Consider the following 224799-nt stretch of genomic DNA (forward strand, 5'->3'; position numbering starts at 1 on the left):
CCGGACAGCTGGAAGGGCCTGTACGAATCGACCATCGCCCATGTGAAGGACGGCACGATCCCGATGGCGCGAGTGGACGATGCGGTGCGCCGCATCCTGCGCGTGAAGGTGCAGATGGGTCTGTTCAACCCGGCCCGCCCCTATGAGAGCAAAGCCGAGATGGTCGGCGCCCCCGAGCACCGTGCGATCGCACGGCAAGCGGTGGCCAAATCGCTGGTGCTCCTGAAGAACAACGGCGTGCTGCCGGTGAAGGCGAGCGCGAACGTGCTGGTCGCGGGTCCGGGTGCCGATTCGATGGCGCAGCAATCGGGTGGCTGGACGCTGAGCTGGCAGGGCGACGGCAACCCGAACTCGATGTTCCCCAATGGCGAGACGATCTTCGCCGGCATCCAGGCGGCAGTGAAGGCGGGCGGTGGCACGGCAACGCTTTCGCCCGACGGCAGCTTCACGACGAAACCCGATGTGGCGATCGTCGTGTTCGGCGAGGAGCCCTATGCCGAAATGCGCGGCGACGTGCGCACGCTGGAGTTTCAGCCGGGCGACAAGCAGGCACTTGCGCTGCTCAAGAAACTGAAGGCGGCGGGCGTACCAGTCGTGTCGGTATTCCTTTCGGGCCGGCCGCTCTGGGTAAATCCGGAACTCAACGCCTCGGATGCGTTCGTCGCCGCCTGGCTGCCGGGCAGCGAAGGCGCGGGGGTGGCCGATGTGCTGATCGGCGACAAGGCCGGCAAACCGCGCCGCGACTTTACCGGCAAGCTCGCCTTCAGCTGGCCCAAGAATGCCGGCCAGTTCACGCTCAATCGCGGCGAGCCGGGTTATGATCCGCTGTTCGCCTTCGGCTATGGCCTCAGCTATGCCAAGCCGGGTACGGTCGGCACGCTGAGCGAAGTCGCGGGCGTCGATGCCTCGCTGGCCAATACCAGCATCTTCTTCGCCAAGGGCGTGACGCCGGCGCCGTTCTCCTTCGCCACCGACAGCGGCATCACCCGCAAGCCCGTCGACGGCCCGGCGACGCAGGAAGGCGCGCAGCAACTGACCTGGCCTGCTGGCACGGCGACACTGCGGATCGGCGGCAGCCCGCTTGATCTCGGCCGCGAGACCAATGGCGACCTGTCACTGCGCCTCGTGTACCGCGTCGATGCGGCGCCGACGGGGCCGGTCCAGCTCTCGATGGACGGCGGCACGTCCGGCGGCGCGATCGACGCGACCAGCCTGTTCACCGGCAAGCAGGGATGGCAGACGGTGAATGTGCTGCTCAAATGCTATCAGAAGAACGGTGTCGATATGACCAAGGTGACTGCCCCGGTGGTGCTGCGTGCCAGCGGCCCCTTCACGCTCTCGCTCGCCGAGGCGAAGATCGTCTCTGACCCCAACGCATCGATCTGCCCGAGCAAATGACCGCGATCGAGGTCGTCACGCTCGCGCGCGGGCCGTTCCGCGCGCAATTGCTTACTCTGGGCGCCACGCTGCACCGGCTGGAGGTGCCCGATCGGCACGGGCGGTCCGAGAATATCGTGCTCGGCTATGCCGATCTCGAAGACTATCGCCGCCAGCCGCCGCGCTATTACGGCGCGGTCGCAGGCCGTTATGCAAACCGCATCGCCGGGGGGCGGTTCACGCTCGACGGCGAGACGTTCCAGCTCACCACCAACGAAGGCGGCAACAGCCTCCATTCGGGGCCGGACGGGTTCGACCAGCAGCATTGGACGGTCGAGGCGCAGACCGGATCGTCTGTCACATTCCGCCTCGACAGCCCGGACGGGTGGAACGGCTTTCCCGGCGCACTGACCGTGCGCGTCCGCTATGCGCTGGAGGAAGACGGGCTGATGGTCGACTTCACCGCGACGTGCGACCGCGCAACGATCGTCAACCTGACCCAGCACGCCTATTACAACCTGGCCGGCGAGGCGAGCGGGACGACGATCCTCGACCATATGCTGCAACTGCCGGCCAGCCATATGACGCCCACCGACGCGGCGCTGATCCCCACGGGTGAACTGGCGGATGTGACCGGCACGCCCTTTGACTTCCGCCATCCCAAACCGATCGGCCGCGACATCGACGCCAACGACGCGCAGCTCGCGCTCGGCAAGGGCTATGATCATAATTTCGCGATCGACGGGCCGGCGGGCGCGCTGCGCCTTGTGGCTACGCTGTTCCACCCGGGCTCAGGCAGGGTGATGGCGCTGCATTCCACCGAACCGGGGCTGCAACTCTATAGCGGCAATTATCTGGCAGATGGCGCACCGGGGACCAGCGGCACCATCTATCCGGCACGGGCCGCCCTGTGCCTGGAGCCGCAGAAATTCCCCGATGGCCCCAACCACCCCCATTTCCCGTCAGCGCGGCTGGAGCCGGGGCAAGTCTATCGCCACGAAATGGCGCTGCGGTTCCGGGTGGCGGACGGGGTGGACACGGCGTTCGGATAAGAGCGCAAAGCGATCACCCTCACCCTTCCCACCGCCTTCGGCGGCGGGCCCCTTCCCTCTCCCGAGGGGAGAGGGAGCTTCAGCACCTCTCCCTTTGGGAGAGGGAGGGGCCCGTCGCGCCAGCGATGGGAGGGTGAGGGTGGCGAATTCTACTAACGCTTGCCTGGCTCGGCGCGGTCCGCGAGCCGCTCCACCGCTGCCGCATGGATGCCAGGCGCGGTGGCGAGGACGCCATAGGCTTCCCCCGACGGCGTGTTGAAGGACAGCGGCTGCCCCAGCGCGTCCGTCACCGCCGCACCCGCCTCCCGCGCCAGCAGCACGGCGGCGGCGATGTCCCATTCATGGCCCCAGCGCAGCGTCGCGACCAGATCGGCCTTACCCGCTGCGACCATTGCGATGCGCAGCGCAATCGAATTGGGCTTCGGCACCATTACCAGATCGCGGTCGACCTTGGGCAGGGTATCGGCGGGCACGCGCGCGCCCGCCAACTGGCTGCGCACAGCCGCCGCCAGTGCCAGGCCGTTGCACCGCGCGCCGGCGCCCCGTTCCGCCTGCCACACTTCGCCGCGCGCCGGCGCATCGAGCACGCCGATCACCGGCTGGCCATTTTCGACCAGCGCGACCGACACCGCCCAGCCGGGCCGCCCGCGCAGATAGTCGCGCGTGCCGTCGATCGGATCGACAACCCAAATCCTAGGCGCGTCCAGCCGGGCGGGATGGTCGACCGTCTCTTCCGAAAGCCAGCCGGCCTCCGGCAGCAACTGCCCCAGCCGGTCACGCAGCAATGCATCCACTTCCAGATCCACCGCGCAGACCGGATTGCCCGGCGCCTTCTCCCAGCGCGCGAAATCGGTCTGCCAGCGGCGCATCGCCAGCCGGCCCGCCTCCGCCGCGATTGCGGCGACCTGGGCGGCCAGTTCAGGCACCGGCGAGCGTCATACCGTCGATGCGCAGCGTCGGCGCGTTGATTCCGAAGCGGAACTCCAGATCGTTGGCGGGGGTGAGCGCGCGGAACATATCCTTCAGATTGCCGGCGATCGTCACTTCGGAAACGGGCACCGTGATTTCGCCGCCCTCGATCAGGAAGCCCGCCGCCCCGCGGCTGTAATCGCCGGTCACGCCGTTGACGCCCTGGCCGATCAGCTCGGTGACGTAGAAGCCATGGGCGATGTCGCCGATCATCGTTTCGGGCGGGATGCTGCCCGCCTCCATATAGAGATTGCTGGGCGCCACGCCCGGCGCGCCGCCGACGCCGCGCACCGCATGGCCGGTAGGCTCCATCCCCAGCTGGCGCGCCGCAGCGCTGTCAAGCAGCCAGGTTTCCAGCATACCGCCATCGACGATCTTCATCGGCCCGACCGGCAACCCCTCGCCGTCGAACGACCGTGACCGCAGGCCGCGCGGGCGGTGGGGGTCGTCGATGATGGTGACGCCGCTGTCGAAAATCTGCGTGCCCAGCGCGTCGAGCAGGAAGCTGGTGCGCCGCGCGATCGCCGACCCGCTGATCGCGCCAAGCAGATGGCCGAGCAGGCCCGAAGAGACACGGCGGTCGAACACCACCGGCAGCGGACCGCTGGCAATCTTGCGCGGATTGAGCCGCGCCACTGCGCGCTCGCCGGCGCGGCGGCCGACAATCTCGGGCGCTTCGAGCATCGCCGCATGGCGCGCCGAATGATGGGCATGGTCGCGCTCCATCCCGCTCCCGCTGCCGGCGAGCACACTGGCGGACAGACCGTGGCTGGTCTGCGCCTGGGCGGCGGCAAAGCCATGGCTGGTGGCGATGGCGAAGATGCTGCGGGTGGCGCCGGCGCTCGCGCCTTCGGAATTGGTGACGCCGGGCACGCCGCGCGCGGCCTCTTCGGCGGCCAGGCTGAGCGCCTTCAGCGTCGCAGGATCGACCTGCGCGCCGTCGTCCAGATCGAGATGCGGCGGGGTGCCGTGGAGCAGCCGGTCCTGCGGGGCGAGACCCGCCCAGTGATCCTCGGGCGCCTCGCGCGCCATGGCGACGGCGCGTTCGACCAGCATGTCCATCGCGCCGCTGCTCAGGTCCGAGCTGGATACGCTGGCCGAGCGCTGGCCGACGAACACGCGCAGGCCGATTTCCTCGCTTTCGGAACGCTCGACATCTTCGAGTGCGCCCATGCGGACGGACACCGACAGGCTCGCATCGGCGGCGAACACGACATCGGCGGCATCGGCGCCGCCGCGGCGGGCGCGGGCCACCAGATCGGCGGCAAGGTCGCGGGCTTGGCTTTCGGTCAGCATCGTGGGGACTTAGGGATGCGGCCCCGTAACGTCAAAGCCCGCTCATCCCCACGACGAAGCAGGCCGCGACCATCAGGAAACCGGTGTCGCGATTGGCGCGGAAGCGGCGCAGCGCATTGGCGCCGTCGTTCGGTTTCAACGTCACGATCTGCCAGCACAGATGCAGCGCCGCCGGTAGCAGCGCGGCAAGCGCCAGCGGATCGGGCCGGACGGTCCAGAAGGCGATGCCCCACAGCCCTACCGCCCCCAGATAGAAAAGCGCGGTGCCTGCGCGGACATGCCGCCCCATCGCCCGCGCCGAGGAACGCACACCGACCAGAGCATCGTCTTCCACATCCTGCAGGGCATAGATGGTATCATAGCCGATCACCCACAGGATCGTGCCCGCATAGAGCCAGAATTTCGCCGCCGCGCGCGCGGCGAACACCCCCTGCCAATCACCGGCGACGAAGCCGACCAGCGCGCCCGATCCGAACACGATGCCCAGAAACGCCTGCGGCCACCAGGTGATGCGCTTCATGAACGGATAGGCGGCGACAACCGGCAGCGTGGCGATCGACCACAGCTTGGCCGGCCAGGGCATCGCCAGCCATGCGACCAGCCCGCATGCGAGTAATGCCAGCAGCCAGGTCCAGGCCGCGCGCACCGATACTGCCCCGCTGGGCAGCGGCCGGTTGCGCGTCCGCTCGACCTGCGCATCGAGGTCGCGATCGACAATATCGTTATAGACGCAGCCCGCGCCCCGCATCGAAATGGCGCCCAACAGCATCGCCGCGATCAGCCACCAGTCGCCCTGCGGCAGGCCCGACAGCAAAGCCCCCCAGGCGCAGGGCAGGAACAGCAGCCACCAGCCGATCGGCCGGTCGAAGCGGGCGAGCAGCGCATAGGGGCGCCACGCGGCGGGCAAATAGGCGAGCAAGCCGCGATGCTCGCTATCGGGAACGATCGGGGGGGCAGCAGTCATGCCGCGCCTGCTGCCACAATCCGCACCGGCACGCCCGACATTTTTCGGCACACGCTTGCGACAATTTTCCGCTAGCGGAATGATTCGATTCGCCAGGGAGGGTAAAAATGCGCGCATTCTTCGTTGCCGGTCTGATGATCGCCGCCACGGGTGCGGCGCATGCGCAGGACAATCCGCCGCCGCCCCGGCCGCATGGCGGACTGTTCATCAGCCCGATGGGCGAGCCCTTTCGCGGCATGCAGGACGGCGTGGCGCCGCAGGACGCCTGGTTCAATGGTGCCGACGCCAACCATGACGGCGTGCTGACGCTCGACGAGTTTCAGGACGATGCGATGCGCTGGTTCAAGAAGCTCGACCGCGACGGCGACGGCGAAATCGACCCGACAGAAATCGACTATTACGAAACCGTGCTGGTGCCCGAAGTACGCGGCGGCGGTTTTGACACGGGCGGCCCCACGATCGGCGAAGACGGCCAGGCCCGCGCCGCCGATATCGGCTCGACCGTCATCATGAGCGGCGTTGCGCGGTTCGGCTATCTCAACATTCCCGAACCGGTCAGCTCGGCCGACACCAGCCTTAATGGCGGCGTGACGGTGGCAGAATTCATGGCTGCAGCGAAACGCCGGTTCGATCTGCTCGACGCCGACCATGACGGCAAGATCACCAAGAAGGAACTGCCCGAGCTCCACGCCGGCGCGATGCGGCGCGGCGGTCGCGGCGGCGGCGAAGGCCATAGCGGTGGCGGCCGCCGCGGCGGTGGCGGGCATCGCGGCGGCGGCAGCATGGGCGGGTCGATGGGCGGCGGCTACGGGGGCTGATCCCCGCGCCTATTCGCGTTCGGGCACCGGTACGTTGAAGCCGTTGAGCGTCACCGACACCAGACTGTAGAGCCCCACCAGATAGATGAGTTCGTTCGCACCGTGCTGGCCGAAAGTGTCGACAGCCAGCCGGTAGCAGGGCTCGGGCAGCACGCCGCCGTTGACGAGCGCATAGGCCACGTCGAACGCGACATTTTCCTGGGCGTCGAGGTCGGCCGGCTTGAGCCCGGCGCATAGCGCGGAGATCCGCGCAGGCGACATCGCCTCGCGTTCGGCCACGGCGACATGCGCGTAGATTTCGTACGCGGCATCGAAATGGGCGCCGGTGACGAGGATCGCGACCTGCCGGGCCGGATCGGGCAGCGTCGCTTCCATCGACATCGCCTTGGTCAGTTCCCAGATCGCGCCGCCGATCCGCGGCTCGTGCAGCCAGGGGTTCCAGGGACCGAGCAGGCTGCCATCCTCACCAACCGCGACGAAGGCGTTGAAGTTGGAGGAAATGCCGCGCTTCATATCCTCGTAGAGCGGCTTCTGGACATCGGAGAGCTGGTCGGGGTGCAGGAGCGGCAGACGCATGGGGTGCAATCCTCGGCTGGGTGCGGCGGATGTGCCGCGCTGCACAAATGCTATACCGGGTGATAGGCTCCGGCCATTGTACGGTGGGAGGGGAACGCGCGCGCGGGGGATCGCGCGCATGGACGAACCCGCCCGCCCCCGGCTACAGCGCAATCCATGCCCGCAACACCCGCCTGGCCACCGCAATCCGCCCCCCGCCTCTATGTCGAGCCGCCGCTCGAACCCGGCCCGCGCCGGATCGAAGGACCGCAGGCGCATTATCTCGCGCAGGTGATGCGGATGAAGCCGGGCGAGGCAGTGAAGCTGTTCGACAATGCGAATGGCGAATGGCTGGGCGTGGTCGCGCAGGTCGGCAAGCGCGACCTGATCCTCGACGTGACCGAACAGCTTCGCCCGCTCGAAGCGGTGCCGAATCTGTGGCTGTGCGCCGCGCCGATCAAGAAAGGCCGCATCGACTGGGTGGCGGAAAAGGCGTGCGAGCTGGGCGTCGCACGGCTGGTGCCGGTGCTCACGCGGCGGACCGTGATCGACCGGCTCAACCTGGAGCGGCTGACCAGCCATATGATCGAGGCGGCCGAGCAATGCGGCCGCACTGCCCTGCCCGAACTTGTCGAGCCGGTGAAGCTGCCCGCGCTGCTGCGCGACTGGCCGGCGGAGCGCGCCTTGTTCTTCGCCGACGAAACCGGCGGCATACCCGCACTGGAAGCGATGCGCGCCCGCCCCGGCCCGGCGGCGATTCTGGTCGGCCCGGAAGGCGGGTTCGACGCGGAGGAACGCGCGGCGATTCGCGAGCTGCCACAGGCGGTGGGCATTGCGCTCGGCCCCCGCATTCTGCGCGCCGAGACCGCTGCTGCGGCGGCAGTAACGCTCTGGATGGGCGCCGCCGGAGACTGGTAACCGACCGGTACAAAAATCCACTGGCGCTCCTTCGCGGGCCTCGCTAAGGGCGCGCCATGAGCACGAAGACCGACACCAACAGCAACGCGGCGGTCATCGAGGATCGTGCCCAGCTCGTCGAATATTTCGCCCGCGGCGAAAAGCCGACGGAGCGCTGGCGTATCGGCACCGAGCACGAGAAGTTCGTCTATTGGATGGACGGCAGCCACCGCGCGCCCAGCTATGAAGAGCGCGGCGGTATTCACGCACTACTCATCGGCCTGACTGAATTTGGCTGGAAGCCGGTCTATGAGGGCGAGAACATCATCGCGCTGTCCGGCGCCGACGGCACGATCAGCCTGGAGCCGGCCGGCCAGTTCGAACTCTCCGGCGCGCCGCTGGAAAACCTGCACGAAACCTGCGCCGAAACCGGCCGCCACCTGAAACAGGTGAAGGCGGTGGGCGACCGGCTGGGCATCGGCTTTCTCGGGCTGGGCATGTGGCCGGACAAGACCCGCGGCGAGCTGCCGATCATGCCCAAGGGCCGGTACGACATCATGCTGCGCCACATGCCGCGCGTCGGCTCGCTCGGGCTCGACATGATGCTGCGCACCTGCACGATCCAGGTGAATCTGGATTATGCCAGCGAAGCCGACATGGCGAAGAAGTTCCGCGTCGGACTGGCGCTGCAACCGCTGGCGACTGCGCTGTTCGCCAACTCGCCCTTCACCGAGGGCAAGCCCAACGGCTATCTCTCCTATCGCAGCCATATCTGGTCGGACACCGATCCGGCGCGCACCGGCATGCTGCCCTTCGTGTTCGAGGACGGCTTCGGCTATGAGCGCTATGCCGACTATGCGCTCGATGTGCCGATGTACTTCGTCTATCGCGACGGCAAATATATCGACGCGGCCGGCCTCAGCTTCCGCGACTTTCTGAAGGGCGAGCTGTCGGTCCTCCCCGGCGAACTGCCGACGATCGACGACTGGGCTGACCATCTCTCCACCGCCTTCCCCGAAGTGCGGATGAAACAGTTCCTCGAAATGCGCGGCGCCGATGGCGGCCGCTGGGGCCGCATCTGCGCGTTGCCGGCGCTGTGGGTGGGCCTGCTCTACGATCAGGGCGCGCTGGATGCCGCCTGGGATCTGGTAAAGGGCTGGTCGATGGAAGGCCGCGAGGCGCTGCGGAACGCAGTGCCCAAGCTGGCGCTCGACGCGCCGCTGCCCGGCGACGGCAAGCTGGCGGACATCGCCGGCGAAGTGCTCGACATCGCCAGTGCGGGGCTCAAGGCGCGGGGCCGGCTGAACGGCGCGGGCGACAATGAATCAGGCTTCCTCGATCCCCTGCGCGAGATCGTGCGGACCGGCAAGGTGCCGGCGCAGATACTGCTCGATCGATACCATGGCGACTGGCAGGGCGACATCACCCGCGTCTATGGCGAGGCGAAGTTCTGACACACACATCCTCCCCCGGAGGGGGAGGGGGACCAGCCGCAGGCTGGTGGAGGGGTAGCGCGCCGCATGCTCCACGGTCCGAAACGCACGCAGTCGCTTGCAGCCGAACTGCGCCGAACCATGAGCCTTCCGGAAGTGCTGTTGTGGCAGGAACTTCGCAAAAGGCCCGCAGGATTGCGGTTTCGGCGACAACATCCCGCCGGGCGTTATGTGCTCGACTTCTTCTGCGCCCGGGCAACGCTGGCGGTTGAAGTCGACGGCGAGGCCCATGCGCGGGGCGACCGCCCTCTGCGCGATGCGGTACGTGATGACTGGCTTCGCTCAAACGGCATACGGCTTCTCCGCATACCGGCCGCCGAGATTTTGGGGGACGTTGCCGCCGTCGTTCAACATATTGTCGTCACAGCCGGTGGAGAGTACCCCTCCACCGGCTTCGCCGGTCCCCCTCCCCCTCCGGGGGAGGATTGAAACCTGCGCATATCCCCTTGGCTACGTCCATTCGACCTACCGGGGCTGATGTGCCTCAGGCCTCGCTCGATCGAACGTGTACTCCTGACCGGTGCTTACATCCATCAGACGCACGGCATTGGGAGCGTCGCTGCCGACAAGCGGCAAGTACAGCGGAAACTTGTCTGCTTCATACACGACCCTGCAACCGGAATCGTCTCGGCGGACACCAATCATGTGCGGGGACAATACCGCAATGTCGTTCTTGCGGCGCTCCAGCACGTAGCCAATGCTCGCCCGGCCGAAGGTAAGGTTCCCGTTGTGGAGGCGCAGCATGCCGCAATCGGTGTTGCGATATTCCCCATTGGCGTAGCTCGCGGGAATAGGATTGGGAGGGAAGAACCAACTACACAGGACGAGGACCAGCCCCCCACAGGCCGCTATGCCGATGGTGAGCATCAGCATCCTGTCCCTGAGATAATCCGCGCCCGCATCCATTCCTGCATGCTCGCATATGAAGTGCGCGATCAGCAAGGTCATGCTGTCAGGCCCGCTCACCCTTCCCGCCGACTGTGGCTGCAGGACCTCTCCCTCTCCTTGCGAGAGAGGAAGGAGCGCCGAAGGCGTGGAAGGGCAAGGGGTCTTAGAGGAGCCTCAAACGGTCGGCTTACCGTCCACCCGCGCGGGCACACCCGCACCGTCACGCACGTCGACCGGCAGCAGCGCCTCCGGCAGGTCCTGGTACGACACCGGCCGCAGATAGCGGTCGATCGCGAGCGTGCCCACAGAGGTGCTGCGCCCGTCCGAAGTGGAGGGGAACGGCCCGCCATGGACCATCGCGTCGGTCACTTCCACGCCGGTCGGCCAGCCATTGGCGAGGATGCGGCCGGCCAGCCGCTCGAGCGACGGCAGCAGTTCCTGCGCGATGGCGACGTCGCCTTCGTCGAGGTGCAGCGTGGTGGTCAGCTGGCCTTCGAGCAGCGCCACGACCTGCTTCAGCTCCTCGACACTGGTGCAGCGCACCAGCAGCGAGGTCGCGCCGAAGATTTCCTCGGCGTGGCTCGGATCGGCGAGGAAGTCCGCGCCGGTCATGGTGAACAGCGCACCGCGGCCGCAGGTCGGCCCCTGCGGCTCGACGCCCTGCGCGATCTGCTTCACGCTCGGCGCCGATGCCAGCTTGGCCACACCGGTTTCATAGGCCTTGTGGATGTTCGGGGTGAGCATCACCTGCGCGGGGGCGCCGGTCATGGCTTCGGTGGCGGCGGCGAGGAAGCGCTCCAGCGCCGGGCTCTCCAGCGCCAGCACGAGGCCCGGGTTGGTGCAGAATTGGCCTGCGCCCATCGTCACCGATGCGACATAGCCCTTGCCCAGCGCCTCGGCACGCGCTTCCAGCGCGGCCGGCAGCAGGAACACCGGGTTGATGCTGCTCATCTCGGCATAGACGGGGATCGGCACCGGGCGGCTCTGCGCAATGCGGACCAGCGCCAGACCACCGCCGCGCGAGCCGGTGAAGCCGACCGCCTTGATGCGCGGATCGCGCACCAGCGCCTCGCCCAGTTCATTCGCGATGCCGGCGACCATCGAGAACACGCCTGCCGGCATGCCGGTCTTCTCCACCGCGCGGGCGATGGCGGTCGCGACCAGCTCGGCCGTGCCCGGATGCGCCGGGTGGCCCTTCACCACCACCGGGCAACCGGCAGCAAGCGCCGAGGCGGTGTCGCCACCGGCGGTCGAGAAGGCGAGCGGGAAGTTCGAGGCGCCGAACACCGCGACCGGGCCAAGCGGCACCATGCGCAGGCGCAGGTCGGGCTTGGGCAGCGGCGCGCGATCGGGGATCGCATGGTCGATGCGGACGCGGAGATAATCGCCGAGGCGCAGTTCCTTCGCGAACAGGCGCAGCTGGCCGGCGGTGCGGCCGCGCTCGCCCTGCAGGCGGGCCTGCGGCAGGCCGCTTTCCTGCATCGCGCGCTCGATCAGTTCGTCGCCCAGCGCCTCGATTTCCTCGGCAATCGCTTCGAGGAACCTGGCGCGCTCTTCGCGCGGCAGGCTGGAATAGGGCAGGAACGCAGCTTCTGCAGCGGCGCAGGCGGCGTCGACATCCTCGAGCGTCGCGACGCTGAAGCTGGGTTCGATCTCGCTGCCCGTCGCGGCGGCAACGGCGCGGAAGCCGGCGTCGCGGGCGACGCGCTTCGATGCGATGAACAATTCTCCGGTCAGCGCCATCTTAGCTCTCTCCGATCCCGTAATGAAGTTAGCGGTAACAATGCCCCGGCGACTTAGGCTCTGGCCACGCGCCGTTCAACCGCCAACACCCGATGGCGCGCGCAAAATCAAGCACGCAACGCTGCACCAGTACATTTTATTGTCGGACAACAAAGCGCACAGACCCTTGCGGCTCACGCCCGCGCGGGATCGGTGATGCCTGCCTTCCCGTCTTCCAGCCGCCCGGCGAGGCGACGGTGATAGCGGGGATGCGCATCGCTGGTGATGACCAGATCATACCAACCCTGGGTCGGCGCGAGCGACCAGTGCTGGCTGCCGCCGCCGGCGGGCGCCGTCCAGCCGGCATGATGTTCGGCATAGGCCCCCGGCGTCACCTGCACCCCGGCCGGCGCAGCCAGCGTCAGCGTGCCGTCGGCCAGCGTCCAGTGCAGCGCCTGCGCGCTCGCCCGGTCGCCGGCAAAGTGGCGGTGGAAACCATTGGGGCCGCGCACCCACAGGTCGTAGCGCCCCTCCTCGCCATCCAGCATCCATTCGCCCGCCAGCGTGGCGCCGGGCGCGACGGTGTAGCGGCGCGGAATGCGGTCGAGGTGCAACCGGTCATAGACGTGGAATACCGCTGCCTTGGTGCCCGTATTGGCGAAATCGAGCGCGATCCGGCCGGCGATGGCATCGACGCGGTCCTGCACCTCCAGCCGATAGGGGAGCGGGCGGGCAAGGCGCACGCCGCGTTCCTGCACCGGGCGGGTCGGCGCAGCGGGGGCCTGCGGCGCCACCTGCCCCTTGATCGCCAGTGCCGCTTCGCGCGCCTTGTGCGTATCGGGAAGTGCGGCCGCAAAATCGCGGAAATTGGGCCGGGCGAAATCAAACGCACCGGTAAGGTCGCCGCACACCGCGCGGCGCCAGGGCGAGATGTTCGGCTCCATCACGCCGAAACGGCGTTCGAGGAAGCGGATGACCGAAGTATGGTCCGCCACTTCCGAATGGACCCAGCCGCCGCGCGACCAGGGCGACAGGACATACATCGGCACACGCGGGCCCAGCCCATAAGGCCGGCCGCGCAGTTCAAGCTCGTCGCCCTCGGCACCCGGCGCGGGCAGGCGGTGATATTCGCCAGCGGTATCGACCGACGAGGCCCCTGCCCAGCCGCCCGGCGCATCGGGATCGGGCGAAGGCGGCGCGGGGGGCGGCACATGGTCGAAAAAGCCGTCATTTTCGTCGAACATCACGAACAATGCGGTGCGCGCCCAAACCTTGGGATCGGCGGTCAGCGCATCGATCACCTGCGCGATATAGGCCGCGCCCTGCGCCGGGCTCGACGGCCCGGGATGTTCGGAACCTTCGGCGGTGCCGATCACCCACGACACCTGCGGCAGGCGGCCGGCGAGCACGTCGGCCTTGAGGCGGTCGATCGCCTGCGTGCTGAGCGCGCGGTCCTTCAGCGCCGGGTCGCTCCCCGGTTCGCCGCGATACGCGCGGCGATATTGCAGGAAGTTCTGCACCGGATTGTCGCCGAAATTATCGGCCATGTCCTGATAATGGCGCCAGTCGATGCCGGCCGCCTGCAGCCGCTCGCCATAGGTCGTCCAGTGATAGCGCGGCTGGGCGGAATCGGGGCGGTCGAGCGAATCGTCGACATTGTCGATCACCGGTCCGCCGGCCTTGCCGTGCGGATCGTTGGTCGCGCTCCACAGGAACAGCCGGTTGGTGTTGGTGCCGGTCTGCACCGAGCAATGATAGGCGTCGCACAGCGTGAAGGCCTCGGCCAGCGCGAACTGGAAGGGAATGTCCTCGCGCGTGAAATAGCCCATGGCACGCTGGGTCTTCGCCTCCGGCCAATGGCCCATGCGGCCATGGTCCCACGCCGCCTGGGCGTTGGGCCAGTGATGCGGCGTGCCGGCCATGCGCATCAGTTCGAACTGCGCTTGGGTGGAAAGGTGGAAGGGATGAACGGCGCGCGGCGGCACGGCGGTGCGGTCCAACTGTGTCCACACGTCGCGCGGCGCACCGTCCGGGCCGGGCGCGACCGGAATCGGGAAGCGGTCGCCAAAGCCGCACACGCCGGAAAGCGTGCCGAAATAATGGTCGAACGCCCGGTTTTCCTGCATCAGGATGACGACATGGGCGACATCCTCGATCGTGCCCTTGCGCACATCGGCAGGGATGGCGAGCGCGCGGGCGATCGAGGCCGGCAACGATGCCAGCGTAGCAGCGCCAAGGCCGGTGCGAAGCAGCGCGCGGCGATCGAATGTCATCTGGGGCGTTCCTAAAAATCCTGGGTTCAACCGCGTCGCTACGCCGCCAAAACGACGCAATCGTGACGAGTCCGGGCGGGACCCCGAAGTGCCCCGCCCGGCCCGCGCATCACTGCCGGAAAGTGACGCTCAGATAATAGGTCCGCGGCGCCGTCTGATAGGCGACGGTGGCAATCTGCTGATCGCTGTGCGTGCCCCAATAGCTCGGCTGACCCGTCAGGTTCTTGCCGCCGAGCGACACGGTCACCGCATCGGTCACGCGATAGCGGATCGAAGCGTCGAGCGCGCCGATCGGCTGTTCCCATTCGTCCAGGCCGCTGGGCCGCAGGACGGTGAGACGCTTGCCCTGATAGTTGAAGTTGAGGTCGCCGCTCCACCGCGCCTTCTCGTAGGAAAGGCCGATATTGTAGATCCAGCGCGGCGCGTTGGGCAGCCACACCTTGCCCGGCACGCGGCCGGTGCCGCCCGGATCGGCCTCGCTATGCTGCCAGGTGACGTTGCCGTTGAGCCAGAAGCCCGCGATCAGCGCCTGCCGGCCACCGAACTCGATTCCCCAGACGGTGGCGGTGTTGCCGTTGACGGGCTGGGTGATGACCGTCTGGCCGCGCGTGGTGACCGCCGACTGGGCGCGGCCATACATGAAGCCATCGATCGACTTGAAGAAGCCGCCCAGGCTGAGCACCGTCGAGCGCGTGCCGTAATCGACATTGAGGTCGACATTGATCGCCTTCGCAGGGTGCAGATTGGGGTTGCCCTGGCTGATCGTAATCACCCCGGCACTGCGATCGATCGTGCTGGCGCCCGAAATGTCGAGGAAGTTGGGCCGCGCGAACGAGGTCCACACCGCACCGCGCGCGGCGATGGTCGCGTTCGGCCGCCAGTTGACGTGGATGCTCGGCAAGAAGTTGTTGTAGCTGGCGGTGCTGGTACCGTTGGGGCCACCATAGACGCGCGTTACCGATCCGTCCGGATTGGTGGTGGTCGTCAGATACTCGTTGTAGATTTCGGTCCGCTCGAACCGGGCGCCGACCGTAGCCGACAATATCTCGCTGCCGATCACCGCCATGGCATAGCCACTATAGCTGGTTTCGGTGCCGTAGCGCTTGTTGAGGTTCCAGGGGTAATCGGCGTCGGTCACCTGCGGCGCGGCTTCGAGCAGGCGCAGCGCCTGATCCATGTTAAGGATCGTGCCGAAGCGCGTGTTGCCGCTATACTGGCCACCCTGATAGCTGTCGATCGTACCGCCCAGCAGATAGGGCAGCGTCGACAACGGGGTGCCCAGCTTCACGCTCTGGAACTGATACTGGTCGCCGTTCAGGATGTCGGCGATCTGGTGCTGGTTGTAGCGGCGGCTGGCGCGGCGGATGCGCAGGCCGGCCTTGGCCGAGCGCAGCAGGCCGGCATCTTCGGGCTCCCATGTCAGGTCGAACCGGCCGAACAACTGGTTGTCGGTCGCGCGGCGGTTATACAGTTCCGCATCGCTCAGCCCCAGATTGGCGACATTGTACATCGCCCGCGCCTGCGCGTCGCTCAGCACCCATTTCGGATAGCGCGGGTTGGTCGCCTGGAAATTGATCGTGCTGTTGAACGTCGGATCGGTCGAGGAGTCCGAATTGAACTCCATATAATATTGCTGCGGCGTGCTGGTGCGACCGTAGGAATAGGCAAAATCATAGCTGGCGGTCAGCGCGCCTAACTTGTTCGATCCGCCGAAGCCGACGGAGCCCAGCCGGTTGTCCTCTTCCTTGATTTCGGCGCCGATCAGGGTGCGGAAGCCGTTGATGTTGCCATTGTCGTCGAACCGGTCGAGCACGTTGATGTAATCGTGCCGCTGCGGGTTCTTCCACCGCTCATAGGATGCGCGCAGATAGAAGCGATTGACATCGTCGGGGCGGAATTCCAGCATCCCGTCACCACCGAACTTGGTGACATTGTTGGTGAACTGGTCGAGCCCGTGGCTCACCAGCGTCAACTGCCGCGGATCGACGACCTGCGTGTCGCTGGCGTTGGCCGGGCGCTGCCAGCTGTTCGCCTGATCGGGGTTGGTGTTGCGCGCGGCGATCGTCTGGCGGTGCGAATAGAAGCCGGTGACCAGCAAGCCCAGCCGCTTGTCCCTGTCGAGGAAGGTCGAGAAGCCCGCCGACAGATCGACCGGCGCCTTCTGCGTCGATTCGTCATAGCCGACCCGTGCCGACGCCATGCGCCAGCCGGTGGGGTGATCGAACGGGCTGGCGGTGCGGATATCGACCGTCGCGCCCAGCGCGTCGCCGTCGAGATCGGGCGTCACCGTCTTGATGATCCGCACCGACGAAACCGCATCGGGCGCGAACAGGTCGAGCGCGACGGCGCGGCTGTCTTCGGCGGTCGGCATGCGGACGCCGTTCAGCGTGTAGACGTTATAGGCCGAATCGAGCCCGCGCACGGTGATGTAGCGCGGCTCGGCATTGCCATAGGAAGTGACGACGCTGATGCCCGGCAGGCGCTTCAGCCCGTCGACGACGCTGTTGACCGGCACCGCGGAGAGCTGTTCGGACGAAATCACTTCGGCGACGATGGTGGCGTCATGCTTTTCCCGCTCTGCCGATTGCTGCGCGGCGCGGCCGGTGATGACGACCTGATCTTCCCGCTCGCTCTCCGCCGTGGACTGGGCAAGGGCCGGGCTTGCGGCGAGTGCCAGCATGGCCGTGCCGCCCATCAGAAACAGGCGTGCGCGATCGCCCGCCGAAGCGCATTGCGCTTTGGTGCTCATGTCGATTCCCCTCGTGGCTCGACGCCCCCTTTTGGCGTCCTCGACAGCGGAATTAGGCACGATCTGCTACGCGATTGTGACATTGAAAGTCAAAAGCCACAATTTTTGTGGAAACGGCCACACAAAATGATAGAGTCGCAGATAGCGGGGAGGAGACAGGCATGCGACGGCAGGACCGACAGGAACAATTGCTCCGCGCGCTGGAGGCGCAGCGGAACTGCACGATCGGCGAACTGGCTCTGCGTCTCGGCGTGTCGGAAGAAACCGTCCGGCGCGACGTCAAGGAACTCGAAGCCCAGGGCAAGGTGCACAAGCTGCACGGGGCGGTCCGCCTGCCCGACATTGCGTTTGAAACACCGTTCGATACCCGCGTGAACGAACAGTTCGCGGCCAAGGCGGCAATCGCCCTCGCCGCCGCGCCGCTGATCGCCGATAACAGCGCGATCTTCATCGATAGCGGCAGCACGTCGCTGCATGTCGCCCGGGCGCTGCGCGGGCATCGCCAGCTATCGGTGCTGACCAACGCGATCGACGTCGCGCACGAGCTTTGTTCGATCAACAACAACCGCGTGTTTCTGGCGGGCGGCGAAATCGATAAGGATTACCGCGCCGCTTTCGGTGCCGAAGCCGATGCCTTTCTCGGGCGGTTCACGCCGGAAATCGCCATCCTGTCGATCGGGGCGATCGACGCCGAACTGGGGCTGATGGACTTCCATCTGGGTGAAGCGGCGATCAAGCGGAAAGTCGCCGGGCTGGCACGCTGGGTGGTGCTGGTGGCCGATGCTACCAAGCTGGGCCGTCAGGGCCTGGTGCAGACCTGCGCGTTCGACATGGTGGACATATTCGTTACCGACGGGCCGGTGCCGGAGCCGTTCCGCACGCGCTTTGCCGATGCGCGCATCATCGAGACGGGCAACTGAACCGGCGCTCGCAATCCCGTCACATTCTGCTGCCAACAGCCGCAAGGCGGTAAAAGGAGACAGGCCGGATGAAGGACGAGACGACGCGAGCGGAACAGGGCGCCCCCATCGGCACCGGCGAAGACCGGGTGCCCGATCAGGACCGCCGCACGCTGCTCGGTACGTTGGGTCTGGCCGGACTGATCGCCGCCACACCAGGCGAGGCGAAGACCGCATCGCCGGCCCCTGTAACGGACAAGGCACTCGCGCAGATCGAAACCGTGGTGGTGATCTATGCCGAGAACCGCAGCTTCAACAATCTGTTTGCCGATTTCCCGGGCCTCGCCCAGCCGTTGTCGGCGGTGTCGCCCGAACGCGCCGCCCAGCGCGACCGGGACGGCAGCGTGCTCCCCAGACTGCCCAAGGTGTGGGAAGGCATGGTGCCTGACGAGCAGGTGGTCGAACATCGCAGCTACAAGATCGGGCCGGATGATCTGGCGCCGCTGCCCAATGCGCCGTTCGCGCTCAGCACCCCCGAAGGCGACCCGCTGCCGCACGGCGTGGTGACGCGCGATCTGGTCCATGCCTTCTACAACAACCAGCTGCAGATCAATGGCGGCCGCAACGACGGCTTCGTCGCCTGGGGAGACAGCGGCGGCCTCGTGATGGGCCATTATGGCGACACCTCCGCCAAGCTGCGCCTTTGGCAGATCGCGCGCGAATTCACGCTGTGCGACAATTTCTTCATGGGCGCGTTCGGCGGCTCCTATCTCAACCACCAATATCTGATCGCGGCGCGCCCGCCTTATTATCCGAACGCCGACAAGAGCCCCGCCAAGGGCCGCATCGCCGAAGTGGAAGGCAATGACCCCAAGGGCATTCGCCTGAAGCTGAAGCCCAAATCGCCTGCCAGCGCGCTGGATGGCCCGCCCGATTTCGTCCCCAGCTCGCTGACGCCCGATTTCTGGTCGGTCAACACGATGCTGCCGCCCTATGCGCCAACCTATCAGCTCGATCCGGAACGGCCGGGCTATGCCGACTGGAGCGACGCCAAGACGATGGTGCCGCAGCACCACGAGACGATCGGCGACCTGCTTACGGCGCGCGGTGTCGGATGGGCCTGGTATGCCGGCGGCTGGGGCGCTGCGCTGGCCGGTCACGGCACCGACGGCAGCTTCCCCACCCGGCCGAATTTCCAGCCGCATCACCAGCCGTTCAACTATTTCGAACAATTCGCCCCCGGCACCAAGGCGCGCGAAGCGCATCTGCGCGATGCCGGCGAAGGCGAAACGCCGCGCACCAACCATTTCCTGGCGGATGTCGCAGCCGGCACGCTGCCGGCGGTCACTTTCTACAAGCCGCAGGGCAATCTCAACATGCATGCCGGCTATTCGGACGTCGATGCCGGCGACCGCCACATCGCCGTCATTGTCGATGCGCTGCGCCGCAGCCCGCAATGGGACAAGATGCTGGTCGTCATCACTTTCGATGAAAATGGCGGCTGGTGGGACCATGTCGCGCCGCCCAAGGGCGACCGCTGGGGCCCGGGCACGCGCGTGCCGGCGGTGATCGTCTCGCCCTTCGCCCGCAAGGGGCATGTCGACCACAGCATCTACGACACCGGATCGATCGCGCGGTTCCTGACCCGACGCTTCGGGCTCAAGCCGCTGCCGGGCCTGATCGAGCGCGAGCGCGCGATGATCGCCGCCGGCGGCCCGCCGCCGGGTGACCTCACCGCGGCACTCCAGTTCGGCTAAGATACGCGAGCCAAGATACGAAAAGCGTGCGTGTTCGCGCGCACGGGCTTGCAGGATCGCCGGCGTGGCAACATGCTGGCGGTCCTGGTTCGCCGGGCAGCCTGCCCGGCCAATGGAGAAACATGCTCCCATGCGCCTGACGCTTCTTGCCGCCCTGCTCGCCACCAGCCTGCCCGCCGCCGCGCTGGCGCAGACTGCCCCGGCCGACCCCTATCTTTGGCTCGAACCCTTCTCCTCGCCCCAGGCGATGCAGTGGGTGGATGCGCACAACGCCGCCACCACCAAAAGGCTGGAGGCCGATGCCCGATACAAGACGCTGTACGACGAGGCACTGACCATTGCGGGCTCGCGCGACCGCATCCCCTTCCCCAGCTTCCTGCACGGCGAGATCTATAATTTCTGGCAGGATCCGGAGCATCTGCGCGGCATCTGGCGCAAGACCTCGCTCGCTGCCTATCGCACGGCCGATCCGCACTGGACGACGGTGTTGGACGTGGATGCACTGGGCAAGGCGGAGGGCAAGAGCTGGGTGCTGAAGGGCACGCCCTGCCTGGAACCCGAACAGCAGCGCTGCCTGGTCATGCTGTCCGATGGCGGCGAAGATGCCGTCGAAGTGCGCGAGTTCGACCTCGACAGCGGCAAGTTCGTCGACGGCGGATTCCACCTGCCGCGCGGCAAGCACCGCATCGCCTGGGAAGACCGCGACCATCTGCTGGTGGCAACCGACTGGGCACCGGGCGACCTGACCCCCTCCGGCTATCCGTTCATCGTCAAGCGGCTGACGCGCGGCCAGCCGCTCTCGGCCGCCGTCGAAGTCTATCGCGGCGAACAGCAGGACGGCGGCTATGGCGTCAGCCCGGCTATGATGCGTGACGGCCAGGGGCGCCAGCTCGGCGTCATCGAGCGGCCGCTCGATACGTTCCGCCACCAGACCTATGTGCTCACCCCGCGCGGTGCCGAGCGGCTCGCCATCCCGGACAAGGCCTCGGTCGTCGAGCTGGTCGCCGGTCGCGTGATCGTGCAGCTCGACGAGCCTTGGTCGGCGGGCGGCGCGAGCTTCAAGGCAGGTTCGCTGGTGCAGCTCGATCTTGACGCGGTGCTGAAAGCGCCTGGCGCGCTCAAGCCCAGCCTCGTCTGGGAACCGGGCCCGCGCGACGCGCTCGACGGCGTCTCCTCCACCCGCGACAAGCTGCTGATCAACACGCTCAGCAACGTGCGTGGGCGTGCCCTTGTTTATACCCCCAAGCCCGATGGCGGCTGGACCGCGAGCCAGTTGCCGCTGCCGGACAATCTCTCGATCGGCTTCGGATCGGCGGACAAGAAGTCGAACCGCACCTTCGTCAGCGCCAGCGGCTTCCTGACCCCTTCGACGCTCTACCTTGCCGATATCGACAGCCAGACGCTCGACAAGGCCAAGTCGCTGCCGGCCAAGTTCGATGCGTCGAACGATGTGGTCGAACAGCTCGAAGCGACATCGACCGACGGCACGCGGATTCCCTATTTCGTGGTGCATCGGAAGGACATCAAATATGATGGCACCACGCCGACCATCATGACCGCCTACGGCGGCTTCCAGGTCAGCGAGACCCCCTATTATTCGGGGACGAACGGCAAGCTATGGCTGGAGCGCGGCGGCGCCTTCGTGCTGGCCAATATTCGCGGCGGCGGCGAGTTCGGCCCCGCCTGGCACGAGGCCGGCATCGGCACCAAACGCCAGATCATCTATGACGATTTCGCCTCGGTGGCGAAGGATCTGTTCGCCCGCAAGATCACCAGCCCGCGCCGGCTGGGCATCGAAGGCGGGTCGAACGGCGGGCTGCTGATGGGCGTGGAGTTCACCCAGCATCCCGAACTGTGGAACGCGGTGCTGATCGAAGTGCCGCTGCTCGACATGATCCGCATTTCGAAGATCGCCGCCGGCGCCTCGTGGCAGGGCGAATATGGCGACGTGAATGCCGATCCCGCCGTGATGGCGTTCTGGCTCAAGACCTCGCCCTATCACAATCTGAAGAAGGGCGTGCGCTACCCCGAACCGTTCATCTTTACGACCACCAAGGACGATCGCGTCGGGCCCCAGCATGCCCGCAAGTTCGCCGCGCGGATGGAGGAGATGGGCCTGCCCTTCTTCTATTACGAGAACACCGAGGGCGGCCACGGCGCAGGCGCCGACCTGAAACAGGCGGCGCGAACCACCGCACTGACGATGACCTACATGGTCCAGAAACTGATGGACTGAACCCCGCGGGGGCGCGATGGCGCCCCCGTATATCCCTGGAGAGGAACGAAAAGACCATGCCCCAGCCGAGCCTTGCCTTTCTCTGCGGCTTGCTGAGCGATGCGCGGGTATGGGAGCCCGTGGCCGAGCGACTGCCGGAATGCCAGAAGAAGCAAATCTTCGCCTTTCCGGGATATGATTCGCTGGCAGCGATGGCGGCATCGGTGCTGGCGTCGGTGGACGGGCCGCTGATCCTGATCGGCCATTCGATGGGCGGCCGCGTCGCACTGGAAGCGGTGCGCCAGGTGCCGGAACGTATCGCCGGGCTGGTGCTGGCGAATACCGGCGTCCATCCCGTAGGCGAAGCCGAACCCGCCGGGCGGCAGCGCCTGATCGACATCGCCGAAGCGGAAGGCATGGCTGCCCTCGCGGCCGCGTGGCTCCCGCCGATGATGGGGGCCAGCCCGGAGCGGGTCGCCGCGCTGATGCCGGACCTGACCGCGATGGTCACTGCCTATCCGCGCGAGGCCTATCTCGGCCAGATCGCCGCCCTGCTCGGCCGCGCCGATGCGGGGCCGGTGCTGGCCGGCTATAAAGGCCCGGTCCTGTTGCTGACTGCGGAACAGGATCGCTGGTCGCCGCCCACCCAGCACGAGGCAATGCACCAGCTCGCGCCGCATGCGACGCTTACCATCGTGCCCGGCGCCGGACACATGCTGCCGGTCGAGGAACCCGACGCAGTGGCGGCGGCGCTGAACGACTGGCTGAAGACCGCGACAGCCTAGCATTGCGGCGGCTGCCATTCGGCAGCTCAGAAAAGTATACCATGTACAAAATGGGCGACAGGGCTACGGTGTCCGCATCTGGCATGGAATGGACTACCCGATGCGCGCTTCTTTTCTGGTTTCCGCCTGTTTACTCTCGCTTTGCCCGCTGATCGCCCCGCCGCGGGTGGCGGCACAAGTCACGGAACAAGCGGCTGCACCCACAACGAAGCTGTCGGTCCAGTCGATCTTCGGGCGTGGCGCGGTGCGCGAACAATGGGTGCGCGACAGCCGCTGGGGCGAGGACGGCGAAAGCTATCTCGCAGTCGAGGATGCGCCGACGAGCGGGCAGGATATTGTCCGCTACCGCATCAAAGACGGACAGCGGACCGTCGTCGTTCCCGCCACTGCGCTGGTGCCCAAGGGCGCGGACAAGCCGCTGGCGATCGACGGTTATGCATGGTCGCCCGATCACCGGTTGCTGCTGATCCAAACCAATAGCCAGCGGTTCCGCCGTACCCCCGCGCTCGCCGATTACTGGCTCTACGAACCGGCCACGCAGGCACTGCGCAAAATCGGCGGCGATGCGGCGGCATCCAGCACCCTCTATGCCAGCTTTTCGCCCGACAGCAGGCGCATCGCCTATGTCTATCGCAACAACCTCTATGTCGAACCGGTCACCGAGGGCGCCCCGGTGCAACTGACCCGCGACGGCGACGACTATGTCGTCAACGGGCTGGCAGACTGGGTCTATGAGGAAGAATTCTCGCTCCACCGCGCCTTCGAGTGGAGCCCGGATTCGAAGCGCATCGCCTTCTGGCGGTTCGACACGCGCGGCGTCGGCACCTTTTACATGATCAAGAATACCGGCAGCCAATATTCGCAGCCCATTCCGCTGCAATATCCCAAGGCGGGCACGACCAATTCGGCTGTGACGGTCGGCACGGTCGACATCGCCGATGGCAGCACCCGCTGGTTCAAGCTCGAGGGCGATCCCCGACAGAACTACGTGCCGCAGATGAGCTGGGCGGGCGGATCGGACGCGGTGTTCATCCAGCAATCCAACCGGCTGCAGAACAGCTTCACCGCGCTGCTCGGCGATCCCGCCACGGGTGCGGTCAAGCCCGTGATGGTCGAGCGCGACGCCGCCTGGGTGGAGGCCAATGCCGCGCCCGAATGGCTGGCGGGGGGCAAACGCTTCACTTGGCTTTCCGAGCGCGACGGCTGGCGGCACCTCTACACCATCGACCGCGAGACCGGCCGCGCGACACTGCGCACGCCGGGCGCGTTCGACGTGATCGACCTGCTGCGCGTCGACGAGAAGGCGGGCTATGCCTGGTTCATCGCCTCCCCCGACAATCCCACCCAGCGCTATCTCTATCGCACCACCCTGTCGGGCACGCCCAGGGTCGAGCGGCTGACCCCGGCCGGCCAGCCGGGCACCCACAGCTATGACATTGCCCCCAGCGCGCACTGGGCGCTGCACACCGTGTCGCGCTTCGACGCGCCGCCCGTGACGGACATGGTCGACCTGACCCGGCAGACGTCGCTGCGGACGCTGGTGACCAACGCGCCGCTGGCGAAGCTCGTCGCGAGCACCGGCCTGTCGCCCACCGAATTCTTCCGCGTCGACATCGGCGGCGGGACCCAGCTTGACGGCTGGCTGATCAAGCCTGCCAATTTCGACCCCACCAAACGCTATCCGATCCTGTTCTACGTCTACGGCGAACCCTGGGGCCAGACCGTCGGCGATCACTGGCAAGGCTCGCAGGGCCTGTGGCATCGGATGTTGGCGCAATCGGGCTATCTGGTCGCCAGCATCGATCCGCGCGGCACCGCCACCCCGCGCGGCCATGACTGGCGCAAGAGCATCTATCGCCAGGTCGGCATCCTGGCTTCTGCCGATTATGCCGCCGCGGTGCGCAAGATGCTGGAGACGCGCCCCTATATCGACCCGGCGCGCATCGGCATCTGGGGATGGAGCGGCGGCGGCGCGATGACGCAGAATGCGCTGTTCCGCTATCCCGATCTCTACAAGACCGGCATCGCGGTGGCCGGGCCGACCGACATGCGGCTCTACGATACCATCTATCAGGAGCGGTATATGGGCCTGCCCGAGGACAATAAGGACGGGTACCGCAACGGCTCGCCGATCACTTTCGCGGACCGGTTGCAGGGCAATCTGCTGCTGATCCACGGCACCGGCGACGACAATGTCCATTACCAGAATATGGAACAGCTGGTCGACCGGCTGATCCGGGCGAACAAGCAATTCACGATGATGGCCTATCCCGACCGTACCCACGGCATCTACGAGGGCGAGAATACCACCATCCACCTCTACACACTGATGACCCGCTATCTGGAGACGAACCTGCCGCCCGGGGGAAGGTGAGGTTTCGAACTGCGGGACGCTGGATTTGCGCCGTCGCAGCACGAAACCGTACCTTGCGCACCGCCAGTAAGAAGGACCGATGCGCATGTCCGCGCGCCGGTCCTCTTGCGAAGGTGGGATCAGAAGAAGACACGCGCCGAACCGGAGACAGTGCACCCGTAGAGCGGCCGCGATATCACCACGCCCGATGCCGGCAGGGCCCCTTCCGAGATGCCCGTGATGGCGCGGGTGTTCAGCAGGTTGCTGGCATTGATCCCCAGTTCGAACCGGTCTGCAGAGCAAACCTGTGCGAACAGCCCGACGGTGGTATAGCCTGGCATCCGCAGCTGGTTCACGTCCTGGGTGAAGCTGCGGTCGTGCCGATGAAGCTCGCCCCGATCGTGAACCGCTTGGGATCATATTGCGGCGTCAGGCCGTAGATCAGCTTTGGCTGGTTCCGCGGCGTGTTGCCCACCAACGCGGGATTTTCCGCACGGCGGATCTTGGCCTCGGTATAGGTGGCATGCGCCATCAGGTTAAACCGCCCGCGGCGGAAACCGCCTTTCGAACTCCAGACCATAGGCCGTGTAAGCACGGGTGACGGCGCTCAGCTCGAGCTGTCCGGTCGCCGGATTGGTAGCGATCTGCGAGTTGGTGTCGTCGGTCAGCGCATGGAAGCTGGTAAGATTCAGCACCACGCCGTTATGCCGGTATTTCACACCGATTTCCGCCTGCCGCACGGTGTCATCACCCGCCGAGGGATTGACCAGCGCACCGGTGACGGTGCTGACCGCCGGGGTGAACAGGATCTTATCGGCCGCAGCCCGGGCGCCCAGGCTGTAGCGCGCTAAAACTGAGTAGCCCCTAGTTTTCTAGACGCCTTCCGCCTTCAGAACCTGCTGCCGTTCGAACTGGACGGGCGACAGCATCCCGTTCCTGACCTGCTTGCGCACCGGGTTGTAGAACATCTCGATGTAATCGAACACGTCCTGCCGGGCTTCCTCGCGGGTTTTGTACGGTCGACGCCGGATGCGCTCCCGCTTGAGCGAGGAGAAGAAACTCTCCGCGACGGCATTGTCATGGCAGTTGCCGCGGCGGCTCATCGAGTGCTCAAGATTGTGCGCGCGTAGGAAGGCAGCCCAGTCCATGCTGGTGAACTGCACGCCCTGGTCCGAATGGATCAGCACCCCGTGCCTCGGCTTACGGCGCCATACCGCCATGTGCAGTGCCTGCAGCACCAGATCGGTGGTCTGCCGGCTCTGCATCGACCACCCGACGACGCGGCGGGAATACAGGTCGATCACGACCGCCAGATAGGCGAAGCCTTCCAGGGTGCGAATATAGGTGATGTCTGTCACCCAGGCCTGGTCGGGCACAGCCACGTCGAACTGGCGATCCAGCGTGTTGTCGACCGCCAGGGACGGCTTGCCGCCATGGCTGCCGGGCCTGCGCTTGTAGCCGATCTGCGCGTTGATGCCCGCCAGCCTGGTCAATCTGGCGACCCGGTTCGGGCAGCAGGTCTCGCCGTGATCCAACAGGTCGTCGTGCAGCTTGCGGTAGCCATAGACCCTGCCGCTGGCGTTCCACGCCCGCCGGAGCAGCTCCGTCTGCAGAGCATCTTCCCGAGCCCGCTGGCTCAGCGGGCTCTTTTGCCACGCATAAAAGCCACTTGGCTGCACGGCTAGGCACCGGCACATCGCCCGCACGCCAAAACGATTGCGATGCTCGGCAATGAACGCGTATCTCACTTTGCATCCCGAGCGAAATACGCGGTGGCTTTTTTTAGGATGTCGCGCTCCTCGGTCACCCGGGCCAGCTCGCGCTTCAGCTGGCGGATCTCCGCATCCTTGCCGGCATCGCCTGACCCCGCCTTCGCCAGCTGCCGCTTCCACGAATACAGCGAGTGCTGGCTGACGCCCAGACGCTGCGAAACCTCCGCTACCGGATAGCCGCGCTCGGTGATCTGGGCCACCGCGTCACGCTTGAATTCATCGCTGAAATTGGGCTTCCCCATCGTCGCCTACTGTCCTCAAAATTAGGATCCAAGGCGTCCAGAAATCTAGGGGCTACTCAAAGTGGTGCCGCTTACAGGACTCGAACCTGTGACCCCCGCATTACGAATGCGATGCTCTACCAGCTGAGCTAAAGCGGCCAACCGTCGGGCGTGTTTGCCCGGGAGAGCGGCGCCATTATCAGCAGGATCGGCGGCTGGCAAGCGCTGCGTCGCGGCGATGGCGCGCAAAAACGCAGTCATCCCTGAAGATTGCTTTTACGCGCCGTTTACCATGCAGGGTGCAAAAGCATGTCCGATCAGTTTTTTCGGGCCCGCAAGGTCCGCATTGGAGCACGCGCATGAACATGGCCCGCGGCATCAGGCATCCGCTCGAATCGCACGATGCGAACGGGCCGGACGACGCCGTCATTGATCGCCCGATCGAAATCGGCGGCGACGAACGCCGCATGCATGTGCGTGCCTATAATCACTGGGTCTCGCTGCTGGGCGGCCGGGCCTATCCCTCTATCGAAGACCTCGATCCCGAGAATATCGCCGATTTCGGCCCGAACAGCGTGCTGCTCGACTTCTCGAAGGGCATTGAAGATCCGGAAATCCGCTATCTGGGGCGGGCGCTGCGCGAGGAGTGCGGCGTTGACACGTCGATCACCAACGTCGGCCAGGTGCCCACGCGGTCGCTGCTGTCGCGACTGACCGACCATTATCTCCAGATCATCGCGAATCGCGCGCCGATCGGCTTTGAAGCCGAATTCGTCGGCCAGCGCGGCCATAATACGCTGTATCGCGGCATCCTGATGCCGTTTTCGTCCGACGAGGACACGATCGACTTCATCTATGGCGTGATCAACTGGAAGGAGCTGGTTGACGCTGTCACCCAGGCGCAGCTGAACGCCGCCATGGAAGATGCGCGCCGTAACACGCCGCCGCCGCCGGTCCCGGCCGCGGTATGGGCGGATGGGCCCAGCGCCGGTTTCGGCGCCCCCGCCACGCCTGACCTGCCGCGCACCGAACTCAGCTCGACACTGGCTGACCAGCTGATGCTGGCGCGGGAATCGGCGGCTGCCGCACGCGCTTCCGATCTGCGCGGCCGGGCGGCGCTGTATCGTGCGCTGGACCGTGCCTATGCCTTCGCGCTCGCCACCGAAGGCGACGGGGAAGCCTATGCCGCGCTGCTCGAAGAGGCCGGATTGACCGCCCAGGCGCGCGCGCCGATGACGCCGATCGTCAAGCTGGTCTTCGGCGCCGATTACGACAAGACGCGGCTGACGGAGTTCGCTGCGGTACTCACCCATGCCAAGCGCATCGCCGTGCCACAGGGCGGGCTGGATGCGTTTCTGGAAATCACCCCTGGCGGCATCAAGGGCGTGGTGAAAGCCGAGCGCGAAATGCGCCGCAAGCCGGCCAATCCCGCGCGGCAGGCCGTGTTCGCCCGCGCCGCCCAGGCACTGCGCGATCGCCCGGTGCTGGCGCATGTCGAACTGCCGGTGGGCAGCGAGGATGAGTTCGTGCTGCTGCTGGCGCGTGCAGGCCAGGCGGGGCTGGACATCGTCGCCGCGCTGGATGGCGATCCGGGGCTGACGGAACGCGCGGTTCGCCGGGCTGCCGCCTGACTCGCACACCCCGGGGGGCGCGCTTTTGCGCCCTTTCTCCGACATTTTCCAGACTTGAGGTGACATCCGCGCGGGCGCATAGCCCTCTATATGAAAGTCATGGAAAAAACGATCATGCGGGCTTTCGAGGAGCGGATCTTCGAAGGTGCCCTGCCCGGAGAGCTGGAAGGTTTTGACGATGCCGAGCGCGCTGACGCGGTCCGCTTCGTCGCAGAGACGGCGACGGAGCGACCGCCGCGCACCGTAAAGCTGCAGCTGGAAACCTATCTCGACGACAATAGCCGGCGAATGCGGCTGGCGGTGATCAACGACGACATGCCGTTTCTGGTCGACTCGATCGCGGGCGCGATCGCTTCGTTCGACCTGGGCATTTTCCGCATTATCCACCCGATCCTGCCCGTGGCGCGCGACGGCCAGGGCCATGTCATCGCCATCGACGAGGCGCATAGCGACGCGCGGCCCGAGTCGATGATCTATATCGAAATGGAGCGCGCCGACGCGCGCACCCGCCGTGGCCTGACGGCCGAGATCGAACGCGTGCTCGAACATGTCCGCGAAGTGGTGGACGACTGGCGCCCCCTGCAACAGGCGATGGGCGGCGATGCCGCGCGTGTCCCTTCGCGCGAGGGCGAGGCGCTGCTGCGCTGGTTCGCCGATGACGCGATGACGCTGCTGGGCCATGAGCGCTGGACGCCCGACGGCGAATCCATCGATCCGCTGGGTCTGGCGCGCTATACCCACGACGTGCCGCTGCTCGCCGAGCCGTCGCGCCAGCTCGCGATCGACTATTTCCGCATCGGCGGCGAGACGCCACTGCTGCTCAAGTCCAATGCCATTTCCACGGTGCACCGCCGGGTGCCGCTCGACATCGTCGTAACGCCGGTCCTGACGGGCGGGGAAGTGACGGGCCTATCGATCCATTATGGCCTGTGGACCAGCCAGGCGCTCAACACCCCGCCGGCAATGGTGCCGATGCTGCGCAACCGGCTCGAGCTGCTGGAGCGCAAGTTCGGCTTCGATCCGGGCGGCCACACCGGCAAGGCGATGACACATGCGCTCACCGGCCTGCCGCACGATCTGACCACGGCGTTCGACATCGAAGCGCTGGAGGATCTGGTGCTGACCGCCATGTCGGTCGCCGATCGCCCGCGTTCCAAGCTGGTGCTGGTGCGCAGCCCGTTGGGCCGCCATCTGTTCGCCTTTGTCTGGCTGCCGCGCGAGCAGGTTGCCGCCGGGCATCGCGAGACGATCGGTCAGATGCTGGTCGAGGCCGCCCATGCGAAGATGATCAACTGGTCGATCGCGCTGGAAGACGGCGTGCTGGCGCAGTTGCGCTACACGCTTGACCTGCGCGGCGACACGACCATGCCGGATGCCGCCGAACTGGACGCACGGATTGCGCGGATGGTGCGCGGCTGGGCGCCCGCGGTCGAGGCGTGCCTGAGCGATATTGCCGGCAGCGGGGCTGCCCGCCTTTCGCTCCGGCTCGCCAACGCCTTTCCCGATGTCTACCGGCTGACCCACACGCCCGAGGAAGCCGCGCAGGACATGGTGCGGATTGGCGCGCTGGAAGATGACGACGCGCGTTCGGTGCGCATCCTGCCGGTGACGGACAAGCCGGGCGAATATCGCATCAAGCTCTACCGCCTGGGTGGCGCGCTGGCGCTGTCCGATGCAGTCCCGGCGTTCGAGAATTTCGGCTTCCGCGTGCTGGAGGAAGTGCCGACCGAACTGAACAACGGCGCCTTCATCCACGACTTCCAGGTGGCGCCGGCAACGCGCAGCGACATTCTGGATCGTGATCCTGCGCTGGTCGAGGCTGCGATCGCAGCCGTTCTCGAGGGCCGCGCCGAAAACGACCTGTTCAACCGGCTAATCGTCGAGGCGGGCCTTGCCCCGCGCGCGGTGGTGCTGCTGCGTGCGTGGTTCCGCTATCTACGGCAGGCCGGCATGCTGTACGGGCTCGGCACGGTCGTTGATGCGCTGCGGCGCGCGCCACTGGTGGCGGCGGCACTGGTCGAACGGTTCGAAGCAGCGCACAATCCGGCGCGCGGTGGCAATGCCGCGCAGATCGAAGCGGCAGAGCAGGCGATCGACGCGGGTCTCGCGCAGGTCTCCGCGATCGACGACGACCGCATCCTGCGCCTGTTCAAGGGCGTCATCCTCGCCACGCTGCGCACCAACGCCTTCGCCCCAGCAGGCGAAGAGGCGCTGGCGTTCAAGCTCGATTCGACCAAGGTGCCGGGCCTGCCCCAGCCGCTGCCTTGGCGCGAGATTTGGGTATACAGCCCGCGCGTGGAGGGCATTCATCTGCGCGCCGGCCCGGTGGCGCGCGGCGGCCTGCGCTGGTCCGACCGGCGTGACGATTTCCGCACCGAAATCCTGGGCCTGATGAAGGCCCAGCGCGTTAAGAACGCCGTGATCGTGCCAACCGGTGCCAAGGGCGGCTTTTATCCGAAGCATCTTCCCTCCCCTGCCGTCGATCGCGACGCCTGGCTGGCGGAGGGTACCGAAAGCTACCGCATCTTCATCCGCGCGCTGCTGTCGATCACCGACAATATCGTCGCGGGTGAGGTGGTGCATCCGGATGGCGTCACCATCCTCGATGGCGACGATCCTTATTTCGTCGTCGCGGCCGACAAGGGCACCGCCACCTTCTCGGACATCGCCAACAAGATCGCGGTCGAACGCAATTTCTGGCTCGGCGATGCGTTCGCGTCCGGCGGCAGCCATGGCTATGACCACAAGGCCATGGGCATCACTGCCAAGGGCGCCTGGGTATCGGTGCGCCGCCATTTCCTGGAAATGGGCATCGATATCCAGTCCGAACCGGTCACGGTGGCCGGTGTTGGCGACATGTCTGGCGATGTGTTCGGCAACGGCATGCTGCTGTCCAAGGCGATCAAGCTGGTCGCGGCATTCGACCATCGCCACATCTTCCTCGATCCCGATCCCGATCCCGCGAAGAGCTGGGCAGAACGCGCGCGCATGTTTGCCCTGCCCCGGTCGAGCTGGGCCGATTACAATCCGGAGCTGATTTCCGAGGGCGGCGGCGTATTTGCGCGAACCGAAAAGTCGATCCCGCTCAGCCCGCAGGTCAAGGCACTGCTGGGCCTGGACGTCGACACTATCGACCCCAACAGCCTGATGACCGCGATCCTGAAGGCGCATGTCGGATTGCTGTGGTTCGGCGGTATCGGCACCTATCTGAAGGCGGCGAGCGAGAGCAACGGCGAGGTGGGCGATCCCGCCAACGACCGTATCCGCATCAACGCCGAGCAGGTGCGCGCGCAAGTGATCGGCGAAGGCGCCAATCTGGGCGTCACGCAGGCCGCTCGTATTGCCTTTGCGGGCAAGGGCGGCCGGCTGAACACCGACTTCATCGACAATTCGGCGGGCGTCGATTGTTCGGACAATGAGGTCAACATCAAGATCGCGCTCAACCGCGAGATGATCGAAGGCCGGCTGGCGTTCGAGGACCGCAACGCGCTGCTCGCCGAGATGACCGACGAGGTCGCGCACATCGTGCTGGAGGACAATCGCCTGCAGACGCTGGCATTGTCGTTCATGGAAAATGACGGGCCGCTCAACCTGCCCAGCTATGTCCGGGTGATCGAAGTGCTCGAGTCGAGCGGGCGGCTGGACCGCGCGGTCGAAGGGCTGGCCACCAACGAGGAGCTGCTGCGCCGCGCGCAGGACGGGCGCGGGCTTACGCGGCCGGAACTCGCCGTACTGCTCGCCTCGGCCAAGCTGGCACTGCAGGATGCGATCGAACAGGGCACGCTGGGCCATGATGCGGCACTGGCCGACGACCTGCATGCCGCTTTCCCGGCAGCCATGCGCGCGCGGTTCGGCACTGCGATCGACGAGCACCGGCTGCGCGGCGAAATTGTCGCAACCAAGCTTGCCAATCGCGTCGTCAACCGGCTGGGCGTACTCCATCCCTTCGAACTCGCGGAGGAAGAAGGCGCTTCGATGCGCGATATCGCCGCGATGTTCGTGGTGGTGGAGCGGCTGTTCGGGCTGCCTGCGCTGTGGGAAGCGGTAGAAACCGCCGCGATCAGCGAAGGTGCGCGCCTTGCCCTGCTGGAAGAACTGGCAGTGGCGGTGCGCGGCCAGATCGCGGATCTGCTGCGCGTCACGCGCCCCGGCGCAAGCCCGGCCGAAGTGATTGCGCGACTGCAGCCCGGCATCGCCGCGCTGGGCGGCAAGACCGAGGACCTGCTGCTCGACGAGGTTCGTGCCCAATCGGATCGCATCTGCGGTCGTCTGGCCGCAGCCGGGGCGCCGGCCGATCTGGTCGAAAAGGTCGTGCGCGTGTTCGAACTGGACGGCGCGATCGGCCTTGCCGATCTGGGCCAGCGCCGCGGTATCGACGAAGTGGTGCTCACGCGCGCCTTCACCTCGCTGGGGCAGGCGCTCGGGCTCGACTGGGCGCAGGCAACGGCGGCGCGGATCAGCACCGGCGATGTGTGGGAACGCCTGCTCATCGCCAGCCTGGCCCGCGACTTCCAGCAATTGCGGCTGGAATTCCTCGCCCGGGTGGATGGAGAAGATCCGCAGGCGGCAGTGCAGGCCTGGCTTGCTACCCACGAGGCACGGGTCGACCAGTTCGCCGGACTGGTGCGGCGCGCGCGCCAGGCGGCGACGCCCAATGCCGCGATGCTCGCGCAGATTGCCGGGCAGGCGCGTGTGCTGCTGGGGCGCGAATAAGTTCAGGCGGATGACCCCGGCAGCAAGCCGGGGTCATCCCCTTTCGGCGTCAGACCGCAGCGTCAGGCGCCGAGGTCTTCGTCCTTGTACTTGATCTGCAGGAAGCGCTGGCGCGTCGCGAGCGCGTCGAGATCGCCCTGCGCCAGTTGCGCGGTCATCTCCGCGATTTCCTCGTCGATCACCTGCAGCCCCTGTGCGAGCTGCTGATCGGGCGTAAGGCCGTTGCGCGGCACGCTGCGCAGGGGTTGCGGCACGCGGTCATAGCCCTTGACCAGTTCGGGCAGTTGCTCGCCGATCAGCTTGCGGACTTCGTTGGCCGCAGACGATTGTTCGTCGAGCCGGGCAAGCTGCGGCGCCAGCGTCTCCAGCTTCACACCGATCGAATCGACCAGGGTGCGCGCCGGTGCGGGCAGCGCCAGTCGCTGCGTTTCCAGCCAGCGTTCGGTGATGGCGGGCAGGGACTTGAGCGGCACCTGCACCAGTTGCTCGACGCGCGGGGCGCTGGTGACCGGCATCGCGGCAAAGAACAGCGTGGCCAGGATCAGCAGCGCCATCACCGCCAGCGCTCCGAACATGCCGATGCCGGTCGGCAGCAGCATGCCGATCACGATCGCAGCAACGATGATGACTGCATCTGCCGCCGCGATCCGGGTGACGCGCGCGATGATCTCCGCCTCGCGCCGCTTGCGGCTGCGCTGGGCGAGCGCCCCTTCGGTGCGGGCGCGGGAGCGTTCGATCAGTTCCTCGCCGCGCGCGAGCAGGCGGTCGACTTCGCTGGACATGCCGGCTTACATCGCCTCCAGCTTGAAACTGTCGGACGGGCCGCCCAGCCGGTTCTGCTCGGCGCCCTCGGCCCGGGCGATATAGCCCTTCGACTTCTCGACTTCGTTCGACAGCGTGTTGACCGTGGTCTTCATGCTGTCGAGCGCCTTCAGCTTGAAGGTGTCGATCGCGTCCATTGTGTCATAGATGTTCTGGAAGGCGCGCTGCAGCGTCTCGACCGGAATGGTCGAGCTCGCGGCCTGTTCGTGGATCTCGGCGGTCTGGCTCTTGAGCAACTGGCCGGTCGAATCGATCAGGTTGGCGGTCGTGGTGTTGAGCGCGGTGATCTGGTCGAGCACCAGCTTCTGGTTGTTCAACGCCTGCGCGACGGTGACGGCCGTGCGCAGTGCGGAAACGGTGGTGGTGGAGGCGCGGTCGACGCCCTTGATCAGCTCGACATTGTTCTTCTTGACGAGATCGAGCGCGAGATAGCCCTGCACCGTCACCGCCATCTGGGTCAGCAGATCCTGAGTGCGCTGGCGCACATAGAAAAGCGCAGTCTCCCGGATCGCCTTCGCCTTGGCAGGATCGGTATGATCCAGCTCGTTGGCGCGGCCCTCCAGCTTCGCGTCCATCGCCTTGGACAGATAGATCATCTGTTCCAGCCGCCCCATAGCGCTCCACAGGTTCGCGCGCTCGGTGGCGATCGCCGCATTGTCCTGCAACAGCTCGTCCTTGCCGTTGGCCAGGCTCTTCAGGATCGCGTTGATATGGCTCTGCGACGACTGGTATTTGCGGAAATAGGTTGTCAATCCGCCGCCGCCGAACAGCTTGGACAGGAAGCCGTCCTTGCCGCCGACCAGCTTGCCGTTGCGCGAGGGATCGAGGTCTTCCACCGTCTTGCGCAGCGCCAGCAGGTCGGCGCCGACGCCGCCGTCGCTGCCCATCGCGCGCACCGGGCGATCGAGGAAGCGGTTCGACTGGCCGGCCGCATCGCGGATTTCCTTCTGGCCCATCGCCGCAATGGCATCGACACGCTTGCCGAATTCGGGTGAGTTCACATCCTGCGCGACCAGATCGTCGATGAAGCCATCGACGCGCTTGTCGAGTTCGGACTTCTTGCCGTCCTCTACCGGTACCAGCCCGGCCGCCTTTTCGGGCGCCACGGCGGGCACGGGATCGGGCGGCGTCAGCACCAGATCCTGTTCGGCCGTCAGAGTCTCAGTCGCCATCGTCGCTCTCCAAACACCTGGCCATAACCATGCAGGCGAAGCACCTAGCCCGCAAGTGTGTCATGTAGACACCACAGTGGCGAAATCAACTTGACGCAAAACCGCATTCGCCGGCCTATTGCGGAAACCGCTATGACGGAGAGGAATATGGACGAGAACAGCATGGGGCGGCGCGACTTGCTGAGCGGGCTTGGCGCGATCGGTCTGGCCGCGGGGGCGGGAAGCGCGCAGGCAGCGGCAGCACCTGAGGCGACGACAAGCCTGGCGCTGGAATTCGCCTATGAAGCGATCGTCACGCTCGCCCCCGGCACGCCCGTCGGCAAGACGCCCTATGGCACGCGCAACCGCATCCCGATCACCGGCGGAACGTTCGAAGGCCCGCGCATCCGGGGCACGGTGCTGGCCGGCGGCATGGACTGGCAACTGGAGCGGCCCGATGGCATGCTCGATGTCTACGCCGATTACATGATGCAGGCCGAGGACGGCACGCTGATCCATGTGGTCAACAAGGGGCTGGTGAGCCGCGATCCCAAGCGGCCCTATATCCGCACCGTGCCGTGGTTCGAAGTGCCGGAGGGGCCGCACGCCTGGCTGAACCAGTCGGTCTTCACCGGCATGATCGGCGCGCCGCCCGCCGGAAAAGGCCCGGCCGTGCGGATTACGGTGCACCGCATCCTGTAACGGGAAAGTCCGGATGGACGGGGCCTGCGCAGGGGCCTTCCCGCGGCGCAGCATTTCGGCTATGGGGCCGCCCGTACGCGCGCTTCCGCGCCAATCAGGAAATCGCATGAACCTCCGTAACGTGGCGATTATCGCACACGTCGACCATGGCAAGACCACCCTCGTCGACCAGCTTTTCCGCCAATCCGGCACCTTCCGCGACAATCAGCGCGTCGAAGAGCGGGCGATGGACTCGAACGACCTCGAGAAGGAGCGCGGGATCACCATTCTCGCCAAGCCGACCTCGGTCGACTGGTCGCCGGACGGCACGGAAGAGAACAGCATCCGCATCAACATCGTCGACACGCCCGGCCACGCCGATTTCGGCGGCGAGGTGGAGCGCATCCTGAGCATGGTCGACGGCGTGATCCTGCTGGTCGACTCGTCCGAAGGCGCGATGCCGCAGACCAAGTTCGTGACCGGCAAGGCGCTGAAGCTGGGCCTGCGCCCGATCGTCGTCGTCAACAAGATCGACCGTGCCGATTCGCGCGTGCAGGAAGTGCTGGACGAAGTGTTCGACCTGTTCGTCACCCTTGAGGCGACCGACGAACAGCTTGATTTCCCTGTGCTGTATGCCTCGGGCCGCAACGGCTATGCCTCGGACGATCCCGACGCGCGCGAAGGCACGCTGACCCCGCTGTTCCAGAAGATCGTCGACCATGTGCCGCCGCCGCAGGTGGACCCGGACGCCGAGTTCAAGTTCCTCGTCACGCTGCTCGACCGCGACAACTTCCTCGGCCGCATCCTGACCGGCCGTGTCGAAAGCGGCACGGTGCGGATGAACCAGGCGATCCATGCCCTCGACGCCGATGGCAATGTGATCGAGACCGGTCGCGCCTCGAAGATCATGTCGTTCCGCGGCCTCGACCGCGTGCCGGTGGAAGAAGCCCGCGCGGGCGACATCATCAGCCTCGCCGGCCTCGCCATCGCCACCGTGTCGAACACCATTGCCGACACGTCGGTCAGCGTGCCGCTGCAGGCGCAGCCGATCGATCCGCCGACGCTGTCGATGCGCTTCGCCGTCAACGACTCGCCGATGGCGGGTCGCGAGGGCACCAAGGTGACCAGCCGCATGATCCGCGACCGCCTGTTCCGCGAGGCGGAATCGAACGTCGCGATCAAGATCACCGAGAGCGACGAGAAGGACAGCTTCGAAGTCGCCGGCCGCGGCGAACTCCAGCTCGGCGTGCTGATCGAGACGATGCGCCGCGAGGGCTTCGAGCTCGGCATCAGCCGTCCGCGCGTGCTGTTCCGCGACGGCGAGAACGGCCGTGAAGAGCCGTACGAGACCGTCGTGATCGACGTAGACGAGGAATTTTCGGGCACGGTCGTCGACAAGATGAACCAGCGCAAGGCCGAGATGACCGACATGCGCCCGTCGGGTGGCGGCAAGACCCGCATCACCTTCTCGGCACCGTCGCGCGGCCTCATCGGCTATCACGGCGAGTTCCTGTCGGACACCCGCGGCACCGGCATCATGAACCGCCTGTTCGAGAAGTACGGGCCGTACAAGGGCAAGATCGAAGGCCGTAAGAACGGCGTGCTGATCTCCAACGGCGCCGGCGAAGCCCAGGGCTATGCGCTGGGTCCGCTCGAAGAGCGCGGTATCCTGTTCGTCGGCCACGGTGAGGCCCTGTACGAGGGCATGATCATCGGCGAGAACGCCAAGACGGAAGACCTTGAGGTCAACCCGATGAAGGCGAAGCAGCTGACCAACTTCCGCGCCTCGGGCGGCAAGGACGATGCGATCCGCCTGACCCCGCCGAAGAAGATGACGCTGGAACAGGCCATCGCGTACATTGACGACGACGAAATGGTCGAAGTGACGCCGAAGAACATCCGTCTGCGCAAGCGCTTCCTCGACCCGAACGAGCGCAAGCGCCAGAGCCGGGCGAAGTCGGCCGCATAAGCGAAGCGGCATCGGTACAGAAAGACCCCTGCCGGCGACGGCGGGGGCTTTTCGTTGGCAGGGGAAGCGGCGACGGTGCCTCGCCCTACGCCGCCCGGTTCCACGGCATCCGCTGGAGCAGCAGGCCCAGCCCGCACCAGCCGCTGAATCCGGCAAAGGCCAGCATGAAGCCGAAGAAGCCCGCCGCGTAAAAACCGGGTGCGAACCCCGCCAGCCCTGCGAGGGTGAAGCCCAACACCAGCAGCCCGACGATCATCTGCACCTGGCGAAAGATCGACACGCGGGGCGCGCCGCCACCCGCGAGCGGCAGCCCCGCCGCCGCCCAGGCCTCGATCCCGCCTTCGAGATTGTGCACGCGGCCGCCGCCCATGCCCTCGGCGAGCGCACACGCCTGGCCGCCGCGCCCGCCCTTCTGGCACTGGAAGATCAACAGCCGGTCGTCCGGCAACGCGGCATCGGCGAGCAGCACCGGCAGCGCGCCCAGCGGCATCGACGCCGCATAGGGAATATGGCTGGCTGCGAACTCGTCGGGCTCGCGCACGTCGATCAGCAGCGCCTCGCCGCGCGCCAGCAGCCGGTGCGCCTCGGGCGCCGAAATCGTTGCGGTCATGCGGGTTCCTTTCCACAGAAATGATCGTGCAGCACCGCCATCAGGTCGCGCACGGCGGGATGGGTGATTGCGTAGAACAAGGTCCGGTGCTCGCGCCGCGCAGCGACGATGCCTTCGTCCTTCAGCTTGCCAAGATGCTGCGACATCGAGGTCGGGGCGATGCCGGTCGCCGCGATCAGCGCGCCGACGCTCTGCTCGCCACCGACCAGCGCACACAGGATCATCAGCCGGTGCGGACTGGCGAGGCCGGACAGCAGCGCAGCGGCGCCCGCCGCCTTCGGCGCCATGGCTTCCATCAGGGGATTTACGAGGGGACTTGCATTCATTCCACTACTATATCAATTCATGAATATGTGAATCAATAGGGAGTTGCCCCGATGGCCAAGGATTATCGCGCGCTCACCCAGGACATCAGCGCCTATTCGGCACAGCTCCGGAAGCTGGTGCCGGAGACGATGACGGGCTTTCACACCATGGCGAAGGCGGCGGGCAGTGACGGGGCAATCGATGCCAAAACCAAGGAGCTCATCGCACTGGCGATCGGCGTCACCCAGCGCTGCGACGGCTGCATCGGCTTCCACGCCAAGGCGCTGGTCGGCATGGGGGCGAGCCGGCAGGAAGTCGCCGAGGTGATGGCGATGTGCGTCTATATGGGCGGCGGCCCGGCGCTGATGTACGCCGCCGATGCGCTGCGGGCGTACGACCAGTTTGCCGAGACGGCGTAGGCGGGAGCCAAGGAGAGATTCCCCTCCCTGCAAGGGAGGCCCCCAGTCACAAGAACAAAGCACGAACTTTTTTCTGTCCTACACGCTTGCGAATCGGTACAGGCTGTCCGGTTGACCATCGCCATCAGGAGGGCAGGACCGATGCAGAACCGCGTTCCCGTGCCGCGCGAGACGCGCGATCTTCCGGCGTTCGAGCCGGTACCCCGCAAGACCAGCCGCCATGACGGCTGGACGCCCGAACGGCAAAAGGCGTTCATCGAGGCGCTGGCCGATACCGGATCGGTGCGGCGCGCCGCCAATATGGTCAACATGTCGCAGGCCAATGCCTATCTGCTCCGCCGGGCCGAGGGGGCGGAGAGCTTTCGCCGCGCCTGGGATGCCGCGCTCGACTTCGGCCTCGCCCGGCTGAAGGACGAAGCGTTCACCCGCGCGATCGAAGGCGAGCTGATCCCGGTGTTCGATCGCGGCAAGCTGATGGGCTTCCGCCGCAAGCGCAACGACGCACTGCTGATGTTCTGCCTGCGCCATTATGGCCAGGACGCGAACGGCAAGCGCACCACGATCAACTATTTCTCCGCCCGCGCAGCAGCCGGGACCGGCGACGGCGAAGCGGCGGCGAGCACGACGACGGTACGCACCGTCATCACCGGCGACGGCGACGTTGCGGACGGCGCAGCACGCGCCGACCGCGCGGCAAGCGCGCTCCAGTCCTTCGGCGGCGTGACGCTGGACGCCGAGGCCGAAGCGGCAATCACCGCAGCGCTGGAAGCCTGCGCCGAACGCCGCGCAGCAGCAGACGCGCAGATCGAACAGGGTGGGGAAACCATGATCGACGCACTGGAAGACGACCCGGAAGAGCATTTCATCCGGGTGGAGGAAAAGATGTCACCCTATCGCGGCGTGATCGAGGCGCCGGGGTGGGAGGTGGATGAGTGAAAGGTGATGGAAACGCAGGCGGCGGCCATCGTTCGAACGGCCACGCCGGTTTCCGTCGGCGTTGACGATCGTCTACGGCCATCAAACGAGTTTGATGTAATCAAAACCCTGTTTCACGATCATCAACTGGTGTAGCGTTCAACAGACGATCATCAAAAGCCCGCCGCGACGTGCGCGCCTTGAACACGCGCTCATGCGAAGGAGATACCCGTTGCCCGTTTCCTACCACGAGGGGCGATTTCCCCCCGCCACGTTGGATCTGGGCGGATTGTTTCCGCTGGTCGGTCCAGCCAATGCCGCAGTTGCGCGCTATGAGGGGGTGCTGTCCGGCATTCCCAATCCCGATATTCTGCTCTCCCCCCTGACTGCCCGGGAAGCAGTGCTTTCGAGCAAAATAGAAGGTACACAGGTCACGCTGGGCGAGGTGCTGGAATTCGAGGCGCAGGGCCATCTATTTGACGAGAGCACACCCAAAAAGGCAGACGCGCGCGAGGTTCTGAACTATCGCGCTGCGCTGCGCGAGGCGGAAAACCTGATGGCGCAGCTTCCGCTATCCCAGCGCCTCGTCAAGGCAACGCATCGCGTGCTAATGGATGGCGTGCGCGGCCGACACAAGGATCCGGGAGAATACCGCCGCGTTCCCAATTGGATCGGGCCGGCAGGCTGTACAATCGAGCAGGCACGCTTTGTGCCACCCGGTGTCGATCGCATCGAGAGCGCAATGGCGGGGTGGGAGGCCTATATCCATGCCGATGCGCCCGACAGACTGGTGCAACTGGCTATCGTCCATGCCGAATTTGAATCGATCCACCCGTTTCTCGACGGCAACGGGCGCATCGGGCGGCTGATCATTCCACTCTTTCTGTACGCACATGGGCTGCTCTCGCGTCCCAATTTCTACCTCTCCGAATATCTCGAGGCCAATCGCGACGAATATTACGACCGGATGCTGGCAGTGTCTAAGGACGACGACTGGAGCGGATGGGTCGCCTTTTTCCTGCGCGGCATTATCGCGCAGGCCGAAGCCAACACGCAGAAGGCGCAAGCAATCCTGGCGCTGCATAAGGACAAGCGCGATCGGGTAGTGGAGATTACCCACTCGCAATATGCCGTGCGCGCGCTTGACTGGATTTTCCAGCGCCCGGTCTTCCAGACTCCGGACTTCATCGCCTCCGCCCAGATACCGCCCGCGACTGCGCGCAAGATCATCCGCGACCTGCGCGACAACGGCATGCTACGCGAGCTGGCGCCCGCCGCCGGACGGGCGCCAGCGACATTCGTGTTTCCGGAGCTGCTGAATATTGCAGAGGGTCGGGAAGCATTCTGATGGCTGGTGCAGATTGCGCCGTCCGTCCTGGCAGAGAGCGAAGGTAATCGGCATCGCTGTATGCTCTGCCGCCATCGAGTGCGCTGCATTATGTCACAGCCCGACCAGCATAGGGGAAGCGACGACGCGGCTGCATCACCAAAACCCGCTTCCCCCCGCGCCCCGGCCATGGTCTATTCGCCCGTCTTCCCGGGAGGTGCCGATGTTGCTGGTTGCGCTGTTGTGGTTGGCCCAGACGGTCCAGGATCATGCCGCCCCCGCCCCCAGGGCGCAGACCGTCGCCACCAGCGCCACGGCCAAGGCGCCGGAGCAGGTGGCCGGCAGCGGGCAGCGCTGGTCGATCCTTGCCGATCCCTGCGCCTCGGCCAAAACGGGGGCCTTTGGCGAGCCCGACGAAGTGGTGGTGTGCGGCAAGGGGCTGGACATACCGCGCCTGCCGCTGCCGGGCGATCGCGGGCCGCCGGACCGGCCGATGCCGAGCAATCCGGACGGGCGCGGCAGCGATGCACTGGCACTCACCCAGGCTCCCTGCGCGACGCGGATGGAGGGGTGCCTGGTCGGCGTCGACGTGTTCGGCGCGGGCACGGCGGCGGTGCGGCTGATCGGCAAGGCGATCAACCCCGATAGCTGCTGCGAAGAGCCGGGCGAATCGACCAATTTCTTCAAGCTGGTGGGCGATGCCGGCAAGGGCGTCGGCCGGATGTTCCGCAAGAAGCCCGACAAGTCGAACCGGATACCGATCAATCTGGACGACCCGGCCTGGACGCCGGAAACCGCGATCGCAGCGGCAGCGGGTGCTAGCCGCCCATCTCCAGCAGCGCTGCCCACTCCTGCGGCCGCACCGGCGTCACCGACAGACGCGACTGGCGCAGCATCTCGAGGGCCGTAAGCCGCGGCTCGGCCTTGATGTCGGGCAGCGGCACCGGCCGGGCGAGCGGGCGCACCGGCTTTACCGCGACGCTGGCCCATTTGCCGTCGTCGCCATCCGGCTGCCAGGCGCGGGTAATCTCCATGATGCCCACGGCCGCCTTCTGGATGTTGGAATGGTAGAAGATCGCCTGATCGCCGGGCACCATCTCCTTCAGGAAATTGCGCGCGGTATAGTTGCGCACGCCGTTCCATTCGGTGGCGCCGTCGCGGACCAGATCGTCCCACGAATAGGCATCGGGCTCAGAGCGAAGGATCCAATAGGCCATGCCGCTCGTTAGCCGCCTAAACCGCGGCTGAATACCCGATTCCGCACCGGTTCAGCCAGGCTGTGCGAAACGCACTTGCATCGGCGCCGGCGGGTGCGCGGCGCCGCGAGGTTGAGGAGACGTTCGATGACCCATCTGGGCAAGAAACTGGTGCTGGGCGGGGCGCTGGGTGCCACGCTGCTGACCGCGCTGGCGCCGGCGGCCGAGGCGCAGGACTGGCGCTGGCACCGCCGCTGGCACCATGATGATACCGCCGGCGTCGCCGTGGTGGCGGGTGTGGCCGGGCTGGCGCTGGGAGCGGCGCTGGCGAACGACCATCGCTATGACTATGACCGCCGCTTCTATGCGGAGCGCGGCTATTATCCGACCGATGGCTATTGGTATCGCCACGATTATTACCCGCGCTACTATCGCTATTACGATAGCTGCTACGTCCGCCGCGTGTGGGACCCCTATATCGGCCACCATGTGATGGTGCGGTACTGCGACTGATGCCGCGCCGCGCCCGCCAGCGGTGCGCATCGATCCTTCCATAAAGGGATTGGTGCGCGCCGCCGCGTGCGCAGGCCGGAACCCGCGCTCGCACGGCCATCTTGAACCTGCCGCCGATTAGCGGCAATAGCGCGGGCCATGAGCGATACTCCTCCCGACCGGCTTTCCGTCAATCCGAGCAGCCCCTATTTCCAGCGCGAGCTGCTGGAACGCGGCGTCGGCATCAAGTTCAAGGGCGTCGAGCGCCGCGATGTCGAGGAATATTGCATTTCCGAAGGCTGGGTGCGCGTGGCGCTCGGCAAGAAGACCGACCGCAAGGGACAGCCGCTGACGATCAAGCTGACCGGCCCGGTCGAAGCCTGGTTCCAGAGCGGCGGCGCGGAAGCCGCAGCGGAAGAGGACAGCGCCGAGGGCTGAACCCGATACCGGGGGGCGCAATCACCCTCACCCTTCCGCCGCTTCGCGGCTCCCTCCCTCTCCCAAGGGAGAGGGAGGGACCCACCGCCTTCGGCCGCGGAAGAATGCCGCCCTCAGTGTACGAAGCGCGCCACCACGTCGCGATACGAGCGCGATACCTTCACCTGCGCGCCCGAGTTGAGCACCAGGAAGCATTCGCCATTGGTGTGCGGCTTCACCTGGCGGACCAGGTCCAGATTGACGATCGTCGAGCGGTGGACGCGCTGGAAGCGGCGCGGATCGAGCCGCTTTTCCAGATCCTTCATCGTCTCGCGCAAGACGAGATTATTCTCGCCGGTATAGATCACCATGTAATCGCCGGCGGCATCGATCCGCTCGATCGTGTCGACATCGACGCGGAAAATCTGGCCGCGATCCTTGATGTTGATGAGCTTTTCGAAGCGGTTGGCCGACAGTTCCGGCGCATCGCCGGTCGCCAGTTCCTCGGCGGCGTCGGGCGCCACTTCGGCCAGCACTTCCTTCAGCTTCTCGACTTCCTCGACGCCGCGCTTCTCGGCAAGCCGCTGCCGGACCCGGTCGAGCGTGGCGGCCAGCCGCGCCTCTTCGACCGGCTTCATCAGATAGTCGATCGCCTGCGCCTCGAACGCGCGGATCGCGTGATCCGAATAGGCCGTGACGAACACGAACAGCGGCGGTTCGACTTCCATCAGCCCCTGGACGACGGAAAAGCCGTCGAATCCGGGCATCTGGATGTCGAGAAAGACGAGGTCGGGCTTATGGGTCTTGATCGATCGGATGGCCTCGCGGCCATTGGAGCATTTGTCGATGATTTCGACATCCTCATGGCTCTCAAGGCGGAGCTCCAGCCCCTGAATCGCCAGGGGTTCGTCGTCGACGAGGATGGTACGGATGGTCATGCGGCCTCTCGGTTCGGTTCCTCAAGCTGGAACGGTATCTCGATCTCAACGCTGAAACCTTCCCCGGGTTTCGTTTGCGTCTCGAAACGATGGTCAGGCCCGAAAGCCTGCGCCAACCGCTCCCGTATATTGGCGAGCCCCACGCCGGTGGAAAGCGTCGGCCTCGGCCGCGCTTCGATCAATCCCGGACCCGTATCGGATACGGCGATCTGCACCCTATCGCCGGTGAGCCGAGCCGTGACGGTGATGTCCGCCCCCTCTTCCTGCGGCGTCACGGCATATTTGATCGCGTTTTCGACCAGGGGCTGGAGCAGCAGCGACGGCAGCCGCGCGCGGGCGCAACGCGGATCGATGTCGAAATGCGGTCGCAGCCGCTCGTCGAAGCGCATCTTCTCGATCTCGAGATAGAGCTTCAGCGTCTCCACTTCCTGCGCCAGCGTGACATGCGCGGTCGGCTCGTTCGCCAGCGTGTAGCGCAGGAAGGACGACAGGCGCGACAGCATGACATTGGCGCGCTCGGTCTGCTTCAGGAGCACCAGCGTCGAGATCGAGTTGAGCGTGTTGAACAGGAAATGCGGGTTGAGCTGGTAGCGCAACATCGCGAGCTGCGCGCTCGACGCCTGGTTCTCCAATATCTGCATCTGGTCGATCTGCTGTTCGACGATCAGATAGAAATTGATGCCAAAATAGAGTGCGGACCAGCCCGCCAGCACCGTGAAGGTGAGGAAGCTGTAGCCGAGCACGCGGGCGAGCGTGACGCCCGGATCGGGCGCGGTGAACGAATAGGTGAAGGCCTCCAGCACCGCATAGACCAGAGCGGCCGCAGCCAGGCTCACCAGCGTCAGCAGCACGGCGGGGATGCGCGGCAACCGGCGATACTGGCCATAGGCGGCCGAGAGCAGCAGCGTCAGGCAATAGCCGACGATCGCCTCGATGATCGCCTTGATGATACCTTCGAAGGAAAAGCCGTTCGACACCGAAGAAACGGTGCGCAGCAGCAGATACCCGCTCCACCCGGTTGCCTGGAGCATCCAGAAGGCGCGGCCCTTGTCTTCGAAAAAGGGGCGGGACAGGAATCCCGGCCGCTTCAGTGTCTGCGGCACGCGCCGCGTATCGGGGTCAGCTTTCTTGGCCACCCTGTGCCTCTATCATCCCTCGCCCAAAAGCAAAACCGCCGCCCCGGGTTCCCGGGACGGCGGTGTTGTTACGACTTGTCGTGCGTGTGGATCAGAAGCTGAACTTCGCACCCAGACGGATCGAGTAGAGCGACGAGCCGTTCACGGTGATCAGCTGATCGGCCAGGAACGTGTCGCTGCTCGGGGCCGAATAGACATACTGACCGCACGGATTGGTGCCGACCTGCTTGCACGCGACCTTCGCCACCACGTCGGTGAAGGGGAAGAAGTTGCGAAGCTGCTCGCCCCACTTGTGGTTGATCAGGTTCGGCAGGTTCTCGATATCGGCGAAGACCGCGATACGCGACTTGCCGATAAAGGTCGGGATCTGCTGCTCGACGTGAAGGTCGATCTTGGTGAACCACTTCGAGTTGAACGCATTGCGCGGCGCGACGCGGCCGAGATAGTTCTTCAGACCCGTGGTGTTGATGATCTGCTGGATGCGATCCTGCGTGGCCTGGCTGTCGTAAGTGACGAGCGGGTCGTTCGTGCCGTTCGGAACATAGAACAGGAAGCGGCTGGTGTTGCCCGAAGTACCGAAGACATTGCCGCGGCCGTTCGTCGTACCAGCTTCCTGCATCGTGTAGCTGTAGGGCGAACCGATACGGGTTTCGCCGAACAGGTCGATGCGGGTCTTGTAGTCGCCGAAGAACGCATGTTCGAAGGCGACATCATATTTGAACGAGTAGCGGACTTCGTCGTTCGAATGACCGAAGGCACCGCTGTTCGCATCCATATAGGCCGTGTTGCCATAGTTCGACGACGCGATCGATGACGTCACCGCAGCCTGGTCGCGCACATCCTGGTAGGTGAAGCTACCGAAGATGCTGAAGCCGTTGTCCCACTTCTTGTTCAGGCTGACGACGCCGATATAGCCATGACCGCGGGTGGTGTTGCCGAGAATGGAGTCGGCATTGCCCGACGGACCACCCTGGCTGGCGGGCGTCAGATCCTGATAACGCTGGCGGCCATCGGGGGTCAGCGAGCCCACAATCGGAACGGCGCGACCGTCGCGATAGAGGATGCCTTCGCGAGTCTTCGAAATCAGTGCGTTGGCCGAGATGATCCAGCCGTCGCCCAGACCACCGAGGTTTAGGTTATAGGTTGCCGTCAACGACCCGCGCCACTGCGACGGAATCTTGAAGTTCGGGTCGAGCGCCGCAACCGGGGCATTCTTCAGACCGTTCAGCGCCGCCGTTGCCCCTGCCGGAACCTGAGTGAGGCTGACGTTGGTCAGATACGCAGGATTGGTGGCAGTGCTAAGCAGCACCGGCTGCACGCCGCTCGAAGAAAAGCTGTTGCCGATATACACGTCCGGCGTGCCACCGCCGAAGATACCGACACCGCCACGCACGGCGAGGCGGGGCGTCGCCTTCCAGTTGAAGCCGACACGCGGCTGGAACAGGCCGCGACCGCCGATAAAGGCAGTGTTGGCAAAGCCTTCACGCGCGACGAACGCCTGGTTGAGCAGCGGGCGATTTTCGCCGCCGAACAGATCGTAGCGCGCGCCATAGGTCAGCGTCAGGCTCGGCAGAACCGTCCAGTCATCCTGAATGCCGAAGGTGTGGGTGGTGTAGCCGAATGCTGCTGCCGCATCGTTCGGGTTACCCGTGGTGGCATTGGCATAGCCGAATTCCTGCGCCGTACCGGCCTGGAACGCAGCGATCGAGTCGAAATAATAGGCGCCATAGGCACCGGACGAGATGCCTGTTGCGCCCGGGTTCGCCGTCTGGCCGATGAACAGGTTGTAGTTCCGGACGTGCTGATAGTCATACAGCATGCGGATGCTGTGATTGCCGAGCGAAACGCGGAGCACTTCCTTGAAATCGAAGGTCTTGGTGTGCAGCACGTTGGTCTGCGCCGAACCGAGCGGGCCTACCGACAGCGACGTCACGTTCGACGAGCACTGGGTGGGGTTACCGACGGTGATCGCATTCGCCGCACCCGGATCGGTGCAGACCACGGCTAGCGCAGTCTTGGCGAGCATAGGGTTCTGACCGCTCTTATAGTCCTTGTAGAGAACCTGCGTTTCGGTCGAGATGGAGGGCGACCAGGTGGCGTTCCAGGTCGCAACACCGGCCCACATGCGGTTGGGCTTGATATAGTCGTTCGACAGCGTCGACTGATTGGTGGCGGTGTTGAAGCCCAGCGTGTTGATCTGGTCCTTGGTGTACATGCCGGTGATCGCCAGGCGCTGGCCTTCGGCGATATTGGCATCGATACGGCCGACGATGCGATCGTCACGGTCGTCCTGATTAGTCAGACGACCGCCAGTGTTCACGCCATACTTGCTCTGGGCGATGCTGGCGATCTGGTCATAGGTCGCCTGTGTCAGCGAGTTCGCGGCGATGTTGAAGGGGTTGTTCGCCCGGACGCGCTCGGCCGAAACCATGAAGAACAGCCGGTCCTTGATGATCGGGCCGGACAGCGTGGCGCCGAAGTCCTTGCTGGTGAACTTGGGCTGCGGCGCATAGCCGGTAGGATTAGTCACATACGGCTTCAGATGCTCGCCGGTCAGACCATCGCTGCTGATGGTGTAGAAGGCGCTTCCCGAGAAGCTGTTGGTACCCGACTTCAGGATCGCGTTGACAACGCCGCCCTGGAAGAAGCCGTCGCGGATATCGTACGGCGCGACGCGGGTCTGGAACTCACCGATCGAATCGATCGGAACAGGGCCGCGACGCGACGGCAGCGCGTCCGGGTTCAGGCCGAAGCTGTCGGTGATCGGCACGCCATCAACCGTGAAGCGGTTGAAGCGCGGATTGATGCCGGCAAAGGTGACCTGGCGGCCGGTCGACTGCGAGGTGTCTAGCGTGGCGAACGGATCGCGGCGCATGAGGTCGCGAATGTCGCGGTTGACCGAGGCGACGCGCGAAATCTCGTTGGCGCTGAGTACAGTAGCCGGGCCGGAACCGATTACGCCGGCACCCTTCACGCGCGCTGCGGTAACGACGACCTCACCCTGCGAGGCGACTTCGACCGGCAGGCTGAAGGGCTGGCCAGCAACAGTGAAGATGTCGGTGACGCTGGATTCGCCGGCGGCGCTCGTAACCTTCACGGTGTAAGGACCGCCAACGCGGAGACCGGCTGCCGTGAAGGCGCCGTCCGAAGCAGTCGTGACCTTCGACACCGTGCCCGAGGGAACGTGCGTGACGGTTACCGTCGCACCGGCGACGGGAGCGCCACCGGAAGTGACTGTGCCCTGGATGGTGGAGGTCGTTTCCTGCGCCATCGCAGCGGCCGGAATCATCAGGGCAGCAACAGCCGCGCCCGCAAAAAGCATGCTACGCATGTAAAATGGTTCCCTTTTCGGTGTGCAAACTCGGCACTTCACGCGGTGAGTTTCACCGTCATGACCGCCCCCATGACCGTCTTTTATGTCGCTTCCATGACAGTCAACAGGCGAAGCCGTTCATCTGCCATTAACCTGTGCTGCGTTGCAAAAAAACATCACCCGGAAGCGGCGACAATAGCCAGCCATTGCTCTTCCGAAATGACTTGCACCCCCAGCTCGGCGGCTTTTTTTAATTTCGAGCCCGCGCCGGGACCGGCAATCACCAGGTCCGTCTTGGCCGATACCGAACCCGCGACTCGGGCCCCAAGCTGCTCGGCCTGCGCCTTGGCCTCGTCGCGGCTCAGCGCCTCCAGCGTACCGGTGAATACCAGTGTCTTGCCGTTCACTTCGGAAGCACGGGTTTCCACCACGAAGGGCGGCGGCGCGACTTCGCCAAGCAGATCGCTCCACACCGCGCGATTATGCGGCTCGTGGAAGAAATCGGCGAGCGCCTGGCCCACTGCGGTGCCGACATTTTCCACGCCGATCCGCTCGGCAATCGCCTTGTCGAGCCGGGCGCGGTGCTTGGCATCATTCTCGCCCAGCGCAGGCGGAGTCACATCGCGCAGCGCGATCAGATCGTCGGCCAGCGCCTCGATCGCGGGGAGCGTCGTATAGCGCTTGAGCAGGTCGCGCGCGGTGATCGCGCCGATATGGCGAATGCCCAGGCCGAACAGCAGGCGCGCGGCATCAGGTTCGCGCTTCGCCTCGATCGCGGCGAGCAGGCCGTCGACCGATTTTTCCTGCCAGCCTTCGCGGCCCAACAGCGCCTCGCGGTGCCGGGCGAGGCGGAAGATGTCAGCCGGTTCGGCGATCCAGCCTAGGTCGAGCAGCTCCACCAGCGTCTTCTCGCCGAGCCCATCGATGTCGAGCGCGCCGCGGCTGACGAAATGCTTGAGCCGCTCCAGCCGCTGGGCCGGACAGATCAGCCCGCCGGTGCAGCGGATATCGACTTCGCCTTCCTCCGCCACCGCTTCGGACTGGCAAATCGGGCAATGGCCGGGGAAGTGCCACGCCGGTCGTTCGACATCGCGGGTCAGATTCTCGACGATTTGCGGGATCACGTCGCCGGCGCGTTGCAGCACCACCCGGTCGCCGGGGCGCACGCCGAGGCGCGCAATCTCGTCGGCATTGTGGAGCGTCGCGTTGCTGACGACGACGCCGCCCACCGTCACCGGCTCCAGCCGCGCGACGGGGGTCAGCTTGCCGGTGCGGCCGACCTGGATGTCGATGGCGAGCAGGCTGGTCTGGGCGCGCTCGGCCGGAAACTTGTGCGCAAGGCCCCAGCGCGGCGCGCGGCCGACATAGCCGAGCCGCTCCTGCCAATCGAGCCGGTCGACCTTGTAGACCACGCCATCGATGTCGAAGCCCAGGTCCGCCCGCCGCGCCTCGATCGCGCGATACTGGGCAAGCGCATCGGCCAGCGTCGGCGCGTGGACGAACAGGTCGGATACCGGAAAGCCCCAGCCGCGGATGCGGGCGATGGCATCAAACTGTGTCTCGGCAAGCGGTTCGCTCACCTCCCCCCAGCCCCAGGCGAAGAACCGCAGCGGCCGGGTAGCGGTGACGGCGGCATCCTTCTGGCGCAGCGATCCGGCGGCGGCGTTGCGCGGATTGGCGAACTGGCGCGCTTCCTTGCCCGCCGCCTCGGCCTCTTCGAGCAGCCGGGCGTTGAGCGCGGCAAAATCGGCCTTGGCCATATAGACCTCGCCCCGCACCTCGCAGATGGCGGGTGCACCGGCGATCCGCTCCGGAATGTCGGCGATGGTGCGGACATTGGCGGTCACATCCTCGCCGATCCGCCCGTCGCCCCGCGTCAGCGCCTGCACCAGCACACCGTCTTCATAGCGGAGCGAACAGGAGAGGCCGTCGATCTTGGGCTCGGCGGTGAGTTGCAGCGGCTCATCTTCGCCAAGGCGGAGGAAGCGGCGCACACGGCCGAGGAAATCGGCGGCATCCTCGTCGTTGAAGCCATTGTCGAGGCTGAACATCTGCCGCGCATGGGCAACCTTGGCGAGATGCCCCGCCGGCGCGGCCCCCACCTGACGCGAAGGCGAATCGGCGCGGATCAGGTCGGGAAACGCTGCCTCGATTTCGGCATTGCGGCGGACCAGCGCGTCGAACTCGGCGTCGCTGATCTCCGGCGCATCCTCGCTGTGATAGCGCCGGTTGTGGTGCGCAATCTCGGCAGCGAGCCGTTCCAGCTCGGCAGCGGCGTCTTCGGGCATGCGGGGCAGCGTCATGCCCCAGCGCTAGGGGATGGCAGGGGGCGCGATCAAGCCTCCTCATCGGCCGGATCGAGCGGGCGGGTGGCCCAACTGGCATAGAGGGTGGGGACGCTGCCATAGAGCGCCATGAGGAAGAAGGCGCAGCCCATCGCCCGCAGCGCCGTGTCCGGCCCCGACCAGTTCCGCAGCGCGGCAAGGGCAGCAATGGTCCAGAACAGCCCAAGTGCCGCAACTGCGATCGTCGCAAAGCCGGCCAGGAAGGCGCGGCGGCGCAAGTCGCGGTCCCATTCGTCCACCGTCTCCAGCGTACCCCAAGGCTTGAGCGGCCCGAATATCGGGCAGAAAACGCTCGCCACAAAGCCGAACGTCACCAGGGCATAGCCAAGATGGACTTGCCGCCCCTCCGACAGGAACTCGGTGGCAATTCCGGCGCTGGCGAACACCAGCGCGACCACCGGCGTCCAACGCAGCAGGCGTCGGCGCGGCCGCCCTTCGGCCAGCGCGGGAATGCCGGTGCGGTTGGCGACCGCATCAAGGGTGGCGATGAAGCGGTTCGTCATAGCAAGACATCCTCCTCGGCATCCGCTTCGGGCGGAAACGGGATCAGGAATTCAGCGAACAGCGTAGGCAGGGCGAAGCCGCTGTAGAGGATAGCCATCCCCAGAAGGAGCCAATCCCAGACCGAGCTCGGCATCGGAAGGTGCCAGACCGATGCGACAGAGAACCAGACAAAGATGCCAGAAACCAGCGTCAGCAAGGCACGGAACCCGTGAACCGTCGCCCGCTGCAATGCATCCCGGTCAAACTCATCCGCGACCGGACGGGTGGAATGCCCCCAGCTGCGTTGTACGAACGGCGATTGTTGCAGCCCGAGTGTGCAGAGCAGGCTGATCGGCGCCCACAACGCTAAATAATCCTTCTTGTTCGCTACCAACGGCGCTGCCGCAGCGTACGCCAGCAACAGCAGGATTCCGGCCAGCAATAGCCAGCGCGTCCCCTTCCGGCGGGGCCTTTGCCAGACATACATGCCGGTCCATTTACGGGAGTCATACCCCATCACATCTCTCCCGCCCGGCGCAGCGCGACCGCGACGGATTCGAAGGGCTCGAACGAAAACAGCATCTCCACCGGCACGTCGAAGACGGCGGCGATCCGCATCGCCAGTTCCAGGCTGGGCTTGTAATCGCCGCGTTCGAGATAGCCGATCGTCTGCGGATTCACCTCGACCGCCTCGGCAAGCGCCCGGCGGGTCATACCCGCTTCGGTGCGGAATAGCGCAATGCGGTTGTAGATATTCACGGAACCATCCGCTCTTTCATGCGATTCGTTGTGTATACACAACATAATTGGCGGTCAATGCCCGGTGAGACAGGCTTGATCTCTGCGGATGCGGTTGCGAGAGGAGCGCATGGCAATGCGACACAGGCTCGGCCGCTGGCTGATCGGAGGACTGCTCTGGACGGTGGTGGGGCTGTGCCTGATCGCCACGATCGTACCGCCGTTCCTCGACCGCATCTATTATCGCGGGCCAGTAAGCGGGCATTTCGACGGTCAGCATTTTGAAAATCCCGACGGCGAAACCGCGCCTCCGGCCAGCCTTGGCTTCGTGTTCATCCTGCATCAGCTGCTGACGCGTACTGAGCGGCCGGTGTGGCCCGATCACGTCGCGGTGACGCCCGACCATCCGCCTGCGCGAGTGGCGGGCGCGGCGATGCGCGTCACCTGGGTCGGTCATGCGACCGTGCTGATCCAGACGCAGGGCCTCAACATCCTCACCGATCCGGTGTGGAGCAACACCGCCGGTCCATTCGGCATCGGCCCGGCGCGCGTTGCCGAACCGGGGGTGCGCTTTGCCGATCTGCCGCGCATCGACCTCGTGCTGGTCAGCCACAATCATTACGACCATCTCGACCTTGCGACGCTGAAGCGCCTGTGGGAGCGCGACCGGCCCCTGATCATCACGTCGTTCGGCAACGACAGCGTCATCGGCCAAGCCGGGGTGCCGGCGCGTGCGCTCGACTGGGGGCAAAGGCTGGCGGTGCGGCCGGGCATCGCCGTGGTGGTGACGCGCAACCATCACTGGAGCAGCCGCTGGTTTGCCGATCGCAACCGCGCGCTCTGGTCTAGCTTCGTCGTCACCCTGCCCGGCGGCAATATCTTCTTCGCCGGGGATACCGGCTGGGGCGACGGCAAGTGGCCGGAAGAAGCCGCCGCGCTGGGGCCGATCCGCTTCGCCGCAATTCCCGTCGGCGCCTTCCGCTTCAAGCCCGGGCAGATGGCGGCCGATGCGCATATCGGCCCGCGCGATGCCGAGCGGGTGTGGCAGGGACTGGGCCGCCCCTATGCCCTGCCGATCCACTGGGGCACCTTCCGGCTTTCCTGGGAAGCCTATGACACCCCGCCGGCGATGCTGGCGGCGGTGCTGCGCTGCGGCGGCACGGATCCGGCACGGTTCGCACGGCACGGCATCGGCCAGAGCTTTGCCGTGCCGCCGCTGAGCGCACCGGTGCCGCCCGCCGACGAGGCGGCGATCACCCGGTGTCGGGAGCAGGGCGCCTTCGACCGGTTCCGCTGAACCTCAGTCGAGCTTCACGGAAAGGCGGGCGCCGTCATAGACCACGTCGCGCCCCGCCCCCTGCGCCAGCCCGGCACCATTGCCGGGCGCGACCGAGACGATGCGGAAGCGGCGTGTGCGGACCATGCCCGGATAGCTGCCGGCGCGGGCGCCGATTTCCAGCACTCCTGCCTTGTCGTCGAGCCGCAGGTCGATCGTCGCATGTTCGCCGCGCTTCCAGCCGGTGCCGTCGCCGGCATCGTCATAGAGCGTGAAATGACCATCGGCGCCGCGATAGACACGCAGCTCCACCGGTAGCGCCGGCGACTGATCGGCATATTGCACCGGCGAGCCCAGCGGCAGGATCGTCCCCGCCGCGACCTGTACCGGAATCTGCCCGATCGGCGCGGCTACCGTGATCGACGCCCCGCCCGCATGCCGCGCGCCGGTCCAGAAATCGATCCACTCGGTGCCCGCGGGCAGATAGACGCGGCGGCTGGTGGCGCCCGGCTCGACCACCGGGCTCACCAGCAGGCCGCGACCGAACAGATATTCGTCGCGCAGATCGCGCGCGGCGGGATCGCCGGGGAACACCATGCCCGCCGCGTAGAGGAACGAGGCGCCCTTGTCGGCGACTGCCCAGGACTGGGCATAGAGATAGGGCAGCAGGCGATAGCGCAGCGCCACCGCGTCGAGCAGCGGTCCGCGCGCCGCCTCTGGGAAACTGTAGAGCTCCTTGCCCTCACCCGTGCCGTGGATGCGGAACATCGGGTTGAACACGGCAAATTGCAGCCAGCGCGTGAATAGCTCCTGATAGGCGGGATCCCTGGGGCTGCCGCCGAAAAAGCCGCCGATATCCGCCGACCAGAAGGGATTGCCGCTCATCGAGAAATTGACGCCGGCGGGAATCTGGCGGCGGAAAACGTCCCACCGCCCGCTGACATCGCCCGACCAGGTAAAGGCGGCGTTGCGCTGCTGCCCCGCCCAGGCCGAGCGCGTGAGCAGCAGGGGCCGCTTCGCCCCGAAATCGGCGGACATGCCGTCATGCACCGCGGTGGTGTGCATCAGCGGATAGGCGTTATAGACCACAGCGCCGGGCCCGGCCGCAGTGGGCACTTCGGCCATTTCGCCCCAATGGCCGCCCAGCTCCGCTTCGCTGCCGTCGAGCCAGTATCCGTCAAAGCCCAGCGTGCCGAGCCGCTCCGAAATCTGCCGCCAGTAGAGCTGCCGCGCAGTGGCGGAGAAGGCGTCGTACCAGCGCCCTTCCCCAGCCGGATACACATTCGGATAGGTTTTGGGATAGAGCCCGCCCGCTGCATCCAGCGCGCGGGTCGTGTCGAGGCCTATGTCGAAGCGCGGCCAGACCGAGACGATGCTGTGCAGATTCTGGCGATGCAACTCGGCGAGCATCGCCTTGGGATCGGGATAGCGCGCCGGGTCCATCCGGTGGCCGCCCCAGCCGCCGGGCTGCCAATATTGCCAGTCCTGCACCACGGCATCGAGCGGGATGCCCAGCCGGCGATATTCGGCGCCGACACCCAGCAGTTCGGCCTGCGAGGCATAGCGCTCCTTCGACTGCCAGAGCCCCCAGGCCCAGCGCGGCAGCAGCGGCGCGGCGCCGGTGAGCTGGCGATAGGCGCCGATCACGGCATCGACATCGGGGCCGGCGAACAGGAAATAATCGATCCCCTCGCCCGCCTGGGAACGGAAGACGAGTTGGTTCGATGCCTGCGGCGTATCGACCGCGACTTCAGTGACGGCGGCATTGTTCCAGAACAGCCCATAGCCCGCAGTCGAAACGAGCACCGGCACGCCGACATCGGTATTCGCCTGCTGCAACCGCACCGTGGTCCCGCGATAGTCGAGCAGGCCGGCCTGATGCTGGCCCAGGCCATAGATCGCCTCGTCGGGACGCACCGCAAAGGCTTGTAGGATCGCCGCATCGCCATCGGGCGCACCGCCGGCCTTGCGGCGATCGGGCGCGGTTTCCGCCACCAGCGGCTTGCCGTCAGCGCCAAGCAGCGCGACCGCGCCGGTCTTGCGATCGACCGTCACCCGCATTTCGGGCGTGATGAGCAGGAAGCGATCGGGCTCCTGCGCGAGCGTCCACGCCACCTTACCCGGCTGGCCGACCAGCGCGAGGTCCGGCGCCCGCTCGGCCCCTTCGCGCAGCATCGTGACGCGCAGCGTCCGTTCGCCCCACACGGTGAGCACCAGCAGGCCCTGCGTGGTCTGGAACACTGCGCCGGTCGGGCTTTGCGAGCGCAACTGCACGGCTTGCGCCGGCGCGTCCTGGCGTTCTGCGGGCGCCGCGAAACTTGGGGTAAACGGGGCAAGCAGGGCTGCGCTCAGCAGCAGCATAGACGCAGCCTTCAAGGGTGATCCTTTCCTCTCACGCATATCGGTTGCGGCGCTTCTTGTCAGACAAAAGCAGCGATGGCCAGTATTTCCGGCGCGCCACACCGTGGCCCATTTGCGCCGAATCGCCCGCCGCGAAACGACAGCGCCGTTACCCTCGGTTAGATATCAGCTATGCACATATTTCATTTCAGTGCCGTACTGGCCCTTCTCGCCCCCGCAACGCTTACCGCCCAGGCGGATTCCGAGTTCGATCCCGCAGCAGTGAACGTCGTCGACGCGATCGAATGCAAGCTCGATGCGCCGACCTATAACGGCTTCGCGCTGGCGCTGAACGGCGAAGAGAAGATCGCGCAGAAACGCCACTGGGTGGCGGTGAAGACCGGCAATGCATTCATGACCGAATATGAACTGCCCGCCCCGATCACCGTGGCAGGCCAGTACCGCACACGCCGCATCGCCTTCACCTCGACCGGCGTGCTCGCCATCCTCGATCTGGCCGATCCGGCGCCGCTCGCACAGGCGCAGGGGATCAAGAACGCTGCCGATTCCAATCCGCTGATCGCAGCAATGCGCGAATCCGGCGAGGCGGTGCCGCCCGAGCTAGAGGCGATGGCGAAGAAATCGGCAAAGTTCCTTGGCGAGAAGATCGTCGTCGATCGGGTCGAGCCGCCGACCGCCGGCGAAAGCTTCGGCACGCACACGACGATTACGCGCAACGTGTCGACCGTCACCAGCCATGCCGGCAAGACGCTCTACGGATGCGCGTACCGGATCGAGCTGATCGGGAAGGACGGCAAGCCCCTTTAAGCCAGCGCCCCGGCGGGATCAGTGCCCCCCGGCCATCCGCAACCCGGCGATGCACGCCACCAGTCCCAGCATCAGCAGCAGTCGCACCAACGTGGCGGGCTCGCCGAACCACAATATGCCCACCGCCACGGTGCCGAACGCGCCGATGCCGCCCCACACCATATAGGCAGTGCCCATGGGGATCGTCCGCGCTGCCCATTCGAGCAGCAGCATCGACGCCGTGACCGAAAGGAGAAAGCACAGCGTCCAGGGAATACTGCGAAACCCGTCGACGAAGCGCAGGCAGGTGGTGAACCCCACTTCGCACAGCCCGCCCAGGATCAGCGCGGCCCAGGCCATCAGCGTCCCGCCAGCCGGGCCAGCGCCGCGCCGGTCACGCGCTGCACGGTCCATTCGTCCATCCCCACCGCACCCATTGCCCGGTAGAAATCGATCGCCGGCTGGTTCCAGTCGAGCACCGACCATTCGAACCGGCCATAGCCGCGATCAACCGCGATCCCCGCCAGATGACGAAGCAGCGCCTTGCCCACCCCGGCGCCGCGCGCGGCAGGGGTGACGTACAGATCTTCCAGATACATGCCCGGCAACCCCGTCCAGGTGGAGAAGTTCTGGAAGAACAAGGCAAAGCCCAGCGGCGTTCCGTCGTCATGCTCCGCGATCACCGCCTCGGCCGCCGAGCGTGGGCCGAACAGCGCCGCTGCCAGCATCGGCTCGGTCGCGACGACCGCCTCGGGCTCGCGCTCAAACTCGGCGAGTTCGCGGACGAAGGCGAGGATCTGCGGCACGTCTTCGGGAGTAGCAAAGCGGATATGGGTCATGCACCGGCCTCGGTCTGCGGAGCGGGTGCCACGCGGCCGCGGATCGCGACCAGACAGCCCAGGATAATCAGCACCGCGCCGCCCACCGTCCAGGGCGAAACCCGCTCGTCGAACACGACATAGCCGAGGATCGCCGCCCAGACGAACGCGGTATATTCCACCGGTGCCAGCACCTGCGCCTCGGCATGGGCATAGGCCCAGGCGAGCAGCACGGCGGACACCGAACCGACCGCCGCCGCGCCGATAATCCACGGCCACAGCGCCACGCCGGGCATGGTCGACAGCCACGGCGCCCCCGGCAGCAGCACCAGCGCCAGTACTATGCTGGTGAACAGCGCAACCTCGATCGGGTCGGCAATCTGCGCCTGGCGCCGCAGCAGGATCAGGCTGCCGGCGTAGAGGATCGAGGCGAGGAAGACTGCAACCGACCCCAGCACCACCTCGGTCGAGGCATGCGCCTGCGCCTGGCCGGCGGCGATGACGAACACGCCCAGGCTGGCGACCAGCGATCCGCCGATCGCCGCGCGGCGAATGCGCTCGCCAAGGAACATCGCGGCCAGGAACAAGGCGATCAGCGGGGCGAGGAAGGTCAGCGCTACTCCCTGCGCCATCGTCACCCGCACCAGCCCCCAGAAAAAGAGCAGCACCGAAAGGCCGGCGGTCATCCCGCGACAGAAATGGAGCATCAGCGCCGCCCGCCCTGGCCAGCGCGTCCGCCGGGCGACGAAGATCGGGCCGAGCAGCACGATCGCCCCGACCGACCGCCACAGCACCGCGCTATAGGCGCCATGAGCAATCGACATGCCCTTCATCACCGCATCCATCACCGAATAATTGGCGATACCCAGCGCCGCGACGGCAAAGGCAAGGACGGGGGAACGGCGCATGCCCGCCGGTTAGCGCCCCGGCGCCCGCTTGGCGAGGGGGTGAAGTTTATGAAGTTTAGGGCTTTGACAGCTTTCCGGAGGGAAGGCAGCAACACCCAATTCGGCTTATTATCTTTATTTTACAATATCTTATGTCGAAAATTACACATCTGACACCTCCCCCTTATTTCGGCGGAGAAACAGCCGCCTTCATCGTCTCCAGCCGGGCATTCTGCGCCTTGCGGTCGGGAACGCCGAGGGCTTCGCGCAGCGAGTCCGGCACCAGCGCGGGATCATAGGGCTCCATGGTCGGACCGGTCGCCTTCGCGCTGATGAATTGCGTACCGTAAATCTGCTTCTGGCCGATCTTCATCAGATAGCGGTCCAGCGTGGCCGCGGCGATCCAGCTCGCATCCGCCTTTCCTCTGGCGACGGCGGCAAGCGCGAGGCTGTGCGCGAGCAGGTAATCGTCTGCGGTCGTCCCATGCTGGAAGACGAACGCGGCGGCGTAATAATCCGCGCCGGTGTGGAGCGCGCCGGCATCGAGCAAGCGCCGCGCCGCCACCCGCCGCTGCTGATCGTCCGCGATCATCTTTGTGACAAAGGCGCGGTCTGCAAATTGTTCGGGCTTGATGCCGGTCCGCGCGGCTTGATCCGCGGCGAACAATGTCTGCATCTCGGCATTGTCCACGGCAGCAGCCGCTTGCGCAGACGCCGCCAACGGCGCCGTGCAGCCGATGAGAATGGCAAGAGCCGCCGCCAAAGGCCGATATTTCGTCACAAGTCCTCCCCCGAACAGGTACCGGAGGACACTGATTACAAATGTAGTCAATCCTGTCTATAGGGTTCGCACCTCGGATCACACACCATCGGTCACGGCGATTGCTGGATTCTGGGAATGAGACCCGTCCATGCCAACGCGCGCCGGTACTCACGATCGAGAGCGGAGTAATCTTCACCCGGGCCCACCAGGCTATGGTCGGCATCCGGCACACGACGCACGGTGAGGTCACGGCCAGCAGCCAGTAGCTTGGCGACCGCAACTTCTTGCGAAAGCGGTGGCGTGCTGACATCGGCAGTACCGAAAGCCAGATATACGCGGGCATGGCTGCGGACCAGTTCATCGCCAGGCTCCACCGCGAAGAACGAAGACCAGCGGCGGTACGGATGCCCCCACGCGAATTTGGCCGTGCTGTCGGGGTCGGCACGGATGGCCGCAATCTGCTTCTCCACCTCCCCAATACAATGGCTGCGGTCAAAGCATCGCGCATAGGCCGACGCCAGAAAATCGAACAACTGGGTAGTGCCAGAGCCGCCGATAGCAATCACGTCAGAGACACTGGGATCGCGACCGGCCAGCAAGCTCGCCATCACGGCGCCTTCGGAAATTCCGAGTAGAATTGTCCGGCGGGGATTCACCCCGTTCTGGATACGCGCATCATCGACCGCCGCCATCAGCGCCGTCAGCCACCGCTCTGCAGTAAAGTCTGCATTGAACCGGGTGCTGCACTCTTGCGCGGTGCCGCCGCTGGCGCCGGAATCGGCTTCCGGCTTTTCGACCGCCATCACCGCAAAATTCCCCTCGGCCGCAAAGGGCAAGAGATCGAACAGCGTGCTATATCTATTCTCGCCCTGCCCCTTGATAACAGGCGTACATCCCGAGCCTTGAATCATGAGCAACAATGCCGCGGGATGGTTCGGCCGGCTTAGATAATAGGTTATCTTTCGTCCCAACTTATCGGTGACGCTATGCGTAACGAGCGGGAACGGAACCGACGCCCCCTGCCCTTCGGCAGGAAGAGCCAGGAGGCAGGGTAAGAGCGATACAAGCATCATAACGATGCCAGACTTCCACGCGCGCATAGCTCATTGTTGCAGCGACAGCCTCGCCGGACAACGGCAATCTGGGGATCTACTCCGCCGCCTGCGCCGGTGCGCCGTTCGCCGCTTCGATTTCGGCCGCCTTGGCCTCGACCAGCTTGACGATATGGTCGAGCATGTCGGCGTCCTCGACCGTGTGGTCGGTGAGGCCCGACAGATAGACCATGTGCTTGCCGTTGCCGCCGCCGGTCAGGCCGATGTCGGTTTCGCGCGCCTCGCCGGGGCCGTTGACCACGCAACCGAGCACCGAAAGCGATAGCGGCGTGCGGATGTGCTGGAGTCTTTCCTCCAGCGCCTGCACGGTGCGGATCACGTCGAAGCCCTGGCGCGCGCAGCTCGGGCAGGAAACGACGCGCACGCCCCGGTTGCGAATACCGAGTGATTTCAGAATCTCGAAGCCGACGCGCACTTCCTCTTCCGGTTCCGCCGAGAGGCTTACCCGGATCGTGTCGCCGATGCCGAACCACAGCAGCGAGCCGATGCCGATCGCCGACTTGACCGTGCCGCCGACGAATCCGCCCGCCTCGGTAATGCCCAGGTGCAGCGGGCAATCGACCGCGTCGGCGAGCTGCTGATAGGCGGCGACCGCCAGAAACACATCCGACGCCTTCACCGCCACCTTGAATTCGTGGAAGTCGCGATCCTGCAGCAGCTTGATATGGTCGAGCGCGGATTCGACCAGCGCCTCCGGACAGGGCTCGCCATATTTTTCGAGCAGGTCTTTCTCGAGGCTGCCGGCATTGACACCGATACGGATCGAGGCGCCGTTCGCCTTGGCGGCATTCACCACTTCGTTCACCCGGTCGGCCGAACCGATATTGCCGGGATTGATGCGGAGGCAAGCCGCACCGGCATCGGCTGCTTCCAGCGCGCGCTTGTAGTGGAAATGGATGTCGGCGACGATCGGCACGCGCGCAGCGCGGACGATTTGGCGGAGCGCGGTGGTGCTTTCGACGTCCGGGCAGGAAACGCGGATGATATCCGCGCCGGCATCCTCGCAGCGGCGGATCTGGTCGATCGTCGCCTTCACGTCGGACGTTGCGGTGTTGGTCATGGTCTGCACCGTCACCGGGGCGTCGCCGCCCACGGGAACATTGCCCACCATGATCTGGCGGCTCTGCCGCCGGACGATATCGCGCCAAGGTCGTACGGACATGGCCGCCATATAGGCGTTTCGGAGGGTCAGGACTAGCCGCGCCGGGGTGGAAGGACACATGGATTCTGCTAGGGGCCGCCGCATTCGCCTTTTCCGGAGTTCCACCGATGCCGACCGCCACTGCCCCCCGCTGGACGCTGATGATCCATGGCGGCGCGGGCATGATGACGCCGGGGACGCTGAGCGCCGAGCAGGAAACGGGCGCGCTGGCCGGGCTCGACGCCGCGCTGGAGGCGGGCGCAGCGCGGCTCGCGACGGGCGGAACAGCGCTGGACGCCGTGCAGGCAGCGGTCGAGGCGCTGGAGGACGACCCGCATTTCAATGCCGGCCGCGGATCGGTCTACACCTGGGACGGCGCGCACACGCTCGACGCCGCGATCATGGACGGACGTACCCGCGATGCCGGGGCGATCGCCGGGGCGCAGACCACCCGGCACCCGGTCGCGCTGGCGCGCAGCGTGATGGCGGCGAGCCCGCACGTCCTGCTCGCCGGTGCCGGCGCCGACCAGTTTGCCCGCGAACAGGGGCTGGAGCAGGTGGACAATAGCTGGTTCGGCACCCGGGAGCGGCGGCAACAGCTGGACGTGATGAAGGCGCGGGCCGGCGACGGCTGGTTCGACATCGACATGAAATATGGCACCGTGGGCGCGGTGGCGATGGATGCGGAAGGCCATGTCGCCGCCGCCACCTCGACCGGCGGGCTGACCGGCAAGCGGTGGGGCCGCATCGGCGATTCGCCGGTGATCGGCGCGGGCACCTATGCCGACGATCGCGCCTGCGCGGTTTCCGCCACCGGCGCGGGCGAGTTCTTCATTCGCGAAGGCGTGGGGCATGAGATCGCCGCGCGGATGCGCTTCCTGGGCGAAGACGTGCAGGCGGCAGCCGACCATGTGCTGGACGATGTGAAGGCAATGGGCGGCGTCGGCGGCGTGATCGTCGCCGCGCCGGACGGCGCGCTGGCGTGGAGCTTCACCACTTCCGGCATGTATCGCGGGCGGATCACCAGCGAGGGCGAGAAGCAGGTGGCGATTTACGGGGAGGGGTGAACGGCTACTGCCGCCCTCACCCTCCCAGCGCTGGCGCGATGGGCCCCTCCCTCTCCCAAAGGGAGAGGTGTAAAAAACCCTCTCCCTTTGGGAGAGGGAGGGAGGCGCGAAGCGCCGGAAGGGTGAGGGTGACCCGATCTGAGGCGCCCCAACGCCAGCCGATTGAACCGGAGCCCGCCGCGTCCTACGGGCTTGCTCCATGAGTCGCGTATTTGTCCTGTTCGCCGCGATTGCGGGCCTTGGCGCCGCTTCGCCTGCTTCCGCCTATTGGGAATATGGCCACCAGACGGTCGCCGCGATTGCCTATCGCAACGTGACGCCCAAGGTGCGGGCGCGGATCGATGCGCTGCTGGCGCGCACGACGCTGCTCGATACGCCGACCTGCCCGGCACGGACGATTGAGCAGGCAAGCGTCTGGGCCGATTGCGTGAAGCCGCTCCGCGACCGCTTCGGCTATGCCTATAGCTGGCATTATCAGGACGTCGACATCTGCAAGCCGTTCGACCTGGTGCCGCCGTGCAAGGACGGCAATTGCGTTTCCGCCCAGATCGAGCGCGACGTGCGGCTGCTCAAGGACCGCAAGACCGCGCTGAAGGACCGGGTGCAGGCGCTGGTGTTCCTGATCCACTTCGTCGGCGATCTGCACCAGCCGCTCCATGCCGGCGAGCATGGCGACGAGGGCGGCAACAAGGTGAAGACCAATTACGGCCTCTATACCGGCAAGCGGCTGAACCTGCATTCTGTGTGGGACGGCTATCTGGCCGAACGCGCGATCACCTCGCCGCCCGGGCTGGTGCGCCGCTACAGCGCCGCCGAGCGGGCGCGGATAGGTGCGGGCACCGTCACCGACTGGAGCCGCGAGAGCTGGCAGGTGGCGCGCGATACTGTCTATCCCAGCGCGCTGGGGCCGAATGTCTGCACCGCGGCGCCGCATGACGGCCATCTCGACGAAGCGACGATCGCGCGGCTGGTACCGGTGGCGCGGCAGGAAGTGCTGCGCGGCGGCATCCGGCTTGCGAAGCTGCTCGACCAGGCATTGGGCTGAATCGGCGCGGCTCAGCCGTTCCGCCAGCCCCAGTCGCCGTCGGTCTTGACCCTGCTCAGCCACACGAAGCCGACCGTCAGCGGAACCAGCAGCGCCATGAAGGCGGGATGCGCCGGCATCGCCAGCCGGACCACGCCCAGGGTGGCCGCGATGAACAACAACATTGCCAGCCACCCCTGCCAAGTCACCGGCGTGGCGCCATAGCCGAAGCTTTTGGGCTTGAACCAATAGCCGGGGCGCACCCCGGAGTCCGTGTCGCGGGTCATTCCGCATCTCCTTCCAAAGTCTTCGGCGGCCGCCCGCGCTTTGCGCGCACCGGGTCCGCCAGCTTCACCCCGCGCCGCGCCAGCGCCTCGCGCAGCAGGCATTCGACCTGCGCGTTGACGCTGCGCAGGTCGGTCGCGGCGCTCCGCTCGATCGCCGCGTAGAGCGCGGGATCGAGACGGAGGGGAAATGCCTTTTTCTGCGGGGGAACGCTCACCAACCTGCCTTACTGATAGAGCGAGCCTGCATTGACGACCGGCTGGGTATCGCGCTCGCCGCACAGCACCACCATCAGGTTGCTGACCATCGCCGCGCGCCGTTCGTCATCCAGTTCGACGACATTCTTCGCCGATAGCTGCTCGAGCGCCATTTCGACCATCCCCACCGCGCCTTCGACCAGCGTCTTGCGCGCGGCGACCACTGCCTGCGCCTGTTGCCGCCGCAGCATCGCCCCGGCGATTTCCTGCGCATAGGCAAGGTGCGTGAAGCCGCATTCGTCGACGGTGATGCCCGCGACCGCCAGCCGCGCGATCAGTTCGGTGCGCAGTTCGGCGCCGACCTGATCGTGATTGCCCCGCAGCGTGACTTCCTGATGCTCGAAATCGTCATAGGGGTAGCGCGAGCCGATGGTGCGGACTGCGGCTTCGATCTGCACATTCACGAACGCCTTGTAATCATCGACGTCGAACAGCGCCTGTGCGGTGTCGGTCACGCGCCAAACCACTTGCGCCGCCATCTCGATCGGGTTGCCGCGCAGGTCGTTCACCTTGATCTTGTCCGAGATCATGTTGTTGGCGCGCACCGACACCTTCTTCTTGATCAGCCACGGCCAGGCCCAGCGCAGGCCGGTGGTGCGGTCGGTCCCGCGATAATCGCCGAACAGCAGCACGGCGGCGGCCTGGTTCGGCTGGAGCAGATAAAAGCCCGAAATGGCGAACAGGAACACCAGCGTCGCGGCCAGGATCCATGTCACCACGGCAGCATCGGGGAGCTGTTCGATCTGGGTGAACGCCGCCGCCCCGGCCGCCAGCGCAACCAGCGCGATCGCCAGCATGCCATAGCCGCTCAAGGTCTGCGCGGCGATTTCGCGGCTCTGCTGAAGCGCAGGCGCCGAACCACGAACGTCACTCATCTTTCCCTCCTGAATTATGATATCATATTTATATCGATTCGGAGGGGAAGGCAAGCGGCCAGCAAAAAACCGCCGGGGATCGCTCCCCGGCGGCCTTTGGAAAACACGAACGCCCGGCGATCAGCTCAGGACGATCGTCACCGCGCGGCGGTTCTTCGCCCAGCTTGCTTCGTCCGAACCCAGCGCGATCGGACGTTCCTTGCCATAGCTGATCGTGGTCATGCGATCGGCCGACACGCCCTTGGCGGCGAGATAGTTCTTCGCGGCATTGGCACGGCGGTCGCCCAGCGCGAGGTTGTACTCGCGGGTGCCGCGCTCGTCGCAATGCCCTTCGATGGTAATGCGAACGTTCGGGTGCGCAACCAGCCAGGCAGCCTGGCTGTCGAGGATCGCACGCGCTTCCGGATCGATGTCATACTGGTCGGTGCCGAAATGGATCGTGTCGCTGGTCACTTCGCGACGGAACTGTTCGGACAGCGGTGTCGCCTGCGTGGTCTCGCCATTGCCATAAGGCTGCGGGGCGGCGGTCGGCTGCGGCTGCGGGGGCGGCGGCAGCTCCTTCGGCGGCTTCTTCGAGCAAGCCGCAGTGGCGACGAGCGCGACGCCAAGCATCAGGCCAGTGGCGAAACGTGACATTCAAAACCTCCTAATGAATGAGGGCTGGGCAGTATATTGCAGGTATTACGCGCGGATTGCAGTTTGGTTCATGGCCGTAACGGACCCCAGTTCGGGTCCGAACCGTCGAGCGGCGTGGGAATCCGGCGGGTGGCGCGGCCGGTAAGATCGACCGTCCACAGGTCCGGCCGTCCGGACCCTTCGGCCGAACGGAAGAACATCAGCACGCGGCCATTGGGCGACCAGGTCGGGCCTTCGTCGCCCCAGCTCCGGGTGAGCATCTTTTCGCCGTCGCCCGAAGGGGTCATCACGCCGATGCGGAACATGCCGTCGCCGAAATGGGTGAAGGCGATCATGTCGCCGCGCGGGCTCCAGGCCGGCGCCGCATAGCGACCGCCGCCGAAGCTGATGCGGTGCTGGTTCGAGCCGTCGGCGTTCATCACATAGAGCTGCTGCGTGCCGCTGCGGTCGCTCTCGAACACGATCTTTGACCCGTCGGGCGAATAGCTGCCGCCGGTGTTGATGCCGGCAGTATTGGTCAGCCGCTGCGGCTCGCCGCCGCTCGCGCGCACGCGGTAGATATCGGTATTGCCGGCACGCGCCATCGAGAAGACCACCCACTGCGCATCGGGCGACCAGTGCGGCGCGAAGTTGAGCGCGATGTTGGAGACGAGCACGCGGTCCTGGCGCGAGCTCAGGTCATAGACATGGATCGACGGGCGATCACGCTCGAAGCTCATATAGAGGATCGCGTTCTGCTTCGGCGACATGCGCGGCGTCAGCACGATCGACTGGCCGTTCGTCAGGAAGCGGTGGTTCGCGCCGTCCTGATCCATGATCGCGAGCTGCTTGCGGCGACGATTCTTGGGGCCGGTTTCGGCGATATAGACGATCTGGCTGTCGAAATAGGGGCCTTCGCCGGTCAGCCGCGTGTAGATGGCGTCGGCGCATTTGTGCGCGGCGCGGCGCCAGTCTGCCGGTGCGACGACAAAGCCCTGGCGCGCCAGTTCGGTCTTGGCGAGCACGTCGTACAGATAGCAGCCGACCGTCAGGCTGCCGTTCGAATTGGCGCGGACATAGCCCTGCACCAGTGCCTGCGCCCCGGTGCCGCCCCAATAGTCATAGGCGGGCGCCGTCACTTCGCCGAAGCTCACCGCGCGCAGCAGCGCGGGCTGGAGCGGCGTGAACAGGCCCGATCCGCGCAGATCGTTGGTAATGACATCGGCCAGCTTCTGGCCGAGCACATCGGTGGGGCCGGCCGGCGTATCCTGCACCGCGCCGGTCGGCATGGCGGGGATAGCAATCGGCATCGGCGCGGAAGTACCGCCGAAAACGTCGATCACCGGCGGCTGGTTCTGATCCTGCGCTGGCGTCGCCTGCCCGGTCTGCGCTGCCTGGGCGGCAGCTTCCGGACTGTTCGCGATCGGCGGCGGCGAACTGGTCTGCGCGTGCGCGACACCTGCGAGGCACAGCGCCGCAAGCGAGAGGTATCGAAGCTTCATCGTGCCTTCCTCAGTCCACAGGTTTATAGTTGATCGTGACCGTCTTCCAGCCATTGGCCGCGTCATACAGGGCATCGGGCAAACCGCGTATCGGCGTGCAGCCGATTACTGTTGCGCGCCCCATGTCCTTGACCCGCTCTACGTAGCGCTGGTTGCTGGAGTCGGTTCCCGCAACGCCACGAACCACGGGGTCGCCGACTAACGAACCGTCGCGATTGAAATGAAGTTCGAGCCGCACACTGATCCTTTTGGCCTCATCAGCAGGGCTTACCTGTCGGCGGGCGCATACGAGCAGTTGACGCTGGATCACGCCATAGAAGCTCGCAACCTCTGCCGCCGATGCCTTTGCCGCCGGATTATGGGTCGCCGTGCTGTTCGTCTTGTTGTTCGACACGCCCAGATCGAGCCCGTTCAGGTTGCCCGTCGGGCGAACCGGGCGGCGTTCATGGCCGCGGCCGGTGCTGGCGGAGGGCGCGTTGCTCGGCTTTTCCGGCGCGGGCTTCGCGGCAGGCGCGGCATGGGCGGGCTTTACCGGTCGGGGCTTTTCGGCCGGGGCGGGTTTGGGTTCCGGCTTGGGCGCAGGTTTCGGTTCCGGCTTCGCCTCGGGTGCGGGCTTAGGCGGCGCGGGCTGCGGCTTGGGCTGGGGTTGCGGCTCGGGCGCAGGTGCGCTCTCGGGCTCGACCGGCGCTTCAACCGGCGACTTCTTCGCCGCCAGCTCCTCATGACTGACGACCGGCGCAGTGCTTTCGGCACCCACCTCTTCGGCCAGCGAAATGTCGATCGGGATCGCCTTGGGCGGCTCTTCGGGCTTGGCGAGGAAACTCAGCGACAAGGCGCCGAGCACGACGGCGTGCACGACGAGCGAAATGCCCAGTCCGACGCCTTCGCTACGGTCGATCGCCTGCGTCATGATCAGCGCTGGTTGCTCGGATCGGTGAGCAGCGACACGCGGTTCAGCCCGGCGCGGTTAAGCTCGCCCATCACCCGCATCACCTTGCCATAACCGAGCGCGGTGTCGCCGCGCAGATAGATCGCAGCCGGCTTGCCGTCCGGTCCCTTCTTCGCCGCAATCGCCTCAAGCCGTGCCGGCAGCTCGGCATCGCTGACCAGATCGGTATCGAGGAACACCTGGCCCTTTTCGTCGATCGAGATCTGGACCGGCTTCTGTTCCTGGTCGAGCGCCTTGGCGCGGCTTTCGGGCAGGTTCACCGGCACACCGGCGGTCAGCAGCGGCGCCGTCACCATGAAGATGATCAGCAGCACCAGCATCACGTCAACCAGCGGCGTGACGTTGATTTCGGCCATCGGCGCGCGCTTGCCGCGCCCCTTGTTGGAGGGAAGGTGCATGCCCATGGGCTTAGCCCTCCATCTCCAGCCGCCGGCTGAGCGTGGCGTGGAAGCCGTCGGCGAAGCGGTTGAGGCGTGCCTCGATGCGGTTCACCGAATGGCTGAAGCGGTTATAGGCGATCACCGCCGGGATGGCAGCGAACAGGCCGATCGCGGTGGCGAACAGCGCCTCGGCAATGCCCGGCGCGACCACCGCCAGCGACGAGCTCTGCGCCTGGGCGATACCAGTGAAGCTGCGCATGATGCCCCAGACGGTGCCGAACAGGCCGACGAACGGCGCGACCGAGCCCACCGTGGCAAGGAAGTTCAGCCGGTCCGACAGCCGGTCGATCTCCATGGCGATCGTCGCGCCCATCGCCGTGGCGAGCCGTTCGCGCGTGCCCTCGCGGTCGATCGCCTTGCCGGCGGTAGAGCGGCGCCATTCTGTGACGCCAGCCGAAAACACCCGCGCGATCGGCTGGTCGCGCCCGGCCATGCGGCGATGGAAGCCGTCAATATCGTCGGCCTCGCGATATTCGGTTTCGAACTTCTGGATTTCCCGGCGGACCGTGCCGGCCTTCAGCGCAAAGCTGATGATGATCGCCCAGCTCCACAGGCTGGCGGCAAGCAGCCCCAGCATGACCAGCTTCACGACGATGTCGGCCTGCAGGAACAGGTGGATCGGCGACAGGACGGCGTCGGTACTGACGGACGGCATGGGGGCTTACTTCTCCTTGCACACCAGCGGTTCGAAGGCCGCCAGCCACGCGGCCGGCTGACGTTTGGGGCGACCCGAAGGAGCGACGAACGCCACCTCCACCCGGGCTTCCGCCGCTATGACTTCGTACCGCATGACTGTTTGCTGAATGACGACACCGGCGGCGCGCAAACCGACCAGCCGGCTGATAACGAGCAGATGATCGCCCAGTTTCGCCGGGCTGCGGTACCGGATGTCCAGGCCACTGACCGCATAGGCACCTTCCCCCGCCTCGAACACGCTGCGCTGGTCGATGCCGGCGCATTCGAGCATGTCGGAACGGGCCCGCTCCATGAAGCGCAGATAATTGGCGTGGTAGACGATGCCGGTCAGATCGGTGTCTTCGAAATAGACGCGCAGCGCGAATCGGTGCTCGGGGCCGACGAAGCGACCGGCTGGGGCAGGATCGGCGCAGGGCATCGGCGCCTCCCTAGCGGAGCAAGGGCGGGAGCGGAACCCCGAACGGGCGCATGGTAGCCAGAGACGGCCCCCTCACCCTTCCACCTTTCTCCCAACGATCGCACTCAACTCTCGCGCTCCCCTCCCTGCGTTGCAGGGAGGGGCTGGGGGTGGGTGCGAGGGCGCCAGCCCGAGCGGCAACGCGGCGAAAAAGGGCGCCGGCCGGGGCATCGAGCCCCGCCCGACACCAAGACCCACCCCTGCCCCCTCCCTTTCAGGGAGGGGAATCAATATGTCAGGCGTTCCATCGGCCAAATGCGATTGCCTCCATGGGAAGTAGAAAATCCAGCGCGCGGCCAATAGCAAAAGCGACGGTGTTTGATATTGCCATCACACGAAAGCGCGATAGGCTGCCTGCCTGATGACCACGCCCGCGCTTCGCATCAGCGACCTCCACAAATCCTTTGGCAAACCGGTAATCGCAGGCCTCGACCTGACGGTGCAGGCCGGTCAGCTTTATGCCCTGCTCGGCCCCAACGGCGCCGGCAAGACGACGACGCTGCGCATGACGGTGGGGCTGACCGAGCCCGACAAGGGCGCCATCGAAATCTACGGCATCGACGCGCGGCGCCGGCCACAGGAGGCCAAGGCGATCACCGCCTGGCTGCCCGACGAGCCGATGCTCTATGACAAGCTGACGCCCGCCGAATATCTGGGCTTCGTCGCCGGGCTGTGGCGTATCCCGCCCGATGTCGCTGCGCCCGAGGCGGAGCGGCTGCTGCGCTGGCTGGAACTGTGGGACGTGCGCGACACGCGCTGCGAAGGCTTTTCGCGCGGGATGAGGCAGAAGGTCGCACTGGCCGGCGCGCTGATCCACGATCCGCAATTGCTGATCCTCGACGAACCGCTGACCGGGCTTGATGCCGCGATGGCCCGCGCGGTGAAAGATGCGCTGCGCGCGGCCGTCGATGCCGGCAAGACGGTGATCGTGACGACCCATATCCTCGAAGTCGCCGAACGGCTGGCCGACCGGATCGGCATCATCGCCGGCGGGCGCCTGCTTGCCGAAGGGACGCTGGAGGAACTGCGCGCCATGGCCGGATCGGACGACATGACGCTGGAAGACGCCTTTATCCGCCTGACGAGCCAGCCATGATCGTCTGGGCCATGCAGCGGCTGTCGCCGGGCAGCATCGCCTGGCTGACGCTCCACGAAATGCGCGTGTCGATGCGCGCCGCGACGCGCAACCTGGCCGGCCGCGCGATCGGCGGCGTCATCCTGATCGGCTATACGGCGCTGGGGATATTTGCCGGCCTCAGCCTGCGCGACGAACGGATGGTGGCCGATCCGGTCGCGCTGCTGGTGGTACTGCTCGCGGCCCTCCTGATGTTCACCTTCATGACCACCCAGTCGATCCTGTCGAGCCAGCGCACGCTGTACGGCTCGGGCGATCTCGACCTGCTGCTCTCCACGCCGCTCGATCCGCGTGCGGTGATGTCGGCCAAGCTGCTCGGCATCGCGGGCGGGGTGATGCTCACCTTCTCGCTGTTCGTGCTGCCGCTGGTGCTGCCGATCGCGCTGCTGGGCCATCCCGAACTGCTGGGCAGCGTCGCGCTGCTGCTCGCTTTGTCGCTGACCGCCGCGTGTCTGGGGCTGGGCGTAACGCTGTTGCTGGCGCGCATCGCTGGCCCGCGCGCGGCGCGCACCGTGGGCCAAATCGTGGCGGCACTCAGCGGCGGCGCGCTGTTCCTCGCCTCCCAGATCCTCAACCAGCGCGAGCATGGCAGCAAATCGGCACTGGAGCTGCTGTTCGACCGGATCGCCGCCGGCGGTTTCGCCAGCCATGGAGCGGGCGCCCTTCCCGGCCGGGCCGCGTTCGGCGATCCGCTGGCCGTGCTGCTGTTGCTGGGCGCGGCGATCCTGCTATTCGCCGTCGCGACCTGGGGCATGCGCCATGCCTTTCTCCAGAGCTATCGCGCCGGCGGGATGCGCATGGCCTCGGGCCGCGCGGCGAAAAGCCGGATTGTCCGAGCCTTCCACCGCAGCCTGTTCGCCGCGATCTTCGCCAAGGAATGGCGGCTGCTGCTGCGCGATCCGGCGCTCGCGTTCCAGATCGTGCTGCGACTCGTCTATCTGGCACCGATCCTGCTGGTGGCGCTGCGCAAGGGCGACTCGCTGCCGCTGGCGCCGACGCTTGCCTTCACGAGCGTGGTGATCGCCGGCCAGCTCGTCTCCAGCCTCGCCTGGCTCGCCGCCTCGGCCGAGGACACGCCGGACCTGCTAAAGGTGGCGCCGGTCGAAAAGGAGGAGCTGGATTTCGCGAAACTGCTCGCCGCGATGGCGATGGCGGCGCCGCTAGCGGTGCTGCTGCCGTTCGCGATTGCGCTGCAGACGATCCTCGGCGCGCTCGTCACACTGGGCTTTACGGCGGCGGTGGGCGGCATCGTGGGCCATCTCGAGATTGCCTTTGCCAAGCCCGCCCCGCGCTCCACCTTCCAGCGGCGGCAGCAGGGCGGCGGCGTGCTGCGCAACCTGTTCGAATTCTTCGTCGCGATCGCGCTGGGCCTGGTCGCCGGCGTGCTCGTCTATTTCCTGTAAGACGCAGCGGCACCGCCGGGGTGCCCCTGCGCCCGCCGATCAGTAGAGCGCGTCGAGCCGTTCGGCATAGACCCGCTTCAGCACATGGCGGCGGATCTTCAGGCTGGGGGTGAGCTGTTCATTCTCGATCGAGAAAGGTTCGTCCGCCAGGATGAACTTGCGCACGCGCTCGGTCACCGAAAGTTCGCGGTTCACGCGCTCGACCGCCGCCGCAACGGCGGCCTTGAAGTCGGGGTCGTGCGACAGGTCACGAAACTTGCACGGCGTCGCGGTGCGGGCGCAGAATTCCTGCGTCCATTCGGGATCGGGAACGATCACCGCGGTCATATAAGGCCGCTTGTCGCCATAGATCATCGCCTGCATGATCTCCGGCTGCAGCGTCAGCATGCCCTCCACCTTTTGCGGCGCGACATTTTCGCCCTTGTCGTTGACGATGATGTCCTTCTTGCGATCGGTGATCTTGATGCGGCCCTTTTCGTCGATCAGGCCGATGTCACCGGTGTGCAGCCAGCCATTTTTCAGGACGCGGGCCGTCTCTTCCTCGTTGCGCCAATAGCCGTGCATCACCAGCTCGCCGCGCACGAGGATTTCGCCGTCCTCGGCGATCTTCACTTCTACGCCGTCGAGCGGCGGGCCGACCGTATCCATCTTGAGGCCCGCCTTGGGCCGGTTGCACGAAATCACCGGCGCGGACTCGGTCTGGCCATAGCCTTGCAGGAAGGTCAGCCCCAGCGACTGGAAGAAGATGCCGACTTCCGGATTGAGCGGCGCGCCACCCGACACCATCGCCTTGATCCGGCCGCCGAAGCGCTTGGCCAGCTTCGGCCGTAGCGTCGAGTCGAGCAGCAGGTTGAGCGGCAGGTCGGCAATCCGGCCATTGCCCGCTGCTTTGCGTCCGCCAATCGCGACGGCCTTTTCGAGCAGGTAGTTGGCGAAATTGCCCTGCTTCTCGACCTGTTTGACGATGCGGGTACGCAGCACCTCGAACAGCCGCGGCACCACGACCATGATCGTCGGGCGCACTTCCTCCATATTCGAGGCGAGCTTTTCGAGCCCCTCGGCATAATAGATCTGCGCGCCCAGCCCGATCGGGAAATGCTGGCCGGCGGTATGCTCATAGGCGTGCGACAGCGGCAGGAACGACAGGAACACTTCATCGTCCCAGCCGAAATCCTCGCTGATCAGCGCGGTGCACGACTCGACATTGTGCAGGATGGCACCGTGGTGCTGCATCACCCCGCGCGGGGCGCCGCCGGTGCCGCTGGTGTAGATGATGCAGGCAAGATCCTCGCGCCGGAAGCTGGCGCGGACATTCGCCGCTTCCGGGTCGGTGGCGTGCGCCGCGATCAGCGCGCGCCAGTCGCGATAGTCGATGCTGCCCTGCTGCCCCAGCCGCACATCGTCGATACCAATCACGATCCGCCCGCTCGACGAGCGCAGCACCGCCGGCATCAGCGTACGGGCCAGCTTGGTGTCGGACACGATCACCGCGCAGGCGCCCGAATTTTCCAGGATATGCTGGTGGTCGCGTTCGGTGTTGGTGGTGTAGGTCGGCACAGTCACGCAGCCGGCGGCCATGATCGCCAGATCGCTGATGCAGAATTCCGGGCGGTTTTCCGACACCAGCATCACCCGGTCGCCGCGCTTCAGCCCCAGCGCGGTGAGTGCGGTGGCGAGGCTCGCCACCTGCCGGGCAGCTTCCGCCCAGCCCAGCGACCGCCACGCGCCCCCGGCCTTGTGCCACAGAAAGGGCGCATCGCCCTTTTCCCGGGCACGGGCGAAGAACATCGCCACCAGATTTTCGAACCGTTCAAGCTTGCGCATTCCGCATCCCCTCGCGCGCGCAGGTTGCTCCCGCGCCGCGCCTGTTATTCCGATGGACGGCTCGGCTGTACGCCGACCCGATCAATTTTCGTCATGCGGCCCGTCACGTCCATCACAACGCCTTCAGACCGCGGATCGGCCGCACCGGTCCAGCGTCCGCCGACACGTTCGACGGCATTGGCCTTGAGGCCCATCGGCGCCGACTGGACGCGCTCGCCCAGCGCCTGCAGCGCCGGCAGCATGGCATCGAGCTGGGTGCCGCGCTCCGCGACCGCAGTGGGCCCCGGTGCATAGAGCAGGCCGAGGCCGATCGCGTCCTGCGCCGAAAGCTTCCAGTCGATCACGCCGATGATCGCCTTCGCAACCTGGGCAATGATCGTCGACCCACCGGCCGCGCCCACGGCCAGCCGCGCCTTGCCGTCGGGGCCGAACACGATGGTCGGCGCCATCGAACTGCGCGGCCGCTTGCCGCCCTCGACCCGGTTGGCGACGAGGTAGCCGTCCTTTTCGGGAACGATGTCGAAATCGGTGAGCTGGTTGTTGAGGATCATGCCGTCGATCGACAGGCCGGAACCGAATGGCCCTTCCACCGTCGTCGTCACTTCGACGACATTGCCGGCAGCGTCGACCACAGCCAGATCGGTGGTGCCAGCGACTTCCTGCACCTGCCCGCGCACCCGCGGCGGTGCGCCGGGCGGCGTGCCCGCAGTAACGCTCGCCATGGTCTTGCCGGCATCGATCAGCGCCGATCGGCCGGCGATATAGGCGGGATCGAGCAGCCCCTTCAGCGGCACCTTCACGAAATCCGGATCGCCCAGGTACAGGTCGCGATCGGCATAAGCGAGCCGCGAGCTTTCGGCGAACAGATGCCAGGCGACCGGCGAATCCTTGCCCAGCTTGCCCATGTCGAACCGTTCGAGCTGCGCCAGGATCATCAGCACGGTGATGCCGCCCGAGGAGGGCGGCCCCATCGAACAGATTTTATAGCCACGATAGCGGCCGCACAGCACCGGCCGCTCCTTCGCCTCATAGGCGGCGAGGTCGCCCGGCGTCATCTTCGACGGATTGCGCGCCGCACCGTTGACGGTGGCGACCAGTTTCTGCGCCTCGGGGCCGACATAGAAGCTGTCCGGCCCCCGCGTCGCGATACGTTCGAGCAGCGCAGCCTGATCGGGATTGCGCACCGTGGTGCCCTGCGCGAGCGGCTTGCCGTCGCTGCCATAGAAGACGGCGCGGAAGCCGGCGTCGGTATGCCCCGAGAACTGGGCAAGCGAATTGGCGAGCCGCGGGCTCACCACAAAACCGTCGCGCGCCAGCCGGATCGCCGGCTGGAAAAGCGTAGCCCAGGGCAGCTTGCCGGACTTGCGGTGGGCCAGCGCCACGGCCCGCAGCGCGCCCGGCACGCCGACACTGCGCCCGCCCGGAACGGCGGCAAAATGGCTGAGCGGCTTGCCGTCCGGTCCATAGAACCAGTACGGATCGGCCGCCGCCGGCGCCGTTTCACGCCCGTCGATGCTGGTCAGCGCGCGCGTCTTCGCATCATAGGCGACCAGGAAGCTGCCGCCCCCCACGCCGGAGCTTTGCGGCTCGACGACGTTCAGCGCCAACATCGTGGCAATCGCGGCGTCGGTGGCGCTGCCCCCCTTGCGCAGGATTTCGACGCCGGCAGCGGCTGCACGTGGATCGGCCGCACTCACCATGCCCTGCGCCAGTGCGGAACAAGGCAGGCACAGCAGCAGAAGCAGCACGAAAAGCTTTCTCATGCCGCGAGTCTAGCCGCGTTTACCGAAAGGGGCAAAGCCCCGGCGGTCAACCGAGCGCGCTTGCGATGCTGCGAACGAGGCCGGGACCGCGATAGACCAGCGCAGAATAGATCTGGACCATGGCAGCGCCCGCATCGATCCGGCGCCGCGCTTCGTCGGGACTGTCGATGCCGCCTGCCGAAATCAGCGGCAGCGCGCCACCGGTCGCCTCGCGCGCCTCCGCCAGCTTGGCGCGGGCCAGCGCCGCCAGCGGCGCGCCGGACAGGCCACCGGCCTCCTTCGCATGGACGGAGCGCAGCGGCGGGCGGGAAATGGTGGTGTTGGAGACGATCAGGGCATCGACATGGTTGTCGATCGCCGCCCGAACGGCGCCTTCCAGACCCGCGCGGTCGAGATCGGGCGCGATCTTCAGAAACAGCGGCGTGGCGCCCCGTGCGCCATGGCAGGCGGCAAGCAATTCATCGAGCGCGGGCCGCGACTGAAGATCGCGCAGGCCGGGCGTGTTCGGCGAACTGACATTGATGGTGATATAGTCGGCATAGGCGGCCGCCTTGGAGGCACCGAGCGCATAGTCGGCCACCCGGTCGGTCGAATCCTTGTTGGCACCGACATTGATGCCCAGCACGCCGGTCCGCCGCCGCAGTCGCGCGATGCGCGCCAGCGCGGCGTCGATGCCGCCATTGTTGAAGCCCATGCGGTTGATCACCGCTTCGTCCTCGGCCAGCCGGAACAGCCGCGGCCTGGGATTGCCCGGCTGCGGGCGCGGCGTCAGCGTGCCGACCTCTACCGCACCGAAGCCCAGCCCGAACAGGCCGGCAATCGCTTCGGCATCCTTGTCCAGCCCGGCAGCGAGGCCGACGCGGTTGGGGAAATGGAGCCCGGCAATCGTCACTCCGTCCGAGGGGACCGCCTTGGGCGCGAACGGCGTTCCTGCCGCACCCCATAGCGATGCGGCTCGAATCGCTGCCTTATGTGCCCGCTCGGCATCGAGCGTGCGCAGCGCGGACATCAAAAAATTCCCCATTCCGGGCCTAATGCCCGGCAATGCAAACGTGGTCAAAGCGTTAAATGTCGATTCCGTACAATACCCAAGCTCCCGATTCGGGTAGAGGGAACGTGCGACCCGAGGGGTTCCGCTTAACGGGGGGAACCCTTTCCTTTTGGCCCGACCGGTCGCCCGGTCGGGCCATTTTTTAATTTGCACTTGCGCTGCCGTCGTGCTCCATCCAGAGACAATTCTGGAGAATATGTTTTCAATATGCGCGGGTTAGCGGATTTCGATCCGGTCGTAGAGATACTGCCATCCGGCGCGGCAGGCCTGTCCCTGGAATTTTACAGGGCGGCCGGCGCGTTGCTGCCCTATGTTGACACCTTCTATCTCTATCAGAATCCCGCCGTCCTGACCGAAGGCGCAGCGCGCGTAGACTTGGGCCAGGTGCGCATTTTCCTGTCGGGCGACGCGGACATCACCTTTGCCCATGGGCGGACCGAAAAGGCGCCGCCGGTATCGGTAGTCGGGCCCACCATGGCCTATTCGACCTATCGCCTGCGCGGGCCGGCCCGCTGCTTCGGCCTGTCTCTGCGCGGAATCGGCTGGAAGAGTCTGGTGGGCCTGCCTGCCGACAAGGTTGCCGACCGGATTCTCGATGGCGAGATGCTGTTCGGTGCAGACGGATGCGCTGCGCTTGTGGCGGAATTGCAGGGGCTGACTCGCCTCGATGCGATGGTCGACGCGATCTATCCCTATCTGCGGGAGCGGCTGGATCAGGCAAGGCCCGTCCCGCGTTCGCACGTCATCTTCCTGCGCATCCTGCGCGAATGGGCCGCCTCGGTCGACCCGACGCTGGACGCGCTCTATACTGCCATGGCCGACGAAACCGGCATGGGCCAGCGCCAGGTGCAGCGGCTGTGCAAGGAATATTTCGCCGGGCCGCCGAACCATCTGCGCCGCAAGTTCCGCGCGATCGGAGCGGCGATGCGCATCCATCGCGGCGATTCGCTGGCCGAAGTGGTCGCCCCCTTTGCCGACCAGTCGCACCTGATCAACGAAATCAAGCACTTCACCGGGCACACGCCCGGCACGCTGCGCGACAGCATCGATCCGGTACTGGCGGCGACGCTGGAAACGGAAACCTTTCACATTCTGCCCGATGTGATCCCGGAGACAGTTGACCTGACGCACGGCTGAGCCCACATGCCCAATCAGATCAACTTTGTCCGATTGAGAAGTCGATGCGTCTTTCGAGCCTTGCCGATTATGCCGTCGTGATGCTGGCGGCCGCCGCGCGTCACTGTGGCGCGTCGTGCCGGCTCAACGCGACGCTGCTGGCGAACGAGACCGGCCTCCCGCTGCCCACCGTGCAGAAGCTGGTGAGCAAGCTTTCCGCCGCCGGCCTCATTGAAAGCGCACGCGGCACCGGCGGCGGCTTTCGCCTCGCCCGGCCGCCGGCGGCGATCAGCCTGGCGGACATTATCGAGGCGATTGAAGGGCCGATCGCGCTGACCATTTGCGTCGATTCGACCCGTCACGACTGCGCGGTAGAGGGCAATTGCCGGGTGAAGCCGCATTGGGGCGTGGTGAACAGCGCGGTGCGTTCGGCGCTTGCGGGCGTCAGCCTCGCCAGCCTCAGCACGCCGGCGCTTGCCGCAATGCCCGGCGCGGTGCATGGGCGCCCCCCTTCCGCTCCCGATCTTCCTTCCCCTTCTCCGGCGCTCGCCGGGGAAAGCCAGGTATCTTTCTGATGGCCACCAAGAATGCCGAGGCGCTCGCCGCCGCGAACAAGAAGTACGAATGGGGCTTCGCCTCGGACGTCGAACAGGAGTTCGCGCCCAAGGGGCTGAGCGAGGATACCGTCCGCTACATCTCCGCCAAGAAGAACGAGCCCGAATGGATGCTCGACTGGCGCCTGAAGGCCTTCCGGCTGTGGCAGACGCTGGAGGCGCCGGACTGGGCCAAGCTCGACGTCCCGCCGATCGACTATCAGGACGCGTATTATTACGCCGAGCCGAAGCAGAAGAAGACGATCGCGAGCCTCGACGAGCTCGATCCGGAAATCCGCCGGACCTATGAGAAGCTCGGCATCCCGATCGAGGAGCAGAAGGTGCTCGCCGGCGTCGAGGGATCGCGCAAGATCGCGGTGGACGCGGTGTTCGACTCGGTGTCGGTAGCGACTACCTTCCGCGCCGAGCTGAAGGCGGCGGGCGTCATCTTCCTGTCAATCAGCGAGGCGATCCGCGAATATCCCGAGCTGGTCCAGAAATGGCTGGGCAAGGTGGTGCCGCAGCGCGACAACTACTTCGCCACGCTCAACAGCGCGGTCTTCTCCGACGGCACCTTCGTCTATGTGCCGGAAGGCGTGCGCTGCCCGATGGAGCTTTCGACCTATTTCCGCATCAACGCGGAAAATACCGGCCAGTTCGAACGCACGCTGATCGTCGCCGACAAGGGCGCGTACGTCTCCTATCTCGAAGGCTGCACCGCGCCGATGCGCGACGAGAACCAGCTGCACGCGGCTGTCGTGGAGCTGGTCGCGCTTGACGATGCCGAGATCAAATATTCGACCGTCCAGAACTGGTATCCGGGCGACGAGAACGGCAAGGGCGGCATCTACAACTTCGTCACCAAGCGCGCGCTGTGCCAGGGCCGCAATTCGAAGGTGAGCTGGACCCAGGTCGAGACCGGCTCTGCGATCACCTGGAAGTACCCGAGCTGCGTGCTGGCGGGCGAGAACAGCGTCGGCGAATTCTATTCGGTGGCGGTGACCAACAACCGCCAGCAGGCAGATACCGGCACCAAGATGATCCATCTCGGCAAGGGCAGCCGCTCGACCATCGTGTCGAAGGGCATCTCGGCCGGGCACAGCGACAACACCTATCGCGGGCTGGTCCGGGTGGCGGCGAGCGCGGAGAATGTCCGCAATTTCACCCAGTGCGACTCGCTGCTGCTCGGCGACCAGTGCGGCGCACACACCGTGCCCTATATCGAAGTGAAGAACCCGAGCGCCCAGATCGAGCATGAGGCGACCACCAGCAAGATCAGCGATGACCAGCTTTTCTATGCGCTCCAGCGCGGGCTGGACCAGGAAGCCGCCGTCGCGCTGATCGTCAACGGCTTCGCCCGCGAAGTGCTGCAGCAGCTGCCGATGGAATTTGCGGTCGAGGCGCAGAAGCTGCTCGGCATCTCGCTTGAGGGGTCGGTGGGGTGATGGGTTTGGCCATGCCTCTCAGCCGTTGCGAAGACGTTGCAGCCAGCGCTCCCCTCCCGCCTGCGGGAGGGGTCTGGGGAGGGACTGACGTGTCGGTTCTTTCTCCAAGCGCCGCAGCCTCCTTCCACGCGCGCCCCTCCCGCAAGCAGGTGCGGAATGAATTCCGGGTCGCTCAGCCTGCGCTCATCCTGGCTGGTGTAGCGACGACGCCGGGCCGCGTTTCCGGCCCGCAGGAGCAGATATGATGTTGAACGCCCTTATCATCGCCGCCTTCGCCCTTCAGGGCGGTGTCGAGATCGACAATTCGGCGCAGGTCGGCGCAGTGACCAACCATGCCCGCTGCATCGTCCGCGCGATCGGCGTTGCGCCGGCGGATGCCGGTGCGCGCACCGCCAAGGTCGATGCGGCCATCAAACAGTGCCGCGACTTTCTGGACTCCGATTTCCAGTCCGGCCGGCTGTTGCTGAACGACCGGCCCTATCAGCCGAGCGCATGGCGGAAGCTGGTGCCGGTGCTCGACGCAGTGCAGGCCGACATCAAGGCCAGCGTCACTGCGCCCAAGCAGTACAAGATCATGTGGAAGCTGCCCGACGGCTCGGTCGTCGATGCCTATGAAGTGAGCGCGCAGCCCAAGACCCTCCATCTCCTTACCGTGGCGATCTGACATCCATGCTGAACATCCAGAACCTGCACGCCGAAGTTGACGGCAAGGAAATCCTGAAAGGCCTGAGCCTTTCCGTGAACGCGGGCGAAGTGCACGCGATCATGGGGCCGAACGGTGCCGGCAAGTCGACCTTGGGCTATGTGCTCGGTGGCCGCAGCGGCTATGAAGCCACCGCCGGCAGCGTGACCTTCGACGGGCAGGATCTGCTGGAACTCGAACCGCACGAGCGCGCCGCGGCGGGGCTGTTCCTCGGCTTTCAGTATCCGGTCGAAATTCCCGGCGTGTCGAACGTCCAGTTCCTGCGCGAGGCGGCCAATGCCCAGCGCCGCAACCGCGGCGAGGCACAGCTTTCGGGCGCCGAGTTCCTGAAGCTGGCGCGCGCCCAGGCGGCAGCACTCGGCATGGACGCAGAGATGCTCAAGCGGCCGGTGAATGTGGGCTTTTCGGGCGGCGAAAAGAAGCGCAACGAGATGGTGCAGATGGGGATTTTGAACCCCAAGCTTGCCATTCTCGACGAAACCGACAGCGGCCTCGACATCGACGCGTTGAAAGCGGTGGGCGAAGGCATCAACCGCATCATGCGCGCGCCCGACAAGGCGGTGCTGCTGATCACCCATTACCAGCGCCTGCTGGATTATGTGCAGCCGGACTTCGTCCATGTGCTGGCTGGCGGTCGCATCGTCCGTTCCGGCGGCCCGGAACTCGCGCTCGAGCTGGAGCGCGAGGGATACGGAGCGCTCGCGGCGTGACCGTGCTCGACCTTCCCTCGACCCGGCAGGAGGCGTGGCGCTGGTCCGACATGGACACGCTGCGTGCTGCTGCCCAGAGCCAGCAGGCGGCGCCGGGTGTCGATCCTGCCGACCTGTTCCTCGACATGGACGGCCCGCGCCTGTGCTTCGTCGACGGCGTGTTCGAGCCCGCACACAGCCGGCCCGGCCCGGTGGAAGTCACGCGTCATATTCCGGCGACCGACCATCCGCTCGGCAGCCTCGCGATCGGCGAGGGCTGGACGCTGCATCTCGGGCCTGAACATGCCTCCACCTGCATCCAGATCGTCCATATCGGTACCGGCGGCGAGAACCATGTGCCTGCGCGCATCCTGCTGGCCGACGATGCCGTGGCGTCGGTGGTGGAAACCTATGCCGGCACCGGCTGGGCCAACCGGCTGACCGCCATCGCGCTTGGCAAGGGCGCGCGGCTGATGCGTTCGGTGCGGCTGGTGCAGACAGGCGGCTTCGTCTCGATCCGCGACGAGGCGGAAATAGGCGAGGCGGCGAGCCTGGTATCGATCTTCCTCGGTGCGGGCGGTATGGGCAGCCGCATCGACGGCGCGCTGACGCTGACCGGCAAGGGCGCCTTTGCCGAAATGGGCGGGGCGCTGCTTACCAGCGGCATGCAGCGGCAGGAGGCCGCCGTCGCGGTGCGGCACGAGCAGGTCGAAGGCACGTCGCGCCAGCTCTGGCGTGCGGTCGCGGCCGACCAGTCGGTGGCGAGCCTCGCCGCCCGGGTGGAAGTCGCGCGCGGCGCACAGCAGACCGATGGCGAACAGTCGCTGCGCGGCCTGCTGCTCCAACGCAGCGCGACGGTGAATTTGAAGCCCGAACTCGAAATCTTCGCCGACGATGTGAAGTGCGCGCATGGCGCCACCGTCGGCGAACTCGATCGCAACGCGCTCTTCTACCTGCGGAGCCGGGGTATCGAGGAAGCACAGGCCAAGGCGCTGCTGACCCATGCGTTCGTGGCGGATGCGCTCGCGCGGATCGGCGAGGAGCCGGTGCGGGAAGCATTTGCCGCCGATGCGGCGAAGTGGCTGGAGGCGGCGCTGTGAGCGGCACCGACCAGATCCTCCCCGGCACGGGGAGGGGGACCGCCTCGCACAGCGAGGTGGTGGAGGGGGACCTCCACGAGTCCATCGCCCGGTCGAGCCCCCCCTCCACCATCGGCTTCGCCGATGGTCCCGCTCCCCGTGCCGGGGAGGATGGGACGGCCCCCCTCGACGTCCTCGCAGACTTCCCCGCCATCCCTGCAGGCTGGGCCTATCTCGACACCGCCGCCACGTCGCAAAAGCCTCGCCCAGTGCTCGACGCCATCGCGCGCGGCTATGGCAAAACCTACGCGACTGTGCATCGCGGGGTGTACCAGCGCTCGGCCGACATGACGCTGGCGTTCGAGGCGGCGCGCGCCCGTGTCGCCCGGTTCATCGGCGGACGTGCCGAAGAAGTGGTGTTCGTCCGCGGCGCGACCGAGGGGATCAACCTGGTCGCGCAATGCTATGCGGCCACCCGGTTCGAGGCCGGCGACCGCATCCTGCTCTCCGCGCTCGAGCATCATTCCAACATCGTGCCGTGGCAGATGGCGGCCGAAAAAATCGGCGCACACATCGACGTGGTGCCGCTGACGGCGGACCACCGCATCGACCTCGACGCGATGGCGGCGATGCTCACCGATCGCCACAAGCTGGTCGCGCTCGCCCATGTCTCCAACGTGCTTGGCTCGGTCCTCGACGTCCGCCGCGCGACCGAACTGGCGCATGCTGTCGGCGCCCGCATCCTGGTCGACGGTTGCCAGGCGGTTGCCAGGCTGCCGGTGAACGTCGCCGAGCTGGGCTGCGACTTTTATGTCTTTTCCGGCCACAAGCTCTACGGCCCGACCGGTATCGGCGTGCTGTGGGGCCGGTACGACCTTCTCGACGCGATGCCCCCCTATCAGGGCGGCGGGTCGATGATCGACCGTGTTACCTTCGCCAGGACGACCTATGCGCCCCCGCCCGGCCGCTTCGAGGCAGGCACCCCGCACATCGTCGGCGTGGTCGGGCTGCATGCGGCCATTGATTACGTGGACAGCATCGGGCTGGACCGCATCCACGCGCACGAAACAGCGCTCGTCACCGAGACGCGCGCCGCGCTCGGGGGGATCAACAGCGTGCGGCTGTTCGGCCCGGCCGACAGCGCCGGCATCGTCAGCTTCGCGGTGGAAGGCGTCCACCCGCACGACGTCGCGACGATCCTCGACGAGGGCAATGTCGCGATCCGCGCCGGGCACCACTGCGCCCAGCCGCTGATGGATCTGCTGGACGTGCCCGCCACCGCGCGGGCGAGCTTCGGCGTGTATAACGGGCCGGCCGATGTCGCCGCGCTGGTCAAGGGTATCGAACGGGTGACGAGGATCTTCGGATGAACGAAGAACGCAGGATCGTGGTGGAAGAGGTGGAAGCGGTCGAGGCACCGCCCAAGGCGCGCGTCGAGGACGCAGCCGCGCCCGCTGCCGAGCGGAAGCGCGACTATCTTTCCGGTTTCCTCGCGCAAAAGCCCGAGGTCCAGCCGGCCGGCGAGCCCGGCGGCCCGCTGTACGAAGCGGTGATCGATGCGCTCAAGGAAATCTACGATCCGGAAATCCCGGTGAACCTGTACGATCTGGGGCTGATCTACGGCGTCGACATCACCGCCAACGGCCATGCCGCGATCACCATGACGCTGACCACGCCGCACTGTCCGGTGGCAGAATCGATGCCGGGCGAAGTCGAGCTGCGGGTGAGCGCGGTGCCGGGGATCAGCACGGTCGATGTGAATCTGGTGTGGGATCCGCCCTGGGATCCGCAGAAGATGAGCGATGAGGCGAAGCTGGAACTGGGGATGCTGTAAAGCCCCTCCCGCTTGCGGGAGGGGTTTGGGGAGGGGCTGACGACAGCACCGACCAACCCCATCTAAGATCAGCCCCTCCCCCGACCCCTCCCGCAAGCGGGAGGGGGAGCCCAGACCGGGAGGGCGAGGCAGGAAGAAGCGATGACCACCACGACCACCCCCCGCCAGCGCCCCGCCGCGCTGCACCTTACCCCCGCCGCCGAGGCGCGCATTGCCGCGTTGATGGCGAAGGCGCCCGAAGGCACGGTGGGCGTGAAGCTTTCCACCCCGCGCCGGGGCTGTTCTGGCCTCGCCTATTCGGTCGATTACGTCACCGAAGCCAAACCGCTCGACGAGAAGATCGAAACGCCCGGCGGCACCTTCTTCGTCGATGGTGCTTCGGTGCTCTACCTGATCGGCTCGACGATGGACTGGGTGGAGGACGATTTCACCGCCGGCTTCGTGTTCACCAATCCCAATGCCAAGGGCACCTGCGGCTGCGGCGAAAGCTTCATGGTGTAACGGGGCTTATTTCGCCCCGTCCGCCTTTTCCGGCAGCACCACCATCGACCAGTCCTTTTCCGGCTGCAGATATTTTGCCGCCAGCGCCTGCAGTTCCTCGGGCGTCACGCTGCCATAGTCGCGACCCAGATCGCGCATCGCGGCAATGCGGGCACGATCCTGGCTGCCGCCTTCCACCAACCCCATCCAGAAGCGGTTGCCGCTCGACTGGCGCAGCAGCATCTGTTTCAGCGGCGTGAGCGAGCGATTGAGCTCGTCGGCGTCGATCGGCTTGGCGACCAGATCGGCCGCGATGCTGCGTGCCAGCTGGAAGAAGAAGCCGGTCTTGTCCGGCGGCACCATCCCCAGTGCCATGAGCTTGCCCCCGCCGGGCATGCCCACCGGCCAGTCGCTCATCACATTGGGCGAATAGCTGACCCCCGCCTGGCTGCGCAGCTGATCGATCAGCCGGTCGCGGAACACCGCCGCCAGCACATCCAGCTTGCGCCCTTCGGCAATGCCGGCGCTGCCGCCGCCGGTCGGCCAGGCGATCACCGCCGCTGCCTGATCGGGCGCGCCGGTATGGGTGCGCATCACCGGCTTGTCGGCATGCGCCGGGAAGCGCGCGGGCGCGGCGTTCAGTATGACGGGAGCGCGCGCCTTCAGCGCACCGAAGCTTTCGGCTACCGCCTTCACGGTCGCGTCGGCCTTCATGTCGCCGAACACTTCGACTTCGATCGGCCCGGTCTTGAGTATCGGCTCCCAGAAGGCCCGGAATGCGGCCGGCGTCAGCGCCGCCACTTCCTCGCGGCTGGGCAGGCCCCAGCGCGGATCGCCGTTGTGGAGCAGTGCGTCGAGATCGCGCCCCAGCACCGCATCGGGCGACGCGGAAAGCCCGGCATAGGCCGCCAGCGTCGCCGCCTTGGCGCGCAGCACCGGCTGGGGATCCCAGCCCGGCGCCGCCAGCTTGGTGGCGAACAGGCGCAGCTGATCGGCCAGGTCTTCCTTGTTAGTCTGCGCCTGGAAGGTGAAGGCATCGTCGCCAATGTCGAAGCCGAGCCCGATCTGACGGCTGCCGGTCAGCGCATCGAGCTCTTCCTGCCCGAACTTGCCGATACCGCTCGCCATCAGCGCAGTGCCGCCGGCCCAAGCCGGGGTGCGGTGGTCGGTCGGCATCGCGCGCAGGCCGCCGCCGAAGCGAACATTCACCCAGACCTTGCCGACTTCGGAGGAATCCTCGCGCATCAGCAGGCGCACGCCATTGGCGAACACGACTTCGTCCATTTCGAGATCGGGGTCGATCCGGGTGCGGCTGGCCACCTTTCCGGGTGCACCCAGCTTCGGCAACTGGTCGAAGCGGACGTTGAGCGCCCGGCGCTTGGTGACGGCAGCCTTCACATCGGCCTGCAGCGCCGCCGCGACCTTCGACGTCACATCGGGATCGGGCACATGGGTGTTGACCAGCGCGCGTACCGCCACGCCCTCGAACACTTTCTTGGCCGATGCCTGCACGGCGGCGGGCGTGAACATCTTCTGCGCCACCGCGCCCTTGAAAATGGCATAGGACGCCTCGGGCGTCGTCACCGTCTCGTTGATGTCGACGGCCTGGACCAGATCGTCGGCGATCGAGGCGGCGGCCTCCACAGGCGCGGTCGAGATGCGATTGCGCATTACGGCATCGATCTCGGCCAGCTCGCGGTCGATTTCGGCCTGGGTGGGCGGTTCAGCAGCCGCAGCGGCCACCATCGCCCGCACGTCGCGCAATGCCGCCTGCCAATCGTCGGTTGCCGGCAGCACCGACAAGGTCGTCACATTAGCGGAGCGCGCGATGTCGTCCAAGTCGGCGCCGGCGGCGATGAACGAGGCGCCTGCCCGCGCCTTTGATTCCAGCCGCCGGTTGAGCACGCGGATCGCGACCAGATCGACCATCCGCTTCTGGTTGAAGATCACCGTGTCGGCATAGACGGTCCAGGGCCGCACGATCGCCATCAGCGCCATCGGCTGCACCGCCGGCTCGACGATGCTGGCGGCAACAGGGTGGTTGGGCGTGGGCTTGCCGAAATCGGGCGTCTGCGGCGCGGGGCCGACGCCCTTCCAGTCGGAGAAATAGCGCTGGATCAGCGCCTCCAGCATCGCCGGATCGACATCGCCGATCGCGATGACGGTCGCGCGTTCGGGGCGATACCAGCGATCGTGAAAGGCCTGCACCGTTGCCGGCGTGGCGGCATTGAGCGTCGCCACCGTCCCGATGGGTTCGCGATCGGCAAGCGGCTGGCCGGCAAAGATCAGGTCATAGAGCGCGTCCTGCATCCGCTTTTGCGGCGCGGGCTGTTCGCGCCCTTCGGCCAGCACCACCGGGCGCTCGGCATTCAGCGACTGCGCGTTGATCAGCGGGCCGGACATCATGCCCGCCAGGATCTTGAAGCTTTCGTCGAGCCCGGCCGGCGTCGCATTGGGCAGATCGAGCTTGTAGGTCGTGCTGATGAAGGTGGTGCTGGCGTTGCTGTCGGACCCGAAGGTCACGCCCAGGCGCTGCCACACTCGTTTCGATTCGCCGTCGGGCACGTGCACCGATCCGCGGAACGTCAGGTGCTCGAGCAGATGGGCGAAGCCGCGCTCCGAATCCTGTTCCATCAGCGAGCCCGCATCGATGCGCACGCGGATCGACACCTGCCCCGGGGGCACGCCATTTTTGCGCACGGCATAGCGCAGCCCGTTCGACAGCCGCCCGAACTTCCACTTGTCGTCATGGACAAGGTCGCTGCCCTTGTAGAGCCACGGATCGTCGGCGGTCTGGACGACCCCGGGCTGGGTCTGGGCCTGTGCCGGCGCGGGCAGCGTCGGGACGAGCAGCGCGAGGAAGAGCGGAGCGAAGCGCGGCGCGCGCAGGAAAGACAGCATGAAGCCCTTTCTAGAGGGGAGTTGCGCTGCTTGCCACCGCGAACCTTTCTGCCGGCTGTACGCCATAACTTACCGCGGCAGCGCCATGTTTTGGACCCAAGTGGGGGAATAAACCGGGCGCGGGGGAATGTTGCGTCGCAGCACCGCAAGCGTCGCAGCAGGAAGTTTCTGAGGTGATTCGGCGTGCAGTCCAGGTCGAGACGGGGCGAGACAGGCAAAGATGGCGCAGCGGCACTGGCCGCGCGACCTGCGCCTGCGCTGGCCGTGATTGCTGCCGCCCCCGCCCCGGACGCGAGCACACAACCTGCCCGCGGCGAATCGCACACCGTCCGGCTAGCGCGACTGCTGGCGGGGTTCTTCGACCGGCCGATTGCCGCGGCATCGCGCGTCTCCACCGCACCGGTACTCGACGTGCGCGATTTCGCCTGGACTGCAACGCTACGCGACCAATGGCGCGCTATCCGCGAAGAGGCGATCGCCGTCGCGCTGCAAAGCCGCCCGGGCACTTCGCCCGATCCTCGCGCCATCGCACCTGACAGCCGCTGGCGCAGCTTCTTCCTGTGGGGCTATGGCCACCGTATCGACGCACATTGCGCGCGCTGCCCCGAAACCAGCCGGCTGGTGGAACAGATTCCGGGCCTCAACAGCGCCTGTTTCGCGGTGCTGGCGCCGGGCACGCATGTGCCGGTGCATCGCGGCGTCACCAAAGGGCTGATTACCTGCCATCTGGGGCTGATCGTGCCGCGCGACGGCGATGTGCGGATGCGCATCGATCGCCGGACAGTGCGCTGGGCAGAGGGGGAAACGCTGCTGTTCGACGACAGCTATCCGCATGAATTGTGGAATGACAGCAGCCATCATCGCGTCGTGCTGGTCGTCCAGTTCCGCCGGCCGCTGCGGGCGCCGGGGCGATGGCTGGCCGATGGTCTGCTCCGCCTGTTGCGGCGCTCTGCACGAATCCTCGCCCGCACGCGCAGCGTCCGGCGGTGGAAGTCGATCGAGGACTGAGCCGCGTTGCCCGGGAACGCCGGCTTGGCTAAGCCTTTGACCATGCTTCGCCCCTTTCACCTCGCCTTTCCGGTCCATGACCTTGCGGCGGCGCGTGCCTTTTATGGCGACGTGCTCGGCTGCCCGGAGGGGCGCTCGTCCGATCAGTGGATTGACTTCGACCTGTTCGGCCATCAGATCGTCGCGCATCTCGATCCCGCCGCAAAGCCGGTCGTGGTGGAGAATGCCGTCGACGGACACGATGTGCCGGTGCCGCATTTCGGGGTGGTGCTGACCATGACCGACTGGCAGGCGCTGGCCGACCGAGTGGCCGCCGCCGGAATCGCGTTCGGCATCGCACCGCATATCCGCTTCCAGGGTCAGGTTGGCGAACAGGCGACGATGTTCTTCCGCGATCCCAGCGGCAATGCACTGGAGTTCAAGGCCTTCGCCGACGACTCCATGTTGTTCGCGAAATGAGCGGCATGCCGGTTGCAGTGGACATTCCTCACCAGCTCGGCCGTGCCGGGGCGCGCGCGCGGATCGAGAGCAAGATCGGCCAGCTGGCGGAGAAGATCCCCGGCGGCGGCGCAGTCGAGCATCACTGGGAAGGCGACAGCCTGCACCTCGTCGTCATCGCGATGGGGCAGACCGTTACCGGGCGGATCGATGTCGCCGAGGCGCATGTCCATGTCGAAGTCGCGCTGCCCGGCATGCTGGGGCTGTTCGCAGGTATGCTGCGCAGCAGGCTGGAACAGGACGGGCCCAGGCTGCTCGCCCAGGCCCCGGACCGCTAGTTAGCGCTTGGCGCTGACCCGCCAGATCACATTGCCGACATCGTCCGCCACCAGCAGCGCCCCGCCGGTCCCGGTGATGACGCCGACCGGGCGCCCTTGCGCATTGCCCTTGGCGTCGAGGAAGCCGGTCAGCACGTCGACCGGCTTGGCATCACGCTTCGGAAAGCCGTTGTCGCCGAACGGCACGAACACGACCTTGTAGCCCGAAAGCGGCTGGCGGTTCCACGACCCATGCTCGCCGATAAAGGCACCCTTGGCATAGGCCGGGCCAAGACGGGCACCATCGGCAAAGGTCAGCCCCAGCGGCGCCGTATGCGCCCCGAGTGCGAAATCGGGCCGGCGGACATATTCGCGCAGGTCCGGCCGGCCGGGTTCGACGCGCTTGTCCTCATAGCCGCCCCAATATTGCCAGGGCCAGCCAAAGAAGGCGCCGAGGTCGACGCGGCTGAGATAGTCGGGCGGCATATCGGAGCCGAGCATGTCGCGTTCGTTGACGACGGCCCACAATGCGCCGGTGCCCGGCTCGAACGCCATGCCGTTGGCGTTGCGAATACCCCAGGCGAAGACGCGGCTGCGCTTGGTATCCGGGTTCACTTCCAGAATGACAGCACGGTTGCCGGTCTGCTGCGCCGCAGCCGCCATCTGCCCGGGCGTTTCCGCGCTGTAGATCGGGCCTTCGGCTTGCAGCCCGTCTTCGGCAATATTCGAAGAAGAACCGATGCTGACATACAGCGTCTTGCCATCATTCCCGACTACCACGTTCCGCGCCCAGTGATTGCCGCCACCGGGCAGCGACAGGATCTTTTCGGGCTTGGCAGCGATCTTGGTCTCGCCTTCCTTGTACGGATAGCGGACCAGCGCGTCGGTATTGGCGACATAGAGCCAGCCGCCCGCCAGCGCCATGCCATAGGGCGAGTTGAGTCCAGTGAGGAAGGTGCTGCGCACATCCGCCACCCCGTCCCCGTCGCTGTCGCGCAACAGGGTGATACGGTTGGCCGAAGGGACGCCGGCGCCGGCCTTGTCCATCAGCATGCCCATCACCCAGCCGGTGATCCCACCCACCTGGCGGGGCGGCGAATTGGTTTCGGCCACGAGGACGTCGCCGTTGGGAAGCTGATAGAGCCAGCGCGGATGATCGAGCTTGTCGGCGAAGGCGGCAACCTGGAGCCCGGCTGCGGCCTGGGGTTTGGCACCATTCTGCCAGCCCACTGCCTTGGCGACGCCGATGGTCGGCACGCTCTGATAGCGGGCATCGCTCAGCTGCGGGTCGCGGCCGGTTACCGCGTTCTCCGCCAGTTGGGCCACATCGGGCCGGCTGAGATAATAGAAAGTGGCGGCGCCGGCGACGACCAGAATGCCGAGGGCGATCAGAATACGCTTGAGCATGGCCCCACCGATAGGGCGAGGGCGACGCGAAGCCAATGCGGATTATGGGGCAGCGAAGGAGAAGGTGTCACCCTCACCCTCCCATCGCTCACGCGATGGGCCCCTCCCTCTCCCAAAGGTAGAGGTGTAAAGATCCCTCTCCCTTTGGGAGAGGGAAGGGGCCCGCCGCCGAAGGCGGGGGGAAGGGTGAGGGTGACAGCCTGAGGGCTTACCCCACCAGATCGGCGTGCATCACCTTGCTCCACGCCTTGCCGAACGCCGCGACGAACGCCGCTTCGGCATCGTCGGTGGCATAGGCTTCGGCCAGCGCGCGCAGTTGCGAATTGGCGCCGAAGATCAGGTCGACGCGGGTGCCGGTCCATTTGGCCTCGCCGGTTGCACGGTCCTTCGCGACGAAGCTGCCGTCCCCTTGCGCTTCCCACTTGGCGGTGAAGCTGGTGGCCAGCAGGTTGCGGAAGAAGTCGTTGGTCAACACGCCCGGGCGATCGGTGAACACGCCGTGCTTGCTGTCGCCATGATTGGCGCCCAGCACACGCAGCCCGCCCACCAGCACGGTCATTTCCGGCGCAGTCAGCGTCAGCAGCGCCGCGCGGTCGACCAGCAGTTCCTCGGCCGAATAGCTGCTCGCCCGGCCCGCATAGTTGCGGAACCCGTCGATCACCGGTTCCAGCGGCGCGAAGCTGTGCGCGTCGGTCTGATCGGCGCTGGCGTCGGTCCGGCCGGGCGTGAAGGGCAGCGCCAGGCTATGGCCCGCCTGCTTCGCCGCAGCCTCCACCGCCCCGTCGCCCGCGAGCACGATCAGGTCGGCGAGCGACACGTTCTTGCCGCCGGTCTGCGCCGCGTTGAACTTCGCCTGGATGCCTTCCAGCACGGACAGCGCCTTGGCCAGCTCGGCGGGCTCGTTCACCGCCCAGTCCTTTTGCGGCGCGAGCCGGATGCGCGCGCCATTGGCGCCGCCGCGCCGATCGGTGCCGCGATAGGTGCTCGCCGAGGCCCAGGCGGTCTTCACCAGCCGGGCGATCGACAGACCCGAGGCGAGGACTTCCGCCTTCAGCGCGGCAACATCCGCCGCGTCGATCAGCGGGTGATCGACCGCCGGCACCGGATCCTGCCACAATCGCGGCTCGGCGGGCACTTCCGGCCCCTTCAACCGGGCATGCGGCCCCATGTCGCGGTGGGTCAGCTTGTACCAGGCCTCGGCAAAGGCATGGGCGAACTGATCGGGGTTCTCGTAGAAGCGCCGCGAGATCGGGCCGTAGATCGGGTCGAAGCGGAGCGACAGGTCGGTCGTCAGCATCGTCGGGCGATGCTTTTTCGACGGATCATGCGCGTCGGGGATCACCTCCGGCGCATCCTTGGCAACCCATTGGTGCGCGCCGGCCGGGCTCTTGGTGAGCTCGTACTCATATTCGAACAGGTTCTTGAAGAAGCCATTGCCCCACTGGGTCGGCGTTTCGGTCCAGGTAACTTCCAGCCCGCTGGTGATCGTATCGCCGGCATTGCCCTTGCCATAGCTGTTCGCCCAGCCGAGCGCCTGCATTTCGATATCCGCGCCTTCAGGCTCCGGCCCGACATATTGGCTCGGATCGGCAGCACCATGGGCCTTGCCGAAGGTGTGGCCGCCGGCGATAAGCGCAACCGTCTCTTCGTCATTCATCGCCATGCGCGCGAAGGTCTCGCGGATGTCGTGCGCCGCGAGCAGCGGATCGGGGTTGCCATCCGGACCTTCCGGATTGACGTAGATGAGGCCCATCTGCACCGCCGCCAGCGGGTTGGCGAGGTCGCGCTCGCCCGAATAGCGGCCGCCCGGCTTTTCGCTGGTCTGCAGCCATTCGCGTTCCGGACCCCAGTTCACGTCGCGCTCCGGCTCCCACACATCGGCGCGGCCGCCGCCGAAACCGGCGGTCTTGAACCCCATCGATTCGAGCGCGCAATTGCCCGCCAGGATCAGCAGATCGGCCCAGGACAGGGCGCGGCCATATTTCTGCTTGATCGGCCACAGCAGCATCCGCGCCTTGTCGAGATTGGCATTGTCCGGCCAGGAGTTGAGCGGGGCGAAACGCTGCGTGCCCGAGCCCGCGCCGCCGCGGCCGTCGCCGATGCGGTAGGTGCCGGCGCTGTGCCACGCCATGCGGATGAACAGCGGCCCGTAATGACCGAAGTCTGCCGGCCACCAGGCCTGCGAATCAGTCATCAGCGCGAAGATGTCCGCCTTTACCGCCGCCAGATTGAGCGTCTGGAATGCCGCGACATAATCAAAGTCCGCCCCCATCGGATCGCCGGCGGGCGGGTTCGGGTGGAGGACGCTCAGGTCGAGCTGGTTCGGCCACCAGGTCCTGTTGGTCATTTCGAACAGGACGGCGTTACCGTCCATCTTGCCACCATGCATCGGGCATTTCGATTCGGCGTTCATGCGAGCATCTCCAGCGAGCGATGAGTTCTGCCGCGACCATGCCAGCCCCACGCCAATCGGATAAATCGATTAGTTTTCCCACAGTGATCGATAGGGCAAGCAATTCGCTACGCCAGAGGGTGACGTGGCCGCGGATGCGGCGCCACCTGTCCCGTCAAACCATGCGAAAAATCGAACCTATATCAGGCACGCCCCGGCGCGCATGGCCTCACGCCGCATCCTCGGCCGGGACATGCGGCGGATGGAGCCGCAGCCGGTTGACCTTGCGCGCGTCGGCGTCGATCACTTCGAGCTTCCAGCCGCTGTCATGCTCCAGGCATTCGCCTATTTCGGGCACATGGCCGGCGAGCACGAAGGCCAGGCCGCCGATCGTGTCGACATCCTCCTCGACCTCGCCCAGGCGGGGATCGACCGTCTCGGCGACATCCTCCAGCTCGGCGCGGGCATCGGCTTCCCAGCCGCCGCCATCGATCGGCACGATCAGCGCCGCGGGCGCCTCGTCATGCTCGTCTTCGATCTCGCCGACGATTTCCTCGATCAGATCCTCGATCGTGATCAGCCCCTCGGTGCCCGAATATTCGTCGAGCACTACCGCAAGATGCGTCCGCTTCACCCGCATCTGCGCGAGCAGGTCGAGCGCGCCCATCGATTGCGGCACGTATAGCGGCTGGCGAATGAGCGCGGCGATCGTCGGCGGATGCGGCACGCCCTTTGCCAGTATCTCGAACACGTCCTTGATATGGACCATGCCGATGATCGTATCGAGTTCCTCGCGATACACGGGCAAGCGGCTATGCCCCGCCTCGGCAAAGAGCTGGACCAGGTCGGCGAAGCTGGTCTGTTCCTCTACCGCGATAATGTCGGCGCGGGGTACGCCGACATCGCCGGCATCGCGCTCGCCGAAATGCAGCAGATTCTTGAGCATCTGCCGCTCGATCGGCGCCAGATCGCCCGCCGGCCCGCGGCGGCCATCGCTCTCATGCTCTTCAATGGCTTCTTCCAGGCGCTCGCGCAGCGTTTCTTCCTGCTCCTCGCCGAACAGGAGTGCGCGCAAGCTGCGCCATATGCCGCCATTTTCGTGTCGGGGTTCAGGCGAGCCGGTACTGGGGCCCTCGGGCATGTTAGTCGTCAATCCTCGCGTACGGGATAGGGGTCGTGCAGGTTCAGGGCAGCCATCGCGGCCTGCTCCATCGCCTCCATCGCTTCTGCCTCGGCATCCCCCATATGGTCATATCCTAGCAGATGCAGCATGCCATGGACAATCAGATGCGTGGCATGCGCCTCGACGGAAATGCCCCTTTCGGCAGCTTCGGCGGTACAGACGCCATGCGCCAGCACGATATCGCCCAGCAATACTTCGCCATCATCGCTGTTCTGCGTCACCGCATCGAGCAGATCGGGCTGGATCATCGGGAAGGACAGCACGTTGGTCGGCTTGTCCTTGTCGCGATACTGGCGGTTGAGGCTGTGGACTTCGTCGTCGCTGGTGAAGCGCACCGCGACTTCGATCGTCGTCGGCCAGTCGCGCCATTCGGCATAAGGCGTCTCGGCAATCGCCGCCTCGGCCGCGCGCACGGCAAGCGCTTCCCAATCGCCCTCGGGCCAGGGGGATTCGGGCAGGGCGGCAACATCAAGCATCAGGCGAGGTCCGTCTTGGAGAAATCATCGCCCTTGTAGAGCAGGCGCGCGTCGTGCGCTTTGGCGCAGGCATAGGCGAAGCAGTCGCCCATGTTGAGTCCGGCCGGATGCCGGCCCTTGCCGAACTGCTGATAGGCGTCGAGCGCCAGTTCCAGCTCACGTTCACCGATCGGCACCAGCGTCAGCCCAAGCTGTTCTGCGTAGAGCCCCGCTTCCTGGCGGGCTTGTTTGACATCCATCTGGCGCGAACGAGACAGCGCGGCAACGGTTTCCCAGCATGCCATGGCCGACCACAGCCCCGGGCCGTGTTCAACGACCTCAATCACGAACTGGTCGCGTTCAGGTTCTTCGGCGATGACCGCAACCATCGCCGATGCATCGACGAACAGCGTCAAACCTCGCCCCACAATTCGTCGAAAAACGCCTTGTCCGCCTTCAGTCCGGTGGGCGGCGGCAGCGGGTTGGCGCGGCGATGCGCGTCCAGCGTACGGAGCACATCCTGCGCCCGACGCTTGGCCTCAAGTTCGGCCTTACGGCGCAACAGGCTGTCGCGCACCGCCTCGGTCTTGGTCGTGCCAAGCGCGGCTGCCACTTCGGCCGCAAGCGCCGCAGTGTCCGGATCCTTGATGTAGAGCGATGCCACGCCGCGCCTCCGTTGGGATATCCCGAATGTAGGATGGGATATCCCATCGTTCAACCTTGCCCCTCATAAGCGGCGACGATTCGCCCGACGATCGGGTGGCGCACCACGTCGCCCACGCCGAAGCGCACCATCGAGATGCCCTCGACGCCCTCCAACCGGTTGACCGCGTCGTTCAGCCCCGATGCGGCCGGCCCGCCGGGAAGGTCGGTCTGGTTCGGGTCGCCGCAGATCACCATCCGGCTGCCCTGGCCGAAGCGGGTAAGGAACATCTTCATCTGCATCGGCGTGGTGTTCTGCGCCTCGTCCAGGATCACGAATGCCTCGGCCAGCGTCCGCCCGCGCATGAAGGCGATCGGCGCGATTTCGATCTCGCCCGAGGCGATCCGCCGCTCGACCTGTTCGGCGGGCAGGCAGTCATACAGCGCGTCGTAAATCGGGCGGAGATAGGGATCGACCTTCTCCTTCATGTCGCCGGGCAGGAACCCCAGCCGCTCGCCCGCCTCCACCGCGGGACGCGACAGGATCAGCCGCTGGACGCTGCCCGAAATGAGTTGCGCCACCGCCTGCGCCACCGCAAGATAGGTCTTGCCGGTACCCGCGGGGCCCAGCGCGAAGATCAGGTCGTTCGACGCCAGCTCGCGCATATAATGCGTCTGCGTCACCGAACGCGGCACGATCGTCTTCTTGCGGGTACGGATCATGATCGACGGCGGCGCGGCGTTGCCGGTCGGCTCCGCCCGGACAATGCCGGTGAACATGGGCTCGCTCGACATGGCGATGACCGCGTCGATCAACCCGCCATCGACATCCTCGCCTCGAATCACGCGGCTGTGCAGTTCCTGCAGCACTTCGCGGGCATGGGCGACGGCTTCGGCCGTCCCCTCGATCACAACCCGCTGGCCGCGCGCATGGATGTACACGCCCAGCCGCTCCTCGAGCATCAGCAGGTTTGCGTCGAACTCACCGAATAGCTGCGGCAGGAGCTGGGGCTTGTCGAAATTCACCTCGACCCGGGAACGTTCGCCGGACTGGGCGGGGACAGGCTTGCGGCTCATGCGGTCCTTTCGATGCTGGGGGCGGTTGCGCGAATCATGCGCCCCTGGCGGGGCAAACCTTGGCATGGTGCGGAGGTTCCTTGGCGCATGGTGAAACGGAAGATGGCAGACGAAGGCGGCGCTGCACAGGCAAAAAGAAGCAGCGCCGTGCCGGATAGGCGGCAGGTGTGACGGGTTGGCGACATTTGCCTCGCCACGCGGCGAACCCATGGTCGCCGATGCGCTTCCCGAAACGAGACGGATGCGCCCCGTTCCAGCGCTTGGCAGCATCGTTGCGGTATCGTAACCGCCCTTTGCAAGGTTAGCAGGGGATTAATATGCGTAAATTTAATTCTGCAGCACTCGCGGCGTTGGCACTTGTCGCGGCGGGCAATGCCGCCGCCGATCCGATTGTCGATACCGGTGCGGGCGCCGCACTTTCGAACGGCGGCTGGAGCCTGAACCACAATCAGGGACTGGCGGGTGTCTTTGATGTTCTGGCACCGACCAGGATCACGGCTATCCACGGCTGGATCGGCAGCAACAGCCAGACGGGCACGATCCTCGCGAGCATCCACCGCGACGGCGACTATCTGCCCGGCACCACCTTGTTTTCGAGCAGCTTCGCGCTGGGCGCCGATGGCTGGCAGGGCCTGACCGGTCTGGCGTGGGACCTCGACCCGGGCCGTTACTGGGTAAGCTTCACCACGCCGGACGCCAATGCGTGGATGACGGAAGGAGCGCCCCAGCCGCTAACCGGCTATTCCTACACCGAGAACGGTGCATGGAAATACTCGAAGAATCTGGACGTCGGCGTGCGCATCGACGGCATCGGCGCGGGCGGCGTGCCGGAGCCGGCGGCATGGGCCATGCTGATCGGCGGCTTCGCGCTTGCCGGCGGCAGCTTGCGTCGGCGTGCACGGGTTACGGTACGCTACGCGGCTGCATGATCCTTGCGGAAGGCCGGCGGCCAGGTCCGCCGGCCTTCCTCTCAAAGAGCCAGCATCAGGTTTAGCGAGACATAGCGGGTCCAGCGGCCCGGCGGGGCATTGGGAGCGTCGCGCAGGAACCGGCCTTTCGCCAGGAGCACGAAATCGCCTTCCAGCCGGATCAGCCGGCTGAGCTTGTAGCGGATGCGGCTGTCGAACTGATGCCCGGCGAACAGGCCCGATCGGCCGCCGGCATCGCGCACCCCGGTCGTCGCGAACGTGTCATAGCGCGAAGCAAGCCACATCGGCCGATAGCTGAGGAACCCGTCGGTCCGGGCATCGGGCGTCACTTCCAGCCGGATGCCGGGCGTTACGATATTCGCCCGCGTCACGGCATTATACAGGCCCGCGGGCGCGAAATCGGCGCGACGCATGCCGAACAACGTGTCGAAATGGCGATAGGTGCTGCCGGGCCGATCGCCGCTGGCATAATCATATTCCAGCGCCAGCCGCGGCTTCCAGCGCGCCGCAAAACTATAGCCCGCCCGCGCATGGACGAACCAGGCCGCGACAGTCTGGCGCGGGGCGGCTGGCGCCAGGCTGGTCGAAATCCGTCCGCCCTGGCCAGCCACCTCCAGCTCATAATCGACAGCCCCCGCTGCGGGATCGCGCACGATGCGCAGGCTCGCCGTGTTGAGCGAGCGGTCGCGAGTCGGATGGCCGGGCGAATCCCGCTCGCCAAGGTGGAAGAACGACGCCTCGACCATTGCCGGCCCGATTGCATGGGCGCGGCTCACCACACCACCCCAAAGCACCAGATCGAAGCTCTCCTTGTCGAGTGCGCTGTTCTTGGCGAGCACCGCGTCGAGGCTGTCCGGGCGCCGCACCTGCGGCAGGGTGTAGAGGAAACTGCCCTGCCACCCGCCGCGCAGGCCCGCATCTATCCGCAGGCCGGTATAGCCGTTGGTAGTGTTGCGATATTCATCGGCCGCGACCAGCCGTTTCGACCCGAGATTGAGCAGAAACCGCCCGCCCTGCACCTCCAATGTCGAGCCGGGGCCGAGCGCCGCACCCAGATCGATCCGGGCAAAGGCCTGCACCGGCTCCAGCGTGTTCACATCGTTGGTCGAGACCGGCGAGTGCCGGTTGGCGCCATAGACGCGGCTGTCCCACAGCTCGCCTTCCAGTTGCAGCGGGCCGGTGCGAAACTGCGCCGTTACCACCGTGCGGAAATTGACGAAGCTGTCGCTCTGGTTGAAGCCGGCGCGTGGCTGGCCGTCGATCGTCTCGTAGCGGACGCGCTCGGCTGCGTTCACCGTAAGGCCCTCGCCGGCCGCAGGGGTCTGCGCCTGTGCCGCACCCGTTCCGCCCGCCAGCAGCACCGCCGCCAGCCCCGCGATTGCTCGCCCCATCGCTTCCCCCGTTCGCCCGCTCCCCCGCAGGCGCTGATCGGTGGTGACGCGGCTTTGTGTCAGATCGGTTACGCGACCGCGCGGCCACCCAGCGAATTGGGGCCTGCCTGGACGATTTCCACCTCGATCAGGTCGCCGATCTTCGCCTCGGTCTCCAGATGTACCGACTGCAGCCAGGGCGACTTGCCGATCATCTGCCCGGCATGGCGCCCGACACGCTCGATCAGCACGCTGCACCGCTTGCCGACGCTCGCCTGATTGAACGCCAGCTGGTCGCGGTTGAGCGCCGCCTGCAGCCGCTGCAGCCGCTCGTCGGCGACTTCGGCAGGCAGGAACTGGTCGACCAGCTCGGCCGCGGGCGTGCCCGGGCGCGGCGAATATTTGAAGCTGAAGCACTGGGCATAGCCGACCGCGTCGACAAGCTGCAGCGTCTCTTCGAACTCGGCCTCGGTCTCGCCGGGAAAGGCGACTATGAAGTCGCCCGACAGCGCAATGTCCGGCCGCGCCGCGCGTACCCGCTCCAGAATGCGCAGGTAGGAATCGCGCGTGTGGCTGCGGTTCATCGCTTTCAGGATGCGGTCGCTGCCCGCCTGTACCGGCAGGTGCAGGAACGGCATCAGCTTGGCCACATGCGCATGCGCCTCGATCAGCCCTTCGGCCATGTCGTTGGGATGGCTGGTGGTATAGCGGATGCGGGCCAGCCCCTCGATCCGGTCGAGTGCTACGATCAGATCGTGCAGCCCCCGGCCGTCGTCATCGCCCCAGGCATTGACGTTCTGGCCGAGCAGCGTGATTTCACGCGCGCCGGCGTCGACCAGCGCCTTTGCCTCGTCGACGATCGCCGCGAACGGCCGGCTTACTTCGGCGCCGCGCGTATAGGGAACCACGCAATAGGTGCAGAATTTGTCGCAGCCTTCCTGCACCGTCAGGAACGCGCTGGGACCCACCTTGCGGCGGGCGGGCAGGCGGCCGAACTTGCTTTCGACCGGCATGTCGGTGTCGAGGCCCAATTGCCCCTCGGCCGCGCGCGCAACCAGATCGGGCAGGTTGTGATAGGCCTGTGGTCCGACCACCACCTCCACCTTGGCGCGACGGGCGATCTCCTCGCCTTCGGCCTGGGCGACGCAGCCGGCGACTGCGATCATCGGCTTGCCGCTTTCCCGCAGCTTCAGCCGGCCAATCTCCGAATAGACCTTTTCGGTCGCCTTTTCGCGGATGTGGCAGGTGTTGAGTACGACGAGATCGGCCTGGTCCGCTTCGGCGGCGACAAGGCCCTGGGCAGCCATCAGCTCGCCCATGCGCTCGCCGTCATAGACGTTCATCTGGCAGCCGTACGACTTGACGTGATAGGTTTTGGGGGTGGTCATGATCGGCGCGCCTATACGCGCAAATGGCAAGGAACTGTAGCCCCCCGACGCGGACTCTCCCCTCCCGCTTGCGGGAGAGTAACGCCCGCGAAAAGCCGGACTTACCCTCCTGCCGGCTCCTTGTACCCGATCGCTTCGTGCGCGAAGCGGAACGGGCGGAGCGGATGGTGCAGCGCGCCCACCAGTGCTGCTTCGATCCGCCGCCGGCTTTCGGCCGCGATGGCCTTGCGCCCGGGGAAGTCGCGCGGATCGAACGGTTCGAGGAAATGGACCTTCAGCCGGAACCGCCCCTTGCGCGCGAGCACGCGCTTGGCGTTGTTGAGCCCGCGTTCCTGGCCGATCCAGGCGATGTCCTCGCCCGCAGCGCCGTAATGGAGCATCACCGGCTGCACCATTACGCCCGGAGGCGGCGGCTCCAGCACACGCAGCATCGGCGTCTTGAACGGCAGCAGCGACTTGCCATCGGTGGTCGTGCCTTCCGGAAAGACGGTGATCGCCCAGTTTTCCGTCAGCGCATCGCGCAGCTGGTTGATCTGTTCGGCAACCCCCATCCGGTTTTCGCGCTTCACATAAACCGTGCGGTTGAGCCCGGCGAGCCACCCCACCAGCGGCGAGGTGCCGATCTCGGCCTTGGCGACAAAGGCAGTGCCGCTCGCCCCGCCCAGCGCCAGAATGTCGATCCAGCTCAGATGGTTGGAAATATAGAAGACGTCCCGCTTCAGCGGCGTGCCGACGCACTTGACGCGCGCGCCGCAGATCCGCGCCGCGCTGCCCAGGAACAGCCGCGGCCAGGGCGAAGGCAGGCGCAGCAGCCGGAACAGATAATGCATCGGCAAATGCACCATCAGCGCCAGAAACAGCCCCGCGATGCGGAGCCAGAGGCGGATGATTTCCGGTGCCGTCAATTTCGTGGCAAGACCCTGCGCCGCTTCTTCGCGGCGCTGCGCGGCCCGCTCAGTTCTTGCGATCGAGCGCAACCCCGTACAGCTCCATGCGGTGGTCGACCAAGCGGAAGCCCAGGCGCTCCGCAATCTGCTTCTGCAGCAATTCCAGTTCGGGATCGACGAACTCGATCACCTTGCCCGATTCGACATCGATCAGATGGTCGTGATGCGCCTCGGGCGCGGGTTCATAGCGGGCGCGGCCATCGCCGAAGTCGTGGCGATCGAGAATACCCGCCTCTTCGAACAGCCGCACCGTGCGATAGACAGTGGCAATCGAAATGCCCGGATCGATCGCGGCTGCGCGCTCATAGACTTTTTCGACGTCCGGATGATCGTCCGCATCGGAAAGCACGCGCGCGATCACCTTGCGCTGTTCGGTGATGCGCAGTCCCTTTTCGTGGCACAGCGCTTCGAGATCGATCTTGCGAGACATGGCCTTCCTGTAACGCCATTGGGCAGCCGGGGAAAGGGCGGGCTTTCGGTGCGCCGCCGTTTGGCGATACGCAAAACGCCGGCGGAAGCGATCCGCCGGCGTTCAAAAGCCCTCGATCCTTTAAGGACCGGGATCAGCGCTTGCGACGCTTGGTACCCAGGCCGATCTTCTTCGCGAGGCTGCGGCGCTGCTCAGCGTAATTCGGTGCGACCATGGGATAATCTGCAGGCAGATTCCACTTTGCGCGATACTGCTCCGGGGTCATCTGATAATGCGTCATCAGATGGCGCTTGAGCATCTTCAGCTTCTTGCCGTCTTCCAGGCAGACAATGTAATCCGGCTTCACCGAAGCACGGATCGAGACGGCCGGCTCCTGCTTTACTTCGGGCTCTGCGGCGACATCGCCCAGGCCACTCAGCGCCCCATGAACATTCTGGATCAGCAGGGGAAGGTCAGAGACTGCGACACTATTATTACTAACATGAGCTGCGACAATATCGGCAGTGAGCGCAACGAGCGTTTCCTGAATGTCGGACGCGGCTTCCATCTTGTTTCCTTTCGACCCGTTTTTAGGTGGTGACTATAGCTTGTCCCCTGCACGCTCCTATCGATCGAATTGGAACCGATGGCAAGTCGTTCACCATGAAGTTCTAGAAAAAACTAGATGAGCTTATGGGAGAATGTCCAAGCGTCCAGAGCCCGTCCGCTATTCCCCCGATAATAGCCGGGACGTTCTCCAACTTTCTCAAAACCTTCGCGCTGATATAGCATAACAGCGCCGTTCCCCGCCCGCACCTCCAGGTGAATCATGGCGGCGCCGCGGTGCCGCGCCTCGGCAACCACGGCACGCAGCAAGGCCCCGCCAACGCCTCTGCGCCGGACGGAGGGAAGCGTCGCGAGCAGCAGCAATTCGGCCTCGTCCAGCATAGCCCGCGCCAGCGCGAAGCCGCAATCGACGCCGTCGATGCTGGCAATCACGAGCCAGACGCCGGAAAGCGACATCATCCCCATGCACTGCGCCTTGGTCCAGGCCTCGCCATATACGGGGTCGAATGCCTGCTGCATGATCTGCTGAACCGAACCGAGATCCTGCACGCCGCCCTCGCGCAAGGTGATCTGGTGCAGCAGCGCGCTCATGCCAGCCCCCGCTCCGCCAGCGTCTTGGCATCGGGTCCGCGGCCATAGAGCGGCCGGGGCGGCAACGTAGCCAGCACTTCGGGCAGCAGCACCGCATCTGCGGCACAAGGCAATGCCTCTTCGACAGGCAATCCAGGATCGAGCGCGAGCAAATGGCGCACGCCGCTGCCCACCGCCCGCCGTCCCGCGACAGCCGCCAGCGCAGCCGCCGGCTGGAGCGAGGCGAGCGACCCATCGGCGGCCAGCGGTGCATCGCCAAAGGTCTGGAGAAAGACTTCGCCGTGGCCGCCTTCCAGTACGACCGCCAGCGAATCGCAGTCCGGCATACGGGCAAAGGCGGCGACAGCGATCAGCGCCAGTGACGAATAGCCCCCGACCGTCGCGCCCCAGCCGATCGCCAGCCCACGGGCGGCCGCCAGCCCTACCCGCACGCCGGTGAAGCTGCCCGGCCCTACATCGACCAGAATATGCTCCGCACGCCCGCCACCGGGCAGTGCGGCAATCATCGGGATCAACCGTTCGGCATGGCCGCGCCCCACAACCTCGTGGGCCGCAGCCACCACGGCACCATGTTCGACCAGCGCCACCGAACAGGCGGCGGTGGCAGTTTCGATCACCAGCGTGCGCGGAGATTCAGCCATCGCCCCGCGCTAGCCAATCGAGTGCCGCCAGGTCAAATCACCGTGTTGAATTGTGCGAATGCCGGACGCGGCGAGCGCGGGAAGATCGTCGACGGATCGCCTACGCCGAGCGTGGAGATGAAGTTCGACTTCACGCCCGGCTGATCGGCAAAAAAGGCGGTATCGACCGCCGCATTGTCGAACCCGGACATGGGACCGGTGTCGAAACCCAGCGCGCGCGCGGCGATGATGAAATAGGCGCCCTGCAGCGACGAATTGCGGAAGGCTTGCTCTTCGCGCACCTGCTCGTTCGGAAACCAGTTCTTCGCTTCCGGGGCGTGGGGGAACAGTTCGGGCAGATGCTCGTGGAAGTTCACGTCATAGCCGATGATCACGCTGGCCGGCGCCTTGCGGATCTTTTCGGCATTGGTGCCACTGGCAAAGCTCGCCAGCTTGTCCTTGCCTTCCTGACTCAGGATCCACACGAACCGCGCCGACTGCTGGTTGACCGAGGTCGGCCCCATCTTGAGCAAGTCATAGATGCGTTCGATGTCCGCCTGCGTAACGGGCGCGTCGGTATAGCCGTTATAGGTTCGCGCGGTGCGGAAGATCGTGTCGAGCGCAGCATCGTCGAGCGGGTGGCCCATGGGCAATCCTTTCTTGGGGAGGGGAAGGCGATGGGAGGCGCGCGCTCAGATAGCGCGCACCTCGGTCACTTCGGGTACATAATATTTGAGCAGCTGCTCGATGCCGTTCTTCAGCGTCGCGGTGGACGAGGGGCACCCCGAACAGGCCCCCTGCATCTGCAGATAGACCTTGCCCTGGTCGAAGCCGCGATAGACGATGTCGCCCCCGTCGTTCGCCACCGCCGGGCGAATGCGGGTGTCGATCAGCTCGCGGATCTGGGCAACGATGTCGGCATCTTCCGGACTGTCGCCGAAATCGGCGCTTTCCGGCGGCACGCTGAATCCGGCGCTGCCCTGGCGGAACAGCGGCATATTGGCCGAGAAATGATCTAGCAGGATGCCGAGTACATCGGGCTTCAGGCCGCTCCATTCGACTCCCGGTGCGGCAGTGACCGAAATAAAGTCGCGGCCGAAGAACACGCCGGTGACATCGCCCAGCCCGAACAGCGCCTCGGCCAGCGGGGAGGCTTCGGCTTCCTCAGGACTGGCAAAGTCGCGCGTGCCGACGTCCATTACCACCCTGCCGGGCAGGAACTTGAGCGTCGCGGGGTTCGGCGTGGCTTCGGTTTCGATCAGCATGGCGCCCAAATGGGCGCACGCCCGCGCGGGATCAAGCGGCGAACGCGAAACGCTGGGTTGCCAGCGCATACCCCCTCCCCCCGTATAATCCGATCGTGTAGGCCTGCGGCCGATGTTTCGTCGTCCGCTCGCCGCCTCGCTGCTCCTCGGCACTCTTTCCGCCACCGGATTCGCGCCGCTCGAATGGTGGCCGGTCACCCTGCTGTGCTTCGCGGGCCTGTTCGCGCTGGTCTATCGCGCAGCCGGCGTCCGTTCGGCGCTGCTGCGCGGCTGGCTGTTCGGGCTCGGCCATTTCACGCTGGGCGACAACTGGATTCAGCACGCGTTCGATTTCCAGGACAAGATGCCGCCCGTGCTCGGCTATTTCGCGGTGGTGCTGCTGGCCGTGTATCTGGCGGTGTATCCGGCGCTGGCGTTCGGCGCGGGATGGCTGTTCGCGCGCGGTGTCCGGCCGCGATCGGGCTGGATCGAACCGGATCTGGGTTATGTGCTCGCCGTCGCAGCCGCCTGGACCGCGACCGAATGGCTGCGCGGCGTCGCCTTCACCGGCTATCCGTGGAACCCGGTGGGCGCGCTATGGGTGCCGGTGCCGGGCGTGCGCAATCTGGCGACGCTCACCGGCACCTATGCGCTGTCGGGACTGACCCTTGCGCTCGCCGGCAGCCTCTATCTTGTCAGCCAGCGACAGTATCGCGCGGCGGGTATGGCTCTTGTCGCGCTGCTTGCGCTCCATTTCGGCTGGTCGGACCGGTGCGACCATATCCGCTGCATCAGCACCGCGAGCGGCACCGAAGCGGTGATCGTCCAGCCCAATATCGGCCAGGATGCCGTCAGCCGGCCGGACTATGCCGAATATCTCCTCACGCGGATGCTGGCGCTGAGCGGCAAGCCCGGCCCGTTGCCCCGACTGGTGGTGTGGCCCGAAGGCATGGTCGATTATCTGGTCGAGGATGGCTATCCGCCCGCCTGGTATCGCCAGGACCCCAGGCTTGTCCGCGCGCGGATCGCGGCCGTGCTCGGCCCCTATGACCATGCGCTGATCGGCGGCAATGCGCTGGAATTCGGGCCCGACGACCGGCTGAAGGGCGTTGGCAATTCGGTCTGGTCGCTCGATCCGGCGGGCATGCTCGGCGGCCGCTATGACAAGGCGCATCTGGTGCCCTATGGTGAGTATCTGCCGATGCGCACGCTGCTCGCCCCGCTGGGCCTTGCCCGGCTGGTGATGGGTGATGTCGATTTCCTGCCCGGCCCCGGCCCCCGCACGATCGACGTGACCGGCTTCGGCAAGGCCGGCATCCAGATCTGCTACGAAATCATCTTTTCGGGTCAGGTCGTCGACCCGGCCAACCGCCCCGATTTCCTGTTCAACCCCTCGAACGACGCCTGGTTCGGCAGCTGGGGTCCGCCGCAGCATCTGGCGCAGGCGCGGCTGCGCGCGATCGAGGAAGGGCTGCCGATCCTGCGCGCGACGCCCACCGGCATTTCCGCGCTGATCGACGGCCATGGCCGCCTGCTGGGTACCGTTCCCGCCGGTCAGGCCGGGGCGATCCGTCTGCCCCTGCCCCGCCCCCTGCCGCCGACGCTGTTTTCGCGTGTCGGCAACTGGATGGTCCTGCTGGTTGCGGGACTTATGGGATTGTTCGCGATTGCCAATCGACGACTGGCCCGCTAGGGAGCACATATAAGGAAAGCTTTATATGGGCATGGCAACGGCCCGGCGATCCTTTCCCAAGCTGAGGAATTTACATGCGTTCCAACTATCTCTTCACGTCCGAGTCGGTTTCCGAAGGTCATCCCGACAAGGTCGCCGACCAGATTTCCGACTCGATCGTCGACCTGTTCCTGTCGAAGGATCCCGAAGCCCGCATCGCCTGCGAAACGCTGACCACCACCCAGCTCGTCGTCCTGGCCGGCGAAATTCGCTGCAAGGGCGTGTATGAGAACGGCGCCTGGGCGCCGGGCGCTCAGGAAGAGATCGAGAAGACCGTCCGCGAGACGGTGAAGCGCATCGGCTATGAACAGTCGGGCTTCCACTGGCAGACCTTCCGCTTCGAGAACAATCTGCACGGCCAGTCGGCGCACATCGCGCAGGGTGTGGACGCGAGCGGCAACAAGGACGAAGGCGCCGGCGACCAGGGCATCATGTTCGGCTTCGCCTGCGACGAGACCCCGGACCTGATGCCGGCGACACTCGACTACAGCCACAAGATCCTCGAGCGCATGGCCGCCGACCGCCACTCGGGCGCCGCGCCGTTCCTCGAACCGGACGCCAAGAGCCAGGTCACGCTGCGCTTCGAAAACGGCAAGCCGGTCGCCGCGACCGCCATCGTCGTCTCGACCCAGCACGCGCCGGGCTATGACACGGGCGACAAGGAAGCCGAGCTCCACGCCTATGTGAAGAAGGTTGTGGCGGACGTGCTCCCGGCCGAGCTGCTGTCGGATGCGACCGAATATCACATCAACCCGACCGGCTCGTTCGAGATCGGTGGCCCGGACGGTGACGCCGGCCTCACCGGCCGCAAGATCATCGTCGACACCTATGGCGGCGCTTCGCCCCATGGCGGCGGCGCGTTCAGCGGCAAGGACCCGACCAAGGTCGACCGTTCGGCGGCCTATATCACCCGCTATCTCGCCAAGAACATCGTCGCGGCCGGCCTTGCCAAGCGCTGCACGATCCAGCTCGCCTATGCGATCGGCGTGTCGAAGCCGCTGTCGCTGTATGTCGACACCCACGGCACCGGCACCGTGGGCGACGACAAGATCGAGCAGGCGATCCAGAGCATCGAGAAGCTGGGCGGCCTTACCCCGCGCGGCATCCGCACGCATCTGGGCCTCAACAAGCCGATCTACCAGCCGACCGCTGCCTACGGCCATTTCGGCCGCAAGCCCGAGGGCGATTTCTTCCCCTGGGAGCGCACCGACCTGGTCGAGGATCTGAAGGCCGCGCTCGCCGCCTGATCCCGCGCCGCTTCGCGATCAAAGGGGCTCCGCCGGCACTGTCGGGCGGGGCCTTTTTGTTTCGGTAGCGCAATTTGACGGGCCGGAACCGCCCGTTCCGTATTGCTCCCTATAAGAGTCGTTGGGCCGCCCGCACGGCCCGTCGCAAGGAGCAGGACATGGATCGGGTAGCGAGCCCGCGGCCGGCATCGGCGCCAGGCCTCACCATCGCCTTTCGTCCGGTCGTCGACCTCGTCGGCGCACGCCCCTTTGCCTATGAGGCGATGCTGCGCGGCCCCGGTGGCGAAAGCGGGGAGGAAATCTTCGACATTCTCCCGGCCGATCGCCACGCCGAGCTGGACCGCCGGGTGGCGGGCGCCGCCGTGCATCACGCCATGGCAGCGGGCCTGGGGAGCACGAGCGCCCGGCTGATGATTCCGATCCATGTCGGCGAGGCGAATGCGCCGGCGGCAACGCTCGACACGGCGGTACAGGCCGCCAAGAAATGCGGACTCCCGCCCGAGCGCATCGTGTTCGCCATCCATGGCTATACCCATGTCTCAGGGCCCCGGCTGGCCGATCTGGTCGGCAGCCATCGCCGCGCCGGATGCCTGACGGCCTTTGTCGGGCTGGGCCACGACCCGGTCGGCTTCACCCCCTGTGTCCGCTATCGCCCGGCGATGGTGCGGCTCGACTGCGATCTGGTCGACGGAATCGACGGCAGCTGGTCGCGGCGACTGGTGCTGGAGGAGCTGACACCGCGCCTCGCCAAGCACGGCATCCGGATCATCGCCGATGGCGTGTCGCGTCCGTCGGTGCTGCAGCGGCTGCGCAGTTTCGGCATCTTCTATGCGCAGGGCGAGCTGGTTGCGCCGCCACAAATCGGGGCGCTGCCCGAACACCGCATCGAACAGGCTGCCGCCGCCATCTGACTCGACTGCGCAACCCTGCCGGACGAATCTGCGCTATAATGAAGGTGCGGGGATCGCGTTCGGGAGCATGGTGATGCTTCAGCAGGTCGATCGAGCCGAGCCGGTGCGGGCACCGGCCAGAGAATTGTTTGCGATGGCGTTCCAGCCGGTCGTCAACACCGACACGCGCTACGTCACTGCCTATGAGGCGACGTTTCGCGGGCCGGATGGTGAAAATGCCGCCCGCTTCGTGGAGACTCTGCCCGAAGAGACGCGCCCCACCTTCGACCTGCGCTGCCGTATCGCGGCCATCGAACAGGCGCTGGAACTGGGCATCATCGAGCGCAAGACCCGGCTCGCGGTAAAGGTGATGCCTACCTACATCCAGGACCCGCTGGCCGATGCCGAGCGGATGCTGCGAATCGTCCGGCGACTGGGCTTCCCCGCCCGCGAACTGGTCTTCGAATTCAGTGATCGCGATCATCTCGAAAGCGAGAAGATGCTCGCGCTGGTCAAGGCCTATCGCAAGCTGGGCTTTCTGATCGCCTTTGATGATTTTGGCGCGGGTGACATGGGGCTGGATCTGTTGTCGATCCTTACTCCGGATACCCTGAAGCTGGCGCCCGAACTGGTCCACAGCCTGTCAGGGAGCTGGGCGCGGCGGCTGGTGGTCGAGCGCGTCGTCGATATCGCCCGCAGCAGTCGCATTCGCCTGATCGCCGAAGGCGTAGAGACGGTGGCCGAACATGCCCGTCTCCGCACACTGGGCGTCACGCTGATGCAAGGCACGCTGATCGCGCCGGCACAGATCGGCGCGCTGCCGCCGCCGCGTGCCCGGTTCGAGGAAGCCTGACGCGCCCCATGATCCGGCCGCCCGACCGGGTTGGCCAGACTCAGGGAAGTTACGGAGAATCCCTATGGGGGAGAATCCGCGTGGGCGACGCACGGAATAGAGGCGCCGGAAACCTGTTGTTAACCATTATTCCATGCTCGGACAGGGCCGGGCTGGACAGGGGTTTACAATGCTCGACGCACTCCAGATCGAGGTACATTTCCAGCCGGTGCTGCCCGCAGGCGCACACCCGCCCCTCGCCTGGCACGCCGAGACCCGGGTGCGCGGTGTGGGCTATTCGGCTGCAGCGGCGGCGCTTCCCCCGGAATTGCGGTCCGGCCTCCAGGCCCGCCGCGTCGCCGAGACGTTCGAGGCCGCAATCGCCGCTGGCCTGCACGAAAGCGGCGCGCTGCTGATCGTACCGATCTGCGCCGCGGCGGGCGATCCCGAGGCGATGCTGGCGCATCTGTTTCGTACCGCCCTGATCCACCGTTTCCCGACCGACCGGCTGGTGATCGAAGTCAGCGCCGACGAACGCGCCGACCGCGACCGTGCCGCCGCGCTGGTGCAGGCATGCAGCCGACGCGGGCTGATGGTGGGACTCGATTGCTTCGCCGCCGGCCCGGTGGCGCTGGGGCTGCTCGCGCATTTCACGCCGCAACTGATCCGGCTGGACCCGGCGCTGGTGCGGCGGATCGACGCGAGCGAACCGCGCCGCCGGATCGTCGACAGCATCCTGCGGCTGGCGCGCGGCATGGGTGTAACGGTGATCGCGCCGGGCATCGAGCATCGCGGCGAATTCGAGGCCGCGACAGCGCTGGGTATCCGTCATTTCCAGGGAGACTGGAGCGAAGCCACCGCCATTCAGCCGCTCCCGCAGCCGCAACCGCTTCGCCGCGAGCCGCGCAGCACCCAGCCGGTGCATCGCCGCCTCGCCCACCATCAACGCGCGGCGCCGGTCCGCCCGCTGGCGCCGATGCCGGGGTCGGCCCAGCTCGCAGGCTGACATGTTATGGCGCGCAGGCGAGTTGCCTGTCGCGCCGCCCGCGCCTATGCGCTGCGGCCCATGGCCGATCCCACTACCATCCGTCGCCTTTATGGCCGCCGCCAGGGGCACAAGCTGCGCCAGGGCCAGTCCGCCCTGGTCGAGGAATTGCTGCCGCGCCTGAGCGTGCCCGATACCGGCCCGCTCGATGCGAAGGTGCTGTTCGGCGACGAGCGCCCGCTGGAATTCGAAATCGGCTTTGGCGGCGGCGAGCATCTTGCCGGCCAGGCGAGCGCACGCCCGGACCATGGGTTTATTGGCTGCGAGCCGTTCCTGAACGGCGTGGTCGGCGCGCTCAACCATATCCGCGACGGCGACCTGTCGAACGTGCGGCTGCACATGGGCGACGCGCTGGAAGTGATGGAGCGGCTGCCCGACGCCAGCCTGAGCAGGGTCTATCTGCTCCACCCCGATCCCTGGCCCAAGGCACGCCACGCCAAGCGCCGCATGGTCAATCACGGCCCCCTCGACCTCATCGCCGCCAAACTGAAGCCCGGCTGCGAATTCCGGCTGGGTACCGACGACCCCACCTATTGCCGCTGGGCGATGATGGTGCTGGGCCAACGCCGCGACTTTGTGTGGCAGGCGCAGGTGGCACAAGACTTCCTGACCCGCCCCGCCGACTGGCCCGAGACGCGCTACGAACGCAAGGCGCGCCGCAAGGGGCACGAGGTGTGGTACTTCCGCTACGTGCGGGTCTGATCGCTCCGAAACAGCGCAGCCACCGCCAGCGGCGCTGACGGGAAATAGCTATGGACGTAGCTGGCGGTTAAGCTGCCGTGGCGGAACAGCGCCTCCCCCGTCCCGCCGTTCGGGTTGGTCGCGCGCAGGGACGGCGCGAGCGGCGTTTCCAGTCGAGAGAAATGGAAGGTGTGGCCGCGCAATTCGCCTTGCGGAAGCGCCAGCGCCTGTAGTCCCAGCGCGGCAAGGCGTGGTTGCAGCACTGCGTCGCCGGGCATCAGTCCCAGCATCGCCGTACGCCCGCCCCGGCCATCGCCAAGGCTGTCGAGGCAATAGAGCATCCCCCCGCATTCGGCGAGGATCGGCTTGCCGGCGGCATGGTGCGCGCGGATCGCCGCCCGCATCGCGTGGTTGGACGCCAGCGCCTCCAGATGCAGTTCGGGATAGCCGCCGGGTAGCCACAGCGCGTCGCAATCCGGAAGCACGCTGTCGGCAAGCGGCGAGAAGAAGCACAGTTCCGCCCCCATCGCCGTCAGGCAATCGCAATTGGCGGGATAGAGGAAACCGAACGCCGCATCGTGCGCGACGGCGATCCGCACTCCGGCCAGTGCCGGTGGCGCTGCGGGCAGGTCCGGCGCGGCAAAGGCGGCCGGGTCTGGCAGCCATGCGGCCCCTGCGGGCAGGCGATCGGCGGCGCGGTCGATCCGGGCATCAAGATCGGCGATCTCCCCCGCCTGCACGAGCCCGAGATGGCGTTCGGGAAAGCCGATCTCGCCGTCGCGCGGCAAGGCGCCCAGCCAGGCGATGTCGCTTGGTACGCTCGCTTCCAGCATCGCGGCATGGCGTTCGCCCGCCACCCGGTTGGCGAGCACCGCCGCGACACGCACATCGGCGCGGTAGCGGGAAAGACCCAGCGCCAGCGCGCCGAAGGTCTGCGCCATCGCGCTGCCATCGATCACCGCCAGCACCGGCAAGCCGAAGCGGGCGGCGAGGTCGGCCGCCGAGGGATCGCCGTCAAACAGGCCCATCACCCCTTCGACCAGGATCAGGTCCGCTTCGCACGCGGCGGCATGGAGCAGCGCGCGGCAGCGATCCTCACCGACCATGAACAGGTCGAGTTGATGGACGGGTCCGCCACTCGCCTGTTCAAGGATCATCGGGTCGAGAAAGTCAGGCCCGCATTTGAACACGCGGACCCGCCGCCCGGCGCGCCGGTGCAAGCGGGCGAGCGCCGCCGTCACCAGCGTCTTGCCCTGGCCCGATGCCGGCGCCGCAACGAGCAGTGCCGGGCAGCATGCCACGCTCACCGGTCGACCCCCTCCTGCGCGCGGATACCGGCGCGGAAGGCGTGCTTGACGTCGCCGATGCTGCTGACCGTATCGGCGGCCTCGACCAGTGCCTCGTGCGCGGCGCGGCCAGTGATGACGACATGCTGCATCGCCGGGCGGGCGAGGATCGGCGACAGCACCTCGTCCAGCTCCAGATAGCGATAGGTGATGAGGTAGGTCAGCTCGTCGAGCACGACCAGGCTGATTGCCGGATCGGCCAGCGCGGCCTTGGCCTTTTCCCACCCCGCGCGGGCGGCGGCGATGTCGCGCTGGCGGTCCTGCGTCTCCCAGGTAAAGCCTTCACCGCAGCGTTCCCAGACGACATCGGGGTGGCCGGCAAAGAAGGCGCGCTCGCCCACTTCCTCGGCACCCTTGATGAACTGGAACACCGCCGCCTTGCGGCCATAGCCTAGCGTGCGCGCGACCATGCCGAAGGCGCTGGACGACTTGCCCTTGCCGTTGCCAGTCAGCACCAGCAACAGGCCCTTGTCCCCGGTGGCAGCGGCGATCTTCGCATCGACCACCGCCTTGTGCTTCTGCGCGCGCTCGCGATGCTGGCGGTTTCGCTCTTCCTCGGACAGGCTCATCGTGCGCGCACCCGGCGCAGGTCGGGCCGCAGCGCGAGCAATACCGCTACCGTGCCGGCGGTTGCACCTGCCCAGATCAGTGTCGCCAGCAGCGTCGGCGGATAATAGCGGGCAATGCGGGGCAGGAGGCCCGCCAGCGTCGGCGCGTCGAACCGGCCGCTGAGAAAATAGAAGCCGCCGCTCGACAGCAGCTCCGACACGAAGCTTGCGGCAATCAGCACCAGCGCGATGGCGGGCAGCGCGGCCAACCGCACACCGGCACGATCGCGCATCCAGCGCCCGGCGAACCACATCACGCCGTATGCCGGCACCAGCATCGCATAGGCGGCGGTGAAGCAGAAATCGGACTGGCCGAACAAGCGGATTACGACCACGTCGATCGCGAAGGTCAGCGCGAACAGCGCCGCGAACGCCAGGGTGCGCGGCACGAAGAAGCCGAGCACGAAGAAGCTGGCCAGCGCCGTCTCGGGCAGATGCACGAACGGGCTGAGCGAATGGCTGCGGGTGACGAGCGTCACCAACACGAGCAGCGCAAAGACGATGCGCTGGAAACGGGGGGTATCGATCATGGCATTCTCCCGGAACAGGGGGTGGAATGGCCGTTGCCGCCGCGCGGGCGGGCATGGGGAAGCGGGCGATGCACGGGTGGCATCGCGGCTGCGAGATCAGGTCAGCGGTGCTTCGACATCGGGCTTCCCTTCGGCAACAGACACGGCTTGTCGTCCGCCAAGGGATAGCCCTCGTCCGCCCGGTACATCCCGCCCGCGCGAAGGAACGACGGTATCGGGCCGGTTTCCTGACTTGCCGGATCGTCGCGCCGTCGCCGCCTTCTCGGGGGCCAGGCCCCCAATGGCATGATGGCGATGCGCTCACCGGCTACAGTTGCGGGAGCAGTGCCGGCTTTGGTGGAGACCCACCGCCCGGACTTCCCGATTAAGCCCTTTCGGGCACCCGTTACGCTGCTCGTGATAGGCGCGCCGCGCGACGGGCACAAGCCAGCGCGCCGGGCGCTTACTGCGCGCTGCGCCCGCGTACGATCTCTGCCTCGACGGCGACCAGCTGATCGCGAGTGATGTCGGCGATGGTCCGGGCTCCGGTGAGGATCATCGTCACCCGCAAGTCGGCCGCGATCAGCTCCAGCAGATGTTCGACGCCGGCTTGGCCCCGCGCCGCCAACGCATAGACATAGCTTCGGCCGAGCAGGACGCCCTGCGCGCCCAGCGCCAGCATCCGCGCCACGTCCAGCCCGGAGCGTATGCCCGAATCGGCAAGCACGGTCATGTCGCCCGCAATCGCGTCCGCCACATAAGGAAGCGCGCGCGCGGTGGGGATCGCACCATCGAGCTGGCGGCCGCCATGGTTGGAAACGATGATGGCATCAGCCCCCAGCCGTGCGGCGTCGCGCGCATCCTCCGGGTCCAATATGCCCTTCAGGACCAGCTTGCCCTTCCAGCTCTCGCGAATCCATTCGAGGTCGGACCAGCGGATCGAGGGATCGAAATTCCGCGACAGGAAACCGGTATAATCCTTCATCCGCATCCGGCGGCCGGTATAGCGCTCGATATTGCCGAACGAGAGCGGCCTGCCCAGCACGCCCACATCGAGCGCCCAGCGCGGATGCATCACCGCTTGCATGTACTGGCGCAGCGTGGCGCCGCTGCCCGCCATGCCCGAATGGCGATCGCGATAGCGCGAACCCGGCGCCGGCATGTCGACCGTGAAGACCAGCGTCTTCATGCCCGCGGCCCAGGCCCGCTCGAGCGAGCTCTGCATATAGCCGCGATCCTTGAGCACATAGAGCTGCGACCACAGATCGCCCTCGGCATGTTCGGCGACTTCCTCGATCGAGCAGACCGAGACGGTGGAGAGGATATAGGGAATGCCCTTTGCCGCCGCCGCGCGCGCCGCCTGCACTTCGCCGCGACGCGCATACATGCCGGTGGCACCGACTGGGGCCAGCGCGAACGGTAGCGCCCAGGGGCTGCCTAGAATTTCCGTACCCAGGTCAGGCTCGCCCACGCCGTGCAGCACGCGCTGGCGAAGCGCCACGCCCTGCAATTCGGCCACGTTGCTGCGCATCGTGCTTTCGGTGACGGCACCGCCATCGATATAGTCGAATAGAAAGCGGGGCAGCCGGCGCCGGGCGGCTTCCCGATAGTCGGTGGGTGCAGAAATGATCATCGCGCCGCCCCGTTAGCAACAACCGGAACGCCGCGAAACGAAATATGGGGACGCCTTCGATGCCGCATCCGCTGCGCGCCGGCGGGTGTGCCAATGGCACAGCCGGGCCTTTCCGACTTAACCCGTTGATTTTATTGTAATTGAATGGCGGAGACGGAGGGATTCGAACCCTCGGTACGAGTAATCCCCGTACGGCGGTTTAGCAAACCGCTGGTTTCAGCCACTCACCCACGTCTCCGGAAAGGGCCTGAGGGCGAGCCCTATAACGAAGCGATGCGGGGGGATCAACCGGTAGAACCACCCGAACGCGAAATCGACTCAGGTTATCGCCCGTTCATTGCAGCGACAGCCGCTTGGCTTTAGCGTCTCCGCACATTTTGGGGGTGGAATTGACGATGCGATTGCGTTCTCTGGCGTTTTGGTCGGCGGCTGCGCTGATGGGGCTGGCGACCGTGCCGGCAGCGGCGCAGGTCACGACAGTGGACCCCAACGCGGCGATCGATTCGGACCTGCGCAGCCCGCCGCCGCAGGCGACGACGGCGCCGGCGGATGCGCCCACCTATCCCCCGGCCGACAATCCCCCGCCTCCGCAGCAGGACATGCAGGCCACGCCGCCCGCCGCCGCTACCACGGCGCCCCAGCCGGGCGACAATGTCCGGCAGCAGGCGACCGATACCTTCGCGCAGGACGACGTGCTTTCCGCCGCAGAGGGCGTGTTCGGCAAGGGCGCCGCTGGCCTGGCCGGCCTCATCGAGAAGATCCTGAAGGATCAGGGCCAGCCCAATGCCTATATCGCCGGCAGCGAGGCGGCGGGCGCGATCGGCGTCGGCCTGCGCTATGGCAAGGGCCAGATGTTCCACAAGATCGAGGGCCAGCGGCCGATCTACTGGACCGGCCCGTCGATCGGCTTCGACGTCGGCGGCGATGCCAACAAGGTGTTCGTGCTGGTCTATAACCTCTACGACACGCAGGACATCTACAAGCGCTTCCCGCAGGGCGAAGGCCGCGTCTATGTCGTCGGCGGCTTCTCTGCTTCGTATCTGCGCCGCGGCGACATCGTGCTGATCCCGGTGCGCCTCGGCGTCGGGTGGCGGCTGGGCGTGAACGCCGGCTATATGAAATTCAGCGAAAAGCAGCGCTGGCTGCCCTTCTGATCGCAGACGGGCGGGACCGCACATCGGCCCCGCCCCGCTTGCTCAGCCGAAGTCGACTGCCTCGAACCGCACCGGCTCGCCGATCGCCGCCTCGGCGAGTTCTGCTTCCCACATCACCCGGTTGCCGCGGATAATCGTGCCGACCGGTCGCCCGGTCAGCGTCATGCCGGTGAACGGCGACCAGCCGCAGCGCGATGCCAGCCAGCTTTCCTCCACCGTCCAGCGCGCCTTCAGGTCGACCACGGTGAAATCGGCGTCATAGCCCGGCACGATCCGCCCCTTGCCGACAATGCCGAAGATGCGCTGCGGCCCGGCGCTGGTCAGGTCGATCAGCCGCTGCAGCGTCAGCCGCCCTTCGGCGACATGGTTCAGCATCAACGGCAGCAGCGTCTGCACCCCGGGCATGCCGCTGGGGCTGTCCGGATAGGCCCGCGCCTTCTCCTCGCGCGTATGCGGCGCATGGTCCGATCCGAGCACGTCGGGCACGCCCTGGCGCAGCCAGTGCCACAGCCCGTCGCGATGCGCGCCGGAGCGGATCGGTGGATTCATCTGGGCATAGGTGCCGATCGCGGGATAGGCTTCCTCGCCCGCCAGCGTCAGGTGCTGCGGCGTCACTTCGCAGGTCGCGATGTCCTTGTGCTGGCCCAGCAGCTCCAGCTCGGCCGGCGTGGTGACGTGGAGCACATGGATGCGCCGCCGGGCCTCGCGCGCCAGCCGCAGGATGCGCCGCGTCGCCAGGATCGCGCTTTCGTCGTCGCGCCACACCGGATGCGAAGCCGGGTCGCCCGGCACCCGTTCGCCCAGCCGCTCCTGCATGCGGAACTCGTCCTCGGCGTGGATCGCCACGCGACGGTGGCCGGAGGCGAGCACGCGCGCCAGATTGGCATCGTCGGAGACGAGCAGGTCGCCGGTCGAGGCGCCCATGAAGATCTTCACCCCCGCCGTGCCGGGCAGCCGCTCCAGTTCGGCCAGCGCCTCGGCATTATGGTTGGTCGCGCCGACATAAAAGGCATGGTCGCACCACATGCGATGGTGCGCGCGCCGCAATTTGTCGGCCACCGCCTCGGCGCTGTCGGTATTGGGCTTGGTATTCGGCATTTCGAACACTGCGGTCACGCCGCCCAGCACCGCCGAGCGGCTGCCGCTTTCCAGGTCTTCCTTGGTCTCCAGCCCCGGCTCGCGGAAATGGACCTGACTGTCGATCACGCCCGGCAGCACGTCGAGCCCGGTGCAGTCGATTACCTCGCCCGCATCGCCGACATCCCCGACCGCGACGATCTTGCCGCCGCTGACGCCGATATCGACTTCGGCCGGACCGGAAGGAAGGTGGACGCGGCCCCCGCGCAGTTTCAGTTCGACGTGCATGATCCTCAGCCTCTTTCCCGTGGCGCCACGGAGCCCTACCTGTTCGCCATGGCCAATACCAGCACCCGCCTAGCCTCCCGCGCCCTGCTCCGCCTGTCGGGCGACGACGTGAAGGGCTTTCTCCAGGGCCTGCTCACGCAGGACATGACGAGCGTAACGCCCGAAGCGCCGCAATGGGCGGGGCTGCTGACGCCGCAGGGCAAGGCACTGTTCGACTTCCTGCTGTGGCCCGATGGCGACGCGATCCTGATCGATTGCGAGGCGGAGCAACGCGAGGCCCTGGCCCGCCGCCTGACGCTCTATCGCCTGCGCCGCGCCATCACGATCGAGGCGGTGGAAGGTGCCGTCCACTGGTCGCCCGAACCCGGCCGCGGCGTGCCCGACCCCCGCCTGCCGGACCTGGGCTGGCGCTGGCTGGGCGAGGCGGAGGGCGATCCCGCCGACGATGGCTGGCGCGCGCACCGGCTGGCGTTGGCCGTGACGGAGGGCACGGCCGAACTCGGCCAGGACCAGACGCTATGGCTGGAATGCAACGCCGCCGAGCTGCACGGCGTCAGCTTCACCAAGGGCTGCTATGTCGGGCAGGAAAATACCGCCCGGATGCACTATCGCTCGAAGGTCAACCGCCGGCTGGTTGTGGCCCCCATCGCCGAGCCGGGTCCGCGGACGCGCGTGCGCTATCCGGATCTGGGGCTGATGGTGGAACTGCGCCGGGTCGAGGAACTGGGGGATGCGCGGGTGCCGGTGTGGTGGGGGTGAGCAGGGCCGAATGTATCGTCGATACGATACATCCTATTCGAAGCTGAACGGAATCGTAAACGCCCGTTCCGTCTCCGCAAGTTGAACGGGCGGCGCCGGGAAAGGCGCGGCCCGTTCAACCGTCCGCATCGCGAGCCGGTCCAGCATCGGATTGCCGCTGCCGCTCCGCACGGCGAGCCGGCGCAAGCGTCCGCCAGCGTCGATTTCGAACTCCAGGAGCACCGTTCCCGCCAGCCGAATCCCCCGCGGCCGGCGTGCGGCGATATGGCGCCACAGCCGCGTGGCATAATCACTGCGTAGCGATCCGCCGTCGCGTGGCGGCGGGCTCACCTGCGAAGATTCAATGACTGCGGGCTGGGGCGGTGGGACCGTCGGCGCAGACACGGTTATCGCCGGGGAAGCGGTGGGCGCCGCCGGAGGAACCAGCGCCCGCGGCGGGGAAACGGCCGCAACCGGCAAGCGCGATGCTCGCCCGGGCAACGCCCGCGGCGTGCGATGCCTTGACGACGGCACCCGCCGGACAGCCGGCTCCGGCACCGCGAACACCGCAATCGCCGTATGCCGCTTTGGCGCAGGCAATCGGTCCGGACGTTGCGCCAGCACCAGCAGGGCGAGGCCGGCAAGCGCCAGTCCGGCCCCGCCCAGCCCGATCGGCGGCACGGATGCGGGGCGGCGATACCGGGCCGCCCCGCCCGTCTCAGAACGCCTTGCTGATCTGGACATTCAGACTGCGGCCCCGCCCCGGCACCGGGCGAAGCGCACCCGTCGCCTGATAATCGGCGATCGATTGGCCGCCGAGCGGCAGCGCGTAGCGCGCATCGAACAGGTTGCTGACATCGAGCCCGAGACGGAATCCCTTCCAGCTATAGCCCGCACCCAGGCTGACAAGGGCATAGCCTTGCGTCTTCGGTTCGTTACGTGTGGCATCGACCCGGTCCTTGTCCGCCACGGCCTGCACTTCCGCAAAACCGTCCCAGCCCCGCGCGGCGGCGTGCACGCCGATCGTCGCATTCAGCGGCATCTGGTGATATAGCGGCTCGTCATCGGTCAGGTTTTCGCCGTGCAGCCAGCTGGCAGCCACGTCGATCCACGCGCTGTCGCCCGCGCTCCCCTGCCACAGCGATGCCCGGCCGCTGAGGTCGACACCATAAAAGCGTGCTTCACGGTTAGCGAACTGCAACTGCACGAACCCGCTCGGCATGCCCATCATGTTCCTCAGGTCCGCCAGCTTCACCACATCGATATAATCGGCGACGTGCGTGAAATAGGGTGCGATGCGCAACGACCAGGGCGACTTGCCTTTCCCCGTCACTGTCACGGCCGCACTGACGGTATCGGCACGCTCCGGCTTCAGGTTTAGGTTCCCGACATAGCCGTTACCGTCCCCGAACCAACCGATCATCGTGCTCGCCATGGCGCCACGCCCCCAGGCATAGCGCTCGTACAAGGTCGGAGACCGCACCTTGCGGGCATAGCCAAGATCGATCGCCACCGCTCCCGCCGGACGGTATTGCAGCATCGCCGATCCGCTCCAATTGCTGTCATGCCGGGCGTGGCCGGCCGCGTTGAATGCGGCGGCGGCCATGGTGTCGGCCATCTGCATCATGCCTGTGCCATAGGGTGCGACATCACCGGTGTTCATCCACACCTGGTCGTTGCGGATGCCGATGGTGGTGTTCAGACGGTCGTGCCAAGCCGACTTCACTTCGACGAAGCTGCCCAGCCGGTCGCGATGCGCGCGGTTGATATTGAGGAACGTGCCCGGTCCCATCATCATGCTGCCGGCCACCGGTGGCCACCAGTCGTTCAGCCACTGATGATGCAATTCGCTGCCGAACCCGATTATATGCATCGAAGAAACGGGGGCATTGACCTTCAGCGTATAGCCCGCGCTATGACCGTCCGTGTCCATCGGCATGCCGCCGTCCGCGGTACCGCCCTTGTCAACCAGGAAGTTCATTTCGTGCCGGACATTGCGGTACTGGACCCGCAAATCGACATCTCCCCAGCCGAATACCCCCAGATAATGGCCGTTGACGAACCACGAGCGATTGTCCGTCATGTCCATATACTGGTTCGGAAATCCCTCATAGGGAGCGTATTGATAGCCGCCACGCAACTCGAACAGGCCCGCGCCGGTCTGCGCCGCGAGCGCAAGGCTGTGATCGGTCTTGGCGAATTCGGTCGAGCGAACCACACCGGCATTGCCGCCGCCCTTGTAGTTGTCCGACTGGGTGTACGAACCGGCATAGCTCAGGCTGAGGCTGCGGGTGGCGACAGTGACGGTTCCTGACCCACCAAAGCCGTCGCCGTTCGAGCGGTAAAAGGCCGTGGCCCGGCCGGTAACCAGCGTGTCGCCGTTCGTTGCAAAGCGTGGCGCAGGGCTGTCCACCGCAATGGCGCCGCCGATGCTGTCGCCGCCCATGCTGACCGGCGTTGCGCCGGTCAGCACGGCAATCGAACCGATCGTCTGCGGATCAGCATAGGACAGGGGCGGGTTCATGTTATTCGGGCAGACCTCGTCGATCTTCACCCCGTCGACCAGGATCGATACCCGCTGATTGTCCAGCCCGCGGATTGTCGGCAGGCTCGAAACGCCGCCCGCGCCGAAAGCCGACACGCCGGGAAGCTGCGCCAAAATCTCGGCGACGTCGCTGCTCCGCGCAGTCCAGGAATCCAGCATCGCGCGGGATACCGGCATTACCGTGCCCGGATCGGCGGCAGAACCGACATCGACCTGGGGCAGCGGCGTTGCCTGCTGGGCAAAGGCAGGCGCCGTCATGCAGAGAAAGGAAATGCTCGCCAGCAGCGTGCAACGAAGTGATCGCGCGGTCGCGCGCGACGAGAGGGAAATGGTCATTGCTGTATCTCGACTAAAGCCGCGCGGCGCGCGTGCGCCGCAGGCAGGAAGGATCAGCAGACGCAGCAATGCGACTGCTGGTACGAGGTCAGGCGAGAAACAGCGGAGGCGCGTGACTGGGCGGCGGCGGTGCCGCCATTCCCCGGCCGGGGCGGATGCCAAGGCGCGGGATCGGGGACGTATTCGCCATGAACGACAGCGCCGCAAGTACCGACGGTGCCAGATCGGGCAGTATCGTCGGCACGGCATGAAGCGCAAAGGTGCAGGGCGACCGATGATCGACCGTGCCGCCCTCGTGGTGATCGCCCGTCATCGGAATTGCCAGGGCGACCGGGACAGGCCCCTGGCCCGAGCAGATCGCCACCACGATCATATGGTCGGGTGCCGACGCGGGCATGAAACCCGGCGGTATCGCGATGTTGAAGGCAAGCGCAAGCGATGCGCAAAGCGCCATTACGGCACGCATCCACCCGCGTCGATATTGCACCAGCCCCATCGGTCGCGCCTGCTACGCACCATGACGGCACTGCGCAATGCGGACTATACCTGATAGAGGAAGAAGAAGCCGTTTGGAAATTCGCGGAACAGCGAATTTCAAGGTAGCGCCGGCCCTTCCCCCGCACGAAAAAAAGGGAGGCCGATTGCCCGGCCTCCCCTCTTTGTTTCCATCCCGTACGGGTGGGAACAGGTCTTACTGGCCCGAACCGGGGCCGTAGGTGATTTCGACACGGCGGTTCTGCAGTTCGCGGACGCCGTCGGCGGTCGGAACGCGCGGGTTGCTTTCGCCGAATCCCTGCGCGGTGACAGCCGCGTCCGGAATGCCCTTGCCGGTCATGTAGGTGCGGACCGTGTCAGCGCGACGCTGCGAGAGCTTCACGTTGTAGGCGGCCGAACCCGAGCGGTCGGTGTAACCGGCGATCATCACCTTGGTGTTCTGGCAGTCAGCATAGTTGCTGATCGCATTGTCCAGGATGCTCGCGGCTTCCGGCGTGATGTCCGACTTGTTCCAGTCGAAGAACACGATGTACGGGCCGGGGGTGCAGACCTTGGCTTCGGGAGCCGGGGCCGGGGCCGGGGCCGGAGCCGGAGCGGGCTCGGGGGCCGGAGCCGGGGTCGGCGCGGGTGCCGGAGCCGGTTCGGGCTCCTTGCCGCCGAAGTTATAGGTCAGACCGACCAGCAGGCTGTGCGAGCGATAACGGCCCTTCCACTGGTTGCCGCCGAGATCGACCAGCTTGACGTTCGGTGCGTTGAAGAAGCGATACTTCAGCGAGACGTCGACATGCTTGTTGATCGGTGCGCGAACGCCGGCCAGTGCCTGCCAGGCGAAGACGGTGTCGGAGTCGTTCAGCGAGTCAGCCGGACCAGCGACGCGCAGACGGTCCTTGATGCGGGCCACACCCGCACCGCCGCCAACAAAGCCCTGCAGGCCATTGTCATCGCCGAAGTCGAGCAGGCCATTGACCATGAACGACAGCGCCGACGCAGAGCCGCTGGCCTGCGTGTAATTTCCAGCCGCTGCGGTCGTAGCGGCACTGCCAGTCACGTTCGGGATCGCGATCGACGTGTTGGCGCTGTCGACGCGCGCACGGCGATAGCTCACTTCGGCTTCGGCACGGAACGGACCGAAATCATAGCCGATTTCGCCGCCGAAGTCGTAGCCGGCATGGTGGTTCTGCGTCACGACATCCTTGCTGGTGCCAACGTCGAAGTGAATGTCTTCGACGAGCATCGCGCCGCCTTCAACACCCACATACCACGAGTCATCGCGGGCAAGGGCGGGCGTGCTGAGCGCGGTCGTCGCAAGTGCCAGAGTGACGGCAAGCTTCCGCATCATATTCCCCTTTCATGGTTGTCCATACGGACAGGCCAAACTCACTACTCAAACCAAAGTTTCCACGCAAGCGCACAAATCCGGGGACTGTTGCAGGAACGTCACAGGTTAAACCTCTTCGATCAACCCGTGGCGCCGCAATGCCTGCAATATCCCCGAAACCGACTGCCGCGCTTGCGCGTCAACCGTCGTGCCTCCGCTAGGTTCCCTTATAGAGGGCTGGCGCGCGCCAACAACCTGGGTGCCGCCGACGTGCAGGCGGCCATGGACCTCGCCGACATGCCAGTTGCCGCCGGTGAAGCGCGCCTCGCCGGCATCCACGCCCAGCCAGAAGCGCATGCCTTCGACCGGGGCGACGAAGCGCCAGCCATTATCGTTCCAGCAGGCAATATGCTGCGGGCGCGAAGACCAGTCGCCGGTGGGATGGGAACCGGCCAGCCAGCACTGGCCGGGCTGGGGATCGGCCGGCGGCGTATCGATATCGTGGCCCGCCAGCGCGCCCTGAACGACAATGTCGAGCCGCGCCAGCGCTTCGTTATGGGTGATCTCCTTCTGGGCCTGGCCCGCCTCAAGGAAAGGCAGGGCCATGCGGGGCGTGCTGGTGGTCACGTGCTTCCTCCTGTTGCAAGGATAAAGAGAGTCGCGGGTGCGGAGGCGGCGAAGGTGCCGATCTGGCGCACCGCCACGGTGCCGCCGGCGGCAAGCAGCGCGGCGGGAAGGTCGCAGACGGGGGCCGAGACTTCGGCCGCCCAGCCGATCGCGTCGATCGTCACCCGGTAGCGTTCGGCCTCTTCGACGAGCGGCGCGTCGATGCCGTCGCGCCAGCTCCAGCCGGCGCGGCTGCGGCGGATCCAGCGCAGTTGCAGCGCGTCGCCGATGCGCGCCGCCTGCAGATGCACCGGCGCAGGCGGGCGCAGCGCCAGCCCCTCCACCGTGCAGTGCGCCGGAGTGGCGCTCCCCGCATCGCCGGTGCCCTGGGCGAGAAGCTGCACAGCGGTGCCCACAGCCGGGGCCAGCGGCAGCGTCGCCAGCGCATCGCGGTCGAGCAGGACGAAGCCGTCGCCCGGCTGCTGGGTGCCGATCGCGGCTTCGGTGCCGCGCCGCCCGCGCCACAGACGGTGCAGCCGCCAGCGCGTGGCGGACAGCCGTTCCGCCGCGCCGAACTGCACCAGCTCGCGCCCGACCAGTGCAAGGTTGGCGCCGCCGTCCAGCGCAGCGTCGTCGGCACCGGCAAGCAGCATCCCGGCGTGGAGCAGCTCGACTTCACAGTAGTTCCGCAGGTCGGCGAGCGCGGCCAGCGCATGGCCCGGCGGCACGGCAACGGTCCCCGAATGGCGGGATAGGCGGTGCTCCCCGCCGCCTCCCAGCGCGATCCGCCATCGGTGCTGGCGAGCAGCGCCGCGCTGCGCCACCCCGCGCCCGTCCCCGCCGCCACGACATAGAGCTGCGGCCGGCTCGCCGGCGTATCGTCGAGCGGCGGCAGCTCGAACAGCTGCACCACCGTCTCGCCCGCCACTGCATCCGCCGCCGCCAGTGCCCGCCCGCCGCTGGCCGGGACCACCAGCGCCTCGCTCGCCAGCCGCGAACCCCCGCACATAGCCCTCGAACGCCGCGCTCGCCACCGGCCGCCCGCCCGCCAGCATCGGCCGCACCGGAACCGGCGCCACCGTATCGAAGCTCTCCACGAGAACATCATTCTCCATCTTCATCCTCCGTCTTCACCAAAAGGGATAAATTCATGCCACCGCATGTACCCGCGCCAGCGGCTGCATCGGCTGCGCGACCAGACTGACCTCGAGCAGCTTCAGCCGCGTCAGTTCGCGCGCCGCCCCGTGCCGCGCCGCCGCCACCCGGTATCCGAACGACAGCCCGTTCACCGCGCCCGCCGCCACCAGCGCCGCCAGCCGCGGATCCTCCACCCGGCCGATCACGCGCAGCCCGCGCGCATCCTCCCCGATCGTCTCGATCACCCCCACCGGCGCGCCCTGATGCTGCCACAGCAGCGGCACCGGCCGCACCGGCCCGAACGCCCCCGCCCGCACCACATCGCCGCCGCGATCGACCGCATCGAACACCGCCGCATAGCCGGCGAAGCGCACCCCGCTCACAGCCCCACCAGCCGGCGCTTCTCGTCCTCGCTCAGGAAATCGGCGCCGCTCACCTGGCGCCACAGCCGCTCGCGGTCCTCGGCCAGCGCCGTCACCTGGTCGACATCCACCGCCAGCGCCGCATCGGGGAACCAGCCCGCCAGCCCCTGCGCCAGCCCGGCCAGCACCTGTTCGGCCAGCGGCAGGATCGCCAGCCGCCACAGCGCGCGATTGGCCTCGCGGTAATTGGCATAGGCGGCATCGCCCGGCAGCCCCAGCAGCATCGGCGGCACGCCGAACGCCAGCGCGATCTCGCGCGCCGCCGCCGCCTTCAGCCCCACAAAGTCCATGTCGGCCGGGGTCAGGCTCAGCGCCTGCCATTTCAGCCCGCCTTCGAGCAGCATCGGCCGCCCGGCATTGGCGGCGCCGGCAAAGCCCGCCTCCATTTCGTCCTTCAGCCGCGCGAACTGGTCGGGGCTCAGCGCCGATCCGTCGCCGGGGTCATAGACCAGCGCCCCGCTCGGCCGTGCCGCATTGTCGAGCAGCGCCTTGTTCCACCGCGTCGCCGCATTGTGGATCGCGATCGCCCCCGATGCCGCGCCCAGACAGCCCAGCCCATAATGGTCGTCGGCCGGATGAAAGGCGCGCAGATGGACGATCTGCGGCCGCCCGCCATCGTCCGCCGCCAGCCGGGTGACATGCTCGCCCACCCGGTAGCGATAGGCGACCGGCCAGCCGCCCGCGTCGGGCTCCACCGTCACGCGCTCCGGCCGCAGCGGATACAGCCCCGTCACCGCGCCCGTGCTGTCGGTCAGGATCTGGGCATAGCCATTGCCATGGAGCAGCAGCTGCGCCGCCAGCGCCTCCACCAGCCGCTGCCCCGCCACCCGCGCGGTCACCAGCGCGACCAGCGCCGGCTCCGATCCGGTGAGCGGCGCCCCGCCCGCGCCCTCCGCCACCAGCTTCACCGCGCGCTGGGCAATCGGGTTCTGGCAATAGCCTTCGCGAAGCTGCGCCTCGTAATTGCGCGGCCAGTCGCCAAAGCTGCCCCATCCCGCCCGCGCCAGCGCCGGCCGGGCGGCCTCGCGCGCCGCCTTGCGCCCGAACCACCTCATCGCGCCAGCTCCGCCGGGCTCAGCCGCCCGTCATGGTCCAGGTCGCGCGACCAATATGCCGCCACCGCCGCCGCGCGCAGCGCATCCCAGAAGCCGCCGGTCAGCCGGTCGGGCGGCATCGCCCGCGCGACCATCGCCTGCACTTCGGCCGCGTCCAGAAAGCCGTCGCCATCGGCATCATTAACCGCCACCACCGCCGCAGCCCCGGCCAGCGCCACCTTCCCCTGGAGCGCACACGCCCCCGTCAGCAGGGCCAGCAGCCCTGCCGTGATGATTTTCCGCATAACAGTTTCTCCCGACTAATCCCCCTCCCTGAAAGGGAGGGGAGTGCAGGGTCGGCCATGCCCCCGGCATGGCCTGAACAGCGCGGGGCGCTGTTCACCCGGCACTGGGTGGGTGCGCGCGTCTGCGCGCTTCAAAGACTCCATCCCCCGCTTGCCCCGCACGCCGCCGCCTCACGGCGGCGGACCCACCCCCAACCCCTCCCTGCAGGCAGGGAGGGGCGCGAAGGCGGACAGCGCAGCCAGTGGCAATATTGCGTCCGCATCCGATCCATCTGCCGCCCCCGCCGATTGACCATGACTTCCGCGCACACCTAACCCCGCGCCATGCCCCGCCGCCGCATCCCGCTGGCGCTGACCGCCAATGCCCGGGCGCTGCGCGAGCAGCCCACACCGGCCGAACTAGCGATCTGGCACCGGCTCAGCCGCTACCGGCCGCCCTTCACGCGCCAGCTTTCGGAGCCGCCCTTCATCCTCGATCTCGCCCATCGCAGTGCCGGACTGGCCATCGAGTTCGACGGCAGCCAGCATCTGGACACCATCGAAGCGGACACGCGGCGGGCGGCGTATCTGGAACGCAAGGGCTGGAAGATCCTCCGCCTGTGGAACAGCCAGGTGCTGGAAAACCCGGACGGCGCCGCGGAATATATCGTTCGCGAAGTCGAGCGGTGTTTGGGCCGCCCGCTGGAAGCAATCCCCAGCCGCGCCGGACGCCCGAGAAATCCCAGAACACGGAAGTGAAACCCAACTAACTCCCCTCCCTGAAAGGGAGGGGCTGGGGGTGGGTGCGCGCGTCTGCGCGCTACAAAGACTCCATCCCACAGCCCCGCCGGAGCCCCGCCGCCTCTCGGCGGCGGACCCACCCCCACCCCCTCCCTGCAAGCAGGGAGGGGAGCGAAGAACACCCCCACTCACAACCCCCGCACCGCCGCCCTTCCCCGCCGGCCCAGCATCAGTTCCGTCACTGCCCAGACCAGCGCATCCGCCCGGTCCGGCGAGCGCCCCGGCCCCTGATAGCCGCCGGCCGCCTGCAGCCCCGCCAGCTCCTCTTCCAGCACCGGGAACACGCCCGCATGCCAGATCCGCCCGCCCTCATAGAGCAGCGCCACCGGCTCGCCCCGGCGCACCTTGCTCTGGCTGGCATGCACCAGCCGCAGCGGCAGCCCGGCGTCGGCGGCCTTCAGCACGCTTGCCACCATCGCGCCGCCCTGGTTCTTTTCCGCCACCACACAGGCCGCGCCATGCCGTGCCGCGCAGGCCGCCACCGCCGCCGCCCAGCCTTCGGGGCGCAGGCCCTGCACGCTGGCATCCTCGAGCACATAGCCATGGCCGTCCTCGCCCAGCCCCACGGCGACGATGCCGCAGGCATCGCCCCCGGTGCCCGCCGGGGGATCGACGCCCACCACCACGCGCCGCATCTCCGGCACCTCGGCCGCCCGCTGCCGCTCGATGAGCGCGCGCGGCCACAATGCGCCTTCGACATCGTCGATCATGTCGCCGTCCAGCTCCTGCCGGCCCAGCCGCGTGCCGGCATAATCGGCCAGCATCGCCGCCACGAAACTGTCGGGCAGGTGCGGATTGTCGCGCGTCTTGCCACGGGTCTCGTGCACCCCCGGCATCGCCATCACCCGGCGCATCAGCTTCACCGGGCGCGGCGTCGTCGTCACCACCACGCGCGGCCGCGCGCCCTGGCGCAGCCCCATCAGCAGATTGTCCCACGCCGCATCGCCCGCCCGCGCCGGCCATTTCGCCAGCTCGTCGCACCAGGCAAAGCCGTGCTCCGGCCCGCGCAGTTTCTCCGCCGCCTCAGCCGAATAGAGATAGGCGCGGGCGCCGGCGGGCAGGTCCACCTCGCCCACGCTCGGCCGCCAGCGCAGCCGTTCGTCCTCCCGCGCAGCAGCGAGCAGGCCCGACGGCCCTTCCACCATCACCCGCCGCACCTCGTCGATCGTCGCGCCGACCAGCGCCACCCGCACCCTGGGATGGTCGCGCGCCATCTGCAGCACCCATTCGGCGCCCGCCCGCGTCTTGCCGAAACCGCGCCCGGCGCGGATCAGCCACACCCGCCAATCGCCATCGGGCCAGAACTGGCCGTCATGCGCCCAGCGTTCCCACCATTCGTTGAACACGCGCAGATGCGCGCCCGGCAGTTGCCGGACCAGCCGGGTGCGGTCCGCCGCCGGTGCCAGCGCCAGCCGCGCCATGGCGTCGAAAGGTTCCGCGCCGCTCATCGCGGCCCCCGCTCGCCGGCCAGCCGCTTCGCCAGTGCATCCAGCTTCTTGATGAGCGCCGCCTCCGCCTCTTCGCGACTGGCGCGCACCACCGCGCCGGTGCTGCCCCGGGGACGCCCCTCGCGCGTCGCACGGTGCAGCCGCAACAGGTCCATCGCCAGCTTCGGGTCGAACGGCTGCGGCGGTACTGCGTCGGGGTCCGGCGCGATGTCGTTGATCGGCGCGGCACCGCCGGCATGGTCGAGCAACTGCTCTTCCAGCCGGTCATAGCCCAGCAGGATCGCCTGCCGCCACAGCTCGGCAAACTGCGGGTCGCGGCGGCGCAGCGCATAGGCGCGCGCCTTGGGCACGCCGACATGCGCCGCCGCGCGGGTGACGTTGCAGGTCGCCGCCAGCATATCGAGAAAGTCCGTGCGCAGCTTCTTGGTCCAGCCCCGGTCGGGCGCGGCGCGCACCTGCGTCCGACGGTTCTTACCGCCGGTGATCTTGTCGTCCATCGCTTTTCTCCGGAAACGCAAACGGGCCGCGACACCCCCTCGGCATCCGGCCCGTTTGGGGAGCCGCTCTTCGCGACTCGCAATTCTTCAGCGTTCCCGATATGTGCCATATCAGCGTGACGATGTCAATCTCTTTTTACCTATATGGTTTGTCAATGTTTCGCTTGCGCAAAGACTCCCGATGACTCTAGAATCGGCGCACGACATCGTTTCATGGTCGCAGTCAGGGGGTTGCCCATGGTCGAATGCATGTTGCGCCGCCTATGGCGGCGGGGGGAAGATTTTTCAGTAACGCGGCACCCGATGGTGAACGCATGACGAGGTGCCCCGATCGGGCCCATCTGCCTTGCGCACCCCTCCCGCAACGCGGAACCGCACGTTGAGCCTGGGGGAAACCCTCCTCCCGCCGCTCGGCGCGGGAAGCCGATTGAAAACACACCGCGTCATGCGCGCGCCATCTGCCCAGAGCGGCGTGGTTACGCTCGGCCCCTTGCGGCCGATCCTGGTTGCCCTGGTCGTTGGTACGACCTTCATCGCGCTTGCCCTTTGGATCGCCTGCAACACGATGCTGGCGAAGGATCGTCAGCATACGATCGACGCGGCCGTCCGCGACAATCGCAACCACGCAATTGCCTATCAGGAATTTGTCGCGCGGACGCTCGATGCGGCGCGCGTGGCGGCAGACCACATCGCGCACCATGTCGCCCCCGTGCTGATCGCGCAGGACCATGGCACGAATCTGGGGCTGCTTTCTCGAATATCGTCCACTACCAGCATCGTAACATCGGTGCTGGTGGTGGATGCTGCCAACCGGGTCCGCTTTTCCACCAGCGACAGGCCCGTGCCCATTGACCCCGCGCTGCACGACCAGCTCCAGCGCCTGCGCAGCAGCGATGCCCGGACGGACCTTGCCATCGCCCCTCCCGCCGTCTCGCACCAGGGCCGGCCGCCGCTGGTGCCGCTGATCCGGCCGATCCGCGATGCGCGCGCGCGCTATGCCGGAGCGGTGATCGCGGAAGTGCCCGTCGCGCGCTTTACCGATTTCGGCGCGGGCATCGAGATGGGACCGCTCGATACGCTAACGTTGATCCGGTTCGACGGAATCCTGCTCGCCCGGCGCGAGGGCAAGCGCGTCACATATCGCCAGGATCTGCGCCGCCTTTCGGGGCCGGGGCATCTGCGGTTCGACACCGATGCAGACTTTATCGGCCCCAGCGCGATCGACGGCATACCGCGCCTCTTCAGCCATCGCCCGCTGCCGCAATATGGCGTCTCCGTTTCCACCGGCATGGGCGAGCAGGACATTTTGGCGGACGTGCGTCGCCGCGCGGCGCGGACCCATTGGCTCATGGCCGGAATTACCCTGGCGCTGGCCTTCTTTGCGGGCCTGTCGATCTACGCATTGCTGCGGCGCGAGCGGGCGGCGCGCGCGCTCGCCGACGCGAACCGTCGCCTGTGCGAGGCGCAGCGGATCGGCGGGATCGGCGACTGGGAATATCGCGTGCGGACGCGCGAGCTGATCCTGTGCGAGCAGTTGCGCCACCTCTATGGCGGCAGCGGGGCGCACCGCGTGGCTTCGCCCGGGGTCGCGCTGGCGCACTTCATGCGAGAGGATCGCGAACGGCTTTCCGCTGCCGCACAGGCGGCGATCCGCACCCGCGCGCCACAGCAGTGCGACGTGGTTGCCTGGTTCTCCCCCGGCAACCCTTCGCACCGGCGGGTACGGGTCGCCCCCATTTTCAGCAGCGGCGGGCGGCTCGTCTCGCTGATGGGCACCGAACAGAATATCGACGCGGAAAAGGCGCATCACCAGCTCCGCGACCAGATCGCGCATATCGCCCGAATCGAGGCCATGAACATGATGGCGGCGACGATCGCGCACGAGCTGGCCCAGCCGCTCACCGCCGCCTCCAACTATCTCGCTGCGGCGCGCTTTGCCGCTACGTCCAATCCGGCGCTGCTGGAAGATTTGCTGGGCAAGGCGCGCAGCCAGATCGCGCTGACGCACGGCATCGTCCAGCGCGCACGCGACCTGGCGGGCAACCGGCCGGGCGAAAGCCGCGCCAATCTGGTCGAGGTGGTGGAAGACGCGATCGCCGTGGCGCGCGTGTCGCTGCCGGGCTGTTGCACCCACATCGGCACCGATCTCGATCCCGCCGCGCTGTGGGTGGCGGCGGACCGGGTGCAGACGGAGCAGGTGCTGCTCAACCTCATCCGCAATGCCTGCCAGGCGATGGCGGGGCGCGAGGACGCTGCGGTGCGGATCGGCAGCCGGCTGGCCGATGCCGATACGGTCGAACTGATGGTCATCGACAACGGGCCTGGCATCCCGGCCGATGCGGGGGATATCTTCGCGCCGTTTGTAACCGGGCGCAAAACGGGGGTCGGCCTGGGCCTGTCGATCTGCCGGACGATCGTTGAATCCTATGGCGGCCGCATCCGCGCCCTGCCCGCGCCGGGCGGCGGGGCGATGATCTGCTTCACGCTGCCGCTGCTGTCGGTCGCCGAGCCGGAGCCGGTCGCGCAGACCGCCTGATCCGCTTTTGGCTCAGAGCGTGGCGAGCAGGCCCTGCCAGGCGGCATCCTCGTCGTCGCGGCGGCGCAGGATCTGCAGCCCCTCGGCCGTGCCGCGTACCGGATCGACCTCGACGGTCGCGTCGTAGAGGAAGGTGGCATTGCCGCTGATCTGGACGATCCGCCCGGCGCTCGCCCGGCCGCGTACCAGCCCGCCGCGGTTGAACACGCGGATGTCGCGGTCATAGGCAACGCGGCCGGTCAGCGCGGCGGCGAGGACTGAGGCGGCCATGGCGCTGCCGCAGCTGTCGGTCAGGCCCACGCCGCGCTCGAACGTGCGGACGAACAGGCTGTCCTCGCCGCGCAGCTCGACAAACGAGACATTGGCGCGGGCGGGGATCAGCGCGGGGCCGGCCTCGCACCAGGTGCCCAGCGCGACCAGCTCGGCGTCGTCGACCTGCTCGACAAAGCTGATCAGGTGCGGGTTGGGCATGGCAATGGCGGTGAAGGCGCGGTCGCTCGGCAGGCCGGGGACGGGCGCGTCGACGCTCTGCTCCGCAACGCCTTGCAGGCCGACATCGGCGGCGCGGATCGAGGCGGGGCCGACGGTCGTGCGGATCGTCGTCACGCCCGGCGCGACATCCGCCTCGCGCGCGACATCGGCCTCGCTGGTCTTCAACTTCACCCGCGCCGCATCCAGCCCCAGCAGCTCGAACCCGAGCCGCGCGGTGCACCGCAGGCCGTTAAGGCAGGTCTCCGCCTCCGACCCATCCACATTCCACATCCGCATGCCGAAGCCGGAGTCCGCGTCAACGGTCACCAGCGCCAGCAACCCGTCGCCACCCACTGGTCCTCCGCGGTCCGCCAGCGCGCGGGCGATACCAGCCCATGTCGCATCGTCCAGCGCCAGCGCGCGCGCATCGACGAGAGGGAAATCGTTGCCGGACCCGTGGCATTTGATGAAGGCGATCTGCATGGCGCCCATCTAGGGGGGCGGACGCCGGCCGGCAACGTTCAACGCCCAGGCGCGACCGACGTAATGCGCGACAGCACCAGGCCGATATGCCACAGTCCCGTAGATGATGTTCCTCATGTTTCTTGTCGGCATAGGCGCCTTTGCAGTGCTTTCCTGGCGCATCCGCCAGCTCGATGCGGCAATGCACGCGCTGCAGGCGGACCTTGCCGTTTTGCAGGATGGCGCGGCGCCCGCCGCCGACACGCCTTCGGTAGCCGAGCCTGCGATTCCGATGGCCGAAACCCTTGTCGACACCGACGACATCATCGCCACGACGGAAGCGCGGCAGCTGGCGCTGGTAAACAATACCTCCCCGGAGAATGTATCGGCCGTAAGCGAGGAACCGTCCCCGCCCCTCAGCCTGGAAACGCTGATCGGCGGACGCCTGCCGATCTGGATCGGCGGCATCGCACTGATCCTCGCCGGTTTCTTTCTCGTCCGCTATTCGATCGAGCGCGGCCTGCTCGGGCCCGGCACGCGGACGCTACTGGCGCTGCTGTTCGGGCTGGCCCTCGTTGCCGGCGGCGAAGTCACACGCCGCATTGCTGCCATCCGGGATGATCCGCGCGTTGCGCAGGCGCTCGCAGGCGCCGGCATCGCGAGCCTCTATGGCACGCTCTACATGGCCGCCGCGCTCTATCATCTGGTCGCGCCGCTGCCTGCCTTTGGCGCCGTGCTTTCGGTCACCGCGCTCGCAATCGGCCTGGCCCTGCTGCATGGGCCGCCAACCGCCATCATGGCGCTGACCGGCGGCTTTGCCGCGCCGATGGTCGCGGGATTTGACTCCACCGGTATCGTCCCGCTCCTGGTGTATCTGGCGCTTTTCGTTGCAGTGTTGTTCGGACTGGCGATCCACCGCGGCTGGGCCTGGCTTGCAGTCGCAGCGAGTGTTGCCGGTTTTGGCTGGGCACAATTCCTGATCGCGGCGCTCGATGGCGGAACCGAATTGCCAGCCGTCGGCGCATTCACGCTACTTCTCGCGCTGGGGACAGCCACCGCCTTGCCGTCCGCCGGACTGCACCAGCGCTGGGCGCGGATTGCCCCGATCGTCGTAGGACTGATCCAGTTGCTGCTACTGGCCCCGGCGCTGCACTTCGATGCGCTGGCATGGAGCTATTATCTGCTGCTGGCCGCCGGAGCTCTGGCCCTTGCGTGGCGCGCGCCGCTCTATCTGCCGGCCGCGCTCGCTGCGCTCGGTCTGTTGCTAATGCTCGAAGCCGTAGCGCTACTACAGCCCGAGCATCGCATCACACCCGTGGCTTCGGTAGTCGCGACGCTGCTCTTCGCGCTACCCGGCCATTGGCGCGCCGACCGCGATCAGCGCTGGGCTGCGATAGCGCTTGCAGGCACAGCCGGCCCGTTGCTGCTCGCGCATGGCCTCGCTCCCGGCTTGTTGCCCGCCATCGGCTGGGGCTTTGCCGAATGCGTCGCGGCTACCGCATGCGGCACGGTCGCCTGGCGATGGCGCAGCGAAGAAGACACCTTAGTGCTTACAGGCGCGACGCTCCTGACCGCGGCCATAGGCGCGCTCGGGCTTGCCCAACTTGTGCCGAACGAGTGGCTATCGCTGCCGCTCACTGCCGTGCTGGCGGGGTTGGTCCTATGGGCACGCCAAATCCGGGCGCCGCAGCTTTTTGCACTGCCGGTCCTGCCGTTGCTGGCAGCACTCGTTGCCGGCGCCGCGCCGCTGGGGGCGCTTGCCAGCATGATCGGCAATTCGCTGATCGGGGAGCGCCTGCCCTGGCTGGAGCTTCCTTCGATCGCCGTGCTGCTGCGATGCTTCGCCGCGCCGGCGATCGCCGCGCTGCTGGTGCTACGTGACCGGCGCCAATTCGGTCCCGCCCGCGTAGCGGCGGCGACGCTGGCGACCGGGCTCGCGCTGCTCCTCCTCTACGCTGGGGCCAAACAAATCCTCGCCATTTGTACTGCCGAGCGCTTCGTCCATTCGGGATTTTTCGAGCGTGCGGTCCTCACCCAGGGTTGTATCGCCGCAGGCTGGCTGTTGCTGCGTCGCGTCGGCACGCAAACGCTCGGCCGCGCCCTTATACTGCTCGGGCTAGCGCGACTGGTCTGGTTCGATCTGTTTTTGCTGAACCCCGCCCGGGTGGCGCAATGGGCGGGTCCGCTCCCGCTCTTCAATCTGGCCACTCTGCATTTCGGTCTCGCCGCCTTCTGGCTTTGGACTTTGCAGCCGGCTCGGCCGGTGCGGGTTGCGGCTGCCGCGCTAACGCTCGTCGCGACGATGGCTGCCGTGCGGGAGGCCGCGCAGGGCCCGATCCTAACCGGGCCGATCGGCCGCCTCGAAAATATCGGCTATTCGGCGGCGCTGCTCGGCGTGGCGCTCGTCTGGCTCTGGCGCGGCATCCGTGCCGGCACGCACGATCTGCGCGTCGCCGGCCTCACGCTGCTCACACTCACGACACTGAAGGTGTTCCTGGTCGATGCCGCCGCGCTGGACGGCATTCTGCGCATCCTGTCGTTCCTCGGCCTCGGTATCGCGCTGATCGCGATCGGCTGGGCCTATAGCCGCTTCCTCGGACGCGGTGCGGCAGTGGGCTGACCGCCCACCGACAGGCCCCGCCTCACGGCAATCCATAATGGTCGGCAACCCGATCGAGTGCGAAGCCCAGCACCAGCTTCGCAGCTCGACTGGGCCAGCCCAGCGCGCGTTCGGATGTCGCCAGCCCCTCCCCTGCGCAAACCACCCGCCACAAGATGTCGGACAATCCAGCCCCGGCGCTGGCGAGCGCGCAATCGAACCGCCGCTTCGCGGCGATCTGCGCCGTCGTGGGATCGAGCCGTTCCGAGGGTCCGCGCCGGGCAGCCGGTCCAGGCGCGGCATCCCAGCGCATCGTAACGTGCGGTCCCAGTGCGGCAGTTTCATAATCGCTGCGCAACCGCTCACCCGCCTCGAACTGGCGCGCGGTCACGTGCCCGCGCGCCCGCAACCAACTGAGCGGCGATTCCGCCATGTTCACCGTCACGCTTGGTCTGCGCCGGGGGTCGGCCGGCTTCGCTGCAGCTCCGCTATCCACCGGCCGCTCCACCATCATCCGCATCTATATTCTCCTTTTGTTCCGATTCGCACTCTCTTGCCATTGCGGCGCATCTGTAGGAAAGGGAAAAACCGATCTGGTTATAATAGAGGTGCGTTGCGATGATCACCGCGATCCGTGAAGTCCGCCGTGCCAAAGGCCTGACGCTGGAGGAAGTGGCGGCGCGCTGCGCACCGCCGACAACCGCGCAGACGATCGGGCGGCTGGAGACCGGCACCCGCACCGTCTCCGTGGGTTGGCTCAACCGGATCGCTGCCGCGCTGGAGGTGGATGCCGCCGATCTGGTACGGTTGCCCGACCGGCCGGATATCGCCGTCGCGGCAGTGCTCGATGGTAGCGGCGCTACCGCCCCACGCCGCCCTGCTGCCGTGGTACCCCCACGGCCCGAACCGGGATTGATAGCGATCACCGTGGCCGGCGGGATCGGCGATTATCGTGCGGGGGACGAAATCTGGTGCGAGCGGCTCGTTCCCGAGGATTTCGCCCGCGCGCTCAATCGCGACGTGCTGGTACCGCGCCCGGCAGGCCGTTTCCTGTTTGGTCGCCTGATCGGGCGCGAAGACAACCGACTGCTGCTGCTGCCACTCGGTACAGGCGCGCGCCAGCAGGTGGTGACCGACCCAGCCTGGATGGCCGCAGCAGTCCGCCTCGTCCGCCCGCTATAAGTACACTCCGCACTTGCCCCCAGCCCCGCATAAGCGCAGATTGCTGCAAGGGATTGTGCGCAACAAGGGGAGCATCATGCGCAAACTCGCTTTCGCCATCGCCGCCGCATCGCTGATCGCGGTTCCCGCCCTCGCCGAGGATTGGGACTTCATGCTGACCAACGCGACCGGCAAAACGATCAAGACTGTCGAACTTGCCCCGGCCGGCTCGACCAACTGGACCCCGAACAAGGTCGACCCCGAACTGAAGAAAGACGCGACCATCAAATCCGGCGCGAAAACCACCGTGCATTTTGACAAGGATGCATCGTGCAAGTTCGACGTCAAAGCGACGTTCGAGGATGGCAACAGCGCGATATGGAACGGCTTCAACGTCTGCAGCAATTCGTACATCACGCTGAAAATGGACGCAGCCGGCAAGACGAGTTTCACCGCAAACTGATCAGCAGCACCATCCCGTGCCCCATGGGCGCGGCGATGGTGGGCGGTGACGGGCTCGAACCGCCGACCCTCTCGGTGTAAACGAGATGCTCTACCAACTGAGCTAACCGCCCGGCGCCATAGCGGCTTGCCGTTTGGCTGCGATGCCAAAGCCTGAGCCGGAGGGCAAGAGCCTAAACGAGATTCAGGCCTGCCCGCCGGATCGCGCTGATGAAGCTGCGCATGCCCTCGCGCCCCTTGCTGCTGAGCGCAATATATGCCCGGCGGCGGTCTGCCGGATCGGCGTGGCGTTCAAACAGCCCTGCTTCATGCAGCGTGCCGATCCAGCGTAGCGCCGTGGTCGGCGGCACCGCAGCGGCGATGCACAGGCTCGATACCGAAACCTGCCGGCGTTCCAGCCCGGCTGCAAACAAGTCGAGCAGCATATCCCAGGCGGGATCGGCGAATAATTCGCCTTCCAAGAACTGTGCCCGCATCCGCCGGGCCCGGATGGTGCGGCGTATCTCGTTCGGGTCGGGCTGGGGTGCGTCGTCTGTCGCGTCGCGATACCCATGGCCGTCGTCGCGGAGGCTGCCCAACCGGGGTCTTTCGTCGCGCTCGGTCATCCGCGCGAGCGCATCGGCGATGCGAGCGACTTCCTGATGCAGTTTTTGCAGTCCCATCGTATCGGTTTCGCGGGTTACGTCACGAAGAAGCGGCGGGCGCCGCCAGCGCGCCAGCGCCGCCGCGCTGACCCGCTCTGCCTCCGTGGGCGCACAGAGCAACTGGGCGCGGTCGCCGATATGCAGAAAGGCCTGGTCGATCTGATCGGGCGCCACCGTCGCGACCAGCGCGACCCGTCGCTCCGCCGCTATGGCATCGAGCCGGGCCAGCACGGGTGCAAGCCATGCCTCCGGCGCGCCGGGCAGTTCGGCAAATATCGCACGAAGCCCATGAAAATGTGTGAGGTCGCGCGCAGCTTCTGCAAAGTCGATCGGCGCGCGGACGACCATGCCCGCTGCACACACGGCCGAAACCGCCGCATCCCGCCCCGGGCCCGGCTCCGCCACGATCAGGGCGCGATCCGCCTCCAGATCGTAGGAAAGCACAATATCCTCTGCTCCTGTGGCCATAATGCCCCCGGCAATTGCTGCGATCTGTACCCTTGTCTGGTACAAATGCCGCATTGCTCCGAAACGAAGGAGGCTGACTTCCTCCATTTCGGTTCAATTGCGCGAAAGGCGGTGCGGAAACCTCCGTTCCGGAGCGAGTGCGGGGTCAGTCGAGCGCCTTGACGATCTCTTCAACCATTTTCTTGGCGTCGGCGAGCAGCATCATGGTGTTGTCGCGGTAGAACAGCTCGTTGTCGACGCCGGCATAACCGACGCCGCCCATGCTGCGCTTGATGAACAACACTGTCTTGGCCTTTTCCACATCGAGCACCGGCATGCCATAGATCGGTGACGACTTGTCGGTCTTGGCGGCCGGGTTGGTCACGTCGTTCGCGCCGATCACAAAGGCGACGTCGGTCTGGGAGAACTCCGAATTAATGTCCTCCAGCTCGAACACCTCGTCATAGGGGACGTTCGCTTCCGCCAGCAGCACGTTCATATGCCCCGGCATGCGTCCAGCGACGGGGTGGATCGCGTATTTCACGCGCACGCCATGCGCCTTCAGCTTATCGGCCATCTCCCGCAGCACATGCTGCGCCTGCGCCACGGCCATGCCATAGCCGGGTACGATAATGACCTGTTCGGCCTGGCTCATCAGGAAGGCGGCGTCCTCGGCCGAACCACGCTTCCACGGCCGGTCGATCTTGGCCCCACCGCCGCTTGCGGCGGCATCGCCGCCAAAGCCGCCTGCGATCACGCTCAGGAAGCTGCGATTCATCGCGCGGCACATGATGTAGGAGAGGATCGCACCCGAGCTGCCGACCAGCGCGCCGGTGATGATCATCGCCGTGTTATGCAGCGTGAAGCCCATGGCAGCCGCTGCCCAGCCCGAATAGCTGTTCAGCATCGACACGACGACCGGCATGTCGGCGCCGCCGATCGGGATGATCAGCAGGAAGCCGATGGCGAAGCTGAGCACCGTGATCGTCCAGAAGACCCAGGGATCCTGATGCTGGACGAAATAGCCGATCAGACCGAGGATCGCAGCAAGCACGGCCAGGTTGATCACGTGGCGCCCAGGCAGCAGGATGGGCTTGCCACCCATATTGCCGTTGAGCTTCAGGAAAGCGATCACCGAGCCGGAGAAGGTGATCGCGCCAATCGCCACGCCCAGACCCATTTCGATCCGGCTGACCGGGTGGATCGCCTCGAACGGGGCGCCGATCAACGGCACGACCAGATCCGCGATACCGAACGCGGCCGGATTCAGAAATGCCGCGCAGGCGACGAGCACGGCGGCGAGGCCAACCAGCGAGTGGAAGGCCGCCACGAGCTGCGGCATCGCCGTCATCGCGATGCGGCGGGCGGTGACGAAGCCGATCGCGCCGCCGACAACGATGGCGGCAGAGAGTTCGAGCGGGCTGGCGATATGATGGGTAATCAGTGTGGTGATCACCGCAATCGCCATACCGATCATACCGAGCCGGTTGCCCCGGCGGCTGGTCGCCGGGCTGGAAAGCCCTCGCAGCGCAAGGATGAAACACACGCCCGCCACGAGATAGGCGAGCGCAACCCATGCGTTCACGGGAGCAGCCTCAGGCATCTCAGCGCTCCTTCTTTTTGTACATGGCGAGCATCCGCTCGGTGACGGCGAAGCCGCCGAAGATGTTCACACTGGCCAGCGCGACGGCGATCAGCCCCAGCCATTTGGCGATCTCCCCGCCCGCCGCCATCGACGCGATCAGCGCGCCAACGATGATCACCGAGGAGATGGCATTGGTCACCGCCATCAACGGCGTGTGGAGCGCCGGCGTGACCGACCAGACGACATAATAGCCGACGAAGCACGCCAGCACGAAGACCGACAGGATCGAGATGAAGTCCATGATCTACTCCTGATCCGCCCCGGTGGGCGTGCAACGAAGATCCTTCCGCAAGCGGGAAGGCGCAACGAAAGTCGCGCAGCTCACGACAGCAGCTTTTCGTTCACGACCTTGCCGCCCTGCGTTACGCGAACGGCATTTCCGATCTCCTCGTCGAGCACCGGCCGGCCCGCTTCCTTGTCCCAGAAGGCTGACAGGAAATTATACAGGTTGCGCGCAAATAAGGCCGAGGAGTCCGCCGCGAGCCGGCTCGGCACGTTACGATGGCCCACGATCTTTACGCCGTGCCGCTCGACAATCTCGCCGGCAACCGCGCCTTCGACATTGCCGCCCTGCTCGACCGCCAGATCTACAATCACGCTGCCCGGCCGCATCGTTGCGATCTGCGTGTCGCTGATCAGGCGCGGTGCCGGTCGACCGGGTATCAGCGCGGTGGTTATAACGATGTCCTGCTTGGCGATGTGCGCGGAGACAAGCTCGGCCTGCGCCGCCTTATAGGCATCGCTCATTTCGGTGGCATAGCCGCCCGAGCCTTCGCCTTCGATGCCGGCAACATTCTCTACGAAGATCGGCTTGGCGCCCAGCGACAATATCTGTTCCCTGGTGGCGGAACGCACGTCGGTCGCAGAGACCTGCGCGCCCAGCCGCCGCGCCGTGGCGATTGCCTGCAGCCCCGCCACGCCTACACCCATTACGAAGACCTTGGCGGCGCTGACCGTGCCCGCCGCCGTCATCATCATCGGAAAGGCCCGGTCATATTCTGCGGCAGCGTCCAGCACCGCCTTGTACCCGGCGAGGTTCGACTGCGACGACAGAATGTCCATCGACTGGGCACGGGTGATGCGGGGCATGAACTCCATCGCCAGCGCCTCGGCACCGAGCGCCGCATAGCGGTCGATCCGCGCACGCTCGCCGAAAGGATTGAGCCCGGCAACGATCCATGCACCGTTCTTAAACCCGGTCAGGCTGTCGGGGTCCGGCCCCTGCACGCCCAGCACGATATCGGCATCGGCCAGCACCGCTTCGCGCGGGCCGATGGCAGCTCCGGCATCGACATAGCCTTGATCGGCGTAGGAAGCAGCGGCACCGGCACCGCCCTCCACTGCGACAGTCGCCCCCAGCGCCGCGAACTTCTTCACGGTTTCCGGAGTCGCGGAAACGCGCCGCTCGCCAGCGGCGGCTTCCTTCAGCACCGCGATCTTCACGTCAGTGCGCGAGCAGCGAGACGACAATAGCGACGATGATAGCGACGCCCACCGCGCCCCATTTCATCAGCGCAGTGAAACCGTTCCAGGTATCCAGATGGGCCTTGATGTCGGCGGTGTTTTCACCCGTATCAGCCATGGTTCCAATCCCTCTTCCACGGTGCGCCTCAACCAGCGCCTTCTGTTATAGCTGCGTCATGCCCGCCCTCAACCTCGGAAACGTCACATGCTTGGCGGGCAAACGGTGCAGACAGGCTTAAGCCGAACTTTACCCCTCTTGTCTATCTACATGGCCTGATTTGATACAACGGGGACGAATTCGGCATGACGCGCAACGGGCAGCGCTTGCTTCTGCTGATCGATGAAGAGCCGGCGCAGCGGCGGCTGGTCGCCGCCATTGCCGCGCGACGCGGCTGGCGTACGCTCCTTGCGGCGGATGCCGAGACGGCGATCGCCACGCTCGGCACGCCCGATGGCCTGGCGCTGGACGCGATCATTCTCGACCACCCGGCAACCGACGCCGATGCCGCCACCCTGATCGCCGAGTTGCGCGGCCGCCGCCCGCAGATGCCGATTTTGGTGCTCGCCGCCAATGGCTCGGTCGCTGCCGCCGTCAATGCGATGCGCGCGGGTGCCACCGATTTTCTGGTGAAGCCGCTCGCGTCGGAACGGCTGCTCGCCGCGCTGGAGGCAGCCGTCGGCGGCAGTAGCGCCGGCGAACTGCGCCCGCTCACCGAGAAGCTTGGCGCCAGCCTCGACTTTACCGAAATCGTCGGATCGGCACCGCAATTCCGAGCCGCGCTGGCGATCGCCGCCAAGTCGGCGCGTGCCCGCGTACCGGTGTTGATCGAAGGGGAAAGCGGCGTCGGCAAGGAAGTCGTCGCGGAAGCGATCCACGCCGCATCGCCGCGCAATCGCAAGGAAATGCTGAGCGTCAATTGCGGCGCGATACCGGCGAACCTGGTGGAATCCGAACTGTTCGGGCATGAAAAAGGCGCGTTCACCGGCGCATTCGACCGCAAGGTCGGCCGTTTTCAGGAAGCCGATGGCAGCACCATCTTCCTCGATGAAGTGGGGGAAATGCCGCTCGATGCGCAGGTGAAGCTGCTGCGCGTGCTCCAGACCGGGGAAATCCAGCCGATCGGTGCGCGCCATCCGCGCGAAGTGGATGTGCGGGTGATCGCCGCAAGCAACAAGCCGCTGATCGCAGAAGTCGAAGCGGGACGGTTCCGCGAAGACCTGTATTACCGGCTCAACGTGGTGCAGGTTGCGATTCCACCGCTGCGGGAACGTGCTGGCGATATTCCAGCATTGGCGCGGCACCTGCTCCGCCGGATCGGAAACCAACCGGGCCTGCGCCAGCTGACCATCAGCGAAGACGCGCTGCAACTCCTCGCTGGCTATGACTGGCCCGGCAATGTCCGCCAGCTCCAGAACGCGCTGTTCCGCGCCGCCGTGCTGTGTGACACGGAAGGGCTGACGCGCGAGGATTTTCCGCAGATCGCCCAGCTCGCGCTCGGCCGCCCCGATTCGCCGCTGCCGGGCGCCGGTCCGGCGGCCAATCCGGGCGTCAGCATCTTCCGCCCGGACGGCAATCTGCGCCAGCTCGACGAGATCGAGGCGGATGTGATCCGCCTCGCCATCGGCCACTATCGCGGGCGGATGACCGAAGTGGCGCGCCGGCTGGGCATCGGCCGGTCCACCCTGTACCGCAAGCTGGGCGAATTGGGGATCGACCAGAGCGCCGCCTGAGGCTCAGCGCCCGGTCAGCGCCCCGTCGCGCATCCCGCGCCAGACGCGCAGCGCCTGCACCGTCTCCGCGACATCGTGGACGCGCAGCAATTGCACGCCCAGCTCAGCGCCCTTCAGCGCCAGCGCAAGCGAGCCACCCAGCCGCTGATCGACCGGCGCCTCGTTCGACAGCGCGCCGACGATTCGCTTGCGGCTCGCGCCCAGCAGGATCGGGCAGCCGATGCCATGGAACAGCGCCAGCCCGTTGAGCAGCGCCAGATTGTCCTGCAGCGCCTTGCCGAAGCCGATACCGGGATCGATTAGGATGCGGGCACGATCGACACCGGCGGCGACGACCGCCGCCACGCGCGCCTCAAGCCAGTCATAGATTTCGATCAGCGGATCGGCATAGCCACCACTGCCCTTCGCGCCGCTCTTGGGATCGGCAGCGTGCATCAACACCACCGGGCAGACGGCGCGCACCACCACATCCAGCGCGCGATCGTCATACAGCAAGGCCGATACGTCGTTGACCAGATGGGCGCCCGCGGCCAGCGCCGCTTCTATCACGGCAGCCTTGCGCGTGTCGATCGAAAGCGCGGCGCCGCTGGCCTTCAGCCGCTCGATCACCGGCACGACACGGGCGATCTCGTCGCCTTCCCACACCGTCTCGGCACCCGGTCGGGTCGATTCGCCGCCAAGATCGAGCACGGCAGCGCCGGCAATGCTCATGTCCACGCCCGTCTGGGCAGCCGCAGCAGCATCCCCGGCATGTTTGCCGCCGTCGGAAAAGCTGTCGGGCGTCATGTTGAGAATGCCCATCACCAGCGGCTGGTCGAGCCGCAGCGTCCGCTCACCCAGCCGGAGCGGCGCGCGGGGGGCCGTGATTCGGGCAGCGACAGGGGCAAGGCGCGGATCGGCCTCAGCCTCCGCAACACTGATCACCCGCTGCACCACGCGCCTGCCGCCCTCGACGGCGATCAGCTCATAGGCGGAGAACCATTGCATCCCCCCCGCCAGCCGCGCCACCGCGCCGTCGCGCCCGATAGGCGTATCGACGAACTGGATCGGACGCAGATAGAGGCGGGCGCTGGCGGGCAGATCGGTCATGACACCCTGCTACCGGCCCGCGATACTCCGGGAAAGTGGCTCAGGGCTGCGTAGCGAGCAGATAGGTCTGGCGCAGCGCGTCGATCGGCTTCAGCCCATCCTCCGCCTGATAATGCCAGAAAGTCCAGCCGTTGCAGCTCGGCGCGCCCTGCAGCGTCGCGCCCAGCTTGTGGATAGAGCCGGCTTGGCCGTCGCAGTTGAGCGAACCATCCGCCCCCACGGTCGCACGCCAGCGGCCCTTTAGGTCGCACAGGACCATGCCCGGGGTAAGATAGCCATTCTCGACCAGCTGACCGAATGCCACGCGCGGCGCGGCCTTGGGGGCCTGCATCGTCTGGAGTGCGCTTTCGTCGAGCGGCAAGGCGGCGGCGATGCGCTCCAGCGCCGCCTCGACATAGCCCCCCTCGCGATCGATGCCGATCCAGCGCCGGCCAAGGCGCTTGGCCACCGCGCCGGTGGTGCCGGTGCCGAAGAAGGGATCGAGCACCACGTCGCCCGGCTTGGTGCAGGACAGGAGCACGCGGTACAGCAGCGCCTCCGGCTTCTGCGTCGGGTGGACCTTGTGGCCGTTCTTCTTCAGCCGTTCCTGCCCGCTGCAGATCGGAAATTCCCAGTCGCTGCGCATCTGCAGCTCGTCGTTCAGCGTCTTCATCGAGCGGTAGTTGAAAGTGTAGCGTGCCTTCTCGCTCTTCGACGCCCAGATGAGCGTTTCATGCGCGTTGGTGAAGCGCGTGCCCTTGAAATTGGGCATCGGGTTCGCCTTGCGCCAGATGATGTCGTTGAGAATCCAGAAACCCAGGTCCTGGATCGCCGAACCAACTTTGAAGATGTTGTGATAGCTGCCGATCACCCAGATCGTGCCGTCATCCTTCAGGATGCGCCGCGCCTGCGCCAGCCATTCGCGGGTGAACTTGTCATAGGCGGCAAGGCTGTCGAACTTGTCCCAATCGTCGGTCACCGCATCGACATGGCTGCCGTCGGGCCGGTTGAGGTCACCGCCAAGCTGCAGGTTGTAGGGCGGGTCCGCAAAGATCATGTCGATGCATTTGTCGGGCAGGCTACGCATCGCCTCAATGCAGTCCTGGCGCAGGATCGTGTCGAGCGGCAGCACGGCAGGCGCCTTCGCCGCCGCCCGCGCCCCGGCGCGATTAACCTTCTCCAGTACACCCATGCCTTACACCCCTGTTCTCAAGGCGCGCGTTTTCGCGGTGCACGGACTCCGCCGTCAAGCAGACTTTGGTTAACGCGGATTCCGTATCAAACCGTTAACCCTGCGGAACATTCCGGCACCCGCCAGATATTGAGTCAAGAAGTTATCCACAGGCGCAAGCACTGGTAGTGTGGCAAAAAAGACTCAATCGGCGAATTTCGCAGCCTGTGGATAAGCTGGAACGTTTCGCCAACCCGAGCAAGCACTCAACCGATCGCAATCGCGTCGCCGCCCAGCGCCACGCACGCCGCCAGCCGCGCCCGCGCCTGCAGGAACAGCCCGAGTTCGTAGAGCGCCTGCGCCTCGCGGCCGAGCAGTTCGATCTCGTCGCCAAAGCGGATGCGGCCGGCAACGCACAGCGCCACCCGAACTTCGGCCGAGGTGCCCGTCGCCGCAATCGCTGCGATAAAGGCCTCGCGGTCAGAAGCATCGGCCAGCATGTCCGACGGCAGCCGGCATGCCAGCGCCCGTTCGCGCCACGGCGCGACATTGCCCAGTTCGGCATAATCGCTGCCCAGCACCGGGTCGCGCAGCGTTTCGAGAAAGGCGAGGTGGAGCGGATGGAGCGGATCGGTCAGCGCCGCACCGTCATCGAAACCGAAGCGGGCCGGCGCAAGGCCGCGAGACTGGGCATAGCGGACCAGCGCGGCCATTTCGTGGAAATTGGCGGGGCCGACGACTGCCTCGCGCATCAGTTCGGCCATTACGGGATCGTAGAAGGGCACTTGCTGCGCCGCTTCGGTGAAGCCCTGCGTCGTGCGTCCGCCCATAAATGCCATGCCCGCATCTCCTCCTGTCGTTCTGACATTGTAGAGGCGCCGCGGCGCCTGCGGGTGTGACTAGGCAAAATTTGCCGGGTGTGGGCTTATTCCGCCGCCGACACGATCGGTCCGAAGTCCAGTTCGGCCTGGGCAACCGGCGCAAAACTCCGGCGGTGATGCGGCGTCGGGCCCAGCCGGCGCAGCGCCTCCTGATGCACCTTGGCAGCATAGCCCTTGTTCGATGCCCAGCCATAGCCCGGATAGACCGCATCCAGCTCCGCCATCATGCAATCGCGCTGATGCTTGGCGACGATTGAGGCCGCCGCAATCGACAGGCATAGCGCATCGCCGCCCACCACCGCCTGGCTGCGGTGCGCCCAGTCGGGGCAGCGATTGCCGTCGACCAGCACGAAAGCGGGGGGAAAGCCCAGCGCCGCCACTGCCCGCGTCATCGCCAGCATCGTCGCCCACAGGATGTTGAGCTGGTCGATCTCAGCAACGCTGGCGACGCCAACGCCCACCTTCGCGCAGCGGAGCAGTTCGGCGCACAGCTTTTCCCGGCGTGCCGCCGTAAGCGCCTTCGAATCGTCGATACCGTCAGGAATGCAGTCGGGGTCGAGCACCACCGCCGCCGCCACGACGGGGCCAGCAAGCGGGCCACGCCCGGCCTCGTCCACGCCGGCAACCGGGCCGGCGTGGAGCTGGAAATAGCGGGTTTCGTAGGAAAGGTCAGGCATCGTCAGCGATGCGCCATGGCGGAAAGCGGCGCATTTCGCCAGCCTGATAGAGACGGATCGCGTTGCCGGCGGGATCGCGCAGCCGCGCCTCGCGCCAGCCCCATTTCTCGTCCCTGGGCTCCTGTTCGAACACGAAGCCCTGCTGCTGGAGATAGGCGACAGTAACGTCGAGATCGCCGCATTCGAAATAGACGACCGGCGCCGTGTAATGCTCGTCGGTGGCGATCGAGAAGGTTGCCCCGCCCTCGGTTTCAAACCGGGCATAGCGTGGCGAGGCGCGCACCACCTGGCGCAGACCGAGCAGGCGATAGAAGCGCTCACTCGCCGCCAGATCCTTCGCCGGCACTGTCACCTGATTCAGCATCGGCTCGAAAAAGCTCATATTGAGGTCGAGCCGCACCGCCTGCTGCGCCATGGGGCCATGGCCGCGCCCCAGCCCCGCCGCCTCGCGCATCGCAATCCGGACAAAGCGGCGCGCGCGGCTGACCGCTTCGGGCAAATCCCATTCGCTGGCGAGCCCGGTGGCAATCGCCGAGGCGAGCGTACAGCCAGTGCCATGGTCGTTGTCGCCCTCGATCCGCGGATCGCGCCATTCGATCCGCGGCGGGTCTTCCGGGTCGGCCGAATAGAGCGTGTCGACCACTTCGGTACCCTCGCCATGGCCGCCCTTGACGAGCACCGCGCAACGATGCGTGGTGACAATATCCTCGGGATCGCGCCCCAGCGCCGCCAGTTCGGGCAGGTTGGGCGTCACCACCGTCGCCCGGTCCATCAGTCGCTCGAACGCTGCGACCGTCGCATCATCGGCCAGCGTGGCGCCACTGGTCGCCACCATCACCGGATCGAACACCACCGGAATGCCCGGCAGCTCGGCCAGCTTTTCCGCCACCGCCAGCGCCGTGCGGGCAGAGCCGATCATGCCGATCTTCACGGCATCGACGCCGAGATCGGCGATCACCGAATCGATCTGCGCCAGCACCATGTCGGTCGGCACCGGGTGTACGGCCTGCACGCCCAGCGTGTTTTGCGCCGTAATCGCCGTGATCGCGGTCATCGCATGGCCGCCCAGCATGGTGACCGTCTTGATGTCGGCCTGGATGCCGGCGCCACCGCCGGAATCGGAGCCCGCGATGATCAGGATACGCGGCGTGGTCATGGTTCAGTTGCCGGCGAAGTTTAGGAAGTTTAGGCAAGTGAGGCTTTTTGCGCTTTGTCTGCGCGCCATCCGCACGCCCCCGCACACCGGCGGGTCTGGCGTGACGAAGCGGCCCCTGGCAAGCATCCTCAACATGGTGCCCTGTGTGGCACAAAGCGCCCCCTGTAGGACAGACCCTAACCGCGAAATCGTCGTTCGGTAGCAGCAGGATGCCGCTTCAGGGCCTGGCCCACCCGCGCCGGACGATCGAGCAGCTCGCCACCGCAATTGGGGCAACGCTCGTCGAGTGCATCGGCACAGTCGGCGCAGAAGGTGCACTCGAACGAGCAGATGAAGGCGCCGCCCGCGTCCGCCGGCAAATCGGTGCCGCATTTTTCGCAATCGGGCCGCATTTCCAGCATGGCCTGTCCTCCTAGCCTGTCCGCCTGCACTCCCCTCCCGCAAGCGGGAGGGGAATTGAAGCATCAGGCAGCCGCCAAACGCACCGCTTCGCAAACCCGGTCGACCACTGTTTCGACCTGATCCCGATCGTCTCCTTCGGCCATCACCCGGATCACCGGTTCGGTGCCGGACGCGCGGATCACGAGCCGGCCGCGGCCCTTCAGTTCGGCTTCGGCAGCGGCGATCACGTCCTTCACCGCCGCATCTTCCAGCGGCTTGCCGCCTGCGAAACGGACATTTTTCAAAAGCTGCGGCAGCGGGTCGAAACGGTGGAGCACCTCGCTCGCCGGTGCGCCAGCGCGGACGACCTCCGCCAGCACCTGCAACGCGGCGACCAGCCCGTCGCCGGTTGTCGCATAGTCGGACAGGATGATGTGCCCGCTCTGCTCGCCGCCGACATTATATCCCGAGCCACGCATCTTCTCGAGCACATAGCGGTCGCCCACCTTGGTGCGCACCAGCCCCAGCCCCTGCGCGGCGAGATGCCGCTCGAGGCCCAGGTTCGACATCACCGTCGCCACCAGACCGCCCCCGGCCAGCTTGCCCTGCCGCGCCCAGCCGGTCGCGATCAGCGCCATGAGCTGGTCGCCGTCGATCACCGTGCCGGTTTCATCGACCACGATCAGCCGGTCGGCATCACCGTCAAGCGCAATGCCGATCGCCGCGCCAGAGGCGACCACCGTCTCGCACAGGGTTTGCGGCGCCGTCGAACCAACGCGGTCGTTGATGTTTTTGCCATTGGGGCTGACGCCGATCGAAATCACTTCCGCGCCCAGTTCCCACAGCGCCGAAGGCGCCACCTGATAGGCTGCGCCATTGGCGCAATCGACCACCACTTTCAGCCCGTCGAGCGTCAGATCCGACGGGAAGGTTGACTTGGCGAAGTGGATGTAGCGGCCGCGCGCGTCCTCGACGCGGCGGGCACGACCGATATCGGCAGGATAGGCCAGCGGCACTTCGCCGTCGATCAGCGCCTCGATCGCTTCCTCATCTGCATCGGAGAGCTTGAACCCGTCCGGCCCGAACAATTTGATGCCGTTATCGGCATAGGGATTGTGGCTGGCGGAGATCATCACGCCCAGATCGGCGCGCATCGAATGGGTAAGCATCGCCACGGCCGGCGTAGGCATAGGCCCCACCAGCACCACGTCCATGCCTACGCTGGTGAAGCCAGCGACCATCGCATTTTCGAGCATATAGCCCGAAAGCCTTGTGTCCTTGCCGATCACCACCCGATGCCGGTGATCGCCCCGCCGGAAGTGCGCGCCGGCCGCCATTCCCACCTTCATTGCCATTGCTGCCGTCATCGGCGCCGTGTTGGTGGCGCCGCGAATGCCGTCCGTACCGAAATATTTTCTTGCCATGTCTTACGTTCTCGCGCCCTTGTGGCGTTGTGTGGGGGCCGTGATAGCGGCGAAAGAACCAAAGGGCGAGCATGTCGCAACCAACTCGAATTCTTCTTTCCCTTCTGGCCGGGCTGATCGTCGGTGCAGTGCTGGCGGCATGGGCGCCGCAGGCCGGGCTCACCGCCGCGGCATGGGCGCAGCCGGTCGGGCAGGCGTGGCTGAACGGGCTGCAGATGACGATCGTGCCGCTGGTCGTCGCGCTGCTGATCACCGGCGTGACCGCCACGGCAGAGGCGGCGCAGGCCGGGCGGCTCGCCGGGCGGGCGATCGCGATGTATGTGGTGCTGCTGTTCCTGTCGGCCGCTGCGGCTGCGCTGTTGACGCCCCTATTCCTGAAGATCGCGCCGCTGCCGCAGGAATCGGCCGCGAGCCTGCGCGCGGCGCTCGCCGGCGCCGAAAAGGTCGGCCCCGCACCGCCGCTCGGCGAATTTCTGGCGGCGATCATCCCGGCGAACATCGTCAAGGCCGCGGCGGAGAACGCCTTTCTGTCGCTCATCATCTTTTCGCTGATCTTCGCCTTCGCGATCACGCGGGTGGGTGCCGAGGCGCGGGCGCAGCTCACCAGCTTCTTCGTCGCAATCCGCGACGTGATGCTCGTGGTGATCGAGTGGGTGCTGTGGGTCGGCCCGGTGGGCGTGTTCGCGCTGGCGCTGGTGGTCGGCGCCAAGGCCGGCACCGGCGCGTTCGGCGCGCTGATCCACTACATCCTGACCGTCGCCGCGGTGGGCCTGACGGTCACGCTATTCGCCTATCCGGCGGCAGTGATCGGCGGGCGGGTCGGCCTGGGCCGCTACATCCGCGCCGCACTGCCTAGCCAGGCGGTGGCGCTCAGCACCCAATCCTCGCTCGCCACCCTGCCGGTGATGATCGAGGGCTCGGCCGAAATCGGCGTGCCCGTGGCGGTATCGGGCGTGACGATGCCGCTGGCGGTCGCGATCTTCCGCGCGACCGGACCGGCGATGAACTTCGCCGTCGCCATTTATGTCGCCCAGTGGTTCGGCGTACCGCTCAACCCCGCAGCACTGGCCGTGGGCGTGGTGGTCGCAACGCTGACCTCGCTCGGATCGGTCAGCCTGCCGGGCACGGTGAGCTATATCAGCGCGATCTCCCCCGTCGCCGCGACGATCGGCGCGCCGATTGCGCCGCTGGGGCTGCTGGTGGCGGTGGAGACCTTGCCCGACATCATGCGGACGGTGGGCAATGTCACCTGGGACATCGCCACCACCGCCTGGCTGTCGCGCGGCGCCGGCAAGGTGCCGCACAGCAGCGGCGACGACCTGCTGGAACATATGGGATAGGCGGCACCAACCGTTACGGGCTGGTGCTATTTCAGCAGCACCAGCTCCTCGGCCATGGTCGGGTGCAGCGCGACGGTGGCGTCGAACGCTTCCTTCGTCAGCCCCGCCTTCACCGCGATCGCCGCGGCCTGGAGGATTTCCGGCGCATCGGGGCCGATCATGTGCAGCCCGACCACCCGCCCGGTCACACCGTCGCACACCATCTTGTACAATGCGCGCTCATGCCGCCCGGCGAGCACATTCTTCATTGCCCGGAAGTCGGACGTGTAGACCTTGACCGAGCCCAGCTTGTTGCGCGCCTCGGTCTCGGTCATGCCCACGGCAGCGATCGGCGGATGGCTGAACACCGCATTGGGCACATTGGTATAATCGACCTGATGCGGCTTGCCGCCGAACAGCGTGTCGGCAAAGGCCTGGCCCTCGCGGATCGCCACCGGGGTCAGCTGGATGCGGTTGGTGACGTCGCCGACCGCATAGATACTGTCGACCGAGCTGCGATTGTCGGCATCGACCTTCACCGCGCCCTTGTCGTCGAGTTCGACGCCGACCTGCTCCAGCCCCAGCCCCTTGCTGTTGGGAATGCGGCCGGTGGCGAACAGCACGCAATCGACTTCGATCGGCGCATGGTTGGTCATCGACACCAGCAGGCTGCCATCGGCCTGTTTCTCGATCTTTTCGAACTCGGCGAAGAAGCGAAAATCGATGCCTTTGGTCATCGAAATCTGGAGCAGTCGGTCGCGCACCTGCATGTCATAGCCGCGCAGGATCACATCGGTGCGGTTGACCAAAGTCACCTTCGACCCGAACTCGTTGAAGATGCCGGCGAATTCATTGGCTATATAGCCGCCGCCGGCGATCAGTACACGCTTGGGGAGTGTTTCGAGATGGAAGACCTCGTTCGAGGTGATGCCATGCTCGCAGCCGGGGAATTGCGGCACATGCGGGTGCGCACCGGTGGCGATCAGGATCGTCTTGGCGCTGACTTTCCGCCCGCTCGCCAGCGTCACTTCATGCAGGCCGGTAACGGTGGCGCGTTCGTGGATGATCTCGACGCCATTATTCTCCAGCCCCTGGGTGTAGAGGCCGTTCAGCCGGTCGACATCGGCCAGCACATTGTCGCGCAGCGTCGGCCAGTCGAAATGGCAGTCGGGCACGTCCCAGCCGAACCGGCGCGCGTCCTTCAGATCCTCGGCAAAATGCGCGCCGAAGATCAGCAGCTTCTTGGGCACGCAACCGCGGATCACGCAGGTGCCGCCGACCCGGTACTCCTCCGCCACCGCGACCTTCGCACCATAGGCCGCCGACATGCGCGAGGCGCGCGTGCCGCCCGAACCCGCGCCGATCACGAACAGGTCGAAGTCATAGTCGGACATGAGTCACTCCGGAGGGGTTCAGCGCAAGGCAGGAGAAAGATTGCAGCAAAGATAGGGTGCCGGCGGGCAAAACAATAGCGCTGCCCTCGCAGCCATCGCTCCCCTTCCGCTTGCGGGAGGGGTCGGGGGAGGGGATGGTCTTGTCGCGCGGGAAGCCGTTGTAGCGAGAGCCTCCACGTCGGTCCCTCCCCTAGCCCCTCCCGCAAGCGGGAGGGGAACAAGGCTCACCGCTTGCGGACGAACTCCGCGCGCAGGACCAGGCCCTTGATGCCGTCGAACTTGCAGTCGATTTCCTGCGCGTCGCCGGTCAGACGGATCGACTTGATCAGCGTGCCGCGCTTCAGCGTCTGGCCCGCGCCCTTTACCGTCAGGTCCTTGATCAGCGTTACCTGATCGCCGTCCTGCAGCAGGTTGCCGACCGAGTCGCGCACTTCCACCGCATCGGCGGCCGCTGCCTTGGCAGCGGCCTCGGCGGCGGGGATCCATTCCCCGCTCGCCTCATCATACACATATTCTTCGTCGCTCATGCGCCAAAAGCCCTTTGAATCAGATCGTTGGTCGACGGGTCGAAATCGAGCCCGCCCTTGTCGGCCGCCTTGGCCATTTCCTTGCCCAGCTCGACGCCGAACTGGTCGAACGGGTTGATGCCAAGCAGCACCGCGTTCACGAAGGTGCGGTGCTCGTAGAAAGCGATCAGCGCGCCCAGCGTGCGCGGTTCCAGCGCGTCGAGCAGCAGCGTCGAGCTCGGCCGGTCGCCCGGATAGGCACGCGCCGGATCGTCATGCCCCTTGCCCGCCATCAGCGCCGCCCCTTGCGCGAACATGTTGAGCAGCAACTGGCGGTGATGCCCCTCGGCCAGCGCATCACCGGCATCGATCACACCGACGAACTCGACCGGCACCAGCCGCGTGCCCTGATGGAGCAACTGGAACACCGCATGCTGGGCATCGGTGCCCACCCCGCCCCAGGTGATCGCCGCAGTCGGCCAGGTCACCACTTCGCCCTCGGCGGTGACGCGCTTGCCGTTCGATTCCATTTCGAGCTGCTGGAGATAGCTGGGCAGCAGCCGCAGCCGCTCGTCATAGGCGAAGGTCGCGCGGGTCTCGCAGCCGCGCGCCTGCGTGTAATAGAGGTCGGCAAATGCCGCGAGCGCCGGTGCGTTCTGGTGCAGATCGGTCAGGCGGAAATGGCGGTCCATTTCGGCAGCGCCTTCCAGCAATTCCTCAAACGCTTCCCAGCCCAGCGCAAGCGCCGCCGGAAAACCGATCGACGACCAGAGCGAATAGCGGCCGCCGACGCTCTCGAAGAACGGCAGCACGCGGGTTTCATCGACGCCCCATTCCACTGCGCGCTCGGGCGCGGCAGTAAGTGCGACGACGCGGCCATAGGGATCGGCCACCCCGCCCTCGGCCATCCACGCCAGCGCGCTTTCGGCGTTCAGCATCGTCTCGGTCGTCGTGAAGGTCTTGCTGGCGATCGCCAGGATCGTCGCCTGCGGATCAAAGCGCTTGAGCGCCTCTTCCAGCGCCACGCCATCGACATTGGAGACAATCGCCACATCATAGCGGTCGGCATCGCGGCCCAGCGCGTCGACCAGCAGGTCCGGCCCCAGCGCGGAGCCGCCGATGCCGACATGCAGGATGTGCCGCACCGGCCCCAGCGCCTCGGCCTCGATCGCGTCGATCAGCGCGCGCATCCGGGCGTGCTGGCTGCGGGCGCGCGCAACGCTGTCGGGCGCGCCTTCATAGCGTTCGGCGGTGTGTTCGGCGGCGCGGCCCTCCGTCACGTTAATCGCCTCGCCCGCGAACAGCGCATCGCGCTTGGCCGCAAGGCCCATCCGGTCGGCCAGCGTGGCGAAGGCGGCGAGCGCCTCGCCGGTCAGGTGCGTCTTCGACCAGTCGAAATGGATGCCGGCGACATCGACGCTAAGCCGCGAAAGCCGCTCGGCATCGGCGGCGAAAAGCTGCGTGAGCGTCGCATGCGGAAGGGATTGGATCGGCGTCCAGTCTGGCAAGGCCATATTCATCTCCATGGTGGCACGTCCCCCTATCGTCCCAATCCTGCCGGGGCCAGCCTCATTCATCGGCTTGACCTCTCCGCCCGGCGCTAGCAGAGCATAGCCCATGGAAACGCCTTCCTCCGCCGAAACCGCAGCCCCCGCCCCGGCTAGTACCGCCGCGCCTGCCTCGCCGACTGCAAAGCCCGAAAAGCCCAAGTCGGAATGGCGCGATCTCGCGACCTTCCTGCTGAAGCTGGCGCTGATCGTATTCGTGGTGCGCAGCTTCATCTTCTCGCCGTTCAGCATCCCAAGCGAGTCGATGCTGCCGCGGCTGCTGATCGGCGACTATCTGTTCATCACCAAATGGAACTACGGCTATTCGAAACATTCGCTGCCGTGGAGCCTGCCGCTGATCCCGGGCCGCATCTTCCCCGGCACGCCCGCGCGCGGCGACGTGGTGGTGTTCAAGGCGCCCAATCACAATGGCGAGGACTGGATCAAGCGCGTGATCGGCCTGCCGGGCGACACGGTGCAGATGGTCCATGGCCAGGTGATCCTGAACGGAAAGCCGGTGCCCAAGCAGCGCATCGCGGATTTCGTGCTGCCGATCACGCCGAATTTCGTGAACTGCCCGACGCGCTTCCAGACTGCGGACGACAAGGGCAATCCGGTGTGCCGCATTCCGCAGTTCCGCGAGACGCTGCCGAGCGGCAAGCAATATAATGTGCTCGACCAGGATACGCTGCCGCAGGACGACACCGATGTGTACACGGTGCCCGCCGGCCATGTATTCCTGATGGGCGACAACCGCGACAACTCCACCGACAGCCGCTTCCCGCAGCCGCCCAACGGCAATGGCATCGGCTTCGTGCCGCTCGAGAATATCGAGGGCAAGGCAGTGGTGAACTTCTGGTCCACCGACGGCAGCGCAAACTGGTTCCTGCCCTGGACCTGGTTCACGGCAGCGCGCTGGAGCCGGATCGGAGAAGGCTTCTGAGCACCCCCGACCTGGGCGGCTGGGTCACTGCGACCTTCGGCCGCCCGGCGCAGGACCTCGCCGCTTTCGAGCGGGCGCTGACTCATGGCAGCCAGGCGGCGGGCAATTACCAGCGTCTGGAATTTCTCGGTGACCGCGTACTGGGGCTGGTAATCGCCGAGTGGCTGTTCGAGCGCTTTCCGGACGAACCCGAAGGGGCGCTGTCGCGGCGGCTGAACGCACTGGTGACGGGACCGGTCTGCGCCGATGTCGCGCGCGGACTGGGCGTGGTGCCCTATCTGAAGCTCGGCAAACAGGCCCGCGATGACGGCGCCGCGGATAGCGACAATGTGCTGGGCGATGTGATGGAGGCGCTGATCGGGGCCTTTTATCGCGAGGCGGGGCTCGATGCCGCACGCGGCTTTGTCCGCCGCATCTGGGGCGACCGGATCGACGCCCATGCCAAGGCGCCCAAGCACCCCAAATCGGCGCTGCAGGAATGGGCGGCGGCGCGCAATCGCCGGCCACCCGAATATGAAGTTATCGACCGCTCCGGCCCCAACCACGCGCCGCGCTTCACGGTGAAGGTGTCGATCGGCAAGCTCGCCGAAGCCAGTGCCGAGGGCAGCAACAAGCAGGAAGCCGAAACCGCCGCCGCCGCCGCGCTGCTGGCGAAGCTGGGCGGGTGAGAGCCAGCGCAGCCCTCGCCCCCACTCTCAATCCCCATTACAACCGGAATCCATGACCCAACCCACCCCCCAACAATCCTGCGGCGTCGTTGCGATCGTCGGTGCGCCGAATGCCGGCAAGTCGACGCTGGTCAATGCGCTGGTCGGCCAGAAGGTCGCGATCGTCAGCCCCAAGGCGCAGACCACGCGCGCGCGGCTGATGGGCATCGCAATCGAAGGCGACGCGCAGCTGATCCTGGTCGATACGCCGGGGATCTTCACCCCCGAACGCCGGCTGGACCGCGCGATGGTCGCCGCTGCCTGGGAAGGCGCGCAGGGCGCGGACCTGATCGCGCTGGTGGTCGACGGCAAGGGCGGCATCGGCCCGAAGGTGCAGACGGTGCTGGAAAGCCTTCGCGCCCGGCCCGAGCGCAAGATCCTGATCCTGAACAAGGTCGACGTCGCCGACAAGCCGCGCCTGCTGGGCCATGCGGCAAAGCTCAACGAGGCGCTGCCGTTCGACGAAACCTATTTCGTCTCCGCCCAGACCGGTGACGGCGTGCCCGAGCTGAAGGCCGCGCTGGCCAAGGCGATGCCGCAGGAGCCCTGGCATTTCCCCGAAGACCAGGTCTCCGATGCCACGGACCGGATGCTGGCGGCCGAAGTGACGCGCGAGCAGCTCTATCTCCAGCTCCATGCCGAGCTGCCCTATGCCAGCGCCATCGAGACCGAGAAATATAGCGAGCGGGAGGACGGATCGGTCGAGATCCACCAGCAGATCCTGGTTGCCCGCGAAACCCAGCGAGCGATCGTGCTCGGCAAGGGCGGCGCGCGCATCAAGGAAATCGGCGCCCGCGCCCGCGCCGAACTCGCCAAGCTGCTCGGCGTGCCGGTGCACCTGTACCTGCACGTCAAGGTGAACCCGAAATGGGAAGAGGACCGCGGCCTCTACCGCGAAATCGGGCTCGACTGGGTGGATTGAGCCGTCAGTTCTTCAGCCGGTATCCGGTGCGGAAGATGGTGACGACCACGGCCAGGCAGATCAGGAGAAAGGCGGCAGTGAAGCCGAGGCTCCAGCCGATCGCCACATCGCCATGGCCGAAAAAGCTCCAGCGGAAGCCACTGACCAGATAGACGACCGGATTGAACAGGCTGATGCTGTGCCACGGCTGGGGCAGCATATCGATCGAATAGAAGGCGCCGCCCAGAAAAGTGAGCGGCGTCACCAGCAGCGCCGGCACGATGTTAAGCTGTTCGAAGCTGCGCGCCCAGATGCCGATGATGAAGCCGAACAGGCTGAAGGTGACAGCAGTCAGCACCAGAAAGGCCAGCATCGCCGCCGGATGATCGATCCGGAGCGGCACGAACAATGCGGAGGTCGCGAGGATGATGAGGCCGATCACCACCGACTTGGTCGCCGCCGCGCCGACAAAGCCCACCACCAGCTCGATCGCGGAAATGGGCGCGGAGAGCAGTTCGAACACCGTGCCGGTGAATTTGGGGAAATAGATGCCGATCGAGGCATTGGCGATGCTCTGGGTGAGCAGCGACAGCATGATCAGGCCGGGGACGAGGAAGCTGCCGTAATTCACGCCGTGGATCGAATCGATCCGGCTGCCGATCGCCCCGCCGAACACGATGAAGTAGAGCGAGGTGGTAATGACCGGCGTCGCGATCGACTGCCACAGCGTACGCAGCGTGCGCGCCATTTCGAACGTGTAGATCGCCCAGATGCCGTGGAAATTGATGCCGTTCATTGCCGCGCCCCCACCAGATCGACGAAGATGTCCTCCAGGCTCGATTTGGACGTATCGAGATCCTTGAAGGCGATGCCCAGGTCATGCAGCTTGCGCAGCAGCGACGGGATGCCGGTCCGCTCGGACTGCGCATCGAAGGTGTAGCGCAGCCGGTGCCCTTCATCCGCCAGCACCAGATTCCATTCGGCCAGCTCGACCGGAATCGCCGGCAACGGCTCGACCAGGCTCAGGTCCAGTTCGCGCTTGCCGAGCTTCTGCATCAGCGTCGTCTTTTCCTCGACCAGCAGCAGCTTGCCCTTGTTGATCACGCCCACCCGGTCGGCCATTTCCTCGGCCTCCTCGATATAGTGGGTGGTCAGGATGATGGTGGTGCCGCGGTCGCGAAGCCGGCCGATCAGCTTCCACATGTCGCGCCGCAATTCGACATCCACCCCGGCAGTGGGTTCGTCGAGAAACAGGATGTCGGGTTCGTGGCTCAGCGCCTTGGCGATCATCACGCGCCGCTTCATGCCGCCCGAAAGCTCCATGATCTTGGCGTCGCGCTTGTCCCACAGCGACAGGTCTTTGAGCAACTGGTCGCAATAGGCGCCGTCGGGTGCCTTGCCGAACAGCCCGCGCGAATAGCGGGCGGCCGATCCGACGCGCGAGAACATGTCCACCGCCACTTCCTGCGGCACCAGCCCGATCTTCGACCGCGCCGCGCGCGGTTCACGGATCGCGTCATGGCCGTCGACCAGGATGGTGCCCGAACTGGGCGTGACGATGCCGCAGATGATCGAGATCAGCGTCGTCTTGCCGGCGCCATTGGGGCCGAGCAACGCGAAAATCTCGCCGCGCCGAATGTCGAGATCGACATGGTCGAGCGCCTTGTGGCCCGACGCATAGGTCTTGCTGACCTGGCGTAGCGACAGGATGGATTGCATGAAGGAAAGCCCTGGCCGGAAGGAAGCCGCTAGGTAGGCAGCCGCCGTTCCGACGACAAGGGCCCGGATTACTTGGACTTACGCGCTTCCGCCACTGCGTCTGCCAGCGCCTGATAGTCGCGGGCGCCATAATAGATCTTGCCGCCGATCACCCAGGAAGGCGTGCCGTTCATCGCCAGCTTTGCGCCTAGCTTGCGATTTGCCTCGATTTCATGGGCAACCGCGTCGGAGCGCACCGCCTTTTCCGCTGCCGCCCGATCCACGCCCGCCTTGGCCAGCGCATCCGCGATCGCCGCATCGCTCGGCCCATCGGCAGCGAACAAGGCATCGTGGAACGCACGGAACTTGCCCTGCTGTGCCGCCGCCAGCGCCCAATGCGCCGCCGCCACGCTCGCATTCCCCAGCACCGGATATTCACGATAGACGACGCGGACCTTGGGATCCTTCGCGATCAGTTCACGCAATCCGGGCAGGCTGGCGCGGCAATAGCCGCAGGCATAGTCCATGAAGGCGACGACCGTCACATCGCCCTGCGGATTGCCGGCCCAGGCACTGGCGAAGGGCGCGGTGAGCGCAGGAATTGCCGCCGGTACCGCCGACTGGGCGTTGTCCTGCGCCTTTTGCAGCTGCGCGCTTTCCTGCTGCTGCAGCCGCTCCATCATCTCGCGCAGGATTTCGGGTTTTTCGAGCAGATAGGCGCGCACGATCGCTTCCACCCGCGCCTTGTCGCCGCCGGCGCCGGGAATTGCGGCCTGCGCGCCCAGCACAACAAGCCCGCCCAGAATCGCGGCAAGCAGCAAGGCACCCACCAATGCCAGCGGGCTGCGGGTCAGACGCGCGATCATTCGCCGCTGCGCCCCTTGTTGCGCTTGTCGTCCTTCAACTGATTTTCCGATACCATCTGAATATCCTGTGCGCGCACCCAGTCGGCCGACCCCTGCGGCAAGCCGCCCATTGCCTGACGCGCCATCATATAGGCAGTCCGCGCATCGCCGATCAGATTGGCACGTTCGGCCGTGGCGAGCGCGGCGCGCGGCTGGTCGCCCAGCTGGTCATAGACCGTGCCCAGATTGATCCAGGCAAAGGGATTGTCGCGGTCGCGCGTGATCGAATCGCGCAGCACCCGCTCGGCTTCCTTGAGATTGGCCTTGTCCTCGGTGGCGACCAGCGCATGCCCCAGCGTGGCGGCGATCAGCGGCGAATAGTGCGACAGCTCGGTAGCGCGACGCAGCGGAGCCAGCGCCTCTTGCGGCTTGCCCGATTCGAGCAGGATCTGCCCTTCGAGTTCGAGGAAATAGGGGTCGTCGGGCGCCATCTTCACCAGTGCCGCGGTTTCCGCCGCCGCCTGCTCGGGATAGCCCGACTGGTGATAGGCATAAGCGCGGGCATAATGGGCCGGCGCCGACTGGTCGCTCAGCGGATAAACGCGGAGCGTCGTCTTGGGATCGTTGACATAGCCGCGCAGCTTTGCCTGCACCCGCTTGAACCGCCGCTCCAGATCCGGATCGGACGGCTTGTTCCAAGCCGGCGACTTCTGCAGATCGGCCTTCAGCGCCTCGACACGATCCTGCGACATCGGGTGCGTCTGGGCGAACGGATCGACATCCGGGTCGGTGGTGTAATAGCCATAAGTGTGCATCTGCTGCGTCAGCTTGTCGAAGAAGCTGAGCATGCCCTTGCCGCTGATCCCGGCGGTGTTCAGAAAATGCGAGCCCGCCGCGTCGGCCGAGGATTCCTGCACGCGGCTATAGGCGAGATATTTGCCGATCGCGGCGCGCTGACCGGCCATCAGAATGCCGGTGCCGGCTTCGGGCGACCCCGCCGCCATTGCGGCGGCACCGAGCAACAGGCTGAGGATCGTCACCTTGCCATAGCCGCCATCGCGCTGGAACACGGCATGGCCGCCGACGATATGGCCGATTTCGTGCGCGACCACGCCCTGCACCTGGTTGGCGTTATCGGCAGCGTCGATCAGGCCTGAATTGACATAGACGATCTGGCCGCCGGCGACGAAGGCGTTGATCGAAGGATCCTGGATCAGCACCACCTTGGCGTTTTCGGGCGACAGGCCCGCCGCCTTGAACAGCGGCGCCGCCATATCGGCCAGCAGCGCCTCGGTCTCGGCATCGCGCAATACCGATTGGGCCATGGCCGGACGTGCCGCGAACAGCCCCAGACACAGCAGCGCAAGCAGCGTGGCCAGACGGTGGATGCGGGACATGTCGACTCCTGCCTCTATCCGGTTGCCGACTGGCGGCGCAAAGCTGAACCGCCGGTGAAGTCCGGCGCAGCCACGGGGACTGCGCCGGGCTCAGGGATTAATTACCGAAGGTACGCTGCCACCAGCCGCGGCGCGGCGCGGCGGCATCGCCCTCAGCAGCCTCTGCTTCCGCATCGGCGGTATCGGCTTCCGCAACCAGCTCGCTCACAGGCGCGACGTCCTGCGCCACCGGCTCAGCCTGAGATTCAGCGACTTCCGCTGCGACATCAGCCTTCTTCCGGCGGGTGCGCTTGGGCTTGGGCGGCGCTTCCTCGGCCACCGGCTCGGGCTCTGCCACGGGTGCCGGTGCAGCTTCTGCCTCGGGTGCGGCATCCGCCTTTTTACGGCGGGTGCGCTTGGGCTTGGCCGGCGTTTCCTCGGCCACCGGCTCGGCTACCGCTTCGACCGGCGCAGCAGCTTCAGCCACCGGCGCTTCGGCTTCGGCTTCAACCGGCGCTTCGGCCTTGCGGCTGCGGCGGCGCTTCGGTGCGGGTGCGGCTTCCGCCTCGGCAACCGGCTCCGGCGCTTCGGCGACGATCGGCTCGGCCGCGATCGGCTCGGCCGCGATCGATTCCGCGACCTCGGCAACACCCTCATCGGCAGCATCCTCACTACCGGCCTCAGCGCCGGCATCCTCGCCACCGGCACCGCGACGGCCGCCGCGACGACCGCGACGACGGCGCTTGCGGGCGCGTTCGCCTTCTTCGCGCTGGGCGGGCGTGGCTTCTGCCGCTTCGCCATCGCCGGCTTCTGCCGCCTCGGCCTCGGCATCGGCGCCGTCGTCTTCGGCCCCGCCTTCTTCACCGGCCTCGCCCTGCGGCGCATCACCATCCCGACCGCGGCGACCGCGGCCACGACGGCGGCGGCGGCGCTTGCGGCCGTCGCTATCGCCCCGATCGCGCGCTTCCTCGGCCTCGGCTTCCGCCTCGACTTCCTCTTCCTCAATTTCCTCGACGAACTCTTCTTCGGGTTCCTCGATCAGCGGGTCGATGCGCGGTGCGTGCGCCGGCGGCGGGCCCGATGCCTCGACCGACATGCGCGCGCCTTCCAGCTCGCCATCGGCCGCGATCTCGATCGTCACGCCGTAGCGGTCCTCGATCTCGGCGAGTTCGCCGCGCTTCTTGTTGAGGACGTAGAAGGCCGCCTCCTGGCTGGCGCGCAGCAGGATCTGCGAACCACGGCCGCGCGCCGCTTCGTCCTCGATCAGCCGCAGCGCCGACAGGCCGGCGGACGAGGCGGTGCGGACCAGACCGGTGCCTTCGCAGTGCGGGCAGGTGCGGGTCGACGCTTCGAGCACTCCGGTGCGCAGGCGCTGGCGGCTCATTTCCATAAGGCCGAAGGCGGAGATGCGGCCCACCTGGATGCGGGCGCGGTCGTTCTTCAACGCCTCCTTCATCGCCTTCTCGACCTTACGGACGTTGGACGAATGGTCCATGTCGATAAAGTCGATCACGACCAGGCCGGCCATGTCGCGCAGGCGGAGCTGGCGGGCGATTTCCTGCGCGGCTTCCAGATTGGTCGCCGTCGCGGTCTGTTCGATATTGTGCTCGCGCGTCGAACGGCCCGAGTTGATGTCGATCGAGACCAGCGCCTCGGTCGGGTTAATCACCAGATAACCGCCCGATTTCAGCTGCACCACCGGATGGTACATCGCCGCAAGCTGATCCTCGACGCCGGCGCGCTGGAACAGCGGCACCGCATCGGCATATTGCTTCACCTTGCGGGCATGGCTGGGCATCAGGAGCTTCATGAAGTCCTTGGCCTGGCGATAGCCTTCCTCGCCCTCGACGATCACTTCGTCGATGTCGCGATTATAAATGTCGCGGATCGCCCGCTTCATCAGATCGCTGTCGCCATAGACGAGCGCGGGCGCCGAGGAAGACAGCGTCTTCTCGCGAATCTCGTCCCACAGTCGGGCGAGATAGTCGAAGTCGCGCTTGATCTCGGTCTTGGTCCGCTGAAGGCCGGCGGTGCGGACGATGCAGCCCATCGACGGCGGCAGCTTCAGCTCCGCCATGATGCCCTTCAACCGCTTGCGGTCGGCCGCCGAGCTGATCTTGCGGCTTATGCCCCCGCCATGCGCGGTATTCGGCATGAGCACGCAGTAGCGGCCGGCGAGGCTGAGATAGGTGGTCAGCGCCGCGCCCTTGTTGCCGCGCTCTTCCTTGACGACCTGGACCAGCAGTACCTGGCGGCGGCGGATCACGTCTTGAATCTTGTAGCGGCGGCGCAGGTTCATGCGGCGCTGGCGCAGCGCCTCCGCCTCGTCGCCATTGCCGCCGCGACCACGACGACGGCGACCGCCCTCGGGTGCATCCTCGCCTTCGGCGGCTTCCTCGTCGTCGTGCGGGCGCTCGACTACTTGAACGCCATCCTCATGGCCGTCGTCGTGGTCGTGATCGTCGTCGCCCTCTTCCTCGCGCAGCGCAGCTTCCTGGGCGGCATGCTCGGCCTCTTCGCGCAGCAGCGCTTCGCGGTCTTCCTTCGGAATCTGGTAATAATCGGGGTGGATTTCGGAAAAGGCCAGGAAGCCGTGGCGATTGCCGCCATAATCGACGAACGCCGCCTGCAGCGACGGTTCGACGCGGGTTACCTTGGCCAGATAGATATTGCCCTTGAGCTGCTTTCGCTCGGCGGACTCGAAATCAAACTCCTCGATTCGGTTTCCCTTGACGACGGCAACGCGGGTTTCCTCCCGGTGCCGTGCGTCGATCAACATACGCATGGTCATTCAATATTCTCCGGGCGCGCCGGCCGGATCCGGATACGGGATGTGGCGCGTGCGCGCGATTGGGTGTGCGAACCGAGCCGGGGGTGCCGGCCGGGGTTCTGCGGTTTTCAAAAACTGCTGCTGCTGCACGGGCACGCGCGGACCGGCGGTCCGACTGCTCCACCATCGCCGCCACGCCGGCCGGGATGGCCTGGCTGTGCGGACGTTGGGGAAATTGCCTCATGCGAGCGTCAACCTGAACTGTCGCGGCCCCACATGGCCGCTCGACTATTCCGGCATCAGGCCGGAAGCATGCACTGCCTAGCACCCGTTTGACGATGCGGCAACTGTCGGAACGGCAGCAGAATTTCTGCGGAGGCGGCCCCGGATAGTTGCGACATCGTTCTAATCCGCGCGCGTAGGACAAAAGGTGGTCAATCCCAACTTAACCAGATCGATTCAGCGGGATTTGAAGCCCGATGCCTAGGGTCACCCTCAGATCGCGTATTCGTCTGTGTGAGGGGCGTAGTGACCAAGCTTTTGGGCTGGACCGGGCGGCGGGGGGCACGGCATAGCAAGCGAGTGCTGTTTCTGCTCGCTCTTCTGACCGGGTGGCTGACCGGTGCGCCGAGTTGGGCCGGGGTCGTCGAAAAGGTTCGTGTACACGGGGATCGGGTGGTGATCACCTTCGATGCGCCGGTTCGCGACGCGACGGCCTTCGTGCTGCCGACGCCGCATCGCATCGCGCTGGACGTGACCGGCGCCACACCGGGCCGCGTGGCAGAGGCCGGCGGTGATGTGTCCGCGATCCGCCAAGGGCGGCACGGCGACAATGGCGCCCGGATCGTGCTCGACCTAACCCGGCCCGCGATCATCGCGGAAGGCAATTTTGCCGATGGCGGACGCACGCTGACACTACAGTTGCGCTCGGTGGACGATTCCGCTTTTGCCCGCGCCGCGGCCGAACAGCGGCTGCGCTTCCTGCCGCCCTTCCGCTATTTCGCGGGGGCGACCCGCACCGCCTATTCCGATTACAGCGTGTCGATGCCGATCCCCGCCCGGAGCGCCGGCGGCCCCCTGCCGCGTGTCTATGGCGACGATCGCAGCCGCCCGCTGGTGGTGATCGACGCCGGCCATGGCGGGCATGATCCGGGCGCGATCGGTGCCAATGGCGTACGCGAGAAGGATCTGACGCTGAAGACCGCGCTGGCGGTGAAGGAGGCACTGCTTGCCTCGGGCCGGGTGCGCGTGGCCCTGACGCGGGAAGACGACCGCTTCGTCGTGTTGAAAGACCGCTATAGCCTGGCGCGGCGCCTGCACGCCGACCTGTTCATCTCCATCCATTGCGACAGCGCACCGAACCCGGATGCGACCGGCGCGACCGTCTACACGCTGTCCGAAGTCGCCTCCGACAAGGAAGCCGCCCGGCTCGCCAGCCGCGAGAACAAGGCCGATATTATCGCAGGCGTAGACCTGGGCGGTCAGGATGCGAACATCTCATCAATTCTGATCGACCTGACCCAGCGCGAGACGATGAATGCCTCGTCCCGTTTCGCCCAGTTGCTGGGGCGCGAGGCGCAGCCGCTGATTCCGATCAAGGCCAACTACCACCGTATGGCATCGCTGATGGTGCTGAAGGCGCCCGATATGCCTTCGGTGCTGTTGGAAACGGGCTATATCTCGAACCCTGCCGACGCGCGTTTTCTGGCCTCGCAGGACGGCCATGACAAAATCGCAGAGGCCATCCGCAAGGCTGTCGAGATCCATTTCGCCACCCGCATGGCACAACGCTGAGACCAGCCGACGCCGACCGGCTTTCATCTAGCCCAAAAGTTGCTACACCCCAGCCCGCATGGCCGAAGGCGAAACTCCCAGCATGAACATCCGAATCCGGCGCGAGGGCGGCGGATTCGGCGGCTTTCTCGCGCGGATCAGGCGGCGTTGGTGGTTCCGCGTGCTGGCGGTGCTGGCGCTGCTCGCCGGGCTGGCAGTGTTCCTGCTCTGGCTGCTGGTCGCGCGCAACCTGCCCTCGGTGGACAAGCTGCGCAGCTATGAACCGCAATTGCCGAGCTATGTCCGCTCGGCCGACGGCACGCCGATCCACGCCTATGCGCAGATGCGTCGCGTCCAGCTGAGCTATGCCGAATATCCGCCGCTGCTGGTACGGGCGTTCATGTCGGCGGAGGACCGGACCTTCTTCAGCCACCACGGGCTCGATTTCCCCGGCCTGGTCCGCGCCGCCGCCGAAGGCGCAATCCGCGGCCAGACCCCGCGCGGCACCTCCACCATCACGCAACAGGTGGCCAAGAACCTGCTGGTGGGCAACGAAGCCAGCTATATGCGCAAGCTGAAGGAAGGCATCCTCGCCTGGCGGATCGAGGATACGCTTACCAAGCCGCAGATCATGGAATTGTACCTCAACGCGATCGAGCTTGGGCGCAATTCGGGCGGCGTCGCGGCGGCGAGCGAGGCCTATTTCGGCAAGCCGCTCGACAAGCTGACGCTGCCGCAAATGGCCTATCTGGCGATCCTGCCCAAGGGCCCGGCCAATTACGACCCCGACCGCAACACCCGCCGCGCGCTCGACCGGCGCAACTGGGTGCTGGGCGAAATGCTCCGCAACGGCTTTATCGACCAGGCACAGCACGACGCCGCCGTCGCCGCGCCGCTCGGCACCGTGCCGCGCCAGACGCCGCGCTTCGAACGTGCCGGCGGCTATTTCGTCGAGGAAGTGCGCCGCCAGCTCGCCAAGCAATTCGGCGAGACCGACAAGGACGGACCGTACAGCGTCTACAATGGCGGCCTGTGGATCCGCACCTCGCTCGATCCGCGACTGCAGGCCTATGCCCAGCGCGCGCTGCGCGACGGGCTGCTGCGCTTCGACCATGGCCGCGGCTGGTCCGGCCCGATCGGCCATGTCGATCCCACCAAGGACTGGCAGGACGACTGGCTGGGCGAATTTGTCGGCCGCAATATCGGCATCGATTACGACAATTGGCGCGCGGCGATCGTCGTTGCGCGCGATGACGACGCCGTCACCCTGGGCTTTGAAAATGGCGATACCGGCCGGATGCCTGCATCGGCCGCGGCGATGCCGATTCGCGGCAAGGGCGGCCATGCCTTTGACGCAATCAAGCCGGGCGACATTCTGGCGGTGGCGCCCGAAGGCAATGGCTGGGCACTGCGCAGCGTGCCCAAGATTTCCGGCGGCATGGTCGTCGAGGATCCCTCGACGGGCCGCGTGCTGGCCATGCAGGGCGGATTCGATTCGCGCCTCCAGGCCTTCAACCGCGCGACGCAGGCGACGCGGCAGCCGGGTTCGACGATCAAGCCGATCGTCTATGCCGCCGCGCTTGAAAACGGCATGACGCCCGCCTCAATCGTTGTCGATGGCCCCTTCTGCGTCTGGCAAGGCGCGGGGCTGGGCCAGAAATGCTTCCGCAATTTCGACAACAAGGGCGGCGCCGGGCCGCACACGCTGCGCTGGGGCATCGAACAGTCGCGCAACCTGATGACGGTGCAGATCGCCAACGCCACTGGCATGGACAAGGTGGTTGACCTGATCGACCGGATCGGCGTGTCGAAGGACCGGTTGCCGCCCTATCTCTCCTATGCGCTGGGCGCGGGCGAGACGACGGTGCTGCGCATGGTCAACGCCTATTCGATCCTGGTGAACCATGGCCGCGCGCTCAACCCCACGCTGATCGACTTCGTCCAGGACCGTCGCGGTCAGGTCATCTTCCCGCGCAACTGGCGCCCGTGCGAAGGCTGCAACGCCCGCGACTGGGATGGCAAACCGATGCCGCGCCCGATCAACCGAGCACGCCAGATCATTGATCCGGTCACCGCCTACCAGATCGTCCACATCGCCGAAGGCGTGGTCCAGCGCGGTACCGCCACCGTGCTGCGCGACCTCAACCGGCCGATGATGGGCAAGACCGGCACCACCACCGGCCCCACCGATGTGTGGTTCGTCGGCGGAACCCCGCAGATGATCGGTGGCCTGTATCTTGGCTATGACGTGCCTTCGAACATGGGCGGCTATGCCCAGGGCGGCCTGATCGCAGCGCCAATCTTCAAGCAATTCGCCATTCCGGCCTATGAAGGGCTCGACAAGCTGCCCTTCGTCGCACCGGCGGGCACCCGCATGGTCCGCATCGATCGCGCCAGCGGCCGTCCGGTGCAGGGCGCGTGGCCGACCAATGATCCGCTATCGCCAGTGATATGGGAAGCGTTCAAGGCCGAGGGCGAACAGCGCCGCGGCCGGCGCGGCAGCATGGAGGCGAGCGCACCAGCCGCCCGCCCGAGCGATCGCCCCACCCACAAGGCCGACAGCCAGGGCGATAGCGATTTCTTGCAACGCCAGGGCGGAATCTACTAGCGCGGGCTTAAGGCCCTATATTGTTTCAGTCGGGCCACCCCGCAAATGGGGCGGCATCCGGAATTTCGAGAGGTTATTCACCATGCGCGCCGAAGCGCAGGCACATGTCGACAAGATCAACGCGGCCCTCGCTCTGCTGCGCCGTTCGCTCGATTGGGACCGCGCGCTGCGCCGTCTGGACGAGCTAAATGCCCGTGTCGAAGACCCCACGCTGTGGAACGATGCGAAGCTTGCGCAGGATGTGATGCGCGAGCGGCGCCGGCTTGATGAATCGATCTCCGCCACCCGCGCGATCGAAAGCGAGCTGAACGACACGGTCGAGCTCATCGAAATGGCCGAGGCCGAAGGCGACGAAGAAATGGCGAGCGAAGGCACCGCCAGCCTGGGCCAGCTTGCCGAGCGGGCAGAGCAGGACAAGGTCAAGGCGCTCCTCTCGGGCGAAGCCGATCCCAACGACACCTATCTGGAAATCAACGCCGGCGCCGGTGGCACCGAGTCCAACGACTGGGCCGAAATGCTCCAGCGCATGTACACGCGCTGGGCTGAACGCCATGGCTACAAGGTGGAGCTGATCGACTATCACGCCGGCGAACAGGCCGGAATCAAGTCGGCGACGCTGCTGCTCAAGGGCGAGAATGCGTACGGCTATGCCAAGACCGAAAGCGGCGTGCACCGGCTGGTGCGCATAAGCCCGTTCGATTCGAATGCGCGCCGCCAGACCAGCTTCGCCAGCGTCTGGGTCTATCCGGTGATCGACGACAACATCGATATCGAGATCAACGAGAGTGAGCTGCGCATCGACACCTACCGCGCCTCGGGCGCAGGCGGACAGCACATCAACACCACCGATTCGGCAGTGCGTATCACCCACCTGCCGACCGGCATCGTCGTGCAGTGCCAGAACCAGCGTTCGCAGCACAAGAACCGTGCCGAGGCCTATAACCAGCTCCGCGCCCGCCTGTACGAGCGCGAGCTGGCCGAGCGGGAAGCGGCGGCCAATGCGGTCAACGCTACCAAGACCGATATTGGCTGGGGCCACCAGATCCGATCCTATGTCCTCCAGCCCTATCAGCTGGTGAAGGATCTGCGCACCGGCGTCGCCTCGACTGCGCCGGGAGACGTGCTGGACGGCGCGCTGGACCCGTTCATGGCCGCCGCGCTAGCGCAGCGCGTCACCGGAGAGGCCGTGGTCGTGGAGGATGTCGATTGATCGGGTCGGCGCGGTTCCTGCTGCTGGGCGTCACGCTGCTACTGGCGGCGTGCGACGGCGGCAAGACCGCGCCGCAAGGCAACGGCGCCGAGCCCAATACCGGCTTTCCCGCCGCCGACCGTCCGGTCGCGACGATCGTCTCGTCGCGCTGGTCGAACGAAGAAGCCCGCGACCGGCTGAACGAAGCCGGCCAGGTGATGGCAATGGCAGGCATCAAGCCGGGGATGACCGTGGCCGATATCGGCGCCGGTGAAGGCTATTACACCGTCCGCCTGGGCCAGCGGGTGGGCGAAAAGGGCCGCGTCGTCGCCGAAGACATCGTGCCCGAATATATCAGCGCACTGGCGGCTCGTGTGGTGCGGGAGAAGCTTGACAACGTCAGCGTTCGCCTCGGATTGCCTGCCGATCCGCGCCTGCCTGAGCACAGTTTCGATCGCGTGCTGATGGTCCATATGTATCACGAGATCGAATCGCCCTACGAGTTTCTGTGGCGGTTGCGGCCGTCGCTGGCGCCGGGCGGCCGGGTGGTGGTGGTCGATGCCGATCGCCCGACCGCGAATCACGGCACCCCGCCCGCCCTTCTGCAATGCGAGTTCGCTGCGGTCGGCTATGCGCAGGTGTCGATGCGGCCGATGCCCTCGGCCGGCGGCTATATCGCCCAGTTCGAGGCGCGCGGCGAACGCCCGGAGCCGGAAACGATCCGCGCCTGCAAATCCGGCGCCCATGCCCGCCCCGTCACGCCCAGCAACACCGGCGGCCACGAGTAGCTCAAAGCCAGCCGCGTTCCCGGAAACTGGTGGTACCGCCACGCGCCACGACCAGATGGTCGAGCAGGCGAATCCCGATCGGCGCCATCGCTCGCACGACCCACCCCGTCGCTTCGCGATCGGCCGCACTTGGTGTCGGATCGCCGCTGGGGTGATTATGCGCCATCACCATGCCGGCCGCGTCGAAACTCAGCGCGTCGCGCACCACGTCGCGCAGCCGCAGTTCCAGCCGGTCGGGCAAGCCACCATGCATATGGCGCACGCCCAGAATGCGCTGCCCGCGATTGAGATAGGTGAAGACCGCTATCTCCACCTCGCTGTGCGCGATTCCGCCGAACAGGCGCAGCGCGTCTGCAAGCTGGCGAATATGCCCGGATGCGTCGTTCACGCCCATGCCTGCCGACCTGCCATTGTCCGGCCCATCGGCGGAACCACAAGCCCATCCGCTTCGGAGCAAAGCGACCCGGCGCCGGAAGGGGCATGACTTCGCCACTCGCCCCGGCTAGACTGCCGCCATGCGCCAATATCTCGATCTGATGGCCCGCGCGCTCGACGAAGGCGTGGAGACGATGGACCGCACCGGCACCGGCACGCGCAGCGTGTTCGGCGCGCAGATGCGGTTCGACCTGCGCCAGGGCTTTCCGCTGCTGACCACCAAAAAGCTCCATATCCGATCGATCCTGATCGAACTGCTCTGGTTCCTGCGTGGCGACACCAATGTTCGCTGGCTGCAGGAACAGAAGGTCAGCATCTGGGACGAATGGGCCGACGAAAACGGCGATCTCGGCCCCGTCTATGGCAAGCAGTGGCGCGACTGGGAGACAGCCGATGGTCGCCATATCGACCAGATCGCCGAACTGATCGAGACGCTGAAGACCAATCCCGCCTCGCGCCGGATGGTCGTTTCCGCCTGGAACCCCGGCGAACTGGGGGCGATGGCGCTGGCGCCGTGCCACTGCCTGTTCCAGTGCCATGTCGCGAACGGCCGGCTGAGCCTGCAGCTCTATCAGCGCTCGGCCGACATATTCCTGGGCGTGCCGTTCAACATCGCCAGCTATGCGCTGCTCACCCATCTGCTCGCCCAGCAGGCCGGGCTGGAGGTCGGCGAGTTCGTCTGGACCGGCGGCGACTGCCACCTGTACCTCAACCATCTCGACCAGGCGCGCGAGCAACTGAGCCGCACGCCGGGACCGCTGCCGCGGCTGGAAATCCTGCGCAAGGCGCCGTCGATCGACGCCTATGACTATGCGGATTTCGCGATCCACGACTATGTGGCGCAGCCGCATATCAAGGCGCCGGTCGCGGTGTGATGGAGCACCCGCAATACGCTCCTCCCCGGAACGGGGAGGGGGGCCTTATTGTCCGTTCCTATTCCCCTCCCTGCATTGCAGGGAGGGGCTGGGGGTGGGTCCGCCGCCGTCAGGCGGCGGGACTCGCTTTCAACGGGGTTTCTGGAGTCTGCGTAGCGCGCAGACGCGCGCACCCACCCCTTGATCCCCTCCCTTTCAGGGAGGGGAATGCAAGAGCGGGCGGGGCGGATTTTCGATGATCACCTTCCACCTCGCCCGCGCCGATAATGGCGTTATCGGCCAGGACGGCCAGTTGCCCTGGCGGCTGCCGACGGACCTCAAGCGCTTCAAGGCGCAGACCATGGGCAAGCCGATGGTGATGGGCCGCAAGACCTTCGAGTCTTTCCCGGCGCCGCTGCCCGGCCGCCGCCATATCGTGCTCACGCGCGACACCGGCTGGCAGGCGGAGGGTGCCGAAGTGGCCCACGCGCCGGACGAAGCCCTGGCGCTGTCTGGCCCCGACGCCGCGATCATCGGCGGCGCCGAGATTTTCGCGCTGTTTCTGCCGCGCGCCGACCGCATCGAGCTGACCGAAGTGCATGTCGATGCCGCAGGCGATGCGCATGTCCCGCCCTTTGATCCGCTTGCATGGCGCGAAGTTGCGCGCGAGGATCATCCCAGCGAAGCGGGGCGCCCCGCCTACAGCTTCGTAACCTTGGAGCGGATGGGATGAACAAGCGGGCGATCGGGATCGGGCTGCTGGGCGTGCTGGCCCTGGCCGGCATCGGCTTTTTCGGGCTCGCCCCGGTCCTGGTCGAAGCGAGCATGAACAAGGTCGTGCCCGCCCCGTTGCCCAAGGTGACGGCACAGACCCGCGCGCTCCATGCCCGGCTGCAGATCGCCGACATGCACGCGGACACGCTGATGTGGCGCCGCAGCCTGCTCGACCGCGCCGAACGCGGCCAGGTCGATCTGCCGCGCCTGCTCGCCGGCAATGTCGCGCTGCAGGTGTTTTCTTCGGTCACCAAGACGCCGAAGCACCAGAATTACGACGCCAACGGCGCCGATACCGACAACATCACCCTGCTGACGATCGCCCAGCTCCAGCCGCCGCGTACCTGGACGTCGCTGCTCCAGCGTTCGCTCTGGCATGCGGAAAAGCTCGACCGCGCCGCCCGCGCCTCGGACGGGCAGTTGCGGGTGATCCGCACGCCTGCCGATCTCGACCGGCTGCTCGCCGATCGCGCGAAGGGCGAAAAGGTGGTCGGCGGCATGCTCTCGGTCGAAGGGCTGCAGGACATCGAAGGCGACATCGCCAATCTCGACAAGCTCCATTCTGCGGGCTTTCGCATGGCGGGCTTTGCGCATTTCTTCGACAATGGCGTCGCCGGATCGATGCATGGCATGGAGAAGGGCGGGCTCACCCCGCTCGGCCGGCAGGTGCTGCGGCGGATGGAGGCGCTGGGCATGGTGGTCGATGTCGCCCATTCCAGCCACAAGGCCGTCGCCGACATCCTGGCGATGGCCAAGCGGCCGGTCGTCTCCAGTCATGGCGGGGTGCAGGCGACCTGCAAGGTCAACCGCAACCTGACCGACGACGAGATTCGCGGCATCGCCCGCACCGGCGGCGTGGTCGGCATCGGCTATTGGGATGCGGCGATCTGCTCGACCAGCCCCAAGGCGGTGGCCGATGCGATTGCCCATGTCCGCGATCTGGTCGGCATCGACCATGTCGGGCTGGGATCGGACTTCGACGGCGCGGTGACGACGGCTTTCGATTCGTCACAGCTCGTCGAAGTGACGCAGGCGCTGGTCGACCGCGGCTTTTCGGAAGCGGAAATCGCCAAGGTGATGGGCGGCAATGTACTGCGCGTGCTCCGCGCGGGAATGGCGCCGGGCAAGGCCTGAATCCATTGGCATCGCGCCGGGCAATGCCTATAGCCGCGCCATGCAGCGGCTGGACGGCGGCTCGGCGGTTCCGCCTTCCCTTCGGGGCGCGATCGTCGCGCTGGGCAATTTCGACGGTTTCCATCTGGGTCATCAGGCCGTGGTCGGTCGCGCCGTGGCGCGCGCGCGGGCAGAAGGGCGGCCGGCAATCGTTGCCACCTTCGATCCGCATCCGCGCCGTTTCTTCCAGCCGGACGCCCCGCCCTTCCGGCTGACCACGCTCGACCAGCGCCAGCGGCTGTTCGGCGCGGCGGGCGCCGATGCAATGCTGGTCTTCCATTTCGACGCGACGCTCGCCCGGCTGACCGCGCGCCAGTTCGCCGAGCATCTGGTCGACACGATCGGCGCAGCGGGCGTGGTGACGGGAGAAGACTTCACCTTCGGCAAGGGCCGCGAGGGCGATGTCGCGATGCTCGCGACGCTGGGCGCCGAACTGGGCTTTGCAGCAGAGACGGTAGCGCCGGTGGCGTTTGACGGCGATGTCGTCTCCTCCAGCCGCATCCGCGCGCACCTGCAGGCAGCCCGCCCGCGCGCGGCCGCGGCGCTGCTCACTCGGCCGTTCGCGATCGAGGCAGTGGTAGAGGGCGGCGCGCAACTGGGCCGGCAGCTGGGCTTTCCCACCGCCAACATGGTACTGCGCAACTATCTGCGCCCCACCTATGGCGTCTATGCGGTGCGCGGGCGGCTGCCCGACGGGCGCGTGCTCGACGGGGTGGCGAATCTGGGCATACGGCCGATCATCGAGGAACCGGTCGAGCTGCTGGAAAGCTATTTCTTCGACTTTTCGGGCGACCTGTACGGGCAGGTGCTGGAAATCGAACTGATCGACTATCTGCGGCCCGAAGCGAAGTTCGACAGCCTCGACGCGCTGACCGAACAGATGCACCGCGATGCCGCCGAGGCGCGCGTGCGGCTGGCGCAGGAGTAATTCCCGCCTTGTCAGAATGCCCCCCCTCCCTGCAAGGGAGGGGCCGGGGCAGACGCGCGCACCCACCCCTTCCCCTCCCTTGCAGGGAGGGGTGTGGGGAACATGTGCGAAAGGGATGACTTCCCCCGCCACACCGGCTAATCCCGCGCGACCCATGACTGACGCAACCGACACCCAGCGCGACTGGCGCGACACCGTCTTCCTGCCGAAGACCGATTTCCCGATGAAGGCGGGGCTTGCCGCCAAGGAGCCCGCCATCCTCGAGCGCTGGGCGAAGATTGGCCTCTACCAGAAGCTGCGCGAGGCCCGTGCGGGCCGCGAGCGGTTCCTGCTGCACGACGGCCCGCCCTACGCCAATGGCGACATCCATATGGGCCATGCGCTCAACAAGATCCTGAAGGACATCGTCGTCCGCTCGCAGAGCCTGATGGGCAAGGACGCGCCCTACGTCCCCGGCTGGGACTGCCACGGCCTGCCGATCGAATGGAAGGTCGAGGAAGCCTATCGCGCCAAGAAGCTCAACAAGGACGAAGTCGACCCCGTCGCCTTCCGCGCCGAATGCCGCGCCTATGCCGAGAAGTGGGTGGCGGTGCAGCGCGGGCAGTTCGAGCGGCTGGGCGTGATGGGCGACTGGGACGATCCCTATCTCACCATGAAGTTCGACGCCGAGGCGCGGATCGCCGGCGAGCTCCTGAAGTTCGCCGAAAGCGGCCAGCTCTATCGCGGCGCCAAGCCGGTGATGTGGTCGCCGGTCGAAAAGACCGCGCTGGCCGAGGCCGAGGTCGAATATGAGGACATCACGTCGACGCAGATCGACGTGGCGTTCGAGATCACCGAGGCGCCGAACGCGCCCGAGCTGGTCGGCGCGCATGCGGTGATCTGGACGACCACGCCGTGGACGATCCCGGTGAACCAGGCGTTGGCTTATGGGGAGGAGGTTGAGTACGTCGTTATTCGCGCGGGGAGCAGCGGCGTGGTTGGCTGGGGCTCTCAAGAAAAGGTCTCTGATCAGAAGCCGGGCAGCTGGTTCTTTGGAAAAGAATTCTTGGTCGCAGCAGACTTGGTGGACACGTTCCGCAAGCGCATAATCCAATCTCTAACTTCAGCCGCTCGTGAAGAGTTCCCCGGTACGACCGTGCTTGTGAACTTTGAAGAAATGCGCAGTGTCAAAGGCTCGCAGCTCGCCGGCGCTACTGCCCGGCACCCGATGCACGCGCTCGGCGGGTTCTTTGAGAAGCCGCGGCCGTTCCTGCCCGGCGACTTCGTCACCACCGATGCGGGTACCGGTCTCGTCCATATGGCGCCGGATCACGGCGAGGACGACTTCCTGCTGTGCAAGGCGCACGGCATCGATCCGGTCTTCGCCGTCGATGCCGCCGGCATGTACCGTGCCGACTGGCTGTGGCTCGGCAGCCAGGGCAGCGTGATCAACAAGAAGTTCGTCAGCGCCGAAGGGCCGATCTGTTCGGACCTGCGCGCGGCCGGCGCGCTGCTCGCCGCCTCGGACGACTTCCAGCACAGCTATCCGCATAGCTGGCGGAGCAAGGCGAAGATCATCTTCCGCTGCACCCCGCAGTGGTTCATCCCGATGGATAGGCCGCAAAAGCCCTCTCCCCTTCAGGGGAGAGGGTTGGGAGAGGGGGACTCTCCACAAGCGGCGTCCTCTGCGGATATGCCCCTCTCCCCGACCCTCTCCCCTGAAGGGGAGAGGGAGCATAACGCCCCCACGCTCCGCGAAATCGCGCTGGACTCGATCGAGCGCACCCGCTGGGTGCCCGAACGCGCGATCAACCGCATCCGCGCGATGGTGGAGGGGCGCCCGGACTGGGTGATCAGCCGGCAGCGCGCCTGGGGTGTGCCGATCGCGCTTTATGTGAACCGCCAGACCGGCGACTATCTGCGCGATCCGGCGGTCAATGCCCGGATCCTCGATGCCTTCCGCGCCGGCGGGGCCGATGCCTGGTATTCGGCCGACCATCAGGCGCTGCTCGGCCCCGATTACGCTCTGGCCGACTATGAAGTCGTCACCGACATTCTCGACGTTTGGTTCGATTCGGGCTCGACCCACAGCTTCGTGATCGAGGCGCGCTATGGCGAGGGCGTGCGCGCCAACCTCTATCTCGAAGGTTCGGACCAGCATCGCGGCTGGTTCCAGTCGTCGCTGCTCGAATCCGCAGGGACCCGCGGCCGGGCGCCTTATGACGCGGTGCTCACCCATGGCTTCGCGCTCGACGGCCAGGGCAAGAAGATGTCCAAGTCGCTGGGCAATGTCGTCGATCCCTTGAAGATCATCGGCGAGAGCGGCGCGGACATCCTCCGCCTCTGGGTCGCGCAGACCGACTATTTCGACGATGTCCGTATCGGCAAGGAAGTGCTGGCCGGCACCGGCGATGCGTACCGCAAGATCCGCAATACCTTCCGCTATCTGCTCGGCGCGCTCGACGGGTTCGGCGAGGCCGAGAAGGTGGCGGTGGCCGACATGCCCGAACTGGAGCGCTATGTGCTCCACAAGCTGGCGGCGCTCGATGCGGAGCTGCGGTCGGCGGCAGAGGCGTTCGAGTTCAACCGCTATGCGCGCGCGCTCGGCGACTTCATGAACGAGGACCTGTCGGCCTTCTTCTTCGATATCCGCAAGGACTGCCTCTATTGCGATGCGGAGAGCGATCCGAAGCGCCGCGCCTATCGGACGGTGCTGGACATACTGTTCCACGCGCTGGTCCGCTACGCGGCGCCGATCCTCGCCTTCACTGCCGAGGAAGTGTGGCAGAGCCGTTTCCCGAGCGAGGACGGATCGGTCCACGAGCTGGAATGGCCAGTGCTGCCCGAAGGCGCTTCGGTCGAGCATGACTGGGCCGAGGTGCGCGCGCTGCGCCAGGCCGTGACCGAAGCGATCGAACCCTATCGCCGCGAAAAGCAGGTCCGCTCCAGCCTGGAAGCCGAAGTGACGGTGCCGAAGCTGCCGATGGCAGCCGACGATCTGGCCGAATTGTTCATCGTCGCCTCCGTTGCCGAAGGTGAAAGGGTCACGGTCACGCCCACCCAGCGCCACAAATGCGGCCGGTGTTGGCGGCATCTTCCCGAAGTGACGCAGGACGGGGCGCTGTGCGACCGCTGCGCAAAGGTGGTGTTGTGATGAAGTCGGTACGGTTTCTGGGCTTCGGGGCGGCGGCGATCGTCTTCCTGCTCGACCAGTTGAGCAAATATGTCGTCACCGGGCCGCTGGGCCTGGTGGTGCAGAATGATTCGCTCACCCTGCTGCCGATTTTCGACCTGCGCTTCGTCAAGAATGTCGGCGTGTCGCTCGGCCTGCTGTCGGCGAACAGCCCGGCGACGCGCTGGCTGCTGGTGCTGATGACGGCGGCGATTGCGGTGGGCGTGCTGGTGTGGATGCTGCGCGAGAGCAAGCGCGGCGACGTGATCGCGCTCGGCCTGGTGCTGGGCGGCGCGTGCGGCAACATTCTCGATCGCTCGCGGCTCGGCTATGTCGTCGATTTCGCCGATCTGCATTTCGGCGAGTGGCGCCCCTTTTTGGTCTTCAACGTCGCCGATGCGGCGATTACCATCGGCGTGGTCATCCTCTTGATCCGCGCCCTGCTCGTTCGCGACAAGGCACCCAAGTCGCAGGCCCCAGTGGAGAATAAACTGAATGCGTAAGATTGTCCTCGTCGCGGCCGGCCTGGCGTGCATGGCTTCGCTCTCCGCCTGCGGCAAACGCGGGTATGACCGCACCCGTCCCGACGAATTTGCCGTGGCCCGCCAGGCGCCGCTGGTGATCCCGCCCGATTTCTCGCTGCAGCCGCCGCAGCCGGGCGCCGCGCGCCCGCAGGATACGTCGGCGGCCGATCAGGCGCTGGAGGCGCTGTTCGGCGGCTCGGCCGCGCGCAGCCCGTCGGAGAACGCCACCCTCGACGCCGCCGGCCGCACCAGCGCCGATATCGGCGCGCGCAGCATGGCGGGCAGCCCGAGCACCAATGTGGTCGACAAGGGCCAGACCACCCGCGACATCATCGCCGCGCCGCAGGGCAACGGCAAGGACGCCAGCGTCAGCACGCCGCAATAAGCGACCGCGCAGCGCACGAAAAAACGCCGGCCCGCAGCGCGCGGGCCGGCGTTTTCGTTTGCGGCGGGCTTGTGCCCTGCCCTCTCCTGTTCCCTGGCGGAGGGGGCGCGATGCGGCTCGCCGCCGCAACCGCGCCCCGTTTCCGTCAAACCATCGCGATCAGAAGCTGACCCCGACCGAGCCGACCACACCCGCCTTCGAGGCATTCTTGCCGCTGGGGGTGATGAACTTGCCGTCGGTATCGACATAGGAAATGCCGAAGGTCAGCGCCTTATAGGTATAGGCGGCGCCCAGGTTCCAATCGGTATATTCCTTGCCGATCGACAGCCAGCTGGGGCCGAAGGTGTGGCCCAGATGCGCGGTCAGGCTGATCGGCGTCTTGGGAATGGCAGCCGACAGGTCACCGGCGAGGTAGACATTGTCGTTCTTGGCGAGATTGGTCTGGCCCTGGTCCAGCGACAGCGCCTTCTGCTTCGGCGCATAGTTGACCGTGCCCTTGGCGGTCACCGGGCCGATCGCATAGCTGACCGAGGCATAGGGCTCGATAAAGTCGGAAGAAGTCTTGTCGCCGGTGAAGCCGGGGCGCGTGCCCGGATAGACATAGTAGAGCGCGCCGACATCGAGCGTCACGCCGCCCTTGAAAGCATGCTTGTAGCCGGCGATCAGGTCGAGTTCCTGATGGGCCGTGCCGTGCGCGGTGACATAATCGTCAACCGAAGAACCCCAGAACGAGGCGTAGAAGCCCGAAGCGTGGCTGACGGTCACGCCGCCCTGCACCGCGAAATTGCCGTCGGTCTGCGAGATGCCGCGGAACCGGTAATCGCTGACCAGCGTGGCAGTGCCGTTGATCGTCACGGCCGGAGCGGGAGCGGTTTCTTGCGCCAGCGCGGGGGCGGTGGTGGCGAGCATCAGCGCGCCGAAGCTGATCATGGTGAAGCGCATGGAATCCCTTTCAATTCTGAACCAAAGGGTCCCCACCTGCTGCGCCCGGCATTGCTTGTTGGAGGCTCTTTGGCCAGCGCAACTTTGGGGCGACACAAGTTGATTGCCGAAATGCGCTGCGTTGCACAACATTATTCGCCCAATCGCCAGTTGGATCGTGACAAACTGTTGCGGCGCCGCAACATGACCAAGATAAGACCAAATGAAAAAAGCGCTCCCGGCACGAGGCCGGAAGCGCTTCTGCAACCCTGAAAGATATGGGTTCAGTCGATGGCGATGATGGCGTCCACTTCGACTGCCGCACCCAGCGGCAGCACGGCGACACCCACGGCGCTGCGCGCATGGCGGCCGGCATCGCCGAACAGCGCCTGCATCAGCTCCGATGCGCCATTGGCGACCTTGGGCTGATCGACGAAATCGGCCGTCGAATTGACGAACACGCCCAGCTTCACGACGCGCTTCACGCGCGACAGGTCGCCGTCCAGCGCCTTCTTGATCTGCGCCACCAGCATCAGGCCGCAGCGCTGCGCCGCTTCGGTGCCGAACGCGATGTCGCGGTCCTCGCCCAGCCGGCCGGTCATCAGCGCGCCGTCCTTGAACGGCAGCTGACCCGAAATGTGGAGCAGCCCGCCCGCCTCGACGACGGGCACATAGGCCGCGACGGGCGCGGCGGCTTCGGGAAGGGTGAGGCCCAGCTCTTCGAGCTTGCGATCGATGGCAGTCGTCATGGCCGCCGCTCAACCACTGCCGCGCGGCGCGGTCAAGCCCGGACGAACTTGTCGAGGATCCAGCCTTCCGCCTCACGCCAGTCGTCGATGCGGGCATGGGCATGGGGCGCTGGCGGCACATGCGGCGCCAGATCCGGTTCGGCGACCATATGGAGCCGGAATACCTCAGGCGCGTGCTTCGCTACCGATTCGTGATGCGCCGGCAGATCGTCGACGAACACCGCCACCGGCGCGCCGAATTCAGCCACCAGCCGCGCGACCGGATTGCCCTTGCCACCCTGGTTGCATTCGACGCGGTGCGCGATGCCATGGGTGGCAAGCTGGGCGACTCGGTGCTCGCGGCAATGGTCCTGCAAATTGGTGAGCACGACGATGTCGGCCACCTCGGCAATGCGTGCCAGCACTTCGCGCGCGTGCGGCACCAGCGTCTGTCGCGCCATTTCGGCCGGGAAGAACCCGTCGATCAGCGCCCACATCTCTTCGGCCGAAAGCTCGCCGTCGCCGCTGCGCCGGCGCATCGCGCGGGAAAAGTCACCGCCGGCGATGTCGAACGCAATATCATGCTCCTCATCCAGCCAGGTGCCGAAATGGCGGACCATGTGCAGCAGGACTTCATCGCAATCGGTGATCAGCAGGGGCTTCATGCGCGCTCCAGTTTCTGCCGCGCCTCTACCAGCAGTGTCGGTGCCACGTCGAGCGCGGACGCACAGGCAATCAGATCGGGCTCATGCGCCTCCAGAAAGCCAAGAGTCGCCGCCAGCACCGCCGGTTCGCCGGCCCCGGCCCGCAGCCCGTCGGGGTCGAGGCCGGTCAGATCGAGCAGGCGATTCGCGCGGCCCGAATCGCCCAGCGTCCACACCAATGCCTGCAAAGCCAATGCTTCCGCATTTGTTTCTGCGCGTTTCATGCCCTAAGTATCGCTTTAATCATTCGAAGGGTTGCGCGTGCCAAACCGGGTGCTCGTTGTGGAGGACAACGAACTCAATCTCAAACTGTTCTGCGATCTGCTGCGTGCGCACGGTTTCGCCACCCAGCCGGTGCGCGACGGGCGCGAGGCAGTGGCGACGGCGCGCCAGTTCGAGCCCGACCTGGTGATCATGGACATCCAGTTGCCGCACGTCACCGGATTCGAGCTGATCCAGCAGATGCAGCGCGATACAGCGCTGCGCCAGATCCCGATCATGGCGGTGACGGCCTATTCGGGCCATGAGGATGAAGAGCGGATTCGGAGCGCGGGCGCCAAGGCCTATGTCGCCAAGCCGATCTCGCTGATGCGCTTCATGGAGCAGGTGCGCGCGCTGTTGCCGGCAGAGCCGGTCGCAACCGTGGACGACGCGCAGGGAGAAACTGCAGAAGAAGCCCCGTCCTCGCCCGAATCGGACACCCCGGACGGGGCGGCGGAGGCGTAACGCCTCCGCGCGGCCGGCTTACTTGATCTTGGCTTCCTTGAACTCGACGTGCTTGCGCACGACGGGATCGTACTTGCGGAAGTTCAGCTTCTCGGTCTGCGTGCGCGGATTCTTCTTGGTGACATAGAAGAAGCCCGTATCCGCCGTGCTGACGAGCTTGATCTTTACGGTGGTCGGCTTTGCCATGACCCGGAACCCTCGATTCGGATAAATGAAAAGAGCGGCACGCCAAGGCGCACCGCTGACAGACGCGGGCGGATGCGCGAATCGGCCGGAAAAGTCAAGGGACGGACGCTTCACGCGACTTTAACGGCACCCGCGCAATGCATCTGGCGCAAGGGGAAATCGAATGGAAGTGCTGGTTCCCGCCTTTCTGCTCGCGCTGCTGAGCCTGGCCGGGGATCGGCTGGCGCTGTTGATGGCGGCCCTTGGTGAGCGGCGCCCGGGGCCGATTCCCGTCGCGCTGGCGGCGGGGCTGGGCCATGGCGTGCCCTGTCTGTTTGCGGGCGCGGCGGCAGTGGCGATCGCGCCGCATATGCCGCTGCGCGCGCAGGCGGTTTTTCTGGCGGTGTCGCTGGCGGTGAGCGGCATCGCGCTGTTCTGGCCCGCCGGCGGCGTTCCCCGCTGGCTGGACGGACGATTGGGCACGCTTGTTACCGCGCTGTTTGGCGGAGCGGTGCTCGGCGCGGGCGGGGCGACACCGCTGTTTGTGCTCGCGCTGGGGCTGGGCGGCGCGCCGTGGCTTGCCGCAACCGGCGCGGTGCTGGGGGCATGGGCGCTCTTCACCGTCGCCGCGCTGGCGGGAACGCTCTGGCACGCGCTGCCACGCACGGCGGTACGGCTGGGTGCGGCAGCGCTGCTGACGCTTGCCGGGCTGGTAACCGGGCTGTCGGCAGCCGGGCTGCTCTGATCATCCTATCCGATCGTATTGATCGCCAAAATTTCGCTGCGGCGGCTGGAACCCGGCCCTATATGCCGCTCGTTGGGTTCTCGTATCGAACCCCACCGGAGGAATTTATGGCAGACAATAGCGCAGCTTTGGCGACTCCCACCGACCTGAACCGCAACGACACGAAGAGCGTCGCGGATGCGCTCAACAGCGCGCTCGCCGACTGCTTCGCGCTCTATTTCAAGACCAAGAATTTCCACTGGCACGTCTCGGGTCCGCATTTCCGCGATTATCACCTGCTGCTCGACGATCAGGCGACGCAGATCCTGGGCGTGACCGACGCGATTGCCGAGCGCGTGCGCAAGACCGGCAACACCACGCTGCGCTCGATCGGCGACATCGCGCGCCGCCAGACGCTTGCGGACAATGATGCCGAGTTCGTTGCCCCGGGCGACATGCTCGCCGAGCTGCGCGACGACAATCTGAAGCTGGTCGAAAGCTTCCGTGCCGTGAAGGAAGCGGCCGAATCGGCGCGGGACAATGCCACCAGCGGCATTGTCGACGAATGGACCGACCAGGCCGAGGAACGCGCCTGGTTCCTGTTCGAGGCCAGCCGCAAGGGCTAAGGCCGGAAAGGGGCCGGCACCGCTATTCCGCGTGCCGGCCGCCCCGAATCACTTGATGGCGGCGAGGTCGGCTTCGACCTTCTTCAGCATCTCATCGGACAAGGCGCCGTTCGAGAAAGGCTGTACCGCGTGCAGGCTCATCGCCTTGAACTGTTCGAGCGCCGGATGGCTGCTGAGGCCCGGCAGGTCGGAATCGAGCACCGCCTTGGCCTTGGCATCGGCGATCAGATCCTGAATCGGCGTATCGAGGGTGAATTTCGCAGCCGTGGCGGTTGCCGTCTGCGCGGCGGGCGCCGGCGCATTCTGGGCGTTCGCAGCCAGCGGCGTCAGGGTGGCCAGTACAAGGCCGAACGAAACTGCAAGCTTCATCGCATCCGCTCTCCAAAGGTGAATGCGTATCGCATTCGTGCCACACGCTAGCCACGAATTGCGGCAAGCGCGAGACACTTCGTAATACTAGCGGCCGAGCGTCAGCAGCCACATGTCGGGCACGGCCCAGAAGCGCAGCGGCACGATGCTGGTGCCAATGCCCGCCCCCACCACCACGGTGCGCCCGGCTTCGCGAAACACGCCACAGCCATAGCGGCGGCCATAGGCAGACGCCGTGAACAATGGCCCCAGCAAGGGCGTGCTGATCTGGCCGCAATGGGTGTGTCCGGCCAGTACCAGCCCGTACCGCGACGGCAGCGCAGCGGCGATATCGGGTTCGTGCGCCAGTACCAGCGTCGGCCCCGGCAGCGCGCGCGCCGCCCGGTCCATGGCCGCGAAGCGATATTGATCGCTCGATAGATCGTCGGCGCCGGCAATCGTCAGCGGCCCGCGCCGCACCGCCTGATTGCGGAGCAACGTGATGCCGGCCTGCGCCATGTGGCGCGGCAGCAGCGCGACACCGGCCACGCTGTAATCATGATTGCCGAGCACCGCGACGACGCCATAGCGCGCCTGCACCCCCCGCAGCGGCGCTACAATCTCCGCCTGCGAATATTCGTGCGTGGCAGCGTCGCGGTGCGATTCGAAATCGCCGGCGATCAGCACAAGGTCCGGGTGCAGCGCATTCACCTGCGCGACGACATGCGCCAGCCGCGACGGCGGCGTGTCCGGCCCGACGACATGCAGGTCCGACAGCAGCACCACCCGCATCGGCGGCGCGCTGGCCGGCCAGTCGGCCATATGCACGTCCAGCCGCCGCACCGCGGGGTCGCGAATGGCGGTAGCGTAGCCGATGGACAGAAAGGCGATCAGAACAAGAAGCAACAGGGTGACGGCGCGGCGCATGCGCGGCCCTCTAGCGCCTGGACGCGGCCGCGCCCATCTAGTTTGATATGCGCGCCTTTGCCGACCTGCTCGACCGGCTGATCTACACGCGATCGCGCAACGCGAAGCTGCGTCTGATCGGCGCCTATCTGCGTGCCACACCCGATCCCGACCGTGGCTGGGCGATGGCGGCGCTGACGGGGACGCTCGACCTGCCGGCGGTGAAGCCGGCGCTGCTCCGCGCGATGATCGAGGCGCGGGTCGATCCGGTCCTCTATGCGATGAGCCGCGACTTTGTCGGCGATTCGGCCGAGACGATCGCATTGCTCTGGCCCAGCCCGCACCGGCCGCCAGCCGAATCGGCGCCCCTCACGCTTGGCCAGGTCGTCGACACGCTCGCGACCATATCGAAGTCGGACGCGCCCGCGACGCTGGCGGCCATGCTCGACCGGCTCGAGGCGGACGAACGGTTCGCGCTGCTCAAGCTCGCGACCGGCGCGCTGCGCGTCGGCATTTCGGCCCGGCTTGCCAAGACTGCGCTCGCCCAGGCGTTCGGGCTCGATGTCGATGCGGTGGAGGAAGTGTGGCACGGGCTTGCCCCGCCCTATACCCGCCTTTTCGACTGGGCTGAGGGCCGCGCCGAACAGCCCCGCGCCGAGGATGTGCCGGTCTTCCGGCCTTTCATGCTCGCCCATCCGCTCGAGGAAACGGCGGTCAGCCTGGCCGACTATGCCGCCGAATGGAAATGGGACGGCATCCGCGTCCAGCTCGTCCATGCCGGCGGCGAGACGCGGCTGTACAGCCGGGCGGGCGACGACATCACCCGCAGCTTCCCCGAAGTGGCAGCGGCCTTCGCGACACAAGGCGTGCTCGACGGCGAGCTGCTGGTGCGCGGCGAGGCGCAGGGCGGCGAGGCCGGCAGTTTCAACGCGCTGCAGCAGCGGCTGGGGCGCAAGCTGGTGTCGGCGAAGACGCTTGCGGAATTTCCTGCCTTTGTCCGCCTGTACGACATATTGTTCGACGGCGCCGAGGATGTCCGCGCCCTGCCCTGGCACGCGCGTCGGACGCGGCTGGAAACATTGGTGCCGCAGCTCGATCGGGAGCGCTTCGATCTCTCCGCCGTGATCGACGCGCCCGATTTCGATGCGCTGGCAGAGATCCGCGCCGGCGCCCGCGATGCCGCGATCGAGGGCGTGATGCTCAAGCGGCGCGATTCGCCCTATGTCGCCGGGCGGCGCGTCGGGCTGTGGTATAAATGGAAGCGCGACCCGCTCACGGCGGACTGCGTGCTGATGTATGCGCAGCGCGGGTCGGGCAAGCGCAGCAGCTTCTATTCGGACTTCACCTTCGGCGCCTGGACCGCCGAAGGCGAGCTGCTGCCCGTCGGCAAGGCCTATTTCGGCTTCACCGACGAAGAGCTGCAATGGCTCGACCGCCATGTCCGCACCCATACGGTCAACCGCTTCGGCCCTGTACGCGAGACCGACAAGTCGCTGGTGCTGGAAGTCGCGTTCGATTCGATCCACGAGTCGCGGCGCCACAAATCGGGGCTGGCGATGCGCTTCCCCCGCATCGCCCGCATCCGCACCGACAAGCCGCCGCACGAAGCCGACACGATCGAGGGGCTGCGACGGCTGGTGACATGAGCCCATTGGCAGCACCGCGCCGCCGTGCGAGGCTGCCGCTCCATCCTGCAGGGGGAGACGCAAATGGTCGGGGTTAGACTGGCGCTGTCGCTGGTCATGGCGGCGGTGGCCGGCGGGGCAGCGCCCGAGGCGGCGCGACATCAGCAGGCGACGGCACCCGTTATCGGCATTTGGCAGCCGCCGGCCGGCGTCCGCCAGATTCCGCTATGGCCGGGCAGCCCGCCCGACAGCGCGGATGCCAAGCGCCCGCCCGAACATGCCGAAACCTCGGTCAATCCGAAGCGCTTTGAGGGGCGGCCGGTCACCGGCATCTTCGACGTGACCACGCCCACGCTCACCTTCTATCCGGCCAAGCGCCCGGGCAAGGGCGCCGCAGTGCTGGTCTTCCCCGGCGGCGGCTTCAAGCTGCTGGCGATCGATCTGGAGGGCACCGAGGCGTGCGACTGGATGACCGCGCGCGGCATCGCCTGTGCGGTCGTCAAATATCGCGTGCCGGACAGCAATCACCATTATGACCCCGCCTGCGATTGCCACGTGACACCGCCGCACCTCACTGCGCTGGAGGATGCACAGCGCGCAATCCGCCTGCTCCGTGCCCGCGCGGCCGAGTGGCATGTCGATCCGCACAAGATCGGCGTGATCGGCTTTTCGGCGGGTGGCTATCTGGTCGTGCAGACGAGCAACATCGTCGAACCCGCTTATACGCCGGTCGACGCACTCGACCGGATCAGCAGCCGGCCGGACTTTGCCCTGCCGCTTTATCCCGGCCATCTCTGCCGCAAGGGCGACACACTCGACCCCGCGATCCATGTGACCAGGGAGACGCCGCCCACGTTTCTCGTCCAGGCATGGGACGACCCGGTCGACGAGATCTGCAACAGCACGCTCTATGCCCGGGCGCTCGACGCGGCGGGGGTGCTGGCGGAAATCCATCTGTTCGGCAGCGGCGGCCATGCCTTTGGCTTTCGCCGGACCGGCACAGGCGTCGATCGCTGGACAGTGCTGATGGAAACCTGGCTGCGCGAGCGGGGGCTGCTGTAGGCGCCGCTATGCTAAGCTGCATGGATAGTGCCCCACCGTCCCCAGCTTCATCCGGGTGCTGGCTGGCGTATCCAGCAATAGTTCTGTTCCATTTTCCTCAAACGCCCGCAGACACGGCTTTCGTCAGGGCGACCACTGCTGGAGAGGAGCGAAATATGCGGATTGGGTCCGCGCCAATGCAAAAAGGCCGGGCGTTTCCACCCGGCCTCTTCGATTCGCGTAGCCCTTGGCAGGGTTACTGCTGCGGCGTCAGGTTCACCGCTGCGTACTTGCCGCGACGATCGACCTCCAGCTCGAATTCGAGCCGGTCGCCTTCGTTGAGCGTCGGCATGCCGGCACGCTCGACAGCGGAGATGTGCACGAACGCATCGGGCTGCCCGTCGTCGCGCTGAATGAAGCCGAAGCCCTTCATCGCGTTGAAGAACTTGACCGTGCCGGTCGCCTTCTCGCCAGTCAGCTGACGCTGCGGGCCGCCGCGCGGCGCACCGCCCGGACCACCGGCAGCGGCGTCGCGCGGAGCGCGCTCGGTCACCGGCAGCGGCTCACCATCGATCTTCAGCTCGGTCGCCGAGATACGGCCACCGCGATCGACCAGCGTGAAGCCCAGCGGCTGGCCTTCGGCCAGTGCGGTCAGGCCAGCCTGTTCCACGGCGGAGATGTGCACGAACACGTCCTCGCCGCCGTCATCGCGAACGATGAAGCCGAAACCCTTTTGTGCGTTGAAGAACTTAACGACACCGGTGGCTTCGCCGACGACCTGGGGCGGCATGCCGCGGCCGCCGCCGAAGCCGCCACCACCGCCGCCGAAGCCACCGCCGCCACCGCGGAAACCGCCACCGCCGCCGCCGAAGCCGCCGCCACCGCCGCCGAAGCCACCGCGGCCACCGCCGAAACCGCCACGGTCTTCGAAGCCGCCGCCGAAGCCGCCGCCGAAGTCATCACCGAAGCCGCCGTCGCGCTTGTCCCTGCCGCGCCCGCCGCGATCACCGCGGCGCCCTCTATCGAAACTCATGCCCTGTTCGTCTTCCCGGTTCGCCCTACGTAACCAATCAAAACCCGAGCGCCGGACGAAAAACGCAGGTCTTCCGGCACTAACATAGCGCCACCGGCACCGTTCATAACGCAAAACAATAGGGCACGCGAACAAATTTCGTGCCGATCAGCGCCTTTATGGCATCAAAGTGTCCGAAACGCCGCACATCCTCCCGTTTCCGGCAGTCACTGTGCAGGAAAACGCCCGGAAAAACGCGCCGTCCGATGCGGCAAAGCATTGAGATGCGACGGCAAGCGGTCTAGGCGATTCGGATGGCTGTATATTTCCACGAAGAAGACCTGCCGGAAGACGTGTTCGTCCCCGGCGCAGCGATTGCCGTCGATACCGAGACGATGGGTCTGATCACCCCGCGCGACCGGCTGTGCCTGGTCCAGCTGTCCGACGGGTCGGGCAACGAGCATCTCGTCCGCTTCGGGCCGCGCTCCAGCTATGACGCACCGAATCTGCGGATGGTCCTCGCCGATCCCGAGCGGCTGAAGCTCTATCATTATGCCCGGTTCGACCTGGCGGCGATTCGTTTCTACCTCGGCGTCACGGCAGGCCCGGTCTATTGCACCAAGACTGCTTCGCGGCTGGTGCGCACCTATACCGACCGGCACGGCCTGAAGGATCTGGTGCGCGAACTGGTGGGCGCGGAAATTTCCAAGCAGCAGCAGTCGTCCGACTGGGGTGGCCCGGACATCAGCGATGCCCAGCGCGATTATGCCGCGTCGGACGTCCGCTATCTTCACGCCCTGCGCGAGGAACTGGATCGCCGGCTGGAGCGCGAGGGCCGCACCGAGCTGGCCCAGGCCTGTTTCGACTTCCTGCCCTGGCGCGCCGAACTCGATCTCGCCGGCTGGTCCGAAGTCGATATCTTCGCCCATATCTGATCCCGGGGTTGCCGATCCCGCATCGGCCACCCACAAAGGCTGCCATGTCTGAACTCGCCGCTCGGTTGCGCTCGCAGCGCCGGTCCTGGGCCCATCCCGGGAGCCACCATGATCGCATGGTGCGGCTGGCGCTTGTGGTGCTGCCCATGGGAATCGGCGTGCTTGGCGCGTTTCTGGTGACGGCGCCGCTGTTCATGGGCGGCGATGTCAGCTTCGTGCTCGACAAGAACAAGGTGGCGATGTCGCCCGAGCGGTTGCGAATCGAAACCGCCGATTATCGCGGCCAGGATGCCAAGGGGCAGCAGTTCGAGCTGCATGCCGGTTCGGCGGTACAGAAGAGCTCGGCCGAGCCGATCGTGCAGCTGCGCGACCTGAGCGCGCAGATTCGCCTGACCGACGGGCCCGCCACGCTGGTGGCGCCGCAAGGCCGGTACAATATGGACAGCGACCAGGTGGGCGTGGACGGGCCGATCCATTTCCAGACCGCCGATGGCTATGTGCTCAACACCCAGAATGCTACGGTCGACCTGAAGACGCGCCGGCTGGCGAGCCAGGGTGGCGTGCGCGGCACGACCCCCAGCGGCCCGTTCAGCGCGGACCGGATGACGGCCGATCTCGAACAGCGTATCGTCAAGCTCGACGGCAATGCCCGCTTGCGGATCATGCCGAAGCGCGCAAATAGGCAGCAATGATGCATCGTTCTGCCCTGTTCGCCCTTGGGCTGCCACTGCTCGCGGCGGCATCGGTGCCTGCCGCGGCCCAATCACGGCATGATTCCAACGCGCCGCTCGATTTCAATGCCAAGCATATCGAGTTGCAGGACAAGCAGAATCGTGTGATCCTGGCTGGCGATGTCGTCATTACCCAGGCGGAAATGACGCTGCATGCCGACCGCGTGACCATCAACCTGACCGGCAGCGCGATAAACGGCTCGCCCGAGGCTTCGCGTGTCGATGCCGCCGGCAACGTCACCGTCAGCCGGCCGGACCAGAACGGCCGGTCGCAATTCGCTGTCTATGACGTCGATCGTCGTATCATCACCATGATCGGCAATGTCACATTACGTCAGGCAGGCAACAATGTCTCGGGCGGGCGGCTGTCGATCAACCTCGATACCGGTCGCGCGACGATCGACGGATCGGGCGTGCGCGGCTCGGGTTCGGGCGCGGGCCAGCCGGGCGTGCAGAACCAGGGCGGCCGCGTGACCGGTCGCTTCTCGGTACCCAAACGCGACAATTCGAGCGACTCGCAACCGTCGCCGGCACCGGCCGCACCAAAGCAATAACCGGGGTTCGGGCCACGGCACGCCGCGCAGGGCCTTTTCTTCCCGGCATTTATCATGCAGGAATCCTGCCAATCGGCCATGCTGGCCGGTCGGTACCCGCGAACAGTTCCCAGCAGGAGTCGTGATGAGCGACATCGACATCCTCGAAACGCCGATCGCCGATCCGGCCCCGACGCCCGAACGCGGGCTGGCGGTGGTTTCGATCGCCAAATCCTATGACAAGCGCATCGTGCTGACCGATGTTTCGGTGTCTGTCGGGCGCGGCGAGGTGGTTGGCCTGCTCGGCCCCAATGGCGCGGGCAAGACGACCTGCTTCTATTCGGTAATGGGTCTGGTGAAGCCGGACAGCGGCCGCATCATGCTGGACGGCGAGGACATCACCCGACTGCCCATGTATCGTCGGGCGATTCTTGGCCTGGGCTATCTGCCGCAGGAAACGTCGATCTTCCGGGGCCTCAGCGTCGAGAAGAACATCCTCGCGGTGCTCGAACTCGCCGAACCCGACCGCGATGCGCGCCAGGCGCGGCTGGAACAGTTGCTCGACGAATTCGGCCTCACCCGCCTGCGCACCTCGCCGGCAATGGCGCTGTCGGGCGGCGAGCGGCGCCGTGCCGAAATCGCCCGCGCGCTGGCCGCCAACCCGACGATCATCCTGCTCGATGAGCCGTTCGCCGGCATCGACCCCATTTCGATCAGCGACATTCGCGATCTGGTGAAGCAGCTTCGTGCGCGCGGCATCGGTGTGCTGATCACCGACCACAATGTCCGCGAGACGCTGGAGATCGTCGATCGCGGCTATATCATCTATGACGGCCGCGTGCTGTTCGCCGGCTCGCCCGACGATCTGGTGCGCGACGAGAATGTCCGCCGCCTCTATCTCGGCGAAAGCTTCTCGCTCTAAACCGCCATGAGCCTCGCTCCTCGCCTCGATCTGCGCCAGTCGCAATCGCTGGTGATGACGCCGCAGCTGCAGCAGGCGATCAAGCTGCTGGCGCTATCGAACCTCGAGGTGGAAACCTTCATCGCCGAGGAGCTGGAGCGCAACCCACTGCTGGACGCGCAGTCGGGCGAGGAGGGCGCCAGCGAACCTGCCGCTCCCGAGCCCGAATTCGAAGGCGAGCCGCGCGACGGCCCGGCCGATGCGAGCGAACTGATCCTGGGCGGCGGCGAGGCAAGCGGCGAAGCCGCGCTCGATGTCGATCTTGCGACCGAAACCTTCCACCACGACTCTGCTGCCGACATGATCGGCGGGCTTGACGGTAGCCTGGGTCTTTCCGGCACCGGCGCCGGAGGATCGGAAGACGGGCCCGATTTCGATAATCTCGGCAGTTCGGACCTGAGCCTCGCCGATCATCTGCTGGCGCAGGCGGGCTCCATCTTGTCCGGCGCGGACCTGTTCATCGCCCAGCATCTAATCGATCAGATCGACGAGTGCGGATACCTGACCGTGCCGCTGCTCGACATTGCCGAACGGCTGGGGGTGGCACTGGCGCAGGTGGAAGCAGTGCTGGCGGTGATCCAAACCTTTGACCCCACCGGTGTCGGCGCGCGCAACCTGGCCGAGTGCCTGGCGCTGCAGGCAAAGGAAGCCGATCGCTACGATCCGTGCATGGCGCGGCTGATCGACAATCTCGAACTCGTCGCGCGCGGCGATCTCGCCCGCTTGCGGCGCATCTGCGATGTCGACGACGAGGATCTGGCCGACATGATCCGCGAACTGCGCGGCTATGATCCCAAGCCCGGCTGTCGCTATGGCGGGGAAGCGGTGCCGGCGGTGACGCCCGATATCTTCGTCGCCCGGCGCGGCAACGGCTGGGCGGTGGAGATCAACGCCGCCACTTTGCCCCGGCTGCTCGTCAATCGGGCCTATTATGCCGAGGTTTCGGGCGGCAAGCAGAACAAGGCGAGCAAGGCCTGGCTCAGCGACATGCTCGCCAGCGCCAACTGGCTGGTCAAGGCGCTCGACCAACGCCAGCGCACGATCATCAAGGTCGCGAGCGAAATCGTGAAGCAGCAGGAAGGCTTTTTCCTGCACGGCGTCGCCCATCTGCGCCCGCTGACACTGCGCCAGGTGGCCGATGCGATCGAGATGCACGAATCGACCGTCAGCCGGGTCACCAGCAACAAATATCTGAGCTGTGCGCGCGGGCTGTTCGAACTCAAATATTTCTTCACCTCGGCCATCCAGTCGGCCGATGGCGGCGAGGCGGTGTCGGCCGAGGCGGTGAAGAGCGCGATCAAGGGGCTGATCGCCGCCGAGGACCCGAAAAAGATCCTGTCCGACGACACGCTGGTCGAGCTGCTTAACGCGCGCGGCTTCGACATTGCACGGCGCACCGTCGCCAAATATCGCGAGGCGATGGGAATCGGCAGCTCGGTCCAGCGCCGGCGCCAAAAGGCACTCGAAGGCGCGGGTTGATCCGGCAGCGCTGCCGACGCTCAGGGGCGCAGGCCGCCCTGCATCAGCATCATCGTGATGCTGCCCATGTCGACATATTGGACGACGCCCGCAAAGCTGCCGACCACCTGCGGATCCTGCGCCAGGTCCATCAGCGCGGCGCGGCCCAGCACCGCCAGACTGTCCTGCAGCGCGGCCGGGTCGCCCTTGATACGCGCCATCGCCTCGGTGCGGCAATCGCGCGTCACCAGCCGCGTGATCAACTGCCCGGCCTGACGAGTCGCTTCCAGCCTGCGGCCTTCATCGACATGCGCCATGTCCCGCACCGCGGCGCCCTGTGCCACGTCCGCGAATACCCAGCGGATCAGCACGTCGCGGTCGGCCCGGCTGCTATGCGCGCGCAGGCACTCGCCAAAGGGATCGCGCGCCTGGGCCTGTGCGGCGGGCACTGCGAGGAACGAAGCAACGGCCGCTCCGGCGGCCAGCACCATGCGAATCGACATGGTGCTCCCGCTAGCGAAGTTCCGCGGCAAGATCGGGGCAACGCTGCGGCAAATCGCTGCGGTCTATAGCGCGATCAGCACTTCGTTGCGGCGCAAGGGCCCCGGGATGAAGGGCGAATTGTAGAAGGCATATTCGACTGCACCCCCTTGCAGCCCGCGCTTCGCCAGCCAGCCGCGCAATTCGTCGGCGCGGTTCGCGAGCACCGCATCGCTGGCAGCGCCGGAGAAGCGCAGCACCGCGACCCGCCGCGCCGGGCGCCGGGTCAGCCGCACTTCGTCCGCGGGGGCAGGCAGTGTGTCGAGCGAGAATTTGGACGGCATCACGAACTGCGTGCGCCAGCTGCCTTCCTCCTGGCTGCTCAGCACCGGCGCGGTCATGGCGATCTTCTCGCCGCCGCTGCCGCCACCATCGCCGCGCCGCTTGGCGAAGATATAGTCGGCGAGCCGGCGGAAGCCTGCATTCAGCGCCGGCTCGCGCGCGCCGATCGCGCGGGTTTCGGCGACGACCAGTTCCGGATAGTCGCGAATCTCGAAGGCGCCGTCGCGTTCGACCAGTGTGAATTTCGGCTGCTCGCTCGCCCGCTCAAAGGCGTAATAGGCTGCCGCAGCCGCCATCACGGTTCCCCCGACGATACCGCCGATCAGCGCCCAGTTCGTCCGCTTCGCCACCTGCACCTCCTCAATCGTCTTCGTCCTCGAACCCGGCAAGGTCGAGCGCCCGTGCGCCTATCTGCCGAAGGCGGCACCAATGTACCAGCGCATCTTCGCGCCCGTGCGTTACCCACACTTCGCGCGGGGCCAGTTCCTCGATCGTCTGCGTCAGTTCGTCCCAGTCGGCATGGTCGGACAGGATGAGCGGCAGCTCGACATTGCGCTGACGGGCGCGCTGGCGCACCCGCATCCAGCCGCTGGCCATTGCCGTCACCGGGTCCGGCAGCCGCCGCGACCAGCGATCGTTGAGCGCGCCGGGCGGGCAGAGGATGATGCGGCCGGCCAGTTCCTGCTTCGTCGCCCCCGTGGCGGGCCGCAGTTCGCCCAGCGCTACACCGTGCGCGGCATAGAGGTCGCACAGCGATTGCAGCGCGCCGTGAATGTAGATCGGATCGTCGAACCCCATGCCACGCAGCTCGGTTATCACCCGCTGCGCCTTGCCCAGCGCATAGGCGCCGACCAGCACGCAGCGTTCCGGCTCGGCCCGCAAAGCCGCAAGCAGCTTGTCGATCTCGTCGCCAGTCTCGGGGTGGCGGAACACCGGCAGGCCGAACGTGGCCTCGGTGACGAACACGTCGCACGGCACTGGCTCGAACGGCGCACAGCTGGGATCGGGCCGTCGCTTGTAATCGCCCGAGACGACGATCCGTTCGCCGCCATGGTCGAGCACGATCTGCGCCGAGCCGAGCACATGGCCGGCGGGGACGAAGCCGATGTCGATCGGCCCCAGCCGGATCGACTCGCCATAGCCGACCGGATGGCCGTTCTGCGGCCCGTAGCGCGCGGCCATGATCGCCAGCGTTTCGGGCGTCGCCCACACTTCGCCATGGCCGCCGCGCGCATGATCGGCATGGCCATGCGTGACAAGGGCGCGTGCGACAGGCTTGCACGGATCGATCCACGCATCCGCCGCCGGCAGATAGATGCCGGTAGGATCGGGGGTGAGCCAACTGCCGAGCGCCATGCCGTCGATATGGGGGCTGGCCGGCGGATCGAAAGGGGTACGATCCGTGCCGATCGCGGCAGCGGCCGATGACGATACCGCCGCTTGCCCATTGTGCGACGCCGGCGACGCTCTAGGCTGCGCCCATCGTGCTCAGCCTTGGGGGAGTGCCAGCCGTGATTCGTCCTTTGCCTTTGCGCGGCATCGCCTGCGCGACCGGCGCCACGTCGCTCGGGCTCGTCTATCTCGCCGGCGCCGGTGCGCCGCTGCGGTTCCTGATCGTGCAGGCATTTGCCTTCGTCCTGGGGCTGGCGCTGTTGTGGGCGCTCCGCCGCGACCGCGTCGTCGACCGCTTCCTGCCTGCTGCCACGCTGGCAATGGCAGGGCTGCTGCTCGCCGTCACGCTGGCCGGCCCAACCTACGACGGTGCCGCGCGCTGGGTGCGGCTTGGCGGGTTGCTCGTCCAGCCGAGCTTCGTGCTGCTGCCGCTGATGATCCTCACCCATGCCCGCGTGCGGAACAAGCTGACCAGCACCGCCATGGCGGTGGCCGCGCTGGCGCTGGCACTTCAGCCCGATCGGGCAATGGCCGGAATGCTGGCCGCCGGCACCGCCTGGATCGCGGGCGCCAGCCCCCATCGCGCGACCATCTTTGCCGCCATCGCCGCGCTGGCGGGCCTGGCAGCGGCGATGGCGCAGGCCGACAATCTGCCGGCCGCGCCCTTTGTCGAACAAATCTTCTATTCGGCCTTCGCCACCCATGCGCTGCTGGGCCTGGTGGTGCTGGCGGGCGCAGCGCTGCTGCTGGTGCCGATGGCATCCGGCCGCACCGGCACGCCGGACGACCGGCTGATCGGCTGGACCTTCGGCATCGTCTGGCTGACGGCGCTCGCGGCAGCGGCACTCGGCAATTACCCGACGCCCGTGGTCGGCTATGGCGGCAGCGCGGTGATCGGCTATCTGCTCAGCCTGTTCGCGCTTCCCGCGGCACCCGCCTTTGCGCAGACAAACGACCGCGAGCCGGTAGCGCGCGAAAGCGACAGCCCCGATCGCTGGCAACGCCTCGCCCCGGCCCGGGCGCGCTGACAAGCGCCTCCCCAACGGCCGCGCGACGCCCTACATAAGGGTGTGCCTGCCGATCTTCCCGCCCCGCTTGCCGACTGGTTTGCCGCGCGCGGCTGGGCGCCGCGCCGGCATCAGCAGGCGATGCTGGCGGCGGCGCGCGCCGGGCAGCATGCACTGCTCGTCGCACCCACCGGCGCGGGCAAGACACTGTCGGGGTTCCTTCCCAGCCTCGCAGCGCTGATCGAGGCGCCCGCGGATGGGCTCCACACCCTCTATATCTCGCCGCTCAAGGCGCTGGCGGTCGACGTGCAGCGCAACCTGCTGACGCCGATCGAGGAAATGGCGCTGCCGATCCGCGTCGAAACACGCACCGGCGACACCCCGCACGAAAAAAAGGTCCGCCAGCGTGCGCGGCCGCCGCAGATCCTGCTCACCACCCCCGAATCGCTGAGCCTGTTGCTGTCCTACGAAGACAGCCTGACGATGTTCGCAGGGCTGAAGACGGTGGTGATCGACGAGATTCACGCCTTTGCCACCGGCAAGCGCGGCGACCTGTTGGCGCTGGCGCTCGCCCGGCTGGAACGGCTGGCGCCCGGCTTCCGCCGTGTCGGCCTGTCCGCCACGGTGGCAGATCCCGACGGCTACCGCGCCTGGCTGGCGCCGCACGGCGATATCGACACGGTCGCGCTGATCGAGGGCGAGAAGGGCGCCGAGCCCGACATCGCCATCCTGCTGCCCGAAGGCCGGGTGCCCTGGGCCGGGCATTCGGGCATCTATGCCATTCCGCAGGTGATGGCGGAGATCGAGACGCACCGCACCACTATCGTCTTCTGCAACACACGCGGGCTGGCCGAGCTCGTCTTCCAGCAATTGTGGAAGGTCAACGACCTCAGGCTGCCAATCGGCGTCCATCATGGCAGCCTGAGTCTCGAGGCACGCCAGCGCGCCGAGCAGGCGATGGCCGACGGGCGGCTGCGCGCGCTTGTCGCCACCGCCAGCCTCGATCTGGGCGTCGACTGGGGCGATGTCGATTGCGTGATCCAGATGGGTGCCCCCAAGGGTGCCTCGCGCCTGCTGCAGCGGATCGGGCGGGCCAACCACCGGCTCGATGAGGCGAGCGAGGCGGTGCTGATCCCCGGCAACCGCTTCGAATATCTGGAAGCGCGGGCGGCGCTGGACGCGGTGGAAGCAGGCGAGCTGGACCCCGACCATTTCCGCCCCGGCGCGCTCGACGTGCTTGCCCAGCACATCATGGGCTGCGCCTGTGCCCAGCCGTTCACCGCGGCGGAAATGCTGGGCGAGGTGGGTGCGGCCCTCCCCTATTCGGCGCTGACCGAAGAGACGTTCGACCGGGTGCTGCACTTCATCGCCGATGGCGGCTATGCCCTGCGCGCCTATGACAAGTTCAAACGGCTGACGCTGGGCAAGGACGGCCGCTGGCGCGTCACCCAGCCCGCTTTTGTTGCGCAGCATCGCCTCAACGCCGGCATCATTGTCGAAGCGCCGATGCTGGAGGTGCGCTTCAAGAATGGCCGGCGGCTGGGCAAGGTGGAGGAAGGCTTCGCCGCCTCGCTGTCCCCCGGCGACACCTTCTTTTTCGCCGGTCTGGCGCTGGAAGTGGAGCGCGTGGAGGCCACCGACCTGATCGTTCGCGCCACCGCCAAACAGGCGCGCGTGCCCAGCTATATGGGCGCGCGGCTGGCGATTACGGCCAATCTGGCGGACCGGGTCCGGCGATTCCTGTTCGATCGCGGCCAATGGTCGCGCTTTCCGGCCGATGTTCGCGAATGGCTGGAGACGCAGGATCGCCGCTCCGCCCTGCCCGCCCCGGGGCAGTTGCTGGTCGAAACCTTCCCGCACGAGGGGCGCCACCACCTCGTCATCTACAGTTTCGAAGGCTGGAACGCGCACCAGTCGCTGGGCATGCTCGTCACCCGGCGGATGGAGGCGCTGGGGCTGAAGCCGCTGGGCTTTGTCGCCAATGACTATGCGCTGGCGGTGTACGGGCTCGAGAAGATCACCGATCCGCGCCCGCTCTTCTCGCCCGACATTCTCGAGCATGAATTTGTCGATTGGGTGCAGGGCTCGGCACTGCTCAAGCGCGCCTTCCGCGAAGTCGCGATCATCGGCGGCCTGGTCGAGCGCCAGCATCCGGGCAAGAAGAAGACCGGGCGGCAAGTAACCTTCTCGACCGACCTGATCTATGACGTGCTGCGCAAATACGAGCCGGACCATCTGCTGCTGCGCGCCGCCTGGGAGGATGCCCGCGCGCGCATGACCGATGTCGGCCGGCTCGCCCGCCTGCTCGACGAGGCGGGAGACCGGATGCTGCACATCGATCTGGAGCGGGTCAGCCCTATGGCGGTACCGGTGTTGATCATGATCGGTCGTGAAACCGTAGCGCAGGGCAGTACCGAGGACGCGCTGCTCGAAGAAGCCGAAGCGATTGCAGCCGAAGCGATGCGCATCGATTAAGGCTTTTATTTTGCGGGATTGCTGCGCAGCACGAACAGGCATATTCTCGCGCCATGTTCAGTGTGCTGAGTCCGCTGATCTTCTGGAGCCTGCAGGCCAGCCTGCTTGTGGGGCCGCCCCCGATACTGCCGCAGGATCCCGATTCGACCATTCCCGCCAGCCAGCCGGGCGACATTCAGTTGGCGCTGGGCGATGCCGCCGCGCGGCTGACAGTGCCGGTCGCACTGGGCAACAAGGGACCCTATCCTTTCATCATCGATACCGGCGCCGAACGCACCGTCATTTCGCATGAACTGGCGCGGACGCTGGCACTGCTGCCGGGCGCACCCGTAACCGTCACCTCGATGACCGGCCGCAATCTGGTCGATACCGTGGTCGTGCCCGAGCTTGCCATCCAGTCGATCGGCGAACCGCACCGCATCATTGCCCCCGCCTTTGCCGCTGCCAATCTCGGCGCAGCGGGCTTGCTGGGTATCGACACGCTCAGCCGGCACCAGGTGACGATCGACTTCGACACCGGCACGATGCAGGTACGCCCCAGCACGCCGCGCAAGCGCCACGAACGCCACGCGCCCGACGAAATCATCGTCACGGCGAAGAGCCTGTTCGGCCAGCTGATCGTCACCGATGCCTTTTACGCCGGCAACCGAATCCGCGTCGTGCTCGACACCGGCTCGCAGGTGACGATGGGCAATTCGGCATTTCGGCGGCTGGTGCACGACCGCAGCCGGCCTGAGCCGATCCGCCTCACCGGCGTTACCGGCGACACGCTACAGGCCGAATATAGCCAGGTTCCCGATGTCCGCATCGGCGACATCGCGTTCGGCACGCTGCCGGTTGCCTTTGCCGATGTCGAACCGTTCCGCCGTTTCGGCCTGACCAAAAAGCCGGCGGTGCTGCTGGGCATGGACGCGATGCGCAGCTTCCGGCGGATCGAGATCGACTTTCCCAACCGGCAAGTGCGCTTCCTGATGCCCCCGGAGGCGCGGCACCCGCGCCGCCCCGCCGGTTGGGATTCGCCGCTCAGCTTCCAGACGCGCAACGACTTCCCCTGAGCCGCGCGGCGATTGACATTGGCCTGACCAACTGGTTGTGCGGAGGTCATGACGATCCTTTCCCGCGCCACGCTCGGTTCGCTTCCCGCCAGCATTGTCCGCCCCGGGCATGCCCCCGCGGCATTGCGCACCGGCATCGTCCATTTCGGGCCGGGCGCGTTCCACCGCGCGCATCAGGCTGCCTTTGTCGACCGCGTGCTCGATCACGATTCGCGCTGGGGCATTGCTGCCGTGTCGCTGCGCAGCGGCAGCACCACCGATGCGCTGAAGGCGCAGGACGGGCTGTACACGCTGGCGGTGATCGATCGCGCGCCATCGATGCGCGTTATCGCCGCCCATTCGGACGCGATCGGCCCCGGCGAAGGCCGTCGCCTGCGCGCGCTGCTGGCCAGCCCCGATGTGCGGATCGCCACCAGCACCGTCACCGAAAAGGGCTATTGCCTGGCCGGCGACGGCACGCTGGACATGGCGCATCCCGACATCGCCCACGATCGCGCCCGCCCCGATGAGCCCGCCAGCGTGATCGGCTGGATCGTCGCCGGCCTCGCCGATCGCCGCGCGGCCGGCGTGCCGCCCTTCGCCATGCTCTGCTGCGACAATATGACCGGCAATGGCAGCAAGCTCCGCACCGCCTGCGTCGCGCTGGCCCGCGAATGGGATGCCGGGCTGGCCGACTGGATCGCCGCCGAAGTCGCTTTCCCGGATTCGATGGTCGATTCGATCACGCCCGCCAGCGATGCGGCTTTGCTGGCGAAAGTCGCTGCCGAACTCGGCCTGGAAGACAAGGCTGCGGTGCAGCGCGAATCCTTCACCCAATGGGTGCTCCAGCGCTTCCATCTGGCCGACGGCCCCGATCTCGCCGCCGCGGGCGTAACGCTGACCGGTGACGTGCGCGGCTATGAACAAGCCAAGCTGCGCATCCTGAACGGCAGCCATTCCAGCCTTGCCTATATCGGTCTGCGGCTCGGGCATGAGACGGTATTCGAGGCGATGTCGGACGCCGCGCTGGGCGGCTTCGTCACGCGGCTGGCGCATCAAGACATCGCCGCATCACTCGGCCCCGTCGAAGGGCTCGATGTCGCCGGCTATGCCGATGCCGTGCTCGACCGGTTCCGCAATCCCGCGATCCGGCACCTGCTGTCGCAGATCGCCTGGGACGGCTCGCAAAAGCTGCCCTATCGCCTGCTCGACACCACGGCAGCGGCGCTTGACGCCGGGCGGCCGGTCGATCGGCTGGCCGTGCCGGTGGCAGCGTGGATCGCGTTCCTCGGCGCAAAGGCGCGCGCGGGCGAGACGATCACCGACCCGCTGGCCGATATTCTGGCAGCGGCCGCGACCGCAGCGGCGCCGGTGGAGGCAGTGCTGGCGCTGGGCCAGATCTTCCCGCCGCGCGTCGCGCAAGATCCCCGCTATCGCAGCGCCCTGACCGAAGCCTTTGCCGCGATCGGTAACGGCGGGCTCGGCAACCTGCTGGCACGCTGAGTCCGCACGCCGGTTCGGCGATTGCCGGGCGCACGCGCATCGATTAGCCCAAGGCCCTCTCCTCCGGCCAATCGAGGTGTCGCATGTCGCTTACCGAGCTGCTCGTCCCGACCTATCGCAACCTGCTGCGGACCTTGTCCGGCCTGCTCGACAAGGCAGTCGACCAGCGCGGCGACGATGCCGAAGCACTGCTTGCCGAGCGGCTCCGGCCGGACATGTACCCGCTGGCATCGCAGCTTCGCTTCGTCGCGCTGCAGGCGCAGGAAGCGTTCTTCCGCCTGCGGGACGAGCCGCTACCCGACACGCTGGCGCAGCTCGGTGCCGAAGGTCGTAATGCCGGGGAGGCGCCGGGCACCATCGCCGATGCCCGCGCCCGGATCGACGGAGCGCTGGCGTTTCTGGACACCTTAGATACCGCCCAGATTGATGCTGCGGCCGACACGGCGCTGGCGATCACGCTGCCCAACGGCATGACCTTCGACATGACCGGCGAGACCTATGCCCGCGACTGGGCGCTGCCCCAGGTCTATTTCCACGCCGTGACCGCCTATGCGATCCTGCGGGCACAGGGCGTGGAGATCGGCAAGGCCGAATATGTGCCGCACATGTTCGCCTATCTGCGGCAGGACGCGCCCGCCGCAGCCTGACGATCAGGCCCGCGCGAGAATGGCATCGACCCAGGCGGGGACCAGCACCCCCGCCGGGCCCATTCGGCTTTCGTCGAACCAGTGGCTGCCGCCCGACGGCTCGAGGTTCATCTCCAGCGTCTCCGCGCCATAATGGCGCGCGGTCTGGACGAAGCCTGCGGCGGGATAGACCGCGCCCGAAGTACCGATCGAGACGAACAGATCGGCCTGCGCCAGTGCCGCCTCGATCCGCTCCATCTGATATGGCATCTCGCCGAAGAAGACGATGTCGGGGCGCAGCGCCGGCGTGCCGCAATTCGGGCACTCGGTTGCGGGCGGCAGCGAATCGGCCCAGGGCTCGCGCACGCCGCATGCTGCGCACAGCGCCGACAACAGCGCGCCATGCATGTGGAGCAGCCGGGTGGCGCCGGCGCGCTCGTGCAGGTCGTCGACATTTTGCGTGACGATCAGCAGCTCGCCCGGCCACACCGCGTCGAGCCGCGCCAGCGCATGATGCGCGGGATTGGGCTGCACCGTGGCAAGCGCGGCGCGGCGCAAATCATAGAAGCGATGCACCAGCGCCGGATCGCGCGCCAGTGCCTCGGGCGTGCAGACATCCTCCACCCGATGGCATTTGTGAAGAATTCCGTTTTTATAGCTATCCCAATACGTTGCACCGCCTTGGGTGCGGAATGTCGGCAGCCCGGACTCGGCGGAAACGCCCGCACCAGTCAGAATCACAATGTTCTGTTTTCCGCTCATGTAGTCCTGCCGTGAGGGGGCGTTTTTGCCGAACCGTCGTGGTTCCGCCAGCCCTCGGCAATCTCTTGCGCAACCTTCTTTGCAGATGGAGGCCAGCCATCTGCCTCTAGCTCTCCGACACACCCCCAGCAATCACCGCCACAGTCGGTAGATAACGGATCGGTCTCACGATTGAGCGGCCGTCCACAGGTTTGGCAAAAGGCGGACACGTACGCTCTCCTATAATCGTTTACCGGACGCCCATCTCTTCTCCACCCGATGCCCCTCCCACAATCCGCCCGGCCCGTGAAAGGTGGCGACGCCGCTTTCGGCCGATATGCCGGCGCCGGTGAGGATGAGGATGAGGATGAGGATGAAGATGCTGCGGATGCTGCTGGCCATGGCGCCACCCTAGGCCGCTATTGCCGCCGCCGTGAATAGGCCCCGGCGGCGGGAAAAAGAAAAAGCCGCCGGCCGCCAACAACTGCCCGCTTCGCAAGCGCGCCCCTTTGTGCCACAGCGCAGCCCATGACGAGCATCGGCATCTACGGCAGCCTGGGCCGGATGGGTCAGGCAATCGCGGCAGTGGCACCAGAACTGGGCGCCCGGCTGGCAGGCGGCGCCGATATCGCCGACGATCCCGCCGAACTCGCCGGCAAGGCCGATGTGCTCGTCGACTTCTCAACCCCCGCGGCACTCGAATCGCACCTCGCCGCGGCCGTCGCCGCGCGGAAGCCGGTCGTCATCGGCACCACCGGGCTGGCAGCGTCGCACCATGCCCGCATCGATGCCGCCGCGGCCGAAATCCCGGTGCTGCAGACCGGCAATACCTCGCTCGGCGTGACGCTGCTCGCGCAGCTGGTACGCGAGGCGGCGAAGCGCCTCTCCGACTGGGACATCGAAATCATCGAAGCGCATCACAAGCACAAGGTCGATGCGCCCTCCGGCACCGCGCTGCTGCTGGGCGAGGCGGCGGCCGACGGGCTGGGGACGACGCTGGCGGATGCTGCGGTGGTCGGCCGCGCGGGGCTCACCGGCGCGCGCAGCGATGGCACGATCGGCTTTGCCAGCGTGCGCGGGGGCGCCATTTACGGCGACCACACCGTCTTGTTCGCTGGCAATGGCGAGCGGATCGAGCTGACCCACCGCGCCGACGACCGCGCGATCTTCGCCCGCGGGGCGGTGCGGGCCGCACTGTGGCTCGCCGGTCGCGCGCCGGGCCGCTACACCATGGAGCAGGTGCTGAGCGTGTGAAGAAGGCGGACATCGTCGAATTCTTCTCGCGGCTGGCCGCGGACAATCCGCATCCGGAGACCGAACTTGAGTCGGTCAACACCTATACGCTGCTGGTCGCGGTGGTGCTTTCCGCCCAGGCGACCGATGCCGGGGTGAACCGCGCGACACGGCGGTTGTTCGCCGAAGTTGATACGCCCGAAAAGATGGTCGCACTGGGCGAGGTGGGGCTGAAGGAACACATCAAGACGATCGGCCTGTTCAACACCAAGGCCAAGAACGTCATCGCCCTGTCCGAAGCGCTGATCCGCGACCATGGCGGGGAAGTCCCCGCCGACCGCGACGCGCTGGAACAATTGCCGGGCGTCGGGCGCAAAACCGCCAATGTGGTGATGAACGTGGCGTTCGGCGCGGAGACCTTCGCGGTCGACACGCACATTTTCCGCGTCGGCAACCGCACCGGCCTGGCGCCGGGCAAGACGCCGCTCGCCGTCGAGCTGAAGCTGGAAAAGGCGGTGCCGCAGCCGTTCCGCCTGCATGCGCACCATTGGCTGATCCTGCACGGCCGCTATACCTGCAAGGCGCGGACGCCCGAATGCTGGCGATGCAGCGTCGCCGATCTTTGTGCGTTCAAGCCCAAGACCAAGGCCCCGGCCGCCCGCAAGAAGGACGCGCCCGGCGCCTGAACCGCGAAGGATCGATCGATGCGCCTGTTCCTCGCCGCCGCCCTGCCGCTGCTCGCCGCGCCTGCGCTGATGCCGCAGCAGCGCGACTCCGTCCCCGGCGCCACACCCGCAGGCAATCCGGTCGACTGTCTCTCGCTCACCCGGATTCGTGAGAGCCGCGTGCGCGACGACCGGACGATCGACTTCATCGCCACGGACGGCAAGGTCTATCGCAACACCCTGCCCTATGCCTGCCCCAGCCTGGGCTTCGAAGGCCGCTACGCGCATGAAAGCACGCTAGGGCAGATCTGTTCGGTGGACACCATCACGGTGCTCACCGGCCCCGGCATCAGCCGCGGCGCAACCTGCGGCCTGGGCAAATTCCAGCCGGTGACGCTGGCAAAACGCTGAAACAGGCTGGCGCGCCGGCAAATGCTTTGCTAGGCGGCTGCGTTCCAGGCACCCGTAGCTCAGCTGGATAGAGCGCTGCCCTCCGAAGGCAGAGGCCACAGGTTCGAATCCTGTCGGGTGCGCCACCCTCCATCGCCATAAACCCTTGTCGTCCCACAGTCGCGCGTGCTGGACGGGCATTTTGTAATCGGTTACTTGGGCCGTGAGGTGCCCGTCCTCCCGGTATCAGAGGCACCCGCATACCGGAGAGACCCGCCCATGCGCCGCGCCCTGCACGCTACCGCCCGCCCGATCCCTGCCGCCTGCCCCGCGCTCCGCAAGACGCTCGCTGCCGGCCTGCTGGCCTCCGCAGCGCTGCTGCCGGCGATCGCCCTGGCACAGGCCGCACCGCCCGAGCTCGTCACCGCACGCGGCGGCGACGATATCCGCATCACGGCGATTGCACCCGGCGTGCTGCGCGTGCGGATCGCGCCGCATGGCCAGGCGCCCGAGGATGCGAGCTGGGCCGTCCCCGCCGCGCAGCGCCATGCGCAGACTTCCGCAACCGTCACCGCAGACGGCATCGCCACGCCGCTGCTCCGCGCCGTGTTCGACCGCGCAAGCCAGCGGGTGCGGTTCGAGGACGCCACCGGCCACACGCTGTTCGCCGAGGCCGAGCGGCCGCTGATCCGCGACGGCGCCAGCTTCACCCTGCGCACCACGCTGGCGCTGGACGAACATATCTTCGGCCTGGGCGACAAGACCGGCCCGCTCGACCGGCGCGGGCAGAGCTTCACCACCTGGAACACCGACAGCTTCGGCTTCGGCAACGGCACCGATCCGATCTACAAGTCGATCCCGTTCTTCATCAGCACGGGTCACGAGAACCGCGCCTATGGCGTGCTGCTCGATTCGAGCTGGCGCGGCTGGTTCGATTTCGGCCACCGCGACGCCGACACGGTGGAGATGGGCGCAGCGGGCGGCGCGGTCGACTATTATGTACTCGCCGGCCCCAGCGTTGCCGAGGTGACGCGCCGCTATGCGTGGCTGACCGGCACCACGCCGCTGCCGCCGCGCTGGGCGCTCGGGTACCAGCAGTCGCGCTGGTCCTATATGAGCGAGGCGGAAGTGCGCACGCTCGCCGACCGGCTGCGTGCCGAGCGGGTGCCGACCGACGTGATCTGGCTCGACATCGATTTCCAGGACCGCCTGCGCCCCTTCACCATCGATACCAAGACCTTCCCGCATTTCGGGCAGATGGTGAAGGATCTCGATGCGCAGGGGATCAAGACTGTCACCATCACCGATCTGCACATCGCCGCCGCGCCGAACCAGGGCTATGCCGCCTATGACAGCGGGATCGCCGGCGACCAGTTCCTGCACCGCGCCGATGGCAGCCTCTATGTCGCGCCGGTCTGGCCGGGCCCGGCGGTGTTCCCCGAATTCACTCGTGCCAGCACCCGCGCCTGGTGGGGCAGCATGTTCAAGCCGCTGGTCGACATGGGCGTGGCCGGCATCTGGAACGACATGAACGAGCCGGCGATCTTCGAAACGCCGATCAAGACCATGCCGCCCGAAGTACGCCACCGCATCGCCAGCGACGATTTCGCGCCCCGCACCGCCACCCATGCCGAGATCCACAATGTCTACGGCATGCTCAACACCCGTGCGACCTATGAGGGGCTGCGTACGCTGCGCCCCGACGAGCGCGCCTTTGTGATGACGCGCGCTTCCTATGCCGGCGGCCAGCGTTATGCCGCGACCTGGACCGGCGACAATTCGGCTACCTGGGATCATCTGCGCCTCGCCGTCGCACAGACGCTCAATCTGGGGCTGTCGGGCTTTGCCTGGACGGGCACGGATATCGGCGGCTTTATCGGCGGACCGACGCCCGAGCTGATGACCCGCTGGTTCGAATATGGTGCGTTCCTGCCGATCATGCGCGACCATTCGCAAAAGGCGGCACCGCGCGCCGAACCCTGGGTGGACGGCCCCGAGCAGCTCGCGATCCGCCGGCATTATGTCGAGGAGCGCTATCGGTTGCTGCCCTTCCTCTATGGGCTGGCCGAAACCAATGCGCGCACCGGCGACCCGATGGCCCGGCCGCTTTTCTATGATTTCCCCGGGATGATCAGCGAAAGCTGCGTGACGACGATGAGCTTCACGCTGGGCGGCAAGCTGCTGGTTGCGGGCGCCCCGCGCCCTGAACAGCACAACAGCTACGCCGCCTGCCTGCCCGCCGGCATCTGGTACGATTACTGGACCGGCGCAAAGGTGACGCCGGAGCCTTCCCGCGACGGCCCCTTCGGCCTGCTGACGATCACGCCGCAGCTCGACACGCTGCCGGTGTTCGTGCGCGGCGGCACCATCCTGCCGCGCCAGCCGCTGGTGCAGTCGACCAGCCACAAGCCCGAAGGGCCGCTGGAGCTGCACATCTATCCCGGGCCCGATTGCGCCGGCACGCTGTACGATGACGACGGCCATTCGATGGGCTTCACCCGCGGCCAGTTCGCCCGCCAGACGGTACGCTGCGAAATGGACGCAAAGGGCGTGACGCGGATCGTGTTCGATCGCCGGGAGGGGCGCTATGCGCCGTGGTGGCAGCGGATCACCGTCACCATCCATGGTGCGGGCGCCGCGCAGGCCCGGCTGGGCGGCAAACCTCTGGAGACGGAGTCCGATGCTGCCGGGTTGCGCTTCGATCTGCCGGACATGGCCCCCGGCGGCGTGGTCGAACTGCGCGGGGCGTAAGGCCCTACTCGGTCAGCAGCCAGGCCAGCGCCGCGTCGCGGTCTTCGAACACCGCCATCGTCGGCACTACCCCTTCGAGCCGCCGCAACTGGCGGCGGGCGAGCGCGGTGGATACCACGAATGCCAGCTTACGCGCCCGGATCGGAATCACAGAGGGGTGGCTGAACGTCTGCACGATCATCTCGGCGGTAGCCTGCGGCACCACCGGTACGCCGCGCGTATCATAGAGAGTCAGGTGCTTGCCTGCCATGTCGCCCAGCGAACGTACCGCTGCGCGCACCTCTTCACCGATCCACACCAGCGATTCAGGCGTGATGACGCCAGAGATCGTCGCCTCGACCAGAGCATGCGCCCGATCGACGCGAATCTTGTGGGTAATTCTATCGTTCATGCGCTTAGGTTCGAAATGCGGTTAAGATGCTACATCGCGAGGGTGCGCTGAACGGAACATGTCTCAGCTTCTGACCTTGCTTCCACAAGAATATTGCCCTCCGCAACGCAGGTGATTTGAGGTCAACGGTCAGCGCCCAGGAAACCAGCGGATTTCACCTTGATCAAGGCGTTCACCAGCGCCATCAAATTCGACGCGAGCGCCATCTTTCAGGTGCCACTCCGCGCGGATGATGGCAAAGGTCGCCCCCATACGGTTCTGCATTTTTTCAACGGCTAATTTAGCCGGCTTTCCGTATATCATAGACAGATATTTGAACGCTTCCTGCTGGCCATCGATGCCAGTTGTGTCGATTCCGCCCGCGCTTGGTTTGCCATCGCTAAGGTAAACGGTCGTGTTGGCAGCAATCCATTTCGGCCTCATAGGGCGAAGTTCGAAGTTGATGTAGGTTTCGTGAGGATAGGTGCAAATCTTATCGGGCGGCGGATTGTCTGTGCATTTCGGATAGGCCTCCCAATCAAAGGGCCGGACTCCAACGAAGGCAACTCGCTCTTGCGCGGTCACAGCTTGTGCCAACGCTATCGCAATAAGAAGCATCGTGATCCTCCCCGAACAAGGTCGGAGTTTACAGATCAGCAAACAGGTGTCGAGACCGACACTTTCTAGACGGTGGTGCTCCCTATGCCCGCACCACGCCCAGTTCGCGGAACGGCTTGGGCTCCACCGGCGGCCGCGCCGGCTCGTTCAGTTCGCACTGCCAGATGCCGACATCGATCCACTGGCCATGCTTGTACCCGGCCTCGCGGAACACGCCGGTGCGGCGGAACCCCACCGCCTCGTGCAGCGCGATCGATCCGTCATTGGGCAGCGTGATCATTCCGAAGGCATGGACGAAGCCCTGCGCGCGCAGCGTGTCGATCAGCGCTTCATAGAGCAGCCGCCCTGCCCCGCGCCGCTGCACCGTATCGGCCATGTAGATCGAGCTTTCGACGACATAGCGATAGGCCGGGCGGTCGCGGAACCGGTTGGCATAGGCATAGCCGATCACCCCGCCATCCGCGCCGTCGCCATTGGTCGCGACCAGCCATGGATAGAGACCACCCGATGCCGCCATCCGGTCGCGCATTGCCGCCGCATCGGGCGGCTCGCTTTCGAACGATGCGGTACCGGTCAGCACATTGGGCGCGTAGATGGCGGCGATCGCCGCCGCGTCGTCGCGTGTCGCCGCACGGATGTCGATCACTTGGCGGCCCCCAGCGCGAACTGGAGAAGCGCCATGTCGCCCGGCTGGGCGCTCGGCACGCCCAGCGCCATGCATTCCAGGCAGCGCGCCTGCACCGATCCGCTCTGCGCCAGCCGCTTGGCATCGCCCAGCGCCTGGGCGATCAGCGCACGCCGCTCGCCGGCGATGCGGGCATAGGCATCGCCGCCCGCCGGTGCATCGGCCCAGTCGCCATCGTCGTCATCGCCATCGTCGAACGACCCCATTGCCGCTGCGATCGCTGCTTGCAGGGCATTGGGCTTCTTGGCGAGATAGACCGGCCGCACCTTGGCGGGGTCAAGCCCGGCGCGCTTCGCCGCTTCGGCAATCGCGTCGTTGAGGCCGCCGAACCGGTCGACAAGCCCGATCTGGCGGGCGATGCCGCCGATCCACACCCGGCCCTGGCCGATTTCATCGACACGCTGCGGCGTCAGCTTGCGCGACTGCGCCACCAGCCCGATGAAGCGGCCATAGCCCGCCTCGATGCTCGATTGCAGGATCGCATCGACCGTTGCGTTCGTGCCGCCCACGACGCTGGGCTGGCCGCTGAGCGGCGTGGTCTGCACGCCATCGCTGGTCACGCCGATCTTGGCGAGCGTGTTCTCGAAAGTGGGGATGATGCCGAAAATGCCGATCGACCCGGTAATCGTGTTCGGTTCGGCAAAGATCATGTCGCCCGCCGTCGATACCCAGTAGCCGCCGCTGGCTGCCAGCCCGCCCATCGAGACGATGACCGGCAGCTTCTGCGCCTTGGCCTGCAGGATCGCCTGGCGCATCTGTTCGGACGCAAGCGCCGAACCACCCGGCGAATCGACCCGGACCACCAGCGCCTTGAGCTTGCCGTCCTTCAGCCCGTCGAGCACCAGCTTGCTGACCGCGTCGCCGCCGGCAGTGCCGGCGCTACCCTTGCCGTCAACAATTTCGCCCGCGATGGTGATCACGCCGATCGCGTCGCCGCTGGTCGGCAGCGGATGCGCCTGCAGCCAGTCGGCCAGCTTGATCCGGTTGAAATTGCCGGCCCGCGCACCCGCAGGCGCCCCCACCAACTCGGCGACATGACGGCCAAAGGCGATGCGGTCGCCCAGTTGGTCGACCAGGCCATAGGCGCGGTTGGCAGCGGCCATGTCGCCGTGCGCGGCGGCGATTGCTGCGTCCGGATGGGCGATAAACTCGGCGACCCGCGCCTTGGGCCGCGCCTTCTGGATACCGTCGCGCCACTGATCGAGCAGGCCGCTGTAGAGCGCCGTGCTCGCCTCGCGTGCCTCGGGCGACATGTCGGCGCGGATATAGGGTTCGACCGCCGACTTGTACTTGCCGACCTTATAGACATGGACGTTGATGCCCAGCTTCTCGGTCAGCCCCTTGTAGTAAAGCTGGCGCCCGCCGGGGCCCATGAAGATCGACCCGCCCATCGGGTGGACCCAGATCTCGCTGGCATTGGCGGCGATGCGGTAGCCGCTATCGGTATAGGCCGTGGCATAGGCAAGCACCGGTTTGCCCGCAGCGCGCACCCGGCCGACCGCGTCGGCGACTTCGCTCACGGTGGCGGGATAGCCGCCCATGAAGCTGTCGAGATCGAGCACCACTGCCTTCACGCGCGAATCGCCGCGAGCGGCGTCGAGTGCGCGGATCACGTCGCGCGCGCCGATCTGGCCGGCACGGCGGCTGCCGCTGACGCCGGCAAAGGGATCAGCATCGCTCGGCTGCTCCACCAGCGCCCCGTCGAACGAGACGACCAGCGCGCCGTCGCGAATCGTCGCCGGCGTGGGCCGGTGCGACAGCGCCGCGAACAGCACCGAGAAGAACAGGAGCAACAGGACCAGGACCAGCAGATCCTTGATTCCGACAAGAATTTTCCAGGCAGTACGGACCAGCTTCACCGGCGGCTCCTCAACAGGTCTGAGCATCTGTGCTACCGGATGCTGGAGGGCGAGTAAACGACCCGTATTATCGCGCCAATACGGTTGAAAAATTTGCGTGCCCGACCCGTTGACGAAGCCGCGCCGGCTTCACATATGACCGCCTGTTAGCACTCCGGGGGACCGAGTGCTAAACACCGAAATCCACCTGAAAGAGGATCAGGCAATGAACTTCCGTCCGTTGCACGACCGCGTGCTCGTTCGCCGCGTCGAAGCCGAGGAAAAGACCGCCGGCGGCATCATTATCCCCGACACCGCCAAGGAAAAGCCCCAGGAGGGCGAGGTCGTGGCCGTCGGCACCGGTGCCAAGTCCGAAGACGGCGCCGTGACGCCGCTCGACGTCAAGGCTGGCGATCGCATCCTGTTCGGCAAGTGGTCCGGCACCGAAGTGAAGGTGAACGGCGAAGACCTGCTGATCATGAAGGAAAGCGACATCCTCGGCATCGTCGGCTGAGCACGTCGTTTACCCTAAACTTCCTAAACTTCCGCAGATTGAAAGGGCAGTCCCATGGCAGCCAAGGACGTAAAGTTTTCGCGCGACGCTCGTGAGCGCATCCTGCGCGGCGTCGACATTCTCGCCGACGCAGTGAAGGTCACGCTGGGGCCGAAGGGCCGCAACGTCGTGATCGAGAAGAGCTTCGGCGCGCCCCGCATCACCAAGGACGGTGTGTCGGTCGCGAAGGAAATCGAGCTCAAGGACAAGTTCGAGAACATGGGCGCACAGATGGTGCGCGAAGTGGCCTCGAAGACCAACGACGCCGCCGGTGACGGCACCACCACCGCAACCGTGCTCGCCCAGGCGATTGTCCGCGAGGGCATGAAGTCGGTGGCCGCCGGCATGAACCCGATGGACCTGAAGCGTGGTATCGATCTCGCCGTCGCCAAGGTGGTCGAGGACGTGAAGGCCCGCTCGAAGCCGGTCTCGGGTTCGCAGGAAGTCGCCCAGGTCGGCATCATCTCGGCCAATGGCGACAAGGAAGTCGGCGAGAAGATCGCCGAGGCGATGGAAAAGGTCGGCAAGGAAGGCGTGATCACCGTCGAAGAGGCGAAGGGTCTCGAATTCGAGCTCGACGTCGTCGAAGGCATGCAGTTCGACCGCGGCTATCTGTCGCCCTACTTCATCACCAACCCGGAGAAGATGGCGGTCGAGCTCGCTGACCCGTACATCCTGATCCACGAGAAGAAGCTGTCGAACCTGCAGTCGATGCTGCCGATCCTCGAGGCGGTCGTGCAGTCGGGTCGCCCGCTGCTAATCATCGCCGAGGACATCGAAGGCGAAGCGCTGGCGACGCTGGTCGTCAACAAGCTGCGCGGCGGCCTGAAGGTTGCTGCGGTCAAGGCACCGGGCTTCGGCGATCGTCGCAAGGCGATGCTGGAAGACATCGCCGTCCTCACCAAGGGCGAAGTCGTCAGCGAAGACCTGGGCATCAAGCTCGAGAACGTGACGCTGAGCATGCTCGGCACCGCCAAGCGCGTCACCATCGACAAGGACAACACCACCATCGTCGATGGCGCCGGCAATGCCGAATCGATCAAGGCTCGCACCGAGCAGATCCGCCAGCAGATCGAAATCACCACCAGCGACTATGATCGTGAGAAGCTCCAGGAGCGTCTCGCCAAGCTCGCCGGCGGCGTGGCCGTGATCAAGGTTGGCGGCGCGACCGAAGTCGAGGTGAAGGAGCGCAAGGACCGCGTTGACGACGCGCTGCACGCGACCCGCGCTGCCGTCGAAGAAGGCATCGTTCCGGGCGGCGGCACTGCGCTGCTCTATGCCACCAAGGCCCTCGAAGGCCTGACCGGCGCGAATGAAGACCAGACCCGCGGCATCGACATCGTCCGCAAGTCGCTGACCGCGCTGGTTCGCCAGATCGCCAGCAACGCGGGCCAGGACGGCGCGGTCGTCTCGGGCAAGCTGCTCGACCAGACCGACACCTCGTTCGGCTTCAACGCCGCGACCGACACCTACGAGAACCTCGTGGCTGCCGGCGTGATCGACCCGACCAAGGTGGTGCGCACCGCACTGCAGAACGCGGCCTCGGTCGCCGGCCTGCTGATCACCACCGAAGCCACCATTGCCGAGCTGCCGGAAGACAAGCCCGCTGCTCCGGCAATGCCGGGCGGCATGGGCGGCATGGACTTCTAAGTCCACGCTCGACGCAAAAAGAGGGGCCGGCGGAGCGATCCGCCGGCCCTTTTTGCGCTTGTCGTCAGGCGACCGCCAACCGCCCCTTCGCCCCCTCCTGCAAGCGGGAGAGGAACAAGAATAACCGGAGGGTGCACTACCGCCCCGTCACCCCCACCATCCAGCCGCGCACCGTATCCGCCGCTTCGCTCACCCACTGGCTCCCGCGCTCGAACAACCCTGTCAGTTCCTCCTCCACCCGGTGCAGTGTGTCGCCGTCCTTCTCCGGCAGCGGCGGCAGGATATGCGCGAAATAGCTCTTGCCGAGCAGCCGGTGGAGCAGCCGCTCGCCCGGAAACGGTTCGCCATTGTTGAGCGCCCGCGCACCGCGCAGCAGGTTGCGGATGTCGTACTGGGTCGGGCTGATGTCGGGCACCTGCTTCAGCACGTTCAGCAGCCGGTACACCCCTTCCCGCGCGGTGCGGATCGAGCTTTCCATGGTGAAGACGATGTCGTTGTTGGTCTCAACGAACTGGCCGACCAGCGCGAGGTTGGTGCAGCCCGCCGGCACCACGCGCGGCCGGTCGCCCGCCGCGCGGGGCATGAACTCGGCGGTGATGTACGGCATCAGCGCCAGCCGCACCTTGGTCGCCTCGGCTACCGCCGCGACCTGATCCGCAGCGATGCCGAGATGGAAGCATAGCTCCTCCAGCACCTCGCGGCCGGTGCACGCCGGCATCGGCTTGGCCACCTTGTCGCCGGCCACGTCCATCTTGAGCGCATAGACCCACAGCACCAGCACATCCTCGGGCTGGTCGGGGAAATGCGGCTGGCGGTTGCAGGTAACGCTGAGCAGCCAGGCTGAATCGGTGAAGGTGATGATACCACCGGTAACGGTGCGGCCCGAATAGGGATCGTTGACCGACAGCTGCTTCAGCCGATCGACCAGCGGCGAAGGCCGGCAGGTGAGCGTCGCCGATTCCCACATCGAGCGGGCGACATCGCCACAGAATCTGTCGGGCTTGCCGAACAGTGGCGACTGGCGGGCAAGGTTGCGCCACAAGGTCCAGTCGCTGTCGGCGCCCGGATCATGGGCGCCACGTTCGAGCACCGGCGCCCGGTCCATGTCGCCATAGGCGGTCCCCTCCGTCATCGAGCCCGGCAGCACGAAGACGAGGTCGCGCGCCGCGACCGGCAGCACCGTCGCCGCACCGCCGACCATCGCACGGATGCCGGTGACGGTGCGATCCTCGCCGTCGCTCACGAAGTCGAGATCATAGGCACGGGTGTCGAACTGGAAGCGCACGCCCTGTTCGCGCAGCATCTTCGTCAGCGGGCGGACGAAGGTGTCGAACTGGTCGTATTTCGGGAAGACCACCACCGACATGTCGGCAAAGCCGTCGACCGAATCGAGGAAACGGTGGAGGTACAGTTTCATTTCCAGCAGGCTGTGCCAGGGCTGGAAGGCGAACATGGTGCGGAACAGCGCCCAGAAGTTCGTCTCGAAAAAGCCGGGGTTGAAATAGCGCTCGATGGTGCGGTCGCCCACCTCTTCCTTGCGCTGGAGCAGCAGGCGAACGATTTCCCACTGGTCCTTGCGCGAAAGGCCGAAAGTGCGGAAATCCTTCACTTCGCCTTGGCGGTGCATCAGCCGCGCCTTGGAATAATTGGGGTCGCGGTCGTTCACCCAGCGATATTCGTCGAGCACGCTATAGCCGGCGGGCAGCTCCAGCGCGGGCACGTCCTGGAACAGATCCCAGAGGTTGTCATAGTTCCAGTTCATCTCGCGCCCGCCGCGGATCAGATAGCCCTGTTCCGCATCCCCCGCGCCGTCGAGCGAGCCGCCTTCGACTGCGCCTGCATCGAGGATCGTGATGTTCGCCGCCGGCATATGCCCGTCGCGGATCAGGTAGAAGGCGGCGGCCAGCCCGGCGATGCCGCTGCCGACGATCCATGCCTTGCGCGCCGCGATCCCCTCGGTCGGCAGCGGGCGGTTGCGGGCATAGGGGCTCCAGAAATCGGGTGGCGGCAGGGTGTTTTCCGGGCGCTGGGACCAATAGCCCGCCGTGGTGTCGGGGGCATGGACGAAGTTGCCGGGCGCGGCATTGGCGGGTTCGGCGAGCCATTCCGGAACGGGGCGAGCCATGATCGCTACTCCTGTGCTGCATCTGTATTGCCGGCTGGATGCCGCCACGCCGGTACCGCGCGATATTCGTAAAGTGCGCAGGCAAACGGCCTGCCAGCCCTTTGCTTTTCGCGTGCCGGGGCTATCACTCGGCCATGGCATCCGACATGACCTATGGGCGCTATCTCGCCCTCGACGACCTGCTCGCCGCGCAGCATCCGCTGTCGGACCGGCACGACGAGCTGCTGTTCATCATCATCCACCAGACCAAGGAGCTGTGGCTGAAGCAGATGATCGCCGAACTCACACTGGCCAAAGGGCTGGTGCGGAGCGGGCGACTGATCGAGGCCTATAAGGGGCTGGCGCGGGTCAGCCGCATCCAGGCGGTGATGACGCTGAGCTGGGACGTGCTCGCGACCATGACGCCCTCCGACTATACCCGCTTCCGCGACGTGCTCGGCAGCAGTTCAGGTTTCCAGTCGGACCAGTTCCGCGCGGTGGAGACGATGCTCGGCCTGCGCGGCGGCGGCGTGCCCGGGCCGTTGACCAATGCGGCGGCGACGGAGCCGAGCCTGTGGGACGACGCCAATGCGGCGCTTGCGGCGGCGGGATTCGCGCTTCCCCCCGAAATACTCGCCCGCGAATGGACACAACCCTATACGCCACATGACGCGGTGCGCGCCGCCTGGGCGGAGGTCTATCGCGACACCAGCCGCTACTGGGACCTGTATCAGCTCGCGGAAAAGCTGGTCGATATCGACGATGCGCTCGCCACCTGGCGGCACAAGCACGTCCTCACCGTAAGTCGGGTGATCGGCGGCAAGCCGGGCACCGGCGGCACGGCGGGCGTGTCCTATCTCGAATCGACGCTGGTGAAGCGCGCCTTTCCCGAACTATGGAGCCTGAGGACCGAGCTGTGAGCTACAAGCACCTGTTCCAGCGCGCGCTGGCGGCGGCGCCCGACCGGCTCCACTTCGCCGCGCACAGCCACCATCTCTGGCCAGATGCCTCGTGGCTGGGACAGCAGGCAGCGTGGGAAGACGGGGTGCGGCTCGCCGACCGTAAATGGGATCGGGTGATGGGTGAGATCTGGCCGGCGGCTCAGGCGCAGGTGGCGGCGGAACTCGGCCTGCCCGACCCGGCGACGATCGTGTTCGCGTCGAACACGCATGACCTGATCGTCCGACTGGTCTCCGCACTGCCGGTCGGCGGGCGGCCAGTCCGCATCCTGGCGAGCGACGGCGAGTTCCACAGCTTCCGCCGCCAGTCGCAGCGCTGGGAGGAAGCCGGCACGGCCGTCGTGACGCGGGTGCCGATGGCGGCGCTGGTCGAAGCTGCGCAGGCGGGTGGGCACGACCTGATCGTCGCGAGCCATGTCCAGTTCGGCACCGGCCATATCTTCGATGGGGTCGAGGCACTGGCGGCGCTGGCGCGGCCGGAAGGGCCATGGGTGCTGATCGACGGCTATCACGGCTTCATGGCGGTCGAGACCGATCTGTCGGGCGTCGCGGACCGCATATTCTACACCGCCGGCGGCTATAAATATGCGATGGCGGGTGAGGGCTGTGCGTTCCTGCACGCGCCGCCGGGCTATGGGCCGCGCCCGGCGATCACCGGCTGGTACGCCGAATTCGACGACCTTTCGCTGCCGCCCGGCAGCATCGGCTATGCCCCCGATGCGCGGCGCTTCCTGGGTGCGACCTTCGATCCCTCCGGGCTCTACCGCTTCGTCGCCGTGCGCGACATGTTGGCGCGCGAGGGGCTGAGCACCGCCGCGATCAGCGCGCATGTCGCGCCGCTCAAGGCCGAGGCGCTGGCGGCGCTGCCGGCCGGGTCCGAGCTGCTCAACCCCGCTTGGGAAGACGGCCGGCAGGCGCGCTTCCTGGCGCTGCGCACACCGCATGCGGCAGCCTGGCAGGCGAAGTTGCTGGAGGACGATATCGTCACTGACGTGCGTGGCGCCGTGCTGCGGATCGGGTTCGGATTGTATCATGACACGCGCGATACGGCGCGACTGATTGCGGCGTTGCGGGAGCTCGAGACGGCATAATCTTCACCCTCACCCTTCCGCCGCTTCGCGGCTCCCTCCCTCTCCCAAAGGGAGAGGGAATTGACACCTCTCCCTTTGGGAGAGGGAGGGGCCCGCCGCCGCAGGCGGTGGGAGGGTGAGGGTGACCGAAACCCGCACTCACCCTACCGGTACCACGCCCAGCCGGGGAATTTCGATCGCCGGGCAACGGTCCATCACCACTTTAAGCCCAGCCGCCTCCGCCCGTGCCGCGGCCTCCTCGTTGACTACGCCGAGCTGCATCCAGACCGCCTTAGCCTCGACCGCAATAGCTTCGTCGACGGCCGCCCCGGCCGCCTGGGGACGGCGGAAGATGTCGACCAGATCGATCGGCTCGCCGATCTGGGCGAGCTCGCGGAAGACGAATTCGCCGTGAATATGCTCGCCGGTGATCTGCGGGTTGATCGGGATGACGCGGTAGCCCTGGCGCTGCAGGAACGCCATCACGCCATAGCTGGGCCGGTCCGGCCGGTCGGAGGCGCCGATCATCGCGATAGTGCGGGCCTGTTCGAGCAATGCCCGGATGTCCTCGTCGCGCGTCAGCGGCATGACCTTATTCCTTTCGATCGAGCCACGCATCCACCTGCGCGGCCAGTTCGGCAAACACCTGCGCCTCCGGCCCGTTCCCGGCAGCCGGCGGATTGCCCGCGTCCGATGCGGTGCGGATCGCGATGTCGAGTGGCACGCGGCCGAGGAACGGCAGGCCCAGTCGCCCGGCGGCTGCCTCTGCCCCGCCGCTGCCGAAGGGATCGGAAATGCCGCCGCAATGCGGGCAGCAATAACCGGCCATGTTCTCGACCAGGCCGATCACCGGCACGCCTGCCTTGGCGAACAGGTCGATTGCGCGAGTGGCATCGATCAGCGCCAGATCCTGCGGCGTCGAGACGATCACCGCGCCAGCGGGCTTGTGCTTCTGGATCATCGTCAGCTGCACGTCGCCGGTACCGGGCGGCAGGTCGAGCAGCAGCAGCTCGGCATCGCCCCAGTCGGCATCGACCAGCTGCCCCAACGCCCCGCCCGCCATCGGCCCGCGCCAGGCGATGGCCTGCCCCTCGGCAACCAGCCCGCCCATCGACAGCATGCGCACGCCGAACGCCGTCTCGACCGGCAGCAGCGTCTTGTCGCGTGCCTTGGGCTTCACCCCCTCGAGACCCAGCAACTTCGGCTGCGACGGTCCATAGATGTCGGCATCGACCAGCCCCACCTTGCGGCCCCGACGCGCCAGCGCAATGGCCAGGTTGGCGGCGACGGTGGACTTGCCCACCCCGCCCTTGCCGCTCGCCACCGCCAGGATGCGCCGGGTCCGGCGCTCGCTGGTGAGGAGGACCCGTACCTCCGCCACCCCGGGCAGCGCAGCAGCGGCGGCGCGGACATCGGCCTCCAGCGCTTCGCGCGCCTCGGGCGAAAGGTCCGTCACGTCGAGCACGATGCTCGCCCGGCCCGCGTCGAGACGCACGGTGGCGCGCCCCGCAGAAACCGGGGCGAGCGCGGCGGTAAGGTCTTCGGATGTCGTCATGCCCGCCCACATAAGGCGACATTGTGTTGCTGCCACTGTAAATCCGCAGATCGAACCCTATAAAGGCCTGCATGGCGATACTAACCGGCGGTGACGGCGCATCCGACACCTTCCACAATGAGCCCCCGAAGAGCCCCTGGGGCGGCAATGGCGGCGGATCGGACAATGGCTCCGGCAAGGGCAGCGGACCGCGCAACCCCTGGTCGGTCCCGCCCGAGGGGCGGCGTCCACGCACGGGCGGCCCCAGCGCGCTGGACGAACTGTTCCGTCGCGTGGGTGGCGGCGGGGGCGGATCGGGCCTGCCCGGCATTCCCACCGGTACCCGGCTATGGCTGCTTATCCTGGGCGCGCTCATCGCGCTGTGGGTAATGTTTACATCGATACATGTGATCGAACCCCGCGAAAAAGGCGTGGTCACCTTTCTCGGCCGATATTCGGGAACGCTCGATACCGGCGTGCAATTCACGCTGCCGGCTCCGCTGCAACTGGTCGACGTGGTCGATGTCGCCGCTGTCCGCGAGCAGAAATTCCCGCAGAGCGGCGAGAACCTGATGCTGACCGGTGACCAGAACATCGTCGATCTCGCCTATTCGGTCCGCTGGGACATTCGCAGCGCGCCCGACTATGTCTTCCAGATCAAGGATCCGGAAGAAACGGTGAAAGCGACTGCCGAAAGCGCAATGCGCGCGATCATCGCCAACACGACGCTGTCCCGGGCGATCGGCAATGGCCAGTCAGAAATCCAGGCCGAAGCGCAGGTGCTGATGCAGCGCATCCTTGACGAATATAATTCAGGCATCCGCATCCAGAGCGTGGCGATTCAAAATGCGCAGGCTCCGCAACAGGTAAGCGAAGACTTCAAGGCCGTCACCGCCGCGCAGCAGGAAGCCCAATCGAACAAGAACAACGCCAACGCCTATGCCCAGCAGGTGATCGCTGCCGCCCAGGGTGAAGCGGCCGAGTTCGACAAGATCTATGAGCAATACAAAGTCGCGCCCGAAGTGACCAAGCGCCGGCTCTATTACGAAACGATGGAACAGGTGCTGTCGCGCACCAACAAGACCATTGTCGAGGCGCCGGGCGTAACACCCTATCTGCCGCTACCTGCACTTCGCGGGAACAGCCAGACGCAGGGCGATGCCGCAGCCAAGGGAGGCAATCAGTGAACGGCGCCTGGTATCGTAACCCGATCACGCTGCTCGTCGCCGTCATCGTCGTGCTGGTGGTGCTGATGGGCGCCGTCGCAATCGTGCCGGAAACCAAGCAGGCGGTGGTGCTGCGGCTGGAAAAGCCGCTCCGCACGGTCAACGCCTATCAACCGGGCGAAGATTTCGGCCGTACCCAGGCCGGGCCGATGTTCCGCATTCCCTTCGTCGACCGGATCGTCTGGGTCGACAAGCGTGTGCTGAGCGTCGATCTGCCGAACGAGCCGGTGCTGTCGACCGATCAGCTCCGGCTCCAGATCGATGCCTATGCCCGCTACCGCATTACCGATCCGCTGCGCATGGTGATGACCGTGGGCGGCGAAGAAAGGCTGCGCGACCAGTTGCAGCCACTGCTACGCTCCTCGCTCCGCAACGAGCTCGGCAAGCGCCCGTCGCAGACCCTGCTCAGTCCCGAACGCGGGAACGTAATGGAGAGTATCCAGAAGTCGCTGCAGCGGCTCGCCAGCCAATATGGCGTCGAAGTCGTCGACGTGCGGATCAAGCAAACCGAATTACCCTCGGGCTCACCGCTCAACAGCGCGCTCGAGCGCATGGCCACGGCCCGTCGTCAGGAAGCCGCGACGATCAAGGCACAGGGCCTGAAGGACGCGCAGATCATCCGCGCCAATGCCCAGGCCCAGGCGGCGCAGATCTATGCCCAGGCATTCAACAAGGATCCTGCCTTTTACGATTTCTATCGTGCGATGCAGTCGTACCGGGTGACCTTCATGGACCCGAATGCCAAGGGCGACACGCAAATCATCCTGTCGCCGCAGAATAGTTACTTGCGCGAATTCACGGGGCAACGATGATGCTGTCCACCCGTTCATATTCAATGCCTGTTCAGCAACTGGTCGCGAGAATCCGCGCCTGAAGAGACCCCGTTCCTTCGAGAGGAAATACCGCAGTGCGTTACGCCTACGCTCTTACTACCGCGATCCTGCTCGGCGGCGCTGCCGCCACCCTGACGCTCAACCAGCCCGCCGGCGCGCAGACCGCGCAGAACGAGCCGGGCGCAATCCAGGCCGCCGCCCCCAAGGCCGGCGCGCCGATGAGCTTTGCCGACATGGTGGCCAAGCTGCAGCCGGCGGTGGTCAATATCTCCACCACCCAGCGCGTGCAGGTGCCGGTGAACAACAACCCGTTCGCCGGCACGCCGTTCGAGATGTTCGGCTTCGGCGGCCAGGGCGGCGGTGGCACCCGCACCCAGAAGGCCGAGTCGCTGGGCTCCGGCTTCATCATTTCGCCGGACGGCTATATCGTCACCAACAACCATGTGATCTCCGCCGATCAGCGCGGGGCCGTGGTCGAATCGATCACCGTGACGCTGACCGACGGCCGCGAATTCAAGGCGCGGCTGGTCGGCAACGACGCGGCTTCCGACCTGGCGGTGCTGAAGATCGAGGGCACCAACCTGCCCTTCGTCCGCTTCGGTGATTCGAGCCGCGCGCGGGTGGGTGACTGGATCGTCGCGATCGGCAACCCCTTCGGGCTGAGCGGCACGGTTACCGCTGGCATCATCTCAGCCGTCCACCGCGTTACCGGCAGCGGCGCCTATGACCGCTTCATCCAGACCGATGCCTCGATCAATCGCGGCAATTCGGGCGGCCCGATGTTCGACCTGCAGGGCAACGTGATCGGCATCAACTCGCAGATCCTGTCGCCGACCGGCGCGAATGTCGGCATCGGCTTCGCGATTCCGGCCGAACAGGCAAAGCCGGTCATCGACCAGCTAATGAAGGGCCAGAAGGTCAAGCGCGGCTATCTGGGCGTAGGCATGCAGGATCTGACCAAGGACCTGGCCGATGGCCTGGGCCTGCCGTCTGATCGCGGCACGCTGGTTTCGCGCGTCGAGCCGGGCCAGCCCGCTGAAAAGGCCGGGATCAAGGCCGGCGACGTTATCGTGCGCGTCGGCGGCAAGGACGTGACGCCGCAGCAGACCCTGTCCTACCTCGTCGCCAATGTTCCGCCGGGCAGCACCGTGCCGGTGGAAGTGATCCGCGACGGCAAGCGGCAGACGCTGAACGTCACCGTCGGCACCCGCCCGCCCGAAGAGCAGCTGGCGCAGTTCGATCCCAATGACGACAATGGCGCCGGTGGTGACGACGGCAATGGCGGCGGCAGCACCAGCAGCACTGCCTCGCTGGGGCTCGCCGTACAGCCGCTCAACGCGCAGATTGCCGGCAGCATCGGCGTGCCTGCGGGCACCCGCGGCCTGGTGATCCTGGGGGTCGACCAGAATAGCGACGCAGCCGCCAAGGGCCTGCGCCGCGGCGACGTGATCGTCTCGGTCAACCGCGTGCCGGTCGCGACTGCGGCGGAGGTCAACAAGGCCGTCGCAGCCGCCAAGGCCGAGGGCCGCAAGACGGTCGTGCTGTTCGTCCAGCGCGGACCGAATGGCGGCTTTGTCGCGCTGTCGCTCGGCAACTGATCCTTCCCAATTTGTCCGCCGGCGGGACATGCCGGCGGATCGAAATGCCCGTTTCCTTTCCCTCCCCACCGCGCCAGTGCGGAGGAGGGCATGGAAGCGGGCATTTTCGTGCGCCACGCTGCGCAACAGCACCAAGGATGATCTCAACATGAAGCGCGCGCGTCCGAATGACACCGCGATTGACAGCGCCGCCGGGATCGCGCACCGGCGCCCGTGTCGCGACTCGTCTTCGCGACAGCAGCAAAAGGTTTTCAACGCAATGCCCAGCGACGGCAGTCGAAGTTTGGCGCCGCTGCGCGTGCGCGACCAGGGCTGATTCACCGCCCTCGTCCGCCCCGCGCACGGCGCCCGGCTCGAGACGAGGTAGTAGATGTCCAAGATCCGATTGCATGCGCGCGTGCTCCGCGCGTCCCCCCGAATCTGGCTAGGTCTGGCACCCAACCGCGCCGACCTGATCGCGTTCGTGCTGCTCGGCGCGGGCGCCGTGCTGGCGCTACGCGGCATTCGCGGCACGATCGAACCGATCGACGCGCTGATCCGCCATCCCGTAACGCTCGATCCCGCCAATCTGCCCTGGTATGCGCTGCGCACCACGCTGCGCATGTTCGCAGCGCTGTTCGCTTCGCTCATCTTCACCTTCGTCTTCGCGACGCTGGCCGCGCGTAGCAAGCGTGCGGCGCAGATCATCGTGCCGGCACTCGACATCCTGCAGTCGGTACCGATCCTCGGCTTCCTGACCTTTACTGTTACGTTCTTCATGGGGCTGTTTCCGGGCGACGTGCTCGGCGCCGAACTCGCCTCGATCTTCGTCATCTTCACCAGCCAGGCCTGGAACATGGCGTTCAGCTTCTACCAGTCGCTGCGCACGCTGCCGGCGGATCTGGAGGAAGTCTCCCAAGGATTCGGCCTGTCGCCGGTCCGGCGTTTCCTGCGGCTGGAGCTGCCCTTCGCGACCCCGGCTTTGGTGTGGAACGCGATGATGTCGATGTCGGGCGGCTGGTTCTTCGTCGTCGCGTCCGAAGCGATCACCGTGGGCCACACCAGCATCGCACTCCCCGGCCTCGGCTCGTGGCTGGCGCTGGCAATCGAGCGGCAGGATTTCCGCGCGATCTGGGAAGCGGTGGCGATGATGGCAGCGGTGATCCTCGCCTATGACCAGCTCGTTTTCCGCCCGGTCGTCGCCTGGGCCGATCGCTTCCGCTTCGAGCAGACCGCAAGCGGCGAGCGCCCGCAGAGCTGGGCTTATGACCTGTTTCGTTCGACCCGGATGCTACCGGTGCTGTTCGCCCCCTTCCGTGCGCTCGGCCAGCTGCTGCTGACGCTCGACCGCGGCGCGCGGCGCGCTCGCCCGGTGCGACGCGAGACCAGCGCAGCCGGCGAATGGCTTTGGCGCGGGCTGGTGCTCGTCACACTGGCGGCCGGCGGCTGGACACTGGTGGAATATGTTGCCCACACGCTGCGCTGGACGGATGCCGTCACCGCGTTCGGGCTTGCGCTGCTGACGCTGCTGCGCGTCGTCCTATTGATCGCACTCGCCAGCCTGATCTGGGTGCCGATCGGCGTGTGGATCGGCCTTCGCCCGGCCTGGGCGGAACGGCTCCAGCCAGTCGCGCAGTTTCTCTCCGCTTTTCCGGCGAACATCCTGTTCCCCTTTGCGGTGATGGGTATCGTCGCGTGGAAGCTGAACCCGGCCATCTGGCTGTCGCCACTGATGATCCTGGGCACCCAATGGTACATTCTGTTCAACGTGATCGCCGGCGCCAGCGCAATTCCCAACGACCTGCGCGAGGCCGCCGGCATGTTCGGCGTGAAGGGCTGGCAATGGTGGCGGCAGGTAGCGTTGCCGGGCATCTTCCCCTTCTACGTCACCGGCGCGCTGACCGCATCCGGCGGTTCGTGGAACGCCAGCATCGTCGCCGAAGTGGTGGTGTGGGGCCGCGAACGGCTCGAGGCGCCGGGGCTCGGCGCATTCATCGCCAAGGCCACCGCGATCGGCGACTATCCGCGCGTGGCGCTGGGGGTGGCGACGATGTCCGCCTTCGTCCTCGCCTTCAACCATCTTGTCTGGCGTCCGATGTATCGCTTTGCCGAACGCCGCCTGCGTCTTGCCTGAGGAGCCTCGTTCCATGGCCACCCAGAATATCCGCCGTCCGCTCGTTTCGGTCGAGCAGCTCACCCATCATTATGGCGCCCGCCGCTCCAAGCCGGTGATCGACAATGTATCGCTGACGCTGCACGAAGGCGAGATCGTCGGCCTGCTCGGCCGTTCGGGATCGGGCAAGTCGACGCTGCTGCGCTCGATCGCCGGCCTTATCCAGCCCGACCAGGGCGAGGTGCAC

General features: G+C 66.4%; 216 protein-coding genes, 4 tRNA genes, 1 pseudogene and 1 riboswitch (2 of these 222 only partly in view). Of the genes and pseudogenes, 99 read left to right on the forward strand and 122 right to left on the reverse strand.

Translation table 11 applies throughout. The annotated features are described in order from the left end of the window. Both ACT53M_RS04900 and ACT53M_RS04905 read left to right on the forward strand, forming a co-directional pair. Positions 1 to 1398: the 3' portion of a glycoside hydrolase family 3 protein gene (locus tag ACT53M_RS04900; protein WP_476231867.1), read on the forward strand. Its footprint begins 1056 nt before the window's first position; only the last 1398 of its 2454 coding nucleotides appear in the window; the start codon falls outside the window, past its left edge; its stop codon occupies positions 1396 to 1398. Further along, complete coding sequence (locus ACT53M_RS04905; protein ID WP_476231868.1) at positions 1395 to 2429, forward strand: aldose epimerase family protein; 1035 nt, start codon at positions 1395 to 1397, stop codon at positions 2427 to 2429. Before ACT53M_RS04900 ends, ACT53M_RS04905 begins: the two co-directional genes overlap by 4 nt. A gap of 152 nt (positions 2430 to 2581) precedes the next feature. Here ACT53M_RS04905 and ACT53M_RS04910 read toward each other — a convergent pair whose 3' ends face one another. Genes ACT53M_RS04910 through ubiA form a run of 3 tightly spaced genes read right to left on the reverse strand, consistent with a single transcriptional unit; the run spans position 2582 to position 5658 of the window. Further along, the gene (locus ACT53M_RS04910; protein ID WP_476231869.1) at positions 2582 to 3355 is read right to left on the reverse strand and encodes a 3'(2'),5'-bisphosphate nucleotidase CysQ; all 774 of its coding nucleotides are present in this window, start codon (positions 3353 to 3355) and stop codon (positions 2582 to 2584) included. Then, positions 3348 to 4694 carry a TldD/PmbA family protein gene (locus ACT53M_RS04915; RefSeq protein WP_476231871.1) on the reverse strand — a complete coding sequence of 449 codons (1347 nt, stop codon included), beginning with the start codon at positions 4692 to 4694 and terminating at the stop codon, positions 3348 to 3350. Before ACT53M_RS04915 ends, ACT53M_RS04910 begins: the two co-directional genes overlap by 8 nt. Positions 4695 to 4725: 31 nt before the next feature. Further along, positions 4726 to 5658 carry a 4-hydroxybenzoate octaprenyltransferase gene (gene ubiA, locus ACT53M_RS04920; RefSeq protein ID WP_476231872.1) on the reverse strand — a complete coding sequence of 311 codons (933 nt, stop codon included), beginning with the start codon at positions 5656 to 5658 and terminating at the stop codon, positions 4726 to 4728. A gap of 107 nt (positions 5659 to 5765) precedes the next feature. Here ubiA and ACT53M_RS04925 point away from each other — a divergent pair, with 107 nt between their 5' ends. Then, positions 5766 to 6476, forward strand: coding sequence for an EF-hand domain-containing protein (locus ACT53M_RS04925; protein WP_476231873.1), 711 nt, complete (start codon positions 5766 to 5768; stop codon positions 6474 to 6476). 9 nt (positions 6477 to 6485) lie between these two features. Here the strand turns inward: ACT53M_RS04925 and ACT53M_RS04930 are convergent, their stop codons facing one another. Beyond that, positions 6486 to 7052, reverse strand: a complete 567-nt coding sequence (locus ACT53M_RS04930) for a carboxymuconolactone decarboxylase family protein (protein WP_476231875.1) — start codon at positions 7050 to 7052, stop codon at positions 6486 to 6488. 156 nt (positions 7053 to 7208) lie between these two features. Between ACT53M_RS04930 and ACT53M_RS04935 the strand changes: the two genes are divergently transcribed. The 3 genes from ACT53M_RS04935 (at position 7209) to ACT53M_RS04945 (ending at position 9850) form a co-directional block, all read left to right on the forward strand. Further along, positions 7209 to 7949 (forward strand): 16S rRNA (uracil(1498)-N(3))-methyltransferase, encoded by a 741-nt coding sequence (locus tag ACT53M_RS04935; RefSeq protein ID WP_476231876.1) that lies wholly within the window; start codon positions 7209 to 7211, stop codon positions 7947 to 7949. Between the two features lie 56 nt (positions 7950 to 8005). Further along, positions 8006 to 9382: a glutamate--cysteine ligase gene (locus ACT53M_RS04940; protein WP_476231878.1), complete on the forward strand. Its 1377-nt coding sequence runs from the start codon at positions 8006 to 8008 to the stop codon at positions 9380 to 9382. A gap of 120 nt (positions 9383 to 9502) precedes the next feature. Then, entirely contained in the window at positions 9503 to 9850 is a 348-nt protein-coding gene (locus ACT53M_RS04945) for an endonuclease domain-containing protein (protein WP_476231879.1), read from the forward strand. Between the two features lie 36 nt (positions 9851 to 9886). Here the strand turns inward: ACT53M_RS04945 and ACT53M_RS04950 are convergent, their stop codons facing one another. The 4 genes from ACT53M_RS04950 to ACT53M_RS04965 form a co-directional block, all read right to left on the reverse strand. Further along, entirely contained in the window at positions 9887 to 10369 is a 483-nt protein-coding gene (locus ACT53M_RS04950) for a hypothetical protein (RefSeq protein ID WP_476231880.1), read from the reverse strand. A gap of 114 nt (positions 10370 to 10483) precedes the next feature. After that, positions 10484 to 12052, reverse strand: coding sequence for an aldehyde dehydrogenase (NADP(+)) (locus ACT53M_RS04955; protein ID WP_476231882.1), 1569 nt, complete (start codon positions 12050 to 12052; stop codon positions 10484 to 10486). Positions 12053 to 12225: 173 nt separating this feature from the next. Further along, positions 12226 to 14304, reverse strand: coding sequence for a phosphocholine-specific phospholipase C (locus ACT53M_RS04960; RefSeq protein ID WP_476231883.1), 2079 nt, complete (start codon positions 14302 to 14304; stop codon positions 12226 to 12228). A 109-nt stretch (positions 14305 to 14413) separates the two neighbouring features. After that, on the reverse strand, positions 14414 to 17053 hold the full coding sequence (locus ACT53M_RS04965) for a TonB-dependent receptor (protein WP_476231884.1): 2640 nt from the start codon (positions 17051 to 17053) through the stop codon (positions 14414 to 14416). Positions 17054 to 17214: 161 nt separating this feature from the next. Here ACT53M_RS04965 and ACT53M_RS04970 point away from each other — a divergent pair, with 161 nt between their 5' ends. The 5 genes from ACT53M_RS04970 to ACT53M_RS04990 all read left to right on the forward strand — a co-directional run bounded on the left by ACT53M_RS04970 (position 17215) and on the right by ACT53M_RS04990 (position 25083). Beyond that, complete coding sequence (locus ACT53M_RS04970) at positions 17215 to 17973, forward strand: DeoR/GlpR family DNA-binding transcription regulator (protein WP_476231885.1); 759 nt, start codon at positions 17215 to 17217, stop codon at positions 17971 to 17973. 68 nt (positions 17974 to 18041) lie between these two features. Next, positions 18042 to 19709, forward strand: coding sequence for an acid phosphatase (acpA, locus tag ACT53M_RS04975; RefSeq protein WP_476231886.1), 1668 nt, complete (start codon positions 18042 to 18044; stop codon positions 19707 to 19709). A gap of 130 nt (positions 19710 to 19839) precedes the next feature. Further along, a complete protein-coding gene (locus tag ACT53M_RS04980; RefSeq protein ID WP_476231888.1) occupies positions 19840 to 21945 on the forward strand; it encodes a prolyl oligopeptidase family serine peptidase in 2106 nt (701 codons plus the stop codon). Positions 21946 to 22001: 56 nt separating this feature from the next. After that, entirely contained in the window at positions 22002 to 22709 is a 708-nt protein-coding gene (locus ACT53M_RS04985) for an alpha/beta fold hydrolase (protein WP_476231889.1), read from the forward strand. Between the two features lie 100 nt (positions 22710 to 22809). Next, on the forward strand, positions 22810 to 25083 hold the full coding sequence (locus tag ACT53M_RS04990; RefSeq protein ID WP_476231891.1) for a S9 family peptidase: 2274 nt from the start codon (positions 22810 to 22812) through the stop codon (positions 25081 to 25083). A gap of 119 nt (positions 25084 to 25202) precedes the next feature. Here the strand turns inward: ACT53M_RS04990 and ACT53M_RS04995 are convergent, their stop codons facing one another. From ACT53M_RS04995 to ACT53M_RS05015, 5 genes are all read right to left on the reverse strand, one after another. Next, complete coding sequence (locus tag ACT53M_RS04995) at positions 25203 to 25418, reverse strand: hypothetical protein (protein WP_476231892.1); 216 nt, start codon at positions 25416 to 25418, stop codon at positions 25203 to 25205. Further along, positions 25415 to 25594: a hypothetical protein gene (locus ACT53M_RS05000; RefSeq protein WP_476231893.1), complete on the reverse strand. Its 180-nt coding sequence runs from the start codon at positions 25592 to 25594 to the stop codon at positions 25415 to 25417. The genes ACT53M_RS04995 and ACT53M_RS05000 overlap by 4 nt, the downstream gene beginning before the upstream one ends. A gap of 4 nt (positions 25595 to 25598) precedes the next feature. Continuing rightward, the gene (locus tag ACT53M_RS05005; protein ID WP_476231894.1) at positions 25599 to 25781 is read right to left on the reverse strand and encodes a hypothetical protein; all 183 of its coding nucleotides are present in this window, start codon (positions 25779 to 25781) and stop codon (positions 25599 to 25601) included. Between the two features lie 153 nt (positions 25782 to 25934). Next, a protein-coding gene (locus tag ACT53M_RS05010; RefSeq protein WP_476231895.1) for an IS3 family transposase occupies positions 25935 to 27076 on the reverse strand; the annotation gives its coding sequence in 2 pieces (ribosomal slippage) (positions 25935 to 26836 and positions 26836 to 27076; 1143 coding nt in all). Positions 27077 to 27138: 62 nt separating this feature from the next. Next, positions 27139 to 27214 (reverse strand) — tRNA-Thr (locus ACT53M_RS05015). Positions 27215 to 27414: 200 nt separating this feature from the next. Here ACT53M_RS05015 and ACT53M_RS05020 point away from each other — a divergent pair. Next, the gene (locus ACT53M_RS05020) at positions 27415 to 28686 is read left to right on the forward strand and encodes a PAS domain-containing protein (protein ID WP_476231896.1); all 1272 of its coding nucleotides are present in this window, start codon (positions 27415 to 27417) and stop codon (positions 28684 to 28686) included. Between the two features lie 90 nt (positions 28687 to 28776). Continuing rightward, positions 28777 to 33399 (forward strand): NAD-glutamate dehydrogenase, encoded by a 4623-nt coding sequence (locus tag ACT53M_RS05025; RefSeq protein ID WP_476231898.1) that lies wholly within the window; start codon positions 28777 to 28779, stop codon positions 33397 to 33399. Positions 33400 to 33461: 62 nt separating this feature from the next. Here ACT53M_RS05025 and ACT53M_RS05030 read toward each other — a convergent pair whose 3' ends face one another. Together ACT53M_RS05030 and ACT53M_RS05035 are read right to left on the reverse strand one after the other, a co-directional pair. Further along, positions 33462 to 34181 (reverse strand): hypothetical protein, encoded by a 720-nt coding sequence (locus ACT53M_RS05030; protein ID WP_476231900.1) that lies wholly within the window; start codon positions 34179 to 34181, stop codon positions 33462 to 33464. A 6-nt stretch (positions 34182 to 34187) separates the two neighbouring features. After that, positions 34188 to 35393 carry a toxic anion resistance protein gene (locus ACT53M_RS05035; RefSeq protein WP_476231901.1) on the reverse strand — a complete coding sequence of 402 codons (1206 nt, stop codon included), beginning with the start codon at positions 35391 to 35393 and terminating at the stop codon, positions 34188 to 34190. 132 nt (positions 35394 to 35525) lie between these two features. Here ACT53M_RS05035 and ACT53M_RS05040 point away from each other — a divergent pair, with 132 nt between their 5' ends. Beyond that, positions 35526 to 36074 carry a DUF3237 domain-containing protein gene (locus ACT53M_RS05040; RefSeq protein ID WP_476231903.1) on the forward strand — a complete coding sequence of 183 codons (549 nt, stop codon included), beginning with the start codon at positions 35526 to 35528 and terminating at the stop codon, positions 36072 to 36074. Positions 36075 to 36180: 106 nt separating this feature from the next. Beyond that, the gene (typA, locus tag ACT53M_RS05045; protein WP_476231905.1) at positions 36181 to 38022 is read left to right on the forward strand and encodes a translational GTPase TypA; all 1842 of its coding nucleotides are present in this window, start codon (positions 36181 to 36183) and stop codon (positions 38020 to 38022) included. 85 nt (positions 38023 to 38107) lie between these two features. Here typA and ACT53M_RS05050 read toward each other — a convergent pair whose 3' ends face one another. Together ACT53M_RS05050 and ACT53M_RS05055 are read right to left on the reverse strand one after the other, a co-directional pair. Continuing rightward, positions 38108 to 38632 carry a rhodanese-like domain-containing protein gene (locus ACT53M_RS05050; protein ID WP_476231906.1) on the reverse strand — a complete coding sequence of 175 codons (525 nt, stop codon included), beginning with the start codon at positions 38630 to 38632 and terminating at the stop codon, positions 38108 to 38110. Beyond that, positions 38629 to 38958: an ArsR/SmtB family transcription factor gene (locus tag ACT53M_RS05055; RefSeq protein ID WP_476231908.1), complete on the reverse strand. Its 330-nt coding sequence runs from the start codon at positions 38956 to 38958 to the stop codon at positions 38629 to 38631. The genes ACT53M_RS05050 and ACT53M_RS05055 overlap by 4 nt, the downstream gene beginning before the upstream one ends. A 51-nt stretch (positions 38959 to 39009) precedes the next feature. Here ACT53M_RS05055 and ACT53M_RS05060 point away from each other — a divergent pair, with 51 nt between their 5' ends. From ACT53M_RS05060 to ACT53M_RS05075, 4 genes are all read left to right on the forward strand, one after another. Then, complete coding sequence (locus ACT53M_RS05060; RefSeq protein WP_476231910.1) at positions 39010 to 39357, forward strand: carboxymuconolactone decarboxylase family protein; 348 nt, start codon at positions 39010 to 39012, stop codon at positions 39355 to 39357. A 141-nt stretch (positions 39358 to 39498) separates the two neighbouring features. Beyond that, positions 39499 to 40293, forward strand: coding sequence for a hypothetical protein (locus ACT53M_RS05065; RefSeq protein ID WP_476231911.1), 795 nt, complete (start codon positions 39499 to 39501; stop codon positions 40291 to 40293). A 211-nt stretch (positions 40294 to 40504) separates the two neighbouring features. Next, positions 40505 to 41620: a Fic family protein gene (locus tag ACT53M_RS05070; RefSeq protein WP_476231912.1), complete on the forward strand. Its 1116-nt coding sequence runs from the start codon at positions 40505 to 40507 to the stop codon at positions 41618 to 41620. A gap of 202 nt (positions 41621 to 41822) precedes the next feature. After that, on the forward strand, positions 41823 to 42509 hold the full coding sequence (locus ACT53M_RS05075) for a hypothetical protein (protein ID WP_476231914.1): 687 nt from the start codon (positions 41823 to 41825) through the stop codon (positions 42507 to 42509). Here the strand turns inward: ACT53M_RS05075 and ACT53M_RS05080 are convergent. Further along, a complete protein-coding gene (locus ACT53M_RS05080) occupies positions 42418 to 42816 on the reverse strand; it encodes an EVE domain-containing protein (RefSeq protein WP_476231915.1) in 399 nt (132 codons plus the stop codon). The genes ACT53M_RS05075 and ACT53M_RS05080 overlap by 92 nt on opposite strands. A gap of 126 nt (positions 42817 to 42942) precedes the next feature. Here ACT53M_RS05080 and ACT53M_RS05085 point away from each other — a divergent pair, with 126 nt between their 5' ends. Further along, on the forward strand, positions 42943 to 43308 hold the full coding sequence (locus ACT53M_RS05085) for a hypothetical protein (protein ID WP_476231917.1): 366 nt from the start codon (positions 42943 to 42945) through the stop codon (positions 43306 to 43308). Between the two features lie 138 nt (positions 43309 to 43446). Then, entirely contained in the window at positions 43447 to 43725 is a 279-nt protein-coding gene (locus tag ACT53M_RS05090; RefSeq protein ID WP_476231918.1) for a DUF3297 family protein, read from the forward strand. 113 nt (positions 43726 to 43838) lie between these two features. On the opposite strand, the gene ACT53M_RS05095 is transcribed toward ACT53M_RS05090, so the two are convergent. The 7 genes from ACT53M_RS05095 to ACT53M_RS05125 form a co-directional block, all read right to left on the reverse strand. After that, the gene (locus tag ACT53M_RS05095; protein WP_476226572.1) at positions 43839 to 44642 is read right to left on the reverse strand and encodes a LytR/AlgR family response regulator transcription factor; all 804 of its coding nucleotides are present in this window, start codon (positions 44640 to 44642) and stop codon (positions 43839 to 43841) included. Beyond that, positions 44639 to 45673 (reverse strand): sensor histidine kinase, encoded by a 1035-nt coding sequence (locus ACT53M_RS05100; RefSeq protein WP_476227263.1) that lies wholly within the window; start codon positions 45671 to 45673, stop codon positions 44639 to 44641. The genes ACT53M_RS05095 and ACT53M_RS05100 overlap by 4 nt, the downstream gene beginning before the upstream one ends. Before the next feature lie 196 nt (positions 45674 to 45869). Further along, complete coding sequence (locus ACT53M_RS05105; RefSeq protein ID WP_476231920.1) at positions 45870 to 49109, reverse strand: TonB-dependent receptor; 3240 nt, start codon at positions 49107 to 49109, stop codon at positions 45870 to 45872. 158 nt (positions 49110 to 49267) lie between these two features. Next, positions 49268 to 51394: an NAD-dependent DNA ligase LigA gene (gene ligA, locus ACT53M_RS05110; protein ID WP_476231922.1), complete on the reverse strand. Its 2127-nt coding sequence runs from the start codon at positions 51392 to 51394 to the stop codon at positions 49268 to 49270. A 32-nt stretch (positions 51395 to 51426) separates the two neighbouring features. After that, on the reverse strand, positions 51427 to 51939 hold the full coding sequence (locus tag ACT53M_RS05115; RefSeq protein WP_476231924.1) for a hypothetical protein: 513 nt from the start codon (positions 51937 to 51939) through the stop codon (positions 51427 to 51429). Beyond that, positions 51936 to 52436, reverse strand: a complete 501-nt coding sequence (locus ACT53M_RS05120; protein ID WP_476231925.1) for a hypothetical protein — start codon at positions 52434 to 52436, stop codon at positions 51936 to 51938. Before ACT53M_RS05120 ends, ACT53M_RS05115 begins: the two co-directional genes overlap by 4 nt. Continuing rightward, the gene (locus ACT53M_RS05125) at positions 52436 to 52678 is read right to left on the reverse strand and encodes a helix-turn-helix transcriptional regulator (protein WP_476231927.1); all 243 of its coding nucleotides are present in this window, start codon (positions 52676 to 52678) and stop codon (positions 52436 to 52438) included. Before ACT53M_RS05125 ends, ACT53M_RS05120 begins: the two co-directional genes overlap by 1 nt. A gap of 115 nt (positions 52679 to 52793) precedes the next feature. Here ACT53M_RS05125 and ACT53M_RS05130 point away from each other — a divergent pair, with 115 nt between their 5' ends. Beyond that, positions 52794 to 53954, forward strand: a complete 1161-nt coding sequence (locus ACT53M_RS05130; protein WP_476231928.1) for an MBL fold metallo-hydrolase — start codon at positions 52794 to 52796, stop codon at positions 53952 to 53954. A gap of 3 nt (positions 53955 to 53957) precedes the next feature. On the opposite strand, the gene ACT53M_RS05135 is transcribed toward ACT53M_RS05130, so the two are convergent. After that, positions 53958 to 56309, reverse strand: coding sequence for a glycoside hydrolase family 31 protein (locus ACT53M_RS05135; RefSeq protein ID WP_476231929.1), 2352 nt, complete (start codon positions 56307 to 56309; stop codon positions 53958 to 53960). 156 nt (positions 56310 to 56465) lie between these two features. Between ACT53M_RS05135 and ACT53M_RS05140 the strand changes: the two genes are divergently transcribed. Then, positions 56466 to 57101, forward strand: a complete 636-nt coding sequence (locus tag ACT53M_RS05140; protein ID WP_476226564.1) for a hypothetical protein — start codon at positions 56466 to 56468, stop codon at positions 57099 to 57101. A gap of 18 nt (positions 57102 to 57119) precedes the next feature. Here the strand turns inward: ACT53M_RS05140 and ACT53M_RS05145 are convergent, their stop codons facing one another. The 6 genes from ACT53M_RS05145 to ispG all read right to left on the reverse strand — a co-directional run bounded on the left by ACT53M_RS05145 (position 57120) and on the right by ispG (position 61822). Further along, on the reverse strand, positions 57120 to 57494 hold the full coding sequence (locus ACT53M_RS05145) for a DMT family transporter (protein ID WP_476231930.1): 375 nt from the start codon (positions 57492 to 57494) through the stop codon (positions 57120 to 57122). Continuing rightward, the gene (locus ACT53M_RS05150; protein ID WP_476226562.1) at positions 57440 to 57919 is read right to left on the reverse strand and encodes an N-acetyltransferase family protein; all 480 of its coding nucleotides are present in this window, start codon (positions 57917 to 57919) and stop codon (positions 57440 to 57442) included. The genes ACT53M_RS05145 and ACT53M_RS05150 overlap by 55 nt, the downstream gene beginning before the upstream one ends. Next, the gene (locus ACT53M_RS05155) at positions 57916 to 58806 is read right to left on the reverse strand and encodes a DMT family transporter (protein ID WP_476231932.1); all 891 of its coding nucleotides are present in this window, start codon (positions 58804 to 58806) and stop codon (positions 57916 to 57918) included. Before ACT53M_RS05155 ends, ACT53M_RS05150 begins: the two co-directional genes overlap by 4 nt. 163 nt (positions 58807 to 58969) lie before the next feature. Further along, a complete protein-coding gene (locus ACT53M_RS05160) occupies positions 58970 to 59566 on the reverse strand; it encodes a hypothetical protein (RefSeq protein WP_476231934.1) in 597 nt (198 codons plus the stop codon). Positions 59567 to 59658: 92 nt separating this feature from the next. Further along, a complete protein-coding gene (locus ACT53M_RS05165) occupies positions 59659 to 60621 on the reverse strand; it encodes an alpha/beta hydrolase family protein (RefSeq protein WP_476231935.1) in 963 nt (320 codons plus the stop codon). Between the two features lie 76 nt (positions 60622 to 60697). Then, complete coding sequence (gene ispG / locus ACT53M_RS05170) at positions 60698 to 61822, reverse strand: flavodoxin-dependent (E)-4-hydroxy-3-methylbut-2-enyl-diphosphate synthase (RefSeq protein WP_476231936.1); 1125 nt, start codon at positions 61820 to 61822, stop codon at positions 60698 to 60700. A gap of 107 nt (positions 61823 to 61929) precedes the next feature. On the opposite strand from ispG, the gene ACT53M_RS05175 reads away from it, so the two are divergent. Together ACT53M_RS05175 and ACT53M_RS05180 are read left to right on the forward strand one after the other, a co-directional pair. Then, entirely contained in the window at positions 61930 to 62868 is a 939-nt protein-coding gene (locus ACT53M_RS05175; RefSeq protein ID WP_476231937.1) for an isoaspartyl peptidase/L-asparaginase family protein, read from the forward strand. A gap of 199 nt (positions 62869 to 63067) precedes the next feature. Then, positions 63068 to 63913, forward strand: a complete 846-nt coding sequence (locus tag ACT53M_RS05180) for a S1/P1 nuclease (protein WP_476231938.1) — start codon at positions 63068 to 63070, stop codon at positions 63911 to 63913. An 11-nt stretch (positions 63914 to 63924) separates the two neighbouring features. On the opposite strand, the gene ACT53M_RS05185 is transcribed toward ACT53M_RS05180, so the two are convergent. The 9 genes from ACT53M_RS05185 to ACT53M_RS05225 form a co-directional block, all read right to left on the reverse strand. Then, complete coding sequence (locus ACT53M_RS05185; RefSeq protein ID WP_476231939.1) at positions 63925 to 64179, reverse strand: hypothetical protein; 255 nt, start codon at positions 64177 to 64179, stop codon at positions 63925 to 63927. Next, entirely contained in the window at positions 64176 to 64394 is a 219-nt protein-coding gene (locus tag ACT53M_RS05190; protein ID WP_476231940.1) for a type II toxin-antitoxin system antitoxin, read from the reverse strand. Before ACT53M_RS05190 ends, ACT53M_RS05185 begins: the two co-directional genes overlap by 4 nt. A 9-nt stretch (positions 64395 to 64403) precedes the next feature. Next, positions 64404 to 65309 (reverse strand): SPFH domain-containing protein, encoded by a 906-nt coding sequence (locus tag ACT53M_RS05195; protein WP_476231942.1) that lies wholly within the window; start codon positions 65307 to 65309, stop codon positions 64404 to 64406. A 120-nt stretch (positions 65310 to 65429) separates the two neighbouring features. Further along, positions 65430 to 65945, reverse strand: a complete 516-nt coding sequence (gene pal / locus ACT53M_RS05200; RefSeq protein ID WP_476231943.1) for a peptidoglycan-associated lipoprotein Pal — start codon at positions 65943 to 65945, stop codon at positions 65430 to 65432. Between the two features lie 68 nt (positions 65946 to 66013). Continuing rightward, positions 66014 to 67426 (reverse strand): Tol-Pal system beta propeller repeat protein TolB, encoded by a 1413-nt coding sequence (gene tolB / locus ACT53M_RS05205; protein WP_476231945.1) that lies wholly within the window; start codon positions 67424 to 67426, stop codon positions 66014 to 66016. A gap of 10 nt (positions 67427 to 67436) precedes the next feature. After that, positions 67437 to 68336 (reverse strand): cell envelope biogenesis protein TolA, encoded by a 900-nt coding sequence (locus ACT53M_RS05210; protein ID WP_476231946.1) that lies wholly within the window; start codon positions 68334 to 68336, stop codon positions 67437 to 67439. A 2-nt stretch (positions 68337 to 68338) separates the two neighbouring features. Further along, entirely contained in the window at positions 68339 to 68779 is a 441-nt protein-coding gene (gene tolR, locus ACT53M_RS05215; protein ID WP_476226548.1) for a protein TolR, read from the reverse strand. Between the two features lie 4 nt (positions 68780 to 68783). Further along, positions 68784 to 69470, reverse strand: a complete 687-nt coding sequence (tolQ, locus tag ACT53M_RS05220) for a protein TolQ (RefSeq protein WP_476226547.1) — start codon at positions 69468 to 69470, stop codon at positions 68784 to 68786. Between the two features lie 6 nt (positions 69471 to 69476). After that, positions 69477 to 69929 (reverse strand): YbgC/FadM family acyl-CoA thioesterase, encoded by a 453-nt coding sequence (locus tag ACT53M_RS05225; RefSeq protein WP_476231947.1) that lies wholly within the window; start codon positions 69927 to 69929, stop codon positions 69477 to 69479. Positions 69930 to 70329: 400 nt separating this feature from the next. Here ACT53M_RS05225 and ACT53M_RS05230 point away from each other — a divergent pair, with 400 nt between their 5' ends. Further along, positions 70330 to 71064, forward strand: coding sequence for an ABC transporter ATP-binding protein (locus ACT53M_RS05230; protein ID WP_476231948.1), 735 nt, complete (start codon positions 70330 to 70332; stop codon positions 71062 to 71064). Next, positions 71061 to 72506, forward strand: coding sequence for a hypothetical protein (locus ACT53M_RS05235; RefSeq protein WP_476231949.1), 1446 nt, complete (start codon positions 71061 to 71063; stop codon positions 72504 to 72506). Before ACT53M_RS05230 ends, ACT53M_RS05235 begins: the two co-directional genes overlap by 4 nt. Before the next feature lie 39 nt (positions 72507 to 72545). On the opposite strand, the gene ACT53M_RS05240 is transcribed toward ACT53M_RS05235, so the two are convergent. Genes ACT53M_RS05240 through ACT53M_RS05250 form a run of 3 tightly spaced genes read right to left on the reverse strand, consistent with a single transcriptional unit; the run spans position 72546 to position 77102 of the window. After that, a complete protein-coding gene (locus ACT53M_RS05240; RefSeq protein WP_476231950.1) occupies positions 72546 to 74330 on the reverse strand; it encodes an AMP-dependent synthetase/ligase in 1785 nt (594 codons plus the stop codon). A 44-nt stretch (positions 74331 to 74374) separates the two neighbouring features. Next, positions 74375 to 76093, reverse strand: coding sequence for a gamma-glutamyltransferase (gene ggt / locus ACT53M_RS05245; RefSeq protein WP_476231951.1), 1719 nt, complete (start codon positions 76091 to 76093; stop codon positions 74375 to 74377). A gap of 46 nt (positions 76094 to 76139) precedes the next feature. Continuing rightward, positions 76140 to 77102: a quinone-dependent dihydroorotate dehydrogenase gene (locus tag ACT53M_RS05250; RefSeq protein WP_476231952.1), complete on the reverse strand. Its 963-nt coding sequence runs from the start codon at positions 77100 to 77102 to the stop codon at positions 76140 to 76142. Positions 77103 to 77351: 249 nt separating this feature from the next. On the opposite strand from ACT53M_RS05250, the gene ACT53M_RS05255 reads away from it, so the two are divergent. From ACT53M_RS05255 to ACT53M_RS05295, 9 genes are all read left to right on the forward strand, one after another. Then, positions 77352 to 78281, forward strand: a complete 930-nt coding sequence (locus ACT53M_RS05255) for a helix-turn-helix domain-containing protein (protein ID WP_476231954.1) — start codon at positions 77352 to 77354, stop codon at positions 78279 to 78281. A gap of 44 nt (positions 78282 to 78325) precedes the next feature. Next, positions 78326 to 78835: an SUF system Fe-S cluster assembly regulator gene (locus tag ACT53M_RS05260; RefSeq protein WP_476231955.1), complete on the forward strand. Its 510-nt coding sequence runs from the start codon at positions 78326 to 78328 to the stop codon at positions 78833 to 78835. Beyond that, the gene (sufB, locus tag ACT53M_RS05265; RefSeq protein ID WP_476231956.1) at positions 78835 to 80298 is read left to right on the forward strand and encodes a Fe-S cluster assembly protein SufB; all 1464 of its coding nucleotides are present in this window, start codon (positions 78835 to 78837) and stop codon (positions 80296 to 80298) included. The genes ACT53M_RS05260 and sufB overlap by 1 nt, the downstream gene beginning before the upstream one ends. Before the next feature lie 241 nt (positions 80299 to 80539). Next, the gene (locus tag ACT53M_RS05270; protein WP_476231957.1) at positions 80540 to 80962 is read left to right on the forward strand and encodes a hypothetical protein; all 423 of its coding nucleotides are present in this window, start codon (positions 80540 to 80542) and stop codon (positions 80960 to 80962) included. Between the two features lie 5 nt (positions 80963 to 80967). Then, positions 80968 to 81711: a Fe-S cluster assembly ATPase SufC gene (sufC, locus tag ACT53M_RS05275; RefSeq protein WP_476231958.1), complete on the forward strand. Its 744-nt coding sequence runs from the start codon at positions 80968 to 80970 to the stop codon at positions 81709 to 81711. Continuing rightward, positions 81708 to 82790, forward strand: a complete 1083-nt coding sequence (locus ACT53M_RS05280; RefSeq protein WP_476231959.1) for a SufB/SufD family protein — start codon at positions 81708 to 81710, stop codon at positions 82788 to 82790. The genes sufC and ACT53M_RS05280 overlap by 4 nt, the downstream gene beginning before the upstream one ends. A 110-nt stretch (positions 82791 to 82900) precedes the next feature. Beyond that, the gene (locus tag ACT53M_RS05285) at positions 82901 to 84139 is read left to right on the forward strand and encodes a cysteine desulfurase (protein ID WP_476232399.1); all 1239 of its coding nucleotides are present in this window, start codon (positions 82901 to 82903) and stop codon (positions 84137 to 84139) included. Beyond that, entirely contained in the window at positions 84136 to 84603 is a 468-nt protein-coding gene (locus tag ACT53M_RS05290; RefSeq protein WP_476231960.1) for an SUF system Fe-S cluster assembly protein, read from the forward strand. Before ACT53M_RS05285 ends, ACT53M_RS05290 begins: the two co-directional genes overlap by 4 nt. Positions 84604 to 84744: 141 nt before the next feature. After that, positions 84745 to 85104: a HesB/IscA family protein gene (locus tag ACT53M_RS05295; RefSeq protein WP_476226533.1), complete on the forward strand. Its 360-nt coding sequence runs from the start codon at positions 84745 to 84747 to the stop codon at positions 85102 to 85104. Between the two features lie 6 nt (positions 85105 to 85110). On the opposite strand, the gene ACT53M_RS05300 is transcribed toward ACT53M_RS05295, so the two are convergent. After that, entirely contained in the window at positions 85111 to 87984 is a 2874-nt protein-coding gene (locus tag ACT53M_RS05300) for a M16 family metallopeptidase (protein WP_476231962.1), read from the reverse strand. Between the two features lie 183 nt (positions 87985 to 88167). On the opposite strand from ACT53M_RS05300, the gene ACT53M_RS05305 reads away from it, so the two are divergent. The 3 genes from ACT53M_RS05305 to ACT53M_RS05315 are packed head-to-tail and all read left to right on the forward strand — an operon-like array spanning position 88168 to position 89768. Next, on the forward strand, positions 88168 to 88992 hold the full coding sequence (locus tag ACT53M_RS05305; RefSeq protein WP_476231963.1) for an aspartyl/asparaginyl beta-hydroxylase domain-containing protein: 825 nt from the start codon (positions 88168 to 88170) through the stop codon (positions 88990 to 88992). 42 nt (positions 88993 to 89034) lie between these two features. Continuing rightward, the gene (locus tag ACT53M_RS05310; protein WP_476231965.1) at positions 89035 to 89451 is read left to right on the forward strand and encodes a VOC family protein; all 417 of its coding nucleotides are present in this window, start codon (positions 89035 to 89037) and stop codon (positions 89449 to 89451) included. Between the two features lie 5 nt (positions 89452 to 89456). Beyond that, positions 89457 to 89768: a polyhydroxyalkanoic acid system family protein gene (locus ACT53M_RS05315; protein WP_476231966.1), complete on the forward strand. Its 312-nt coding sequence runs from the start codon at positions 89457 to 89459 to the stop codon at positions 89766 to 89768. On the opposite strand, the gene ACT53M_RS05320 is transcribed toward ACT53M_RS05315, so the two are convergent. The 7 genes from ACT53M_RS05320 to ACT53M_RS05350 form a co-directional block, all read right to left on the reverse strand. Continuing rightward, positions 89769 to 91154 carry a PQQ-dependent sugar dehydrogenase gene (locus tag ACT53M_RS05320; RefSeq protein WP_476231968.1) on the reverse strand — a complete coding sequence of 462 codons (1386 nt, stop codon included), beginning with the start codon at positions 91152 to 91154 and terminating at the stop codon, positions 89769 to 89771. Positions 91155 to 91362: 208 nt separating this feature from the next. After that, a complete protein-coding gene (gene katG / locus ACT53M_RS05325; protein ID WP_476231969.1) occupies positions 91363 to 93567 on the reverse strand; it encodes a catalase/peroxidase HPI in 2205 nt (734 codons plus the stop codon). A 208-nt stretch (positions 93568 to 93775) separates the two neighbouring features. Beyond that, positions 93776 to 94687: a hemolysin family protein gene (locus ACT53M_RS05330; RefSeq protein WP_476231970.1), complete on the reverse strand. Its 912-nt coding sequence runs from the start codon at positions 94685 to 94687 to the stop codon at positions 93776 to 93778. Positions 94688 to 94695: 8 nt separating this feature from the next. Next, positions 94696 to 95205 (reverse strand): rRNA maturation RNase YbeY, encoded by a 510-nt coding sequence (gene ybeY / locus ACT53M_RS05335; protein WP_476231972.1) that lies wholly within the window; start codon positions 95203 to 95205, stop codon positions 94696 to 94698. Then, complete coding sequence (locus ACT53M_RS05340; protein WP_476231973.1) at positions 95205 to 95600, reverse strand: type II toxin-antitoxin system VapC family toxin; 396 nt, start codon at positions 95598 to 95600, stop codon at positions 95205 to 95207. Before ACT53M_RS05340 ends, ybeY begins: the two co-directional genes overlap by 1 nt. After that, positions 95597 to 95848 carry a type II toxin-antitoxin system VapB family antitoxin gene (locus tag ACT53M_RS05345; RefSeq protein ID WP_476231974.1) on the reverse strand — a complete coding sequence of 84 codons (252 nt, stop codon included), beginning with the start codon at positions 95846 to 95848 and terminating at the stop codon, positions 95597 to 95599. The genes ACT53M_RS05340 and ACT53M_RS05345 overlap by 4 nt, the downstream gene beginning before the upstream one ends. 50 nt (positions 95849 to 95898) lie before the next feature. Beyond that, positions 95899 to 96903 (reverse strand): PhoH family protein, encoded by a 1005-nt coding sequence (locus ACT53M_RS05350; RefSeq protein WP_476231975.1) that lies wholly within the window; start codon positions 96901 to 96903, stop codon positions 95899 to 95901. Positions 96904 to 97220: 317 nt separating this feature from the next. Here ACT53M_RS05350 and ACT53M_RS05355 point away from each other — a divergent pair, with 317 nt between their 5' ends. Beyond that, the gene (locus ACT53M_RS05355; RefSeq protein ID WP_476231977.1) at positions 97221 to 97832 is read left to right on the forward strand and encodes a PEPxxWA-CTERM sorting domain-containing protein; all 612 of its coding nucleotides are present in this window, start codon (positions 97221 to 97223) and stop codon (positions 97830 to 97832) included. Positions 97833 to 97873: 41 nt separating this feature from the next. On the opposite strand, the gene ACT53M_RS05360 is transcribed toward ACT53M_RS05355, so the two are convergent. From ACT53M_RS05360 to ACT53M_RS05400, 9 genes are all read right to left on the reverse strand, one after another. Continuing rightward, positions 97874 to 99223, reverse strand: a complete 1350-nt coding sequence (locus ACT53M_RS05360) for an alginate export family protein (RefSeq protein WP_476231979.1) — start codon at positions 99221 to 99223, stop codon at positions 97874 to 97876. Positions 99224 to 99291: 68 nt separating this feature from the next. Continuing rightward, positions 99292 to 100590, reverse strand: coding sequence for a tRNA (N6-isopentenyl adenosine(37)-C2)-methylthiotransferase MiaB (gene miaB / locus ACT53M_RS05365; protein WP_476231980.1), 1299 nt, complete (start codon positions 100588 to 100590; stop codon positions 99292 to 99294). A gap of 101 nt (positions 100591 to 100691) precedes the next feature. After that, on the reverse strand, positions 100692 to 101495 hold the full coding sequence (locus ACT53M_RS05370; protein WP_476231981.1) for a lysophospholipid acyltransferase family protein: 804 nt from the start codon (positions 101493 to 101495) through the stop codon (positions 100692 to 100694). Between the two features lie 49 nt (positions 101496 to 101544). Next, on the reverse strand, positions 101545 to 101967 hold the full coding sequence (locus ACT53M_RS05375) for a Fur family transcriptional regulator (protein ID WP_026008925.1): 423 nt from the start codon (positions 101965 to 101967) through the stop codon (positions 101545 to 101547). Positions 101968 to 102100: 133 nt separating this feature from the next. Further along, positions 102101 to 102514 (reverse strand): Ros/MucR family transcriptional regulator, encoded by a 414-nt coding sequence (locus ACT53M_RS05380; RefSeq protein ID WP_476226519.1) that lies wholly within the window; start codon positions 102512 to 102514, stop codon positions 102101 to 102103. A 113-nt stretch (positions 102515 to 102627) separates the two neighbouring features. Then, positions 102628 to 103104 (reverse strand): GNAT family N-acetyltransferase, encoded by a 477-nt coding sequence (locus tag ACT53M_RS05385; protein WP_476231983.1) that lies wholly within the window; start codon positions 103102 to 103104, stop codon positions 102628 to 102630. Next, positions 103101 to 103745 carry a tRNA (adenosine(37)-N6)-threonylcarbamoyltransferase complex dimerization subunit type 1 TsaB gene (gene tsaB / locus ACT53M_RS05390; RefSeq protein WP_476231984.1) on the reverse strand — a complete coding sequence of 215 codons (645 nt, stop codon included), beginning with the start codon at positions 103743 to 103745 and terminating at the stop codon, positions 103101 to 103103. The genes ACT53M_RS05385 and tsaB overlap by 4 nt, the downstream gene beginning before the upstream one ends. 32 nt (positions 103746 to 103777) lie before the next feature. Next, the gene (locus ACT53M_RS05395) at positions 103778 to 104371 is read right to left on the reverse strand and encodes a malonic semialdehyde reductase (protein ID WP_476231985.1); all 594 of its coding nucleotides are present in this window, start codon (positions 104369 to 104371) and stop codon (positions 103778 to 103780) included. A 45-nt stretch (positions 104372 to 104416) separates the two neighbouring features. Further along, a complete protein-coding gene (locus tag ACT53M_RS05400) occupies positions 104417 to 104989 on the reverse strand; it encodes a NifU family protein (RefSeq protein ID WP_476231986.1) in 573 nt (190 codons plus the stop codon). A 112-nt stretch (positions 104990 to 105101) separates the two neighbouring features. Between ACT53M_RS05400 and lnt the strand changes: the two genes are divergently transcribed. From lnt to trmB, 6 genes are all read left to right on the forward strand, one after another. Continuing rightward, positions 105102 to 106661: an apolipoprotein N-acyltransferase gene (lnt, locus tag ACT53M_RS05405; protein WP_476231987.1), complete on the forward strand. Its 1560-nt coding sequence runs from the start codon at positions 105102 to 105104 to the stop codon at positions 106659 to 106661. 74 nt (positions 106662 to 106735) lie between these two features. Then, positions 106736 to 107947 carry a methionine adenosyltransferase gene (gene metK, locus ACT53M_RS05410; protein WP_476226513.1) on the forward strand — a complete coding sequence of 404 codons (1212 nt, stop codon included), beginning with the start codon at positions 106736 to 106738 and terminating at the stop codon, positions 107945 to 107947. Positions 107948 to 108105: 158 nt separating this feature from the next. After that, positions 108106 to 108858 (forward strand): EAL domain-containing protein, encoded by a 753-nt coding sequence (locus tag ACT53M_RS05415; protein ID WP_476231989.1) that lies wholly within the window; start codon positions 108106 to 108108, stop codon positions 108856 to 108858. Between the two features lie 73 nt (positions 108859 to 108931). Then, on the forward strand, positions 108932 to 109690 hold the full coding sequence (locus ACT53M_RS05420; protein WP_476231990.1) for an EAL domain-containing protein: 759 nt from the start codon (positions 108932 to 108934) through the stop codon (positions 109688 to 109690). 169 nt (positions 109691 to 109859) lie between these two features. Further along, a complete protein-coding gene (locus ACT53M_RS05425; RefSeq protein ID WP_476231991.1) occupies positions 109860 to 110675 on the forward strand; it encodes an EAL domain-containing protein in 816 nt (271 codons plus the stop codon). Between the two features lie 60 nt (positions 110676 to 110735). Beyond that, the gene (gene trmB / locus ACT53M_RS05430; RefSeq protein WP_476231993.1) at positions 110736 to 111416 is read left to right on the forward strand and encodes a tRNA (guanosine(46)-N7)-methyltransferase TrmB; all 681 of its coding nucleotides are present in this window, start codon (positions 110736 to 110738) and stop codon (positions 111414 to 111416) included. On the opposite strand, the gene ACT53M_RS05435 is transcribed toward trmB, so the two are convergent. The 5 genes from ACT53M_RS05435 to ACT53M_RS05455 all read right to left on the reverse strand — a co-directional run bounded on the left by ACT53M_RS05435 (position 111401) and on the right by ACT53M_RS05455 (position 115729). Then, positions 111401 to 112702, reverse strand: a complete 1302-nt coding sequence (locus ACT53M_RS05435) for a cobyrinate a,c-diamide synthase (protein WP_476231994.1) — start codon at positions 112700 to 112702, stop codon at positions 111401 to 111403. The two genes, trmB and ACT53M_RS05435, sit on opposite strands and share 16 nt — an antisense overlap. Beyond that, positions 112699 to 113310 (reverse strand): cob(I)yrinic acid a,c-diamide adenosyltransferase, encoded by a 612-nt coding sequence (gene cobO / locus ACT53M_RS05440; protein WP_476231996.1) that lies wholly within the window; start codon positions 113308 to 113310, stop codon positions 112699 to 112701. The genes ACT53M_RS05435 and cobO overlap by 4 nt, the downstream gene beginning before the upstream one ends. Then, the gene (locus tag ACT53M_RS05445) at positions 113307 to 113879 is read right to left on the reverse strand and encodes a hypothetical protein (protein ID WP_476231998.1); all 573 of its coding nucleotides are present in this window, start codon (positions 113877 to 113879) and stop codon (positions 113307 to 113309) included. The genes cobO and ACT53M_RS05445 overlap by 4 nt, the downstream gene beginning before the upstream one ends. Before the next feature lie 200 nt (positions 113880 to 114079). After that, positions 114080 to 114280: riboswitch (cobalamin riboswitch) on the reverse strand. A 41-nt stretch (positions 114281 to 114321) separates the two neighbouring features. Next, positions 114322 to 115491, reverse strand: a complete 1170-nt coding sequence (gene lldD, locus ACT53M_RS05450; protein ID WP_476231999.1) for an FMN-dependent L-lactate dehydrogenase LldD — start codon at positions 115489 to 115491, stop codon at positions 114322 to 114324. 145 nt (positions 115492 to 115636) lie between these two features. Next, positions 115637 to 115729, reverse strand: a tRNA-Ser gene (locus tag ACT53M_RS05455). 157 nt (positions 115730 to 115886) lie between these two features. On the opposite strand from ACT53M_RS05455, the gene ACT53M_RS05460 reads away from it, so the two are divergent. Further along, a complete protein-coding gene (locus tag ACT53M_RS05460) occupies positions 115887 to 116645 on the forward strand; it encodes a DUF1134 domain-containing protein (RefSeq protein ID WP_476232000.1) in 759 nt (252 codons plus the stop codon). Between the two features lie 42 nt (positions 116646 to 116687). Here ACT53M_RS05460 and ACT53M_RS05465 read toward each other — a convergent pair whose 3' ends face one another. After that, positions 116688 to 118010, reverse strand: a complete 1323-nt coding sequence (locus ACT53M_RS05465; protein ID WP_476232001.1) for a dihydroorotase — start codon at positions 118008 to 118010, stop codon at positions 116688 to 116690. 48 nt (positions 118011 to 118058) lie between these two features. Between ACT53M_RS05465 and ygfZ the strand changes: the two genes are divergently transcribed. Continuing rightward, positions 118059 to 118769 (forward strand): CAF17-like 4Fe-4S cluster assembly/insertion protein YgfZ, encoded by a 711-nt coding sequence (gene ygfZ / locus ACT53M_RS05470; protein ID WP_476232002.1) that lies wholly within the window; start codon positions 118059 to 118061, stop codon positions 118767 to 118769. 33 nt (positions 118770 to 118802) lie between these two features. On the opposite strand, the gene ACT53M_RS05475 is transcribed toward ygfZ, so the two are convergent. The 9 genes from ACT53M_RS05475 to ACT53M_RS05515 form a co-directional block, all read right to left on the reverse strand. After that, positions 118803 to 119099 (reverse strand): energy transducer TonB family protein, encoded by a 297-nt coding sequence (locus ACT53M_RS05475; protein WP_476226501.1) that lies wholly within the window; start codon positions 119097 to 119099, stop codon positions 118803 to 118805. 367 nt (positions 119100 to 119466) lie between these two features. Then, positions 119467 to 121551, reverse strand: a complete 2085-nt coding sequence (locus ACT53M_RS05480) for a TonB-dependent receptor (RefSeq protein ID WP_476232003.1) — start codon at positions 121549 to 121551, stop codon at positions 119467 to 119469. A gap of 166 nt (positions 121552 to 121717) precedes the next feature. Continuing rightward, positions 121718 to 122026 (reverse strand): hypothetical protein, encoded by a 309-nt coding sequence (locus ACT53M_RS05485; protein ID WP_476232004.1) that lies wholly within the window; start codon positions 122024 to 122026, stop codon positions 121718 to 121720. Positions 122027 to 122320: 294 nt separating this feature from the next. Continuing rightward, a complete protein-coding gene (locus tag ACT53M_RS05490) occupies positions 122321 to 123460 on the reverse strand; it encodes an OmpA family protein (protein WP_476232005.1) in 1140 nt (379 codons plus the stop codon). 108 nt (positions 123461 to 123568) lie between these two features. Further along, positions 123569 to 124069, reverse strand: coding sequence for a DUF2793 domain-containing protein (locus tag ACT53M_RS05495; RefSeq protein WP_476232006.1), 501 nt, complete (start codon positions 124067 to 124069; stop codon positions 123569 to 123571). Continuing rightward, positions 124066 to 125163, reverse strand: coding sequence for a GTA baseplate fiber-binding domain-containing protein (locus tag ACT53M_RS05500; RefSeq protein WP_476232007.1), 1098 nt, complete (start codon positions 125161 to 125163; stop codon positions 124066 to 124068). Before ACT53M_RS05500 ends, ACT53M_RS05495 begins: the two co-directional genes overlap by 4 nt. A 33-nt stretch (positions 125164 to 125196) precedes the next feature. After that, positions 125197 to 125568 (reverse strand): HK97 family phage prohead protease, encoded by a 372-nt coding sequence (locus tag ACT53M_RS05505; protein ID WP_476232009.1) that lies wholly within the window; start codon positions 125566 to 125568, stop codon positions 125197 to 125199. After that, positions 125565 to 126662, reverse strand: a complete 1098-nt coding sequence (locus ACT53M_RS05510) for a phage portal protein (RefSeq protein ID WP_476232010.1) — start codon at positions 126660 to 126662, stop codon at positions 125565 to 125567. The genes ACT53M_RS05505 and ACT53M_RS05510 overlap by 4 nt, the downstream gene beginning before the upstream one ends. Continuing rightward, the gene (locus tag ACT53M_RS05515; protein ID WP_476232012.1) at positions 126659 to 126946 is read right to left on the reverse strand and encodes a hypothetical protein; all 288 of its coding nucleotides are present in this window, start codon (positions 126944 to 126946) and stop codon (positions 126659 to 126661) included. The genes ACT53M_RS05510 and ACT53M_RS05515 overlap by 4 nt, the downstream gene beginning before the upstream one ends. A 324-nt stretch (positions 126947 to 127270) precedes the next feature. Between ACT53M_RS05515 and ACT53M_RS05520 the strand changes: the two genes are divergently transcribed. After that, positions 127271 to 127684 (forward strand): endonuclease domain-containing protein, encoded by a 414-nt coding sequence (locus ACT53M_RS05520; protein WP_476232013.1) that lies wholly within the window; start codon positions 127271 to 127273, stop codon positions 127682 to 127684. A gap of 170 nt (positions 127685 to 127854) precedes the next feature. Here ACT53M_RS05520 and ACT53M_RS05525 read toward each other — a convergent pair whose 3' ends face one another. Both ACT53M_RS05525 and ACT53M_RS05530 read right to left on the reverse strand, forming a co-directional pair. Further along, positions 127855 to 129174, reverse strand: coding sequence for a DNA-packaging protein (locus ACT53M_RS05525; RefSeq protein WP_476232014.1), 1320 nt, complete (start codon positions 129172 to 129174; stop codon positions 127855 to 127857). Continuing rightward, positions 129171 to 129671 (reverse strand): hypothetical protein, encoded by a 501-nt coding sequence (locus ACT53M_RS05530; RefSeq protein WP_476232015.1) that lies wholly within the window; start codon positions 129669 to 129671, stop codon positions 129171 to 129173. The genes ACT53M_RS05525 and ACT53M_RS05530 overlap by 4 nt, the downstream gene beginning before the upstream one ends. Positions 129672 to 130116: 445 nt before the next feature. Between ACT53M_RS05530 and ACT53M_RS05535 the strand changes: the two genes are divergently transcribed. Continuing rightward, positions 130117 to 132207: an ATP-binding protein gene (locus ACT53M_RS05535; RefSeq protein ID WP_476232016.1), complete on the forward strand. Its 2091-nt coding sequence runs from the start codon at positions 130117 to 130119 to the stop codon at positions 132205 to 132207. A 12-nt stretch (positions 132208 to 132219) separates the two neighbouring features. Here ACT53M_RS05535 and dapF read toward each other — a convergent pair whose 3' ends face one another. Further along, on the reverse strand, positions 132220 to 133161 hold the full coding sequence (gene dapF, locus ACT53M_RS05540) for a diaminopimelate epimerase (protein WP_476232018.1): 942 nt from the start codon (positions 133159 to 133161) through the stop codon (positions 132220 to 132222). A 103-nt stretch (positions 133162 to 133264) separates the two neighbouring features. On the opposite strand from dapF, the gene ACT53M_RS05545 reads away from it, so the two are divergent. Next, on the forward strand, positions 133265 to 135760 hold the full coding sequence (locus ACT53M_RS05545) for a DUF2339 domain-containing protein (RefSeq protein WP_476232019.1): 2496 nt from the start codon (positions 133265 to 133267) through the stop codon (positions 135758 to 135760). Between the two features lie 22 nt (positions 135761 to 135782). On the opposite strand, the gene ACT53M_RS05550 is transcribed toward ACT53M_RS05545, so the two are convergent. Further along, a complete protein-coding gene (locus tag ACT53M_RS05550) occupies positions 135783 to 136259 on the reverse strand; it encodes a DUF6456 domain-containing protein (protein ID WP_476232021.1) in 477 nt (158 codons plus the stop codon). Between the two features lie 98 nt (positions 136260 to 136357). Here ACT53M_RS05550 and ACT53M_RS05555 point away from each other — a divergent pair, with 98 nt between their 5' ends. Together ACT53M_RS05555 and ACT53M_RS05560 are read left to right on the forward strand one after the other, a co-directional pair. Then, positions 136358 to 136921, forward strand: a complete 564-nt coding sequence (locus tag ACT53M_RS05555; protein WP_476232022.1) for a helix-turn-helix domain-containing protein — start codon at positions 136358 to 136360, stop codon at positions 136919 to 136921. Between the two features lie 76 nt (positions 136922 to 136997). After that, positions 136998 to 137363 carry a hypothetical protein gene (locus tag ACT53M_RS05560; RefSeq protein ID WP_476232023.1) on the forward strand — a complete coding sequence of 122 codons (366 nt, stop codon included), beginning with the start codon at positions 136998 to 137000 and terminating at the stop codon, positions 137361 to 137363. A gap of 36 nt (positions 137364 to 137399) precedes the next feature. On the opposite strand, the gene ACT53M_RS05565 is transcribed toward ACT53M_RS05560, so the two are convergent. From ACT53M_RS05565 to ACT53M_RS05590, 6 genes are all read right to left on the reverse strand, one after another. Continuing rightward, positions 137400 to 137475, reverse strand: a tRNA-Val gene (locus ACT53M_RS05565). Positions 137476 to 137535: 60 nt separating this feature from the next. Beyond that, positions 137536 to 138474, reverse strand: a complete 939-nt coding sequence (locus ACT53M_RS05570; RefSeq protein WP_476232025.1) for a winged helix DNA-binding protein — start codon at positions 138472 to 138474, stop codon at positions 137536 to 137538. 145 nt (positions 138475 to 138619) lie between these two features. Next, the gene (locus ACT53M_RS05575) at positions 138620 to 140056 is read right to left on the reverse strand and encodes an NAD(P)(+) transhydrogenase (Re/Si-specific) subunit beta (RefSeq protein WP_476232027.1); all 1437 of its coding nucleotides are present in this window, start codon (positions 140054 to 140056) and stop codon (positions 138620 to 138622) included. A gap of 1 nt (position 140057) precedes the next feature. Continuing rightward, complete coding sequence (locus ACT53M_RS05580) at positions 140058 to 140339, reverse strand: proton-translocating transhydrogenase family protein (protein ID WP_476232029.1); 282 nt, start codon at positions 140337 to 140339, stop codon at positions 140058 to 140060. 80 nt (positions 140340 to 140419) lie between these two features. Further along, complete coding sequence (locus tag ACT53M_RS05585; RefSeq protein WP_476232030.1) at positions 140420 to 141541, reverse strand: NAD(P) transhydrogenase subunit alpha; 1122 nt, start codon at positions 141539 to 141541, stop codon at positions 140420 to 140422. A 1-nt stretch (position 141542) separates the two neighbouring features. Continuing rightward, positions 141543 to 141680 (reverse strand): aa3-type cytochrome c oxidase subunit IV, encoded by a 138-nt coding sequence (locus ACT53M_RS05590; RefSeq protein WP_476232031.1) that lies wholly within the window; start codon positions 141678 to 141680, stop codon positions 141543 to 141545. Between the two features lie 185 nt (positions 141681 to 141865). Here ACT53M_RS05590 and ACT53M_RS05595 point away from each other — a divergent pair, with 185 nt between their 5' ends. Further along, positions 141866 to 143293, forward strand: a complete 1428-nt coding sequence (locus tag ACT53M_RS05595; protein WP_476232033.1) for a sigma-54-dependent transcriptional regulator — start codon at positions 141866 to 141868, stop codon at positions 143291 to 143293. Between the two features lie 3 nt (positions 143294 to 143296). Here the strand turns inward: ACT53M_RS05595 and folP are convergent, their stop codons facing one another. The 7 genes from folP to glmM all read right to left on the reverse strand — a co-directional run bounded on the left by folP (position 143297) and on the right by glmM (position 150051). Further along, positions 143297 to 144382: a dihydropteroate synthase gene (gene folP / locus ACT53M_RS05600; protein ID WP_476232035.1), complete on the reverse strand. Its 1086-nt coding sequence runs from the start codon at positions 144380 to 144382 to the stop codon at positions 143297 to 143299. Positions 144383 to 144422: 40 nt separating this feature from the next. Then, complete coding sequence (locus ACT53M_RS05605; protein WP_476232036.1) at positions 144423 to 145553, reverse strand: DNA methyltransferase; 1131 nt, start codon at positions 145551 to 145553, stop codon at positions 144423 to 144425. 245 nt (positions 145554 to 145798) lie between these two features. Then, positions 145799 to 146371, reverse strand: coding sequence for a hypothetical protein (locus ACT53M_RS05610; RefSeq protein ID WP_476230188.1), 573 nt, complete (start codon positions 146369 to 146371; stop codon positions 145799 to 145801). Between the two features lie 86 nt (positions 146372 to 146457). Continuing rightward, complete coding sequence (locus ACT53M_RS05615) at positions 146458 to 147090, reverse strand: ribonuclease HII (RefSeq protein ID WP_476232038.1); 633 nt, start codon at positions 147088 to 147090, stop codon at positions 146458 to 146460. After that, complete coding sequence (thiD, locus tag ACT53M_RS05620) at positions 147083 to 148246, reverse strand: bifunctional hydroxymethylpyrimidine kinase/phosphomethylpyrimidine kinase (RefSeq protein WP_476232040.1); 1164 nt, start codon at positions 148244 to 148246, stop codon at positions 147083 to 147085. Before thiD ends, ACT53M_RS05615 begins: the two co-directional genes overlap by 8 nt. A gap of 176 nt (positions 148247 to 148422) precedes the next feature. Beyond that, the gene (locus tag ACT53M_RS05625) at positions 148423 to 148647 is read right to left on the reverse strand and encodes a DUF1272 domain-containing protein (RefSeq protein WP_476232041.1); all 225 of its coding nucleotides are present in this window, start codon (positions 148645 to 148647) and stop codon (positions 148423 to 148425) included. Positions 148648 to 148710: 63 nt separating this feature from the next. Continuing rightward, a complete protein-coding gene (glmM, locus tag ACT53M_RS05630; RefSeq protein WP_476232043.1) occupies positions 148711 to 150051 on the reverse strand; it encodes a phosphoglucosamine mutase in 1341 nt (446 codons plus the stop codon). Positions 150052 to 150122: 71 nt separating this feature from the next. Here glmM and ACT53M_RS05635 point away from each other — a divergent pair, with 71 nt between their 5' ends. Next, positions 150123 to 151391, forward strand: coding sequence for a dicarboxylate/amino acid:cation symporter (locus ACT53M_RS05635; protein ID WP_476232044.1), 1269 nt, complete (start codon positions 150123 to 150125; stop codon positions 151389 to 151391). 26 nt (positions 151392 to 151417) lie between these two features. Here the strand turns inward: ACT53M_RS05635 and gorA are convergent, their stop codons facing one another. From gorA to pgi, 3 genes are all read right to left on the reverse strand, one after another. Continuing rightward, positions 151418 to 152764 (reverse strand): glutathione-disulfide reductase, encoded by a 1347-nt coding sequence (gene gorA / locus ACT53M_RS05640; RefSeq protein WP_476232045.1) that lies wholly within the window; start codon positions 152762 to 152764, stop codon positions 151418 to 151420. A 224-nt stretch (positions 152765 to 152988) separates the two neighbouring features. Continuing rightward, positions 152989 to 153291, reverse strand: coding sequence for an alkylphosphonate utilization protein (locus ACT53M_RS05645; RefSeq protein WP_476232046.1), 303 nt, complete (start codon positions 153289 to 153291; stop codon positions 152989 to 152991). Continuing rightward, positions 153288 to 154784, reverse strand: a complete 1497-nt coding sequence (gene pgi / locus ACT53M_RS05650) for a glucose-6-phosphate isomerase (protein ID WP_476232047.1) — start codon at positions 154782 to 154784, stop codon at positions 153288 to 153290. The genes ACT53M_RS05645 and pgi overlap by 4 nt, the downstream gene beginning before the upstream one ends. A 103-nt stretch (positions 154785 to 154887) precedes the next feature. Between pgi and lepB the strand changes: the two genes are divergently transcribed. From lepB to era, 3 genes are read left to right on the forward strand one after another with little or no spacing between them, the layout of a single operon-like run. Continuing rightward, on the forward strand, positions 154888 to 155760 hold the full coding sequence (gene lepB / locus ACT53M_RS05655) for a signal peptidase I (protein ID WP_476232048.1): 873 nt from the start codon (positions 154888 to 154890) through the stop codon (positions 155758 to 155760). Then, positions 155757 to 156428 carry a ribonuclease III gene (gene rnc / locus ACT53M_RS05660; protein ID WP_476232400.1) on the forward strand — a complete coding sequence of 224 codons (672 nt, stop codon included), beginning with the start codon at positions 155757 to 155759 and terminating at the stop codon, positions 156426 to 156428. The genes lepB and rnc overlap by 4 nt, the downstream gene beginning before the upstream one ends. A gap of 52 nt (positions 156429 to 156480) precedes the next feature. Beyond that, positions 156481 to 157389, forward strand: a complete 909-nt coding sequence (gene era, locus ACT53M_RS05665) for a GTPase Era (protein ID WP_476232049.1) — start codon at positions 156481 to 156483, stop codon at positions 157387 to 157389. Positions 157390 to 157393: 4 nt separating this feature from the next. Here the strand turns inward: era and ACT53M_RS05670 are convergent, their stop codons facing one another. The 5 genes from ACT53M_RS05670 to ACT53M_RS05690 form a co-directional block, all read right to left on the reverse strand. Then, a complete protein-coding gene (locus ACT53M_RS05670; RefSeq protein WP_476232051.1) occupies positions 157394 to 158164 on the reverse strand; it encodes an ABC transporter permease in 771 nt (256 codons plus the stop codon). Then, entirely contained in the window at positions 158161 to 159087 is a 927-nt protein-coding gene (locus tag ACT53M_RS05675) for an ABC transporter ATP-binding protein (RefSeq protein ID WP_476232052.1), read from the reverse strand. The genes ACT53M_RS05670 and ACT53M_RS05675 overlap by 4 nt, the downstream gene beginning before the upstream one ends. 68 nt (positions 159088 to 159155) lie before the next feature. Further along, complete coding sequence (locus ACT53M_RS05680; RefSeq protein WP_476232054.1) at positions 159156 to 159932, reverse strand: DsbA family protein; 777 nt, start codon at positions 159930 to 159932, stop codon at positions 159156 to 159158. Then, complete coding sequence (locus tag ACT53M_RS05685; protein ID WP_476232055.1) at positions 159929 to 161308, reverse strand: M48 family metalloprotease; 1380 nt, start codon at positions 161306 to 161308, stop codon at positions 159929 to 159931. Before ACT53M_RS05685 ends, ACT53M_RS05680 begins: the two co-directional genes overlap by 4 nt. 97 nt (positions 161309 to 161405) lie before the next feature. Further along, the gene (locus ACT53M_RS05690; RefSeq protein WP_476232057.1) at positions 161406 to 164078 is read right to left on the reverse strand and encodes an Rne/Rng family ribonuclease; all 2673 of its coding nucleotides are present in this window, start codon (positions 164076 to 164078) and stop codon (positions 161406 to 161408) included. A 507-nt stretch (positions 164079 to 164585) separates the two neighbouring features. Here ACT53M_RS05690 and ACT53M_RS05695 point away from each other — a divergent pair. From ACT53M_RS05695 to ACT53M_RS05710, 4 genes are all read left to right on the forward strand, one after another. Beyond that, a complete protein-coding gene (locus tag ACT53M_RS05695) occupies positions 164586 to 165851 on the forward strand; it encodes an N-acetylmuramoyl-L-alanine amidase (RefSeq protein WP_476232058.1) in 1266 nt (421 codons plus the stop codon). A gap of 58 nt (positions 165852 to 165909) precedes the next feature. Next, positions 165910 to 168438 carry a penicillin-binding protein 1A gene (locus tag ACT53M_RS05700; RefSeq protein WP_476232059.1) on the forward strand — a complete coding sequence of 843 codons (2529 nt, stop codon included), beginning with the start codon at positions 165910 to 165912 and terminating at the stop codon, positions 168436 to 168438. 82 nt (positions 168439 to 168520) lie between these two features. After that, on the forward strand, positions 168521 to 169648 hold the full coding sequence (gene prfB, locus ACT53M_RS05705; RefSeq protein ID WP_476232060.1) for a peptide chain release factor 2: 1128 nt from the start codon (positions 168521 to 168523) through the stop codon (positions 169646 to 169648). After that, entirely contained in the window at positions 169648 to 170415 is a 768-nt protein-coding gene (locus ACT53M_RS05710) for a class I SAM-dependent methyltransferase (protein WP_476232401.1), read from the forward strand. The genes prfB and ACT53M_RS05710 overlap by 1 nt, the downstream gene beginning before the upstream one ends. 1 nt (position 170416) lies before the next feature. On the opposite strand, the gene ACT53M_RS05715 is transcribed toward ACT53M_RS05710, so the two are convergent. Further along, positions 170417 to 170809: a JAB domain-containing protein gene (locus ACT53M_RS05715; RefSeq protein WP_476232061.1), complete on the reverse strand. Its 393-nt coding sequence runs from the start codon at positions 170807 to 170809 to the stop codon at positions 170417 to 170419. 121 nt (positions 170810 to 170930) lie between these two features. Here ACT53M_RS05715 and ACT53M_RS05720 point away from each other — a divergent pair, with 121 nt between their 5' ends. The 7 genes from ACT53M_RS05720 to ACT53M_RS05750 all read left to right on the forward strand — a co-directional run bounded on the left by ACT53M_RS05720 (position 170931) and on the right by ACT53M_RS05750 (position 178639). Continuing rightward, the gene (locus ACT53M_RS05720; protein WP_476232062.1) at positions 170931 to 171725 is read left to right on the forward strand and encodes a thymidylate synthase; all 795 of its coding nucleotides are present in this window, start codon (positions 170931 to 170933) and stop codon (positions 171723 to 171725) included. A 235-nt stretch (positions 171726 to 171960) separates the two neighbouring features. Then, the gene (locus ACT53M_RS05725) at positions 171961 to 172437 is read left to right on the forward strand and encodes a dihydrofolate reductase (protein WP_476232064.1); all 477 of its coding nucleotides are present in this window, start codon (positions 171961 to 171963) and stop codon (positions 172435 to 172437) included. Further along, entirely contained in the window at positions 172434 to 173612 is a 1179-nt protein-coding gene (locus tag ACT53M_RS05730; RefSeq protein ID WP_476232066.1) for a dipeptidase, read from the forward strand. The genes ACT53M_RS05725 and ACT53M_RS05730 overlap by 4 nt, the downstream gene beginning before the upstream one ends. Positions 173613 to 173652: 40 nt before the next feature. Next, positions 173653 to 174579 (forward strand): bifunctional riboflavin kinase/FAD synthetase, encoded by a 927-nt coding sequence (locus ACT53M_RS05735; RefSeq protein ID WP_476232067.1) that lies wholly within the window; start codon positions 173653 to 173655, stop codon positions 174577 to 174579. Between the two features lie 154 nt (positions 174580 to 174733). Continuing rightward, on the forward strand, positions 174734 to 177712 hold the full coding sequence (locus ACT53M_RS05740; protein WP_476232068.1) for an isoleucine--tRNA ligase: 2979 nt from the start codon (positions 174734 to 174736) through the stop codon (positions 177710 to 177712). Further along, entirely contained in the window at positions 177712 to 178233 is a 522-nt protein-coding gene (lspA, locus tag ACT53M_RS05745; protein WP_476232069.1) for a signal peptidase II, read from the forward strand. Before ACT53M_RS05740 ends, lspA begins: the two co-directional genes overlap by 1 nt. Further along, positions 178226 to 178639 (forward strand): DUF3035 domain-containing protein, encoded by a 414-nt coding sequence (locus ACT53M_RS05750; protein WP_476232070.1) that lies wholly within the window; start codon positions 178226 to 178228, stop codon positions 178637 to 178639. Before lspA ends, ACT53M_RS05750 begins: the two co-directional genes overlap by 8 nt. Before the next feature lie 159 nt (positions 178640 to 178798). Here ACT53M_RS05750 and ACT53M_RS05755 read toward each other — a convergent pair whose 3' ends face one another. The 4 genes from ACT53M_RS05755 to ACT53M_RS05770 form a co-directional block, all read right to left on the reverse strand. Continuing rightward, the gene (locus ACT53M_RS05755) at positions 178799 to 179581 is read right to left on the reverse strand and encodes a TorF family putative porin (RefSeq protein ID WP_476230227.1); all 783 of its coding nucleotides are present in this window, start codon (positions 179579 to 179581) and stop codon (positions 178799 to 178801) included. A 263-nt stretch (positions 179582 to 179844) separates the two neighbouring features. Next, positions 179845 to 180309 carry a RidA family protein gene (locus ACT53M_RS05760; RefSeq protein WP_476230229.1) on the reverse strand — a complete coding sequence of 155 codons (465 nt, stop codon included), beginning with the start codon at positions 180307 to 180309 and terminating at the stop codon, positions 179845 to 179847. A gap of 32 nt (positions 180310 to 180341) precedes the next feature. Further along, complete coding sequence (locus tag ACT53M_RS05765) at positions 180342 to 180953, reverse strand: HAD family hydrolase (RefSeq protein ID WP_476232071.1); 612 nt, start codon at positions 180951 to 180953, stop codon at positions 180342 to 180344. Continuing rightward, a complete protein-coding gene (locus ACT53M_RS05770) occupies positions 180950 to 181216 on the reverse strand; it encodes a DUF3572 domain-containing protein (RefSeq protein WP_476232072.1) in 267 nt (88 codons plus the stop codon). Before ACT53M_RS05770 ends, ACT53M_RS05765 begins: the two co-directional genes overlap by 4 nt. Positions 181217 to 181253: 37 nt before the next feature. Here ACT53M_RS05770 and ACT53M_RS05775 point away from each other — a divergent pair. After that, positions 181254 to 181613: pseudogene (locus tag ACT53M_RS05775) on the forward strand (response regulator); the annotation flags it as partial. Positions 181614 to 181736: 123 nt separating this feature from the next. Here the strand turns inward: ACT53M_RS05775 and rpmG are convergent. Next, on the reverse strand, positions 181737 to 181904 hold the full coding sequence (rpmG, locus tag ACT53M_RS05780; RefSeq protein WP_025294449.1) for a 50S ribosomal protein L33: 168 nt from the start codon (positions 181902 to 181904) through the stop codon (positions 181737 to 181739). A 163-nt stretch (positions 181905 to 182067) separates the two neighbouring features. On the opposite strand from rpmG, the gene ACT53M_RS05785 reads away from it, so the two are divergent. Beyond that, on the forward strand, positions 182068 to 182628 hold the full coding sequence (locus tag ACT53M_RS05785; protein WP_476232073.1) for a hypothetical protein: 561 nt from the start codon (positions 182068 to 182070) through the stop codon (positions 182626 to 182628). Between the two features lie 107 nt (positions 182629 to 182735). Next, positions 182736 to 183233, forward strand: a complete 498-nt coding sequence (locus tag ACT53M_RS05790) for a Dps family protein (protein ID WP_476232074.1) — start codon at positions 182736 to 182738, stop codon at positions 183231 to 183233. Positions 183234 to 183281: 48 nt separating this feature from the next. On the opposite strand, the gene ACT53M_RS05795 is transcribed toward ACT53M_RS05790, so the two are convergent. Both ACT53M_RS05795 and ACT53M_RS05800 read right to left on the reverse strand, forming a co-directional pair. Next, complete coding sequence (locus ACT53M_RS05795; protein ID WP_476230236.1) at positions 183282 to 183602, reverse strand: hypothetical protein; 321 nt, start codon at positions 183600 to 183602, stop codon at positions 183282 to 183284. 87 nt (positions 183603 to 183689) lie between these two features. Then, positions 183690 to 184508, reverse strand: coding sequence for a metallophosphoesterase (locus tag ACT53M_RS05800; RefSeq protein ID WP_476232076.1), 819 nt, complete (start codon positions 184506 to 184508; stop codon positions 183690 to 183692). Between the two features lie 47 nt (positions 184509 to 184555). Between ACT53M_RS05800 and ACT53M_RS05805 the strand changes: the two genes are divergently transcribed. Together ACT53M_RS05805 and ACT53M_RS05810 are read left to right on the forward strand one after the other, a co-directional pair. Next, positions 184556 to 186133 (forward strand): cisplatin damage response ATP-dependent DNA ligase, encoded by a 1578-nt coding sequence (locus tag ACT53M_RS05805; protein WP_476232078.1) that lies wholly within the window; start codon positions 184556 to 184558, stop codon positions 186131 to 186133. Between the two features lie 63 nt (positions 186134 to 186196). Continuing rightward, positions 186197 to 187174, forward strand: a complete 978-nt coding sequence (locus ACT53M_RS05810) for an alpha/beta hydrolase (RefSeq protein WP_476232079.1) — start codon at positions 186197 to 186199, stop codon at positions 187172 to 187174. A gap of 235 nt (positions 187175 to 187409) precedes the next feature. Here the strand turns inward: ACT53M_RS05810 and ACT53M_RS05815 are convergent, their stop codons facing one another. Further along, the gene (locus tag ACT53M_RS05815) at positions 187410 to 188186 is read right to left on the reverse strand and encodes a cold-shock protein (protein WP_476232081.1); all 777 of its coding nucleotides are present in this window, start codon (positions 188184 to 188186) and stop codon (positions 187410 to 187412) included. Between the two features lie 293 nt (positions 188187 to 188479). Here ACT53M_RS05815 and ACT53M_RS05820 point away from each other — a divergent pair, with 293 nt between their 5' ends. The 5 genes from ACT53M_RS05820 (at position 188480) to rpoN (ending at position 192804) form a co-directional block, all read left to right on the forward strand. Beyond that, positions 188480 to 189100: a ribonuclease D gene (locus ACT53M_RS05820; protein WP_476232083.1), complete on the forward strand. Its 621-nt coding sequence runs from the start codon at positions 188480 to 188482 to the stop codon at positions 189098 to 189100. Between the two features lie 44 nt (positions 189101 to 189144). Next, positions 189145 to 189792 carry an LPS export ABC transporter periplasmic protein LptC gene (gene lptC, locus ACT53M_RS05825; RefSeq protein ID WP_476232084.1) on the forward strand — a complete coding sequence of 216 codons (648 nt, stop codon included), beginning with the start codon at positions 189145 to 189147 and terminating at the stop codon, positions 189790 to 189792. Next, on the forward strand, positions 189789 to 190385 hold the full coding sequence (locus ACT53M_RS05830) for an LptA/OstA family protein (protein ID WP_476232085.1): 597 nt from the start codon (positions 189789 to 189791) through the stop codon (positions 190383 to 190385). The genes lptC and ACT53M_RS05830 overlap by 4 nt, the downstream gene beginning before the upstream one ends. Before the next feature lie 124 nt (positions 190386 to 190509). Beyond that, entirely contained in the window at positions 190510 to 191286 is a 777-nt protein-coding gene (gene lptB / locus ACT53M_RS05835) for an LPS export ABC transporter ATP-binding protein (protein WP_476232086.1), read from the forward strand. A 6-nt stretch (positions 191287 to 191292) separates the two neighbouring features. After that, complete coding sequence (rpoN, locus tag ACT53M_RS05840; protein ID WP_476232088.1) at positions 191293 to 192804, forward strand: RNA polymerase factor sigma-54; 1512 nt, start codon at positions 191293 to 191295, stop codon at positions 192802 to 192804. A 20-nt stretch (positions 192805 to 192824) separates the two neighbouring features. Here rpoN and ACT53M_RS05845 read toward each other — a convergent pair whose 3' ends face one another. The 3 genes from ACT53M_RS05845 to ACT53M_RS05855 all read right to left on the reverse strand — a co-directional run bounded on the left by ACT53M_RS05845 (position 192825) and on the right by ACT53M_RS05855 (position 194961). Further along, positions 192825 to 193286 carry a hypothetical protein gene (locus ACT53M_RS05845; RefSeq protein WP_476232090.1) on the reverse strand — a complete coding sequence of 154 codons (462 nt, stop codon included), beginning with the start codon at positions 193284 to 193286 and terminating at the stop codon, positions 192825 to 192827. A gap of 63 nt (positions 193287 to 193349) precedes the next feature. Beyond that, entirely contained in the window at positions 193350 to 193955 is a 606-nt protein-coding gene (locus ACT53M_RS05850) for an SOUL family heme-binding protein (protein ID WP_476232092.1), read from the reverse strand. A 10-nt stretch (positions 193956 to 193965) separates the two neighbouring features. Further along, complete coding sequence (locus tag ACT53M_RS05855) at positions 193966 to 194961, reverse strand: ligase-associated DNA damage response exonuclease (protein ID WP_476232094.1); 996 nt, start codon at positions 194959 to 194961, stop codon at positions 193966 to 193968. Between the two features lie 155 nt (positions 194962 to 195116). Here ACT53M_RS05855 and ACT53M_RS05860 point away from each other — a divergent pair, with 155 nt between their 5' ends. The 5 genes from ACT53M_RS05860 (at position 195117) to ACT53M_RS05880 (ending at position 201663) form a co-directional block, all read left to right on the forward strand. Then, positions 195117 to 196025: an FtsW/RodA/SpoVE family cell cycle protein gene (locus ACT53M_RS05860; RefSeq protein WP_476232096.1), complete on the forward strand. Its 909-nt coding sequence runs from the start codon at positions 195117 to 195119 to the stop codon at positions 196023 to 196025. Positions 196026 to 196067: 42 nt separating this feature from the next. Next, the gene (locus ACT53M_RS05865; protein WP_476232098.1) at positions 196068 to 198479 is read left to right on the forward strand and encodes a ligase-associated DNA damage response DEXH box helicase; all 2412 of its coding nucleotides are present in this window, start codon (positions 196068 to 196070) and stop codon (positions 198477 to 198479) included. Between the two features lie 53 nt (positions 198480 to 198532). Next, on the forward strand, positions 198533 to 199534 hold the full coding sequence (locus ACT53M_RS05870) for an aspartyl protease family protein (RefSeq protein WP_476232100.1): 1002 nt from the start codon (positions 198533 to 198535) through the stop codon (positions 199532 to 199534). A 48-nt stretch (positions 199535 to 199582) separates the two neighbouring features. Further along, positions 199583 to 201016 carry a mannitol dehydrogenase family protein gene (locus ACT53M_RS05875; protein ID WP_476232102.1) on the forward strand — a complete coding sequence of 478 codons (1434 nt, stop codon included), beginning with the start codon at positions 199583 to 199585 and terminating at the stop codon, positions 201014 to 201016. A gap of 83 nt (positions 201017 to 201099) precedes the next feature. Beyond that, complete coding sequence (locus tag ACT53M_RS05880; RefSeq protein WP_476232104.1) at positions 201100 to 201663, forward strand: DUF1993 domain-containing protein; 564 nt, start codon at positions 201100 to 201102, stop codon at positions 201661 to 201663. Between the two features lie 3 nt (positions 201664 to 201666). On the opposite strand, the gene ACT53M_RS05885 is transcribed toward ACT53M_RS05880, so the two are convergent. Both ACT53M_RS05885 and ACT53M_RS05890 read right to left on the reverse strand, forming a co-directional pair. Further along, positions 201667 to 202404: an NAD-dependent deacylase gene (locus ACT53M_RS05885; protein ID WP_476232105.1), complete on the reverse strand. Its 738-nt coding sequence runs from the start codon at positions 202402 to 202404 to the stop codon at positions 201667 to 201669. A gap of 219 nt (positions 202405 to 202623) precedes the next feature. Further along, positions 202624 to 202785: a hypothetical protein gene (locus ACT53M_RS05890; protein ID WP_476232107.1), complete on the reverse strand. Its 162-nt coding sequence runs from the start codon at positions 202783 to 202785 to the stop codon at positions 202624 to 202626. A 126-nt stretch (positions 202786 to 202911) separates the two neighbouring features. Between ACT53M_RS05890 and dapB the strand changes: the two genes are divergently transcribed. The 5 genes from dapB (at position 202912) to ACT53M_RS05915 (ending at position 207422) form a co-directional block, all read left to right on the forward strand. Continuing rightward, positions 202912 to 203637, forward strand: coding sequence for a 4-hydroxy-tetrahydrodipicolinate reductase (dapB, locus tag ACT53M_RS05895; RefSeq protein WP_476232109.1), 726 nt, complete (start codon positions 202912 to 202914; stop codon positions 203635 to 203637). Further along, on the forward strand, positions 203634 to 204302 hold the full coding sequence (gene nth, locus ACT53M_RS05900; RefSeq protein ID WP_476232110.1) for an endonuclease III: 669 nt from the start codon (positions 203634 to 203636) through the stop codon (positions 204300 to 204302). Before dapB ends, nth begins: the two co-directional genes overlap by 4 nt. Positions 204303 to 204320: 18 nt before the next feature. Then, complete coding sequence (locus ACT53M_RS05905) at positions 204321 to 204692, forward strand: hypothetical protein (RefSeq protein WP_476232112.1); 372 nt, start codon at positions 204321 to 204323, stop codon at positions 204690 to 204692. 48 nt (positions 204693 to 204740) lie between these two features. Further along, positions 204741 to 204817: transfer RNA gene (locus tag ACT53M_RS05910), tRNA-Arg, on the forward strand. A 133-nt stretch (positions 204818 to 204950) separates the two neighbouring features. After that, complete coding sequence (locus ACT53M_RS05915; protein WP_476232114.1) at positions 204951 to 207422, forward strand: glycoside hydrolase family 31 protein; 2472 nt, start codon at positions 204951 to 204953, stop codon at positions 207420 to 207422. Between the two features lie 4 nt (positions 207423 to 207426). On the opposite strand, the gene ACT53M_RS05920 is transcribed toward ACT53M_RS05915, so the two are convergent. The 4 genes from ACT53M_RS05920 to sppA form a co-directional block, all read right to left on the reverse strand. After that, a complete protein-coding gene (locus tag ACT53M_RS05920) occupies positions 207427 to 207813 on the reverse strand; it encodes an STAS/SEC14 domain-containing protein (RefSeq protein WP_476232116.1) in 387 nt (128 codons plus the stop codon). Positions 207814 to 207942: 129 nt separating this feature from the next. After that, a complete protein-coding gene (locus ACT53M_RS05925) occupies positions 207943 to 208410 on the reverse strand; it encodes a hypothetical protein (protein ID WP_476232118.1) in 468 nt (155 codons plus the stop codon). An 82-nt stretch (positions 208411 to 208492) separates the two neighbouring features. After that, positions 208493 to 209056: an N-acetyltransferase family protein gene (locus ACT53M_RS05930; RefSeq protein ID WP_476232119.1), complete on the reverse strand. Its 564-nt coding sequence runs from the start codon at positions 209054 to 209056 to the stop codon at positions 208493 to 208495. Further along, a complete protein-coding gene (gene sppA, locus ACT53M_RS05935; protein ID WP_476232403.1) occupies positions 209053 to 210954 on the reverse strand; it encodes a signal peptide peptidase SppA in 1902 nt (633 codons plus the stop codon). The genes ACT53M_RS05930 and sppA overlap by 4 nt, the downstream gene beginning before the upstream one ends. Positions 210955 to 211159: 205 nt before the next feature. Between sppA and groES the strand changes: the two genes are divergently transcribed. Both groES and groL read left to right on the forward strand, forming a co-directional pair. Further along, positions 211160 to 211447 (forward strand): co-chaperone GroES, encoded by a 288-nt coding sequence (groES, locus tag ACT53M_RS05940; RefSeq protein ID WP_476232120.1) that lies wholly within the window; start codon positions 211160 to 211162, stop codon positions 211445 to 211447. Positions 211448 to 211501: 54 nt separating this feature from the next. Next, positions 211502 to 213136 (forward strand): chaperonin GroEL, encoded by a 1635-nt coding sequence (groL, locus tag ACT53M_RS05945; RefSeq protein ID WP_476232122.1) that lies wholly within the window; start codon positions 211502 to 211504, stop codon positions 213134 to 213136. A 136-nt stretch (positions 213137 to 213272) separates the two neighbouring features. Here groL and ACT53M_RS05950 read toward each other — a convergent pair whose 3' ends face one another. Continuing rightward, the gene (locus ACT53M_RS05950; protein WP_476232123.1) at positions 213273 to 215261 is read right to left on the reverse strand and encodes an oleate hydratase; all 1989 of its coding nucleotides are present in this window, start codon (positions 215259 to 215261) and stop codon (positions 213273 to 213275) included. A gap of 101 nt (positions 215262 to 215362) precedes the next feature. Between ACT53M_RS05950 and ACT53M_RS05955 the strand changes: the two genes are divergently transcribed. Continuing rightward, on the forward strand, positions 215363 to 216160 hold the full coding sequence (locus ACT53M_RS05955) for a tryptophan 2,3-dioxygenase (RefSeq protein ID WP_476232124.1): 798 nt from the start codon (positions 215363 to 215365) through the stop codon (positions 216158 to 216160). Continuing rightward, positions 216157 to 217290, forward strand: coding sequence for an aminotransferase class V-fold PLP-dependent enzyme (locus ACT53M_RS05960; protein ID WP_476232126.1), 1134 nt, complete (start codon positions 216157 to 216159; stop codon positions 217288 to 217290). The genes ACT53M_RS05955 and ACT53M_RS05960 overlap by 4 nt, the downstream gene beginning before the upstream one ends. A gap of 138 nt (positions 217291 to 217428) precedes the next feature. Here ACT53M_RS05960 and ACT53M_RS05965 read toward each other — a convergent pair whose 3' ends face one another. After that, complete coding sequence (locus ACT53M_RS05965) at positions 217429 to 217857, reverse strand: CoA-binding protein (RefSeq protein WP_476232127.1); 429 nt, start codon at positions 217855 to 217857, stop codon at positions 217429 to 217431. A gap of 4 nt (positions 217858 to 217861) precedes the next feature. Beyond that, complete coding sequence (locus ACT53M_RS05970) at positions 217862 to 218824, reverse strand: Mrp/NBP35 family ATP-binding protein (protein ID WP_476232128.1); 963 nt, start codon at positions 218822 to 218824, stop codon at positions 217862 to 217864. Between the two features lie 71 nt (positions 218825 to 218895). On the opposite strand from ACT53M_RS05970, the gene hflK reads away from it, so the two are divergent. The 6 genes from hflK to ACT53M_RS06000 all read left to right on the forward strand — a co-directional run. Continuing rightward, positions 218896 to 219990, forward strand: a complete 1095-nt coding sequence (hflK, locus tag ACT53M_RS05975; protein WP_476232130.1) for a protease modulator HflK — start codon at positions 218896 to 218898, stop codon at positions 219988 to 219990. Beyond that, positions 219987 to 220841: a protease modulator HflC gene (gene hflC, locus ACT53M_RS05980; protein WP_476232131.1), complete on the forward strand. Its 855-nt coding sequence runs from the start codon at positions 219987 to 219989 to the stop codon at positions 220839 to 220841. Before hflK ends, hflC begins: the two co-directional genes overlap by 4 nt. 95 nt (positions 220842 to 220936) lie before the next feature. Further along, complete coding sequence (locus ACT53M_RS05985; RefSeq protein ID WP_476232132.1) at positions 220937 to 222460, forward strand: Do family serine endopeptidase; 1524 nt, start codon at positions 220937 to 220939, stop codon at positions 222458 to 222460. Positions 222461 to 222608: 148 nt separating this feature from the next. Further along, the gene (locus ACT53M_RS05990) at positions 222609 to 222776 is read left to right on the forward strand and encodes a hypothetical protein (protein ID WP_476232134.1); all 168 of its coding nucleotides are present in this window, start codon (positions 222609 to 222611) and stop codon (positions 222774 to 222776) included. A 54-nt stretch (positions 222777 to 222830) separates the two neighbouring features. After that, positions 222831 to 224573, forward strand: coding sequence for an ABC transporter permease (locus tag ACT53M_RS05995; RefSeq protein ID WP_476232135.1), 1743 nt, complete (start codon positions 222831 to 222833; stop codon positions 224571 to 224573). A gap of 13 nt (positions 224574 to 224586) precedes the next feature. Beyond that, on the forward strand, positions 224587 to 224799 hold the beginning of the coding sequence (locus tag ACT53M_RS06000; protein WP_476232137.1) for an ABC transporter ATP-binding protein. Its footprint extends 1086 nt past the window's final position; only the first 213 of its 1299 coding nucleotides appear in the window; the start codon lies at positions 224587 to 224589; the stop codon falls past the right edge of the window.

This window comes from Sphingomonas sp. DMC6 (assembly GCF_056314225.1).

Coding starts and splice junctions, on each gene's coding strand:
- ACT53M_RS05885 (WP_476232105.1), bottom strand. CDS start 202,404: ATGAGCGGAAAACAGAACATTGTGATTCTGACTGGTGCGGGCGTTTCC.
- pgi (WP_476232047.1), bottom strand. CDS start 154,784: ATGGCCTTGCCAGACTGGACGCCGATCCAATCCCTTCCGCATGCGACG.
- groES (WP_476232120.1), top strand. CDS start 211,160: ATGAACTTCCGTCCGTTGCACGACCGCGTGCTCGTTCGCCGCGTCGAA.
- ACT53M_RS05055 (WP_476231908.1), bottom strand. CDS start 38,958: ATGAATGCAAGTCCCCTCGTAAATCCCCTGATGGAAGCCATGGCGCCG.
- ACT53M_RS05225 (WP_476231947.1), bottom strand. CDS start 69,929: ATGCCCTGCGCCGATCCTGCCCCAGCCGGTCGCTTCGTCGGCCCCGAG.
- ACT53M_RS05050 (WP_476231906.1), bottom strand. CDS start 38,632: ATGACCGCAACGATTTCGGCGCCCGAGGCGCACCGGCTGCTGGCGCGC.
- ACT53M_RS05175 (WP_476231937.1), top strand. CDS start 61,930: ATGCCGACCGCCACTGCCCCCCGCTGGACGCTGATGATCCATGGCGGC.
- ACT53M_RS05610 (WP_476230188.1), bottom strand. CDS start 146,371: ATGGCATTTATGGGCGGACGCACGACGCAGGGCTTCACCGAAGCGGCG.
- ACT53M_RS05845 (WP_476232090.1), bottom strand. CDS start 193,286: ATGTCGATTCGCATGGTGCTGGCCGCCGGAGCGGCCGTTGCTTCGTTC.
- tolQ (WP_476226547.1), bottom strand. CDS start 69,470: ATGCCGTCCGTCAGTACCGACGCCGTCCTGTCGCCGATCCACCTGTTC.
- ACT53M_RS04905 (WP_476231868.1), top strand. CDS start 1,395: ATGACCGCGATCGAGGTCGTCACGCTCGCGCGCGGGCCGTTCCGCGCG.
- acpA (WP_476231886.1), top strand. CDS start 18,042: ATGAAGGACGAGACGACGCGAGCGGAACAGGGCGCCCCCATCGGCACC.
- ACT53M_RS05120 (WP_476231925.1), bottom strand. CDS start 52,436: ATGGGGTATGACTCCCGTAAATGGACCGGCATGTATGTCTGGCAAAGG.
- ACT53M_RS05150 (WP_476226562.1), bottom strand. CDS start 57,919: ATGACCCATATCCGCTTTGCTACTCCCGAAGACGTGCCGCAGATCCTC.
- ACT53M_RS04925 (WP_476231873.1), top strand. CDS start 5,766: ATGCGCGCATTCTTCGTTGCCGGTCTGATGATCGCCGCCACGGGTGCG.
- lptC (WP_476232084.1), top strand. CDS start 189,145: ATGTCTGAACTCGCCGCTCGGTTGCGCTCGCAGCGCCGGTCCTGGGCC.
- ACT53M_RS05105 (WP_476231920.1), bottom strand. CDS start 49,109: ATGCGTAGCATGCTTTTTGCGGGCGCGGCTGTTGCTGCCCTGATGATT.
- ACT53M_RS05290 (WP_476231960.1), top strand. CDS start 84,136: ATGAACGAAGAACGCAGGATCGTGGTGGAAGAGGTGGAAGCGGTCGAG.
- rpoN (WP_476232088.1), top strand. CDS start 191,293: ATGAGCCTCGCTCCTCGCCTCGATCTGCGCCAGTCGCAATCGCTGGTG.
- ACT53M_RS05625 (WP_476232041.1), bottom strand. CDS start 148,647: ATGCTGGAAATGCGGCCCGATTGCGAAAAATGCGGCACCGATTTGCCG.
- ACT53M_RS05995 (WP_476232135.1), top strand. CDS start 222,831: ATGTCCAAGATCCGATTGCATGCGCGCGTGCTCCGCGCGTCCCCCCGA.
- ACT53M_RS05035 (WP_476231901.1), bottom strand. CDS start 35,393: ATGGCGACTGAGACTCTGACGGCCGAACAGGATCTGGTGCTGACGCCG.
- lptB (WP_476232086.1), top strand. CDS start 190,510: ATGAGCGACATCGACATCCTCGAAACGCCGATCGCCGATCCGGCCCCG.
- pal (WP_476231943.1), bottom strand. CDS start 65,945: ATGTCACGTTTCGCCACTGGCCTGATGCTTGGCGTCGCGCTCGTCGCC.
- dapF (WP_476232018.1), bottom strand. CDS start 133,161: ATGCAGATCGCCTTCATCAAATGCCACGGGTCCGGCAACGATTTCCCT.
- ACT53M_RS05700 (WP_476232059.1), top strand. CDS start 165,910: ATGGCCGAAGGCGAAACTCCCAGCATGAACATCCGAATCCGGCGCGAG.
- ACT53M_RS05065 (WP_476231911.1), top strand. CDS start 39,499: ATGCAGAACCGCGTTCCCGTGCCGCGCGAGACGCGCGATCTTCCGGCG.
- ACT53M_RS05795 (WP_476230236.1), bottom strand. CDS start 183,602: ATGAAGCTTGCAGTTTCGTTCGGCCTTGTACTGGCCACCCTGACGCCG.
- ACT53M_RS05270 (WP_476231957.1), top strand. CDS start 80,540: ATGATGTTGAACGCCCTTATCATCGCCGCCTTCGCCCTTCAGGGCGGT.
- ACT53M_RS05255 (WP_476231954.1), top strand. CDS start 77,352: ATGCGCGGGTTAGCGGATTTCGATCCGGTCGTAGAGATACTGCCATCC.
- ACT53M_RS05720 (WP_476232062.1), top strand. CDS start 170,931: ATGCGCCAATATCTCGATCTGATGGCCCGCGCGCTCGACGAAGGCGTG.
- ACT53M_RS05855 (WP_476232094.1), bottom strand. CDS start 194,961: ATGGCGCTCGGCAGTTGGCTCACCCCCGATCCTACCGGCATCTATCTG.
- ACT53M_RS05330 (WP_476231970.1), bottom strand. CDS start 94,687: ATGCCCGAGGGCCCCAGTACCGGCTCGCCTGAACCCCGACACGAAAAT.
- ACT53M_RS05320 (WP_476231968.1), bottom strand. CDS start 91,154: ATGCTCAAGCGTATTCTGATCGCCCTCGGCATTCTGGTCGTCGCCGGC.
- ACT53M_RS05510 (WP_476232010.1), bottom strand. CDS start 126,662: ATGAGGTGGTTCGGGCGCAAGGCGGCGCGCGAGGCCGCCCGGCCGGCG.
- ACT53M_RS05755 (WP_476230227.1), bottom strand. CDS start 179,581: ATGCGCTTCACCATGATCAGCTTCGGCGCGCTGATGCTCGCCACCACC.
- ACT53M_RS05715 (WP_476232061.1), bottom strand. CDS start 170,809: ATGGGCGTGAACGACGCATCCGGGCATATTCGCCAGCTTGCAGACGCG.
- miaB (WP_476231980.1), bottom strand. CDS start 100,590: ATGACCACCCCCAAAACCTATCACGTCAAGTCGTACGGCTGCCAGATG.
- ACT53M_RS05165 (WP_476231935.1), bottom strand. CDS start 60,621: ATGATGCTTGTATCGCTCTTACCCTGCCTCCTGGCTCTTCCTGCCGAA.
- ACT53M_RS04950 (WP_476231880.1), bottom strand. CDS start 10,369: ATGACCTTGCTGATCGCGCACTTCATATGCGAGCATGCAGGAATGGAT.
- ACT53M_RS05080 (WP_476231915.1), bottom strand. CDS start 42,816: ATGGCCTATTGGATCCTTCGCTCTGAGCCCGATGCCTATTCGTGGGAC.
- ACT53M_RS05030 (WP_476231900.1), bottom strand. CDS start 34,181: ATGTCCAGCGAAGTCGACCGCCTGCTCGCGCGCGGCGAGGAACTGATC.
- ACT53M_RS04935 (WP_476231876.1), top strand. CDS start 7,209: ATGCCCGCAACACCCGCCTGGCCACCGCAATCCGCCCCCCGCCTCTAT.
- ACT53M_RS05925 (WP_476232118.1), bottom strand. CDS start 208,410: ATGCTTCTTATTGCGATAGCGTTGGCACAAGCTGTGACCGCGCAAGAG.
- ACT53M_RS05685 (WP_476232055.1), bottom strand. CDS start 161,308: ATGTCCCGCATCCACCGTCTGGCCACGCTGCTTGCGCTGCTGTGTCTG.
- ACT53M_RS05615 (WP_476232038.1), bottom strand. CDS start 147,090: ATGCCTGACCTTTCCTACGAAACCCGCTATTTCCAGCTCCACGCCGGC.
- ACT53M_RS05740 (WP_476232068.1), top strand. CDS start 174,734: ATGACTGACGCAACCGACACCCAGCGCGACTGGCGCGACACCGTCTTC.
- ACT53M_RS05785 (WP_476232073.1), top strand. CDS start 182,068: ATGGAAGTGCTGGTTCCCGCCTTTCTGCTCGCGCTGCTGAGCCTGGCC.
- ACT53M_RS05760 (WP_476230229.1), bottom strand. CDS start 180,309: ATGACGACTGCCATCGATCGCAAGCTCGAAGAGCTGGGCCTCACCCTT.
- ACT53M_RS05240 (WP_476231950.1), bottom strand. CDS start 74,330: ATGCGCAAGCTTGAACGGTTCGAAAATCTGGTGGCGATGTTCTTCGCC.
- lldD (WP_476231999.1), bottom strand. CDS start 115,491: ATGATCATTTCTGCACCCACCGACTATCGGGAAGCCGCCCGGCGCCGG.
- ACT53M_RS04955 (WP_476231882.1), bottom strand. CDS start 12,052: ATGGCGCTGACCGGAGAATTGTTCATCGCATCGAAGCGCGTCGCCCGC.
- ACT53M_RS05230 (WP_476231948.1), top strand. CDS start 70,330: ATGACCACGCCCGCGCTTCGCATCAGCGACCTCCACAAATCCTTTGGC.
- ACT53M_RS04980 (WP_476231888.1), top strand. CDS start 19,840: ATGCGCCTGACGCTTCTTGCCGCCCTGCTCGCCACCAGCCTGCCCGCC.
- sufB (WP_476231956.1), top strand. CDS start 78,835: ATGGCCACCAAGAATGCCGAGGCGCTCGCCGCCGCGAACAAGAAGTAC.
- ybeY (WP_476231972.1), bottom strand. CDS start 95,205: ATGCTTGATGTTGCCGCCCTGCCCGAATCCCCCTGGCCCGAGGGCGAT.
- ACT53M_RS05000 (WP_476231893.1), bottom strand. CDS start 25,594: ATGGCGCATGCCACCTATACCGAGGCCAAGATCCGCCGTGCGGAAAAT.
- ACT53M_RS05730 (WP_476232066.1), top strand. CDS start 172,434: ATGAACAAGCGGGCGATCGGGATCGGGCTGCTGGGCGTGCTGGCCCTG.
- ACT53M_RS05890 (WP_476232107.1), bottom strand. CDS start 202,785: ATGGCCAGCAGCATCCGCAGCATCTTCATCCTCATCCTCATCCTCATC.
- tolB (WP_476231945.1), bottom strand. CDS start 67,426: ATGAAGCTTCGATACCTCTCGCTTGCGGCGCTGTGCCTCGCAGGTGTC.
- ACT53M_RS05260 (WP_476231955.1), top strand. CDS start 78,326: ATGCGTCTTTCGAGCCTTGCCGATTATGCCGTCGTGATGCTGGCGGCC.
- ACT53M_RS05990 (WP_476232134.1), top strand. CDS start 222,609: ATGAAGCGCGCGCGTCCGAATGACACCGCGATTGACAGCGCCGCCGGG.
- ACT53M_RS05185 (WP_476231939.1), bottom strand. CDS start 64,179: ATGACCCGCGACACGGACTCCGGGGTGCGCCCCGGCTATTGGTTCAAG.
- trmB (WP_476231993.1), top strand. CDS start 110,736: ATGGCCGATCCCACTACCATCCGTCGCCTTTATGGCCGCCGCCAGGGG.
- ACT53M_RS05560 (WP_476232023.1), top strand. CDS start 136,998: ATGCGCAAACTCGCTTTCGCCATCGCCGCCGCATCGCTGATCGCGGTT.
- ACT53M_RS05575 (WP_476232027.1), bottom strand. CDS start 140,056: ATGCCTGAGGCTGCTCCCGTGAACGCATGGGTTGCGCTCGCCTATCTC.
- ACT53M_RS05670 (WP_476232051.1), bottom strand. CDS start 158,164: ATGAACGGCATCAATTTCCACGGCATCTGGGCGATCTACACGTTCGAA.
- era (WP_476232049.1), top strand. CDS start 156,481: ATGACCCAACCCACCCCCCAACAATCCTGCGGCGTCGTTGCGATCGTC.
- ispG (WP_476231936.1), bottom strand. CDS start 61,822: ATGTCCGTACGACCTTGGCGCGATATCGTCCGGCGGCAGAGCCGCCAG.
- ACT53M_RS05115 (WP_476231924.1), bottom strand. CDS start 51,939: ATGACGAACCGCTTCATCGCCACCCTTGATGCGGTCGCCAACCGCACC.
- ACT53M_RS05380 (WP_476226519.1), bottom strand. CDS start 102,514: ATGGAAGCCGCGTCCGACATTCAGGAAACGCTCGTTGCGCTCACTGCC.
- ACT53M_RS05355 (WP_476231977.1), top strand. CDS start 97,221: ATGCGTAAATTTAATTCTGCAGCACTCGCGGCGTTGGCACTTGTCGCG.
- ACT53M_RS05915 (WP_476232114.1), top strand. CDS start 204,951: ATGCGCCGCGCCCTGCACGCTACCGCCCGCCCGATCCCTGCCGCCTGC.
- tolR (WP_476226548.1), bottom strand. CDS start 68,779: ATGGGCATGCACCTTCCCTCCAACAAGGGGCGCGGCAAGCGCGCGCCG.
- ACT53M_RS05965 (WP_476232127.1), bottom strand. CDS start 217,857: ATGCCGCTGACGCGCGACGAGGACATCCGGGCATTGCTCGAACAGGCC.
- glmM (WP_476232043.1), bottom strand. CDS start 150,051: ATGGCAAGAAAATATTTCGGTACGGACGGCATTCGCGGCGCCACCAAC.
- ACT53M_RS05315 (WP_476231966.1), top strand. CDS start 89,457: ATGCCGGTTGCAGTGGACATTCCTCACCAGCTCGGCCGTGCCGGGGCG.
- groL (WP_476232122.1), top strand. CDS start 211,502: ATGGCAGCCAAGGACGTAAAGTTTTCGCGCGACGCTCGTGAGCGCATC.
- ACT53M_RS05545 (WP_476232019.1), top strand. CDS start 133,265: ATGATGTTCCTCATGTTTCTTGTCGGCATAGGCGCCTTTGCAGTGCTT.
- ACT53M_RS05485 (WP_476232004.1), bottom strand. CDS start 122,026: ATGCCCGCGTCGGCACCCGACCATATGATCGTGGTGGCGATCTGCTCG.
- ACT53M_RS05250 (WP_476231952.1), bottom strand. CDS start 77,102: ATGTCCGCGCTGCGCACGCTCGATGCCGAGCGGGCACATAAGGCAGCG.
- ACT53M_RS05075 (WP_476231914.1), top strand. CDS start 41,823: ATGTTGCTGGTTGCGCTGTTGTGGTTGGCCCAGACGGTCCAGGATCAT.
- ACT53M_RS05535 (WP_476232016.1), top strand. CDS start 130,117: ATGCGCGCGCCATCTGCCCAGAGCGGCGTGGTTACGCTCGGCCCCTTG.
- ACT53M_RS05385 (WP_476231983.1), bottom strand. CDS start 103,104: ATGAGCGCGCTGCTGCACCAGATCACCTTGCGCGAGGGCGGCGTGCAG.
- ACT53M_RS05770 (WP_476232072.1), bottom strand. CDS start 181,216: ATGAAACGCGCAGAAACAAATGCGGAAGCATTGGCTTTGCAGGCATTG.
- hflK (WP_476232130.1), top strand. CDS start 218,896: ATGGCGATACTAACCGGCGGTGACGGCGCATCCGACACCTTCCACAAT.
- katG (WP_476231969.1), bottom strand. CDS start 93,567: ATGAACGCCGAATCGAAATGCCCGATGCATGGTGGCAAGATGGACGGT.
- ACT53M_RS05950 (WP_476232123.1), bottom strand. CDS start 215,261: ATGGCTCGCCCCGTTCCGGAATGGCTCGCCGAACCCGCCAATGCCGCG.
- cobO (WP_476231996.1), bottom strand. CDS start 113,310: ATGAGCCTGTCCGAGGAAGAGCGAAACCGCCAGCATCGCGAGCGCGCG.
- ACT53M_RS05155 (WP_476231932.1), bottom strand. CDS start 58,806: ATGCGCCGTTCCCCCGTCCTTGCCTTTGCCGTCGCGGCGCTGGGTATC.
- ACT53M_RS05210 (WP_476231946.1), bottom strand. CDS start 68,336: ATGACGCAGGCGATCGACCGTAGCGAAGGCGTCGGACTGGGCATTTCG.
- ACT53M_RS04990 (WP_476231891.1), top strand. CDS start 22,810: ATGCGCGCTTCTTTTCTGGTTTCCGCCTGTTTACTCTCGCTTTGCCCG.
- gorA (WP_476232045.1), bottom strand. CDS start 152,764: ATGTCCGACTATGACTTCGACCTGTTCGTGATCGGCGCGGGTTCGGGC.
- ACT53M_RS05090 (WP_476231918.1), top strand. CDS start 43,447: ATGAGCGATACTCCTCCCGACCGGCTTTCCGTCAATCCGAGCAGCCCC.
- lspA (WP_476232069.1), top strand. CDS start 177,712: ATGAAGTCGGTACGGTTTCTGGGCTTCGGGGCGGCGGCGATCGTCTTC.
- ACT53M_RS05555 (WP_476232022.1), top strand. CDS start 136,358: ATGATCACCGCGATCCGTGAAGTCCGCCGTGCCAAAGGCCTGACGCTG.
- ACT53M_RS05815 (WP_476232081.1), bottom strand. CDS start 188,186: ATGAGTTTCGATAGAGGGCGCCGCGGTGATCGCGGCGGGCGCGGCAGG.
- ACT53M_RS05550 (WP_476232021.1), bottom strand. CDS start 136,259: ATGCGGATGATGGTGGAGCGGCCGGTGGATAGCGGAGCTGCAGCGAAG.
- ACT53M_RS05520 (WP_476232013.1), top strand. CDS start 127,271: ATGCCCCGCCGCCGCATCCCGCTGGCGCTGACCGCCAATGCCCGGGCG.
- ACT53M_RS05180 (WP_476231938.1), top strand. CDS start 63,068: ATGAGTCGCGTATTTGTCCTGTTCGCCGCGATTGCGGGCCTTGGCGCC.
- lnt (WP_476231987.1), top strand. CDS start 105,102: ATGTTTCGTCGTCCGCTCGCCGCCTCGCTGCTCCTCGGCACTCTTTCC.
- ACT53M_RS05970 (WP_476232128.1), bottom strand. CDS start 218,824: ATGACGACATCCGAAGACCTTACCGCCGCGCTCGCCCCGGTTTCTGCG.
- ACT53M_RS05635 (WP_476232044.1), top strand. CDS start 150,123: ATGTCGCAACCAACTCGAATTCTTCTTTCCCTTCTGGCCGGGCTGATC.
- ubiA (WP_476231872.1), bottom strand. CDS start 5,658: ATGACTGCTGCCCCCCCGATCGTTCCCGATAGCGAGCATCGCGGCTTG.
- ACT53M_RS05750 (WP_476232070.1), top strand. CDS start 178,226: ATGCGTAAGATTGTCCTCGTCGCGGCCGGCCTGGCGTGCATGGCTTCG.
- ACT53M_RS05500 (WP_476232007.1), bottom strand. CDS start 125,163: ATGGAGAATGATGTTCTCGTGGAGAGCTTCGATACGGTGGCGCCGGTT.
- ACT53M_RS05100 (WP_476227263.1), bottom strand. CDS start 45,673: ATGCTCCAGGCAACCGGGTGGAGCGGGTATCTGCTGCTGCGCACCGTT.
- ACT53M_RS05360 (WP_476231979.1), bottom strand. CDS start 99,223: ATGGGGCGAGCAATCGCGGGGCTGGCGGCGGTGCTGCTGGCGGGCGGA.
- ACT53M_RS05645 (WP_476232046.1), bottom strand. CDS start 153,291: ATGAGCGACGAAGAATATGTGTATGATGAGGCGAGCGGGGAATGGATC.
- ACT53M_RS05480 (WP_476232003.1), bottom strand. CDS start 121,551: ATGACGGCGCCTGCCTTTGCCCAGCAGGCAACGCCGCTGCCCCAGGTC.
- metK (WP_476226513.1), top strand. CDS start 106,736: ATGCGTTCCAACTATCTCTTCACGTCCGAGTCGGTTTCCGAAGGTCAT.
- ggt (WP_476231951.1), bottom strand. CDS start 76,093: ATGAGAAAGCTTTTCGTGCTGCTTCTGCTGCTGTGCCTGCCTTGTTCC.
- ACT53M_RS05800 (WP_476232076.1), bottom strand. CDS start 184,508: ATGCGCCGCGCCGTCACCCTGTTGCTTCTTGTTCTGATCGCCTTTCTG.
- ACT53M_RS05590 (WP_476232031.1), bottom strand. CDS start 141,680: ATGGCTGATACGGGTGAAAACACCGCCGACATCAAGGCCCATCTGGAT.
- ACT53M_RS05570 (WP_476232025.1), bottom strand. CDS start 138,474: ATGGCCACAGGAGCAGAGGATATTGTGCTTTCCTACGATCTGGAGGCG.
- ACT53M_RS05295 (WP_476226533.1), top strand. CDS start 84,745: ATGACCACCACGACCACCCCCCGCCAGCGCCCCGCCGCGCTGCACCTT.
- ACT53M_RS05415 (WP_476231989.1), top strand. CDS start 108,106: ATGGATCGGGTAGCGAGCCCGCGGCCGGCATCGGCGCCAGGCCTCACC.
- ACT53M_RS04915 (WP_476231871.1), bottom strand. CDS start 4,694: ATGCTGACCGAAAGCCAAGCCCGCGACCTTGCCGCCGATCTGGTGGCC.
- ACT53M_RS04945 (WP_476231879.1), top strand. CDS start 9,503: ATGAGCCTTCCGGAAGTGCTGTTGTGGCAGGAACTTCGCAAAAGGCCC.
- ACT53M_RS05735 (WP_476232067.1), top strand. CDS start 173,653: ATGCAGCGGCTGGACGGCGGCTCGGCGGTTCCGCCTTCCCTTCGGGGC.
- ACT53M_RS05395 (WP_476231985.1), bottom strand. CDS start 104,371: ATGGGCCACCCGCTCGACGATGCTGCGCTCGACACGATCTTCCGCACC.
- sufC (WP_476231958.1), top strand. CDS start 80,968: ATGCTGAACATCCAGAACCTGCACGCCGAAGTTGACGGCAAGGAAATC.
- ACT53M_RS05460 (WP_476232000.1), top strand. CDS start 115,887: ATGCGATTGCGTTCTCTGGCGTTTTGGTCGGCGGCTGCGCTGATGGGG.
- ACT53M_RS05515 (WP_476232012.1), bottom strand. CDS start 126,946: ATGCGGAAAATCATCACGGCAGGGCTGCTGGCCCTGCTGACGGGGGCG.
- ACT53M_RS05085 (WP_476231917.1), top strand. CDS start 42,943: ATGACCCATCTGGGCAAGAAACTGGTGCTGGGCGGGGCGCTGGGTGCC.
- ACT53M_RS05870 (WP_476232100.1), top strand. CDS start 198,533: ATGTTCAGTGTGCTGAGTCCGCTGATCTTCTGGAGCCTGCAGGCCAGC.
- ACT53M_RS05040 (WP_476231903.1), top strand. CDS start 35,526: ATGACGGAGAGGAATATGGACGAGAACAGCATGGGGCGGCGCGACTTG.
- ACT53M_RS05830 (WP_476232085.1), top strand. CDS start 189,789: ATGATGCATCGTTCTGCCCTGTTCGCCCTTGGGCTGCCACTGCTCGCG.
- ACT53M_RS05810 (WP_476232079.1), top strand. CDS start 186,197: ATGGTCGGGGTTAGACTGGCGCTGTCGCTGGTCATGGCGGCGGTGGCC.
- ACT53M_RS05375 (WP_026008925.1), bottom strand. CDS start 101,967: ATGTCTCGCAAGATCGATCTCGAAGCGCTGTGCCACGAAAAGGGACTG.
- dapB (WP_476232109.1), top strand. CDS start 202,912: ATGACGAGCATCGGCATCTACGGCAGCCTGGGCCGGATGGGTCAGGCA.
- ACT53M_RS05805 (WP_476232078.1), top strand. CDS start 184,556: ATGCGCGCCTTTGCCGACCTGCTCGACCGGCTGATCTACACGCGATCG.
- ygfZ (WP_476232002.1), top strand. CDS start 118,059: ATGGCCAATACCAGCACCCGCCTAGCCTCCCGCGCCCTGCTCCGCCTG.
- ACT53M_RS05195 (WP_476231942.1), bottom strand. CDS start 65,309: ATGAGTGACGTTCGTGGTTCGGCGCCTGCGCTTCAGCAGAGCCGCGAA.
- ACT53M_RS05525 (WP_476232014.1), bottom strand. CDS start 129,174: ATGAGCGGCGCGGAACCTTTCGACGCCATGGCGCGGCTGGCGCTGGCA.
- thiD (WP_476232040.1), bottom strand. CDS start 148,246: ATGACCACGCCGCGTATCCTGATCATCGCGGGCTCCGATTCCGGCGGT.
- ACT53M_RS05580 (WP_476232029.1), bottom strand. CDS start 140,339: ATGGACTTCATCTCGATCCTGTCGGTCTTCGTGCTGGCGTGCTTCGTC.
- lepB (WP_476232048.1), top strand. CDS start 154,888: ATGGAAACGCCTTCCTCCGCCGAAACCGCAGCCCCCGCCCCGGCTAGT.
- typA (WP_476231905.1), top strand. CDS start 36,181: ATGAACCTCCGTAACGTGGCGATTATCGCACACGTCGACCATGGCAAG.
- ACT53M_RS05680 (WP_476232054.1), bottom strand. CDS start 159,932: ATGATCGCGCGTCTGACCCGCAGCCCGCTGGCATTGGTGGGTGCCTTG.
- ACT53M_RS05605 (WP_476232036.1), bottom strand. CDS start 145,553: ATGGGTGTACTGGAGAAGGTTAATCGCGCCGGGGCGCGGGCGGCGGCG.
- ACT53M_RS05350 (WP_476231975.1), bottom strand. CDS start 96,903: ATGAGCCGCAAGCCTGTCCCCGCCCAGTCCGGCGAACGTTCCCGGGTC.
- ACT53M_RS05880 (WP_476232104.1), top strand. CDS start 201,100: ATGTCGCTTACCGAGCTGCTCGTCCCGACCTATCGCAACCTGCTGCGG.
- ACT53M_RS05820 (WP_476232083.1), top strand. CDS start 188,480: ATGGCTGTATATTTCCACGAAGAAGACCTGCCGGAAGACGTGTTCGTC.
- ACT53M_RS05790 (WP_476232074.1), top strand. CDS start 182,736: ATGGCAGACAATAGCGCAGCTTTGGCGACTCCCACCGACCTGAACCGC.
- ACT53M_RS05095 (WP_476226572.1), bottom strand. CDS start 44,642: ATGACCATCCGTACCATCCTCGTCGACGACGAACCCCTGGCGATTCAG.
- ACT53M_RS04965 (WP_476231884.1), bottom strand. CDS start 17,053: ATGAGCACCAAAGCGCAATGCGCTTCGGCGGGCGATCGCGCACGCCTG.
- ACT53M_RS05235 (WP_476231949.1), top strand. CDS start 71,061: ATGATCGTCTGGGCCATGCAGCGGCTGTCGCCGGGCAGCATCGCCTGG.
- ACT53M_RS05725 (WP_476232064.1), top strand. CDS start 171,961: ATGATCACCTTCCACCTCGCCCGCGCCGATAATGGCGTTATCGGCCAG.
- ACT53M_RS04970 (WP_476231885.1), top strand. CDS start 17,215: ATGCGACGGCAGGACCGACAGGAACAATTGCTCCGCGCGCTGGAGGCG.
- ACT53M_RS05025 (WP_476231898.1), top strand. CDS start 28,777: ATGAAAGTCATGGAAAAAACGATCATGCGGGCTTTCGAGGAGCGGATC.
- ACT53M_RS05595 (WP_476232033.1), top strand. CDS start 141,866: ATGACGCGCAACGGGCAGCGCTTGCTTCTGCTGATCGATGAAGAGCCG.
- ACT53M_RS05445 (WP_476231998.1), bottom strand. CDS start 113,879: ATGATCGATACCCCCCGTTTCCAGCGCATCGTCTTTGCGCTGCTCGTG.
- folP (WP_476232035.1), bottom strand. CDS start 144,382: ATGACCGATCTGCCCGCCAGCGCCCGCCTCTATCTGCGTCCGATCCAG.
- ACT53M_RS05920 (WP_476232116.1), bottom strand. CDS start 207,813: ATGAACGATAGAATTACCCACAAGATTCGCGTCGATCGGGCGCATGCT.
- ACT53M_RS05765 (WP_476232071.1), bottom strand. CDS start 180,953: ATGAAGCCCCTGCTGATCACCGATTGCGATGAAGTCCTGCTGCACATG.
- ACT53M_RS04985 (WP_476231889.1), top strand. CDS start 22,002: ATGCCCCAGCCGAGCCTTGCCTTTCTCTGCGGCTTGCTGAGCGATGCG.
- ACT53M_RS05675 (WP_476232052.1), bottom strand. CDS start 159,087: ATGCAATCCATCCTGTCGCTACGCCAGGTCAGCAAGACCTATGCGTCG.
- ACT53M_RS05020 (WP_476231896.1), top strand. CDS start 27,415: ATGAACATGGCCCGCGGCATCAGGCATCCGCTCGAATCGCACGATGCG.
- prfB (WP_476232060.1), top strand. CDS start 168,521: ATGCGCGCCGAAGCGCAGGCACATGTCGACAAGATCAACGCGGCCCTC.
- ACT53M_RS05420 (WP_476231990.1), top strand. CDS start 108,932: ATGCTTCAGCAGGTCGATCGAGCCGAGCCGGTGCGGGCACCGGCCAGA.
- ACT53M_RS05425 (WP_476231991.1), top strand. CDS start 109,860: ATGCTCGACGCACTCCAGATCGAGGTACATTTCCAGCCGGTGCTGCCC.
- ACT53M_RS05530 (WP_476232015.1), bottom strand. CDS start 129,671: ATGGACGACAAGATCACCGGCGGTAAGAACCGTCGGACGCAGGTGCGC.
- ligA (WP_476231922.1), bottom strand. CDS start 51,394: ATGACGCTGCCCCGCATGCCCGAAGACGCCGCTGCCGAGCTGGAACGG.
- rpmG (WP_025294449.1), bottom strand. CDS start 181,904: ATGGCAAAGCCGACCACCGTAAAGATCAAGCTCGTCAGCACGGCGGAT.
- ACT53M_RS05310 (WP_476231965.1), top strand. CDS start 89,035: ATGCTTCGCCCCTTTCACCTCGCCTTTCCGGTCCATGACCTTGCGGCG.
- ACT53M_RS05130 (WP_476231928.1), top strand. CDS start 52,794: ATGCGACACAGGCTCGGCCGCTGGCTGATCGGAGGACTGCTCTGGACG.
- ACT53M_RS05905 (WP_476232112.1), top strand. CDS start 204,321: ATGCGCCTGTTCCTCGCCGCCGCCCTGCCGCTGCTCGCCGCGCCTGCG.
- ACT53M_RS05300 (WP_476231962.1), bottom strand. CDS start 87,984: ATGCTGTCTTTCCTGCGCGCGCCGCGCTTCGCTCCGCTCTTCCTCGCG.
- ACT53M_RS05490 (WP_476232005.1), bottom strand. CDS start 123,460: ATGCGGAAGCTTGCCGTCACTCTGGCACTTGCGACGACCGCGCTCAGC.
- ACT53M_RS05140 (WP_476226564.1), top strand. CDS start 56,466: ATGCACATATTTCATTTCAGTGCCGTACTGGCCCTTCTCGCCCCCGCA.
- ACT53M_RS04930 (WP_476231875.1), bottom strand. CDS start 7,052: ATGCGTCTGCCGCTCCTGCACCCCGACCAGCTCTCCGATGTCCAGAAG.
- ACT53M_RS05145 (WP_476231930.1), bottom strand. CDS start 57,494: ATGGACCGTGCAGCGCGTGACCGGCGCGGCGCTGGCCCGGCTGGCGGG.
- ACT53M_RS04960 (WP_476231883.1), bottom strand. CDS start 14,304: ATGACATTCGATCGCCGCGCGCTGCTTCGCACCGGCCTTGGCGCTGCT.
- tsaB (WP_476231984.1), bottom strand. CDS start 103,745: ATGGCTGAATCTCCGCGCACGCTGGTGATCGAAACTGCCACCGCCGCC.
- ACT53M_RS05875 (WP_476232102.1), top strand. CDS start 199,583: ATGACGATCCTTTCCCGCGCCACGCTCGGTTCGCTTCCCGCCAGCATT.
- ACT53M_RS05400 (WP_476231986.1), bottom strand. CDS start 104,989: ATGCTGATCGAAACCGAAGCCACGCCGAACCCCGCGACGCTCAAGTTC.
- ACT53M_RS05690 (WP_476232057.1), bottom strand. CDS start 164,078: ATGACCATGCGTATGTTGATCGACGCACGGCACCGGGAGGAAACCCGC.
- ACT53M_RS05060 (WP_476231910.1), top strand. CDS start 39,010: ATGGCCAAGGATTATCGCGCGCTCACCCAGGACATCAGCGCCTATTCG.
- ACT53M_RS05465 (WP_476232001.1), bottom strand. CDS start 118,010: ATGCACGTCGAACTGAAACTGCGCGGGGGCCGCGTCCACCTTCCTTCC.
- ACT53M_RS04940 (WP_476231878.1), top strand. CDS start 8,006: ATGAGCACGAAGACCGACACCAACAGCAACGCGGCGGTCATCGAGGAT.